This is a genomic window from Acinetobacter sp. YH12102, from assembly GCF_013419125.1.
In the GTDB taxonomy this organism is placed as follows: domain Bacteria; phylum Pseudomonadota; class Gammaproteobacteria; order Pseudomonadales; family Moraxellaceae; genus Acinetobacter; species Acinetobacter pseudolwoffii.
Window position 1 is genome coordinate 115343 of record NZ_VPAS01000004.1, and the last position, 230686, is coordinate 346028.

The window sequence follows — 230686 nt, forward strand, 5'->3', positions numbered from 1 at the left end:
TAATATTTTCAAACTTGTTTGCTCTGCTGTTTGCAACACCGGGTGGTCCTTCTTTTAGTTTCAATGAGGATTAACTTATGACAGCTGCTCGCGAACAAGGCGTAGTTAAGTGGTTTAACGATACTAAAGGCTTCGGCTTTATTCAACGTAACGGCGGTGATGACGTATTTGTTCATTTCCGTGCTATCCAAGGTGACGGCCACCGTTCACTTCGTGATGGTCAACGCGTTGAATTCAGTGTTGTTAAAGGCCAAAAAGGCTTTCAAGCTGAAGAAGTTCAACCATTAGACTAATCTTCGGATTAAGCTAAAAAGAAAACGCTCCAATATAACTTGGGGCGTTTTTTGTTTATACTATCCCCATCTTAGTGATTACCCAAGTAGAGCACCGCTTTATGTCATCTGGTTTTGAAACCTTAAATTTACATCCCAATCTAAAAAAAGCGATTGATGCTTTAGGCTTTACCACCATGACGCCTATCCAGCAGAAGGTTTTAAAATTCACGCTGGCAGGACATGATGCCATTGGCCGCGCACAGACAGGTACAGGTAAAACTGCAGCTTTTTTAATTAGTATCATGAATGATCTATTAAATAACCCAATTCAGGAGCAGCGTTATCGTGGTGAACCGCGTGCCCTGATTTTGGCACCGACCCGTGAACTGGCACTGCAAATTGAAAGCGATGCACAGGATCTGGCCAAATATGCCGGTCTCAATGTCGTGACTTTGCTGGGTGGTGTAGATTTTGACAAGCAAAAGAATCAACTAAATAAAGCACCTGTCGATATTATGGTCGCGACACCCGGTCGTTTGATCGATTTTGTCGAGCAAAAAGAAGTCTGGTTGGATCAGATTGAATTTCTGGTCATTGATGAAGCGGATCGTCTACTCGATATGGGCTTTATTCCTTCAGTGAAACGCATTGTGCGTTTTTCGCCGCGTAAGGAGCAACGTCAGACTTTAATGTTCTCTGCAACATTCAGCTATGATGTACTAAATTTGGCACAGCAATGGTTATTTGAACCGGTAACAGTTGAAATTGAACCGGAAAAGAAAACCAATGCCGATGTCGAGCAACGGGTGTATATGGTGGCTAAGGCCGATAAATATAAACTGTTGCAAGAAATCTTGCGTGATGAGCCGATTGAAAAGGTGATGATTTTCGCCAACCGTCGTGATCAGGTGCGTAAGCTTTATGATCATTTAAAACGTGATGGTTATAAGGTGGTCATGCTGTCTGGTGAGATTGCTCAAGACAAGCGTCTAAAAATGCTAGACCAGTTCAAAAATGGTAAGCACAACATTATGATTGCAACAGATGTTGCGGGTCGTGGTATTCATGTGGATGGTGTTTCACATGTGGTGAACTTCACTTTACCTGAACAGTCAGATGATTATGTACATCGTATTGGACGTACTGGCCGTGCGGGAACACGTGGTGTGAGTATTAGTTTCCTTGCCGAAGATGATGCGTTCTATCTACCAGAAATTGAGAAGGCGATTGGACAGAAATTGCCTTTAACTCGTCTGGAAGGTTATTGCTAATCCAGATTAAAAAAACCGCTCTTCAAGAGCGGTTTTTTTTATGACCATGTGATCTGGACTTATTTGGCCTGACAACGGAAAGTCAAAATGGTTTGATAGTCATCATTCTGGTTTAAACCAGTATTGGTGCCTGCGATATTCCCGAGAACGGTAGCTGCTGCCTGAATCATTTGTCCAGTCTGATCATCAACGACACCTTTTAATGCCCCGTTATAACCCGTCTTTTCATCGATAATAATCGCAGTAGCTTTCGAACCACAGGTTTTGCTGGCAGCATTAATGGCATTATTTTTAGCAGTTAGTTGATTTTTACCTAATCCGGTAACCTCAAACTGATTGTTTTCTTTCTGAATTGCCAGTGAGGTTGGGTTAGAAGCGCAGGCAGTTAAAAGTAGAAATGAAGCTGCTAATCCGCTGATCGCAATTGTTTTTTTCATGATAAAATCTCGGGTGAAAACAGAATTAAGTTTATTTGAGCATAGCAAAGCGCACAGAGTTTGGAGCTGTTGTATAAGTTTGGAAATTTTTAGTGTGACTCTATGCTAAAAAAGTAATTCAACTGAGCATTTCATTGATTAAAATAAAAATATTGTAATGTTACTTGAGTAATTTTTGCGGCTAAGTCGCGGTGAAGTTTATAGAGTATTACAGCGGGAATATGCTAATCTTGAAAACAGTTTTTAAGTATAGATCTACAAAGCAATGACGGAATCCGTGGTCGACATCGTTCATCAAAATATTCGCCAACGTCAATCAATAGGACATTTGCTGGCACCGGCACCGAATGCAGAACAGCTGGAGCTGGCTTTTCAGGCGGCATTGACAGCACCGGATCATCATCGGTTGAAACCCACCACCTTTGTGGTGATACCTGATGCACAGCGTGAAGCATTTGGGGAGCTGTTGTCTCAGGCACTGGTCGATCTGGGTGAAACTGAAACGGCACAGATTGAACGGGTCAAGAATCATCCATTCCGTGCGCCACTATTGGTGCTGGCTTTAACGCGTTTGCAAGATCATCCTAAAGTTCCACATTTTGAACAGATTCTCAGTTCAGGTGCCGCCATACAGAATTTTCTGTTATCACTCCAGGTTCAGGGTTTCTCGACCATGTGGCGCAGTGGTGCTGTAGTCGAATCTGGCCTGTTTAAGCAGGCATTAGGAATTTCAAAAGACGATCTGGTCTCGGGTATTATTTATATTGGCACTGCAGCAAAAGCAATTCCAGCACGCGCAGAGATTCAGACCAGTAATTTTGTAAGTTATTGGAATCAGAACGGTTAATTTGCACGGTATAACAGGGTATTAAAAAATAACATGTCAGAATTAAATTTTTCAGCACTGGTCGAGCCGGTTGCAGTCGATCATAAGACCGCTTTAAGAGTCACGGTGTTGGGTGGGGGCAGTTTTGGTACCGCAATGGCCAATACTGCAGTGCGTAATGGTTGCAATACCATGATCTGGATTCGTGACGAAGCAGTTGCGGCAGATATTAATGCCACGCATATCAATAAACGCTATTTGCCAGATTTTAAGTTAGAAGAAAATCTGCTGGCGGTGTCAGACCTAGAACAGGCTGTGCGTGATCGAGATATTATTTTAGTCGCTATTCCGAGCCATTCTTTCCGGGATGTCTTGCAGCAAATCAAACCTTTTATTACGTCACAAGCCGTGATCTCGCTGACCAAGGGCATTGAAGCCAAAACCTTTAGTTTCATGAGTGATATCATTCGTGAAGTGTTGCCTGAAGTGCCTTATGGCGTGTTATCAGGACCGAATCTGGCCAAAGAAATTGTGGCAGGACAGCCAGCAGGAACCGTGATTGCCAGCCAATCCGAGCTGGTGCGTTATGCGGTACAACAAGCCTTACATAGTGCATTGTTCCGCGTATTTGCCAGTGATGATGTGCATGGGGTAGAACTCGGGGGCGCATTAAAAAATATTTATGCTGTCGCGATGGGTATGGCAGCAGCATATAACGTGGGTGAAAATACCAAGAGTATGATCCTGACCCGTGCTTTGGCTGAAATGAGCCGTTTTGCGGTAAAATTGGGCGCGAATCCGCTGACTTTCCTCGGGCTTTCCGGTGTGGGTGATTTATTTGCGACTTGTAGCAGTCCGCTGAGTCGTAATTATCAGGTTGGTTTTGCCTTGGGCAAAGGCAAGACTTTGGAGCAGGCTACTACTGAACTGGGTCAAACTGCAGAAGGGATCAATACCATCGTACAGGTCAAGGCGCGTTCCGAAGAACTGGATGTCTATATGCCAATTACTTCTGCCTTGTATGATGTGATTTTTGAAGGTGCACCACCACTCAGCATTGCATTGTCATTGATGAAAAACGGTCATCGCAGTGATGTGGAATTTGTCTTGCCACATCATCAAGTCTGATCTATAACACAAAGGGACTGTATGTGAATTGTCATATTGGCCAGTTATCATGCAGGCAAAAGAAAATAAGGAAACCCAATGCAACTGACTTTAGTGCGACATGGTGAGGCTGCTCCACCAGTCAATGGCAATGATAGCAAGCGTCCATTGACGGAGCGTGGTCATCAGCAGGCTGAGCAAACTGCACAGTTCTTAAAAAATATGATTAAACCTGAAGTATTTGTGGTCAGTCCCTTATTGCGTGCGCAGGAAACCCTGGCCCATCTGCAGCAGTATTTTCAAGATGTGCCGGTGGTGATCTGTAATGCGATTAAACCCGATGATGATGCCAAGGTCGCGGTTGAATGGTTGTCGCAACTGCCTTATGAATCGATTGCCGTGGTGTGTCATATGAATGTGGTGGCGCACATTTCTTCTATTTTGCTGGCGGAGTCTTTTCATCCCTATGCATTGGCAGAAGCACGTATCTATGCGCAGCCAGTCATTGCCGCGGGTTTGTCGACAACAGTTAAAAGTTTTATTCCTACATTATAAAAACCAATTAAAACGGTAGTACACAATCGATGTTGTATTTATGGATGCCTGAGGCCAATGGGGTTTGGCAATGGTCAACTGGGGAATTCTGGAATACTGCGGAAACACTTGAGCAGTTGATTCAGGAGATCCAGGCTCATCATGGTGAAGAAGCAGTAGTGTTTTTCCCGAGCCGTCATGTGCAAATTTTGCAGCAGACTTTGCCCAAGAGCCAATATAAAAAAATGGGCAATGAGGGCATCAAGTATCTGCTTGAAGAATATGTGGTGCTGCCCGTCGATGCCATGAAAGTGCTGCATCATTTTCAGCAGCCTGATCAGGTCAGTATTATGGGGATTGCGAATTCGACCCTCGAGACCTTGCAGTATTCTCTCAACCTGATTCCCGTCAAGCTGGCGGCTTTGCTGCCAGACTTTTTGGTACTGCCAGTTCCTGAAGCCAATCAGCGGGTGATTACCCAAATTGGTGGGCGCTTGTTGGTACGAGAGGCAGAATATATCGGCCAGTCGCTGGATGATCTGAGTCTGTATCTGGATTATCAGCCCAAAGATTTGCATTATAAAGTTAGTAGTCTGAATCAGGATCAGTTAAGTAGCCTAGAAGCACTGGTCACACAGGAGCAGTTAGAATCTTTTCAGTATGTCCTTCCTGTATTGAAAAAACCCAAACAACATGCGTTTAATGTATTGCCCAAAGCTAAATCTGAAGGTGCCATTTCCGGTTACTGGAAAGCATGTGCAGCTGTATTTCTGGGCATATTAGTCTTACAGTTTAGTTATGATGCGGTGCGCTGGTATCAATATAAAAAAGTGGCAAATCAGACCGCTGCACAGGCCGTTGATCAGTTCAAGTACTGGTTTGGGCAAAATTATCCGGTCACTGAGCAGAATATCAAAAGCCAGTTTGAAGGGCAGTTGCGTCAAAGCCAGATCGCCGATACACAGGCATTACAGCTGATTAGTCGGATTGGACCAGTCTTGATGCAGAACCAGATTGTGGCACAACGGATCAATTATGATGCGTCTGTGTTGAGTATGGAGCTCAAGGCCAATTCATCAGATACGCTAAATGCATTGACCAAGCAATTGGGTCAGCAAGGCTTTAAAGTGGAGCTGGGGAATATTCAGGCCAGCGGAACAGGTGCAATTGGGCTGGTGAGGGTGCAATAATGAAAGCCATCGAAGCGCTACAAAATCGCATGGATCAGTCTTTTGAAAAAATGAGTGATTATCTGGACAGTCTCTCGGCACGTGAACGGGTATTGGTGATTTTTACCACTATTTTTGTAGTTGTGGCTGCGGTCAGTTCAGCACTCTGGTATATGCATCAGGCAGCAGACACCCAGCAGAAACGTTTAAATCAGCTGAAAGATACCATTGTCTGGATGCAAAGTAATGCAGTCACCATGAAACCTGCTGGAGACATGCAGCTGGATGCCGCAGAGAAAGTACAGCGGGTGGCACAGCAACAAGGTCTTTCGGTTGCATCCCAGCAAATAGATGGAAAAATTCAATTGGCAGTCATGCATGAAAATTATGCAGTTTTGGCAAACTTCCTGACTCAACTGGCACAAATGGGTCTAAGTGTTGAGAAAATGGAACTAAATAATGAAGCAGGACAGATTAAATTAACCGCGACCGTGCAATAAACGGTAAAAATAAAGATTTGCAAAGCATGGTTTTTTTGTCAGCCTATGCCTATAATATGCCGACTTAAAAAGCAGTAGACTTTTCTAGATATGTTGTATTCTCTAGCCCGCCCTTTGTTGTTTTCTTTAGCACCAGAGCGTGCACATGAGCTGACACTATCACTATTAAAATCATCCCATAAAATGGGCTTGATGCGTCAAAATGTTGCTGCGAAACCTGTGACTTGTATGGGAATCGAATTTCCCAATCCAGTAGGTCTTGCGGCAGGTTTAGACAAAAATGGTGCTTATATTGACGCCCTTGCTGGTCAAGGTTTTGGTTTTATTGAAATTGGCACCATTACCCCGCGACCGCAAGCCGGCAATCCCCATCCGCGGTTATTCCGTTTGCCACAGGCCAAAGCCATTATTAACCGTATGGGTTTTAATAATGAGGGTGTAGATCAGCTGGTGGAAAATGTCAAAGCTGCCAAATTTAAAGGCATTCTCGGCATCAATATCGGTAAAAACGCTGATACTCCGGTAGAAAAAGCAGTAGATGATTACCTTATTTGTTTAGAAAAAGTCTATAATTATGCGTCTTACATTACCGTCAATATTTCTTCTCCCAATACCAAAAATCTGCGCAGTTTACAAAGTGGTGATGCGCTGACCGAACTGCTTGAAACATTGAAAAACCGTCAACTTGAATTGGCGCAGGAATACCAGCATTATGTACCTTTGGTCCTTAAAGTAGCGCCTGATCTGGACGAAACCGATATTGCCTTTATTGCCAAGCAGTTACTGCAATTCAAGATTGATGGTCTGATCGTGACCAATACCACACTGTCACGTGAAGGGGTGGAAGGTCTGGCGCATGCAGAGGAGGCAGGTGGTCTATCTGGCGCGCCAGTCTTTGAGAAAAGTACCGCATGTCTGGCTGCATTTGCTCAGGTGTTAAAAGGACAAATTCCCTTGATTGGTGTGGGTGGTATTCTTTCAGGCGCAGATGCTGTTGCCAAGAAACAGGCAGGTGCCAGCCTTGTACAAGTTTATAGTGGCCTCATCTATACTGGACCTGAACTTGTAAAAGATTGTGTAGACGCACTTTAAATCCTATGAATGCCATTGATATCTTTCTGCTGATTATCTTGCTCATTGGAGGGCTCAACGGTTTGCGTCAAGGATTTATTAAAGCCTTTGCGAACTTAGTGGGATGGATCTTTGCCCTGATTGTTGCGGCAAAATATTCAACGCTACTTGCGCCGTCTATGGTTGCTCTGAGTACAGATCCAGTCGTACAAAAGATAGCAGCCTTCGCCTTTATCGTCCTGTTAATTGTGGTTCTGACCTGGATCGTCACTGCGCTTTTAAACCGTATTTTAAAGAGTCTTAAACTGGGTCCGCTTAACCGTCTGGCAGGTGGTGTCTTTGGTAGCCTGAAAGGCTTGCTGATTGTGCTGATTACCATGCAAGGCATTGGCCCGTGGGTAGAAAGCTCACCGCACTGGAAACAGTCCAAGTTTATTCAAGCCTTATTGCCTTATGCGCCTTGGGCGACTCAAATGTCGAAAGACGCCGCGAATGGTGCACTACAACATATCAAGCCTGAAGGGACATCGAAACCTTCAGCTGTATCATCTGAAACATCGTCCAAATCTGGAGCTGCAGATGAGTCTACAAATAATCCTTTTTATTAATCCTAGCTTGTCTGCGAGGTTGCTATGTGTGGAGTAGTTGGTATAGCTGGTAAATCACCCGTTAACCAAATGTTGTTTGATGCATTAACGATGTTACAACATCGTGGACAAGATGCAGCTGGGATCGTGACATGTGATGAAGGGCGTCTGTTCCTTCGTAAAGACAATGGGATGGTGCGTGATGTATTTCATACCCGTCATATGCGTGCCTTGAAAGGAAATTACGGGATTGGTCATGTGCGTTATCCAACAGCCGGTTCATCGAGCAGTGCAGAAGCACAGCCATTTTATGTGAACTCGCCGTATGGAATTACCTTGGCGCATAACGGTAATTTGACCAATGCCGAAGAAATTCACGATGACCTGTTCAAAACTGACTTGCGTCATATGAACACGGATTCTGATTCAGAAGTGCTGCTAAACGTGCTAGCGCATGAATTGCAAAAACATGGCAAATTGGTGCCGACTTCGGAAGATATTTTCCATGCGGTAACACGTGTGCATGAGCGTTGTAAAGGCGCTTATGGTGTGGTAGCAATGATTACCGGACAAGGTCTGGTGGGCTTCCGTGATCCGAATGGTATCCGTCCACTGATTTACGGTTCACGTGAAACTGAACAGGGCATGGAATATATCATAGCTTCTGAATCGGTTGCGATTACTGCGCTGGGCTTCAAAGTTGAGCGTGATATTCAGCCAGGTGAAGCGGTATTTATCGATTTACAAGGTAATTTCTTTACCAAGCAATGTGCGAGCAATCCTGAATATCGTCCATGTATTTTTGAATATGTGTATTTTGCCCGTCCGGATGCCATTATTGATGGAATCTCGGTGTATAAAGCACGTCTGAAAATGGGTGAGAAGCTGGCGCAAAAAATTCTGCGCGAGTGGGGTGAAGAGCATGATATCGATGTGGTGATTCCGATTCCGGATACTTCACGTACTTCTGCATTGGAACTTGCCAATATGCTGGGTGTGAAATTCCGTGAAGGTTTCATGAAAAACCGTTATATCGGTCGTACTTTTATTATGCCAGGTCAGCAACTACGTAAAAAATCGGTACGTCAAAAACTGAACCCGGTTGAGCTTGAATTTAAGGGTAAAAACGTACTATTGGTCGATGACTCGATTGTGCGTGGTACGACCTGTAATGAAATTATCCAGATGGCACGTGATTCTGGTGCGAAAAAAGTCTTCTTTGCTTCCGCAGCACCGATGGTGAAATATCCAAACGTGTACGGTATCGATATGCCGGCAAAATCAGAGCTAATTGCCTCAGATCGTAGCGTTGAAGAAATTCGTGAAATTATTGGTGCAGACCGTTTGGTGTTCCAGGATCTGGAAGATTTAAAAGATGCAGTTCGAACCACCAAAGTGCCAGATCTGAAAGATTTTGACTGTTCGGTATTTGACGGCGTTTATGTCGCAGGTGGTATTGATGCGCAGTATCTGGATGATCTACAGCAAAAACGTAGTGACAGTGCCATGAAAGAAGGGAATTACATCGATGTGAATATCGATGCAGCTTCTGTGGATTTAACTGGCGTACGTGAAGTCTAAGCGCTTAAAATCATCATGAAAAAGCGGGAATTTCCCGCTTTTTTGTTTTATGATGAACCCATTGAAAATAATCTTAACTAGGGTTCTACATTGCGCAACGTAGGATATGATTTTATAAAAAACAAGAATATCGTATTGCCTGTAAGCTTCTGCTTGATTGCTGTGCTGTTAACTATTTTTATTATCAATACCGTTGTTGGTCTATTCGTTTTTTATGTTGATTCTACCCAGTCTATTTTCTGGCATATGCTCAGTCCTTATCTGATTGCGTTGCTGTTATGTGTGATGCTGATCTCGGTCATCTATGAATTTTATCTTTTCCGGAATGGCGGTTATTCGCTGGCAAAACAGATGGGTGCGCGCCGTCTCAGCCCGATGGAAAGTATTCCTGAGGAAAGTGCGGCACTGCAAATTACCCAGCAGCTGGCCGATACCTTTTTAATTGAACCTCCGGCGGTGTATGTACTGCCCGATGAAGTTGGAGTTAATACGCTGACGGCGGGTTTTAGCCCGCGAGATACCGCGATTATTCTGACTTGGGGTGCGGTACAAACTCTGGATAAAGTCGAGCTGTATGGTTTACTCAGTCACGAATTTAATAAAATTCTGTCGGGTGAAACTGCGGAAAATACCCGCTTAAAAATTTTGTATAGCAGTTTAACCACCTTTAGCCAGTGGGGCAGCAAAATTGCCAAATCTGGTTTCTATCGAACTGATATTCGACGTGAAAATAAGTTTGAAACCTTTTATGTCGCAATTGGCGCAGTAATCTGGCTGATTGGCAGTTTGGGGGTATTGATCACACGCTTTATTAAATATATTTCACTGGGTGGACGCACTTTTAAGAATGACCAGAAAACTCGCCGCCTGATTCAAAATGATGCCAATATCCAGACTTTACTCAGAATTCATGTGCATCATTCCGGTTCGCAAATCTATAGTGAATATGCCGAATCCATTTCCCATATGTGTTTTGCCAATTCCTTGAGTCCGCAAAACTGGTTGAATATTCACCCAAATATTAATCAACGAATTTATGAATTAAATCCTGCCCTGATTCAGGATTTGCAGCTCGAGAACTTGAAGAAACTCAAGAATCAGCCTTTATTCAGTTTATTTCGTTCTCTGGAAGAAGTGGTGCCCGAGACTGCGATGAGCTGGAGTTCGCCACAGCCTCTGCCGTTGTTGCGTCTATCTCCAATCAGCTTTGCAATTAAAGATGCGATCAAGCCACTGAATCCAGAGCTGCGGCTGAGTATGCCGCGTCCGGAGTTGCTTGAACGTGCATTGCAGACGGCGACCGGCTCGCGTGAAGTCATGGTTGCCATTTTGATGATTCGTCAATATCGTGAATTTATTCCGACTGAGGCTGAAGTGAGCCGCGCCATTGTAGATTCACTGCTGAATCTGGATGGGCGGGTGCATATTTCGATTTTCCAGCAAGCCTGCAAGAATATTGGCGGGATGCCCACCACAGTTGCACGTCAGTTTTTGATGAAACTGGCACGAATTATTCAGGAAGATGGTGAAATTGGCTTGCTTGATGCCTTATTGCTGGAATGTGTCAAATATGAGCTGAATCTATTGCCCGCACATATTCCAACAGCTTTGGATGAAGTTAAGCCCCAGATTGTGCGTCTGATTGATGCCTTGTTGCATGTGCAGCAGATTAATAGCGGAAACCAGCTTGAGGTTCGCGAACGCATTTTAAACCGGATTTTGTCGGCTCGAGAATTGGACTTATACAATGAAATTTCTGATGAGCCGATTGATCTGGCGGAAATTCTGAATGATATTTCGGGGCTTTTACTGCGTGAACGTCTCGGGATTTTGGGGATCGCAGAAGCCTGTTTGTGGAGCGACCGTATTGTGACTCAGGACGAACTGGATGTGATGGAACTGCTTTATTGGCGCTTGGGTTTTGAGGCAGAGCAGATTATTCAACAAATGTTGAAGAAAAACAGTTTAACCATTATGTAAAAAAGAAGATAACAATTCACAGTTTGAAACTGCATCTGTTATAACAGAGGCAGTGATTTAATTGCGTATTAAAAGTACAGTTTTTAGCAGGCAGATCGACTTTGTATTAGAATCCATCAGGATAAAAAAGAAAAGCGGAAAAAGTTCGGCAAAGTAGAGGCAATCCGGCTAAAATGTTCAGCCTGAAATTGGTGATGATGAAAAGATGATAGGGCATCAGCGTGACATACTGGCAACATTAGGAATTGATCTCTGGATTCCTAGGGACAGCGCATGTCAGCCACATCAGGTCTCGATCTGGCGTGATCAGGCTGCACCAGAATTTCACAGTGACATTGTCTTGCCTCAGTCCAAGCAGCCCGAGGTATTTACAGATCTATCAATTCCTGAGCCGGTTATTCAGCCCGAAGCTGAAGTCATGCCTGTGGTATCAGTGCCCACGCCAGTACTGGTTCAGGAACAGCGTGAAATCATACAAATTCTGCCATTTAGTTTGCAGATTTTAAGTCTGGCCCATTGCAGTATTGTGATTGATGCGACTGCAATGACTGAAGAAACCCAGAATTTATGGACGAATATCCAGCGTGCAGTGGTCAGCGAGTTTTGTGAGCTGAACTGGCCATTTCCTTGGGCCAATGTTCAGGATGGGCGCGGTGTGGACTCTTATATTCAGGGTTTTCTCGATGGGATGAGTGCCGAGAAAAATATTATTTTTTTGGGAACTGTACCTTATATTTCAAATAGTAAAATAATCCAGTTGGCTTCTTTACAGGAAATGCTAGATCAGCCAATTCTGAAAAAACGTTTATGGCAGTTTATGCAAAATAGGTCTGCCAGCTTGAAATAATATGAGTTTGGAATAAAAAATATGAAACAAAAAGTGGTTGTATTTAGTCAGATCGATGCTGATATTCAAAATAAACTTGAACAACATTATGATGTCGCTTATATACAACCCAAGTTAGGCGATGTGAACCGGCAGCTTTTGCAGGAGGTTCAGGATGCCGATGGCATGATTGGTGCAGGTCGATTGCTGAATCGTGACAATCTGGCGACTGCCACCCGGCTTAAAGTCATTTCTAGTGTCAGTGTCGGTTATGACAACTATGAACTTGATTATTTAAATGAAAAAAATATCTATCTCAGCCATACCCCGCATGTACTGACTGAAACCACGGCAGATCTGGCTTTTACATTGTTGATGTCTGCGGCACGTAAAGTGGCTTATCTGGATCACTGGACCAAACAAGGACAATGGCAGCGTACTGTCGGTGAAGCACAATTTGGTCTGGATATTTTTGGAAAAACTTTAGGTATTATCGGTCTGGGTCATATTGGAGCTGCAGTTGCACGTCGTGGTTTTTATGGTTTCAATATGAATATTTTGTACCATAACCGCCGTGAAAAACCAGAATTGGCCCAAGGCCTGAATGCACAGTATTCTGACTTAGATGAACTATTACAGCGTTCCGACTTTGTCGTTATTGCGGTTGACTTAAATGCTGATTCTAAAGCGCTGATTGCAGCGGCTGAGTTGGAAAAAATGCAACCACATGCGGTATTGGTGAATATTTCACGTGGCTCAGTCATTGATGAGCAGGCTTTAATTGACGCTTTAAAAGCCAAGCAGATTTTTGCTGCCGGTCTCGATGTCTATCAGAAAGAACCTTTAAAAGAATCTGAATTATTTCAGTTGGACAATGTGGTTACATTGCCACATGTGGGTTCTGCGACGGCTGCAACCCGTAAAAAAATGGCCGAATTGGCCTATCAGAATCTGGTGGATGCTTTAGAAGGGCGAGTGCCACGCTATGTGGTTAATCCTGAGTTTCAATAATATTAAATAACATTTTCTTGCGTATATGCCCATTTTTCAATGCTATATTCAAGGCAGCTTAGAACAATAGATTTAGAGATTTTTCATTGAAACGATTGGCGTTGGCGTGTGGCTTAACGATGTGCATGGTGACAGGGCATAGCTCTAGCCATGATTTTAATCAAGCGACTGCACACTTTTCTGTGCCTGATATTGGTACAGGCGTGGGTTTACTCGATCAGCAAAAAGAAAGAATGATCGGTGAAAAAGTCTATCGCGAAGTGCATAAGCAAATGCCAGTCATGCAGAATCCATGGCTGGAAGACCAGCTGCTGTCGGTATTTTCTCATATTCTCAGTCAGACTCAGTTACAACAGCCCATTGGTTTGCTGGTGATTAATGATCCACAAATTAATGCTTTTGCTGTGCCGGGAGGGCTGTTTGCTCTTAATGCTGGTTTAATCAATTCAGCCCGAAATATGGATGAAGTGGCGGGGGTGATGGCGCATGAAATTGCACATGTCACACAACGTCATTACAGTCGCTCTCAAGATGCTTTTAAGGGGCAGGGTTTGCTGGCATTGGCCGGAATTCTGGTCGGGGCATTGGTGGCCTCTCAGGCGGATGGTGATGCGGGTGCTGCGGTGATGATGGGTTCGCAAGCCGCGTTGATGGATAAACAGCTGACTTATAGTCGTAATCAGGAGCGTGAAGCAGACCGAATTGGCATGCAATATATGTATCGTTCGGGCTATAACCCGCATAGTATGGCTGACTTCTTCGAAGTCATGCATCGCTCGACCAGTCGCTTAAGCTTCCTGCCGGATTTCTGGTTCACCCATCCACTGACGACTGAGCGTATGAGTGAAGCACGTTTGCGTGCCAATCAGCTGCCTGCGGTCAAACCTAAGCTGAATGATCAGGACTTTGAGATTATCAAATGGTATAGCAGGGTGCTGTCTCGCCAGACCAGTGAGGAGCAGCTCAGTTTGATGAATCGGCAGAATAATTTTGCCGGTCAGCTTGCTTTGGCTGCCTACCAGATACAGCAAAGTGATTTTCAGGCCGCACAGGCTGCTTTAGATCAGGCGAAAAAGCATAACCAGATGCATCCTTTATTGGTCTTGTTTCAGACTGATATTTACTTAGGTCAGAACCAGTTGAATGCAGCGTTGAAAAGTGTGGCTTCGGCAGCGCGGATCATGCCGGAAAACCGCGCACTCAATTATAAATATGCAGAAGTCTTGATTCGTGCCCAGCAACCTGATCAAGCTAAACAGATTGTACAAAAGTTTTTGAATGCCAATTCCCGCGATGTGAGTGGCTGGCGATTGATGCAGCTGGCGACCAATGCAGAGCCAGCATCGGCAATCAAGGCCGCCAATGTGCTGCGTTATCGTGCAGAAGTAGAATACTGGTCCGGTTATGAGGAAACCGCCATCAAGTCATTATTACATGCACAGCGTACAGCGAAAAATAATCAATCTTTATCGGCAACCATTAACCAACGCCTGAAACAGATGCAGCAGGCACGTCAATATAAAATTTAAGCCTTAGTCAGGTTTTAAGCTTTTTATATCAGGATGATATGGTCAGGATATACTGAATCGGGCTACAATCTTTTTTTAATGATCAGTGCGATTAAATCTGAAGCATGCTATGAAGAAAATATTATTGGGCATCTGTCTATTGGGGTGGAGTTATGCGGTATTTGCTGCGAGTGCTGTTGAGTATGTAGACGCGGTAGAGCGTATTAATGCTGACTATAAAAAGGAATCGCGTCAATTCTTGGGTGGTTTGAATCCGCAGCAACAAGGTTTTAGCGCAGCACAGAATTCACATTTTTGTAGTATTGTGCAACGTTATGCCGATCGCTTATATCAGGCGGCTGACCAAAATCGTGCCTATCTGGATCGTCAATTTCAGAAGATAACTAAACAGGATGTGATTATAGAAGTGAAATCTTCAAAAGAGATGCAATTGCTGAAACGTTATCAGGTTGACTGTTATTTGCAATAAGAATACGTTAAGAACTGTCTTTTATAAAAAGTCAGTTCAACGTTAAAGATCGAATATTAGAGAAGTGGGATTAAGCAAGTTTCGCTTTAATTTTAGCTGAAACTTGTGCAGGATCGGCGCGCCCGGCTATGAGCGGACGCAGAGAATTCATCACCTTACCCATATCTTTCATGCTAGTAGCTTCTTGCGCTGCAATCGTTTGCGCAATGATGGAATCAAGTTCTTCCTCAGTCATAGCTTCTGGTAGAAATTGAGATAACACCTCAACCTCGGCTTGTTCCTTACTAGCTAAATCTTCTCGACCAGCACCATCAAAGGCCTTGATCGATTCTTTACGTTGTTTAATTTGTTTTTCAATGACCGCAAGAACTTGAGCGTCGTCAAGTTCTTTGCGCTCATCGACTTCGATTTGCTTAATTGCCGCCTGTAGACCACGTATGACCGTCAGCTTGGACATTTCTTTGGCACGCATTGTTGCTTTCAAAACATCCGTGATTTGGTCTTTTAAAGTCGTCATTATTTAATCCAGGCAGTCAATCACAAATTAATCTTAGTAAAGGCGAGTCGTACGTACTGATTCACGCGCCAATTTCTTTTGGTAGCGTTTAACAGCAGCAGCTTTTTTGCGCTTACGTTCTTGAGTTGGTTTCTCGTAGAATTCACGCTTACGTACGTCAGCTAGAACACCCGCTTTTTCGCATGAACGTTTGAAACGACGGATAGCTACGTCTACTGGTTCGCCTTCTTTCAATTTAACTTGTGGCATGAAGAATCCTCATAAAGTTATGGATAAGATCGCAGGCCGAATGCCTGTGATCACAAGTGAAGGTCAGTATTTTACTCATTTACATCTCATACCACAAGCATATAATAGTGACTGCAATAGAATTGATACAGGTTATAGGCAGTTTAATGATCGTTTTAGGCTTGGAAACGTCGTGTGATGAAACAGGACTTGCGCTGTATGACAGCGAGTTGGGTTTACGCGGGCAGGTGCTTTATAGCCAGATTAAACTGCATGCAGAATATGGCGGTGTGGTTCCAGAGCTGGCGTCACGTGATCATGTGCGTAAACTGATTCCATTAATGAATGAATTATTGGAGCAAACTGACGTCAAAAAATCGGAAATTGATGCCATTGCATATACGCGTGGGCCAGGTTTAATGGGCGCATTAATGACAGGTGCGTTGTTTGGTCGAACTTTGGCCTTTGCACTGAACAAACCGGCAATTGGTGTTCATCATATGGAGGGGCATATGCTCGCACCATTATTGTCTGAAACAGCGCCAGAATTTCCATTTGTGGCGCTGTTGGTCTCTGGTGGGCATTCACAGCTGATGGCAGCCTATGGTATTGGCCAGTATGAATTGCTGGGTGAATCGATTGATGATGCAGCCGGAGAAGCATTCGATAAAGTGGCGAAAATGATGGGTCTGCCCTATCCAGGTGGGCCAAACATTTCCAAACTGGCTGAACAAGGCAATCCTGCTGCTTTTGCTTTCCCACGTCCAATGCTCCATCAAGGGCTGGAATTCTCATTTAGCGGTTTAAAAACTGCTGTATCTGTACAAATGAAAAAACTGGGTGATGAAAACCGTGATGCAGATATTGCAGCAAGTTTTCAGGAAGCTATTGTCGATACCTTGGTGAAAAAGTCAGTTAAAGCATTGAAACAGACGGGCTTGAAGCGTTTAGTGATTGCCGGTGGTGTCAGTGCCAACAAACGCTTACGTGAGCGTTTAGAAGCAGATTTAGCCAAAATTAAAGCGACTGTTTATTATGCAGAACCGGCACTTTGTACTGATAATGGCGCGATGATTGCCTTTGCCGGTTATCAGCGTTTAAAAGCAGGCCAACAGGATGGCTTGGCGGTGACGACGACACCACGTTGGCCAATGACGGAATTAACCAATCCTGCGGAAGTATAAATTCAGCTTGACAGAAAGAGGCTTAGGCCTCTTTTTTATTATTAATTCTTTAATGAAAACTTATGAAACGATGTGTTGTGAATATTTATTTTTATAGCTGTTATAAGATAAATACACGCTATTAAATACAGAAAAATAGTTTAATACTTCCAATTTTATATTACTCATATTTTGGCAAATGTGGAGCAGGGGTTACTTCGGATGGAGAATATAAATTTTAAAAGTTTTCAGGATGCTGGGCAGGCAGTATTACAGTTTCTGCATCAGCATTTTGGCTTTAATTTATGGATGATCACCCGAGTAGAAGCTAAGGACTGGATTGTGCTGCAAAGTGAAGATCATGGCTACAATGTACAAGCTGGACAGGTTTTTCAATGGGCCGACTCTTTCTGTTCTCATATGGTGGCAGGTAAAGCACCTAAAATTGCCCCTCGTTCTGAAGATATTCCGCTTTATGCGACTGCACCGATTAACCAGCAGGTGAGTATCAAGGCTTATATTGGTCAGCCTTTAATCAATGAAGATGGTAGTCTGTTTGGAACACTGTGTGCGATTGATCCGGAAATCAAATCCGAAGCGATTCTTCAGGATATGGGAATGGTCGAGTTATTTGGCCAACTACTGAGTTCGATTTTGCAGGCGGAACTGCGTCAAAGCGAGCAGATCAGACAACATGAATTATTGCAGGAAGAAGCCAGTAAAGATGAGTTAACAGGATTATATAACCGGCGTGCCTGGAAAAAACTGCTATGGGCAGAAGAAGAGCGCTGCAAACGATATGGTCATCCTGCTGCTGTATTATTTATTGACCTGAATGACCTCAAAAAAGTCAATGACAGCCTAGGGCATGATGAAGGAGATAAGCTGCTTCAGAAAGCGGCTCAGGTGCTCCGGGAAAATGTACGGATTAATGATATTGTCGCCCGTCTGGGTGGAGATGAGTTCGTAATTCTGAGCATTGAAAATGATGAGTCTAGTAATGTGAGTCTGCTTGAACGTTTGATCGAAGCGTTTAGCACGGCAAACATCGGAGCAGCAATTGGTATGGCAATGCGCCATCCAGCGCATAGTTTATTTGAAGCACTCGCACAAGCGGATAGGAATATGTTTGAGTATAAACGTCTGAATAAAGTAACATAATTTTTCAAGATATTGAAATATAATGGGTAAAATTATTTTTTAGATTGTAAACGGGTTAAGTAGAGTAATAAAAACACAGCCATTTATGGCTATATAAATAGCCCAACATCAAAATTATTGTTCTCTTTGTTGTTAGGCTATGGGTATTTATTTGAATAGGCCTTGGCTTAAATTGTTAAGCATGCCATTCATGACTGCCATGCTGGCATTGGTACAGTTTTCTACAAACTTATCTTTTAGTTCTTTGTTTTTGCGGGCTTCAATCTCACACTTTTGTACGACTTTTTGTGCTTCTTCAAGATGTCCAGCATAATATTCTTGTGTCTTAACTTGGCTGCATGCTGTCATTAGTGTTATCACGCAAGTGATTAATAATGTTGTTTGGATTTTCATTGCCTAAACCGTTAATTTAAATATAAAAAATGAAAAGCTAGTCTAAAGTAAAAGTTGCTTAAAAAAACAATCCTTTACACTAAAGTCTAGCTTTTTAAGTATATTTAAATAATTGTAATACATTGTTTTTTTATATATTTAACAACACAATTACTTTTGCCGGAAAATCGCTTTTCTAGGAGGATGATACATTTTAATGGTTTGCCATATAGAGCTGATTTTAACGCTTAGTTTACAAATATGATGCATTTTGTTACAGATAATGTTTCTTATTTATTCGACTAAAAAATTACTCAAGCCTAAGACTGATCAGCAAGAACAGCAGGCTAGCCGCTCATTTTTTCATGATCTATGTCATTTAATATTTACATTAAATTTACAGAAATAACAGTTCCTTTAATGAATGATGAAACGTGCCAAACAGAAGCAGTGCCAAGAAAAAATATCAATCGGCAGTTATAGCGTTTGGCTGTTCACTTTTGAGATGGTTAATCTTTAGTAATAATCAAATAAAAATGCATAGAAATTTAGGGAATAAATTTTATGAAAAAGCCGATTTCTCTATTCGGATTCGCTGTTGTCTCGGGTTTACTTAGTGCCTGTGGCGGCGCAAGCGGCAGTGATTCAGATCGTGCTGCAGTGACCACGCCTCCAAATGTTCCTAAGGAAAGCATTTCCCCTGAACTTTCAAAAGAGTTTATCCCTTTTGAAAATCAGAAAATCTTAGATAAAATTCGCGATAAAATTTCTGGAAATAGCGGTAATGATACCGACTATAACGTTGCCTTGGGTCACATGATTGGTGAGGTATTTGGAGATTATCCCTATGGCCGCACTGGCCGTATCATCAAGATCTATAATCTGGGTATAAACAGTATTAAATATCCAAATCTGATCTGTTCGGAAGTAAATACCAATGGTGCGGTTAAGACGCTGAAATTAAAAGACAATAAAGACAATTGTGTGGTTCTGGATAAAACCTATCGTAAAGGTTCGAGCATCACTCAGACCGTAAATGGCGACACTACCACTTTAACTTTCACCAATGTCCGCTATGGCTCAAATGTAGATTTTAATCTCAAGGATGATTATCTGATTTCTGGCACGATTGTGCATCGTAAAAGTAAAGATGCATTAGGGCAATCCGAGTTTTATCAAATCGATCAATTAGAATTTCAGCGTATAGCAGAGACGGATCAGGCCGGCGCTTCGGGTGCGGAATTTAACAGCAAGAGTAAGGAGTATTTGCAGGTAAGAAATTATCGTTATAGCCTAGTCGATGATTATGGTCGTGAGAGCAAAGGTATCCGTACCTTAAGCAGTCGTGGCACGATTATCGGTCAGCCTGCTCTGGCAGATTATCGTTACAGTTTTGACTTTGATACCACCACACCATTCAAGATGGATGAAACTGTATTAAATAATTATAAGCATTTGTCAAAAGAGGGTGTACTGAAAATTACTGACCGTTATGATCAGGTGATTGAAGTGAAACAGAAGCAGCCTGAATCGTTAAAGGCCACCGTTTATTTTAATGGTAGCGAGATTGATGACTTGTTCTGGTCTACGATTATTGGTGATAAAAACTAAGATTGAGGTGAGTAAAAAGCTCCGTACTGGCGGAGCTTTTTATTTTTTGAGTAGTAATAATTTACAAAGAGTTTAACTGCTGCGACCCAATCCAGTGCTTGGAAAACTGATACGCGGCACGTCCCGAACGTTGACCGCGTGCCTGACACCAGCGCAAGGCTTCGGCTCGGGTTTCCGGGGCCAATTCCATCTCAGCCTTTTTAAGATAATGCTCTACAATTTCCAGATATAAATTCTGATCCATTGGATAAAAAGACAGCCATAAGCCGAAACGGTCAGATAGCGAAATCTTCTCTTCAATTGCTTCCTGAGGATGTAGCTCAGTATATTGCGGAACATCGACCCGGGTGACAGGCGTATTTTCATGCATAAATTCTGGCAGTAAATGGCGGCGGTTACTGGTCGCATAAATCACAAAATTACTCGAACCCGATTGCAATGAACCATCTAATACACTTTTTAAACTGCGATAATTTTCATCTTCTGCATTAAAGGCCAGATCATCACAATAGACAATAAACTTTTCAGGACGGTCTGCAATCAGTTTTTGAATTTCCGGAAGTTCTGACAAGTCATCGCGTTCAATCTCAATCAGGCGTAAACCTTGCGCTGCGTATTCGGTCAGCAGAGCACGAACGATAGAGGATTTACCGGTACCACGCGAACCAGTCAGCAAGACATCATTGGCAGGCAAGCCATTTAAGAACTGTAAAGTATTCTGGATGACTTTTTCTTTTTGTCGCTCAATCCCTTTTAAATCGGCCAGTTCCATCTGTCTAAGCTGATGAATGGGCTTGAGTTCACCCTGTTGCCATTTATAGGCATGTGCAGAAAAATCAGGAGCATGTTTCAGCTCGGGTAGGCTTTGCTGAAGTTGCAGCAGAACAGTCGAAAGGGTATTCAAGATATTGTCAGGTAACTCAATTTTCGCCATGATCTCAGCATTACAGATTTAAAATTATGTCTAGGATACTATCACCCTAAAATTCACAGTCAAAGCCTGAAAAGTGTGATAATTTGCTTAAAGCAGAGAATTTTCGCTATTGTTGTTATGAACAGATCGGTGCATATTTTCTACGCAGTGCAAGATGAATGAAAAATACAATATAGGGAAGAAGGCAGATGCTGTTTAAAGATTTTACTCAGGACATTAATCCACATCAGGCCTATCGTATTAAAAAACTCAAGCAGCAGCTGCAACAAGCTGAGTCCTATGAGGAATGGAAATATATTGCGCTAAAAATAGATGAAGAATCCGGGGCGCAAGAATGGAAATTCGACAATAGTTCTCCCTATTTTGATGCAGAAGTTATTGCGCATCGTTTGGGTAAATTAAGACGCTATAGACAACAGAAACGTACCCACGACCTGATGTATATTCTGCGCGAAGGTCTAAGCTACGATATCGCCAATATTGCCCATCCTTTATTGTTCACCGAAGCCTATGTCGGCACCAAAAGAATTATTGAAGATTATGTGGAGCAGGTTAGTCAGGGGCTGGCACATATCGCTTCAACAGACTGTAGCTGTTTAAATATTGAAGAAAAAATTGAATTTTTTAAAGGCTGTCAGCGTGCCTATGGTCAGCCGGCCCTGATGTTTTCCGGTGGCTCGACCTTGGGTCTGTTTCATACCGGCGTTTGTAAGGCTATGATGGAGCAGGATTTATTGCCAAAGGTCATGTCGGGTTCTAGTGCAGGTGCCATCATGACGGCAATGCTGGGTGTATCCAAATCCTCGCAGTATGTCGATCTCTTGAAGGGACATAATTTCTTTCATGAGGCGTTTCATTTCCGAACCATGAGTGAATTGCTGAAAGGCAATGGAGGTCTGGCAGATGTCAAATATCTGAAAAAATTTCTGGTCGAAAATTTAGGCGATCTGACCTTTGAAGAAGCACTCAAAACCTCAGGTCTGCATATCAATATTGCTGTTGCCCCTTATGATTCAGCACAGGATGCCCGTATTTTAAATGCCTATACTTCTCCGGATGTGCTGGTCTGGAGTGCGGTCTTGGCCTCTTGTGCAGTCCCTATTCTGTTTCCGCCAGTACGTTTGACCAGTAAGCGTTATGATGGTGAATATACCCCTTATATGGGAGCAACACGTTGGGTCGATGGCAGTGTACGCAGTGATTTTCCACAGGAAAAAATGGCCCGGCTGTACAATATCAATTACACCATCGCCAGCCAGGTCAATCCGCATATCGTGCCATTTATGCAAGATGATGTCGCACGTTTCCGCAAAGGTACCTTAAGCTGGCCACAACGGATTGTACGCCGTCAGGGTGCGGTGATTACCAAAGGAATGATGGATTTTGCCCGGGAACATGCCGGAAGCTTGCCACCTGTACGCCGCATACTCGATCACGGCTATGGGGTGGTCGATCAGCGTTATTATGGCGATGTGAATATTGTCGGTAAATATAGCCTGCGCCACTATAGCTATATGCTGCAAAATCCACGGCCCTATCTCTTTAAAATCTTGCAGCGCGAAGGCGAACGGGCCACTTGGCCAAAAATTTCCTTAATCGAGACTCAGGAACGGGTGGGGAAAACTATTCAGCATTGTCTGGAACTGCTAAATTATCAATATACTGCTGATCCAAAGCCTGAATATATTGCAACCACTTAATTTAGATCATCTTGATACTTTCGATTTTCAACCAAGAACCAAAACCCGCAGTCTGGGTTTTGGCCGACGCCTGTATTATGCTGCGGGTCAGCCCGCATTCTGGCTAAAAACTCAAGTGTCGACTAAATCTGACAGCTCAATATCATCTCCGCATGCAGAGCTGGGCTGGCAGCAGGAGCTGAATTTTTATCAAACGCATAGCCGTTCGAGTGATCTGAACTTTTTCCTTCCCCATCAAATTATTCAACAGCCATTCACCATTCAACATGAACAATTTGAACAGGCTTTGATTCTGGTCGATGCACCAGCACATTTTCAGATCATGCCAGATCAACTTTCTGTAACGCAGATTCGACAACATTTGCTGCAAGCGGTAGAACCTTTACTCTGCCTGCAACAGCTGGGCTATTTACATGCGGATTTAAAGCGGGAGCATTTTGTTGATGCTCAGGGCAGGGTATGTCTGCTTGATTTTGAACAAGTGCAAGCTCTGGATCAGAAAGTGGATGAGCTGAATGCCACACCACGTTATATGGCACCGGAATTATTCCAAGGAAAAGCCAAAAGCTTGCAGAGCGAAGTTTATGCTTTGGGCGTGATTTTTTATGAATGGCTGAGTGGACAGCGCTTGCAGGCAACTGACTATCTGGATTGGGCGTTTTTACATTGTCAGCGCCTAAAAGTTGAGTTGCCTGAACAAATTCAGATTTTTGAAAAGTTGTTAGCGCTGATGCTAGGCAAGCAAAAACAGCATCGGTTGGCAGATTTTAAAGCGGTTAAACACTACTTAGTGACTGAAATCGAATGAGAAAAATACAATAAAATCGGGATTGTTTCTTATTTAATCAAACGAGTGTTTTTTTCTTATAAACGGCTTGTCAGCTGGAAATGATCTCTATAATATACACAGCCATTGGGGACGTGGCGAAATTGGTAGACGCACTGGATTTAGGTTCCAGCGCCGCGAGGTGTGAGAGTTCGAGTCTCTCCGTCCCCACCAATTTACTTGAGTAATTGAGTAAACTGGCCGAGTAGAGGATTGGTGTAATGGTAGCATGACGGTCTCCAAAACCGTTCGTCAAGGTTCGAGTCCTTGATCCTCTGCCAAAGTTTGAAAAATCCAACGCTAAGTTGGTACCCCGATGGGGACGTGGCGAAATTGGTAGACGCACTGGATTTAGGTTCCAGCGCCGTGAGGTGTGAGAGTTCGAGTCTCTCCGTCCCCACCATCATATTAAAGCAAGGCTGATGCCTTGCTTTTTTATTGCCTGAAATTTATACCAGCTTTTTTAAGCTGTAAAATTTTGCTGTCTTTTACGCATAGGTTTAGTCTGTTAAAGAACGTTAGAAAACGGGTCAATGCTCAGGAAAGGGCAGAACTTCAGGAAACTTTGTTTTATTAGATGCAATAATTGATATTATCCAAGTCAGCTAAAGTCTAAATTTGAATATGTGATTCTCCTGTGGTGCGTATTGATTTGATCTGTCTCGATGAAACTAGGCGACAACAGTGCAAATAGGTCAGTATTTACGCAATACTGAATTAATTGCTTAAATTTTGATATAAAAGTATTTTCCTGCTACAGAATTGCTTGTGAATCGGGTCTGATCGCTATAATATACACAGCCATGGGGATATGGCGGAATTGGTAGACGCACTGTGTTCAGGTCGCAGCGCCTTCTGGGCGTGAGAGTTCGAGTCTCTCTATCCCCACCATTATATTGAAGCAAGGCTGATGCCTTGCTTTTTTATTGCCTGAAATTTTATACAGCAATTTTCATTGATCTTATTCTTAAATCTTTATTTTGCTTGATAGAACGTGTGTGACGGAAGTTATATAAAAAGCATGGTTGCCTTATTTTGAATGCCGAGGCCATACAATATAAGGCTTGATCTGTAGTTTGTTTTTTATACATTTTGGTTTTTATGACACAAAATAAAGCTGAGACCTTTTAAAATACTGAATTTGTGGTTTCGTCTTCAAAGAGTCAAATTGTCTTGATAAATTTTATCAAAAGTAAAAAAATATAATTAACTGTTTAATTTCTAGCGGAATAGAATGTGATTGCTTGTAAAATCGCTTGTCAATGACGGTCTATCTCTATAATATACACAGCCATTGGGGACGTGGCGAAATTGGTAGACGCACTGGATTTAGGTTCCAGCGCCGCGAGGTGTGAGAGTTCGAGTCTCTCCGTCCCCACCAATTTACTTGAGCAATTGAGTAAACTGGCCGAGTAGAGGATTGGTGTAATGGTAGCATGACGGTCTCCAAAACCGTTCGTCAAGGTTCGAGTCCTTGATCCTCTGCCAAAGTTTGAAAAATCCAACGCTAAGTTGGTACCCTGATGGGGACGTGGCGAAATTGGTAGACGCACTGGATTTAGGTTCCAGCGCCGCGAGGTGTGAGAGTTCGAGTCTCTCCGTCCCCACCATCATATTAAAGCAAGGCTGATGCCTTGCTTTTTTATTGCCTGAAATTTATTTAATCAAGATAAAAAGAAAAGCCCATCGAAACGGGCTAAAGATTGGAGAATAGAGTTGCTGAATCAGTGGAATAATTTATTTATTTTTTTGATTGAAAATAACCTGCATCAGGCTTTTAAATGATCTTCAAATTCCTCACCCAGCTGGATCGCGAGTGCATTGCCGGCCAGATCACAGGTGACCAGACCGTATTCTTTTTTGAAACTGAAACTGAAACCACGATCATCAGCCAGGGTGCGAACGGAATATCCTAATTTTTCTAACCATAGTCGAAATGCAATCAGATTTTTAGCTTTAACCACTTTTTTCACGAGATCACTCCTTCATCATTGTTCTATCTTAAATAAGGGTGAGAAATTTTGTTTTAAAGGGCAAATTCCCATATTTAATTAATTTAATCTAATTTGAATGTTTAGTGAACATCGTATGCTCGCTAAAGAAGCAGTTTATGACTTAAGTAAATGATTTTTATCATATTGAATAGGTTGTAACTAAATATTAAGTTTTTATAGCATGTAAATAAATTTAATTATACTTTAATTTCAAAGGCTTATTTTGCTATTGATCTAAATTTGAACTTTATCAACGCCATAAAATGTAAGAATAAGGGAATGCCGAAGCATCGGCATATTAAGCTTGCATTGATTATTTAATCGGATCATTAGCAGCTGCTGGTTTTCTGAGCTATCGTTTGAGATGCATGCCCTATACTATCAAAAATGTAATTCTTGAATTAAATACGATTGCCATGACTGAGCTGACGATTGAACACAATGTGAATCAGAAAATTGAATGGATGCAGCAACAGGGCTTAGATCCGGTTGCTGTGATGCTGGGACATGAGGACTGGTTGAATTTTACAGTGCAATCGAAAGTAGCCTATACGCCGTTTGGTAGTGCACGTCGTTATCAACCGGCCTTAGCTGGTTTGCTGCTGGTACGTGTTGACGAAATGCAGGCAGTGCGTGTCGTCACTCAAGACGAACTGGATGCTTATGCGCAAAGTCACCAGATTCTTTAATATGGATCTTTAACTCTAGAACTGATCCTTCAGGGTTCTCAAGCGCTGAAACTCTTCCACACTATCCGCACGCAGGAAAGGATTGGTTTGTAATTCATCTTCAATGCTGCTTGGCAGCGTGCACTGGCCTAACATACGCAAGCGTTCGATATGCTCGAAGCGTTCCAGAATTGCCTGATTGTCCGGTTCGACATGTTTGGCAAACTGGGCATTCGAGAGGGTGTATTCATGTGTGCAATAGACCTGCGTACGCGGCGGTAAGGCTGCCAGACGTGACAGTGAATGATACATCTGTGAATAAGTACCTTCAAAAACCCGGCCACAGCCCATGGCAAATAAAGTATCGCCACAGAACAGCACATCAATCGCATCAATGAAGTAAACGATATGGCCTAATGTATGGCCTGGTACTGCGATCACTTGAACATCTGCCCCATGAAAGCTGAACTGTTCTTCATGCTCAAGTGGATGCGTGATAAACGGAATTTTACTGAGTTCTGCACGCGGGCCATAAACAGGCAGATTTTGTCCCTGAATTAAGCCGGGCACACCGCCAATATGGTCTTTATGCCAGTGCGTTAACCAGATTTGACTTAAGATTAAACCGTGTTCGGCACAATAATCTTGCACCAATCCTGCTTCGGTCGGGTCAATGACTGCGACCTGATGAGAAGCCGTATGTTCCAGCAACCAGATATAATTTTGCAGCGAGTTCTGGACATCAATACAGTGAATTTTAAAAGGCATCATAGCGCATTAGACCAAATGAAGATTGAGAATAAAGTAGCATAATTTCAGATGCTCTGGGCTTGCAGATATTATCTGCTCATCCGGGATAATTTTTGTTTATGTCCCATTTAAAAAATTATACGTCCGAATCATCAACGCTTACCGCCTTGCCAATGCTATAAAATTGTCCACCAGTCACATGATGAGTACTTTTCCATTCTTCACTCACTACATGATAATGTCAGTGACTGTCGCGGAAGATCTGATCATCGGCATAGGCAGCAATCATCTTGCCAATAAACAGATCATGCATTTGCTGGTTATGCGGCCCGGGAATCAGCTCGCAGAGTATCCATGCAGCACAGCCTTGCCCAGAGAAATATCAAAACCAGAGAATTTAAATAACCTTAGGCCAGATGGTGCCAATTTTTCAGGTACATCATGTAGGCTCAGCCTACCTAGCCGATAGGATTTTTCTAGGAGAATACTTTGAAGATGGGGATTGGTCATACCGCATCATTCACTATATTGGTGTATTTAAGTGGCTAGATTAGTTAGATTATTAGCATATTCAAGTTCACTCTTGCAAAAAAGCTTTTAAACTAGAGATTGTGATATTGAGGACTTCAGAAAATGAAAATGTACCAGGTCGATGCGTTTACCACGGAACTGTTTAAAGGAAATCCAGCTGCGGTGATTGTGCTGGAGGACTGGCTCGAAGATGAACTGATGCAAAATATCGCCTTGGAAAATAATCTGTCTGAAACAGCTTTTGTGAAAATAATTGATGCAGAAAATTATGCTATTCGCTGGTTTACCCCGACCAAGGAGGTGGATTTTTGTGGTCATGCAACCTTGGCCAGCAGCTTTGTATTATTCAATCAATTTGGTACGGCAAAAACGATCCAGTTTCATGTGAAAGATCTGGGGATCTTTGTGGTTGATCAGGATACAGATGGCAAGATCAGAATGAACTTTCCAATTCGCCGCGCAGTAGCCGTCACAGAATATCCTGAAGCCTTAAGACAGGCATTGAGCAAACCGTTTAAGCAGGTTTATCTGAATGCACAAGGTTATATTGTCGAATATGAGTCAGTACAGGATGTGCTAGATGAATCACCTGATTTTGAATTATTAAAACAATTAAATGGCAAGCGTACCGCGATTACTGCTCAGAATAGCTTTTTAGATGTCGCGATTACCTCGCAAGATACACAATATGATTGTATTTCACGTTATTTTGCACCGAGTAACGGAATCAATGAAGACCCGGTCACAGGGTCTATTCACACCGGAATTGCGCCATTTTGGGCAGACAAACTGGGTAAAAATGAACTGGTCGCTTATCAGGCATCAGCGCGCGGTGGTGTACTTTATTGTGCCTTGCAAGATCAGGAACGAATTGAAATTTCGGGTTATGGCAAATTATATATGCAGGCTGAACTTTATCTTTAATCTCTGATTACATAGATATGCATGTCGTCAGGCAAGGCGGCATGTTATTTTAATGATTCAATTTAGAAAAGACTATTCAGAATAAGAATCATTCTCTAAAATGAGCACGAATAAAAATTTACATTTAAAATCTGGATGAATAATGTTGGTACGTTATAAGAATTTAAGCTTGGCGATTTTGTTGTCGGGTTGTAGTGCGCTGAGTTTTGCACAACCTGTTTTGGTGAAAACTGAACAGAATGTGGAGGAATATCGTCTTGATAATGGTTTACGAATTATCCTGGCACCGAATGATAAAGAAAATAAAATTTTTATGAATACGGTGTATTTGACCGGTTCACTGAATGATCCTAAAGGAAAAGGTGGTCTGGCGCATCTGCTGGAACACTTGGCTTTTAAAGGCACTAAAAATGTCAAAGGTGATGAATTTCAGCGTCGGCTCGATCAATATACCTTAATGACCAATGCCAGTACCGATTATTATTCAACCAAATATACCAATGTCATTCGTCCTGAAAAAACGGCGCTCAGTGAAGTAATTTTCCTTGAAGCCGAGCGTATGGATCAGCTGGTTCTTCAGGAAAAATATGTACCGACCGAAATTGATATTGTAAAGCGCGAACGCGAAATTCGTCTGGATCAGCCATTTTCAGTACTCATGGATCAGGTGTTCAAGTCGGCTTATGGCAATCAGTATTTGGGTCGGTTACCGATTGGTGATCTGAATGAGCTGCAATCCATCAATATGCAGGAATTGAACCAGTTTTACAGGAGCTGGTATGCACCGAATAATGCCTTTATGGTCATTTCAGGCAAGTTTGATAAGGCGGAAGTATTAAAGCAGATTGATAGCCATTTCAGTCCGATTCAATCGCGAAGTGTACCGGCGCAAGTGAAAGTTCCGGCTTTAAAACCTGAGCAGATTCAACAGCGTGAATTTACTGTGCAAAAGGGCAGTGATCTGGCCAAATTCAATATTTATCTGAATGGCCCGGATGAAAAGATCAAGACTGCTTTGGCTGTTTCACCGACGCTCTATACCTTGCAACCGAGCGGGCATTTATATCAGAGCATGGTGGAAAGTGGAAAATCGACCATGGTGCAATCCAGTACCTGGCTGGATAAAGACTTTAATCTGGTGTTTATGGGCGCGATCTATGCACCCAATCATCAGCCAAAAACTGTGGAACAGAGCTTGATTCAAGGCGTAGAGCAAAGCCAGCCATTTACCGATGCCGAATTAAACCGAGTTAAAAACCTGACCCGCAATCAGGCTGATAATATTAAAAATAGCGCGACTGCATTAGGTTCACGTTTAAGTGATTATGCCGTGGCTTATTCGGGTGACTGGAGCCAGTATTTTAAAGATCTGAATGCGATTGAAAACCTGAATGTGAGTCAGGTCAATCAGGTCTATAAAGGTTTTCTAAAACCTGAATATCGTATTTCTGGCAATATCCTGCCAACACCTGAAGATCAGAAAAAAGCGCAGGAAGTGACACAGACGGAAGCACCGAAAAAAACACTGGACCAACAGGTTGAGACTGAAGAGCCTTTAAAGGATGTCAGTGTTTATCAGGCGGAAGTGAAGCAGTATGTAGCGCAATCCAAGCAGTATTTATCTGCTAAGGACAAGCAGATTCAGCGTGGTAAGTTAAAAAATGGCATTAAATACGCGCTATTCCCAACCAATATTCGCGATGACAAGGTGTATGCCACAATTTCTCTGGATTTTGGGACTGCGCAAAGCCTGATGAATAAAGGCGAGATTCTGGATCTGACCGCGTATTTAATGCTGCGCTCATCGGAAAGCCAGAGCTTGCAGCAGATTGCTGACAAAATTATCGAAGTAGGCGGTTCAGCGACTGCCAGCCCATCGAGTAATGGCCTGAACATACAGATCAGTGCCAAAAAAGAGAAGTTTGCAGAGTTTTTCCAATATGTGGTTGATGTACTAAAAAACCCTGCATTTGAGCAAAGCCAGTTTGACTTGATCAAGGGTCAGACCTTATCCAGTCTGGATCGTCCTTATACCGAGCCAGATACGGTGTCGAGCCTGACTATGGCGCGAACCATTGAAGTGTATCAACCCGGTGACATTCGTTTCCATTTTGAACCTGAACTGGCCACCAGGCAGTTTAAAGCAGCCACTCGTGAGCAAGTGGTCGCTTTGTATCAGCAATTCTTTAAAACGCATCATGCACACATTGCAGTGACTGGGGAATTTCAGCCAAAATCTATACAGAAAATGCTGAAAAATAGTTTCGCGGACTGGAAAGCGGCACAGCCTTATGAACGCCTGAAATCAGAATATCGAAGCTATCCAGCCCAAAAAATTCATGCATTATCTGAACAACGTGAGTTCGGTAGTTATCAGGCATTGCTGACCTTCCCGGTGGGGGCAGACCATGCAGATGTACCTGCTTTACAAGTCTTCCGTCATATTCTGGGTGACTCTCAACTGTCTTCCCGTTTGGCTCAGGAATTACGTGAAAAAAATGCGCTGGTCTACGGTTTTAGTGCCCATGTTCAGTTTAATGAATGGGCCGATTCAGGTGCTTTGGCACTGGGTGCCAATTATACCGCAGGTAAATCTGCACAGGTTTCTCAAACGGTGCATCAGGTACTCAATGAGCTGCTAACACGTGGCGTAACTGAACAGGAAGTGGAAGCGGCCAAAGCCAGCATTCTGAAAAAACGTGTCAATGCACTGGAAGATGATCGCCGTATTCACAGTATGTTGGTTCCTCAACTGGAAAAAGATCGTAAGCTGATTTACCGTGAAAAACGTGATCAGGCGATTGCCCAACTGACGAAAGCCGACATTGATGCCGTGATTAAAAAATACATCAAGCTGGATCAGTTGGTCGAAGTGATGGCCGATCAATATGGAAAAGAAATCAAAAAATCATAGAATTGATCTACATTAAAAAAAGTCCTCCTCTAATAGGGGGATTTTTTATTCTTCAATATAATTAAAAGCTCTAATTTAAGTCGCTTTTCTGGTAAGCAGGATTCCACCTAAAACGCCAGATAGCACAACACTGGGTAAGCTCCACCAGAAAGTGGCAAAAAGAAACAGGAAAATCCCAGCTGATACTAATATTGCTCCAACAGCGATATCTTTATTAAAGGGAAGGTGAATAATATGTTGGTAATAATATGATGGGATTAAACTAGAAAAGATTGCTCAGCAAGTATAGAAAAGCCTATCTGATCGGGGACTCGCGATTATTTCCTCCCAGAGCATATGTATTTTCCTTCTTTCTTTAAAAATCCAGACGCTTCTTATAATTTATAAAATGCTTTCGCATTCTCATAAAAGATCGGCTTTAACGCGTTTTCATCATAGTCCTGAACAATATCGCTAAAAGCATCAATGATATTCACGAGTGAGCTGCTGACACTGTCCATTGGAAAATTGGAGGCAAACATCAGGCGTTCAGAACCAAAGCAATCTAAGGCATGCTGAATCAGGGGAGCTGCACGTTCCAATAATTCCTGTTTAGTTGCCAGCCGTTTCTGCTGATGAAAATCATGACCTAGAACGGGCATAAACAGGCCAGACATTTTAGTCGATACATTTCTGCACTCGGACAGTTCAGCCAGTTGATCTTGCCAACTTGAAAATATCTGGGCACGATCTTGTTCGGTCTTGCCTGTAGCTTTGCCCACCTTGCCAAATAAGCCGACAGGCGTACCGAGGTGATCTAGTGCGATGGGTGTTTTAGGAAAGGCTTTGGCCAGTGCAGTCACATCCGCAATCTGGCTCGAATAGACCCAGGCATCAAAACTTAAGTCTTGCTTGGCCAGTTCCTCAAATCCTTTCAGGAAGTTTTTATTACGGTAGAGATGTGGCTCATCGGTCCAGGCATGAATCCCTTTGTCTGGATGTACCGCAGCCATTTTACGAATCCCGCGAAATTTGGGAGAAGCTTCCTGATGCAATTCAATCAACTGTTTAAAGTTTTTCTGCCGCGGATCCGCCGTAGCGACAATGCCACCGAGCTGGATATTATGCTGATCAAAAGGAAGTCCGGCCACAAAACGGGTTTCATCCACCACGCCTGTACCTTTCTGATCATGCCAGCTGGCTTCAACATGCACAATTTGTTCGACTTCATAATGCCCTAGATCTTTGTTGTAGTTCGCAGGCAGATAAGGGGCGGTCAGATGCTCGGTCAGGCCAATGGTCTCAATCACATCTTTAGGTTTGAGCAGCCGCACCATTTTGTCCAGTAATTTAGGATATTTGCCAAACAGTTTTACGGCAAATGCTGCCGCGTGTGGGGTGTTGTACGGATCCCATTGGTGAATATGTGGGTCAATGATCGGGAAGGGAAGTTGCTGCATGCTATGCCTTGTTTTCGTTTATTTATTATTCAACTTATATAGGACAAAAATCGTTTCAAAGTCAATATGATAAATTAAGGCAAATAAAAAAGCCCCGTAGGGCTTTTCATATTTTAATCAATGATCGTGCTTGTGATCATGGTTATGCTTGTTGGCATGAAACTCTTCATTGTGACGGAAACGCAAATAGTTTTCGAACTGTTCACAGTATTCATCATAGTTATCTTCCAGCATCATTTGGAATTGCTGCATAATATAAGACATCACCTGATCTTTGGCATCGCGCATTTCGTTGCCATCTTTAAAGTTATTCGCTGCCACCCAGGTATTGAAACGGGCAGTACCAAATAACATGGCTGCACTGACTTGACCGCGCTTATCACTCGGTTTTTCCTGCGAGCCTTTTTCTACGCGACAAAACTCGTTGGCTTGTTGAATAAATTCATCAGCACGTTCAAAGAATGCCGCATTTAACGCTTCTTCTTCGGTTACATCGGTTGCTTCAATCTTTTGAACCATGAATTTTTCCTGACCATCATAAAATCTTAATGGCTAATTATAGGCAAAGCCTTGCAGAAACTAAACCTTTGCCTTAATCTAAAAATAGCCTAAGCATATAAAAGTGAATGCCATGCAGGATGCGATTGCGGTACAAAGTCTGAAAAGTGATATTGCTTTATTGCGCCAGAATATCTGGCCACCGGCAAATCTGGCCAATGTCGAAGGTCTGCCGATTTATTATGGAACCAAATCGCAGGTCGAAGAATATTACACCCAGTGGCTTGGTCTGATTGAAAGGGCGCAGGATCTGTTTCAACCTTTCATGGACGATGAAACCCTAGATGCTATCCATCTTCCCAGTCATTTAAACTTGCCGCTGTTTTATTTTCATGTTGACCGAATCAGGCTAAATAAAACCCGGGCCAAAGAATCTAAAACTTTTCGTGGTGTGGCCAGCCTGATTGAAAAATGCGGGCAGTTTGAACCCGAACAGATCGCAACCATGCGACACTGGCTCGACAGTGACGATACCGCGGCTTTGGTGGCACACCGCGAATTTGTAGATTTACGTACTTATGTGTTTCAGCATGGTCAAAGTGAATATACACGCACCCGTTTTTATGTGAATGGTATCGTGCTGAGTGTCGAGCCACATTTTGAGCTGATCGATGCCCGTGATAAACCACGTAAGCAACGCAGTGATAGTTATAACGATCCCTTGGCTGATAATAATACCTGGAAAGTGTTTGGTAAATATCGCTAGCCCGGTTTTACCAGAAGGGTTTGGTATTTTCAGCAAACTGTTGTAAACGCTCGGCTGCTTCACTCGACAAACGCTGCTGTTCCGCGCTTATCCAACCCAGCACAAACCAGGCTTTGCTATTTTGCTTGACATACGGTCTAAACAGTTCGTCTGCCACAAACAGGTCGTTATAATGCCCCAAGCTTTCCTGTAAGGGTTTTAGGGCTTTCAGATAAGTTTTCACATCCTTTTCAGGAAATAAGCTCTGTAAAAATTCTACGTTATAGCGCAAGCGTTTCACCCGTTTACGCGTGCGATGCCGCGATTCAATATCCAGTTCCTGATAGTTTTCGGCATCCTGACAAATTTGCTGATGTAACTTGCTCAAACCTTTACACAAAATTTTATGCGAAGATTTGGCTTTGCTATGCGTTTTTTCCTGACTAAAGCTGAGTAGTTGCAGTATCAAGTCCACTGTAGCTGAATGTCTGAACAGCGCGCTAATATCTGGCTGTTTTTGTCGATGTGGTGGTAATTTTAATAAGGGTGAGCCGGCTTTTTCCAGTTGCGGAATCAGACTTTCTGCAAGGGCATCGCGATCTCGGGTAGAACCCAGTTGCTGAAAAATATCTCGCAGCTGTTCCGGCCATTCTGGCTGTACATGTTCAGTCACAGACTGGAAAATTTTAAAGGCACTGCGTAAGCGCCGGATCGCGACACGTGCCTGATGCACATGATCGCTGTTATAATGATCAGCGGCAATCGCAGTTGCATTCGGAAAAAGATGAGCCAGACAGTTGGCTACGATTTTCTTTAAAATAGTAGCAATCTGATCTTTCTGCTCAAGTTCTAATGGCAGCTGATGCTGCACAGGCAGACTTTCTTCACCCTGTAATAGGGCATAACCGCGTTCCGATTTACTCCGCGTATCCAGCCATAAATCATAACGTTGAATCCATGGCCGAATGAAATCAATCAATTCGATCAATTGACCGGATTTTAGCTCAAATTCGACTTCATAAATATCAATGGCTTGATCCTTATGGCGAATTTCCCCTACATCAAAGGCAATCTCAATCTGGCTATTTTGATGTGTTTCGGTCAGCACATAACGCGCGACATCTGTTTCAAATTGCAGAATAAGCGGTATATCCAAATCGCCAAGCGCCTTTTTCAGGATTTTTTTTGCCGGTTTATGTTTGCGATATAACTGAAAATTACAGCTTTCAGGTGGGCTTTTTAATGTATGTTCAAGTTCAAAACGTTCAAATTGCTGCTCAGTAGGTGCTTTCAGGGTTTGTACCCATTGCTGGTCTTCTAGACGTTGTCGCAAGGCGATTTGATGTTGTTGGAGTTGCTGTGCTTCAGTATCGAAGTAGCGCGCACATAAACGATGCCGAGTCGGCTGAAGCTTCTGGAAGTCCTGTTCAAATTGTGCACGTGACGGTGACGGAATCTGGAATTTAAGCTCTATTTCTGCCATCGGGTCATTCCTTCTCGATGTAGGTTATACAGATCAATATAGCTCAAAGATTAGCCACAGTGTGATGTGCTTCTGCAACAAAAAAAGCACGCCGTAGAGGGAGCGTGCTTTGAAATGTTCTTAAAGATATTTATTTGAGGAATTTACGGCTCACCAGGAACTGTTCTGTCGCCTCAAGCAGTTTCTGGGCATAGACTTCCTGTTTAGCAGTCAGCCAGCCTAATACAAACCAGTCACTCGCTTCCAGTTCAGTTTGCTGAATATACACTGCCGAAGAAGCTAAGGTTTGATATTCACCGGCTGCAAGTTGTGCATCATTCAGCGCTTTGCTGTACTTCTGCAAGTTTTTGACGTCATAGATTGTGGTTAAAATCGGGAAGCTGAATTTGAGTTCCTGAATCCGGCTTGCCAATTGATCCAGACTTTCAAAATTGTTAATTTCAGTCTGGTTCATCTGTTCTTGCAGCGCTTTATACTGTTGTTGCAGCGTGGTTTGTGCCGCAGTTTTTAAATCCAGAGCAGCATGTTCATCTTCAGTTAAACTAAAGGTTAATAACTCCAGATAATGATGCACATTTTGCGTTGATTTGACCAGATTGCCCAGTTTTTCCTGAGCATACAGAATATCTTTACTCAGATTTTCCGTAGTGGTCGGATTTTGCAGGAAGCTGGCCAAGCTGTTTTGCATGTGCTGCAAATGCTGTAAATGCTCGAACTGCTGCTTAAAGGCAGCCATTTGATGAGCCCATTTGTCCGAAAGCTGCGGATGCCAGTCTTTAAACAGCAGCAAAGTGAGATATAGCTGATCCAGTGCCAGTTGAGCCTGTTGAATATGTTCCTGCTGTGCAACCTGAGCTGAAATCGCGGCGATATTTGGCAATAAATGTTGCATCTGCTGCGCAATCAGACTGCATAGGGTTTTACCAGCGCTGTCTTTTTTACTGATCTGGAACTCTTTGGCGAAGGTGGCCGGGCTCACGCGTTGTGAGGTGGCCAATAAATTACCAATTTCTGCCTTGCTGCGTACATCGAGCCAGAGCTGATATTTCTTGACCCATTCAAAACTGAATGCCAATAAATTGTGTATCAACCCACTTTTTAGCTCAAACTCGACTTCATGTACCTCTTGTTCAGCATTTCGGGTACGGATCTGCCCAATATCCAGACTGACTTCGATTTGTGTGTCTTGGTATTCAATTACACGCAAGGTGCGGGCAATATCGGTTTCGAATTGCAGTTGTAGCTGATCAGACTGATTGCCGAGCGCATGGCTCAGAATCGCCTGTGCTTCTGGGAACTGGGTATAAATACTTAAATCCAGTTCAGGAGATTCAGTTAATTCCCCCAGATCATGATTATGTTCAAAGCGTTCAATATGGCTTTTACCGGCAGCTTTCAGGGTTTGCACCCAGCGCGTACCTTCCAGACGCTGACGTAGTGCTACCCCGTGCTGGGCCAGTTGACGGTCGGCAGTATCATAATATTTGGCTTGAAGCTGGATCTGTTGAGACTTTTTCGGATCAAGTGCCTTGAGCAGCGCAGTGCGTCGTGCCGCAGGAATCTGGAACTTGAGTTCAACTTCAACCATAATGATTTTCCTATCTGTTTAGTACACGCCAGCATGTACTGATATTTTTCGCTTTAATGAGATGCTGAAAATTCGGCGGGCAATCGCCGCAATTATATTTTTAGATGTATGCGTGGCAGATTGTAACCAAAATCAAAATGCATGTAAGACTTGACCTGCATATAAAAATATTGAACAGGAATTTAAATATTGGCTTTGAGCTGTTAATAGGGTTGCAAAGCGAGAGGAATTGCGGCTTTGCTTGGAAAATATCTAAGAATATTCGAGCAAATCAAGAGACTGTTAATTGGCCAAAATATACGCTAAGGTAAAAGAAAACATCAGGACGATGAGAAATGAATGTACAAGTACAGCCAGAGAATACCCATGTGATCGCGCATCAACCCCAGATGCCGATTGGCAATTATCATGAGTTTTACCGCTTTTATTTGACCGAACACCGGCATATGGTCAGTCGCCGTTTACATGTCGCAGGTAGCAGTATCGGCCTATATTGTTTTACTCAAGCCATTCGTCAAGGCAAACCGCGATATTTTGCTTATGGTTTGCTTTCAGGCTATGCCTGTGCCTGGATTGGCCATTTTATCTTTGAACGCAATAAACCGGCCAGTTTTAAACAGCCGGTGTATAGCTTTATTTCGGACTGGCGTATGTTTGCGGATGTCCTGCGTGGTCGTCTCAGTCTGCTTGATCGCAAATACGATAAGATTTCAAGTTAAAATCAGGTAACTTTCATCGGATTGTGTGGCTAGGGAACATGATCTTTCGATAAAAGACTTGCAAGTCGCCATTTATTATTCTATTAATTGTGTTATTGCTTATTCAGTTTGATGGAATTTGATCAAAAGTTATAGTTTACTGAATAAAACAGTTTTCCAAGCCTGGAGCGACCTTCTCCGGGCTTTTTTTATGTCTCTATTTTTTAAATAAATTTACTGACTTCGTTGCCATTATTGCGTAAATATTCATAGAACAAGTCATGCGGATCATACATAAAGAAAATGATCCTTTCTAGCTTTGAAACGTCTCCCCACAAACGTATTATTCAAAACTAGAAAGGATCGGGTGTCACCAACACAGTATTTATTTTTCTGGTTATTTTCTGTGTCTAACGCTATTTAAGTCTTTTCGCGCTAATTGGGCCATCCCTGAAATTGGGTATTTTTTAATCTTTTTGAGTTTAATCTTAAAGAGGCTTAACAATATTGAAAATTTAAAGGAAAAAAAACCGCTCTTAGAATTTTGCAACTTCTCCACCAAGTTATCTGCAAAATCCTAAAAGCGTTTGTCGGAGGGCGTAAGCATTAACACTTTATTATTTTTGTTATAAAGCGATTAAAACCCATATTTTATAGTCGGTATATCCCTGAAAATGGTGATATTTTAGATTTAACAGAAAAATTGCGCTAAAAAACTGCAAATCTGTTGCTACCCGGTCTCGGAAACAGCAGGACTGCGGCAATTAAACCGAGTTATGCCTATAATAGAGCCATCCTAGCAAGTGGCGAGCAAGATGCGCGGTTTATATTTAATTACCAATGATGATCCCGTAGAACTTTTATTGGCAAAACTGGAAGGCGCAATGGCCAATGGCGGCATTGCAGTATTGCAATATCGCCGTAAAAAAGTCGCCAAACAAGATCAAATTTACGAAATCGAGTATATGAAAGCCATGTGTGCTGAATATGGTGTGCTTTTTGTGATTAATGATGATCTTGAAATGGCTGTTAAATACGGGGTGGGTGTGCATTTGGGTCAGGATGACGGGTCTATTGTCGAGGCAGTTGCACGCTTGCCGAAAAATGTCTTGATTGGTCGTAGCTGTAATAACTCGCTTGAGCTGGCTGAACAGGCCATTGCCGATGGTGCAAACTATGTGGCATTTGGTGCCATCTATGCCACCGACAGTAAACCTGAAGCCGGTAATATTGGTTTGGAAACCTTAAAACTGGCCAAAGAGAAATTGAACGTGCCTTTATGTGCCATTGGTGGTTTAACGGTTGAAAACTCCAAAGAAGTCATTGAGTCAGGTGCGGATTATTGCGCCGTGATTAGTGATATATTGGGCCTACCGATGAATGCCATTCCTGAACGTTTAGATGAATGGTCTGCGCTTTTTCAAGCTACAGCATAAAATTTTTTGATTGATTTAATTTTGAGTCGAGTGCCTTCATGAGCTTATCTCCAAAGCAAGAACAATTGTTCAAACAAGCCAATAAACATATTCCGGGTGGCGTCAATTCACCTGTACGCGCATTTAACGGCGTCGGTGGTACACCGGTCTTTATCGAAAAAGCCCAAGGCGCATATTTGTATGATGTAGACGGAAAACGTTATGTGGACTATGTCGGTTCATGGGGACCGATGATTCTGGGTCACGCCCATCCTGCAATTATTCAAGCCGTTCAACAGGCCGCAGTAGATGGTTTAAGCTTTGGTGCGCCAACAGTTCATGAAACCACGCTTGCCGATATTATTTGCGAGATCATGCCGTCGATTGAATTGGTACGTATGACCAACTCGGGCACGGAAGCCACCATGACAGCGATTCGTTTAGCGCGCGGTTATACCGGCCGTGACAAGATTGTAAAATTTGAAGGCTGTTATCACGGTCACTCAGACTCGCTTCTTGTAAAAGCAGGTTCGGGCTTGTTAACTAAAGGTGAGGGCGAAGCGACATCTGCGGGTGTGCCAGCTGATTTTGCCAAGCATACCATCACGCTTCCATACAATGACATTGCGACTTTAAAAGAATGCTTTGCCAAGTTTGGTGCTGAAATTGCCGGCGTGATTGTGGAGCCTGTGGCAGGCAACATGAATCTGGTGAAACCAATTGACGGTTTTCTGCAAGCGATTCGTGATGTTTGTGATGAGCATGGTTCAGTCTTTATCATCGACGAAGTGATGACCGGTTTCCGTGTTGGCTTAGGCGGTGCGCAGGCACATTATGGCGTAACTCCGGATTTAACCACATTGGGTAAAATTATTGGTGCAGGTCTGCCAGTCGGTGCCTTTGGCGGTAAACGTGAAGTGATGGAATGCATTGCGCCACTGGGTAAAGTGTATCAAGCAGGAACATTGTCGGGTAATCCATTGGCAATGCGTGCCGGGATTGAGATGTTTAAGCATCTTCGTGCTGAAGGTTTCTATGAAAACCTATCTGCGCAGTTGTCAAAACTTCTTGCAGGTTTACAAGCAGCAGCAGACGAGGCAGGCGTACCCTTTAAAACCCAACAGGTCGGTGGGATGTTTGGTCTGTACTTCACCGATCAGGAAGACATCACCAGCTTTGATTCGATGTTGAAATGTGATATCGATGCTTTTCGTAAATTTTTCCATGGCATGTTGAATCGGGGTGTGAATTTAGCACCTTCTGCATTCGAAGCTGGCTTCTTCTCGGCTGCACACAGCGATGAAGATATTGAATTTACCATTCAGGCTGCGATCGAGACTTTTGCTGAGATGAACGCTTAAATTTTAATTTTTTTAAAATCCTCCCTCTTGCGAAGCGGTGCTTTTCACCTTTTCAAAGGAGGGAATTTTATCTGTACAAATAATAAATTTCCCCTCTTTTCCTTGTGCCATATCTGGCTCAGGGTTAGGGGAGATTAAATGCTAAAATTATGGATATTCATTCATGCAAACCAAACACTATTTGACTCTAAGTGATGCGGAATTTCTATTGGATCACGCCCATCAATACGCAATTCAGAATAGCTTCAATGTCAGTATTGCCGTAGTCGATGAAACGGGCAATTTGCTTGCGATGAAACGTATGGATGGTGCAGCACCGATGACTGCAAATCTGGCCATTGAAAAAGCCAGATGCTCGGCGATGAGTCGCCGTCCATCCAAGCTGTTTGAAGACATTATCAAAAGCGGGCAGATGGGCTTTCTGACTATGGAAAGTTTCTCGGGAATGCTGGAAGGTGGCGAACCGATTCTGTATCAAGGGCAACTGGTGGGTGCGATGGGTGTATCAGGTGTGAAATCATTTGAAGATGCAGAGATTGCGCAGGTGGCGATTAAGAAGTTTTTGGCGCAGCAGAGCTAGACATTATACGCTTGAGAATGTACTTATCTTCTCAAGTCTAAGTTAAAAATAACTATCGGATAAGATAGTGATGCTGTTGTTTAACCATTTCATTATATTCTGTCGAGTTATACAGCTCTAAACAGCTCATTAATATGGCTGGCCTTGCTTGATTTTTATATACCTCAGTTTTTGCTTTCATAGATTGGTTTATATATTCTTTCAAATTTTTATACGCGGGTTCTTCATATGCACCCTGTTGGAAATACCCGCCCATCGCTAGAGCAGCCTCAGAACTGAGGGATTGATCCTGAGCCCTCGTCAGACAATAACTAAAGCCAAAATTTTTGATATTGAGCTCATCCGCATTTGATATGGATGGAATTAAGTCTTTTGCATAACATGCACTTATCACTAGACAACTAAAAAGTACAGCAATTATTTTCATTATCTTAAATTCCAAAACAGAATATCTGTGGTTCTTAGGCTCGGTGTATCATGAATAAAGTAGCAACTATCTCCACAATCATTTCCATTCCATAAAGTGACATGTCCAGAAGCATCTCCCCAACCAGAGACTTTAAAAATAATAATTCCTTTTTTCCCTTTTAATTGTGATGATAAATCCTGGTTATTTTGAGGCTTGAAGGAGAGATCTGCAGTTCCTAAATTTTGTTCAACAAAGCTGATCATCTCGCGAACCCTAAGTAAATAAGGTTTATGATCAGCGCCTCTGACTTTATAACCTCTGGTTGACTGTTTAATTGGCATTCCGCCGTAGTTGAAAGATCTACTTAATCTTAAAGCACAAGCATTTGCGTATCCTGTAGGATTTTCTTGATATAAAGCCATAGCTTGACCTCCCACCATAGAATACACATCACTTGCTGACATTTTTACCGGATAATATTTCCATAATTCGGAAAATAAAGGTCTTTTTGCTTGTATGGTCGAAGACCGACCACCAGCCCTTGCAGTTATACTCACCATATTTAATATTCCGTATCAATTATTATAGTTTTTCCTTTAAAAATATTTTTAAGTACTCCCTTACCTTCAGTATCAATATCAAGTGAAATCGTAAATGGATGAAATGAGTTGATCTCAGAAGATTCTGGTTTTATTTCTATATCAATAGTATCTCCTCGTGCATAACCTGAAGTTTCTATATGCAAATTCAAGTCATCAAAAAATCTAGATTTTCTTTTTAGAAGAATAAGGTTATCTCCATAACTCCAATAAATATTATTAATGATCTTTTCTTCTTTTTCTTCAATGTATTTAGTAGCTGTATCTGATATTAATTGATCAATTTTACTTGAGACAATACCATTATTCATAACAGCCAAATCAGAAGTTTTCAGAAATTTTGAACCACAAGTTGATGTGTCTCCTGCCGCAACAATGCTTCTACCCAGGACGACCATAAAGCCTCGATTAGAAGCAAGAGCTTTCGATAGGACATTACATTTAGGACAATAATGTACCATTCCATCCAAATGCACAGCTTTTCCTTCCACCAGAAAGGAAGGGTCGCCAAAAGTAATGATTCCCCCATGATCGGTTTTACAGCCGACTGTTATTAATGCTCTCATTATTATTTGGTTATTATTTTTATTAAAGACCATAATAACATGACAATATAAAATGAAAGGTTTAGTTTAAAATTCATTTAATCAGTTTGTATATAATGACTGAATGTATCTGAATATAGATACAAGCATTTTTGCTTTTAATTTTTTAAATATAGCCCTGTTGACTTTTAAAGTATTGAGTAACCCTCAATCTGAGTTAGCATATACAGTTACGAAAAAGCCGACTGTCTGAAGCCAAAGAGTCTCCCATGCTGTACCCAATACCCAAAAAAATCCAACTTGCCCCATCTCAAGCCAAATGGCAGCTTGCATCGAACCAATCGGTTTTGGTCTTAGTCGGATTACAAAACTTGCGTATGCAACAGGGCATACAAGAAAGTGCACTCATGGCAAATTTGATTCAACTGACCAATAAAGCCAAAGCACTGGATATTCCCATTGTCGATTTATATGGTGATGACCTGATGCAGGGCATGCAACAGCTTGGTGAATATGCCTCCACGCATCCACAACTGATTTTTGCCGGGCAGGTCACACCGATGCTCAAGCAAATCTTACCGCATTTGATGAGTGTGACGGATCAAATAGGTGTGGTCGATGACGCAATCTTATTGGCCAATCAGGAACAGCATATTCAGTGGATCGAAAATATTTCCAGTCAAGGTGTGCATCACTTAAATACTTATAGTCTGACACGGTTGTGGGATTTAAGTGCGCCCTCAGACTATGTCTTATCAACCAAAGGTATTATGTTGGCTGTGGCAGAACAGCTAGACATAGATGCTCTGGAGATTGATTCCTATGTCGATTTAAGAAATTATGGATTGGACTCTGTAGCCGTGGTGAGTTTGGTCGGTGTATGGCGTGCACATGGTGCCAATATTCGTTATGAAGATGTACGACAGCATGCATCTTTGCATGAATTGGCAGGCTTCATTTTACAATCCTCAGGTTGATACGCTGCGATTGAGCATTTTTATGACCTAAATCGGAAATTTCATCAGCATTTACATAAAAGCGCATTGTAATTATGGGCGAAGCTTTCTATCATGGCCGCCTTGTTTTTCGCGATCAGCCTGGGATTGAACTTTGAGTAATTTTCTAACCGAACATCTGATACATTGTGATGACGATTTCATGGTCATCCACAAACCTGCAGGTTTACTCACAGTTCCCGGGAAAACAGAAGATTTACAAGATTGCCTGATTAACCGATTATTAAAAATAGAACCAAAAACCTTACTGATCCATCGACTGGATCGCGATACTTCCGGCATTCTCGTGTTTGGTCTCACAAAATGGGGACAAAAAACCATTTCCCGCCAGTTTCAGGAACGCCAGACCGACAAAACCTATCAGGCCGTGGTCGCCGGTACACTCGAAGGTGAAGGTAGCATTGAGGTGCCCGTGGTATATGACCCAAGCCGTCCGCCCTTACATATCGCAGATCCCGCACATAACAAGCCGGCCATCACGCATTGGCAGGCGATCGAACACTTTAATATTCAGGGACAAGCCGTGACCCGGATGAAACTTACGCCAATTACCGGCCGTTCACATCAGTTGCGTGTGCATATGCAATATCTGGGGCATCCGATTATCGGCGATACCTTATATGCGACACCTGAACAGCAACAGCTCAGCTCGCGTCTACATTTACATGCTGAACGTTTGAGTTTTTATCATCCTCAAACAGATCAGCTGGTCGAATTTTATTGTCCGGCGCCGTTCTAGGAAATACTTCTTGAATCGGCGTGAATTATGCTCACTTTTTAGTGGGCTTTATGTCAAAATACATTGCTTGAAGGTGTGAAATTTTGCTCCAATGACGTTTCGTGATTGAGCCTAATATTCATAATCTTGTACTTAAGATAAAGGTGGAAAAATTGCAGCAATTTGCTATTGGTCAACGTTGGTTATCAGATACTGAAACAGAACTCGGTTTAGGCGTTCTTATTGATGTTGATGAGCGGTCGGTTAGCATTTTATTCCCGAAAAGCGATGAAACTCGTGTCTATGCACGTAGCAATGCACCCTTATCTCGTATCGTATTTAATGTGAAAGATGAATTACAGGATCAGGAAGGAACCAAATGGATTGTAGAATCCGTGGAAGACCGCAATGGCGTGGTGCGTTATCACGTCATTCGTACCCTGGAAGATGGGACTGAAGAACGTAAATCGCTGAATGAAACCCGCATTGGTGCCACCATCCAGCTGTCCAAGCCTCTAGACCGTCTACTGGCCAGTCAGGTCGATTATAAAGAATGGTATGACTTGCGCATTGAAGCGCTGCTGATGCAGGCCAATATGCAAAGCAGTCCACTGCGCGGTTTGGTCGGTTCACGTGTCGGCCTGATTCCGCACCAGTTGTATATTGCGCATGAAGTCGGTCAGCGTTTTGCTCCGCGTGTATTACTGGCCGATGAAGTCGGTCTGGGTAAAACCATCGAAGCGGGTTTGATTATCCATCAACAGCTGAAAACTGGCCGTTCTGAACGCATCCTGATTTTAGTACCAGATTCGCTGCAATATCAGTGGATGATTGAGATGCGCCGTCGTTTCAATCTTGAGTTCTCGTTATTTGATTTGACCCGTACTGCATCAATCAAAGAGCATGATCCTGAACAAAACCCATTCCTGACCGAACAAAAAATTATTGCCTCTGTCGATTTGATGGTCGACCATGAAGATCTGCGTGAACAGGCGCTCGAAGCCGGTTTCGACTTGCTGGTGGTCGATGAAGCACATCATTTGATGTGGAGCGAAGAAGATGGCGGTAATGACCGTTATGATCTGGTCGAAGAACTGGCTGAACATACGCCGGGCGTATTGTTATTGACGGCAACACCGGAACAGCTCGGGGTAGAAAGTCACTTTGCACGCCTGCGTTTACTCGATCCGCAGCGCTTTAACTCGCTGGATCGTTTCCTGGATGAAGAAGCGCAATATCAGCACACCGCTAAAATTGCAGAAGTGTTGATGTCAAATCTGCCACTTGAAGCAGAACATTTGACTGCGATTGAGGCCTTGTTGGGTCATTCAATTGAAGATCATCCTGAGCAGCGTTTCCGTGCCATTCACGAACTTTTAGACCGTCATGGTACCGGTCGTATCCTGTTTCGTAATACGCGTGAAGCCATTCAGGGCTTCCCGGGTCGTGACTGTCAGCCGGCACCATTACCAGCACCGGAACACTGGTCGAAAGATGGTAAGTTGCGTGAGCAAATGTGGCCTGAAGAAGCCCAGCTCGATGGTGCATGGATGGAAGCCGATCCACGCGTGATGTGGCTGATGGAGCGTTTACGTACCGATCTTAAACACAAGAAAGTCTTACTGATTGCGCGTAGCGGGCCAGTGGTTGAAGCGCTGGAAAATGTACTTCGCTTACATGCCGGTATTCGTACCGCGATGTTCCATGAAGGCATGAGCTTGTTAGAGCGTGATCAGGCTGCCGCTTATTTTGCTGAAGATTCGTATGGCGCGCAGATTTTACTTTGTTCGGAAATTGGTTCAGAAGGGCGTAACTTCCAGTTTGCATCTGACCTGATTCTGTTCGATCTTCCTGCCAACCCGGACGTTTTAGAACAGCGTATTGGCCGTCTGGATCGTATTGGTCAGGAAAACCGGATTCAGATTCATGTGCCGTATCTGGTGGGAACTGCGCAAGAACGTATGTTCCGCTGGTATAACGAAGCCTTGAATATTTTCGGCAATATTTCCCCAACTGCACAAACCTTGCAAGAAAACTTTATTGTTCGCTTGAAAGACTGTCTATTGGCAGACAAAGGTCAAGCGTTTGAAGACCTGCTGGAAGAAGTCAGCGTACAACGTGAAGCTTTGGAAGCTGAATTGCAGGAAGGTCGTGACCGTTTGCTAGAGTACAACTCTTGCCGTCCGGTGGTGGCACAGGAAATTGTCAACGCGCTTGAAGACTATGATGACAATACTACTTTGCCGATCTTCATGAAACGCTTTATGGCGTCCACGAATATTGACTTTGACGAGCAAAGTAACGGTACCGTGATCATCAAGCCGACAGATCAAATGCAGGTTCAAGGTTTGACACTGGATGAAGAAGGCATCACTGCCACTTTCTATCGTGATCAGGCACAAATCCGCGAAGATGCGCAATACCTGACCCTGGAACATCCATTCACTGAAAGTGTGATGGAAATGATCAATACTCAAGGCTTTGGTAGCACCAACGTTGCGGTATTAAAATCTGCGGCACTGCCACAAGGTTCGGTATTGCTGGAAGTCTGGTTCAAGGTCGATGTGGTTGCACCGAAAGCATTGAACTTGCCATCAAGCCTGCCGCAACAATTGGTTCGTGTGTTATTAAGCGAGAAAGGTCAGGATCTTTCACAAAAAATTGCGCCAGAAATCCTGAAGCCGTATCTACACCATTTAGATGGCAACAGCTGCCGCCAGGTAGTGAAAGCACGTCGTGATGTGATTGAGGCACGTTATCAGCAAGCACTTGAACTGGCACGTAGTGCATTGCCAAACTTCAAGCAGCAAGCCAAAGAAGTGTATGGCAATAAATGGCAATATGAAATTGACCGTCTGACCTATCTGAAACAGTTTAATCCAAGTATCCGTGAAGATGAAATTTCACGTTTACAGAAGTTGCAGAAAGAAGGTCTCAGCCTACTGGATGGTTTATCTGTGACCCCGGAAGCAATCCAGGTGATGGTAGTCGTCAAGCCTTAAGTTTTAAGCAATTAAAAAATGCAGCTTTCGGGCTGCTTTTTTTTATGGCCGAAATTCGGCTTTTATATTGTTTTGGTCGGGGAATACTGGCCTGTCATTTTTCTTGTGTTTAAAATCAGCCTACTGAATAACAAGAACTAAAAAGTATGTCCAAAGCCTTTATTGGTCTCGGTGCCAAAACCACTCACGGTGGTATTGTGGTGGGAAGTGAGCCGTCTTTGATTATGAATGGCATCGCCGTACATTTAAATGGCATGAAGCATTATTGTCCCAAATGCCAGACCATGGTCACCGCAATCTCCAGCAATTTATCTATTACTGTCAAAGGACGGGCAATGCTTATCGCAGGGGATAAGACCAGTTGCGGCGCGACTTTTCTAGCCATGCAGCATTTGACGGTATCGCAGAAATAAATCTTAAATTCATTTAACGGAATAAATAGAGCTGACTTCAAGGTCATGCTTTGAGCGTTTTGGCACTATCACATGACTTTTCAGATCAGTAAGCTCATCCGATGATTTCAGGATGAATACGCGCTGCGTTTGGAAAATAATGAAACAAGCCCTACATTTTACCCATGCCAATGGCATCCCTGCGGCAACCTATCAGAAATTTCTGGACTGTTTCCAGCCAGAATATGAGGTCAAAGCGATTCCCTTGATTGGCATGAAGTCGCAATATCCGATTACGCCAGACTGGCGCTATCTGGTCGATGAAGTCATTGCAGATATCGAGCAGCAATTTCCTCAGCAGCAGGTGGTGGGTCTTGGACATTCCTTTGGTGGTCTGGTGACTTTGATGGCAGCGTATCGACGTCCGGAACTGTTTTCCAAACTGTTAATTATGGATCCGCCATTTATTATTGGAAAAAACAGCGCCATGTTTGAACTGGTTAAAAAGCTGAATCTGAAAAGTATCGATCGCTATACACCTGCAGGAATTACGCTAAAACGCAAGGATCACTGGCCATCGAAACAGGCCGCAGTTGATGCACTCAGATCAAACCGCTTATTTAGCAATTTTGATGAGCAATGTTTTGCTGATTATATCGAGAGTGGCATTCAGCCAGAACCTGAACGCGGTGGGGTGACTTTGAGCATTCCAAAACAGGTAGAAGCGGAGATTTTCCGGACTGTACCGGCATGGTGGTGGCGTACGCCAAGACGACCACCTGAAGTGCCGATTCATCTGATGACTGCAGAGCAGAGCCAGTTTTATCAGCAGGGTTTGCCGCAAGGCATGCAGAAAATTTATCGGATCAATTATTCAGTGGTCGAAGGCGGACATATGTTCCCATTGGAACGTCCGGAAGCGACTGCGGAGATAGTGAAAGCACAACTTGTACTGTTGTAATCGTCATAAAAAAGAGACGTCTGGTACCACTACTGTTCCACAATTTTAACTAGGCTATAGTTTGAATTGTATGGAGTAATAAAAGCAATTCGATAGTGTTTTTAAATATCTGATATTTATACTTGGATATTGCGCAGCCTCATCTTTCCTTTAAAAGTTTAAATGGATTTGTGCAGGCGCAACCCTACTTTGGAAAGCCCCAAAGTAGGCAAAAGTCTCTTATTACCCATACACGACGTCCTGTCGTGATAGGTAGTGTGTGGCATCCCTGCCACACGCGCGTAACTTAAAGCTAATCACTTTAACTTTGGGACAGTAATCCGTCTAGTACGTCTCTTTTTATATCATTTTACGCAAATTGGAAAATTAACGCAGCTGCGAATCTTCCAGATGGCGAGCGCCTTCCAGAATCATCCGAATCATGAGCATGGTCTGTTCGGCAATTTCCTGGCGGTCTTCAGCCGGCATGTCAATGACATTGGCCCCCATGTTAAACACCAGTTGAGTAATGGCTTTGGCGGCAATATCGGCATGTAATAACTTTCTATTATTCAGGCGTTCCAGACGAATCAAATCATCCTGCAATTCCTGCTGAAAATAATTTAACTGGCGTTCTACAGCCTGTTTATACGATTTTGAACCGGTATAACCTTCACGCAATAACAGGCTTAAATTGCCTTCATCTGCATCCAGCTGAGCAATAAAAATTTCGACCGAACTACGAATAATACTGCTTTGTCGGGAGGCTTTTAAGCGTGCTTCATGCAAAATCTGACGTAATACAATCCCGGCACGATCAATCAGCTCAATGGCCAGCTCATCAATATCTTTAAAATGACGATAGAAACTGTTTGGCGCAATGCCGGCCTCACGTGCGACTTCGCGCAGGCTCAACGATGCAATACTTTTTTGTGGACCAATCAGGTTTAATGCTGCCTGAAACAGTTCTTCTTTGGTAATGGTGGCCTTGCGACCGACACTCCGTACGATAATCGGCTCATCAATGCTTTTCGATTGTAGTAGAGATGCGTCACTGCTTATTTTCATTGAAGGCTCGTTCATCAATAGGTTCATGCATGAATCGTTTGATTATAACCGAGCACGACAGGCTTGTGAAATGAATGGAAACAATACACATGTATATACAAATATATATACATGTGTATAATAATTCAAAACCTCAAGATGATGTCGATAACGATGCATGTACTCCAAAAACTTAAAATGCCGTTGAATGCACTGTCTGACAGTGTCATCGATCAGCATGCGATTAATTTCTGGATTCAGAAACTCAATCCGATATGGTCGTTGAATCAGCCATTGGGCAAGATTGTGCACAAGGAAAATGCTGCACAGGATATGCTGAGTCTGAAAATTCAAGTGAATCGTTTATTTAAGTTTGGTAAAGCGGGGCAACACCATCCGGTCTATGTGGTGGTGAAGGGCATCCGTTATGAACGTAGCTATAGTTTGACCCATGTAGATGCCCAGCATGTGTTATTGACTGTGAAAAAAGTCCATGCCGGTAAAGTCAGCACCTGGTTTGCAGAGCAGGCGCAAGTGGGTGATGTCATCGAATTTGGTCAGCCTTATGGCGATATGACTGTGCCTCAGCAGGCGAGTCCACTGATCTTGCTTGCAGCAGGCAGCGGGATTACCCCAATGCTGAGCATGCTGGAAAGCCTGAGCAAAAAGGGTGAATTATCAACACCAGTGAGCTTGTGGTACTGGGTTAAAAAACATCAAGATGCAGCATTTAAAGCACGTTTCGAAGAACTTGCTCAGAAACATGCAAATTTCTCATTTCATGTTTATGCCACGCAAGAACAAGCTGCGGCAGCTCGTCTGAATGAAACTTATCTGACAGATTTGCAAGATCTGGAAAATAGCATGGTCTATTGCTGCGGCCCGTCAGGTTTTGTATCGACTGCAGAGCAGCTGTTTGCTTCAGCCAAAGAGTTTAAGGGTGAAGCCTTTAGCATGAGTCTGGCGGATCAATCCGATATCGGCTTTATTAATGTCACCCTGACTCAGTCGAAAAAAATTGTCAGTATTCCAAAAGGCCAGTCCATTTTGGTGAGTCTGGAACAACAAAATATCAAACCGACACATGGTTGCCGTATGGGCATTTGTAATAAATGCGCCTGCAATAAAGTGGAAGGTTCGACCAAGAATTTGGTAAACGGCGCACGAAATACTGAGCCAGGTAATCTGCTCAAAATTTGTGTTAACTCAGCGCAGACTGATCTAGTCATCGACCTATAAGCGAGTTTTATCCTATGAATATGCCAGTAAAATTTCAATATTTTAAAAATCCTAAAAACCGTGAATTATCACAAGTAGAACTCGATGAACTTGCACGTGAACTTGATGCGATCAAGCAAGAAGTGCTGGATGATTTAGGTGAAAAAGACGCGAAATATATCCGTCGTGTCTATTCAACCATCCGTTATTCATCAATTGCCGGTCGTGCGCTATTGTTTGCAGGCTGGTTCCCACCAGCATGGTTGCTAGGCACAGGTCTATTAGGCTTTGCCAAAATCATGGAAAACATGGAACTGGGTCACAATGTCATGCATGGTCAGTATGACTGGATGAATGATCCTAAAATGAATGGTCAGACCTATGAATGGGATATCGTAGGTACTTCGGATAACTGGCGTCAAACCCATAACTTTAAACATCATACTTATACCAATATTAAAGGTATGGATGATGATATCGGTTATGGTCTATTGCGTCTGTTCCCAGAACAGCGCTGGAAACCGGGTTATTTATTACAACCGATTTATGCGGTGCCATTCTGTTTGCTGTTCCAGTGGGGCGTGGCCATTCAGAACCTTGAATTGGGTAAATATTTCAAAGGTCGCAAAAGCAAAGAGCAGACCAAAGAAGAATGGCGCCCAATGCAGAACAAAATCGGTAAACAATTGTTTAAAGATTATGTGTTCTTTCCATTGATTGCAGGTCCTGCTGCTTTGCCAGTTTTGACGGGTAATATGGTGGCCAATGGTCTGCGTAATATCTGGACGTTCAGTATTATTTTCTGTGGCCACTTTACCAAAGATGTAGAGGTGTTCCCGAAATCGGTACTGCAAAATGAGAGCCGTGGTCACTGGTATATGCGCCAGATTCGTGGTTCATCTAACCTGACCGGTTCTGAAGCATTCCATATCTTGACGGGTCATTTAAGTCACCAGATTGAACATCATCTGTATCCTGATGTGCCTGCCCGTCGTTACCGCCAAATGGCGCCAAAAGTTCAGGCGGTGTGTGAAAAATATGGTTTGAACTACAACAATGCCAGTCTGGTAAAACAGTATGGCAGCGTAATCAAACGTATTGTGAAATATGCATTTCCGTTTAAGAAATAATATTTCTTAAAGCTAAAAACCACCTTATTTGAGGTGGTTTTTTTATGGATGAGGCTTATATTTAAACAAAAAAGTCTGGATGATTCAGTCATCAGATCTGCCTTAAAAGTATCATTGAGCGACAACTCATCTGTCATTTAAGTGCTTGTTAAAGATTATTATGGCGTATCAATAAAGCGGAAATTTTAAAGCCCTAATATGTCATTGAATCGGATGGTAGATTAATTTTTGGCAATTGCTGATCTTGTCCTTCCAGATAGCGTTGATGTGCCAAACTCAGCATTTCCTGATCTTCTTCGCTGTTACCATAGGCATAAATTTCAGCATAATCTTCCAGACGATATTTTTCTAAAATTCTCAGTTTCTTCTGCGCATTACTACAATCTGGAGTCTGATAAAATCCTGTTATTTTTCCAGCTTTGATTTCAACTTCGCTACACAGTAAATCGATATTTAAATAGGTACAGACCGGTTTCAAGTATAAATCCAGTGATGCTGAAACCAGCGCGATCTCATGACCCAGTTGCTGATGTTGCCGAAGTTGCTGCAACAGTTTTGGATTAAACTTAAAGACCAGCTGCTGGGCATAGTCCTGCGCCAGTTGTAAAATTTCTTCTGCATCGCTGTCCTTAAACATGTTGCCATACAATTTTGGACGCATCGCATGGGCAGGGTACAGCTTCAGATAATAGGCCTGAATCCAGGGCAGGAGACGAATGCCGCGTCTTAAAATATGCCGTTTTTTCAAGGCATAGAAAATGAACCCGGTAAAACTGTCGTCTGTATACAGGGTGCCATCAAAATCAAATAAGGCTAGAGTTTTAGGTGTTTGATTTTGCGCATGCATGTTTGATATCGACCATCGACACGGGTGGCAAACCAGTTGGTATTGTAATCACGACTCAGTTTTGGTCCAGAAATGACCACTTCCGGCATGATTGCATACATCGGATCTTTGCCTGTTTTTTCCTGATAGAGCTTGCTGATCCCACGATAGGTCATGGTATCTTCAAAATCTTTCTCTTTTTCTTTCTTTAAATCGGCGCGGATTTGACGTTCGGTAATAATAAAATTATTTTTCGCAAATACACTGATCAGCTCACGCTCGGATTGACTCTTCTGCGAACGGATCGCGCCATCTTTGTTATAGAGTAATAAATCGCCATCCAGATCGAGTTCAGCTTCAGTTAAATCATTGAGCATGCTCTGAAAAGCGGCATTCCGGCTGGAATACATGCCCGAGTTATAGTCTGCAAAACGGTAGATCGGTTTGTCATAATCTGCAGGATACATCATCAGACGATGAATCCCGTAATATAGGCCGCCATATTGCGTATAGACATCGGAGCGTAAGGCTGCGATGTTGCCACCTTGACGTTTATATTCCTTGACATAACTAATATGCACTTGCATTGAACCCAAAGTGGTAATCGGATTCATTTTCTCGCCAATGTTCTGGCCGACCAGTTTTGCAGCACCGGTCAGTGCGCTGACATGGTAATGCTTCGACATATAGTCAAATATTTCACGATATAACTCATCCAGTTCGCGTTCGGTTTTTACCCGGCGCATCTGGCTTAAATAGTTATCTTCTGGGCTTGGATGGTTCTTGAGTACTTCCTGGAAATATCCCGCAACTGTTCCACCGATTGCTTGTCCGAGTTTATCTTTGAATTTTTCTTCAAGACGATCCTGAACTTCTTTAACCGCTTTTTCTCCCAGACCTGGTACTGTAGGGTCTGCCACAAAATTGGATTCCTGATCGACCACGGCCACAATCGTGCAGACATTTTCCTTGGTTTGAGGAATACCCAACTGTTCGGTGATGTCGTAAATATCTTGTGCCCAGGACTCACGCTGATTTACCCGACTCGGAATTGCTTTACGAATATGTTCAACTTCAAGTGTCGGTTCATCATCTTTTGACCACCATGAGCCATTGCCACAGCCGGCAAGACCCAGAGAAAGTGCAAGTACAGACAATGACTTAACAGAAAAACAATCAGCAAAAGTTTTATTCATGGTGTGGTAAATTAATTGAAAAGATGAGCGAATAAGGCAGATGCAGTATACTATGCCCATCAAAAAAGTGATGAATTTATATGTATATTGGTCCATATCAACTGTCAAACAATTTGATTGTCGCCCCCATGGCAGGTGTGACTGACCGTCCGTTTAGAACCTTGTGCAAGTATTTTGGTGCAGGTCATGCGGTCAGTGAAATGATGACCTCAGACAAAACTTTGCGTATGAGCAAAAAAAGTCTCTACCGTGCCAATTTTGATGGGGAGCTGGCGCCTATCTCAGCCCAGATTGCCGGTTCAGATCCACAAGATCTGGCTGAGGCTGCGCGTTATCAGGTGGCCAATGGTGCACAAATTGTTGATATTAATATGGGCTGTCCAGCTAAAAAGGTCTGCAATCGATTAGCCGGTTCAGCCTTGCTACAGGATGAAGATTTAGTTGCCCGTATCTTGGATACCGTCGTGGCTGCGGTCGATGTGCCGGTAACTTTAAAAACCCGTCTGGGGTATTTAAATGGTCATGAAAATATCATGCGGGTGGCAAAACGTGCGGAAGATGCCGGAATTGCGGCGCTGGCTTTACATGGCCGTACCCGTGAAGATATGTATTTAAATACCGCACGCTATTCCCTCATTAAAGATGTAAAAGACATGTTGAATATTCCCGTGATTGCCAACGGAGATATCGACAGTCCTGAAAAAGCCAAATATGTGCTGGATTATACCGGTGCAGATGCCATCATGATCGGACGTGCAGCACAAGGTCGTCCCTGGATTTTTCGTGAAATTGCCCATTATTTAAAAACTGGCCAATATCTGGATGCGCCGAGTATTACAGAAGTTAAGGATGTTCTATTGGGACATTTGGCTGAGCTATATGAGTTTTATGGCGAGTATTCCGGTTGCCGAATTTCCCGGAAACATATTGCCTGGTATACCAAAGGTCTGCGTTCAAGCAACGAGTTTCGTCAGGGCATGTATCAGGTAGAAAATACAGCTGATCAATATCGTGTAGTAGAAGATTATTTTAATACTTTACTTGAACATGGCTCAACCATGAGTGATGTTCAGGTCGAACAGGTCAATTTATTAGAGTCCAAATGATGGCAGGCTAGTAGGAGGTAATCAAGAAATATGTTTTGTGTAGAAATACTACCTTTTTTATCTTGAGCGCGTCGATTTTAGCACGCTGTTTACACTTCAGCCGGTCAAATACATAGCACAACATTTTGTTGACTTAAACCGGACAGGACTTGGACATTGCTTACTTAAACTTGTTCTATGATGGATTCATCTAATATGAACAGGAGGTGATCCTTCTTGTTTGTAGTCATCATCAAGGGAGATCTGTAATGACAAATACCAATCGTCCAGTCACAGAATTTAGCCATAAAACGTCAACGGAATTGCCACAAGAACGCAGCAAAGGCTTAAATATAGATCCTACTGATGCCAATGCACGTCCGGATTTAAATACTCCTGAAAAAGATAATCCGAATGTGCCAGATATGAATGAAGGCAAAGATAATCTGGCCGCGACCGGTGCGGGTACAGTAGGTGGTGCTGCTGTAGGGGCCGTTGCAGGTCTGGTCGGTGGTCCTCCAGGTGCAGTGGTGGGCGGCATTATCGGTGGTGTGGTTGGTGGCATTGCCGGTAATGATATTGCAACATCAGATCGCCAAAAACAGGCAGATAACTACCAGCATCCAGAAGTTCGAAGTGAGGCAGATAATTATCAGCATCCCGACCAGTTGATTGCCGAAGATAATTACTGGCGCGATGAGTATCATAATCGCCCGTATTTTAATGAAACGCGGAATAGCTACAGCGATCTAGATTATGATCGTGACTATCGCGGCGCTTATCGCGTAGGTTATGAAAACCGTGCCATGTATGATCGTGATACAGATTTTGACCATGCGGAACCTGAACTACGGACCAAGTGGGAACAGGTGAAAGGTGAATCCCGTTTAAATTGGGAAGAAGCCAAGTTTGCAGTCAAAGATGCCTGGCATCGACTTACCCGCTAAGTCCGACTGAATAAAAAACCTCTCTAATTAGAGAGGTTTTTTATGCTGATAAATTTTAGAGATGTTTCATTTCCAGCACCAGCTGATTGATCAGATCAGACGCTTCCATTTCACGAATTTGTGCCACATTTGAGCCTGCCCAGAACGCGCCATAACCCTGATCGCCTTGTTTGGCTGCAGCAGCATGTAATTGCTTGGCCAGATCATAGGTATAAGGATAAGCCGGCACATCCAGACGATCGGGTGTGTCGACATCCATATGCCAGTGGTTGATGATTCCGCGAGCAGGGCGACCGGAAGTACTGGCACTGACTTGAGTGAGTGGCTTGGAAAGCAGGGCTTTACGATAAGCCTCGTTGGCATTGGACGATTTGCACTGTACAAATGCAGTGCCAAGTTGCACGGCATTGGCACCGAAATCCAGCATTTGTCTTGCCTGTTGGCCGTCCATAATCCCGCCTGCCGCTACAATCGGCAGGGAACAATGCTGTTTGATCAGTTTCACCAGATTAGAGGTTTTGACCGAAGCATCGAATTTGGTACTGAAAATTCCACGATGACCGCCGGCTTCAATGCCTTGGGCAATAATAATATCAATTCCGGCAGCTTCGATGGCTTTGGCTTCGGCAAAATTGGTCGCAGAAACCATGGTTAAAATTCCTGCCTGTTTTAAGGCTTGAATCTGATGCGGATGCGGAATGCCAAAATGAAAACTGACCGCCCGTGGTTTGGTTTCCAGCACCAGATTCAGGAAGTCATCATTGTCTTTAAAGCTCGGATAAATACAGTTTAAATGCTCGGGTGGCTGCGCCCCATATTCAATAAATTTATTTTTAAACTGTGCGATCCATGCCTGCGCGACAGCTTCATCTAGGGGCACACTGTCATGACAGAAAAAATTCACCTGAAAAGGGCAGTCTGTCAATTCCTGAGTTTTTAAAATCTGTTGTCGTGCTGCCTCGATACTGCTGGCTCCCAAACCGAGTGAACCCAAGCCGCCTTGATTGGACACTTCAGCTGCAAGTTCAGCTGTAGAGACACCTGCCATCGGCGCCAAGAAAATAGGATGTTTAATTCCGAGATTTTCTAATAAAGACATAGATTTGCTCCTTGTTATGTTTTTACTTTGCCCTTGAGTTCAAAATTAAGCAAATCATATTGGTTATTTTATTTTGAAATACTTAAACTTTGCTTAGCTGTCATTTACATTTCTCACGACACGCTATGTCGCTAGCCAGACAGATCAACTATAGCGCTGCAATTGAAGACTTTATAATAACATTTTGGTCAAATCTTTCTGAGCTCATGTCTGATCGTATCCGTGAAAAACTGCAAATTTTAGCCGATGCTGCCAAGTATGATGTGTCCTGTTCATCCAGTGGAAGTAATCGTAAAAATAAAGACAAAGGGGTAGGAAATACCGGCAATGGTATTTGTCATAGCTATACCGAAGATGGCCGCTGCGTTTCCTTGCTGAAAATTCTATTTTCCAATGTCTGTATTTTTGATTGCTCTTATTGTGTTTCGCGCCGTTCCAATGACGTCAAGCGAGCAGCATTTACCGTGCAGGAAGTGGTGGATTTGACCATGAACTTTTACCGCCGTAATTATATTGAAGGTCTGTTTTTAAGCTCGGGCATTTTCAAATCGGCGGATCACACCATGGAGCGGATGCTACAGGTGGTGAAAAAACTGCGACTGGAAGAAAACTTTAATGGCTATATTCATTTGAAAACCATTCCGGGTGCATCTCAGGAAATCATTACCGAAGCCGGACTATACGTAGACCGCATGAGTATTAATCTGGAAATGCCGACTGAAGCCGGATTACAGAAATTTGCGCCTGAAAAAACCCATGCCGAAGTACAAAAAGATTTGGGGATTGTGCGGGATCGACTGATCCAGCTCAAAGATGAACGCAAATTGATTAAATCGGTGCCAAAATTTGTACCTGCCGGACAAACCACACAGATGGTGGTAGGCGCACATAGCGAAACTGACCAAGACATTATTTTAATGGCCGATCGGCATTACAAGGAATTTAAGCTGAAACGGGTGTATTTTTCCGGCTATATTCCGATTAATCCTGAAGAAAAAGCCTTACCGGCTGTTGGTTCAGCGCCGCCTTTGTTAAGAGAAAACCGTCTATATCAATCCGACTGGTTAATGCGTTTTTATGAATTTTCTGCCGATGAAATTGTCGATGACCAGCATCCGAATCTGGATCTGGATATTGATCCCAAACTCAGCTGGGCCTTGCGACATCCTGAAGCTTTTCCAGTTGATATTAACCGTGCCGACTATAAAATAATTTTGCGTGTACCGGGTATTGGGGTACGTTCGGCCAAAAAAATTGTACAGGCACGCCGTTTTGGTCAGATTCATATTGATCAGCTAAAACGCATGGGTGTGGCATATAACCGCGCACAGCATTTTATCCGCTGTGCTGATACGCCAAAATTTAAGAAAGATCAGCAATCGCATCAGATCCGTCAGCAAATTTTACAGTCTGGCCAATCTAAATATCAGCAGCAGCTTTCACCACAGCTTGGACTGGCATTCTGATGGCCTGTTACTGTTTTGATGGCAGCATGACCGGCTTGCTCAGTTGTGTATTTCGGGCTTTTGAGTTTAAGGAACTGAATGCCCGCATCACTGCCAATCCACAAGCACAAAATGGCCTGTTTGATGAATTTATTTATGTTAGCTCTAATGATGAGCATGGACAGCGGGTCTGGCAGGGGCTCAAGCAAAAAGTCTCCTCCAGCAGCTTGCGTACTTTTTACTATACTTTTCTGTCGGAACAAGAAGCAGCGTTTCAGATTTTATTTGATTTCGCGGTTTATGTATTTAAAAACCAGCGACCTGTCGATAAAGATTATGGTCATCATGCGGTTATCGGTATGTCGCAATGGGCCAAGCAAGTCGGACGGGAAAAGCACCGTATGGAGGCTTTTGTACGCTTTAAAAAGGCCAAGGATGGACTATTCCTGAGTCTGGTTAAGCCAGACTTTAATGTTCTACCGATTATTTCCCGACATTTTCAGGAGCGCTATCAGGATCAATCCTGGCTGATTTATGATGAGCTGCGCAATTACGGGATTTATTATGATTTAGAGCAGGTACATCAGGTCGAGATGAATGCTGAAGCAATTGATTCACAAATCCAGATTGGGCACAGTCAGTCATTCAGTATCGAACTGGATGATGATGAATGGCTGTATGATCAGCTCTGGAAAGATTATTTTAATAGTGTGAATATTCAGACACGTAACAATATGAAACTGCATATTCAATATGTACCGAAACGCTACTGGCGTTATATGAATGAGAAAACACTTTAAACAGTACATCTGGCATCTTTCAGGCATAATAAGCGTTTATATTTAGATTGAGTGCATAGATATGAAGGTATGGCTAACGTCATTGGCGCTGCTCATTGGATTAACCGCATGCTCGAAAGAGCCACAAAAACCGGTCGTCGATCCAGTCAAATATCAGGTTCAGACAGCGCAGGAATTGCAGCAACGTTTTGATGCACTCAATAGCCAATTGGCTCAGGATTTTCAGAAATTTAAAAAACTAGAAAGTATTGCTTTCTCACACCAGTTTCCTTTAGATGTGAATAATCTGCAAACTTTAAACCGTCATTTGGTCAGCAGTACGGCATTAAAACCAAGTAAAATTGCCTATTGCGATATGATGAATGCTTATTTTGCCGATATGTATCGTTTGGGGCATTATAATCTGGAACTGGTCGATGACATCCAATTGCCGAATGCTGCCAATGAAAATCTAAAAGACAATTTTTCGAATGCCGATCACTTCTATACTTTTATTCTGGATCGCTATACCACTTATCGTCAGGTTCAGCAGACCATGGGTTATGGTTGTAATTTAAAAGCCGCGCTTTAAATCTTAAAGATAAAAAGCCCATCATTAAGATGGGCTTTTTAATTTAAATGATTAACAACCTGTAATTTTTTCAGCTTGTGGTTTTTCTTCCGGGAAGAAGATTGGACGAAGTTTCACCCCAATACCATTACCGATAAAGGCAAACACCAGCCATAACCAGCCATGTAAACTGCCTGAAGCGATGCCACTGAAATACGCACCAATATTACAGCCATAAGCCAGGCGTGCACCATAGCCGAGCATGATGCCACCGACAACAGCAGCAATGAGCGAGCGTTTCGGAATGTTGAAATTCGGGGCAAACTTACCTGCCAGACTGGCTGCCAGCAAAGCACCGAGCATGATGCCAAAGTTCATCATCGAGGTAATATCAAACCACAACGACTCTGTAAGTGCTTTGGCATTGCCAGCTTTCTGCCAATAATCCCATGCAGTTACATCAACACCCACTAAAGTGGCGCCTTTTGCACCCCAAACTGCCAGGGCAGAAGTCACGCCCCAAGGACGACCTGCAAGTGCCAACGTCGCAAAGTTGAGCAGGGTCAGAATAATCCCGCCCCAAATCAGAGGCCATGGACCACGAATAAAGCGTTTCCAGCCTTGATGCTCACTGCTTGGTTCTACTTCCAGACGACCATGACGTTTCTTTTCGAAATAAACAGTCGCCGCAGCAATCAGTGCAAAAAGAACAAAGCTCAGCAGTAATCCAGGCATCACCCCTAAACTCTGTACCAGAGAAATAGGTTCCAGATGAGGCAGGGCAAACCACCATTCTAAGTGTGAGGTTGCAATCACAGAGCCGATACAGAAGAACAAGAGTGTTACCAGCATACGTGCACTACCACCACCAACGGTATACAGCGTACCCGATGCACAACCGCCACCGAGTTGCATGCCGATGCCGAAAATAAAGGCACCAATCATGACTGACATGGAAACAGGATTGACGTTACCTGTGACCGGGTTGCCAAACAGTTCACCCGCACCTAAAGCCGGGAAGAATAACAATACTGCTAGAGCGAGCATAATCATTTGTGCACGCAGACCACGACCGCGACGTTCCTTGATAAAGACGCGCCAACTCGAGGTAAAACCAAATGAGGCATGGTACAGGGTCATGCCTAGCGCACCACCGATTAAAAATAACAAGGCCTGATTTAAGCCAACGATCTGATAGGCACCGATTGTACCGATCACAAGTAAAATAAAAGCCACCCAGACCGAAATATTCGACCGTTGGGAAGCAGCAGCAATGACTGACATGGGAGATTAAATTTTAAAAATAAAGGCTGGTATTCTACTGAATTTCAGCTTAAATGCAGCCCATTTTGGCCAATGAGTGAGTATTAAGTCATTCTTATAGTTGATAAGTTTTATCACTTTATCTGATTGATGGGAGTGAATTATAAAAATAAATCTAATGGAACATTTCATTATTCTGTAATTCTCTATACTTAAGCAGCTTAAATAAATTGCAGATTTAATCGTATGGTTTTATGCCTATAGATCAGTATCGAGCATTTTTGAGTTTCTGGGTTTTCAAATGAAGTACATAAAAAAGCCTGCAAATTGAATCGCAGGCTTTTTAAGCATTAAACTGAGAGCTAAAATCAGTTTTCAGCTTTTTCTCGAACATTGCCAGCGCCTTCTTCAACCGCAGCGGCAGTCGCAGCAGTGGCATCACGCGCTGCTTCAGCAGTGGCATCTGCTGCACGAGCAGTGGCAGCGGCAGCTTCATCGGCTGCTTGAGCCGTATTTTCAGCAGCATTATCCAGGGCTCTTTCGGTTTCTACCGCAGCTTCACGGCTGGCATCTTCCATATCATGACCGGCCTGGTTGGCTGCATTTTCTAAATGCTCACCTGTGGTTGCGCCTGTTTCAGGTGCTTTTTCTTTACTACAGCCAACTAAAGCAACAGTTGTTGCCAAACCTAAAGCAATAAGTAATTTATTCATCGAGTAATATCCTTTGTTGTTGTAGAGCTGTCATATAATCTAGCAGGCATTTATTGAGGTTTATGCTAGAAAATAGATCGAAATTTGTTGATTAACTGTAACTTTTTTCAATACTTATGCTGCTTTAACTTCCCTGAACTCATTTAACAGCTTGTGTTAAGTTTCATAGAATAACCCTGAGTAGCAATATAGATGTGTTCTAATCTAACTGCTATTAATGGATGATTTACGTGCCGCAGATATAGTTCCAGCTTGGTTTAAAATGATCCCTTGCACACACTCAAAAATGATCTGAAGAGATAAAACTCAAGCCATAAAAAAAGCCCGCATAGAGCGGGCTTCTTAAAGAAAAAATCAGAGACCGGCAGAAGCTTTAAGTGCTTCCACTTTGTCAGTTTTTTCCCAGGTAAATGCAGTATCAGAACCTTCACGGCCAAAGTGACCATAAGCCGCTGTCTGCTTGTACATTGGCTGAATCAGGTCAAGCATACGGGTAATACCGTATGGACGTAAGTCGAAGTGCTCACGTACCAAGGCAATAATCAATTCTTCAGATACTTTTGCAGTATTAAAAGTGTTGATTGAAATTGAAGTGGGTTCAGCAACACCAATTGCATAAGACACCTGGATTTCACACTTGTCTGCAAGACCAGCCGCAACGATATTTTTTGCTACATAACGCCCTGCATAGGCAGCAGAACGGTCAACCTTAGATGGATCTTTGCCAGAGAAAGCACCACCGCCATGACGCGCCATACCACCGTAGGTATCTACGATAATTTTACGACCTGTCAAACCACAGTCACCGACAGGGCCGCCAATCACAAACATACCCGTTGGGTTGATGTGGAATTTGGTCTCTGCATGGAACATATCGGCAGGAATGATTTTCTTCACGATTTCTTCAATCACAGCTTCTTTAAGATTGGCTTGTGAAATTTCAGGATCGTGTTGAGTCGACAAAACCACAGCATCTAAACGAACAGGTTTGCCATTTTCATAAGCAAAGGTCACTTGGCTTTTCGCATCTGGGCGTAACCAAGGCAAAGTTCCATTACGACGAAGCTCTGCTTGTTTTTCCATTAAGCGATGTGCATAGGTAATTGGCGCAGGCATTAAAACGTCAGTTTCACGGCTGGCATAACCAAACATCAAACCTTGGTCGCCGGCACCTTGATCTTCAGGTTTCTGACGGTCTACACCCTGAGCAATTTCAGGTGACTGTTTGCCAATCATGTTGATTACGGCACAGGTCGAACCATCAAAACCCAGATCAGAATGGTGATAACCAATACCGTTCACGGTATGGCGTACTACCGCTTCAAAATCGATATTGGCCGTCGTTGTGATTTCACCGGCAAGTACAACCGCACCTGTTTTTACAAGCGTTTCACAAGCAACCCGTGCATAAGGGTCTTCTTTTAAGATTGCATCCAAAATAGCGTCACTGATTTGGTCAGCCATTTTATCTGGATGGCCTTCGCTTACAGATTCCGAAGTAAATACAGCGTACTCGCGCATAGTCCTATCACAGTTAATTTTAAAGACCCGATATGTTACATCGAGTTGCGCTCTAGGACTAGCTTAACACGACAAAATTGGTCGAAATTGTTTCAAATTATTGTGTTTTTAATTGATTAATAGAATTAAAAAAATTGATATGTCGATTTAACCGTCATTGCTGATTTGGCAAGGAGCGACAAATTAATCCGGATTTTCCCAGATGTAGCAAAATTAAACAGTTATATTCTCGAATAAATTTTAAAAGATCGCTGATTGGAAAAATATAAAGCTAAAATCTGAGCAATTTTCAGGAAAATGATTATTACATTAATACGCTCGCATGTGATTCAACATGATTCGACTAGCTGCATTGTTGTTGCATCGGCTTCTCTGCATATTAGGCCTAAGGTTTCACTACTGGCCGGTTAAGCATGGCCAAGATTCTTTTTGTATGGGCTTCTTGAAGTAAGACTGTACGGAGATAAGTCATGATGTATCAAAAGGCATTTACCTTAATTGAGGTGATGATTGTACTGACGATGATGGCGATTTTAGCCACCATGGCGTTTATGAGCTATCAGGGCTATGTGGTACGCGCTCAACTGGCTGAAGTGTTTGAGCAGGCTGGCACATATCGAACTCAGTTCATTGCCTCAGGTCAGCATTGTGATGCTGGACGCGAGATTGGAGGGAATACACGATATATCGAAAAAGTGGTGATTAATGCGACATGCCGAATTGAGTTTAAGCTGCGACAGCAAGGCCTAGATGCAGCGATTCGGGGTAAATCAATTGCATTTGATGTCTATACGGGAAAATGCTTCTCGACTGATATTTATCAGCGCTATTTACCTAAAAGCTGCCAGGGGCGCTAAGCACGCTTGCTGCTTATGATTGAGCCTAAATAGATGTAAGCTTTTCATCTAAAAAATACATAGTTGATCGATCTATTGATAAGAATGAATCATCAATGCTCTTCATCATCGACGAGAAAATTATATGACACATCTCTCTTTAAACGGATGGAGCCGACTTTAGATTAAAAATGAAGTAACAGTCAATTCTAAAAAATGCAGGGTTGAAAAGCTCAATCAGACAACAATATGCTAACTATCATGTCTAATAAATCCCTCGCAAAAGTGACCAGAGAAAACAGAACTAGAGAGAAAAATGTGGAATAATTACCCGATAAGGAAATACAAGACTAATAAACTGATAAATGTTGTTGCTTAGTCTTTACCCCTCGCTGTTTTTTTAAGACAATAGACCATAGTTTTGAAAGTCTTTTCATCATTTCCTATTTCTGAATATTTTGGACTCTGATTTATGACAACCCCGCTTAATGAACGTCGTATTGCAAACGCAATTCGTGTATTGGCAATGGATGCTGTGCAAAAAGCAAACTCAGGACATCCAGGTGCTCCAATGGGGATGGCAGATATCGCTGATGTGGTTTGGCGTGAATTCCTGAACCACAACCCGACCAACCCGAATTGGGCTAACCGTGACCGTTTTGTATTGTCAAATGGCCATGGCTCTATGCTTCAATATGCACTGCTTCATTTAACGGGCTACGATCTTTCGATTGAAGATCTAAAAGCATTCCGTCAACTTCATTCTAAAACACCTGGTCACCCGGAATTGGGTTATGCACCCGGGATTGAAACGACGACTGGTCCTCTAGGTCAAGGGATCGCCAATGCTGTTGGTTTTGCGCTGGCTGAAAAAACCTTAGCCGCACAATTTAATAAAGATGACCTTCAGGTTGTGGATCACTTTACTTACTGCTTCCTGGGCGATGGCTGCCTGATGGAAGGTATTTCACATGAAGTGTGTTCATTGGCAGGTACCTTAGGTCTTGGTAAGTTAATTGTCTATTATGACGACAACGGTATCTCGATTGATGGTGAAGTGGAAGGCTGGTTCTCTGACGATACCGAACAACGTTTCTTGGCTTACGGCTGGCAAGTACTTAAAGTAGATGGTCATGATAGCGAAGCGCTTCGTGCTGCAACTTTAGCAGCTAAAGCTGAAACTGCTAAGCCAACCATCATTATCTGTAAAACAGTGATTGGTTTGGGTTCACCAAACAAGCAAGGTAAAGAAGACAGCCATGGTGCGCCACTCGGGCATGATGAAATTGTCTTGACGCGTGCAGCATTAGGCTGGACTGACGAAGCATTTGTTATTCCTGAAGATGTGTATGCAGCTTGGGATGCCAAAGACAAGGGCGCTAAAACTGAAGCAGCGTGGAATGAAACATTTGCTGCCTATGCTGCAAAATATCCGACTGAAGCGGCAGAGCTAAAACGCCGTATGTCAGGTGATTTGCCAGCGGACTTCGTTGCAAAAGCAGATGCTTATATCGCTGAAGTGAATGCTAAAGCTGAAACCATCGCGACACGTAAAGCAAGCCAAAATGCATTGCAAGCACTGGTTCCATTATTGCCAGAAGTTCTAGGCGGTTCTGCTGACTTGGCTGGTTCTAACCTGACGCTGTGGAAAGGTGCGCAAGGTGTACAAGACAATGCAGCGGGTAACTACGTACATTATGGCGTGCGTGAATTCGGTATGACTGCAATCGCCAATGGTGTTGCGCTGCATGGCGGTTTCATTCCTTATGTGGCTACATTCCTGATGTTTATGGAATATGCACGTAATGCAGTACGTATGTCTGCCTTGATGAAGCAACGTGTGATTCATGTGTACACACATGACTCTATTGGTCTCGGTGAAGATGGTCCTACGCATCAGCCAATCGAGCAAATTGCATCTTTACGTGGTACACCAAACCTGAATACCTGGCGTCCATGTGACACCGTTGAAGCTGCAATTTCTTGGAAGTCTGCATTGACTCGTTCTGAGGGTCCGACAGCATTAATCTTCTCTCGTCAAAACTTAGCTTTCCAAACTCGTACTCAAACACAAATTGAGAACGCTGCGAAAGGTGGTTATGTATTGGCTGAAGAAAAAGGCGAATTAAAAGCGATTATTATTGCAACAGGTTCAGAGGTTGCTTTGGCAATGGAAGCTTATGCACAGCTTGAGGGCGTGCGTGTTGTGTCTATGCCATGTGCTGAAGAATTCATGAAGCAAGATGCAGCGTACCGTGAAGCAGTTCTTCCATCCAATATTCGTGCGCGTGTTGCGGTTGAAGCAGCGCATGTAGATTATTGGTGGAAATTCGTTGGTCTAGATGGTCGCGTAATTGGTATGAGTACTTATGGTGAATCTGCACCTGCAAAAGACTTGTTCCAGCACTTTGGTATTACCACTGAAGCCGTTGTTGCAGCAGTAAAAGAAATTACTGCTTAATCAGCCCTTTAAAAGTTTAAAATGGCGTCCCAGTTTTGGGGCGTCTTTTTGTTTTTTGGTCTTTTTAGCTCTGTTTTCATGTGACAAGAGTTGAAGAGTTCTCTTGATAATTGAATGCAAAAAGTGAGATGAACATGAGCTTGTACGAGCAAATTAGCGAAGAAATTACTCTGATGGATGCAGGCGAACAGAAATGGATCGGGCAGGATCTACCTCTTGAGGCCATGATGGCGGTTGAGTTAATGCTGCAAGAACTCGCGGAAGAAAAAGTCATCAAAGTCCGCCGTAAAAACCATGAAAAGACGACTGGCCTAAAACAGGTTGATCGTATTCTGGTTGAAAAACTGTAAAGCTAAAATACTAAAAAGTCCCTGATTGGGGCTTTTTTTATGCCAGATGATTTTTGTCTGGAAGTTGCTTATCAAAACCAGATGAGATAAAGATAAGCTTGTAACTCGCTATAGAACTCAGCACCCTATCGAAACGGCTTATATTGATGAAATAGGCAAAAGAAGTTGGTAAACATGAAAATAAATTCCCAGATTCAGATCAAATCTTTAGAGCAAATATCACAGTACCAATGGCTGCCTTTATGGCAAGAATATCAGGCTTTTTATCATGCGAAGATCTGTGACGAGGTCAGTGAAAATACCTGGGCGAAATTACACAGTACTGAGCTAGATTCGATGTATGGATTTGCTGCATTGCTTGATGAAAAAGTGGTGGGCATTGTACATGTGGTCGAGCATGACAGCAGTTGGACGCTACGGCCTTATGCTTATTTGCAGGATTTATTTGTGCCTTCGCAGTATCGAGGTCAAGGTATCGCTTGCAAGTTGATTGAACAGGTTTATCAGGTGGCAGAACAGCGTAATTGTGACCGCGTTTACTGGCTCACGCATGAATCAAATCGTCAGGCACAAATGCTCTATGATAAAGTGGCCAAAAAGACCGGATTTATCCAGTACCGTATGGATTAATAATAGAAATTTAAAAAATAACTTACAAATTTATCGTTTCATCGCTGCAACAAAACGTTTTATCTTTAGAGCTGTAAATATTTCTGAATTCTATACACTGAATAACATCCAAAACGAGAGATAAAAACATGAATTTCAAAACATTAGCATTAGGCTTAGCGGTTTCATCTGTAGCAACATTTTCTATTGCAAAACCAGTAACCTATACAATTGACCCGACCCATACTGCAGCCGTATTTAGCTGGGATCATTTCGGTTTTTCTACGCCATCTGGTAATTTCTCTGATATTCAGGGCAAAATCGTGGTGGACAATGAACAACCGGCAAAGTCAGCTGTGCATGTGACAATTCCAGTATCCAGTATTAATACCAACGTGACAGCTTTAGATGATCACTTAAAGAAAGCCGATTTCTTTGATGCAGCAAAATATCCAAACATCAGCTTTAAAAGTACCAAAGTAGAAACGCAGAACAAAAAGAACTTCAAAATTACTGGTGACTTAACTATTAAAGGCGTGACCAAACCTGTGGTATTGGATGCTGTTTTAAACAAACAGGCTGAACATCCAATGATGAAAGTTCCAGCAATTGGTTTCAATGCAACCACTTCATTTGACCGCTCTGCATTTGGTTTAGGAGCAAACGTACCGAGTGTGGGTGATAAAATTACTGTTCAGATTACCACTGAAGCCACTGTACCTGCGCCTACAAAGAAATAAGATTCTCTGTATGGGTAGTATGAAAAAGCACCTGATTTAGGTGCTTTTTTATCAAATAAAATGACTTAGATCTAATCACGATTCAGAATCAGCAGACAGCCAAAACTGATAAAGATCCCGCCTGTAACTCCATCAATCCATTTGGCAAATTTTTGATAATAAGTCGTCATCTTCGGCATTGAAAAAATAATGGCTACAACCGTAAACCAGAGCAAACTTTCGATAAAGACCAGAGCTAAAAGAGAAGATTGTTCTGATAGTTTTGCATTAGGGCTAATCGCCAATGCAAATACACTGCTAAAGTAAATCAGGGCTTTGGGGTTGGCCATGTTGGTGAAAAAACCTTGCAGCAATAATTTAAGATACGACGGCTGAACGATAGAAAGAGCTTCTGCTTTCGAATTTGTTAAAGGTAGAGGTGTCTTAAAGCTCGACTTCAACATCAAACTGCCCAGATAGAGCAGATATAATCCACCCAATAGCATTAAGATCTGCTGTAACCAGACCATTTTCTGAAATAAAAAATGCAGGCCGCCAAGTGCACAAATTGACCAGACCAGAATGCTCAATGAAATACCGAGGGCTGCACATAAAGCATGCTTTCTGGACTGCCGGATGGCACTTTGTGTGACAAAGAAAAAGTCCGGTCCTGGACTAATCAGGGCAAAAAAATGAATCACGGCAATGCCGAATAATGCGCTCATAATATTTCTACAGTCGAGAGGAAGAGTTTAGCCTAGAATTTATCTGAGACTAGGATACGATATTTAATTGCGTCAGATATTGCTCTAGTACAGTTTGCGAGGTAGTTTCCAGTACAGGCGCAAACTGAATATTGGCAGCGCGTAGTGCAGGAATATCAATTTTAGCCTGACTTAATTCACAGCTATGGCCAATCAGCCATTTTTCCAGACTGTCATTGGCGACTTCAGGATGGAATTGTAGTGCCAGAATATTACTGCCTATACGAAAGGCCTGATTTGCATAAAGCTCAGTACTTGCCAGTAATTCAGCCTGTTCAGGTAGGTCAAAGGTATCACCGTGCCAATGTAGCACTTCAATATTTTCCAGATTTCGCAGTGGATTATTCTCGATAGCTGCAAGACTGAGCTTAGACCAGCCCATTTCTTTGCTCTGTCCTGCATAGACTTTGGCACCAAGCGCATGCGCAATCAATTGAGCACCCAGACAGATTCCTAAAGTGGGTAAATTCTTATCCAAACGTACTTTAAGCAGGTCTATTTCTGCTTGTAAGAAAGGAAAGTTTTCTGTTTCATAAACCCCAATTGGGCCACCGAGAATTACGGTTAAACCAGGATGCTCATACGCCTTACGCAGGTCATCAATCCCGGCTTCAAAATAGCGGACACGTAGCCCCAGCTGATAAAATACATCTTCCCAAGCACCGAGGTCTTCAAAAGCGAGATGTTGGATTGCATATACAGTATCGGGGAAATGGTCCAGGTTCAGCATGGTCATTTAATCTAAAACGGGAAATATTTATTTAACGTCATTCTGTAAAAAAATAGAAGTCTTTTTAATCCCGTAATTTATGAAGCAAGATATTCTCAATCTGAATAGTGAATCCTGGTGCAGGGCTCTGAACCGGCTTTGTATCATTATGCAGCCCAATTTCATTTCCCACTAGAAAGACAGTAGAGTAGAGGCGAATATAGAATAAAAAAATTGAGGAAGAAAAATGCACAATATCTGTCTCTATATCGATAAAAAACGTATCAGTCCCTATGTCATGTCAGTTTACGTCGCTTTAAAAGAAAAAGGCCTGAATTTTCAGGAAAAAACGGTTGACCTAGATCAGCTGGAACAACAAAGCATGGCATATCGCAGAATTTGCCCCAGTAGAAAAGTCCCTTGTCTGGTGATGGATGATTTTCATTTATTTGAATCTTGGGCGATTACCGAATATCTGGAAGATGCTTTTCCAGCGCCTGATTATCCAGCTTTATACCCCAGAGAGAGTCAGTCCAGAGCAAAATGCCGTGCAGTTCAGGCTTTAGTTAAAACTGATTTTATGGCAATCCGCCAGGCCATGCCTTCAGACTCAATCTTTGTTGCGCCTAAAGGACTTTTTATTGCATCAGCCGAAGTCTTGCAAGATATTCAGCGTTTATTGGCAGTCACAGAGAGCTTGCTCAGTGAACGCTGGCTCACTGAGCAGTGGTCAATTGCAGATTTTGATCTGGCCTTTATGCTGCATCGCCTGCTTAGCCAGCAGATTGAACTGCCTGATAAAATTCAGGTATATATCCAGCGAAATTTCCAGCGTGCTTCAGTTCAGGCGTGGCTAACAGAAAATGAAAAGCTCAAGCTTTAAGCTGCCAAAACTTATCAACTAGAGGATACAAAAAAGACTTAAATAGATAAAAATCAAGCGTAATATAAATCAGAACTGTGTGGAAAATTACGAGAAATAATGTCCTTGTTGCATCATTATTAAGGAGTGCGGGGTGGGGGATTCACATCATCATGAGCATAGTCATGTCACTGTGACTGCGAAAAATATCAAAAAATTATCGATTGCTCTGGCACTCACGACCAGTTTTTTAATTGTGGAACTTATTGCCGGCTTTTTGACGCAGAGTCTGGCCTTGCTTTCTGATGCCGCACATATGTTTACTGATGCTGCGGCACTGGCGATTGCACTGGTGGCCATCAAGATTGGGCAAAAACCGGCAGATAACAAACGCACGTTTGGCTATCAACGCTTTGAAATTCTGGCTGCCTTATTTAATGCCTTGATGCTCTTTGTGGTGGCGATTTATATTTTATTTGAAGCCTATCAACGTTTAAGCAATCCTCCAGAAATCCAGAGTCTGGGGATGATGGTTGTGGCGAGCTTAGGACTCATCATTAACCTGATTTCGATGAAAATTCTGGTGTCGAGTAGTCAGGAAAGTCTAAATATCAAAGGGGCTTATCTGGAGGTGCTGAGTGATGCATTGGGGTCAGTCGGCGTGATGATCGGGGCGCTGCTGATTTATTTTACTGGCTGGATGTGGGTAGATACACTGATTGCCGTATTGATCGGATTTTGGGTTTTGCCACGCACCTGGATTTTGCTCAAACAAAGTATCAATATTCTGCTGGAAGGAGTGCCAGATGAAATTGATATTGAAAAACTGCGTCATGATCTTTTAGCACTCGAAGGCGTACAAGATATTCATCAGCTTAAAGTCTGGGCGATTACTTCCAAAAAAGTCATGTTGACGGTACATTTGGTTGCACCGAATGTAGATTATCAGAAACTGCGTCATCAGGCTTTTGAAATGTTGAGCCATCAGCATCATATTACTGAAATGACTTTACAGATTGAGGCAGAAAATTGTCCACCGGAACAACGAGGGCATTCGACCCATCAGCACTGAAATATAATCATCTGAGCATCGCAGGGCTTAATTATTTTTTAGAAGTGAACGGATGACATCCAAATAACTTGGTGGAGCATCGACATACTGACGCTCTCTTAACATTTGATGCATTTTCGCCAGCTTTTGATGCGGAACAGCGGCCATTAAATGATGTTCAATATGATAGTTCACATGAATCGGTGCTACAAAAGCTCGTGCCAGATAACCTGCGCGGGTTGTACGGGTATTGCTGAGGGCAGAATGACTGGTTTCCAGACCCGCATGTTCAGCCATTGCGCGAATACGGATAAATAAAGGGAATGGTGTGATATAAGCCAAAGGCCATAGCAAATACAGCTTAGGATGGCCACTGGCCCAAAGCACAGAGAAAATCGTGGCATTCGCGAGCAGCATACCTGAACTGTTTTTCAGCAGATTTTTGGCCAAATCTACCTTGCTACGATTGCCACGTGGAATAGGTTTGGGATCGTTGGATACACTCCATTCCAGAAGCTCCAAATCCATCAATACCCGACCTGCCAGAAATTTAAGTCCAGATTGCCCGTTTAAGTCGCGAAAGAATTTTCGGAATAATGAGCTTTGAGTAATGGGGAAGTTTTTCACCAGGCCTAAATCCGGGTCGTCTGGTTGAGAGGTTTTAGCATGATGTTTCAAGTGATAAGGACGATATTTGCTGACCTCATTCCAGATTGGGCGTGCACACAGCCAATCGGTCAAATGTGTATTTAGCCATTTGGTTTTAAACAGGCTATGGTGTGAGGCATCGTGCATCAAAATCGCCATGGCCAGCTGACGACCTGCCAAAATCGCCAATGCCACTGCACACATTAAAACCTTTCCCCAAATGGGCAAATATTCCCAGCTATAGGCCACTGTACCGAAGGTCATCACAATCACAGCCCAAGTTGAAGCTATAGACCAAGCACCATGTAAGTCAGAAGTCGTGGTGAGTTCTTTAATTTCTTCGCGGCTAAAAAATTCGGTGACACTGAGCTTAGTGTTCATTGTTTTGCCTATAGCGTTCTTATCATTACTTTCAATATATTTGTCCTAAATATTACAGTCAATTTATTTTTGTGAATAAATATGAAATAAATTATACACCCTGATTGTTAAAATATTGCTGCCATAAAAATTGCCCCTGTTTTTCTATTTTACGAACCGCCCGCTCAAATTGTTGCCGAGCTTCGGCTTCTATCCATTCTGCAGGAAGTAGGGGATCGGCACGTAAACTAAATAAGGCAGATTTACCGAGATAGAAGGCGGTTTTTGCTGCATCAGATAAAGGCAAGCTTTGAGAGTAATCAAACCATTGATGAATGTCTTGATTCACCTCCAGATAAGTTTGATGTAAGGCTTGAACATCCCAAAGTGCACTGACATCTATTTCCTGATCTATCTCACTGACTTGAAAAAAACGTGCATCTGGATCTAATCCAAACTGGATTGCAGCCGTTTTTAATTCGGTTAAGCTCAGCATTAAGTTGTCTGGACGAATAAAAACATTCTGCTCCATTTCCTGAAAGCCATAATAACCTAGTGCTTTTTCCCGTTTGGATAATGCAGTGCGATCTACACGTCCCAAAGCACCGGTATAAACCAGTACATATTTTCCATTCCACGCGGTCGCCATTTGCATATTTGGATGCTTGTTTAAACTGATAAAAGAAGTATCAAATTTTTTTTCTAGCAATTGATACACCCCGCGCTCTACAGCTTGAATGATATTTTCCTGATTCAATCGGGCTACAGCAACCCGCAGACTATTGTGAGAAATGCTTAATAGATCTGCTGCACATAGCATCTGTTTAATGCTGGCGGTGGAATTTTGAGACGCATATAACAAGTCTAAAACCAGATGACGGGCATTCAATTTATAAGTCATGAAACGATATCGTAATTAAAGGAATTGAAAGTTTTGAAGTTTATTTACAATAGCACTTTGTTGTGAATAACCCAAAAAATGTCAGGGTGAAAGAGGATGAATAAGTGATTTGAGATATGCTTTTTATCAATGAAATTTTTTAAACACAATAAAAAAACCCTTATCTTTCGATAAGGGCTTTTCGTATTCTGGAGCGGGAAAGGAGACTCGAACTCCCGACCCCAACCTTGGCAAGGTTATGCTCTACCAACTGAGCTATTCCCGCAATGAGATGAATTATAGAGAATTCCACAGCAGTGTCAACTCTCTACAAATCTGTTTGCTTAATTAATCAGCACGGCGCCAAACTGTACCTTGGCGGGTATCTTCAAGAACAACACCTTGATCAAGTAAAGATTGGCGAATTTCATCCGCACGCGAAAATTCTTTGGCTTTTTTGGCATCTTGACGCTGTTGAATTAAACCTTCAATTTGTTCAGGTGATAACCCTAGGGCTTCCTGACCAATATCAGATTTGAGAAACTCATCTGCATCTTGTTGTACCAGACCGAGAATATTGGTCAAATGGCGTAAAGTTGCGTAGTAGATTGCTGCCTGTTCCGCATTTTCTTCTTTCACGGCACGATTCAGTTCTTTGTTAATTTCAAATAGCACTGCAATCGCTTCAGGTGTATTGAAATCATCACGCATGGCAGCATTAAAACGTTCAACCAAAGCATCATCCAGCGTTTCCACCAGATGATCGCCATAAACCGCCTGATAGGTTTTAAATGAATGGTAGAAACGAGACAAAGTATTTTTCGCTTCTTTTAAGGCAACATCCGAATAGTTCACCGGGCTGCGATAGTGTGAAGACACAATAAAGTAACGCACCACTTCCGGATGGAACTTTTCGATCACGTCGCGAATGGTGAAGAAATTGCCTAAAGACTTCGACATTTTCTCGCCATCGACATTAATGAATCCGGCATGCATCCAGTAATTCACATATTGTTCACCGGTTGCTGCTTCAGATTGTGCAATCTCATTTTCATGATGCGGGAAGGTCAAATCGGCACCGCCGCCATGAATGTCGAAATGATTGCCCAGGCAGCAGGTCGACATCGCTGAACATTCAATATGCCAACCCGGGCGGCCATTACCCCAAGGTGAAGGCCATGCAGGTTCATTTTCTTTGGCGTGTTTCCAGAGGACAAAGTCAAATGGATGTTTCTTTTGAACTTCGACATCAACACGTTCAGAAGCCCCAGCTTGCATATCTTCTAACTTGCGACCAGAAAGACGGCCATATTTGGCAAATTTTTCGACTTCAAAATAGACATCGCCATTATTAGATGGATATGCCGTGCCTTTGTCGACCAGATTGCCAATCATATCTTGCATTTGGTCAATATAGTCTGTGGCTTTAGGCGCAGCATCAGGCGGGAGACAGCCTAGTTTGGCAAAGTCTTCATTCATCGCATCAATAAAGCGGCCGGTCAACTCAGAGATACTTTCGCCATTTTCATTGGCACGTTTAATAATTTTGTCATCAATATCGGTAATATTGCGCACGTATTTGACTTTCCAGCCTTGGCTGCGCAGGAAACGGATAATATAGTCAAATGCAACCACTGTACGTGCGTGTCCAATGTGACAGTAGTCATAGACGGTCATACCACAGACATACAAATCAATTTGACCTTCAACACGAGGTACGAATTCTACTTTTTTGCGTTGCTCTGAGTTATATAGAACAAATGGTTGCATAGCTGTTCAAAAGACTTCAAATAAAAGGATGAATCATCTTAACCTAAGCATAATTATTCATAAAGACAAAAGCGTAAAAAGCCTCAGATATTTAGCATAGTTAGGCAGAGATACTGATTGATAAAAAGGTGATTCTTGGACGGAAGTCAGAATATTGAGCTCAGCTTTACAGAACTAGTGTTTGCCAGGGAGGTTAGGTGATATTGGGATGAGTATGATCTTATTCGAATCCAGCTTATTGAGGAGAGAATGGACATGTGTCGATAGAAAATAAAAAACAAGCATATTTTACAGCGTCAAAAATGGAGTAAATGTAGAGGTGGAGATACCAGACTGCGTAAGTCACATACAATCAAGATATATTAAAAATCTGTCGAATCTTCTACATTTAGAAAGCTTGCAATTGCATAGCTATGCTAAAATTGCGAAAATTGTGCCCATCAAATGAGAGTTTTTCTCTGTCCTTAACGTAGGTAAGCAGGCTTTGAATTCACAAAAAACAGCGAATCAACTCGATTTTCAGAAAGTCGCACTTGAAACACTGCGCATCGAAGAAAATGCATTACAGATTTTAGCCACACAGATTGATGGCCGTTTTAGCCGGGCCTGTGAAGTTATTCTACAGTGTACTGGCCGTCTGGTAATTACCGGAATGGGCAAATCAGGTCATATTGGCCGTAAAATGGCGGCGACCTTTGCTTCGACCGGAACACCCTCATTCTTTATGCATCCGGGTGAAGCCGGTCATGGCGACTTGGGAATGCTGGTCGCGGGTGATGTGCTGATTGCGATTTCAAACTCAGGCAAGAGTGATGAGATCATGATGCTGATGCCACTCATCAAACATCTTGAAATTCCTTTAATTACCATTAGCGGCGATGAGCGTGGCCCAATGCCACAAAATGCCGATGTGGCTTTGACTCTGGGCAATATTCAGGAAGCCTGTCCGCTCGGGTTGGCACCCACCTCATCAACGACTGCCACCTTGGCCTTAGGCGATGCTTTGGCGGTGGCGTTACTGGATGCGCGTGGTTTTACTTCAGATGATTTCGCCCGCTCGCATCCCGCCGGAGCTTTGGGTAAGCGTCTGTTATTACATGTAAAACACCTGATGCGTACGGGTAATGATTTACCTAAAGTTTCACCAGATACCGCCATGAACAAAGTATTGTATGAAATTTCCAACAAACGTCTGGGATTGACCACGGTCGTAGATGCAAATGATGTCTTGCTGGGAATTTTTACCGATGGTGACTTGCGTCGTTTAATTGATAAACAGCAAGGTTTTGATGTCAATCTGGCAATTCAGGACGTGATGACCAAGAATCCGCTTACGATTTCTCAGGAAGCACGTGCAGTCGTGGCGCTGGAACGTATGAATGAACGTAAAATCAACCAGTTTGTAGTGGTTGATGAGGCCAATAAAGTGATTGGTGTGATTAGTATGCATGACCTGATTCAGGCTGGGGTAAATTAATAAATGGCATCTTATGTATTATTAGAGCAGGCACGTCATATTGCAGCATTAGTGCTTGATGTAGATGGTATTTTAAGTGACGGCTTTGTAACGCTGACCAATACTGGTGATGAAATCAAATCATTCGATATCCGCGATGGTCTGGGTATGAAACTGGTTCAGCAGGCTGGAATCAATGTGATTATTATCACTGGCCGTAAAAGTAATATTGTCGAAAAACGGATGTCTGACCTGGGTGTGGATCTGGTCTATCAGGGCCGTGAAGATAAAGGCACAGCACTACGTGAAGCATGTGCACAGCTCAATATCGACCCTGAAGATTGCTTATATATGGGCGATGACTGGCCTGACTTATCTGCTTTTGCCATTGCTGGCATGAAAGTGACCGTACCGAATGGTCATGTCGAAGTTCGTCGCCGTGCAGACCTGGTGACTCAGGCGCTGGGTGGCCGTGGTGCAGTACGTGAAATCTGCGATATGCTGCTGATGTCCAAAGGCGTATACCAAGAGTTACTTGAAAAATATACTCGTGCGCCTTATTAATAAGTCATATCTTTTGGATTAAGTACACCGCTTATGGATACTAAAGTTTTATATATTACGGCTGTGATGATTGCCGCAATAAGTGGTGGTTATTATTATTACAGTGGCAAGGGCAATAAGCTGCAGACGGACTCCGCGCGCAGCATGACCTATTCCGCTCAAGATATTAACTTAACCCAGACAGATGAATCAGGCATGTTATCGGTTCGCGCCCAGGTGGATCGACTTGAGCAGAACTTGCAGCAACAGACCTCCAAGCTGGAAAATCTGCAAGCTTCGACCTATGACAATGCTCAAGTCGATGCGACTTTCTCTGCCAAAATGGCGCATGGCTATGATGACAATACAAAAGTTGTACTCTCTCAAGAAGTGCTTGCCACCAAAATCATGCAAAATGGACAGTTAGAGTTCCGTACTGAGGAGCTGACGGCTTTTCCAAAAACACGTGAAATTGAAACTGATAAAACGGTGATCGTGGAGTCTCCACAGGCTGAATTTATCAGCCAGGGTCTTAAAGCCAATCTTAATGATGGTCAATACGAATTCTTTAATATTCGAGGAAAGTATGAACCAAATTCCTAAAGTCAAAATGATGCACACTTTCCTGAAGCGCACTGCGCTGGCGACTGTGATTGGACTTTTTTCAATCGCGGCCTTTGCCTTGCCATCTGACCGTAACCAGCCGATCACCTTACTGGCGGATCGCGCGACTTTTAATGAGCGTACTGGGGTGACGACCTATTCTGGCAATGTCATCATTGAACAGGGCACCATGAAGCTGCAAGCCAATTCAATTGTGGCCAATCTGAACAATAAGCGCCAGATTAGCCTGATTACGGCTACCGGTAGCCCGACACAGTTCCAGCAAAAAGTAGATGCCTCCAAAGGTCTAACCAAAGGTCAGGCTCAGAAAATTGTCTACAATGCTGAAACCGGAATTATTACCCTGTCTGGTAATGCCTTATTGCAGCAGGATGGGGCCAGTATTCGTGGTGCGACTTTAAAATATAGTATGAATAAAGGTGATGTTGAAGCGATTGGTACACCGAATAAAACCGGTTCAGCTGAAGGTCGCGTAAAAATTGTGATTCCACCATCAGCTTCACAATCCTTTCCAGGAGCACGTGATTAATGGAACAATCGCAGCAAGTTCAAACCTTGACCATCAAACATCTGGCGAAAAATTATAATAAGCGCTGGGTGGTGAAAGATGTGTCTTTTAGTATGGAAAGTGGCCAGATTGTCGGATTGCTCGGACCTAATGGTGCAGGTAAAACCACCAGCTTCTATATGGTCGTCGGTCTGGTACGTATGGATAAAGGTGAAATCTATCTGGATGATCTGGATCTTTCTGATCTGGCCATGCATGAACGGGCACGCAAGGGAATTGGCTATTTGCCGCAAGAAGCATCGATTTTCCGCAAGCTGACAATTTCACAAAATATTATGGCGATTCTGGAAACCCGCAAGGATTTGACCAAGGCCCAACGTCAGCAACGTCTGGCGGAACTTTTGGCCGACTTTAAAATCACTCATATCAAAGATTCTTTAGGAATGAGTGTCTCCGGTGGTGAGCGACGCCGTGCCGAGATTGCACGTGCATTGGCGGCAGATCCAAAATTTATGCTACTCGATGAGCCTTTTGCTGGTGTCGACCCGATCTCGGTTGGTGATATTAAAGATATCATCACCACTTTGAAAGATCGTGGGATTGGGGTATTGATTACCGATCATAATGTGCGTGAAACGCTGGCGATTTGTGAACATGCTTATATTGTGAGTGAGGGAGCATTGCTTGCTGAAGGTACGCCAGCAGAAATTCTGGCCAATGAAACAGTAAGAAAAGTTTATTTAGGTGATGATTTTACCGTATAAACAGCTTTTATGTCTGTAAGATACCCACATCACGATACCAATTGTCGGATGAGGGTTTTTTTTCATCAAATCAACGTTAAAAAAGTATCTTTTACAACGATTTGATATATTGTTAGGCTAAAACACGAAACATTAATTATTATGCGATTTAGGGTACAGCACATAAAAAATGTTCAGGGGGAAAACCGATAAAAAAAGGGGGATCTTCATGAGTCTTCTTTTGCCTTTATCTATTTCCTTGGCACATGCAGAAACTTCGCAAAACCATTTTGCAAATATTAAAAACGGTTTAAGTAAACTGATTGCACCAGAGCCAACACGGTCAGCGCATTCAGTTGATATTACGTCACTCAGTCGCTACTCATTAGACACTTCTCAGGTAGCTGAACTGCCACAGATTACCCGGCCACAACAGGGACAGTCTGCTACCGGCCCTATCGTGGCTCCTATTCCACAAAAGATGAATGTGGTGGAAGCGATCCATACCGCAGTTCAGCGACGTCCTGAAATTAGCCAGAGTATTTCTACCCTGTCTGCACAGGCGGCCAATATTGATGTGGCAAAAGCAGCCTATTATCCGCAGTTATCGGGCGGATTGGGGACCGGTGATCTGACCTCGGGTGAGCGTGGACGTCAAGTGATTTCCTTAAATGCGACACAGATGCTGTATGACTTTGGCAAGATCAAAACCAATGTCAGTATCGAGGAAGCCAGATTGGCAGAAGAGCAGGCAAGGGTGCTGGTCAGTCTGGATCAGGTGGCTTTTGAAGTGGCAGATGCGATTGTTAATATCAAGCGTTATCAGGAAATTACCAAAATTGCCCAGCAACAGATTCAGGGCATTGGACGGATTGCAGAAATTGCCAATTTGCGTGCCCGTGCCGGTATCAGCAGTCAGGCCGATCCAATTCAGGCTCAGTCCAATCTGGAAGCGGCACAATCGAACCTGCTGGTGCAGCAGACCCAGCTCAGACAATATCAGCAACGTTTACGCACTTTGCTGGGGTTTGATGTGTCTGCGGTGGAATGGGAGATTCCAGAACGTATTGTGGCGCAGGCCGATCTGTATCAGGATCCGGAATTTACCCAGATTCCCAATATGATTCTGGCACAATCAGGTGTAGAGGTTGCACGCTTTCAAAAAGATCAGGCACGTTTAAGTCGTTATCCAAGCATTCATCTGAAAGGCAGTTTAAGTCAGGCTGTTAATGGGCGGAATCCGAATAATAATGAAGATGACGGCTTTTATAATTCAATCATGATTGAAGCCAGCAGTAATTTTTATCAGGGTGGCGCAGCACGCTCTCAGGCACGTTCTGCCAGTTATGCCGAAGAAGCTGCACGTGCGCAGGTCAATACGGTTTATCTGGATGTACTGGATCAGGTTCGCTTGATTCGTGAGCAGATTGAAAATAAGCAAAAACAAATGGGAGTTTTATCCCAACGTCGTGCAACCACGGTACGAACCAAAGAGCTGTATCAAGAACAATATAAATTGGGTACCCGAACCGTGGTGGATTTGCTCAACGCAGAACAGGCGATTCATAGTGCAGCACAGGAAATTGAATCTGCGCGCTATGACATCTATTCGGCGATTGTGCAATATATTCAGGTTACCGGCCGTACACGGGATATTTACGCGCTTAACCGTATTTCTATTCAGGGGTTTGAAGTTCAGCCATGAGTACTACAATAAATTATCAACCGTGGCTTAAAGCGGTTTTGAATATTGCCAGACATTACCGGATTGAACCTTCTGAGGAGCGGATTCGTCTGCAACTGGACTGGAACCAGCATCATGACATCGACGAGATGCTCAAAATTGTCAGCCGGCAGATTGGTTTAAATGTCCGTAAAAATAAATTTGACAGCAGCTTGCTGAATCCGTGGCGTTTGCCTTTGCTGGTGGAGTTTGAGAGTGGGGATGTGGGTGTGATTGAACGCATCGACACCCAAGCTAACGTCAGTATACAGCTCAGTGGCGATGAAGGCTTGTCTCAAAGTTTCACGGTTGAACAGTTAGAGACGGGCGTAAAGCATCTGTATGTTCTGCGTCCCGAATCTTCTGTGCCGGATGCGCGGGTGGATGAATATATCAAGCCGTTCGAGAAAAACTGGTTCTAGTCAATTGTCTTGAATGACTGGAAACGTTATATCGATGTCATGTTCGCCTCTTTAATCGCGAATATTCTGGCACTGGCCACGATTGTTTTCTCGATGAACGTGTATGACCGCGTGATTCCATCACAATCGATTCCTACCTTATGGGTTTTGGCTGGCGGTGTGCTGATTGCGGCAATTTTCGAGTTTGTTTTACGCGTCTCCCGAATCTATCTGTCAGACATTATTGGTAAACGTGCTGATCTGAAAATTTCGGATCGGGTATTTGGCCATTCTTTGCGCATCAAAAATAGTGAACGTTCCAAATCGACTGGTACCTTTATCTCGCAGATTCGGGAACTGGAAGGGGTACGCGAACTGGTCACTTCAACCACAGTGACTGCGATTGCCGACCTGCCATTTTTCTTCCTGTTCTTAGGGATTTTCTGGGTGATTGGCGGCAACCTGTTCTGGGTGATGCTGCTGGTGGTGCCACTGATGATTCTGCCTGGCATTCTGGCGCAGAAAAAACTGGCAGAACTGGCTCAGCTGGGCATGCGTGAATCTGCCATCCGTAATGCCTTGCTGGTAGAAGCCGTGCAAGGGATTGAAGATATCAAGCTGCTCAGAGCTGAAACACGCTTCCAGAATCAGTGGAACCATATGAATGAAGTTTCAGCCGATGTCAGCATGCAGCAACGTAAGATTGTGGGTTTGATGACGGCCTGGACGCAAAAAATCCAAGGCTTGACCTTTGCCATTGTGGTATTGGTCGGTGCTTTTGCGGTGATGGACGGCGAGATGACCACAGGTGCATTGGTGGCCTGTTCGATTCTGTCTTCACGAATGCTGGCACCGATTTCACAAATTACTGGCGTGTTGGGTCGTCTGCAACAGGCCAAAGTGGCCAAAGCCGGTCTGGATGAGTTGATGAAAAAATCGGTCGATCAGCCGGATTATTCTCATCTGATTCATCGCTCAGCTCTTGATGGTCATTATGAATTCAGTGGTGTGGTATTCAAGTACGGCGAAGATGATCCAAAACCAAGCCTGATGATTCCAAAGCTTGAAATCAAACCGGGTGAAAAGATTGCGATTCTGGGCCGTAACGGTGCCGGGAAATCAACCTTGTTGCAGCTCTTGTCTGGTATGCAGACGCCGTTACAGGGCAAGGTCAAACTGGATGGTATTGACCTGACCCTGATTGATCCTTCAGATGTATAGCCAAATCCTAAAAACTATAGAACAATAGAGATATGGGATATTCAAAAGATTTTAAAGACAAAGTCATAGAAATTATGATTCGAGATGAAATGTCTGTGCGAAAAGCAGCACAGCATTTTAACATCTGTATACAGACAATTCAGAACTGGAAAAAGTCCACTACAAACAAACCTATTCCTGGCCGTCCAGCTAAAATTAGCAGAGAGCAAATATTGAAGGATGTTGAACAATATCCTGATGATTATCAGTATGAGCGAGCTGAACGTTTAGGAGTAAGCACTCATGCGGTATTTAATGCGTTACATGCCGCAGGAATATCGCGTAAAAAAAGACGTTAAAGCATCCTAAAGCAGATCAAAATCAACGTCAGCAATTTCAAAATCTCATAGAGTGTTTAGAAGGGAAATTGCCTCTGATTTACATAGATGAAAGTGGTTTTCAAAGTGAAAGTACCAGAACCCATAGTTATAGCCTTCAAGGAACACGTGCTGAAGGTAAATTTAACTGGCAGTTGAAGAATTGCAGTAATGCGATCGGTGCAATCATTGAAAATAGATTACTGACAGTTGGTGTGTTTAATTGTTCAGTGAACACAGAAGTATTTGAATGTTGGATTGAACAGGATTTATTACCTAAGTTGAAAGAAAGCAGTGTTTTGATTATGGACAATGCGACCTTTCACAAAGGGAAAAGACTTCAGGAGTTGGTACGTTGTGCAGGCCATTACATTGTGTGGCTTCCTAGATATAGTCCAGATTTAAATCCAATAGAAAATATGTGGTCGCGAGTCAAGGCAATTCGAAATAAGTTTAGAGTTAAAGATATTGATAAATTATTTAAAGATTACTGTAATGATTTATTTAGTATTTAGCTATACGTCGTGATATGGGCTTGCTGAACCAGAATTCGCAGCTATTTTATGGTTCGATTCGTGAAAATCTCAGCTTGGGTGCGCCCTTGGCCACCGATCAGCAAATTCTGGAAGCGCTGCAAATCACGGGTGCATTCGCTTTTGTGCAGGAGAAAAAAGAAGGTCTGGATCATATCATTCTGGAAGGTGGTGTTGGCTTTTCTGGCGGTCAGCGTCAGGCGCTGTTATTAACACGGTTATTGATCCGTCAACCGAAAATTCTACTGCTAGATGAACCTACTGCTGCGATTGATGATGTGTCAGAAAAGCAGTTGATTGATCATCTTAAAAGTTATTTGAGCCATCGTACCATGGTGGTTGCGACGCATCGCCGTGCGGTACTGGAGCTGGTGGATCGTATTATTGTGGTGAATGATGGGAAAATTGTCATGGATGGTCCACGAGATCAGATCCTGAATCAGTCACAGGGTGGTAATAAGCGGGTTGTTGGAGCAAGTGCATGAGTGAACTCAAAGAACTAAAACGTTCAAGCAAAGTCAGCTTTCAGGAACCACCTTTACCTAAATCGAGTGTCATTATCTGGATTGTCGGCATTGGTTTATTGGTATTGCTGATCTGGGCCTGGTTATTTAGCTTGGAAGAAGTCTCTACCGGTACGGGTAAAGTGATTCCATCTTCTAAAGAGCAGGTGGTTCAGTCTTTAGAAGGCGGTATTTTGACCACACTCAATGTTAGAGAAGGTGAAATTGTAGAGCGCGGCCAAGTGTTGGCTCAGCTTGACCCGACCCGTTTTGAATCCAATGTCGGTGAATCTGAATCCTTACTGATTTCATCACGTACGACCTCAGCTCGCTTACGCGCGGAAGTGAGCGGTACGCCATTGGTATTTCCCGAAGAAGTCTTGAAATACCCAAAACTGGTGAAAGAAGAAACGGCACTGTATCAGTCACGTCGTGCCAATCTGGAGGAATCCGTGGCCGGTCTAGAACAGGCCTTGGTACTGGTACAGTAAGAGCTGGAAATGACAGCACCACTGGTGGCTAAAGGGGCAGCCAGTGAGGTTGAAGTACTGCGCTTAAAACGTGAAGCCAACGACCTGCGTAATCAAATGAATGATATTCGTAATCAATATTATGTGAGCGCGCGGGAAGAGCTGTCCAAAGCCAATACCGATGTGGAAACTCAGCAACAGGTGGTACGCGGCAAGTCAGATACGTTGAGCCGGACTATTTTTAAATCACCGGTACGCGGTATCGTAAAAGAAATTGATGTGATGACCTTGGGCGGCGTGATTCCACAAAATGGCAAGTTGATGACCATCGTGCCACTCGACGAAAAACTACTGGTTGAAGCGCGGATTTCACCACGTGATATTGCCTTTATTCGTCCAGATCAGGAGGCACTGGTTAAAATTACAGCCTATGATTATTCAATCTATGGTGGGTTAAATGGTAAAGTTGCGATGATTTCACCAGACACCATCCGTGATGAAGTCAAGCAGGATCAGTTCTATTACCGGGTCTATATCCGCACGGACAGTGACAAACTGAATAATAATGCGGGTCAGGAGTTTAATATCACCCCAGGTATGGTGGCCACGGTAGACATTCGCACCGGTTCAAAAACTGTCATGGATTATCTGATCAAGCCATTCAACAAGGCCAAAGAAGCGTTGCGGGAACGCTAATCCTTTCAGGCCATTGAGTCAAACAATCGAGTCAAATCAGGCCTCTCCATGGAGAGGCTTTTTATTTGTTGAAGTAAAGCAGGTATACTGCCAGGGTTCGATTTTAAAGCCCGAAGTTATGCCATATACGCTTGCCAGCCTGGTCAGTTTTGAGGAAGACATCAAAAAAAGCCGATTTCAGGCATTTGCGACCCCTGTAGAAAATGAACAGCAGGTCAAAGATTTTCTGGACGCTTATCGTGATCCAAGTACCACGCATCAATGCTGGGCCTGGAAAATTGGCCATCAGGTGCGCTTTAATGATGATGGTGAACCTTCAGGCACTGCGGGGCGCCCGATTCTCGCCACCATTGAAGGTAATGAATTGACTAATGTACTGGTGCTGGTCAATCGCTGGTATGGCGGGATTAAACTCGGCACCGGAGGTTTGGTTCGTGCCTATGGCGGCTGCGCTGGACAATGCTTGCTGCTGGCAGACAAAATTGAACTGATTGAAAAGAAAAAAGTGCAATTTTTCTGTCAGTTTAATGAATGGGCCATTTTTCAGTATGAACTGAATCAGCAGCAAATCGATTATCAGGAAGACTATAGTGCCGAAGGCGTTCAGGTTCAGGCGCAGTTGCAGAAGCATCAGATTGAAGCTTTTGCTTTAAAAATTCAGGATGTGACTCGTGGCCGTGAACAGCTCAAAATCATAGAAGAAGCAACAGATGACTGAAGCAGATCCATTACTGAAATATCGTGAGCAGCATAAACATCGCCTGAACTATATGCCTTGGCTATACTGGTCCTTAAAGGCGAAAAACCGTGGCTGGGCAGAAGCTTGGCAAAAAGAATATCAGGCTTATCTGATGGAAATGGAAACCGTCGAGATTGGTGAAAACTGTTTCATTTCGCCACTGGCACATATTTTTGCGGAACCGGGACGCAAGATCGTCATTGGCGATAATACCTTTATCGCCGCAGATTGCACCCTGCATGGCCCACTGGACATTGGCAATGAAGTGGCGATCAATCATCACTGTATTCTGGATGGTGGCCGGCTGGGGATTAAACTGCATGATCAGGTGCGTATCGCAGCGTATTGTCATCTGTATGCATTTGATCACGGTATGCAGCTAGAACAGCCAATTTATCAGCAAGCGGTACGCTCACAAGGCATCGAAATTGGCCGGGATGTCTGGCTCGGCGCACATGTCGGTATTAAAGATGGCGTTAAAATCGCAGATCAGGCCATTGTCGGAATGGACAGTATGGTCACCAAAGATGTCGAAGCACGGGCTATCGTTGCTGGGAATCCTGCAAGCTTTATTCGATACCGAAAATAAAGCTTTACACTCGGTAGATCTCTTTCATCAATCAGAAAATGATGGTTCTATTGATATTTAAATCCACGAGATATTAAAAGCCCTTTCTTCCTTTCGGATGAGAAGCAGTGCTTCGCAAGGGCATGAGCGGATTTTATAAAGACCTCTTCCTTATGCAACAGTATTGCTGACTTCCTAACAGCAAGAGGGAATTTCGCTGGTATAAATTAGAAAATGATTTTAAACGCATTTTAATGATCTGAATTTAAGTGTTTGGCCTAATGGCTGAATTATTCTTCTAATTATCGGTCAATCATATAAAAGTTAACATATTTCAAGTCAAGCCTTACAGATTTCGCTGCACATTTTTGAATGCTTATGCTAAGTTAAAAATAACTAAGAAATTTTTATCATAACTAGAGAGGCTAAACATGAAACGTGTCATCGCCTGCATCGACTCTTCACCATGTATAAACGCGCTGGCAGACGCGGCTGCATGGATTGCCAAACAGACTGGACGTGAACTGGTTTTGTTACAGGTCTTGGATTATTACCCGGCCAGTTATCATCTGGGCGAAATCAGTGGGGTAATCGGGTTTGAAAGCAATGCCATGTTGCTGAAGGAATTGGCCGAGCTTGAACAAAAACAAAGCGAAATTGCCTTGGATTATAGCAATAATCTGCTGCAACATATTTCCGAGCGGATTTTAGCCGAACATGGTATTCAAACCACACATATTCAGGAAAAAGGGGATTTTCTGGAGCAAAGTTTCCAGATTCTTGAGCCGGATGATATCGCATTAATTGGATTGCTCGGTGAGCGCTCAGCTGAAAAGAATAAACCGATCGGCACCAATGTCGAGAATTTTATTCGTGGTGCCAATTGTACGGTCATGACCGTTGGGGAGCAGTTTAAACCGCCAACACGATTTATTTTTGCCTATGAATATTCTCCGACCTGTATCAAAATGATGAGACGGATTGCGGAAAGTGATCTGCTGCGTTTATTACAATGTCACCTGTTATATATTGGCGATCATGCCGAAATTTTAACTGAGCCGCTGCAATATCTGACTCAAGCGGGTCTAGATGTAGTGCCGCAATATCGCTATGGCGATGTCGCCGAGAATATTTTGACCTATCAACAGGAGATGGGTATTCAACTGATTGTTCTGGGCGCATTTAGTCACAGCAAAATCCATCAGTTTTTCCTCGGTAGTATTGCCACCACAATTTTCCGTAATTCCAAGGTGCCTTTACTGGTTGCAAAGTGAGGATTGCCTAAAAAGCAAACAAAATGAAAATTTCAACGTAAATTGTTACAGCTTGATTTAAAAATGATCAGAGTTATCCTCATATATTGTGGATAACTCTGTGGTTAATTTTCTTAAGTTAATGTTATATATAGTAAATATGGTGCTGGGTAATTTTTGTTCTTCTGATTTTATTTGACAATCGCAAGTGCAAAACCATCATGTCCTTTACTGCCTACAGTCTGTAAAGCGGTACAAGATAATATACGTGGATGATTTTGCAGCGCTTTAAACATGGCACGGATGCCTTCAATACTTGGCTTGTGATTGTCCGGATTGATAATCTCGCCTGCACGGATTACATTGTCCAGAAAAATAAGTGTACCTGAATGCGACAGATTTAAACTGAGTTCCAGATATTCCGGATAACTCTGTTTGTCTGCATCAATGAAGATAAAATCAAAAGCCTCGGTCTCTGCGGGTAGAGCTTTGAGTACATCTGCTGCACGACCACATTTCAGTTCAACAGTTTGCTTGAGCTGGGCACGGTCAATATTTTCCTGACCCATTGCCGCGTGGGTATCACGTCCTTCAATTGTCAGGATATAACCATCATCGGGCAAAGCACGTGCCAACCACATGGTGCTGTATGCGGCAAATGTTCCGAGTTCCAGTACACGTTTACATTGATTCATCTGGATCAGCATCTGCAACAACATGCCTTGATTTGCTGCTACAGCCAGATGATCTGGCAGACCATGCGCAGCAGTATTTTCCAGCGTCTGGTTCAGGATGGGATCTTCAGGAATTAAATGTGACTCAATGTAGTTGTCAATGTCTGTCCACATGTGTTGCATAGTTTTAGCACCATCAATTGCGATGGGTGCATTTTAAACTTTTCGCGGCATAGCGCAATTTATTGTGCTATAGCTGCTGTTTTTTTAGGCTATATAAAGTCTTAAATGAACTTTGTATAGCCGTTGTCATGACTTAGTAATTACACATTGAAGAATTTCGCCCCAGACTTGGCCCCCAGGTACGGTAACCTTGGGTATCGATGTGGATCTGACCAGAAGCATACATGCCGAGTCCCATATTCAGACTTTGACCATGTTGCGCCCAGAACTGGCACAGTTTGAACTTGGTATTTTCAATATAACTATAGTCTTGCGCTTGTGGATATTCTGGGCCAATACGAAAATCGATGGCAGAATTATACAGATGGCGTGAAGAATTGGCGCCACCGGCACACTGGTTTAAAGGCAGGTCACGATAGACGGAAGTGACTTCAAAATCAGTCAGGACATTGGCGGCTACTAAATATTTAAATACACGCAAGGTTGGAACCTGATTGGCCCATAATTCACGGCTTGGAATCATGTACTGTGAACGACCACATTTGGCCCAGTCCCGCGCGGTACGCATTAATTCAAAACTGGGAATAATATTGCCTACGCCATTGCGTTCCAGAAACACTTCATACTCACGTACACGTGATAAATTATCCAGCGCAGAGACCCAGTGGGTATACAGATAAGGTACAGTTTTGGGTTGGACTTTGCGGTCGTATTGAACACGTTCTTGGGGAATATAAATCCGCTTTCCATCGGGCACGGTCTGTCCCGGTGGTTTTGGGGTCGTGGTACAACCCACAAAAACGAGAGGGATTACACACAGACTCAATAATCCCTTTGCAAAATTCTTCATTTATAGAAATCAGATATTTATAAATAGCGCCATTTTAGACTAAATATACGGAGAAATTTGGAGAATATTGCAATAAAATGTGTGGATTGAGTATAAAAAAGATCAGCATGTGCTGATCTTTTTTAACTGAAATTAATTACTTTTCAAGATATTGTAATTTGTCAGCTTTACCATTCCATTCTTCACGATCTGCTGGCTGGTCACCAATTTGTGTGATATTTGGCCATTTTTGCGACAGGTCAGCATTCAGTTCAATGAATACTTCTTGGCCTTCTGGTAATTCATCTTCAGAGAAAATTGCATTCGCCGGACATTCAGGTTCGCATAAGGCACAATCGATGCACTCGTCCGGGTTAATCACCAGGAAGTTAGGACCTTCATAGAAACAGTCTACAGGGCAAACTTCAACACAGTCTTGATATTTACATTTAATACAATTTTCAGTGACAACGAAGGTCATGGCGACAGCTACCTAAAAAATATGGTTCTATTTACGAATACTGTATTTTAGGCAAAAACAGGGGGAACTAACAATTCCTTTTATTGATATTTGTTATATATAGGGCTGTTAAATTTGAAAAAAGCCGGAATAGGGCTAAATTCAAGTATAAATCAGTGCTAGACCCCATACGGGATGAGGTCTATGGCTCAGAGAATTACCCCGGCTGTTTGAGTAAATCTTTTAGTGCATATAATTGTGCTAAGGCTTCGCGTGGACTCAGGTTGTCTACATCGATGTCCTCAAGTAATTCGAGAGCTGGAGATTCTTTCTCAATTTCGATAATACGTTCCACTGGCTCTACAATTTCCGGCAGTGCAAATAGATCATGTTGTAGACTCTTTGGTTTGACCAGTTGTTGCTTTTCCAGAATCTTTAAGCGGTTTTGTGCTTCTTTAATGACTGATGCCGGAATACCGGCAAGTTTCGCCACCTGTAAGCCATGACTCTGGCTGGCAGGGCCATGTTGTACCTTATGTAACAAAATCAGATTGCCATTCAGTTCTTTAGCCGTGACATGGTAGTTATCAATGCCGCTTTCTTTATCGAGTTCGGTCAGCTCAAAATAATGGGTTGCGAATAGACACAGGCATTGAATGTGTTTGCTCAGATCCAGCACACAGGCCCAGGCCAGAGACAGGCCATCATAGGTACTGGTGCCACGACCGACTTCATCCATTAGTACCAGCGACTGACTGGTGGCATGATGCAGAATTTGCGAAGTCTCGGTCATTTCCACCATAAAGGTCGATTTGCCAGTTGATAAATCATCGGCAGAACCAATACGGGTGAAAACCCGGTCAATAGGCCCTAAAGTCGCAGCTTGTGCAGGAACATAAGCCCCGCAATACGCCAGCAAGACGATCAATGCGGTCTGGCGCATAAAGGTCGATTTACCGCCCATATTGGGTCCGGTAATAATCGCCATGCGATGGGAAAAGTCCAGTCGCGTATCGTTCGGTGTAAAAGCAGTTTTGCTTAAAGCTTCCACCACCGGATGACGGCCAGCAGTGATACTTATACCGACTTCAGGGCTGAATTTTGGCCGTGACCAGTTGCGTAAACGTGCCTGATGGGCAAAGTTTGCCACCAGATCAATCTGGGCAATGGCACTGCTCATCATCTGTAAATTGCCGATATCCTGACGTAATTCATCCAGCAGCATTTCAAACAGCATTTTTTCACGCGCCAGAGCACGGGATTCACTGGATAAAACCTTATCTTCAAAGGCTTTCAGTTCAGGTGTGATATAGCGTTCAGCATTTTTCAGAGTCTGACGGCGGATATAGTGCTCGGGTGCCTGTTCGGCCTGAGCACGTGAGAGTTCAATATAATAACCACTCACTCGGTTATAACCAATTTTCAGTCCCGGAATTCCGCTGGCTTCACGTTCTTTAATTTCCAGATCAATCAGGAACTGGCTGGCGTGATCACGAATCTGACGTAATTCATCCAGTTCACTATCAAAGCCTTCGGCAATCACATTCCCATCACGCAGCAATACCGGCGGATTTTCTACGATGGCAGACATCAAGCGTTGATGCAGGCCATGGAAATCTCCGAGTTCTTCATTGAGCTGGATTAATAGCTCAGACTGTTGTTGACTGACAATCGGCTGTAGGGCATGGCGTAAAAATGGAATTTGCGCACAGGCCTGACGTAGTTGTACCAGATCCCGCGGTCGGGCACTGCCCAAAGCAATTCGGCTCAGAACACGTTCAATATCGCTAATTTCCTTAAGTACCAAACGTACAGGTGCTTCATGGAAACCTTTTAGCAGGGCCTGGATGGCATCCAGACGTTCATCCAGCAAGGCAGTGTCACGTAAAGGTTGCATCAGGGTACGACTAAGCAGGCGCCCCCCCATGGCAGTCTGGCAATCATTAATTAACTGAAACAGTGAAGTACCATGCTCAAATAAAGGCTCAATCAGCTCCAGATTGCGACGTGTCACTGGATCTAGGGCGATAAAATCTGAACTTTGTTCTAGCTGAATCGTGCGGATATGCGGTAACGCAGTTTTCTGGGTTTCTTTGGCATAATGAATCAGTGCCGCAGCCGCCGCTTTAGCCAAAGGTAAATGATCAATGCCAAAACCTGAAAGTGTGCTGACGGCAAACTGGTCGCATAAGGTTTTTTGTGCATTGTTCAGATTGAAGTCAACATTGGGACGTTTGGTGACCGAGATATCCAGTTGCTGTTTGAGTTGTTCGATCAATGTCGGATCAGCGATATTTTCATCCAGCAGAATTTCGCTTGGCATCAACCGCGCCAGTTCAATCATCAGCTGGTTAATATCATAATCCTGCTGCTGCACTTTGAATAAGCCGGCGCTCAGGTCGAGAAGGGCAATCCCGATCTGATTCTGTTGAATACATAAAGCCACCAGATTTGAGCTCTGATGTGCACCGAGCATGGCATCATCGGTCAAGGTGCCTGGTGTGATGATTCGCACCACACCACGCTCAACCGGGCCTTTTCCAGTCACCTCGCCGATCTGCTCGCAGATCACCACCGTTTCGCCTTTTTTGACCAGACGCGCTAAATAGCCTTCGGCTGCATGATAAGGTACACCCGCCATAGGAATTGGTTGACCATTGGCTTTACCGCGATGAGTCAGGGTAATGCCTAAAATTTTGGCTGCCTTATGCGCATCTTCAAAGAACAGTTCATAAAAATCACCCATACGATAAAACATCAATGAGTGCGGATGCTGCATTTTCACCGACATGTATTGCTGCATCATGGGCGTTAAGGTAGAAAGATCAGCCATAATTTCTGAACTGGTCATTAAAAATAAATCCTTTCAACAAGAGATAAATGCAAATACTGCTCAATAGGCTATGCAGGAAAATTTAAAGCACATTTTCAATTTGGCTAATCCCACATGATTGAGCATAGGAGATCGAAAATGTGAAATGAATCTGCTGATTCAATTCAGCTTTAAAGCTGTATTGCAGCAAGTCTATCAAATTTAATTTTTAGAAAGAAATGAAATCCAGATGAATGTTTAAGTCATGCGACAGATCTGTCGGTCTGAGTTTTTATTCAGCATGATTTCCAATTTTAAAAAACAAACCACTGGATGTGAACATGCAGTGGTTGATTTAAATTAAGGGAATTGTTTATTCGGGATCATAAAGACCAAGGTCAGACAGGTGTAATCTGAGAATCCGGCGCAATTCCAGTACAGCCTCAGGGGTTTCCTGAATGGAATGGCCACCCTTGATCACTTTACTGGATACCGCACCTTGCAAATAAGCACTTTCGTAGGAAACAATCCCATCACTCATCAGTTGAGGCTCTGTAGTATCTACGGTATTACCGATGATGGAGTGAAATTTGAAGCCGGTATAGGGCTGAATGTTTTTAGTCAGCGCATTGAATTTCGAATTTTCACTCAAATCACTCGGGCCATTTTGAATCAGGTCATGTCCCATTTCTTTGACAAATTCTTTTAATCCGATTTCGCCTTGTAAAGTATCAGCAAAGGCACCTAAAAATGCACCTGGAACCCGAATAATTTTACGCGCCAGTTTGGTATGCCAGCGATTGGCATATTCTGTGCCACGATGCGGTGTGGCCAAGAAAATCGCCCGACTAAAATTTGGAATCGGCTGCATTTGCAGGCGTGCTTGAAACAGCGGTTTATCCTTAAACTGTTCAATACGGGTATTTTGTACCAGTTTAAAAGCATCTTGGCTGATATCGGCATTGCTGACCATCAAACGGGCAATCACGCCGCCCATACTATGTCCGACCAGTACTGCATCTTTTTTAGCTGCGGCATTGTTCGCGACCTGGGCAAATCCTTGCTGAACCAGTGCATTGATTTGAAAGCGGCTTTCCAGAATCGGCATGTTGGTGGAATAAAACACCTGCCAGACCTGAAAGTTTTCTCTTAGAACCGGATCCCCCATAATATCGTTGGTCATACGAATCCAGGCTTCGGGGCTGCTGGCCAGACCATGGACCAATACCAGGATCTTCTTGTTCGGATTATAAGGTTCCAGCATATACAGGTGGGGCATGCTCAGACTATCATCCCGATCAATCAGGGTCAGATAGGCCAGACGCCCCAGATTGTTCTCGGCCAGCCATAAACCATAAGGTGCTGAAAAACTGGCTGCCAGAGCATATTCCTTAGAAGCGACCTTAATTTTTTCATATTTATAGGGATCATAGAGTTTCAGATGAAATTCGGAGGTCGATAAAATCTGTTCAGTACTATTGGCTGATTTAGGTACAGCGGTGATCGTGGTGGCCAGATATCGTGCTGCGTGGATATTGGGATTGATACCATTCGGATATTTGTGATTGAGTGGGTCAGTAATATATTTTTTATCTTTTTCGGATGGTTGCTGCTCCGGTAGAACCACTAAAAACTCTGAACCAAAACCGTCACGACGGGTAATTGAACGAAGCCCAGAGAAGTTCATGTTGTAGGTGGATAATAGTTGCTCAATGGGCTGGTTTTTCAGCTGCGGAAAATTTTCCAGATCAATGCTATACACACTGTTACCCACCTGAATCCGTTGGCCGGAACGCTTGGTTTCATAACGTTCAGCATAGCGTTGAATCAGATGAGCAATCGCCAGGTTATAAAAATCACGAATCTGAACCTGACGGTTGTCGAAAATACGGTCTTGCGGGGCACGCTCGGTTTTAAACAGGTAGGCATAACTATAACGAATGCTTTTATCCAGCATGCTGAGCTGCTGATCCAGACATTTCTGGATATTCTGTTTTTGCAGCTGTTGCTTTTCCTGAGATTGGGTCTTGCTCAAAACACTGGTGTTGCACTCGGCTGACTTGGCATTCTGTAAAGAATTGGCGAGATACAACTCACTTGCTGTAGAAAGTAATTGTTCATCTAAAATCTGGGGAATCTTTTTAAGATCCTTTACACATTCTTCGGGCTGGTCAATACAGATCTGGGCTTCACGCCCCGTCATGGACAACACATTTAGACTGGCTTCGCTCAGTTTGTCGCGCGTCAAAATACTGTCACGCTCATTGCTGAGTGTGACATTAAGTGCCTGTTCCTTAACACTGACCACCTGACAGCCGCTCAGCACGCTGGTGATGACTAAAGTGCACAGTATTAATCTTTTATTTATTTTTTCGTGCATAAAACCTTTCACTGAATTTAAGTTGTAAGTTTGGATAATGGTTTGTATTTTACTAATTTTTTCTCATAAAAATAGACCGCCGTAGCAGTCTATTTGTAATCAGAGAAAGAAGATAAATTTTGATTATGGCGTTTTAGGCGTTGCAGCAGCTGGAGCTTGATTTGCGGTTTGCAGAACTTGCCAAACATTCCAGCGACCTTGTTTCTCAATTTCCTGAATCAGACGGTCTGCCACTTCAGCTTCTTGCGGGTATTTCACTTTATAGTTTGCCAAGGTTTGAGCCGCATTTTTTTTCTGTTCCAGCGCAATATAATTATTGGCTGCAGCAAGATAGGCTTCCTGAACGCCAGCTTTCATGGCTTTGTCCAGATAAGGGATCGCTTCACGTTGACCGCCACCTTCGGACAGGCCAAAGCCGAACCAGAAGTTCACTTCAGGATCATCTTGGTTGATCTTAAGAATTCGTTGTGCATAGGTCAGGGATTTGGTGGTATAGACTGAACCCAGATCCAGATTACGTGCCATGACACTGGCTTTAAATGCACGTACCAGAACATCGAAAGAGGCATTTTCACGTGCAGCTAAAGTATCCAGCTGTTGAGTGACTTCACGCAGTTTGGCTTCAAAGCCACGACGTTCCTGACGATCGCTAAAACGTGGTGGATAATGACGTGCTTTACCTTCCACCATTTGCAGGAAATCATCAATCTCGGTGATGTCGATTTCATTGGTATTTGCCAGAGCCGCATAACGCATTGAACGTGTATTGCTGTCTACAATGGGAATAATCAGTTTATTGACATCCAAGGTTAATTGCTTGGATGGATCATTTGGATGAGTCACGACCATTTTGGTCACGGGTTGAGCCGCAGCTTTTTGCAAATGCACCTCAAACGGAGGTGGTTCATTATAATTGAATGGATTTAATGCATAAAATGGCGGACTTAATTCAGGTTCTACAAAAACCACTTGATCCACAGGTTTCTCAGCAGACTTCTGAGAGACGGTCGAACATGCAGTCATTGTGAATGCTAAACAAGCAAGTGCCAAGGGCTTAAAGGTCATAATATTCATCCATTCGTGTTATTTTTTAAAACAGCTAGTACAAAAATCACATGACCGTCAGTCTATGAAAACTCTAACGATCATGCAAGTAAATGCATGTTACAGAATTGAACGCTCTATTCAGGCTTTAGACTGACTGGTTTGAGCTTCACATTCACGGCGCGCTTCTTCCAGAATCTGTAATTCTTTTTTGCTTAAAGGCTGACCATCTTGTTGCTGTTTATTAAAGGTCGGATCCAGCAAAGAAAGACGGTTGCACAAGTTGTTCATGCGTTTTTCATTTTGCTGAATACGGTCCAGCAGAATGCGCATACCCTCCAGAATTGGATCAGACTGGTCTTCAGTTGCAGCATAGGGCTGGAAGCCGATACTTTCTGCATAATCACGACGACGGGTTTCTGCATCATCCTTCGGTTTATTTTTGGTAATAAAGCGTGCAGGGTTACCCACAGCCGTCGTGTTTTCAGGAACTGCTTTAGTCACGACCGCATTAGAACCGACCTTGGCATTTTTACCGACAGTAAATGGCCCTAAAATCTTGGCACCAGCGCCAACCACCACGCCATCTTCTAAAGTTGGATGGCGTTTGCCTTTATTCCAGGTCGTTCCACCCAAAGTCACCCCATGATAGAGGGTAACATCATCGCCAATTTCTGCAGTTTCCCCAATTACGACACCCATACCGTGATCAATAAAGAAACGACGGCCTATCTTGGCGCCCGGATGTATTTCAATACCAGTCGCAAAACGGCTAAATGAAGACAATGCACGTGCAGTTCCCTTACAGTCTTTGTTCCATAGCTCATGTGCCATGCGATGCATGATCAGCGCATGGATGCCAGGGTAAGTGGTTAAGACTTCTAAGGTATTGCGTGCTGCAGGATCGCGCGCAAAGACAGCTTGTATATCTTCTTTGAGCTGTTTTAGCATTAGATTTGATCCTCGTCCTGTGATGATGTATGTGAAGATTTTTTCCAGGTGCCGTTATTTAAGGCCTGAACGCGGCTGAAAATACCACGAAGTAAATGATATTCCATACGATCTAATTGTATACGTCCAAAGAGACGACGCAAGCGTAAAGGCAATAATCTTGGATTTTTTGGGTCCATAAATTCAATTTCGGCCAGCATTTTTTCCAAATGCGGATAGAACTGTTCCATCTGCGCATGATTCACCAAAGGCTCATCCCATTCCATTTCAATGCCATCAATGACTTGCATGGTTGCTTTAGCATCACGTGGTTGTTCAATCTGGCTCATGGCTGCCATGCGCATTTCATAGCAGATCACCTGAATGGCTTGAGCCACATTCAGTACGCCGTAATCGGTATTGACTGGAATGGTCAGGTGATAGTTGGCCATTGCCAGTTCTTCATTGGTCAGACCGCGGTCTTCACGGCCAAATAGAATTGCAACTTCTTGCTGCTCTTGTACCACGGCGCTCATGGCTTTTGTCGCAGCAGGGCGCACATCTAACAGCGGCCAGGGAATGGTACGGCTACGTGCGCTGGTACCGAATACAATCTGACAGTCTTTAATGGCATCTTCGAGCGTTTCTACAATCTCGATCTGCTCGATCAGGTCAGTTGCGCCTGCGGCCAGTGCATCAATATCCGGATGCGGATAGGTTTTTGGCGCCACCAGAACCAGCTTGGACAGGCCCATGGTTTTCATGGCGCGTAAAGCACTGCCGATGTTGGCAGGTAAAGTGGTATTGACCATGACAATACGCACATGGGAGAGATGTGCTGAAACAGCAGCATTGTCAATTTGACTCATGAGGATTCCAATTTAAAGGTGTTTTAAAGATCAGGATTTATGAATATTGTGGCTGGGATTCAGCCTGATACAGTTCCAGCGCATCGTCCATGCTCATGCCAGCAGGTGGTGGTGGAACATTGACCGGTTTGGCCTGTTCATAAGAAACAGCTTTGGCGGCTTTGGACTTGACCTGATATTCAATATGCAATGCTTCTTTACCAAAATAATCACGCAATTTAGCCAATAGTTCGTCCAGTGGTGCCACTTTCCAGTTGAGACCCAGATGAAGTTCGGTCGTAGCATAAGCATAGTCTAAATACAGAATTACCGGAATATGCGCTGACATGTCGATATTGGTATATGGTGTCAAAATCTGCTGCAAGTCACGACTCAGACTTTTACTGAAATGCTCAGTAGTTAAGGTGATTTTAATGCTGTTGGCACGCTTCTGGCGAATTTCATTCAGGCTAAAGGCTTTAGTGAGACGTCCCATTGGGCGGTCAAAGCCTTCACGCTCATAAATTTCACCTTCAATCACCACAACTTTATCCAGCTGGATAATCTCTTTAAAGCGGTTAAAACGTTCATGATTGGCTGAAATTTCAATACGCGCCGTACCATCATCCAGAGTCATCATCATCCGGTTCGGGAAGTTGGCAATATCCACCACCAGTCCTGCAAACACGGTGGTGACACCACGACGTGTCGGCGTCAGTTCATTAATCTGACATGGTACAAAGGATTTCAGTTCATTACGATACACATCAATCGGGTGGCCGGTGAGGTACAGGCCAAGGGTGTCTTTCTCACCTTTCAGGCGAACTTCATCCGCCCATGGCTTGACTGGTTTAGAGGGTTTGCGCTGAACTTCTTCCACTTCACCAAACAGATCCATGATGCCGGTTTCACGGTTGGAGCGCGCCTGTTCCGCAGCTTGCACCGCTTCAGGCAGTTGTGCCATCAGGTCGGCACGATCAATGCCTAAACAATCCAGCGCACCGGAGCGAATCAATGCTTCCAGGGTGCGTTTATTGATTTTTTTCAGGTCAATACGATGACAGAAATCAAACAGGTCACGGAAAGGGCCTTCTTGTGTACGCGCGTCAATCACTGATTGCATCGCAGCTTCACCGACACCTTTAATCGCACCCAGACCATAGACAATGGTTTGTTCATCCGTGGCATGGAACTGATACAGTGACATATTCACTGACGGCGGTAAAACTTCCAGATTATTCTTGCGACAGTCATCAATCAGGAATACCACGTTGTCGGTGTTCTGCATCTCCGAGGTCAACACCGCAGACAGGAATTCCGCCGGATAATGCGCTTTTAGCCATGCAGTCTGATAGGCAACCAAAGCATAGGCCGCAGCATGTGATTTGTTAAAGCCATAGCCGGCAAACTTTTCCATATAGTCGAAAATATGGTTGGCAGTGGCTTCATCAATGTCTTTTTTCGATGCACCTTCAATAAAGATCTGGCGCTGTTTGACCATCTCTTCCGGTTTTTTCTTACCCATGGCACGACGTAACAAGTCCGCGCCACCGAGGGTATAGCCGGCACAGTACTGTGCAGCCTGCATGACCTGTTCCTGATAGACCATAATCCCGTAGGTGGGTTCTAGTACGCCTTCAAGCAAGGGATGCAGATATTCAAAATCGCCTCCATGCATCCGGTGGATAAAGTCAGGAATCAGATCCATCGGGCCCGGACGGTACAGCGACACGAAGGCAATAATTTCTTCAAATTTGCTTGGGCGTGCCTCTTTCAGCATCTTCTTCATGCCCACGGATTCAAACTGGAATACCGCGGTGGTGTTGGCATTGGCAAAAACCAGATACGCGTCTTTATCTTCAAGCGGGATATAGGCAATGTCTAAAGGCTTGTCAGATTTGATGCGTTTATTAATATTTTTAACTGCATCTTCAATTACGGTCAGGTTACGCAGACCCAAGAAGTCAAACTTGACCAGACCAGCAGATTCAACATCATCTTTATCGAACTGTGCCACGCGTGAAGTACCATCAGCCTCACACATAACGGCAGAGAAATCGGTAATTTTGGTTGGCGAGATGACCACACCACCGGCATGTTTACCGGTATTTCGGGTAATGCCTTCCAGTTTTAGCGCCATTTCCCAGATTTCAGCCGCATCATCATTATCTGGGTTGGATGGATTGGTGACGATATCTTTAAGCTGTGGTTCGGCTTCTAAGGATTCCAGCAGACTCAGGCCTAAAGGCTTGGTCGGGATCATTTTCGAGATACGATCGGCCAGACCATAAGATTTACCCAAGACACGCGCCACATCACGAATCGCACCTTTGGCCGCCATGGTACCGAAGGTGGCAATTTGCGAAACTGCATCACGGCCATAAGTACGCGCCACATAGTCAATCACGCGGTCACGACCTGCGATACAGAAATCGACGTCGAAATCGGGCATCGACACACGTTCCGGGTTCAAGAAACGTTCGAAGAGTAATTCATAACGTAGCGGATCAAGATCGGTGATTTTTAAGCTATAAGCCACCAGTGAGCCTGCACCTGAACCACGCCCAGGGCCTACTGGGACGCCGTTACTTTTCGACCACTGAATAAAGTCCATCACGATCAGAAAGTAGCCCGGAAACCCCATCGAGTTAATGATATTAATCTCGTACTCGATTCGCTCATCATAAGGCTTGCGAACTTCTGGCCAGTGTTCATCACGCTGTTCAGGTGGATACAGGAAATTCAGACGTTCTTCCAGACCTTCTTTGGACAAGTGTGCAAAGAAAGTATCAATGGTATGACCTTCAGGAATCGGATAATCCGGCAGAAAGTATTGACCCAATCGCAATGTGACATTACAGCGTTTGGCAATGTGGTAAGTGTTCTCAATCGCAGAGGGAATATCCGAGAACAGCTCTGCCATTTCCTCAGCAGATTTAAAATATTGTTCAGGTGAATAGGTTTTAGGGCGGCGGTTATCCCCCAGTACATAACCATCGGCGATACACACCCGGGCTTCGTGGGCTTCATAATCATTGCGGGTCATGAAGTGCACGTCGTTATGTGCCACTACACCGATATTATATTTTTTGGCCAGTTTCACTGCTTCCAGAATAAAGTCATCTTCATCCGGACGGTTGGTGCGGGTCAGGGCGATATAAACGCGATTGCCGAATTTTTCGACCCATTCTTCCAGCAAGGGTTCCGCTTTTTGCGGATTTGAACTCATCAGCATCTTGCCGACATCGGAATGCATGCCGAGCAGGGCAATCATGTCCTCGGACTGGTTTAAAATCCATTGTTTTTGTACGCAGGGAATGTCTAATTGCTGACCACTGATAAAGCCTTCAGACACCAGTTCAGTCAGGTTACGCCAGCCTTTATTGGTCATCGCCAATAAGGTCATACGATGTTCGGCATCATTCAGGCGAATTTCAGAACCGAGGATCGGCTTGATGCCTTTGCCTAAACATTTGCCATAGAACTTGACTGCGGCATGCAGGTTAGACAGATCCGTCAGCGCGAGGGCAGGCATCTGTTCTTTTTCGGCAGCTTTGACCAGGTCAGGTATCCGTACGATGGATTCAGTAATCGAAAATTCTGTATGAATACCAAGATGAACAAAGTGCATAGATGAGTCCCTGCTAAAACCATTGAATAGTTTAACATGGGATTTATTGTTTCAGTTTGAAAATGAGGGGAAATGCTGAACTTTTAGATTTTAATTAAATGTTGATTCGGGGCTTTGTTCATATCTATAACGAGACGGCATTGTTAACCGAAATTGAATTTCTGACTAGCGACATGGATGTCGCTAGTTGATCTGTGGCACAAGGAAGTATCATCAAGCCAACAGAAGATTTTTGTTACCTTGCATAGCAGTGCTATTCATCTTTCAAAAGTAAAAGAAGAATTTTAAATATTAGTAAGTTTATTCATGACATTATTTGAAAAATAGAATTTCGTTATTTTTACTTCAATTTTAACTTTGTAATATTTGTGCCTTACTTTTGACGGGGCAAAAGTAACAAAACCCCTTTATCTGATGGTACATCCCAGTACCACAGATCAACGGGCGACTTCCTGTCGCCATGGCACGTATCAAATAGTTGCAGGACTTTACTTTGAAATAATGAGAAAGGGTTCGTAAGTATTAAAAACAATAAAAACTAGATTAACGAAGTCGGGACAACCAGTCCCCCAGACTTTGTACAATCTGTACCAAAATCAATAACACAATCACCGTCATGATCACCACAGAGGTATCAAAACGCTGATAACCGTAAGAAATGGCCAGATCACCGATACCGCCGGCACCGACAGCACCCGCCATTGCTGTTGCACCAATCAAGCTGATGGTGGCAGTGGTCAGGTTCAGAATCAGTGAACTACGTGCTTCAGGTAAGACAAATTTAAAAATAATCTGCATTGGGGTTGCACCCATCGCTTGCGCAGATTCAATAATGCCTTCATTCACTTCCAGTAATGAGGTTTCTACTAAACGTCCAATATAAGGGCCGACATAGATGGTCAGTGGTACAATTGCGGCCCAGGTGCCAATTGAAGTGCCGACCAAAAACTTGGTCAGCGGAATAACGGCAATCAGTAGAATAATAAATGGTAGTGAACGTAGCGCATTGACAATCGGATTGAGACCGTGATAAATCACACGATTTTGCAAGATGCCGTTAGGACGCGTCACCACTAAAGTAATTGCCTGAATAAAACCCCAGATACAGCCAAACAGCATTGCGAAGAACACCATATGAAAGGTTTCTTGCAGCGCTGTCACAAATTGATCCATCGACAGCGAGCTTTTCCAGAACGGCGCAGTAATTGTCGTCAGCCACTGTACAATTAAATCTCTCATGCCTGTACTCCTGCTTGATCTACCTGTACGCCGTTATCTTTCAGATATTGCACTGCAGCGCTAATCTCTGCGGAATCACCCAGGAGCTGAATAAACATCTGACCAATCACCGAACCATTAATTTCGGTCATGTTGGCAAACAGGATATTTAAACTGATATCAAACTGTTTAATCACGGCCTGAATCACCGTTTCCTGTGCCGAGCTGCCAAGGAATTTTAAACAATAAATACTGTGATGATTCTGGTTTTCCAGATTATTCAGAATATTGACCGGCAAATGTTGCTGAAGCACGGTCTGAATAAAATTTTTGGTGGTCGGGTGTTGCGGCTGACTGAAGATCTGTAGCGTGCTGCCGGTTTCAATCACATCACCTTTTTCCATCACAGCGACATAATCACAGACGGTTTCAATGACATCCATTTCATGAGTGACCATGACAATGGTAATACCTTGCTCTTGATTGATTTTTTTGAGTAATTGCAGAACTGATTTGGTGGTTTGTGGATCGAGTGCCGAAGTTGCTTCATCACAAAGTAAAATCTTGGGATGGTTGGCAAGGGCACGGGCAATCCCGACGCGCTGTTTTTGACCACCAGACAATTCATCCGGAAAAGCCTGCCGTTTATGTTTCAGGTCAATAAAATCTAATAATTCTTCGAGGCGTTTTTCCCGTTCAGCCTTGCTCCAGCCCAGAAGCTTCATAGGCATTTCGATATTGGCCGCCACGGTTTTGGTTTGCATTAAATTAAAATGCTGGAAAATCATGCCGATATTGGCACGTTCTTGACGCAATGTTTTGGCATCGAGTGCGGTAAAATCTGTTCCGTTAATCATAATCTGACCTGAGCTTGGACGCTCAAGTAAATTAATCAGACGGATGAGGGTACTTTTACCGGCACCACTATAACCGATGATGCCAAAAATACTGCCGGTTGGAATCGATAGATTAATCTGATTCAAGGCATGCAAGGTTTGACCCTTAAGCTCATACTGTTTTGAAATATCTTTAAATTCAATCATAGTGTCAAAAACTGCATCACGGATAAAAAAACAGGCAAGAAATCGTCCTTGCCTGTTCTAAAAGAGTATTATAGTACTATTTTGATTCAGTTAAATACGTCACCGGCTTGTTTACTGCAACTTTAGTGCCACCAAAATTTTCATCGACATACGCCTGAACTGCTGGCGTATGATACAAGGCACCTACTTTTTGCAGTACAGGATCCGTTTGACGATCTGCTGCAACCGCTAATACGTTTACATTCATTTTTGTGCTTTGATCAATTGGCTCATAGTAAACCGCATCTTTTAATACGTTTAAACCGCCTTCCATTGCCAGCGTATTGCCTAGCACAATCGCATCAACTTCATCTTTTACACGGACTGCAGTTGCCATTTGAATGGGTTTGATCACGATTTTTTTTGCATTTTCAGCCACATCAGCTGTTGTGCCTTTTACATTGTCAAAGCCAGCTTTTAATTTGACCAGACCTGCCGATTGTAAAAGTAATAACGCGCGTGATTCATTTGCACCGTCGTTTGGAATGGCAATGGTTGCACCTGTTTTAAACTCATTCAAAGATTTTACTTTGCTTGAGTAAATTCCCATTGGTTCTAAATAGGTGGTAGACAATGGTGCAATTTTTGCTGTATTGGCATCGTTATAGGCAACCATATAGGCATATGACTGGAATGCATTGACATCGATTTCTTTATTGGCAACGGCTGTGTTCATTGACACATAGTCAGTGAAATTTTTCACATCAAGTTTAATGCCGGCTGCTTTGGTTTCAGGTAATGTGGCGATATAGCGCCATACATCTGCATCTGAACCGGTCGATGCCATGGTTACGGTTTGAAGGCCATTCGCATCTTTGGCTTGTGCTGCATCATTGGCAGGCGCTTCTTGTTTGCCACACCCAGTCAAAGTTAATACAGAGGCACTCAATAAAACGCCAAGTAATTTTTTCATGAAATTTTCCTAATTTTAATCTTGCCTAGAGTATAAGCATTTTTAAATCGTGTTAAATAAGATTTTTATACGATCTAAGTATGTGTCCTGATCGTTGTTGGTGCTGGCCTTAAACTAAAAGATCCAAGCCTACAGCAATTGTTCTGGTGAACCCGATCAAGTCAGAAATGCCACAAACCTGATTGTAAATGATCTATTTTGGAGAGAAAAATAGATAGTTTATAAGCACATGAAGTAGTTTGAGCATTCTGGGATTGTCGATATCATAGCAATAAATCTATATTCGATATACTGGATAGCAAAGCCTTGTTTAGCTCTTTAATTGAATAAAAAACCAAGTTGTTTTATAAAAATATTAATTAAAACAATATTTTATTTATATTAGGGGTATGGTTTTTAGGGGGGTGTTTAAATAGTGAGCTTTATAAGATTTTATCCAATCTAAATCATAAAAATGGATATATATGATTTATTGATGGAATCAAAGTAGCGTTGCGCTGTTCTAGACATCAGGGTGTTATCTCGATTCAGCTTCTTTGGGAAATAGTACATAACTTCATCGTCTGTGCACATTTGGATAAATGGGTCGGTGTCGGAGTCTTTCCATTGGCGGAGGATCAGGCTAGGGGGCTGAATGCTTATGGATGGCATCGTGGTATTACACTATTATTGACGAATTAATTATAACAGAGATGTATTTGTGAAGAATTATCAGGATAAGGAAACAGGTCAGATTTATGCTTTTGAAGATGATTATGATCCCTTTCTTTCTGATAATCGTAATACTCCTAAGACACTAACTAAAAATATTAAAACAAGACCAACAGAAACATCAGTTTGGTATGATGGTGGTTGGATTGAGAGAACAGATGCGCCAATTGATTATATAGAGCCTACTTCTAGCGTACCATCATACAATCCTGCTTGGATGGTACATTTAAAACCCTATTCAGCAATAGTGAGTGATAAACAACCACAGTTTCAGTTCTCATTAGATCAAATCAATAACAATTCTTATGATGGAATGCAATTATCTAAAGTAATAGGAATACTTTCTTTAGAGGATAATTTAGATGTATTGATCAGCTATGATGGTGGAATAGCAATACCTCAAAGTGAAAAATTTTCAAAGAGAGTTGATGGTATTACTAAGTTAAATGAAATTCTCTGTCGTTTTTTATTAGGTGGAATTCATACAGAAGTATTGCATCTACATGAGTTAACAGTAGGGACTTTACATGAAAAAACGCACTTATTTTGTTATGCACCATCGCTTTATAATCAATTGAGATTCAATTGGGCATCTATTGCAGATAGGTTTCAGCCATTGATGGTTCCAAGAGTTTTACATTTAAATGATTTGCAAAAAGCTTATATGGATGGGCGAGAAATTCTTGAATCTATACCTACTTTCACGCCATTTTTTCTTTTAAATGGTTATACATCGTTAATCAATCAAAATATTAATGATGCTTTAAATAATCTTTGGATTGTTGTTGAACAACTTACAGAAATTTTATGGAAGCAAATTTATATTAGGCATAAAGATAATTATCCAAGACGAGTGCAAAAGTGTCATGCAAATTACAAAGAAAGTAATTATTTAAAGCATATTGCTACAAAACATAAGCTTTTGAGGTTGGCTAAAGTTATCACAAGGCAAAATTATAAAATACTAGAATGCGCTCGAAAATCTCGTAATAATTTAGCACATAGAGGAAGACAGCCAAATCGTGAAGTAGTTATTACGTTATGGGAACAATTGCCCGAACTTCTAGAGTCTGCTACGGATTATAAAAATATAGGTATGAGAGAAATAAAAATTGGACAAGAAATCAATTGGAATAATTCACATAATAATAATTTTGATGAATGGAAAGAATTAGTATCTCTGATGAAATAAATGTATTAAAAAACCCCGCACTCAGCGGGGTTTTTACTTAATCAAAATTAAGATTAAGCATTTTCACGTGCAATGGCACGGTAACCGATATCTTTACGATATTGAACGCCGTCGAATGTCACTTTTTTGCAAAGTTCCAAAGCTTTGGCTTGTGCTTCACCAATCGTATTACCAAGCGCAGTTACGCAAAGTACACGACCACCCGCAGTCACAATCTCGCCATTTTCATTGGCTTTCGTACCGGCATGGAAAACTTTTGCATCAGTCATTTCAGTGTCTAAACCAGAAATCACATCACCATTGCTTGATGTTTCTGGGTAGCCTTTTGATGCCAGTACGATACCGACAGTCTTGCGCTCATCCCATTCAGCTTCTTTCGGTAAATTACCGTCTAAGCCTGCTTGAACCAAATCCACTAAAGATGATTTTAAACGCATCATGATGGGTTGAGTTTCAGGGTCGCCAAAACGACAGTTGAACTCGATCACTTTCGGTTGACCTTGTTCATCAATCATCAAGCCAGCGTACAAGAAACCAGTATAAACGTGACCGTCTTTTTTCATACCTTCAACGGTAGGACGCATCACTTCATTCATGGTTTTTTCAAATACATCCGCAGTCACAACAGGCGCAGGCGAGTAAGCACCCATACCACCCGTGTTTGGACCTTGGTCGCCTTCAAAGATACGTTTGTGATCTTGTGAAGTCGCCATAGGTAAGATGTTGTCGCCATCAATCATACAAATGAAAGATGCTTCTTCGCCTGCAAGGAATTCTTCAATTACAACGCGAGAACCTGCATCGCCAAATTTGTTGCCTGCAAGCATGTCATCGATCGCATCAAATGCTTCTTGATTGGTCATGGCAACGATCACGCCTTTGCCCGCAGCAAGACCGTCGGCCTTAATGACGATCGGCGCACCATTTTTTTCAACAAATGCTTTCGCAGCATCTACTTCTGTAAATACATCGTAAAACGCAGTTGGAATGTTGTGGCGTTTTAAGAAATGTTTCGCGAAAGCTTTAGAGCCTTCAAGCTGCGCAGCAAATTGAGTTGGACCCCAAATTTTTACACCCGCTTCACGGCAAGCATCAACGACACCGTTTACCAATGGAGCTTCTGGGCCGACAATGACAAGCTCAACGGCATTGTTTTTTGCGAAATCGATAATCGCAGCATTGTCTAAAATACTTAAATTTACGTTTTCACATTTATTTTCAGTGGCTGTACCTGCGTTGCCCGGAGCAACAAAGACTTTTGCAACTTTATCGTCTTGTGCGATTTTCCATGCAAGTGCATGTTCACGACCGCCATTACCCAAAACTAAAATATTCATCTAAAAATCCCTCAAAAGAATAGAATCCCACCTTGCGAAGCCATGCTTCTCACCCTGTAAAAAAGAAGGGCTTCACGAATAAAAATGTCCCTTTATTTGTGAAAAGTCCCCCTTTTTACAAAGGGGGATTTAGGGGGATTAATAAATACGACTTTGAATCAATTAGTGACGGAAATGACGCATGCCAGTGAACACCATCGCAATACCTGCTTCGTCAGCAGCCGCAATGGTTTCTTCGTCACGCATAGAACCACCCGGCTGGATAATGCATTTGATACCCGCTTTAGCGGCGTTATCAATACCATCACGGAATGGGAAGAATGCGTCAGACGCCATGACAGCACCCTCAACCACCAAGCCAGCATGTTCAGCTTTAATTGCAGCAATACGAGCAGAGTTAACACGGCTCATTTGACCTGCGCCAACACCAATGGTTTGACGGTTTTTCGCATAAACAATCGCATTAGATTTCACGTATTTTGCGACTTTCCAAGCAAAGATCATGTCATCAATTTCTTGTTCAGTCGGAGCGCGCTTGGTCACCACTTTAAGATCAGCTTTAGTAATCATGCCCAAGTCTTGATCTTGTACTAACAAGCCGCCATTCACGCGTTTGTAATCAAGTTGCGATTGACGCGCATCGATTGCTGGAAGTTCACCGCAAACTAAAACACGTACGTTTTTCTTCGCACCAGTCACTTCAAGTACGCCATCAGCAATACTTGGTGCAATGATCACTTCAACGAATTGACGCTCAACAATCGCTTGTGCAGTTGCAACGTCTAATTCACGGTTGAATGCAATGATGCCGCCAAATGCAGATTCGGGATCTGTTGCATACGCAAGGTCATAAGCCGCTTGAATGCCGTCTAAAGACACTGCAACGCCACATGGGTTTGCGTGCTTTACGATTACACAAGCAGGTTTCGCAAAAGATTTAACACATTCAAGTGCAGCGTCTGTGTCTGCAATGTTGTTATAAGAGAGTTCTTTACCTTGAAGCTGTTTCGCAGTCGAAACTGAGGCTTCTGTCGCTGTGTCTTCAACGTAGAACGCAGCAGACTGGTGCGGGTTTTCACCATAACGAAGATCTTGAACTTTGTTCAATTGTGTATTGAAGGTACGTGCAAACTTGTCCGCTTCACCTTCTTGTTTGCCTACGCGAGCGCCAAGGTAAGATGCGATCATGCCGTCATATTGTGCAGTATGTTCAAATGCTTTTACTGCAAGGTCGAAACGAGTCGCATGCGATAAAGCGCCCTCAGCTTTAAGCTCAGCTACAACAGTGGCATAGTCAGAAGCATTGACCACGATGCCTACAGATGCATGGTTTTTTGCCGCAGCGCGAACCATGGTAGGGCCACCGATGTCGATGTTTTCAATCGCATCAGCCAGTGAACAGTTTGGTTTTGCTACAGTTGCAGCAAATGGATAAAGGTTTACAACGACTAAATCAATAGCATCAATGTTGTGTTCAGCCATCACAGCTTCGTCTAGACCACGACGAGCCAGAATACCACCATGAATTTTAGGATGTAGCGTTTTTACACGGCCGTCCATCATCTCTGGGAAACCAGTATGCTCTGAAACTTCTACTACAGCGACACTATTGTCTTTCAACAATTTGTAGGTACCACCTGTAGATAAAATTTCTACCCCTAGAGCAGCAAGTTCTTGTGCAAATTCAACAATACCAGTCTTGTCAGACACAGAGATTAAAGCGCGTTTAATAGTCATGATCTTCGTCACAGTTTTTAAGGAACAGAATAAAACAAAATCAGCAATTTACAGGTTAAAAAAAATGCCTGCGGAAGCCGCAAGCATTTTATCATTTATTCACTCATTAAACCGTGAGCTTTTAACTTTTTACGTAAAGTACCACGGTTGAGTCCGAGAATCTCGGCAGCACGTGTTTGGTTACCACGTGTATATTCTAGAACTACAGATAGAAGAGGTTTCTCCATTTCTGCTAGCACCATGTCGTATACCTGAGATGGTTGCTCGCCCTGTAGTTGCGCAAAATAATGGCGAACTGCGCGATCTACGTGGATACGTAAAGCAACATCAGATTGTGCAGTAAAAATAGGAGATTTGCTATTCATGCGAATTAATCCGAAAAACAAATATCGCTTGGGTAAAGCGATATAAAAAGTGGTCTAAAATTGAAATGAACTCCGCTTTAGATCCTAAAACTGGAGTTCTAAAACTTAATCATTGCATTGAGCCAATAGCTTGACACATCTCAACGTTTTGGTCGAAAAATAAGCGTAACAATAGTTAAAGTTTTGTTACTGACCAAAATCAAAACAAAAAAATCTGCACGATACGCAATAAATTTTATAGCGCATTAGGCAAGACTGTATTTGTTGTGAAAAAGTAGCGAGGAGTTGCAGCACATAGCTTTCGTGGCGCGTATCATACCATTGTCTAAGCAAAAGTGAGCAAGAAAACTGCATTTTTTTTAACTTTTTTTAATTTTTTAATGCTTTCTATTCAGATTAAGGGCGAATTATTTCCAAACTATAGCGATCAAAGCTTTTACGATCGACAGGAAGCTCAAATTTGAATTTGAATGGACTGTTTTTCGGGATACGTTCAATATTGACCAGACTTTCAATCAGGTACTCTTTGGCAGACAGGTTATAAGTCGCAACAACTTCACCGCGCTGTTCCAGATTGATTTTTAAAATCGGTAAAGCCAGGCTACGGTCATGGAAGTTGATCAGCTCACCGCTAAATTCAGTTTTCTTGTGACTGGTTGCCTTGATCTTGACTTTATTGACCTGAATCAGCGTGTAGTATTTTTCCAGATTGGAACAATTAAACACCTCGCATACATTGTTAAAGGCCAGACTCATGATATGACTATTTTTGATGTATTGCGGATTAAACCAGAAAAACTGGAACAGCAATACGCCAAATAGCATCAGGTTCAAGATGCTCCAGCCAATATAATACATTGGCCCACGGTATATCTGTTTTTCTGCCTGATCTTCCCAGTTCATGCTCGGCAGTACCGAGATAGGTTCGGTACTGAAATAGTTCAGATTGTTTAAATAGGTTTCCAGATCGATATTTGAATGTTCAACTTTCTGATCGAAAATATATAAAAGACTGTGCGTATTTTGCTGTTGATCGCGACCATATACAGGTGGGTTATATCGAGAATAGGTTTGATCCTGAGATGCTGAGGTGGTGACCGAGTTTTGGGCTTCGGCCACCAGATGCGATAAGGCATTAAATGAAGTGGTACATTTGGGACAGCAAACCATACCCTGCGCAATGGTGAGTTGAGCAACTGTGACCTTGTAGGTGGTGGAACAGGTAGGGCAATGGGTTCGTTTGTCACTCATAAACTATTTGTAGACTCATTCATTCTTATGGCGTTTACCCGAGATACGGCACCAGTGCTCGTCTCGTTTTTCTACGTCTAATATATCAAAATAATTTGAGTAAATGCTAGTAACATCAGCAACTTGCTCTTCGATAACTCCGGCAAGTGCGAACTGTCCCTCAGATTTAATTAAAGTTGCGAACTCAGGAGCCAACATCATTAGTGGCGCAGCCAAAATATTGGCAACAAATACGTCAGCCTTGGTAGTGCCGAGTTCATCTCTAAATTCTTCTGGCAGGCCGACATAAAGTTTGTCCAGTACACCATTCAGTTCAGCATTTTGCTGGGTGGCCAGAACTGCTTGTGGGTCAATATCAGTGGCATATGCTTTTTTAGCACCTAAGAGCAGGGCAGCTACCGCGAGAATGCCTGAACCACAGCCATAATCGATGACGATTTTGTCTTTAACGTCAATTTTGCCGAGCCATTGTAAGCACAAGAATGTAGAGGCGTGGTTCCCTGTACCGAATGCCAGACCCGGATCAAGCTTGATATTGACTGCATCGGCTTCAGGTGCTTGCATCCATTCCGGTACAATCCAGTATTTTTCAGCAATCTGGATTGGCTCATACGCATCCATCCAGGTGCGTTCCCAAGCCTGATCTTCAATGAATTCGTACTTGATCGGCGCTTCTGGCATTTGCGCACCAATAAAGGTTTCTAGTGCAGCAACGTCAATTTCTTCGCCTTCTTCCTGTGCATAAATACCAGTCACAATCACTTTATTCCAGAGTGGTGTTTCGCCTGGAAGTGGTTCCAGCAAATCCTGGTTTTCAGCATCATCCAGGGTCACACTCACTGCGCCTAGTGAGCTGAGTAATGTCTCAGTATAATCGACCTGAGCTTGTTCAACCGTAATATGAATTTGTAACCACTTCACAGAAATAACCTTTATACATTTTTCAAAAAGCTATTGTAACGGAAGTTCAGACACAACGCTGCTATCTTCTTGATGCATACCCAAAATAAAAAGGATGCCGAAGCACCCTGTATAAAGCTCTATAAAGACTTATGAAACCTTAGAGAGAAGAGGTGTTCTGTCTAATGGTGCAAAGCGGTTAAGCAGTAGACCAAAAATGGCAGCAAAAATATACATGAAGATTGAATAAACCGCGGCAGGCATGGCCACAGCAGTGCTGGACATCACGGTCAGGGCAATGGTCATGGCTAATGTGCTGTTGTGAATGCCGATTTCAAAGGCACTGGCCCGTGCCTGAGCGGTATCTATATTCATTAAGCGGGGGACAAAATAGCCGATGGTCAGGCTGAAAATACAGAACAATGCCGTGGCGACACCGACCTGAGTCAGATATTCGGCAATATTGGTGCGTTCACTATAGATGGCCCCGACAATAATCAGAATCAAGAATATGACTGCAAAAATACGCAGCGGTCTATTCAGTTTTTCAGTCAGGCGTGGTGCATGATGTCGAATCAGCATACCAATCGCGACAGGAATAATAATGATGCCAAACACCTGAAGAATTTTACCAAGCTGGAGTGTGATCTGCTGGCTGTCCTGCATGAAATGCATAATCGAAAAATTAACGATCAACGGTAAAGTTAAGGCTGCAATCACTGAATTAATCGCAGTCAGGGTGATGTTGAGTGCCAGATCACCTTTGAAAAGATAGCTAAACAGATTGGCCGTACTGCCGCCAGGTGAGGCAGCTAACAGCATCAGACCCACGGCAAGAAGTGGAGGCAGGGCCAAAACTTTACACAGGATAAATGCAATACCGACCAATAAGACCAGTTGGCAAAATAATGCGACTAAAACAGCTTTAGGATGTTGGGTGACCCGGGCGAAATCTTTGAGGGTAAGTTCGAGACCTAAACCCACCATAATAATCGCGAGCGCAAGCGGCAGTAAAATCGTAATAATGCCAGAATCCATCTGTCATGCTCCTTGTTAAAAATTATTTTAATACTTTTGCTTTTCTTGGGAAAAGCATACAGCTTTATCGCAGACTCAGCCAAATAAATTACAAATCCGATAAACGATTTTTATGGCGATAACCGATATATTGGCGACTCATCATTACCCCGAAAATAGTCGCAAAACTATACATGACAATGGTGTAAATGCCGGCCGGAATTGCCATAGTGACATCGCCTAAGACCGAAATCGCAATGGTGATCGCAATCGCCGTATTATGAATGCCGATTTCAAAGGTACAGGCCCGTGCCATTTTTTCTGGAATACCCATCAGTAGCGGAATGCAATAACCAATAAACAGGCTGGAAAAACATAAAATCACAGTAGCTAAACCAATACTGGAAAAATATTCAAAGAGATTAAAACGATCTCTAAAAACGGCAAATATCAAGAGTATGCTTAAAAAACTAATTGAAACGAAGCGCATCGATTTGCTGACGGTAATGGATAAATGTGGAAATTTGGCTCGAAGCAGCATCCCGATGATCACGGGGATCAGGGTAATTAAAAACACCTGTATCATTTTTTCAACTGGAAATGTCACAGTCGAGTCGTGACTCATAAAGTATTGTAATGAGAGATTGATAATAAAGGGCAGGGTGAAAATAGAAATGATGGTATTGATGGCAGTCAGGGTGATATTCAGTGCGACATCGCCTTTATACAGATAGCTAAACAGGTTGGCGGTTGGGCCTCCTGGTGAAGCGGCCAGAAGCATTAAACCTACTGCGAGTAAAGGAGCTAAGTCCAGAATCAGGCAAATAAAGAAAGCAATACTGGTCAACAGCACGAGCTGTGTAAATAGGGCAATAAAAATGACTTTAGGATAGCGGCTTAAGCGCAGGAAATCCTTGATTTTTAATTCGAGTCCCAGCCCCATCATCATGATTGCCAATGTAATAGGCAAAAAAAAGTTAAAAAACCCCGAATCCATGAAAAATCCTTTTTATTATTGATTTTTAGATAGATTTTAAGTGTAGCGGAGCTGAATAAATAAGCAATATAAAACGAGCAAAATGTATTCACTTTGCCCGTCAAAGCTTTTACTTGAAATGTAAGCTATTTAGAGCTATGACAGCTTACATGCCTGGCTGAGTTTGCATTTGCGCATCAGGCGGAGTCTGCTGGTCATTCATTGGTTGCTGCATTTGCGGCTGGCTCATTTGTGGTTGCATTGGCTGACTGTGCATTTGGGATTGTCCCTGAGGGCGTGGCGGCATAAAGCCTAAAGCACATTTACCTTTGACTTCGGTTCCATTAATGGTGGCGGTGGTCGCGCTACTATTGCCACTACAGGTACTCATGAGTTCAGCTTCATCACCTTTGATTGAAGCATTTTTTGATGAAGCGAAAAACTGTGGCTCACAGGTTCCATTCCAGATAATGCCTCGATGAGCAAAACTGACTTGAGCACCTTGGGTTTTGCCTTTACAAACCTGTTGATACTTTTGCGCATTATAAGTGGTTTCGACCTTATCATTTGCTGAGGCTGCAAATGGCGCAAAACATAAACCACACAGAACAGTTGAGAGAAAAATATTCTTATTCATCAGTTATACCTTTGTTTGTAATGTAAGCAGTATATAGCTTAAAAAATACTCAAAATTAAACAGTGTAAATCGAGTAATTTTCTGAACTTATATGTTTAATTTATATAGTCCCTCTGCAAAGTTAAATTACAGTGCTTGATTCTTGTACAGGATGATTCATTTTTTATCTCAGGATAAATTCGACTGAATCTGTCTACTTTAGAATGAAATTTGCTATAATACTCAGCTATCCTTTTTTATCTCTCAATTACCACTATGCATTATCCTAAAGTATACGATGTCATTGTTATCGGTGGCGGTCACGCCGGTACAGAAGCAGCTCTGGCTGCAGCGCGTATGGGTCGACAGACTTTACTCTTAACTCATAACATTGAGACTTTAGGGCAGATGAGCTGTAACCCGGCCATCGGTGGTATTGGTAAATCGCACTTGGTGCGTGAAATTGATGCCTTGGGCGGTGCAATGGCACTGGCTGCCGACAAAGGCGGTATTCAGTTCCGTATTTTGAACTCGCGTAAAGGTGCAGCAGTTCGTGCAACACGTGCGCAGGCAGACCGTGTCCGTTTTAAAGCGGCAATTCGTGAAACCTTAGAGAATCAGGCGAACTTGGATATTTTCCAGCAAGCGGCTGATGACCTGATTGTTGAAGGCGATACCGTCAAAGGTGTGGTTACCCAAATGGGCATTCGTTTTGATGCCAAAACTGTGGTGTTGACTGCGGGTACATTCTTGGGCGGCGTAATTCACGTTGGTCTGGAAAAATCCAGTGGTGGTCGTGCCGGTGATCCGCCGTCGATTTCATTGGCAGCACGTTTGCGCGAATTGAATTTACCTGTGGGGCGTTTAAAAACCGGTACACCACCGCGTATCGATGCACGTTCGGTCGACTTTTCTGTAATGACACCGCAGCCGGGTGATTTCCCATCTCCAACCATGTCGTTTATGGGCGATGCGTCTATGCATCCGGAACAGGTGAACTGCTATATCACCCATACCAATGAACGTACGCATGAGATTATTCGCGGTGGTCTAGATCGCTCACCGATGTATACCGGTAAAATTGAAGGTGTGGGGCCGCGTTATTGCCCATCAATTGAAGACAAGATTCACCGTTTTGCCGATAAAGACTCGCATCAAGTATTCTTGGAACCGGAAGGTCTGGATACGCATGAGCTTTATCCAAATGGTATTTCAACTTCATTGCCATTTGATGTGCAGTTTGAGTTGGTTCGCTCAATCCGTGGTATGGAAAATGCGCATATTTTGCGTCCGGGCTACGCCATTGAATACGACTATTTCAACCCGCAAGCGTTGAAATTTACCCTTGAAACCAAAGCGATTAATAACCTGTATTTCGCTGGTCAAATTAATGGAACCACTGGTTATGAAGAAGCAGGTGCACAAGGTTTGCTGGCAGGTTTAAATGCTGCACGTCGTGCCTGGGATCAAGAGCAGTGGACACCAAAACGCGATGAAGCCTATATGGGTGTATTGGTAGATGACCTGATTACGTTAGGCACCAAAGAACCGTACCGTATGTTTACCTCACGTGCTGAATATCGTTTGATGTTACGTGAAGACAATGCCGACCAGCGTTTAACTGCGATCGGTCGTGAATTGGGTCTGGTCGATGATGCACGTTGGGCGGTTTACTGCGAAAAAATGGAAGCAGTTGAAAAAGAAACCGGTCGTTTGCAGCATCTTTGGGCGGCGCCAAACAATCCAATGGGCAAGAAATTCGTTGAGATGACTGGCGCAGATTTATCTAAAGAATGTTCAGCGATCGATCTTTTGAAACGTCCAAATATTTCATTTGCGCAAATTGCCGAGTTAACCGGTTCTGATGTATCTGCGCAGGTCGGTGATCAGATTGAAATCGCAGTGAAATATGCGGGTTATATCAACCGTCAGCATGAAGACGTGGCACAAATGAAACGTCTTGAGGAAACCCGTATTCCAGGTGACTTCGATTATGACATCGTGTCGGGGCTGTCGCGTGAAATCACGTTGAAACTGAAGGATGTACGTCCTGAAACATTGGCGCAAGCCAGCCGTATTCCGGGTGTGACGCCTGCGGCTGTTCAATTGGTGATGATTACGATTCGTAAGAATGCACAAACGAAAAAATCTGCTTAAGAATACAGTGTGAAAAAGCCCGCGCAATGCGGGCTTTTTATCGGCTGATATTTTTGTATAAGTCTCGGCTATCATTCAATTATAAATAACTACTATTTAACTAAATGCCTTATTTATAAAGATAATAAAAATTATTAAGATGTAAAAAGTCTATAAATTTTAGCTTTTAGGTCTAATGGAAAGGGTGTTGAGCCAAGTTGATGAACTTAAATCCGACTATTGTCGTGGTATTTCTCTGACCAGATTAGGATAAGAATAGGGGGAATAGGATCGTCAGGCTATCAAACGATTTATAGGTTATTGATGGAGATCAATCATGATACAGCCTTATAGTGAAAAATTACGAAAAATATTGACGATTTTCTTGTGCTTTTGGGTGGCATTTTTTGAGGGTTTCGATCTTCAGGCTCCTGGAATTGCAGCAAAAGGAATTGCGGCAAGCTTTGCTTTAGATCAGGTTCAGATGGGCTATGTGTTTAGTCTGGGCGTCTTTGGAATGCTCTTTGGTGCATTCTTTGGCGGACGTATCGCGGATTATTTGGGACAAAAGAAAGTCCTGATGTTGTCTGTGGCTATTTTTGGTGTGTTCATGTCGCTGACTGCAATTGCACCGAGCATCGAGGTTTTATATGCTGCGCGTTTCTTGACCGGTTTGGGTCTGGGTGCTGCAATGCCGACCATGATTTCCGTGGTTGGAGATGAAGCAACTGAAGCCAATCGCGGTAAGTTCAATAGCTTGATGTATTGTGGCCTGCCTGTTGGTGCTATTTTTGTCGCCGGTTTGGCTATGGTGTTTCCAGATATTCAATGGCAGACTTTATTTTTAATTGGTGGTTTAACGCCTTTAGCGCTTCTCCCTTTTATGACCTTTATTCTTAAAGATCAACCTAAAGCAGCGGTAGCGCAAAAAAGATCTGGCGAAGCTGTACCGGGCATGGTCGAGGTTTTGTTCAAGCAGCAACAGTATAAAAATACAGTGCCGCTTTGGGTAGGTTTCTTTTTTACCTTGATGATCAACTATATTCTGATTAGCTGGTTGCCTAATTTGCTGATGGAACAAGGCTTGCAAAAACAGCAGGCATTTCTGGTGATGCTGGTGTTTCAGGTGGGTGCGGTGATAGGAACCTTGGGTTTGGGTTATTTGCTAGATCGTTTAAAATTGTGGCAAATGGCAGCCCTTATTTACAGCGGCTTATTTGTTGCCTTGGTTTTGTTGTTCACCAGTACCTCGATTCCGCTATTAATTTTAGCCGGGGTGATGGGCGGGATCTTTTCTACAGGTGGTCAATCTATTCTGTATGGCATCTCACCGATTTTTTATTCAGGTGCAGGTAAAGTTACAGGCGTGGGCAGCGCCATTTCTTTAGGCCGTTTAGGTGCCATGACCGGTCCGTTATTAACCGGGAAAATTTTGGCATTAGGTTTGGGAACTACAGGTATCCTTATGGCAAGTTTACCTGCGGTGGTTGTATCAGCGGTAGCGGTCACGGCACTGTCACGTTGTAAGGCAGCTCATAAATAAGCCAGCTTTCTATTTTTATTGCTATTAAAAAGGAATCTACGGATTCCTTTGTTATGGCTCATATTTTAATTGAGTAAAATCGGCAGATAAAATTTGCTAAAATAGATGGATAGCAAACAGACTGATTTTTATATGCCTTACCAACTGATCGAACTCGATATTCAGGCCACTGATAATATTGCCTGTCCACATTGCCAGCAGAACATTATTGACTGGACTGAAGAACAATATGTACAGCCATGTGAACATACTTTATTTATTGCCATGGATATTGGCTTTGAATATATGACCGATGAATTTGAGCACAGCATGCCGCGTTCGGTAGATGATCTGCATGCCAATGACGATCAGGTGAATATGTTTGATGAAATTACCGCCAGTACTTATTCAGATTATCTGATCTTAAAGTCAGACTTGGGCGCAGCAGGTTATTCGCGTTATATCGGCTTGACTGTTTAGCTCATCTTAGTATAAAAAAGCACCCGAAGTTCACTACTGTTCCACAATTTGAACTTTATTTCAGTACCAAGTCAATATGATGACACCATATGCTTAAATATTTGATATTTTTATATATTTAATTTTTCAAAGCCTTGTCTTTTCTTTGAAAAATTTAAATTACTTTGTGTAGGCTAAATCCTACTTTTGACAGACCAAAAGTAGGCAAAAGTCTTTATCCCCCATACACTACATCCTGTCATGATGGGGAATGTGTGGCATCCTTGCCACACTCACAAATCAAATACCTGGAATTCAACTGTGAGAGAGCAGTAACCCGAAGGTGCTTTTATAGATTAGCTTGGACTTTCGATTTCTTCTTCTACCTCATCATCGGCCGTATCCATACCGAGTTCTTTGAGCTTGCGGGTCAGCGTGTTACGGCCCCAGCCCAAAAGTTCAGCTGCATGACGTTTGCGACCACGGGTTTGTTGTAGTGCAGCATTAATCAGGGTGCGCTCAAACATTGGTGTAGCGACATCCAGAAGTTTCATCTCGCCATTTTTGAGTTTTTGCATGGCCCATTGACCCAGCAATTCATCCCAGTGCTGTGGACCCACTTGGTTTAAGTTTGGAATTGGTGAGCCTAAATCCAAATCTTGAATTGGAATTTGTTTCAGTTCAGGTGGTAGGTCTTCTGGATAGACTTCACGACCCGTGATCATCACGGTTAGCCAGCGACAGGTATTTTCAAGCTGGCGTACGTTGCCTTGCCACGGCAGTTTTTGCATATATTCCTGGGTTTCAGGACGCAGAATTTTGGGATTAACGCCGAGTTCTTTACCAGCACGTGCCAGGAAGTGCTGCGCCAGCATCGGAATGTCTTCACTGCGATGTGCCAGTTTTGGAATGTGAATCCGAATCACATTCAGGCGGTGATACAAGTCTTCACGGAAACGGCCGTCATGTACCAGTTTTTCCAGATCCTGATGTGTGGCAGCCACAATCCGCACATCAACCTTGACGGGAATATGACCACCGACACGATAAAACTCGCCATCGGCCAAAACACGCAATAAACGGGTTTGGGTTTCAAAAGGCATGTCGCCAATTTCATCCAGAAACAGCGTGCCGCCGTTGGCCTGTTCAAAACGACCTTGACGCTGGGTATTGGCACCGGTAAATGCACCTTTTTCGTGACCAAAAAGTTCGGTTTCGATCAGGTCTTTGGGAATGGCTGCCATATTCAGGGCAATAAAGGGCTTTGCACTACGCGGTGAATGGCGGTGCAAGGCATGTGCCACCAATTCTTTCCCTGTACCGGACTCACCATTAATGAGTACAGTAATATGCGATTGCGCTAAACGGCCGATGGCGCGAAACACTTCCTGCATGGCGGGAGATTCACCGATAATTTCAGTCGATTGAATCGGCGGGGCAACTTTTGCTGATTCTTGTTGTTGCAGCTTGGTAATATGCAAAATCGCACGATTGACCAGTGCCAGCGCTTCATCAATATCAAAAGGCTTTGGCAGATATTCAAAAGCACCAGTTTGATAACTTGATACAGCAGACTCTAGGTCTGAATGCGCCGTCATAATAATCACAGGCAGGTCAGGATAATTGTGTTTGACCTTACCCAAGAAGGTGAGTCCATCAATCCCCGGCATACGGATATCGGTCAGAATCACATCTGGTGCATCAACACTGAGTTGATCTAGTGCGGATTGTGCTTCTTCAAAGCTGGTCACGTCCAAGCCTTCTTCTTTAAAGGTTTTTTCCAGTACCCAGCGCATGGCACGATCGTCATCAATCACCCATATTTTATTTCGCGACATGATTCGACTCCCAAGGTAAATATAAGCTAAACACGGTTTTTCCAGCCACGGACTGACATTCAATCATGCCGTTATGCTGATGAATAATATTTTGAGCAATACTGAGACCCAGTCCGGTACCTTTGGCGCGACTGGTGACCAGTGGATAAAACACAGATTCGATAATGTCTTCGGGGACCCCAGGGCCATTGTCTTCAATATCAATGCGTACCACAGAGCGATGAATTGCCCCGTTAATGGTAAATAGGCGCTGAATCCGGGTTCTTAAAACCAGTTCAGGCTGGTGATCGACAAAAAACTCTTTGTTCTCGGTCATGGCCTGTACTGCATTGGCGCAAATATTCAAGATCACCTGAATCAGTTGATCACGGTCTGCCAGCACTTCAGGTAAGGACAGGTCATAATCCCGAATAATCTTGATTTTCTTTTTGCTTTGATTGGCGATGAGTGAGCGCACCCGCTCAAGTGGCTCATGTACATTTACCAGCTCATAGCTTGGCAGTTGGCGTGAACCGAGCATGGTGTCGGCCAGATTTCGGAGTCGATCGACTTCACTAATAATAATATCGGTAAATTCTTTGTATTGTGGATCATTCAGACTGCGAGCCAGAAGTTGTGTTGCCCCCCGAATTCCGCCGAGTGGGTTCTTGATTTCGTGCGCGACACCGCGAATCAGCTGGCGAGCCACTTGATGTTGCTGAATCAGGTTTTCTTCACGCGAAATTTTAAGCATACGGTCACGAGGATTGAGCTCGATTAACAACAGTGGGTGATAGGGCTTACCCAGATTTAGTTGAGAAACCGTGTAATCGACATGAATGTCCTTAAAGTTGACAATCAGTGTGGCTTCACGGCGCGTATAAGGTTGGCCTGTAGTTAAAGTGTTGTTCAGCGCTTCTTCAGTATTAAACTCATCGGTCGGATGTTGCAGAAGACCCAGTGCCGGACTTCCACTGGCGCGAAATAAGCTCACATCAAATAAGGCTTCGCAGGCAGAGTTGAGATAATAAATATTAAGATCGCGGTCTACCAATAAGATACACGTGGTCATATTGTCCACTAAAACACGATAGTCGATCGGAATAAGCTGATCCATTCGCGGTTTTTTTCCTGTATTAAAATGGCGCAATGGCATCTTCATAAAGCAATTTAATCAATTTTAAGTTCTGATTTGATGCAAGATGCACGCCAACTTTTATGACTAAAGCTTATTTATTGCGATGAAATGCAGAAATGTGCCACAGCGACACAATTCATCTTAGGTATAGCGGATTAAATTGAGGCTGTAAATCTAAAATGTTCTATTTTGGTGCGCGCGCAAATATGTTGTATATTTTATGGCGTTATTTTAGTGCATGATGCAAAGAGTCAGGTTTTCAACTATTTTTATGATGCGAAAAGACATACAATACGCGCATTCTAGTAGAGCGAAAATTCATGAAGTCCCCCAAAGTCGGTTTTGTATCTTTAGGTTGTCCTAAGGCATTGGTAGATTCTGAACGTATTTTAACCCAGTTAAAGACTGAAGGTTATGACGTCGCTTCGGATTATGACGGTGCTGATTTAGTTGTAGTAAATACCTGTGGTTTCATTGAATCCGCAGTGCAAGAATCGCTAGACGCGATTGGTGAGGCGATGAGCGCGAATGGTCGCGTCATCGTAACAGGCTGTCTAGGTAAAGACGAAGACAAGATTCGCCAGATGCATCCGAATGTCCTGAAAGTGACAGGTGCAGCGGCATATAAAGATGTTATGGATGCGGTTCATCAATACGTGCCTGAACCGCCAAAACACAATCCATTTATTGATTTAGTTCCAGAGCAAGGTATCCGCCTAACACCTAAACATTATGCCTATTTGAAAATATCGGAAGGCTGCAACCATCGTTGTACTTTCTGTATTATTCCAAGCATGCGTGGTGATTTGGTCTCCCGTCCAGTTGGTTCTGTGCTTGAAGAAGCCGCAGCGCTGAAACGTGCCGGTGTTAAAGAAGTACTCGTTATCTCCCAGGATACTTCTGCTTACGGTCTGGACACCAAATACAAGCTGGATTTCTGGAACGGCCAGCCGGTGAAAACCAAATTCTATGACATGTGTGAAGCACTCGGTCAGTTGGGAGTCTGGGTGCGTTTGCACTATGTTTATCCATATCCGCATGTCGATGCCGTGATTGACCTGATGGCTCAAGGCAAAATCCTGCCTTATCTGGATATTCCATTTCAGCATGCGAGTCCAAAAATTCTCAAGCTGATGAAACGTCCTGCGCACAGTGAAAACACACTGGAGCGATTGAATATCTGGCGTGAAAAATGTCCTGATCTGGTTATCCGTTCAACATTTGTGGTGGGCTTCCCGGGTGAAACCGAAGAAGACTTCCAGATGCTGCTCGATTGGCTGAAACAAGCTCAATTGGATCGTGTAGGTTGCTTTACCTATTCACCAGTTGAAGGTGCGACAGCAAACGATTTGCCAGACCACGTTCCTGAAGAAATTAAACAAGAGCGTTATGAGCGTTTCATGCAGGTTCAGCAAGAAATTTCGGCAGCCAAACTCCAAAAACGTATTGGTCAGACCATGACCGTGCTGGTAGATGATCTGGAAGAAGAATTCCCGGTGGCAGTTGCGCGTTCTTATGCAGATGCACCTGAAATTGATGGCAATGTTTTTGTGGAAGATATTGATAAAAGCGTCATTAAGGCAGGGGATTTGCTTGAAGTCGAGATTACCGATGCAGACGAATATGATCTGTATGCAAAACTCATTTCAGTCAAATCTGCTTAAGATTTTGAATTAAAAAAATTTAAATTGAATACTTTGGAGTTTGATGATGTTGGATTCTAAAAAGCCACGCTTTGGTCGCATCCTGTTAAAGCTTTCTGGTGAAGCACTGGCAGGCAATAAAGACATGGGAATCGATGCACAAGTGCTCGACCAGATGTCGCTTTCTATTGCGCACCTTGTGGGTTTAGGCGTACAAGTAGGTATCGTGGTTGGTGGTGGTAACCTGTACCGCGGTAGCCAGCTGCAAAAAGACGGTCTGGTTGGCCGGGTCACTGGCGACCAGATGGGTATGCTGGCAACCGTGATGAACGGTCTGGCACTACGCGACGCTTTGGTGCGCCGTAATATTAAAACCCGTTTGATGTCTGCACTGCCAATTGGTACTGTGGTTGAGTCTTACTCGAGCCGTGATGCGATCCGTCACCTGACTCAGGGTGAAGTGTGTGTATTCGTGGCAGGTACAGGTAATCCATTCTTTACCACAGATACCGCAGCATGTTTGCGTGGTATTGAAATCGAATCAGATTTGATTTTGAAAGCCACTAAAGTCGATGGCGTATATAACAAAGATCCAAGCAAATATGACGATGCGGTTAAATATGACACTTTAACCTTTGATCAGGTGCTGGATGAAAAACTGGGTGTCATGGACTTAACTGCGATCTGTTTGTGTCGTGACCATAATGTGCCGCTACAAGTATTCGATATGAATAAATCTGGCGCATTACTTTCAGTGGTGATGGGCGAAAAAGAAGGGACTCACGTTACCAATTAATGACGTGAGCACCAAAGCACTTTATACTACGCGCTAATTTAGCAATTAACTTTTTTAGAATTAAGTAAGGAAGATCATATGATTAACGATCTTAAAAAAGACAGCGAAGACCGTATGAACAAAACTCTAGAATCTCTAGAGCATGGTTTTGCAAAAGTTCGTACCGGTCGCGCGCATCCATCTATTTTAAATAATGTGATGGTTTCTTACTATGGTTCAGACGTTCCATTGAACCAGGTGGCAAACGTTGGTGTTGAAGATTCACGCACCCTGTTGGTTCAACCATTTGAACGTTCAATGGTGGCTGCAATTGATAAAGCGATTCGTGAATCTGACTTGGGTCTTAACCCGATTTCAGCAGATGCGATCCGTGTACCTATGGCAGCACTCACTGAAGAAACACGTCGTGACATGCAGAAAGTTGCCCGTACTGAAGCAGAAAATGCGAAAGTGGCAATTCGTAACATTCGCCGTGATGTATTGGGTGATATCAAAGCTTTATTGAAAGAAAAAGAAATTTCTGAAGATGAAGAACGTCGTGCTGCTGATGAAATCCAGAAAATTACCGACAAATTTGTTGCTGAAGTTGACAAACGCTTGGCTGCGAAAGAAGCTGAATTGATGAAGGTCTAATTCATCGATGACCGCTGCTGAAGAAAACCCCTGTCTTCCGAAACATGTTGCCATCATTATGGATGGCAACAATCGTTTCGCCAAAAAAAATCAGATGCAGAAAGGTGATGGACACCGTGAAGGAAAAACGGTTCTGGATCCGATTGTAGAACACTGTAGAAAAAGAAATATCCAGGCTTTAACTGTTTTTGCCTTTTCCAGTGAAAACTGGAATCGTCCACAGTTTGAAGTCGAATTGCTCATGAAACTCCTGCTTGACACGATTCATGAGCAACTCCCCCGCATGGAAAAATTCAATATTGCCTTACGTTTTATCGGTGATCGCAGCCGTTTGTCCGCTGAATTGCAGGGACTCATGTTGCAAGCCGAACAAAGGACTGCTAATTTCAATAGTATGACACTCACTATTGCAATCAGTTATGGCGGTATGTGGGATATGGCACAAGCTGCAAAGCAAATTGCCAGTGATGTTTTAACAAATAAATTAGATCTTGATGCAATTGATACTGATGTATTTGGTCAATATGTCAGCCTCGGTGACTTACCAGCAGTTGATCTGCTGATTCGTACTGGCGGAGATTTCCGTCTGTCGAATTTTCTGTTATGGCAGGCAGCCTATGCAGAGCTTTATTTCACTGAGACGCTGTGGCCAGAATTTACCGTTGAAGAACTTGATGATGCACTTGCCGTATTTGGTGGGCGTGAACGTCGTTTCGGTAAAACATCAGAGCAGGTTCATCAGGAAAAACTTGAGAATTAATACATGTTTGAGCGGATTATAACCGCATTGGTGTTGGTAGCAGTTGTACTGAGCTGTATGTTTGCTACTGAATCACATTATCCAATGTTTGTATTGATGGTTCTTGCTGCCGGGGTTGCCGGTTATGAGTGGTTTAAACTCATGCCGCGAAAATTTAAGCAGGTCATCAAGCCCGTTGCATGGGGATATGGGGTGCTGACCGCGGCTCTATCAGCATTGGCATTGTATTTTGCTGAAGTCGCTTTGTTGTTATGGGTGGCTTCTATTATTACCTGGTTACTCAGTATTTACTGGGTCAAGTCTTATCCTGAGTATGACGGCTGGTACAATACAAGCCTAAATGGCATTGGTGTAGTGCTGATTTCTGCTGCTGTCACCGCAATTTTCTCGGTTTGGCAAAGTTCACCGTGGTGGTTGATGTACCTGTTTTTACTGGTATGGGGCGCAGACAGCGGTGCGTATTTTGTTGGCCGTAAATTCGGTAGGAAAAAACTTGCACCAAATGTCAGCCCAAACAAATCTGTAGAAGGGCTGTATGGTGGTGTGGTCACCTCAATGCTGATTGTGATTGCAGTTGCTTTGCTTTATCTGGAGATGACCTGGCCAGAACTTATTTTATTCCTGACCTTATCGGTGATCACGGTCTTCAGTTCAGTACTGGGAGATCTGTTTGAATCCATGATCAAACGACGTGCCGGTATTAAAGACTCGGGCCGTATTTTACCGGGTCATGGTGGGGTGCTGGATCGTATTGATTCTTTGCTTGCTGCAGCTCCAATCTTTGCGGCAGGTATTGCTGTTCTAAAACTTATTGGTGTAGATTTATAAATGTCACAAGCGGTTTGTATACTGGGTGCTACAGGTTCTATTGGTCAAAGTACTTTAAAAATCTTGCAGCGACATCCTGAAGCGTACTCGGTTTTTGCTGTAACCGCGCAAAGTCGTATTGATGAGCTGGTCAAGATTTGCCAGCAATATCGCCCTAAAGTGGCGGTGGTGCCTGCGGCAAAAGTGGAGGAGTTTTCAAAACTCCTTCAGCAACATGGTCTGGCTGATATTGAAATTCTGCAAGATGAAGCCGGTTTAATTGCTGTGGCTGAACATGCGGATGTCGATATTGTCATGGCTGCCATTGTCGGTGCTGCCGGATTGTTGCCGACACTGGCTGCAGTAAAAGCAGGCAAGCGCGTACTGTTGGCCAATAAAGAAGCTTTGGTGATGTCCGGTGACATCATGATGCAGGCTGCACGCGATCATGGTGCATTGTTGCTTCCGGTGGATTCTGAACACAATGCGATTTTCCAGTGTTTACCACAGCACTATTTTGAGGCAGAGCGTCATGGCAAGCCCAAGCTGGGTGTCTCGCAAATTTTGTTAACTGCATCTGGTGGGCCGTTTCTCAATCATAGTCTACAACAGCTTGAAGATGTGACGCCTGCACAGGCCTGCAAGCATCCCAACTGGTCAATGGGCCAAAAAATTTCGGTCGATTCAGCGACTTTAATGAATAAAGGTCTGGAATTGATCGAAGCCTGTCATTTGTTTGCAGTTCAAGAACAATTTGTTACAGTCGTGGTGCATCCACAGAGTATTATTCACTCCATGGTTCAATATGTAGATGGTTCAACTTTGGCACAAATGGGTAATCCGGATATGGGCACACCTATTGCACATGCATTGGCATGGCCTGAGCGAATCAGTACGCATGTACCACCCTTAGATCTGTTTATGCACTCGCAGCTTAACTTTCAGGAACCGGATGTGATTCGGTTTCCTGCATTAAAGTTGGCGCGTCAGGCGATGCAGAGCGGCGGGATTGCACCCACGATTTTAAATGCGGCCAATGAAATTGCAGTTGACGCATTTTTACATCAGCAAATTAGGTTTACCCAAATCCCTCAAGTGGTTGAGCATGTCCTGAATCAGATGGATAATCAGCCGGCAAATGATCTGGAGGCTATCTTGCAGGCAGATCAAATGGCACGAGGTTTATCACAGCAGTATGTTGTGAATAAAGGAAGTTAAGACATGAACGCCTTGTTTATTATTGCAGCCGCAATCCTGTTACTCGGTCCCTTAATTGCGATTCATGAGTTTGGTCACTATATTGTGGCGCGTAAACTGGGCGTTAAAGTGTTGGTGTATTCGATTGGTTTTGGACCAACGCTGTTAAAGTGGACCTCAAAAAAATCTGGCATTCAATATCAGCTATCCGCCTTACCTTTAGGCGGTTATGTGAAAATGCTGGATGAACGTGAAGGCAATGTTGCTGAAGAAGACTTGCCCAAAGCATTTAACCGTCAGCATCCCTGGAAACGGATTGCCATTGTGGCAGCGGGACCATTGATCAACCTCATTCTTGCGGTGCTGTTATTCTGGGTGCTGTTTTTACCGGCACAAGAGCAGCTGAATACCCGCGTTGGTAAAGTTTTACCAGATACGCCGGCTGCAACAGTACAAATGCAGCCGGGTGACAAAATTGTTGCTGTGGACGGGACTCCAGTCGAAACCTGGGAAAAACTGAGTTATGCGCTGGTGGATCGTGTGGGTGAAACCGGTGTAGTGTCTATTCAGGCAGAACGTGCCGGGGAAAACAAGCTGTTCCAGTTACCGATTCGGGACTATTTAAAAGACCAGAGTCAATCTCCGTTAGACAGTCTGGGCTTCTTGCCTTATCGACCGGAAATTCCGGCTGTGATTAGCAAGCTGACTGAAGATGGTGCAGCAATTCGCCAAGGCCTGAAGCAAGGTGACAAAATTCTGGCCATTGATGGTGTCCAGATGAAAGACTGGTTTGATGTGGTACAAATTGTACAGGCATCACCAGAAAAATTACTGAAGATGGATGTATTGCGCGAAAACCAGGTGGTGCAACTTGAAGTGATGCCACAGGGCAAGCGTGACAATATGGGCAATGTCACGGGTATGCTCGGTGTACAAAGTGATCCGGGTAAAATCTCGATTCCCACAGAATATAAGCAGACCATTCACTACAATCCAGCTGAAGCACTGGTGATGGCATTTGATAAAACGGTGCACTTATCTTCGATGATTCTGAACTCGATTGTCAAAATGGTACGTGGCATGATTGGACTGGATAACTTATCTGGACCGATCACCATTGCCAAAGTCGCAGGACAAAGCGCAGAAATGGGTTGGGAAACTTTTATTTCCTTTATGGCGCTAATGAGTGTAAGTTTAGGAATATTAAATCTACTGCCGATTCCAATGCTTGATGGCGGACATCTGGTTTACTATTTTGTTGAATTAATTCGTGGTAAACCTGTTTCCGAACAAATACAATTGGTTGGACTAAAAATTGGTATGGTACTGCTCGGCAGTATGATGCTTCTGGCATTATTTAATGATTTTATGCGTTTATAACAACGTAGATGGAATAAATTAACAGCGGAAAAGACTGGCATGCAGCACACACATTTATTTATGCCTCTGGCACTCGTTAGTGCAATGGCAGTAGCACAACAAGTATATGCAGCAGATGAATTCATTGTACAAGATATAAAATTTGATGGATTAGTGCGTTTAACTCCTGAGAATGTATATGGCCTCGTGCCAATTAACAGTGGTGATCGGGTCAATGATCCGGTCATTGCCAATGCAATTCGCAGTTTATATGCATCAGGCTTATTTGATGACATCAAAGCTGTTCAGCAAGGCAATACTCTAGTTTTTCAGGTGGTAGAGCGCCCAGTCATTTCGAAAATCGAACTGAAAGGCAATAAGCTGATTCCAAAGGAAGCACTTGAAGATGGCCTGAAAAAAATGGGTCTGGCTGAAGGTGAAGTGCTGAAAAAATCTGCTTTACAGACAGTCGAAACCGAGCTTGAACAGCAATACATGCAGCAAGGTCGCTATGATGCGGATGTTACCGTCACGACGACAGCAAGACCGAATAACCGAGTTGAATTGCTGATTGATTTTATTGAAGGTAAAGCCGCAAAAGTTTTTGATATCAATATCATTGGCAATACTGTTTTCAAAGAATCAGATATTAAACAGGCATTTGCTGTTAAAGAAAGTAGCTGGAACTCGGTGATTTCACGTAATGACCGTTATGCCCGTGAAAAAATGGCTGCAAGCCTTGAAGCATTGCGTGCTATGTATCTGAACCAGGGTTATATTAACTTTAATATTACCAATTCCAGTTTGAACTTGAGTGAAGATAAAAAGAATGTCTTTATTGAAGTGTCTGTAGATGAAGGCGAGCAATTTAAATTTGGTCAAACCAAATACTTAGGTGATGCGCTTTATCAGACTGAAGAATTACAGGCTTTACAAATCTTCAAAGAAGGCGAAATTTATTCGCAGGAAAAAGTTAACGCGGTTAAGCAATTATTGCAGCGTAAGTATGGTAATGCAGGCTATTACTATGCAGAAGTCAACATCGTTCCTCAAATTAACAACGAAACCAAACTGGTTGATCTAAATTACTATATCAACCCAGGTCAGCAAGTCACGGTACGACGTATTAATTTCACTGGGAATACGAAAACTGCAGATGAAGTATTACGTCGTGAAATGCGCCAAATGGAAGGTGCACTTGCTAGTAATGAAAAGATTGATCTGTCCAAAGTCCGTCTGGAGCGTACCGGTTTCTTTAAAACTGTCGATATCAAGCCTGCACGTATTCCGGGCGCGCCAGATCAGGTGGACTTGAATGTTGCGGTTGAAGAACAGCATTCGGGTACCAGTACTCTGGCTGTCGGTTTCTCGCAAAGTGGTGGTGTGACCTTCCAGGCAGGTTTAAGTCAAACCAACTTCCTGGGAACTGGTAATAGCGTATCGATTGACCTGTCACGTTCTGAAACCCAAGATTACTATAACCTGAGTGTGATGGACCCGTACTTCACCATTGATGGTGTGCGTCGCGGTTATAACATGTACTACCGCAAGACCAAGCTAGACGATGACTATAACGTCAACAACTACGTGACGGACAGTTTTGGTGGTGGGATTAACTTTGGTTATCCAATTGATGAAAACCAGAGTGTTAGCCTAGGCCTGAATATTGACCAGACAGAAGTAACGACTGGGCCTTATGTTTCTACTTATGTTCGTGATTATTTATTGGCGAATGGTGGTAAGGAAACAGGAAGTCCAGGTAGATATTGTCCAGATGGATTATTGAATGCTGAAGAAGGAACTTGTGGTCCAAATAATGAAAGTTGGGTCTCTTTTCCTGATGAGTTCCAAGGAGAGTTTTTAACTTATAACTTGAACTTGGGCTGGTCGTATAATACCCTAAACCGTCCAATGTTCCCGACTACGGGGATGTCACATCGTGTCAATGCTGAAATAGCCTTGCCAGGCAGTGATGTTGAATATCAAAAACTCACCTATGATGCTCAGGCATTTTTCCCGTTAGGCAAAGATTTTGTTCTGCGTGGTTATGGTAAGTTGGGCTATGGTAATGACCTGCCATTCTATAAGAATTTTTATGCCGGTGGTTTTGGTTCGGTGCGTGGTTATGAAAACAGTACACTTGGGCCAAGATACCCAGGGGTAACGTATAGCGAATCACGTGTCCGGGATAATGATCCAGAAGAAGTGGGTGGTAATGCATTGGTTCAGTTTGGTACTGAGCTGGTACTGCCTGTACCATTTAAAGGTGATTGGGCACGTCAGGTTCGTCCGGTCATCTTTGCAGAAGGTGCGCAAGTTTTTGATACCAACTGTGATGTGCCGCGTGGAAATTTATATCTTGATCCACAAAATACTGATGTAGATGCAAAACAATACTGTAAAGATAACTTCGGTTTCGATGCAGGCAATATGCGTTATAGCGTTGGCGCTGGTTTCACCTGGATTACCATGATTGGACCATTATCTCTGAGCTATGCTTATCCGTTGAATAAGAAAGACGGTGATGAGACCAAAAATATCCAGTTCGAAATCGGCCGTACTTTCTAAGATTATTAGCTAATCCTGAATATAGATTTTGCTCATGAAGTTGCGAGGCTTTATGAGCAAATTTTTTTGAATGAGTAAGAATATGAAAAAAATGATCATGGCGATGAGCCTGGCTTTGGCAAGTATTGCACCTTTGACTCAAGCAGCTGGTATTGGTGTGATTGACTTGGAGCGTGTAGTCGAAGGCAGTACTTATCTGAAACAGCAAAACACGGCATTTCAACAAAAAATTCAGCCACAAACCAGCAAGATTGAACAACTCAGTAAAGAACTGGAAGCTTTGCAGCAGCGTGCTCAGTCTAATACCAAACTGAGTGATGCTGAAAAGCAGAAGATGTCTACGCAATATCAGGCTAAATTTCAGGAATTGAATCAGTTGCAACAATCTGTGCAGAGTAATGTTCAAAGTTCGATTCAGCAGATTCGGACGGTATTTGATGCACGTGTAAAGCAAATTGCTGAACAATTGCGTAAAGAAAATAACCTGAATGTGGTTTTAAATAAAAATTCAGCACTTGCTTATGACGCTAAATATGATTTAACTGATAAAATGATTCAAAAGGTTAATGCAATTAAGTAATCAATGAATCATCAACAGCTTCAGTTAGCTGACCTTGCTCGCCTGGTTCAAGGCGAGTGCGTAGGTCAGGCAGATTTGCGTTTGAGCGCTTTGGCCAGTCTTGAGCATGCGACATCGCAAGATTTGGCATTCGTCAATGCAGACAAATATGTAGAGCAAGCCAATCAAAGTCAGGCGGCTGCTTTAATTGTCACTGCTGAACTGAAACAACAAATAACGTCACATCAGAACTTTATTGTTGTTGCAAATCCTTATCTGGCTTTTGCGATCCTGACCCATGTATTTGAGAAAAAAAATACCCAGCGTGGTATCGAAAGTACTGCTCAAATTCATCCTTCAGCGATCATCGCCGATGATGCGTATATTGGACACTATGTGGTGATTGGCGAGCATTGTGTTGTGGGCGCCAATACCGTGATTCAGCCTCATGTACATGTCGATAATGATGTGGAAATCGGTCAGGACTGTTTTATTGATGCGCATGTGACGCTGACGGGTGGCGCCAAAATTGGCAATCGCGTTCGTATTCATGCCAATACCGTGATTGGCAGCGAAGGTTTTGGTTTTGCACCTTATCAAGGTAAATGGCATCGTATTGCCCAGCTTGGTTCTGTGCGTATTGCTGATGATGTGCGTATCGGGTCAAACTGTAGTATAGACCGCGGTGCATTGGATGATACGATTTTGCAACAGGGTGTGATTATTGATAATCTTGTGCAAATCGCGCATAACGTCAAGATTGGTGCCAATACCGCACTCGCAGCAAAATGCGGAATCGCCGGAAGCACTACAATTGGCAAAAACTGTGTATTTGCAGGTGCGGTGGGGGTAGTAGGCCACATTAATATCGCAGATAATGTCACAATTACTGGCATGTCAATGGTGACAAAAAATATTTCTGAGGCGGGCAGTTATTCTTCTGGCACACCTATGTTAGAAAGTTTGCACTGGAAACGTGCTGCTGTGCGTTTTAAACAATTAGCAGATGTGCCATTGACCCAGGTGATGAAACGACTAGATCATATGCAATCTCAAATTGAGTCCATTGAATCAACATTTAAGTTGCGTAAATAATTATGATGACAGAGTCGAATTTGCCTACATTCACGAAACCTGAATTGCCAATGAATATTCAAAAGATTCGTGAATATTTGCCCCATCGTTATCCATTTTTATTGGTTGATCGCGTGGTCGAGATTACCGAAAATGGCATTGTTGGTTATAAAAACGTCTCAATTAATGAAGAGTTTTTGCAAGGCCATTTTCCGAATTATCCAATTATGCCGGGTGTGCTGATTGTTGAAGCACTGGCACAAATCTCGGGAATCTTGGGTTTTGTGATGAACAATGAAACACCAAGTGCAGGTTCATTGTTCCTTTTTGCCGGTGCGGAGAAGGTTAGGTTTAAAAAACAGGTGGTTGCAGGCGATCAATTGGTATTAAAAGCTGAATTGGTGATGCAAAAGCGCGGCATTTACAAATATAATTGTATTGCCACTGTAGATGGCGTCGTCGCAACAACCGCGGAAATTATGGTTTCGCATCAAAAAGTCGAGCAGGCATGAGCAATAATCCCCTTATTCATCCAACTGCCATTATTGACGCATCAGCAGTCATCGCTGCTGATGTAGAAATTGGTCCATACTGTATTATTGGGCCAAACGTCACTATTGGTGCGGGTAGCAAACTTCATTCACATGTAGTGGTGGGTGGCTATACGCGTATAGGTGAATATAATGAAATTTTCCAGTTCGCCAGTGTAGGCGAGGTTTGTCAGGATCTTAAGTATGCCGGTGAAGAAACCTGGCTTGAGATTGGCGATCACAACAAGATCCGTGAGCATTGTAGTTTGCATCGTGGTACCGTTCAGGATCAGGGTTTAACCAAGATTGGCAGTCATAATCTTCTAATGGTCAACACCCATATTGCCCATGACTGCATGGTCGGTGATCACAATATCTTTGCCAATAATGTCGGTGTGGCTGGACATGTTCATGTCGGGGATTATGTGGTCATTGGTGGAAACTCAGGGATTCATCAATTCTGCAAGATTGACTCTTATAGCATGATTGGCGGAGCATCACTGATTTTGAAAGATGTGCCGGCCTATGTGATGGTGTCAGGTAATCCTGCGCACGCTTTTGCTATGAATATTGAGGGAATGCGTCGTAAGGGCTGGTCTAAGGCCATAATTGACGGTTTGCGTACTGCCTTTAAACTGATTTATAAATCAGGTTTAACCACGCAGGAAGCAATCGAGCAGATTCGTAAAGATATCTTGCCGGAAGTTGCCGAAGCACAACGTTTGATTGATTCTCTTGAACAATCCAAGCGTGGTATTGTGCGCTAAAATATTTCAAGTAAAAAAAGACACCTTTAAGGTGTCTTTTTTATTGCTGAATTAAGGGTTATCTAGAAGATTATTACTTAAAAAATTTAGCTTCTTCAGATTGCGGGTAATTACTGAGTAATTTGTTCTTGTACTGGGTGGCAATGGCCGGTTTTTGCTCGACGTCCTTGCTAATGTTATGCAGTTGATAAAGCGCACGCGAAGCACGGGTCGACTTTGGATAGCGGTCTGCCACAATGGTGTAATTGCGTTTTGCTTCTTCAAAATTTGGCGGATCGATGGCCAGATTGAATTCTGCTAACCAGAAATAGGCATTGCTGATATACACACTATTCGGATTGTTTTTAATAAAGTTCTGCATGGGTGCAATGGCTTTGGCTGCACCGCCATTTTTATAGGCATCTAAGGCTACTGTATAGGCTGCTTTGTCCAGCTCGGTGGGCTGTTGTCCGCTGCTCGCTGTATTGATCTCATTCGCATTTAAACTGGGAGAACTATCCTGTGGGTTGTCCTCCGTTGGGTTTTCTTCAGCCGGTTCAATTTTTTGCTGTAACAGTTCCAGGCGCTGATCGAGATCGGCATAGCGATTGGTCAGTTCGCTTTTCAGTTGGGCAATTTCATTTTCCTGTTCTTCCATTTTGCCGCGCAAGATCCGCAGATCACTTTCCAGTTGCTGGTTTTTTTGCATAATCTGCCAGCTGGTATTGGTTTGCACAGGTGTCGATACGCCGGCAGAACTCGCAGACTGGGTATTCATTGACGCTTGATTGGCAGTCTGGCTCAAGCCACGCGATTCAATTGGAATATTGGCAAATAGCGGTGTGGTAAAGAGTGCTGTCACTGCACACAATACGGTCTTTTTAAACATCATAAAATTTCCATAATTCTTTGTGAGATACGTATCCGCTGCTCATCTTTTAAAGAAGATCATTCATATACATTGCACACATTAAAAACGGCATTTTTAGAAATTGCAACAAGGTTTTACAAAGATCATGCGAATCTGGGTGTTGATGGATTGATTGTGAAGATCGCTTGAAAATCAGCAGAAATATCAATATTGTTTTTAAAATAATCAAACGGATAGCTTGATGGATTATTTTAAGGAACAAAGCTTGCAACTTGATTAAAAATCTCTATACTCTGTTTTTGTAATGGTAGCCCTGCTGGTTACTTCGCAATTGTACTCTATGAACCCCGCCAGGACCGGAAGGTAGCAACGGTAATAGAACTATGATGTGCCGGAGCTTTGCTGGTAGGGTTGCCACCATATTTTTCAATAATAAAAACATTTTATCCCAGCCTATTAATCTCAAAACTAACTTCTAATATCAGCTAATTTTTAATATTTTATTATCCCGATAATTCGTTCTGCTAGCGAACTGATTTTCTCATTTTAAGATCAATCTGCAAACACTTTTGTAGTGGGTCTATTAATGAATCTGAATACAAATTAATCTTCCACTTTACGGTTAATCGCCTTAATAATCGTATCCATTTCAAAACCACGGTACATCAGAAAACGGATCTGTTTGGCCTTGAGCTTCGGATCTTTAGTAACTTCCGCCCCATATTTTTTGACTTTCAGCGCATAGGCTTGCTGCACCCAGTCAGTTTCTTTCAGTTCTTCTGCGATTAAAGCCGTATCAACTTTCTTGTTTTTTAATTTCATTTTAATCTGATTGGGGCCTTTGCCTTTACGCTTTTGGCTCGACAGCATGGTTTCTGCGACACGCTGATCACTCTGATAATTCTCTCGTGATAATTCTTCAACTAATTCCAGCACTTCATCGCGATCCTCTGCATATAGGCATAGCTTCTCGATCAGTTCGGCTTTGGCATATTCCTTGCGGGTCAGTACGGCAAAGGCATACGAACGCAAACGCGAGCCAGTTAAGCCCGGTTTTTTCTTTTCATCATCAGGGGTATCAAACAGGCGCTCTTCTGAGTCGAAAGTGGGTTTTTGTTTCAATGTGTTTTGCTGGGTCGCTTGATCATCAGCATCGCCAAATTGCTGTTTTAAAGTTTCATAATCGAGCAGTTTGCTGAATTTTGCCTCTGACATCTTTCTCTCGCATTTTATCATCTACCCATAATAACAAAACGCCCCGTAAGGCGCTGTGTCGTGATGTTTAAAGACTAGGCAAATAATAGATTAGGCATCTAAAAGATCTGCTTCTTCTTTATTATCTTCTTCAGTGATCACGGCTTTGGTCAGCAGTTGCTCGCGAATCAGCTTTTCAATGGTTTGTGCCATTTCTTTATGCTCTTCCAGATAACGGATGGTATTGTTCTTACCTTGGCCAATTTTGTCGCCTTGATAAGAATACCACGCACCGGCTTTCTGCACGATTTCTTGCTGTACAGCAAGATCGATCAATTCACCTAGATGGTTCACGCCTTTGCCGTACAGAATCTGGAACAGCGCTTCTCTAAATGGAGGTGCCATTTTGTTTTTCACGACTTTGACTTTGGTTTCAGAACCAACGATCTCGTCACCTTCTTTCACCTGACCAATACGACGGATGTCTAGACGTACAGATGCATAGAACTTCAATGCGTTACCGCCAGTCGTGGTTTCCGGGCTACCGAACATGACACCAATCTTCATACGAATCTGGTTAATGAAGATCACCATACAGTTGGAACGCTTGGCATTACCGGTGATTTTACGCAGTGCCTGGCTCATCAAACGGGCTTGCAGACCCATATGCGAGTCACCCATTTCGCCTTCAATTTCCGCACGTGGCGTTAGAGCAGCTACAGAATCGACCACGATCATGTCAATTGCACCAGAGCGTACCAGCATATCTGCGATTTCAAGTGCCTGTTCACCGTGATCGGGCTGCGATACCAACAGGTTATCAATATCTACGCCAAGTTTACGCGCATATTGCGGATCAAGTGCATGTTCGGCATCGATAAATGCGCACGTACCACCGGCTTTTTGACATTCTGCAATTGCTTGCAGGGTCATCGTGGTTTTACCTGATGATTCAGGACCATAAATCTCGACGATACGGCCCTTCGGTAGGCCACCAATACCGAGTGCGATATCCAGGGTTAAAGAACCTGTAGATACTGCTTCAACAGCCTGAACGGTATTGTCACCAAGACGCATGACTGTATTTTTACCAAACTGTTTTTCAATCTGGCTTAAGGCAGCATTAAGCGCCTTGTTTTTATTCTCATCCATCTTACAACCTCAATACGATGTCACTCAGTTAGTACTCAAGTGGATGTCTTAAATTAGAGCTTTGTTCCACAGGCGTATAGTGACAGAATTTTCCCTAGTGTTCTATCAATGTCAGCGCATGTACGACACATTCTGACGCTTGAATTTAATCGTCATTATACGACCATGACTGATCAAAACTCTGACTATTTTCATTTTTAAATTTACTGATATCCCGGCGATCTTTCTTGCTTGGACGATGATCGGGACGAGCTAGATTATGCAACTTTCTTTGTGAGGTAATCAATTCCCGTCGAGCAATACTGACTTCGGTTTCTTCATACAGTTTTTGTGCCACAGGTGCGGGCCCACGAACATCGGAAAGTTCTTTCACCAGGACGGTTTTCTTGTCGATGCCTTGCTGAATCGTCAGTTCCATGCCAACACGAACTTCGCGTGATACTTTGACACGTTCACCATTGTGGTGGACTTTACCACCTTCAATTGCATGTTTGGCAATGGAACGGGTCTTGAAAAACCGTGCTGCCCAAAGCCATTTGTCTATACGCATGCCTACCGCATCTTCGGGTAAAGACGATTTACGCATATTTTTTCTCTACCTCAGCCTGATTTAAATAAGTGATTAAATCTGTTAATTGGTGCAGCATCGGATAATTGCAAGTCTCGCGTGCGACTTTGGCCGAGGAGGGGTGCTGGATACTGAGCAGGTTTTCAATCCCGTAGGCTTTGGCACCATTCAGGACTTTTTCGGTATCATCAATAAAATAAGCATGTTGCGGATCGAAGGGATGCATGGCATTCAAGCCTTGCCAGAATTCAACAAATTCTTTGGCATGCCCAATCGTTTCTGAACTGACAATCACATCAAAATAATGGCTTAAATTTAAGTGATCCAATTTAAAGGCCAGGCCGGCACAATCGGCATTGGTGGCCAGCCAGATCGGGTAGCCATTCGTTTTCAGATAATCCAGTAATTCGAGACAATACGGGCGTAAGGCGACTTTGTCTTTATGTTCAATCTGCATCGCCAGAACATCAACTTCGACTTTAGCCGTCCAGAAGCGTGAGGAGTACCAGTTTAGGGTATGATTATGTTCCTGATAGAATGCGGAGAGGGTCGTCTGACTGTGTTCCATGCTACAGCCATGTGTCTCGGCATAACGGACAGGCAGCAACTCATTCCAGATGAAATCATCGTAGGCAAGATCAAGTAAAGTTCCATCCATATCGAAAATTATGGTAGGTTTTTCAGAGCATTTTGACATATTTAGGTTTTCTATGTTTAAAGCAATAGCAGCACCACAAGATCCGATGATTTTGCAGTTTGTGCCCATTTTGACACAAGCCTGTGAAATTTTGCGAGAAGAATATCAGCGTTATTGTTCTGGTGCGGCTTTTGATGTCATCCAAAAAAATGATAATTCTCCGGTAACTCAGGCAGACTTGAGGGTCAATACTTTTCTAACTCAGGCTTTGGCAGATATTTCAGACTTGCCTTTATTGTCAGAAGAAGGAAAAGAACATGAGCGTCGTTCATGGCCAGAATTCTGGTTATTAGATCCGCTAGATGGCACCAAGGAGTTTTTGCATCAGCGGCCTGAATTCACCATCAATTTGAGTTTGGTTCGTGGAAGTTTGACGACTTTTGCCATATTGGCAGTACCAGAACAGCAACTGATTTATTTCTGTGCAGAGCAGGGGCTGCCTTATAAATATGATATTCAGCGAGATACGTGGTTTGGCTATGAAGCAGCGCCAACAGACCAAAGAATTGCGATTGGTCTGAGTCAAAGTAGCCAGCAGAAACCGAAATATGTCGACTATTTACAGCATCTGGCCAAACTTACCGAATATACAGAGTTCAAAGCGGGCAGCGCCTACAAGTTTTGTATGATGCTGGAAGATCAGGTGGATATCTATCCACGTTTTCATCCGACTTCGGAATGGGACACTAGTGCTGGTCAATGTATGCTGGAACGGATTGGTGGTGGTTTGGTCGATTTAAAAGGACGGCCATTTATTTATAATCATCGCGATACCTTGCTCAATGGCGGATTTATTGCCTATAAAAATAATAATATGAAAAATATTGCATTACAGGCGGTGGCTGACATGCAGGCCGAGCATTGAGCAAAATCCTGAGCATGGTATAGTGATGATTAACTCATTACCAATCCAGTTGGCTGTCACGTGTCCCTGAAACTGCTTCCACCGAGTATGTTAAGTGCAATTGATTTATTGCCTGATGTACAGACGCCTGTCACCTTATTCACACGCCATTCGGTTCGTGAAGATGTTCCGGGTCAAGGTCTGGCAGGCTATGATCTGCAATTGACCAATCAGGGGCGGGATCTGGCGCAGGAATGGGGTGCTTATCTGGCTGATCAAACTGATCGTGTGATTCATCACTGTATTTCAAGTCCGATCCAGCGTTGTATTGATACCGCTGCATTGATGATTGAAGGGGCAGATGCGGTTACCCCTGAGCAGAATACCCATCGTATTGAAATTATTGAACAGGGACTTCTGGTGGAGCCTGGCAGCTTTGTGCTGGATATTCAAAAAGCTGGGCCTTATTTTGCCAAGCAGGGTGCACTCGGTTTTATTAACAGTTTTGTCAATAATGCCTTGCCTGGGATGAAACAGCCGATTCATGGCGTGGTGGATGTACTGGAACTGATTTACAACACCCATCCACAAAATAAATATGGGCTGAGTCTGGCAGTCAGTCATGACACGATTCTGGCAGCGATGATTGCCGTAATGTCCGGGCGTCAGGACATCAGCCGAGAAGACTGGCCCAAAATGATGGAAGGTCTGTTTGTCTGGTTCGAGGGCGATGTTTTTCTGGAATCAAAACTGAAATGGATCTGGCGTGGTCAGGTACATGAGCTAGATATTGCTGATTTTAAGCGTTCCCAGTAATTTTAATTTAATAGGTCATTCATTTATCATATAAAAAGCCCAATCGCAGATATGATTGGGCTTTTTACATATAGGTCTGTTTTTTCTAAATGTTGGCTTTTAAGCGCTGAGGATAGGCATTGAGATCAAGCAGGTCACCTGTATCATTCAGCGGCCAAAGAGGACTATTGACTGGAACCTGTTGCTGATGAATGCGACTATATTTGTCGGCGGCGATCAGTGTTGCGATGTCATGTTCCGGAAGGCTGTAAGCTGCAACGACTTGTTGGGGATAGCTGGTGCGTATATAAAAATCTACTTCATTTTCACCGTTATATCGGGCAAAGATATATTCTACTGCGGGCAAATACACACCATAGCCTAACCAGGCGTCTACGCCTTGAGATGCCTGAAGTCCAGCAGTGCCTTTCATGTTGGAAATCACCCGGCCTAAAATGTCTTTTTCACCTTGGGTCTTAAAGTATTCAATATATTGCTGTTCGATTGCTAGAAACTTCTCTAAAGATGGCAAATATTTTGTAATCATGGTTTTTATTCCCTTCACAGCCAGCAAAATAGTGACAAGCTTAAAATTATAGTGATGTAAGCAATATGATTGAGAATACCATAATTTTTATATGGGATTATATCAGAGTAAAAAATTGAAAATAAAAATGAGAAAAATACAGAATCATTTTTTAGCAGACACAAAAAAAGCCCTAAAAAGGGCTTTTTTCATTGCAACAAATTAGTTAGCTAATGCTTTAACTTGTGCGTTCAAGCGGCTCTTGTGACGAGCTGCTTTGTTTTTATGGATGATGCCTTTGTCAGCCATGCGGTCGATTACTGGAACAAGCGTTTTGTACGCTTCAGTAGCAACAGCATAGTCATTAGTGCCGATAGCAGCTAATGTACGTTTAAGATAGGTACGAACCATAGAACGCAAGCTTGCGTTGTGTTTGCGTGCTTTAACGTTTTGACGAGCACGTTTTTTAGCTTGAGCAGAGTTTGCCACTCGTGCACTCCTTGAAATAGATTGGTCTGGGCGGGCTGAAACTCAACTGAAAACCATCATCAGAGGAATTATCACCAGCCCGTAAACAAGTGCCATATTTTGATTAAACTGAGCACCGAAGTCAAGTCTTGACATGCTTTGACAACATTTTAGATGCAGAAAAATTCTAAAGAAAACGTTAGATTAGTATTCTACCTAGGAGATCGTATAAAAAATGACTAAATCGCTGATTCATCCCATCGTCATAGGTGCCACCGGTTTGGTGGGAAAACAACTGATAAAACGTCTGCAAGACGAGCCAACTTGCCAGCAGATTACTGCAGTGGTCAGAAAATATCAAAATGATCTGAATAGTTTGGATAAAGTCCAGCAATTGGTACTTGAAGATTTTCTGATGCTGAATGATCAGGATGTCAGCGAGCACAGTCACGGTTTTAGCTGTTTGGGCAGTACCATGAAACAAGCCGGATCCAAGCAGGCCTTTTATAATATTGATTATACTATTAATGCCCATTTTGCCGAATTGCTGCAACAGACTTCAGCGCATTACTTGCTGTTGAGTGCGATGGGCGCCAACTCCCAGTCTCATTTTTATTATAATCAGGTTAAAGGCCAGCTAGAAGAATATGTACAGACCTTGAGTCTGGATAAAATCAGCCTGATTCGGCCTTCATTATTAATTGGCGAACGTCCCGAGCAGCGTTTTTTGGAGGATGCCGCACAGCAGGTTTATCATAAAATATCGCGTTTTATTCCGGATGGTTTTGCTTATAAGCCAGTGACAGCCGAGCAGGTAGCTCATACTATGGTCGAGGCCGCGCTGACTCAGACGGTAAAATTTGAAATTTATGATAATTTACGCATACAAAAAATGAAATGAGGGGAAACACCGTGTCTACAGCAGCATTTGTCACCTGTGACTTATTAGATGATCATCCGGAATTAGAGCTTCAAGTGGTGACACCTTGTCTGGACGGTAAATTTTTTAAGAGTTATGGGGCCCGGAAAACTTTTGGCGGTCAGATTGTGACGGTGAAATGTTTTGAAGATAACTCCCGGGTGAAAGAGTTACTGGCCACAGATGGAACAGGCAAGGTACTGGTGGTCGATGGCGGTGCATCGATGCGCTGTGCCTTGATGGGTGACCTGATTGCGGAATCTGCGGTCAAAAATCACTGGAATGGTGTGATTATTTATGGTTGTGTGCGTGATGTCGATGCGATTGCTGAATTAGACCTTGGTGTACATGCATTGGCGGCTATTCCACAGAAGAGCAATCGCAAGGGCGTGGGTGAGGTGGATATCACCCTCTGTTTTGGTGGAGTCACGTTTAATGCTGGCGATTATGTCTATGCAGACAATAATGGCATTGTGGTCTCTAAAACAGCCTTAGTGGCTTAATTGGCCAAGTGTTACATTAAAGAATAACAACAAAACTGATCTATACCGCGAAAGACAGGATGCTTACATTCTGTCTTTCAGTTGAATAAAACAAAAACAGGAAAATATTATGTTGGGTCATCAAATTAAAGTTGCACAAGCTTTGGCCTCTGCAGTCGCTCAAGGTGGACGTGGCATGGTCGGTACACCATTTCCGAATCAGCCTGAAAAAGCCTTAAAGCTCTATGAATATGAGGGTTCGCCATTTTGTCGCCGGGTGCGTGAAGTCATGACTTTGCTGAATCTGGATTATGAAGTCTATCCATGTCCACGGGGTGGTACTCATTTTCGTCCCGAAGTTCAGCAATTAGGCGGAAAACTCCAGTTTCCATTTCTGGTAGATGAAAATACGGGCGATCGACTTTATGAATCGCAAGATATTATTCATCATCTGTTCAAGCACTATGGCAAAACAGGCAAGACACCCAAAAAATATGCTCACTATCCCAAAATTCCGGTGGCTGCAATTGCTGGCACAGTCATCAACGGTTTACGCGGAGGAATGGTGAATCCCAAGATCAAGGATCGGCCAACACCTGAACAGTTACTAGAATTATGGGGTTTTGAGGCCAGTCCTTATACCCGGATCGTACGCGCCGTGTTGAGTGAGCTGGAAGTTCCCTTTATTTTTCACAATGTCGCCAAAGAACGCTGGCAGGATTATGGGCCAGCCAAGTTGCGCTTAAGACCGGGGAAATATGAACCACTACCAGGCGGGAAGCGTGAACATTTATTTGAAATGATGGGAAATAATATTCAGGTTCCTTATCTGGTCGATCCAAATACAGGCGTGAATATGTTTGAATCAGCTGAGATTGTAAAATATTTAAAACAGCAATACGGCGCCGCTTAAAATATTCAGCCTATTAAAACTCTAAAATTGTGCTTAAGAAATGCCATTCACTGCGTAGATGGCATTTTTTTATGCTGGTTTTAAGCAGACGGTATTTAGAATATCCCTATGAGGCTAGAAAGAAATAGCATAAAAATGAAATAAATCATGATTTTTAGAGTTTTTTTGGTTATATTTTACTCTTCAAGGTGACATAACAATAAATATAAGGGGCGTGCTTATGACAGCACTAGAGGCAGTCTTGCCAGTACCTGTATTAATCGTTGAAGATGAGTATGTCATTCAACGACGTTTAAAAATTATATTAACCAATTTGGGCTATAGCGAAGATGTTCTGCTCTTTGCCAATAATCTTAAAGAAGCATATTTCATTTTAAAACAACAGCCGATTTCACTGGCATTGGTCGATTTGGGGCTGCCGGATGGAAGTGGGATTTCGATTATTGAAAAAATTCGCGAAAATGACGCACAAACTCTGATTTTGGTGGTTTCGGCCTGGAGTACGCAGAACAGTTTATTTACCGCAATTCAGGCGGGTGCCACCGGTTATGTATTAAAAGAACGCGATGATGTGGAGGTCACTTTGGCGATCCGCAGTATTTTACGGGGTGGCGCGCCAATTGATCCTTTTATTGCGCGGGAAATTCTCAAGCAGATTTCTATACCTGCTTCATCACCACCAGTCGAACGCAACCATTCGGATGCCGAGCAGGAAGTGCTGACCCATCGGGAAAAAGAAATTCTGTCACTGGTCGCACAAGGCCTGAGTAATCGAGAGCTTGCCGAGCAACTTTGTGTGTCACGTTATACCGTCGAAAGTCATATCAAGCATATTTACCGGAAACTGTCCGTCAGTCGGCGTACCAAGGCAGTCAGTACCGCACGGCATTTAGGAATTCTGTGATGCATCCAGCTCGTTCTGGAAGCAGGCAGCGACAGAGATTGCAATGGATCGGTATGTTGCTCTTTTGCTGCTGGCTGTGTCTGTTAAGTGCTATGAGTCAGGCGCAAGACCATTTTCAGGTTAATGATCTCTGTGATGTAAAGATTGACTACATTCAAAAGGTTCAGGTGCAAAATCCTAGCCAGATGCCTGCATCTGGCTGGCAAAGTGTCAGTTTGCCGGATAACTGGCAGCGTAACTGGAAAGATTATCATGGTGGGGCCTGGTATAAAATTGTTTGGGACTGGTCATGCCAAGACAATATTCGTCTTGCAGAACCGATTGCCTTTTCCATTGATTATATTAATTCGGCCGGCGCCGTGTTCCTGAATGGTGATTTACTCTGGTCAGATCAACACCTGCAAGAGCCATTGTCAAAAAGTTGGAATATGCCGCGTTACTGGATTTTGCCCATCAGTGGCTTAAACAAGGGCAGTAATGAAATTCTGGTTTATGTACAGGGTTATAGTTTTCAGAACGCCGGACTGGGTAAAATTGAATTTAATAATGTGCTGGTCAATAGCCAGAAGCATTTAGGCGAAATCTGGGATCGCCGCACGCTGTTTCAGATGAATATGATTTTCTCAGCAATGATTGGGATCATCTGCTTCATTGTCTGGCAATTTCGACGTTCAGAAACCACCTTTGGCTGGCTGGCTGGCACTCAGTTCATTCCTATGGATTCTGTTTATTTCCAATATGCTGACCACAGAAAGCTTTCCGTTTCGCTCCAGCATCGCGGCCAGCAAAGCCAATATGCTTTGTTTTATTGCCTATATCCACTGTTTTAGTCTGTATTTGATCCGCTTTTTAAAACAGAGATTTAAATATGTGGAGCGGGGATTTATCCTGATCACGCTTTTATTTGCTCTGCTGATTGTGATGAGTTCCTTGGGTTATCTGGGGCAGGTACTGGGCACAGCATTTATTTTCTATGTGGGATTATTTATAAGCTGTATTATTTATGTGAGCTATCACGCACTTAAAACCCGCAATGGGGAATATCTTTTCTTGATGCTGTGTCTGTGGGGGATTTTGTTATGTGTAATCGTAGATCTGATCATTTTAAGTCAAACGGCAATTAGTGATTTTTCACCTTTATCACCCTATACCTCACCGATTATTACCCTGTTTGTGGTGCTGATTATGGCCACGCGGTTGAATCGTAATGTCAGGAAAATCGAAAAATTTAATAGCCAGTTAGAACGTAAAGTCCAGCAGGTCGGTGCTGATCTGAATAAAAGCCTGAACGATAAACATCAACTGGAGCTGGATAATGTCCGCTTACAGGAGCGGATTAACTTATCGCATGAACTGCATGACGGGCTAGGAGGCTCGATTGTGCGCTCTATGATTCTGGTCGATCAGAGTACTGACAGCATTCCCAACCGACAGTTTCTTTCCATGCTGAAATTGCTCAGAGATGATCTCAGACAAATCATTGATAGTGGTTCGTCTATCGAAAATAAAGTACCGGAAACCCCGCTACTCTGGATTGCCCCGGTACGTTATCGTTTTACCCAGTTGCTGGAAGAGATAAATATTGAGGTTGAATGGTTATTTCCAAAAGTCTGGCAGCGTGAACCGACCGCATTGCAGTGTTTGACCCTGATTCGGGTGGTCGAAGAAAGTCTGACCAATATCATTAAGCACAGTCAGGCCAGTCAGGCGAAAGTCAGTCTGGAATATTTTCTGCCACATCAACTCACCTTAAGTATTCAGGACAATGGCGTTGGGTTTGATGCTGAAATAGTGCAAAAAAATGGTCTGAGTATTGGGATGCGCAGCATGAAAATGCGGGTCGAACGTATGGGAGGCGTGTTTCAGATTGAGTCTGAGAAAGGGCATACAGTGATTCAGGTCGTATTGGAGCTCTATCAACCCTAATCTTTGCAAATAAAAAGAGGATTATTTAATCCTCTTTTTATTTGGCTTTAGCTTAGAATTAGTCTTGTTCTGCTGGCGGAACCAGCATCAGTACCGCATCATTTAATAATGCCGCGACATCTTCCAGAATATCTTCATCAGCGAAGTTTTCATCCAGCAATATGATTTCACCGTCTGCAAGCTGCTTGAGTTTTGTGGTAAATGCCTCAGAGATCTCAATCCCTTCACCATTGGCCCAGAACAGAACATCGCCGTCTGCTTCAGTGTAGAGCAAGCGTGAAGCCGGTTCGAGCATCAGGCTATAACCCTGATCCAGTGCTTCTTCCAGATCACCTGTGCCGATTTCTTCCGCTTCCGGAAGGTTCTCTGGATATTTGGGTTCTGACATTAAAGTCATAATGGCATCTTCTAAAACATTCGAATTATGCAGTTGCTGCATGATCTGTTCTTTTAGATATTCCAGCTCATTGCCGCTGACTTCACCAATGGCTCCGACCTGGTCACGAATAATATCAACCAGTGGATTGCGTAAACTTTCATTCTCAGAAAATTTATCACCAACACGGTCCATCATATCGCTCACATTTGGCATACGGAAGCCAAAGGAAAAGGTTAGACAATCATCTTCTGCAACGCCGTAATGCGCCAAACCAGGTGGCACATACAGCAAGTCGCCAGGTGCCAGAACTTCGTCAAAATTCACCTCAATTTCAGGCAATAATTTCAGTGGCTGACCCGGAACCAATACAGTTTCGGCATCACACATTTGTCCGAGCTGCCAGCGACGATGCCCGTAGCCTTGTACCAGAAAGACATCGTAAAAATCAAAGTGCTTTCCTACAGAGCCGCCTTGAGGTGCATAAGACACCATGATGTCATCGCGGCGCCATTGCGGAATAAACGGGAACTTTTTCCACATTTCCGACAGGTCAAATGAATAATGATCTACCGCCTGAACCAAAAGTGTCCACAGCTTGGGCATTTTCTGAAAATCAGCTTTAAGTAAAGGCGAAGATTTCACGCTCCACTGATTCGGATCGCGATCTTTTTGCTTGATTAAACGCGCAGTGACGTGTTCTTCAAGCGCAAGTTCCATCACGTCATCAGGTTCAAGCAGATTGGCGATTTCAGGCATCGCATTACGCACCAGTAACGGTTTTTTTTGCCAGTATTCACTCAAAAATTGTTCAGCGGTGATTCCGCCTAAAACGTCTAAAGGTTGAGACATAGATTACAGCCTGAATTAAGGGGAGATTAAGGAACTAAAATTTTCAATTCACGAAGAATGTGACACAGCTTGATCATCGGCATGCCCATCAAAGTGGTCTGGTCTTGCCCGATCATTTTTTCAAACAGGCTGATGCCGAGGCTTTCACATTTGAAACTGCCGGCACAATGCAGTGGCTGTTCAATCGTGACATAGCGTTCAATTTCGGCTTTGGACAGTTTACGGAACTTGACTTTATAGTGCTCGACCAGCGTTCGTTCATAACCAGTAGCCTGCTGTTGCACACTGAGTGCAGTACTGAAATAGACAATCTTGTCCGAATTGGCCTGTAACTGGCGAATGGCTTTTTCAGGAGTTAAAGGTTTGCCAATAAAAATATCTGGTGCGCCTTCACGCCATGCCACCTGATCCGAACCAATCACAATCGCTTCAGGATTTTTCTCAGCAATATATTTGGCTTTCTCAAAAGCCAGCCGCTTGGCCAAATCATCTGCGTGATTTTCACCGCGAGGAGACTCATCGATATCCGGTACTAGAGAAATATAATCAATATGCAGGCGATCCATCAACTCTTTACGGGTTTGGCTGGAGGATGCCAAAATAATCTGTACAGCATTCATTAGACAGCATATTCCTCAAGAATATTTAAAGGTACATAAGACAGCACCGCTTTATGGCAGGCTTGCAGCTTGATCGGGGGGGCTTGACCTGCTTCATAGGCTTCGACCCAGCGTGTCACGCAGAGGCACCAGAAATCACCGGGTTGCAGGCCAGGGAAGTCCAGCTCTGGCAAAGGTGTGATCAGGTCATTGCCCACTTTTTGCGAGAAATTGAGAAATTCCGACGTCATCTGCGCGCATACCGTATGCTGCCCCAGATCAGTGGTCGCAGTATGGCAAAAGCCATTGCGGAAATAACCGGTAATCGGATCGAAGCAGCAGCTTGATAAAGGCTCACCTAACACGTTCAAACGGTTAAGATTTGGATCAGGATGTATCGACATAGGCACTGAATCTAAAAGAAGCTTTTTTCTATCATAACAAAACTTTGGCATTCAGAATGTTTTCTGCAAAAGATGCTAACCTTTTTCTGCATAATCATTTAAAATCGGCTGGTTTTAATATCTATAAAGTGAGCTCTACATGAACTTTCAGCGTATGACTGACCTCGATTTAGCAGGTAAACGTGTTCTGATCCGTGAAGATTTAAACGTTCCTGTTAAAAATGGTGTGATCACCAGCGATGCGCGTCTTCGTGCAGCATTGCCAACCATTCAAGCAGCAGTTGAAAAAGGCGCTGCAGTAATGGTGTATTCTCACCTTGGTCGTCCGGTTGAAGGTGAGCCTAAAGCTGAACAATCGCTTGCACCTGTAGCGGCTTACTTGACTGAAGCTTTGGGTCAAGACGTAAAACTATTTACCGACTACCTAGATGGCGTTGAGGTTCAGCCGGGTCAAGTTGTGTTACTTGAGAACTGCCGTTTTAACGTTGGTGAGAAGAAAAACAATCCTGAACTTGCTGCAAAATATGCAGCGCTGTGTGATGTATTCGTGATGGATGCATTCGGTACAGCGCACCGTGCAGAAGCATCGACTGAAGGCGTAGCGCGTCTTGCTAAAGTTGCAGCAGCAGGTCCTTTATTGGCAGCTGAACTTGATGCACTAGGCCGTGCACTTAAGACACCTGAAAAGCCAATGGTGGCAATTGTTGCGGGTTCTAAAGTATCGACTAAACTTGATGTGTTGACTTCACTGTCTGACATCTGCGATCAATTGATCGTGGGTGGTGGTATTGCCAATACTTTCCTTGCTGCGGCAGGCTATAACGTTGGTAAGTCACTGTGTGAAAAAGATCTGATCGATACTGCAAAAGCCATTGCTGCAAAAGTATCAGTGCCACTTCCAACTGACGTTGTGGTTGCCGATGCTTCTGAAATCAACTTTGAAGATTTCCTGGGTTCATTGGCTGCTGCGAAAGCAACTGTGAAAAATGTTGCCGATGTTGCTGATAACGACATGATTCTGGATGTGGGTCCAGAAACTGCAAAAGCATTTGCAGAAATCCTGAAAACCTCTAAAACCATTCTCTGGAATGGCCCGGTGGGTGTGTTTGAAGTCGATCAATTCGGCGAAGGTACCAAAACTTTATCTTTAGCGATTGCTGAATCTGCCGGTTTCTCGATCGCGGGTGGTGGTGACACATTGGCTGCAATCGACAAGTACGAAGTAGCAGATAAAATTGGCTATATTTCTACGGGTGGTGGTGCATTCCTCGAATTCGTTGAAGGTAAAACCCTTCCTGCAGTTGCGGTACTCTTAGAACGTGCTTGATTGCATGTCCTAAGCTAAAAAGCTGGCCAAGTGCCAGCTTTTTTATGTCATTTTTTTGACAATGAAAACTTACCCTTCATGGCTTCGTCATGAAAATGCAATAAATCTGTCATAAGATGCAGAGATTAAATCACCAAATGATGAGATCACGTGATGAAAAAACAGTTAACTTTGGCAGCTTTATTCGCTGCATCATTGGCACTGACTGCATGTGCGAAACAGGAAAATGCACCGGTCGCTGAAACAGAAAGCTCGGCAGCAGTGGCCAATGAGACTATAACGCCAGAACAGCAAGCCGCGATTGATGCCATTGACCAGCCAGTTTTAGATGAAAAAAATACCGATATTCCAGCTGAAATTGCCAATGCGCCAGCAGACGCAGCCACTGCAGACCAGTCAGTTACAGCGACTTCCGAGCCTGTAGCACCTTAATCCAGTGCATGTGAGAAAAAATCCCTGCAAAAGCAGGGATTTTTTTTAAATAGTGTTATTTGTTGCTGAATTGAAACCTTTGAACATGTAGAATATGTGGCATTCACTGGGAGGATATTATGGCTCTTATTTCATTGCGCCAGCTCTTGGATCACGCCGGCGAACATGCTTACGGCGTACCAGCATTTAACGTAAACAACTTAGAACAAATGCGTGCAATTATGCTTGCAGCAGATGCAACCAATTCACCTGTTATCGTACAAGCATCTGCGGGTGCGCGTAAATATGCAGGCGCTCCGTTCTTGCGTCACCTTATTCTGGCTGCAATTGAAGAATGGCCACATATTCCAGTGGTAATGCACCAAGACCACGGAACCAGCCCTGACATTTGCCAACGTTCAATCCAGCTCGGCTTTTCATCAGTGATGATGGACGGCTCACTTGGTGAAGATGGCAAAACCCCAACTTCATACGAATACAACGTTGATGTGACTCGTCGTACGGTTCAAATGGCACATGCATGTGGCGTTTCTGTAGAAGGTGAGATCGGTTGTTTAGGTAGCCTTGAAACAGGTATGGCGGGTGAAGAAGATGGCGTGGGCGCAGAAGGCGTACTGGATCATTCTCAACTCCTGACTTCAGTTGAAGAAGCACGTAGTTTCGTTGCAGATACCAATGTGGATGCGCTGGCGATTGCTGTAGGTACTTCACACGGTGCGTACAAATTTACGCGTCCACCTACAGGCGATATTCTGGCGATTGACCGCATTAAAGAAATTCATGCGGCACTTCCAAATACGCATTTGGTTATGCACGGTTCAAGCTCTGTGCCACAAGAGTGGTTGGCAGTAATTAACCAGTATGGCGGCGACATCAAGGAAACTTATGGTGTTCCGGTTGAGCAGCTGGTTGAAGCGATCAAACATGGCGTGCGTAAAATCAACATCGATACTGACTTGCGTTTAGCATCTACAGGTGCAATGCGTCGTATGATGGCAGAAAAACCAAGCGAATTCGATCCTCGTAAATTCTTCAGCGCAACGGTTGATGCCATGAAGCAAATCTGTATCGATCGTTATGAAGCATTTGGTACTGCCGGTAATGCAGACAAGATTCGCCCAATTTCTTTAGAGAAAATGGTGTCGTACTATAATAAATAATTCCCAGTGAATCATTTATAGAAAAAGCCCACAGCGAATGTGGGCTTTTTTGTAGACTGATAAATACCAAGAATAAGAGCAGCATATGGAACTGATTTTCGCAGCAGCGCTGTGTAGCGTTGTGGTCTCAATATTATTAAAAGTCGCCAAAAACAGAGGGCTGAGTCCGATCCACATGATTAGCTGGAATTATGCCACCGCCAGCTTGTTGTGCTTTTTCTGGTTTAAGCTGGATATCCAGCATATTTCGCCAAGCCAGACACCATGGTTCCTCATTCTGGCATTGGGTATTTTGCTTCCGAGCGTATTTCTGTTGCTGGCCAAAGCCTTGGAAAGCGCTGGAATTTTAAAAACAGAAATCGCCCAGCGGCTTTCTGTAGTCTTGTCACTGGCGGCGGCTTATTTTATTTTTCAGGAACAGTTTAATCAGCTGAAAATACTCGGGATCGCTTTAGGTATTGGCGCAGTGCTGTGTATTTTATTCTCACATCGACAAAGTACAGGACAGGGCAGTCAGGGCATGTTGTATCTGGGGCTGGTCTGGGTGGGTTATGCACTGATTGATGTATTATTAAAATATACAACCAGTTTAGGTTTGCAGTTCGCCGTTGCACTCAATCTGATGTTTATTTGCGCTCTGATCATGTCGATGGGCTATCTGCTGTTTAAATATAAAAGCTTGGGGTCGATACAGAATATAGGCGCTGGTCTGTTATTGGGTGTGCTGAATTTTGCCAATATTGCGTTTTATGTCAAAGCCCATATGCTGCTCAAGGATTCGCCGGCAATTGTCTTTGCTGGCATGAATATTCTGGTGGTGGTATTTGGAGTCATTGCAGGTCTGATGTTCTTTAAAGAGCGACTCAAACCTGCAAGTGCCGCGGGTTTACTGCTAGGTCTCACTAGTGTGATTTGCCTAGCTTATGCAATGTCTGTTTGACATAAGACGATGCAAATTTAATCGGATGTCGCAGCAGGTCGCCTGCTTCGGCCAGTCCAAGCAATAAACCGGCCTGTTGGCAGTCTGGACAGTGCGGATAACGATGCTGTTGATCTTTATAGTGTTGGAGATAAATTTTATCGCAATGATGGCATGCAAATTTCAGGGATTTGGAGGTAAGGAGCGACATAGATGACCTCTATTGTTATTCTATTAGATGGTAAATTAAATAAAGCAAAAAATAGGCCCGAACTGATATGGAAAGGGGCGCCTGGCCCCTTTTATAGCATAAGATCCTTACAGTTTGGTGAAAATGTCTTCAGCAGGCAGGCGGGATTTCGGTAGTTTGGCATTGAAGTCATTTTCACTGCGATAACCCAAAGTCAGCAGCACAGAGGGAATTAAACCCTGTTCTGCAAGTTTTAATTCTTCAGTGATAATCTCTTCATCAAAGCCGCCAATTGGTGTGGCATCGACACCTTCAATTCCGGCAGCCAACAGCATCTGACCGAGCGCAATAAAGGTCTGATTTTCAGCCCAGCGCTGAATATCACCTTTTTCATTACGATAATAATGAATATAGCCTGCACGGGTGTTTTTCTGGCCTTCTTTGGCCGACTCATCTTTAAAGCGACCACTGAGATCATCGCGATTCAGCAAGTTTTCCAGATGCAGCTCATTAATATCGGCTTTGGTACAAAATAAAATGGTATGTGAAGAATCCAGAACTTTAGGTGCATTATAAGCATAGGTGCCGACCAACGCTTTGGCAATTCGCTGTTTGGCTGCCTCATGATCGGCAATAAAAAAATGCCAGGGCTGAATATTGATTGAAGACGGGGCAAAACGCAAAATTTCTAATAGGCGTTCAAACTGGTCTGCCGGAATTTTCTTGCTCGGATCATAGGCTTTAGTGGCATAGCGGGTCTGTGTGATTTTGAGTAAATCCATTAATGGACTCCAATCTTTTTAAATAAACAGAGGATAGCGGTTTTGCAGGTATAAGATTTTGAGATCTCCTGATTATTACAATAAAAATACCTCAGGCAAAGTCTGTTGTTGAATGATCTTGATATAAATGCAAGTAAAACTTAGCATTAAATTAGATAACAATGCAGTTTTTGTCTATTGGCACTTTTGGACAAGAAGCGTTTAATAAGCAGTATCGCCAGTAACATGCAAATAGGTCCGTAAATGCAATTTACCAATTATTTTAAACACAAACTTAAAACCCAGCAGCAAATCGGGTTGTGGATTGGGCTGGCAGATGCCTATGGTACCGAGATTGCAGCAAATGCCGGCTATGACTGGTTACTGATTGATGGTGAGCATGCTCCCAGCGATTTGAGAATCACATTGTCGCAACTGCAAAGTATTGCCGCTTATCCGTCGCAAGCGGTGGTACGACCTCCGGTTGGCAGTGTACAGCTGATCAAGCAGCTGCTCGATATCGGTGCGCAGACTTTATTGATTCCGATGGTCGAAACAGTGGAACAGGCGGAACTGATGGTTAAGGCAGTGCGTTATCCACCGGAAGGGATTCGTGGCGTTGGTGCTGCGCTGGCACGTGCCACGCGCTGGAACAGCATTCCGAATTATTATCAGACTGCGCATGAAGAAATCTGTTTGCTGATCCAGATTGAGTCGGTTACCGGATTGGAAAATCTGGATGCTATTCTTCAGATTGATGGAATTGACGGGGTATTTATTGGCGCCGTAGACCTGTCTGCTACCATGGGCTATCAGGGTGATCCAAATCATCCAGAGGTGCAAGCCGCGGTTGTGGATGCAATTCAGCGGATTCGTGTTGCAGGTAAAGCCGCTGGTATTCTGTCAACTCAGCATGAAGTCACACAAAAGTATCTGGAACTTGGCACTGAATTTGTTGCAGTAGGCGTTGATACCAGCGTTCTGATGAATTCATTGCGGGATTTGTTGGGAAAATATAAAACAGATATAAATGTAATTAAAACAAATACGGGATATTAATCATTTATCAGGTCTGAATGAATGGATTAGATAAGATTCTGAATGATTTTTAATCAGAACTTGTCTGCAATGATCTATTCATTCAAATCTAACAAGATGATTGTCTGTTTTTTGGCCTAACATAAGGCGTAATATGCTTCTTTCCTGAATGATGAGAAGAGCAGAACTGAACTTTTGCTGTCTGCTATTTGTTTTAATGGCCTTGTAGCAGCTGTGAATCATTTATAAAAGTGATATCTATCAAAGACAATTACCTTCATAAAATTTCTGCACAATCATTGTTTTAAAAATCAGGCAGGCATTATTTGTAATGACAATGTATGTTTGCTTTCATGAAAAATAAGGTGTATAGTGATAACACTTCGAGCGAGTATAGTTCTCGCTTTTATTATTTCTAGCTAATTGTGATTCACTTTTGGTTCAAGCCTTTGAGCTTGGATAACATCTAGTAACTACAGAATTATTATACAAATTTGGTTTTATTAATCTCTTTGTACAGTCACAAAAAGCTCATTTTATGAGTAATTATTTTGAATATTTTAAATGAATGGCATACCGCCACTGCCGTAAATGGTGGCGAAATTAATGTTAAACTGGTTCCGTTAAAGCGTAAACAAAACACTCAGGATGGTTTTATCTGGGTCGAAGTTGGAAAAATGATCCAGCTGCAAACTGGTGAAGAAATCCTGTTTAATCTTGATGGTAAAAGTTTCTATACTGGTGTAAACCAGCTTTATCGCTTGTGTTAAACAAATAGATGTCTTAAAAAAGTGGCCGATTAATATCGCCACTTTTTTAGTTTTAGGGTGTCAAAGCTTTGATTTTCCTGAATTTCTAGAATCTCTGCACGATCTTCTTTCCAGTCGCCGAGTACGATTCTTTTTTTCTGTCCTAGCTGGTGAATGGCTGCACGATGTGTATGGCCATGAATCAGAACATCTACATCTGTTAATGCCAGTTCAACAGCCTGTGGATTGACATCCATCACCTCATAGCTTTTAAACTGCTGCGCCTGATGACTTTGCTGACGGAAACCATTGGCTAATTTTTTACGGAAAGACAGCGGTGCACGCTTTAATAAGCCTAGCAGAAGTGGATGCCGGATAATCTTTTTAAAGTGCTGATAAGCGATGTCATCGGTACACAGTGCATCACCATGTTCCAGGCGAAAACGTGTTCCTGCAATGTTCAGTTGGTCTATCTCAGGAAGTAGCTTTCCGCCAAATTGAGCTAAAAACTTGCTGCCGAGAACAAAATCCCGGTTGCCTGCCTGAAAATATACCTGATTACCAGCCTGAATAAACTGTTTTAAGGCAGTGACAATTTCGTCCAGCCATGGGGCTGTATAGTCGTCACCGATCCAGGCATTGAACCAGTCACCCAAAATATACAATCGGGTATTTTGATCTTGATATTCGGTCAATAAATCTAAAAACCCCCGAACAAGTCGAGGGTGATCAGGTGACAAATGTAAATCTGAGATAAACAGATAGGTCACGAATCTTTTCCTTTTATTCCTCTCTAGATCCCTCATTTATATGAGGGATTTTCCATTACACCGTTTTAAAGCATCGCTTTAAAACTCATAAAGAACGGAGAGGACGTTTTTTATTCAGAAATGATTTTTGCAGACTCAATAACTACATTTTCTAGTGGAACATCAGCGTGGTAGCCACGGTTGCCAGTACGAACGCCTTTAATTTCGTTGACAATGTCCATGCCGTCAGTCACTTTACCAAATACTGCATAACCCCAACCTTGTGCTGTTTTACCAGAATGGTTAAGGAATGCGTTGTTGCCAACGTTAATGAAGAATTGAGCAGATGCAGAATGTGGAGCTTGCGTACGCGCCATGGCAATTGTGCCCAAATCGTTAGTTAAGCCATTGTCTGCTTCATTTTCGATTGCATCACGGGTCGCTTTTTCTTTGAAGTTTTCATCCATACCACCACCCTGGATCATGAAACCATCAATTACACGGTGGAAAATTACGCCGTCATAAAAACCGTCACGCACATATTCTAAAAAGTTAGCCACTGTTTTAGGTGCTTTTTCAGCATTGAGTTCAAGAACAATACGACCTTTATTGGTGTTTAATTCGACTTGAGGAAAACTCATTGTGTAATCTCCTAATCATGGACGAGTGCCATGGTTTTTTCTGAATGAGTGAAGCATAAGCAAACTACAATCGACTAGGCAAGTAAAAACATTATTTTCTTTGTTAAAAGCATAAAAATAGTACCTTATTTATACGTTGATTTATCAAGGCATTTCAGATATTGCCCTATCAGGCACCCTATTTTGAATTGGCGTAAATTAATGATTTTACTGCTTGTACAAGCACTGATATTTTAGTTTCAGGCAACTCGCCGTATTTTCATTTTTTAAAATGGGTGAATTGAAATCAAATACCATAGTTAGCGGTTGAGAGATTATTCACCTCTAGTTAAACTAAGGAACTTTGATAATGAATATGCGTACAACCTGTGCGATTAAATATTCGTTAATCCCTTTTTAACTTTAGAAGTGAATGATTGATCATGAAGCCAAATGATGTTGTGACATCTCTGCCCGAGAACCCGACCCAAAAGAACAATGCAGTCGATTCAGTGCAGCAGCAAGAACAACAACCGGGCTTGGACTTTGTACGTCAGGTCATTACGGATGATTTAGCCGCTGGTCGTACCCAACAGATCGTCACGCGTTTTCCGCCTGAGCCAAATGGCTACTTACATATTGGCCATGTGAAAGCAATTTGCTTGAACTTTGGGATTGCTGAAGAATTCCAGGGGGTGTGTAATCTTCGTTTTGATGATACCAATCCGGATGCTGAAGAACAGGAATATGTTGATGGTATTGCCAATGATGTGAAATGGTTGGGCTTCCAGTGGGAGGGCGAGCCGCGCTATGCATCGAGCTATTTTGATCAACTTTATACATGGGCGGTTCAGCTGATTGAACAGGGTGATGCCTATGTGGATTTACAAAGCCCCGAAGACATCCGTTTAAACCGCGGTAATTTTGTCGAGCCGGGTAAGAACTCGCCACAACGTGATGCAACTGTTGCAGAGAATCTGGAACGTTTTGAGAAGATGCGTAGCGGCGAATATGCTGAAGGTCAGGCTGTTTTACGCGCTAAAATCGATATGACCTCACCGAACGTACATATGCGTGATCCGATCTTGTATCGTATTTTGCATTCAGCGCACCATCAGACGGGCGATACATGGAAAATTTATCCAATGTACGACTATGCGCATCCATTGTCTGATGCGATTGAAGGCATTACCCACTCGCTTTGTACATTAGAGTTCCAGGATCACCGTCCGTTCTATGACTGGGTGGTGGCAAAGGTTAAATCACCATCTGTGCCACGTCAGTATGAATCTAGCCGTTTGAACGTGGATTACACCATCACCTCGAAACGTAAATTACGTAAACTGGTTGAAGGTGCTCATGTGAATGGTTGGGACGATCCACGTATGCCAACTGTAGTCGGTATGCGTCGCCGTGGTTTTACACCTGAAGGTCTGCGTGATTTCTGCCAGCGTGTCGGTGTATCGAAAGTGGATGGTAGTATTGTCGATGTCGCGATGCTGGAATATTGCATCCGCCAGTCTCTGGAAAATACCGCAGCGCGTGGTATGGCCGTGTTAAATCCACTGAAAGTGACCTTAAGCAACTTGCCAGCCGATATGGATCTGACCCATTCACGTCATCCGAACGTGGACATGGGCGAACGCGTGATTCCTTTAACCACTGAGCTGTTTATTGACCGTAAAGACTTTGAGGAAGAACCACCAAAAGGCTTTAAACGTCTGATTCCAGGTGGTGAAGTACGTTTACGTCATGCCTATGTGATCAAATGTGATGAAGTCATTAAAGATGAAAATGGTGAAGTGGTTGAGCTGAAATGTTCGATTGATCCTGAAACTTTGGGTAAGAACCCTGAAGGCCGCAAGGTGAAAGGCGTGGTTCACTGGGTATCTGCGACTAAAGGTGTGCCTGCCGAAGTCCGTATTTATGAACGTCTGTTCACTGAGTCGGATCCTGAAGTGGGTGATGACTTCCTGGCCAACCTGAACCCTGAATCATTAAAGGTGGTTCAAGCCGTGATTGAGCCGGCATTGGCGCAAGCTCAACCGGAAGATCGCTTCCAGTTTGAGCGTGAAGGTTACTTCGTTGCCGATCAATACGATCATAATAGCAAGAAACCAGTATTTAACCGTATTCTTGACTTGAAAGACAGTTTCAAGCCAGGCAAATAATCAGGTTTAAATCAGATATTAAAAGCCCAACTTCGGTTGGGCTTTTTCAATACAGCAGGGAAAATGCCATGATTGTGCGTGATAAAAACAATAGTATCGGTTTACTGTTTGCCTGGCAGGGCACAATTTTGCCTAAGGTATTGCCGGCTTTAGTCTTGGTGGTCTTTATTTCCGGCCTACTGGTCTATTTGAGTCAGGCACATTTTGTGAATCTTCCTGCCGTACCCGCAATCGGCTTTACCATTTTTGGTGTGATTCTTTCGATCTTTCTCAGCTTTAGAAATACGGCATGTTATGAGCGCTGGTGGGAAGGGCGTAAGCTCTGGGGAGCGCTAATCGCCACCACACGTCATTTATGCCGGGACAGCCATGTGCTGGATGATCAGACCCGCGAGGTCTTGTTATATCGCATGATGCTGTTTAGCCATCTGTTGCGTGACCGGCTCAGACAGCAAGTACAAAGTATTCAGCATTACCAAACAACCACGCATTTTGAAAATATGGCATTCGATCAGTTGCTCGTGCAAATCAATCCTTCACAATGGGTGCTGGAACAGATGCAAAAGGAGTTGGTTCAGCAATATAAGCAGGGCAACATCAGCGATATTATTTATAACAATTTGAATCAGCATACTGTGGCCTTGGGCAATATTCAGGCCGGTTGTGACCGGATACTGTCGACGCCATTGCCATTTTCTTATTCGGTACTGTTACATCGTGCAGTGTATTCGTTCTGTTTTATTTTGCCTTTTAGTTTGCAGGCCAATCTGGGCCTGTGGACGCCGATTCTGGTCGGGTTGATTGCTTATATGCTCTTAGGCCTAGATGAGCTCAGTGCTGAGCTAGAAGAGCCTTTTGGGCTACAGGATAATGATCTGCCACTCGATTCAATGGTACGACTGGTAGAACGGGAAACCTTAAGCTCTTTGGGTAAAGGTTTACCTGAAGCGATTCAGGCCAAAAAAGGTTATTTAACCTGATCTGTTCCTTTTAATATCAAAGTTTAAACCCGAACTCAAAATTTCTTACTAACAAAAAATCATCGGCAGGCTGAGCTTTAAATTAACGATGTTTAAGATTAGTCAGGTCTGACACTTTCGTTTTAGCCTGATCTTGCAATTCACGGTATTGTTGCAAACGCAGATTGGCTTTATCTCTAAGCTTCTTCTTGATGTACAAGGCCAAGGCAAAACTCGTCGTGGTCAGGGTCAGGAACATGCTGTTCATGAAGCTCATCATCGAGCTGATATAACCAATCGTGGTCAGGCGATTCATCATATAGATCACTTGCGGGCTGCTTTCTACGCCAGTAATCGCCCAAGTACACAGATGTTCGCAATTATTGATAATTAAATGATAATTATTTTCATGCATTCTGGAACGCATGCGACGCACAACTTTACGGCCTTTATATTTCGCCGAGTCATAATGTTGCACATGAATCGCTTTGCCATGACTGAATTTTTCAATAGAGGTTATTTCAATGGGGCGTTTCTTAAATAAATGTGCAAAGCCCGAATAATGAATAACACGACCACGTCCAGCGTATATCCCATGATGGGTATAACCGAAATGTTTAACCATAAGGTGCGCTCCTATGGGAAACCGTTTAGTCTGTTGCATATCAGAATTAAGCCATTTAAAAAAGCATTGTAGTTTAATAGCAAGTGTACTGTCTTTTGCTAAATTAATCGACGCTTTGCTTGAGTTTAGGCAGACAAGCAATAGGCGTATGCAGCAAGTGACTTGATCACCTGTATGGCAGAATTCAGATGAACATCTGTTCAGTAACACCTATAAATAGCCTAAGCTAACTTTTACATTTCAATAAAATCAGAAAAAGTGAGAGGAAGAAGTGTTCAGATTTATTACCAATTACTCAACAGAAGGCAGAAGGTTGTGTAGTCGGATTTATACAATTGAACTCTCTAAGTTTGGTTCTTCTTCAATGTAATTAAAGCGACAGATATAAAAAAAGCACCTGGTTACACAAGTGCTTTTTTTGATCAGGCTAGAGCCTTTGCCGATTACTGCAAGGGCAAGTGTTGAAGTTCATTCAGTTCCTTACGGCTATAGCCGCGTGATACAAGAACCTTTTTGATTCCGATGATGATCTCTTCATCAGTTGCTTTAGACAAAGCTTCAAGAAGCTGTTCATTTGTCTTGAAAGAGCAATCATTTTCTACACAAGCAATCTGATTCTTGTGTTCATTGTGTTGTTCCACAGAAAACAACTTTTGCCAAAAACTCATAGAGCCTTCATACAACAACCTAACATAGAGTGAAATATAGCCAATTAAATAAATAAAGCAATAGGACCTATGTGATAAAAGCAGCAGTTAGTCTTTAAAATTTCCGATTGAAGCTCAAAGAGCTAACGATATTTTTAGCTGTACAAATGATAATTTGTTATTAAGTTAATGATTTAAGATATAAAAAAAGGAATTTCGAAAAACTCCTTTTTTGTAACAAGAAAATAAATTGAAACAAATTCTTTATCTTCTTTCTAACAATACGCCCGTTTCTACATGGTGTGTATATGGAAATTGATCAAACATAGCGAATTTGCTGATTTTATGGGTTTGAGACAACTGTTTCAGATTGTCATGCAATGTGTCTGGATTGCAAGAAATGTAAATAATGCGTTGGAAGCGCTGTAATAGTTTAAGCGTTTCATCATCAATACCGGCACGCGGTGGATCGACAAATACCGTATCAAAGTCATAAGTCGCAAGATCAATATTGGCTTCTTGCAGGCGGCGGAACACACGCTCGCCGTTGTAAGCTTGGGTGAACTCTTCTGCAGAAAGACGCGCGACCTGAATGTTCTCAATCTGGTTTTGCTCAATATTCCACTCAGCCGCATAGACTGAAGATTTGGCTAACTCGGTTGCCAGAACACGGCGGAACTTGGTCGAGAGTGGCAGGGTAAAGTTACCATTACCACAATATAATTCCAGCAAATCTTGATCAGATTGCTCTGCCGCATCACATGCCCATTCCAGCATGTTTTGGCAGACTTGGGCATTCGGCTGGGTAAAGCTGCTTTCGATCTGTTTGTATTGATAGGTACGATCAAAAACAGAAAGTTCTTCCACCACATATTCATCAGACAGGACAAACTTCTGTCCACGGCTGCGGCCAATTAACTTGATATTTAACTGTTCTGCCAGTGCTTTGGCTGCCGGTTCCCAGCTTTCATCCAATTTACGATGATAAATCAGAGAAACCAGAACCTGACCACTTAAGGTCGCCAGAAAATGTACTTCAAACAGACGTGTCGATAATACTGGATCTGCTTTGAGCGCTTGCAGTAATTTAGGCATCAACTGATTGATACTGAGGTCTGCAACCGGAAATTCATCAATGCGGATGACTTTTTTCTGTTGATCTTCATTGCGCTCGAACATGGCATAGAACATGTCATCCTCAGTATGCCAGATCCGAAATTCAGCACGCATGCGGAAATATTTTTCAGGAGACTGGAATACTTCGAGGGCAGGTGGTTGATATTCGGCAAACTGAGCGCTGATGCGTTCAATTTTGGCATCGAGTTGTTGCTGATAAGATGAAGTCATATGCAGTAAGAAGTCGCAAATATTTTAAAGCGCAAATGGTAGCAAATAATTGCTGATCTGCCTAAGCCTATTGTGGCTGAGCGGCTTTAAAAACTGCATAAAAAAGACCAAACCCTCTGAGGAGAAAAATTTGGCCATAAAGAGGAAATCATGAACAGAAAAATGACAAGATGATTCGACTAATTTAGAGATGACTCATTGTCATCAAACTGGCATTGCCACCGGCTGCTGCCGTATTGATGCTAATGGCCCGTTCAAGCACCAATCGCTCCACCGGAATGTCATGATTGCCTGAGTTTAAATGCGTGATTCCTACAATGGGGCCTTTTCGAGCCGCAATACGCTTCTGTAAATCAATCAATTCCGCAGCATCACCATGATGTAATACAGTATCAAATTCCCCACTTTCAATATCTTGAATCACTTTGAATCGGGCAGCAACTGCTTTTGGCATTGTTTGTAGATATTTCAGCATAAAAGTATTTTCAGCCAATACCGCAGGGCGACTGCCAACCGATAAAATGGCCAAAATTTGCTGAATCTGGTCTTGCTCGGTGTGTGCCAAAGATAGAACGCTTTCACGTGGCAAGATCATGTACTGGTTTTCTTCGCCGGTTGGACCTTGCAAACTAAAGCTTTGTCCGGTCGCAATCTGGCTAGGTGCTTTTAAGGAGATTGTGGGGAAAGTTTTAGAGGCCCAAGCCTTAAATTCCTGGACTGGTTTGTGTTCAATAGGGGCTTGATCAGATCGCATGGCATAAGGCTGCGCCAGTTTCTTCTCGGAAAGCTGATGCATTAAACGGTAGATGTAAAGCGGCCCACCAGCTTTAGGGCCAGTACCGGACAAGCCTTCACCACCGAAAGGCTGAACACCCACAACCGCACCGACGATATTGCGGTTGATATACAAGTTACCGACTTCTGCTCGCGCAATCACGGTTTGCATGGTTTCATCAATACGTGTGTGTAAGCCCATGGTCAGACCATAGCCTTTGCTGTTGATCTGTTCCAATAACTGTTCCAGTTCACCATATTTATAGCTGATCAGATGCAGCACCGGACCAAAGACTTCACGCTCCAGATCGTTCAGGTTTGGAAGTTCAATCAATGTTGGCGGAATAAAGGTGCCTTGGGTTAATTCAGTCTCATCTTGGTGAAACATCAGTTGATGGACTTTGTGACCTTTGCTGCGCATCTGCTGAATATGCGTCTGAATATTTTGCTGGGCCTCAAGATCAATCACCGGGCCAATATCGGTTTTTAATAAAATCGGATTGCCGACTCTTAACTGCTGCATGGCACCTTTGAGCATCGTGCGCACAGCATCCAGGTTATCTTCTTGCACACAGAGCACACGCAAAGCAGAACAACGCTGGCCGGCACTGTCATAGGCAGAATTAACCACATCAAGCACCACCTGCTCAGTTAATGCAGATGAATCGACAATCATGGCATTTTGACCGCCGGTTTCAGCAATCAGGGTCACACTTTCGCCAAACTGGTTCAGACGTTCCGCTACAGTTTTTTGCAGAATATGGGCGACCTCGGTTGAGCCGGTAAACATGATGCCCTGAATGCGTGAATCCGCACTGAGCTGCGCACCAATGCTTTCACCTTGACCCGGCAACAGCTGTAAGACGTCTTGCGGAATGCCCGCTTCCCATAAAATCTGCACCGCTTGTGCAGCAATCAGCGGGGTCTGTTCTGCCGGTTTGGCAATGACGGTATTGCCCGCGACCAGCGCTGCTGAAATCTGACCAGTAAAAATCGCCAACGGGAAGTTCCATGGACTGATACACAGCACGGTACCTAAAGGTTGAATCTGTGTATTTTCAGCTAAATCCAACATCTGACCGGCATAGTAGCGCAAGAAATCTACCGCTTCCCGGACTTCGGCAATGGCATTAGTATAGGTTTTCCCAGCCTCACGGGACAGAATCACCATCAGTGTCAGCAAACGCTGTTCCATCAGATCCGCAGCTTTATTTAAGCAGGCTGCTCGCTCATTTTTCGGCAAATTGGCCCAGAAACCTTGTGCATTGACAGCTTGCGTTAAGGCAATTTCAGCCTGTTCCTGGGTCGCTTCATAGACTGTACCGACTACATCCTGATGTTGTGCCGGATTGATGATTTGCACTGCGTTACTTGTGTCGGTTCCTGTAAACGCCGTTCCCATGGCTGCTGCCTGAAATTGTGTGTTTTTCAGGCTGGCAGCGACTTCATTTAAGGCGCTCAGCTCTGCATCATTGGCGAGATCCAGACCCGATGAGTTAATACGTGTGCCATACAGATCTTGCGGATAAGGAATATGCGGATGCTTGGCACCGATCATGACTTCCTGCTGTGCAGCTTTTAAAATCGTTTGTTGTGGATTCTCAATCAAATCTTCGATATTTAGGGTTTTGTCGGCAATCCGGTTGACAAAAGACGTATTTGCGCCATTTTCCAGCAAACGACGCACCAGATAAGCCAATAAGGTTTCATGATTGCCGACTGGCGCATAAATGCGACAAGGGACACCGAGTTTATTCGCCGATTTGTCGCCCACCACATTTTCATACAAGGGTTCGCCCATGCCATGCAGACACTGGAATTCATATTGACCCGCATAATACTGCTCAGGTTGCGCCAGTTGGTAAATCGTGGCCACCGTTTGTGCATTATGGGTGGCAAATTGCGGATAGATATAATCCGGTTCAGCCAATAATTTACGCGCACAGGCGATATAAGATAGATCGGTATGCACCTTACGAGTGAATACCGGATAGTCCGACATGCCTTCAATCTGTGCTTTCTTGATCTCGCTGTCCCAATAGGCACCTTTGACCAGACGAATCATCAGGCGTTTCTGACTACGTTTGGCCAGATCAACAATATAATCTACCACATAGAAACAGCGTTTTTGATAGGCTTGAATCACAAAGCCAATGCCTTTCCAGTCTTGTAATTGCGGCTCAAAACACAGGCGTTCAAGCAGTTGCAAGGAAATTTCCAGACGGTCAGTTTCTTCGGCATCAATGTTTAAACCGATATTGTACTGTTTCGCCAAGACCGCGAGTTTAAGCATTTTTCCATACAGTTCATTATGTACCCGATCGACCTGCGCGCGCTGATAACGCGGATGCAGGGCAGAGAGTTTGATGGAAATGCCCGGGCCATCATAAACGTCTTTATCCTGCGAGGCTTGCCCGATGGCATGAATCGCTTGCTGATAATCCTGATAATAGCGTTCCGCATCCGGATCGGTCAGTGCTGCTTCACCAAGCATGTCATAGGAATAACGAAAGCCTTTTTCTTCCAGACGTTCTGCATTTTTCAGCGCCTCATCAATGGTTTCACCCGTCACAAACTGTTCGCCCATCATGCGCATGGCAACATCGACAGCCTTACGGATAATGCCGCGACCACTGCGCGCCAATAGGCCGGTTAATAAACTGGACAGGCTTTTTTGCTGTGGGGTTTCCATTAATTTACCCGTCAGCATCAAGCCCCAGGCTGCGGCATTGACAAACATCAGCTGGCTTTGACCGAGATGTTCTTTCCAGTTGCCCTGATTGATCTTGTCGCGGATCAACAGGTCACGCGTGGCTTTGTCTGGAATCCGCAGCAAGGCTTCGGCCAGACACATCAGGGCAATGCCTTCCTGAGAAGATAGGGAAAATTCCTGTAACAATCCTTGTACGATGCCTGCTTTACCGCCTGAACTTTTACGTTCACGCAAGGAATGCGCCAGATCAAAGGCAAGCGCTTGAATCTTGTTGCTGAGTTCGGAGGAAATTTCACTATGCAGCAAGAGTTCTTCGACGCATTCAGTTTCCGCACGGCGCCATGCAGTGTTGATACGTTGTTCGTACTCATTTTTATCTTTGAATTCGGCGATATAATTTGGCTGCTTCATGGCATCTGAACCATAGGTGGGGCTTAGTGTGGTCGGCATAGTGACATCCTGTACTGCTGCAATCAGATCTAGCGGGGCTAACGAGTTTTAATCTATAATCACAGAATATTTGACGAATATCTCACTATAGTTTTTACATTTTTTAGAGGATAATTCTAATGCAGCCTCCTTATTTAAGCCTAGACCGTATAGATATTCGTATCCTGAGTTTATTACAATCCGATGCCAAATTATCCAATATTAAACTGGCTGAATTGGTAAATTTATCGCCGACCGCGGCACTGGCGCGGGTGCAGAAACTGAGCAAAGAAGGCTATATTCTGGGCTACGAAGCCCGTCTGAATCCAAATCTGCTCAATAACGCTTTTGTGGTTTTTGTAGAGATTTTACTGGATAAAACCACACCGAATGTTTTAGATGAGTTTTCCCATGCAGTCCGGCAGATTCCAGAAATTATTGAATGTCATATGATCAGTGGCGGTTTTGATTTCGTGGTAAAAATCCGCTGCGCCAATATGGATGAATTCCGTAAAATTTCCGGGCAAATCTTGTGGCAACTGCCCGGGATCAAGGAAACACGCAGTTATCCGGTGATGGAGGTGATTAAAGAAAGTCAGCAGATCCATCTAAAAATACCGGGAAAATCTAAATAATTTGTAGCGTATTAACGACTAATCTAAAAAACACAAAAGGGACTCGAAAGTCCCTTTATTGTATTGAATATCCAGACTATTTTTTCATTTCAGCCATTTCTTTTTGATATTCAGCTTTGGCCATTTCAAAACGATGTACCACATCATCACTCGGTGCCTTATCCACTAAGCTGACAATCACGATACTCAGGGTAGCCAGAATAAAACCGGGAATAATCTCGTACAGGCCGGTATCACCCATATAGTTTTTCCAGACGATTACCGTCACCGCACCGACCAGCATGCCGACAATCGCGCCGTTGAGGGTCATACGCTTCCAGAACAGAGACAAGATAATCAAGGGGCCAAATGCTGCACCAAAGCCTGCCCAGGCATAAGCCACCAGACCTAAAACCTTGCTGTTCGGATTAATCGCCAAGGCAATCGCAATTAACGCAATTACTAAAACCATAGCACGACCGACCCAGATCAGTTCTTTTTGTGAGGCATTTTTGCGCAGGAAGCTCTTGTATAAATCTTCAGTCAGGGTGGTTGAACAGACCAGAAGCTGACAGCTCAAGGTGCTCATAATCGCGGCCAGAATAGCTGCAAGTACGATGCCAGCGATCCATGGATTAAACAGGATTTTAGTCAATTCCATAAACACGGTTTCAGGGTTCTGGTTCACCACCGAGGCGAATGCTGGATTAACGGTGAAATAGGCAATCCCGATATAACCAGCTGCCACTGCGCCGCCTAGACACAGAATCATCCAGGTCATGCCAATACGGCGTGCAGCAGGAATGGTCTTCACTGAATCTGCTGCCATGAAGCGCACCAGAATATGCGGTTGACCAAAATAACCCAAACCCCAGGCCAGACTGGAAATAATCGCCACCACGCTTAAGCCTTCAAGCATACTGGACGCATGTGGACGGGCAGATTCAAGGATGACACTCACTTGCTGGCTATTGTCACCCAAGGCCAGGAAGGTAATGATCGGGGTCAGCAACAGTGCAAAGATCATCAAACCGGCCTGAAACGTATCCGTCCAGCTGATCGCCAGAAAACCACCAATACACACATATAAAATTGTCGCCATCGCACCGATCATAAGCGCCGTGGTGTAATTCCAGCCGAACAGGCTTTCAAACAGGCGTGCACCTGCGACCATGCCCGAGGCACAATAAATTGCAAAGAACACCAAAATCACCAAGGCAGACAAGACCCGTAAAATGCGTTTGCGGTCGGAAAAACGGCTGGTGAAATAATCTGGCAGGGTCAGGGCGTTATTCTGGTATTCGGTATGCGCCCGTAGACGACCTGCCACCAGTAACCAGTTTAGCCACGCTCCGATAATCAGGCCGATGGCAATCCAGGCTTCTGACAGGCCAGACAGGTAAATTGCGCCCGGAAGACCCATCAGCAGCCAGCCACTCATATCTGATGCACCTGCGGAAAGAGCTGTGACGACACTGCCCAGACTACGTCCACCTAAAATATATTCATCAAAATTGGAGGTTGCACGGTAAGCATATAAACCGATGGCAATCATGGCGATAATATAAAACATGAAGGTAATCAGGGTCGGATTTAAATAAGTCATAGGCAGGGCATCCTGTAAATATGGAAACCATCGTTCCAGATGATTTTTTGTACGGAGATCACAAGGCAGTGATTCAAGCACGGTTTAAAAATTACACTCTGTAACATTTACACAGCTTTTATGTATGTTTATTGTAAATACCAATTTAACTAGATGGAACTTAAGGAAAGTTAAGCCACTTAACACAGAGAGATAAAGTATTGGATTGAGGCAAAACAAGCTAATTTAGAATAAGCAATTAAAATATTTAAATTTTAGCTTTTTATTTACATGATCTTACAAAACTCACAGCTTTACTGTATTGGTAATAAATATTAGCAAATTTAGGTTAAAGTCCTCCTATTCGCTCTGTATTTGTTTGCTCATATTGAGACCACACCAAATACGGTGCATCGCCAAGAGTATTTTTTAGTGGACAATATGCTGCAAATCGAACCGACCCGCATTGAACGTGACTTATTGGGGGAAAAACAGATCCCGTTGCATAGCTATTATGGGATTCACACTTTACGTGCCATCGAAAATTTCCAGATTTCAGGATTGGCGATAGGGCAACAATCACATTTTATTTGTGCATTGGCCCAGGTCAAAAAAGCTTCGGCACAGACCAACCTGCATTTTCAAAAAATATCCGAGCAAACCAGTACTGTGATTCAAAAAGCATGTAATGAATTGATTCAGCATCCTGAAAACTGGCAAGCAGCCTTTCCACTTGATCCTTATCAGGGCGGTGCTGGTACGTCAATTAATATGAATGCCAATGAAGTCATTGCCAATATCGCCTTAGAGCTCTTGGGGCATCATAAAGGTGAGTATCACATCCTGCATCCGAATGATCATGTGAATACTTCGCAATCGACTAATGATGTCTATCCAACTGCTTTGCGTTTGGCAACTTATAGCAGCCTGAATGAATTATTGGCAGTGTTAAAAGCACTGATTGACTGTTTATATATGAAGGCAGCCGAATTTCAGTATGTGATCAAGATGGGACGTACCCAGTTGCAAGATGCAGTCCCGATGACCATGGAGCAGGAATTCCGGGCTTTTGCGACTTTATTAAAGGAAGATTTAAAACTGATTGAGCAGATGCGCCAGTTATTGCTGGAAGTGAATTTAGGTGCAACGGCGATCGGGACTGGGGTAAACACGCCGCCAGGTTATGCGACGCGAGTCGTCGAAACTTTGGCGCACCTGACGGGGCTGCCTTTAAAAGGTGCAGAAGATTATGTGGAGGCCACCAGTGATTGTGGTGTCTTTATTATCTTGTCGAGCAGTTTAAAACGCCTGGCAGTGAAACTGTCCAAAATCTGTAATGACTTGCGCTTGCTTAGCTCGGGACCACGTACAGGTCTGGCTGAAATTCGCTTACCGGAATTGCAAGCAGGCTCATCAATTATGCCGGCAAAAATCAATCCTGTGATTCCGGAAGTGGTCAATCAGATTGCCTTCCGGGTCATCGGTAATGATTTGACCATTACTATGGCAGCGGAAGCTGGGCAGTTACAACTGAATGTGATGGAACCTGTGATTGCCCTGACCATGAATGAGTCGATTCAATTGTTGACTCAAGGCATGCAAACCCTGAATCAGAAATGTATTGCTGGCATTCAGGCCAATGAAGAAATCTGTTTAAGTTCGGTCATGCGCAGTGTCGGGATTGTGACCTTACTTGAGCCGATTCTGGGGCATGCCAAATGTGATGAAATTGGTAAACAATGTATGCGTGAAAATAAAACCGTGCCGCAAGTGGTATTGGAACTCGGTTTATTAAGCGCAACGCAATTAGAAGAAATCTTTGCATTTGAAAATCTGGTGTCTGAAATACCTGTAGCAGAGAGTCAGCTCGAACAGGTTTCTTGATAGCATAAATTGTCTTGAAACAGCTCAAATCAACTGATCGTTGTGATTTTGACAATTTGCCTCAAGTTCGATATGTGGATTTGAGGCATTTTCATCTAGACTAGGGTCTGAACTTTATTTGGCTGGGTAAATGGCGATGTTTGATAAAATCAGTGCATTATTTAAAACTAATAAACCGACTGCTGCACAGCTATATTTAGACGAGCAGAATATCCAGCATGTCGAAGGCACAGGTTATATCGTGGATGGCATTGATTTAAATCAGGAACTGGCCGCACGCTTAGAATATTTGTCCAATCGCCGTTTAAAACAGTTTGATGATTTAAAAGCGTTATACGACACCGCGATGCTGATCAATGAAAAGATTGATCTGGAAATTGCCCATCAGCGTTTTAATGTGACTTTGGGAAATACCGAAGAAAACCTGCTGCAATTTAAAATGATCCTCAAGAAGTTAAATGATTATTATCGTAACTTTCTGCGAGAGAAAAAATAAGTGTTAAAAGTGGCTTGAAATCGAAGCGTATGGATGTGGCAAGACTGCATAAAAATAACAAAATATCCTGAGATCATCGTGCTAGTATAAGCCTCAGGTTATTTAGACTTTAAAGCTATATCCATGTTCCAACAAGAAATTTCTCAACTCAATTTACCACAACTCAAAGCAGGCGAGAAACGCTGGTTAGGCAATCTGCAAGGTTCCTCGACGGCATTGTTGCTCAAAGAAATCGTGCAGCAGCAATCGCGTTTATTTATTGTGATTGCACGCAATAACCAGCATTTGGGTCAACTGGAAAGTGAACTGGAATTTTATGGGATTAAACCCACGATTTTTCCAGATTGGGAAATTTTGCCTTATGACCGCCTGTCTCCGCACCAGGATATTGTCTCGGAACGTCTGGCGATTTTATCCAATATGCCAAAAACTGGCGTGCTGTTACTTTCTGCCTCAACCTTGGCACAGCGTGTCGCACCGACTTCATGGGTTTTGGGTGAACATTTTGATATTCACGTCGGACAGAAATTCGATCTGGAACAACAGAAGAAAAAGCTGATTCAGGCCGGTTATCATCTGGTCGATACGGTTTATGATCCGGGTGAGTTTGCGGTACGCGGCAGTATCATGGATATTTATGCCTCGGGGCAGGAAGCACCGATTCGGATTGACCTGTTTGATGATGAAATTGAAAGCCTGAAATTTTTTGATTCCGAAACTCAGCGCACCACACAAAGTTTGCAACAGTTTACCGTATTGCCGGCACAGGAATTTCCGCTCAAGGAAGGCCGTGCGACGTTCCGTGACCGCTATGCCGAATTTTTCCCGACTGCCAATCCAAAGAAAAATCCGATCTATCAGGATGTGATGGAGGGCATTGTTTCACCGGGAATCGAGTTTTATTTACCGCTGTTTTTCAGTGCTGAGGCCATGCAAGGTCAAAGTTCGCTGATTTCGTACTTACCTAAGAATGGCATTGTCATTACAGATCGGGCTTTAGACGAGAGTTTGACCCAATTCTGGCAGGATGTGGTGCGCCGTTATGAAGATCGCCGTCACAATATCGATCAGCCGATCCTCCCCCCAGACAGCCTGTTCTTTCAGACCAATCAGGTTCTGGAGCAGCTGAATCAATTTGCGCGTATTATTGCCGCCCAAACGCCTTTTGACCAAAAAGCCGGCGTATTGAACCTCGATACCCAGTTGCCACCACGTCTGCCTGTCGATCCAAAACGTGAAAAACCATTTATTGAAGTCAAAAAATATATCGATCAGGCCAATCATCCGGTGCTGCTGGTGGCCGAGAGTGCCGGACGCCGTGAAAGCTTAAAAGATGCGTTACGACCAAGTCTGGGTGATATTCCGACGGTTGATAACTTTGAGAGTTTTATCACCTCCCTGTATGCGATTGCGATTACCAATGCGCCATTAGAGCGTGGTCTGGTGCTGACCGATCGTGTCAGCATCATTTCTGAAAACCAGCTCTATGAACATCGCGTGGTACAACGCCGCCGTAAACGTCAGCAGGAAGTTTCAGAAGAATTTCTGATTCGCAGTCTGACTGAACTGACCATGGGCGCGCCTGTGGTGCATATCGATTATGGAGTGGGGCGTTATGCCGGTCTGGTCACCTTAAGTATTGATGATCAGGATCATGAATTCTTGCAGCTGGATTATGCCGATGCGGCCAAAGTCTATGTGCCGGTGACCAATCTGCATTTAATCAGCCGATATAGCGGTGGTGATCCGGATCTGGCACCATTGCATAAGCTCGGGACAGATGCATGGAATAAAGCCAAACATAAAGCGCTGGAACAGATTCATGATGTTGCGGCCGAGTTGCTGCATATTCAGGCACGCCGTGTCTCTAAACCCGGCATCAGTTTTGAAATTGATCAAAGTCTGTATATGCAGTTTGCCAGTGGCTTTGCCTATGAAGAAACGCTGGATCAGGCCAATGCGATTGAAGCCACGCTGCATGACATGCAACAAGCCAAGCCGATGGATCGTCTGGTCTGTGGTGATGTCGGCTTTGGTAAAACGGAAGTGGCGATGCGTGCTGCATTTGTTGCGGTACAGAATAACCGGCAGGTGGCGATTCTGGTGCCGACCACCTTGCTGGCACAACAGCACTATGATTCATTCAAAGACCGCTTTGCCGACTGGCCGGTCCGGATTGAAGTGCTGTCACGTTTCGGTTCTTCCAAAGCACATAGCAAGACCATTGACGACCTGATCGAAGGGAAAGTGGATATCGTGATTGGTACGCATAAAATTTTGCAGGAAAATGTCCAGTTTAAAAATCTTGGCCTGATGATTGTCGATGAAGAACATCGCTTCGGAGTACGTGACAAGGAGCGGATCAAGGCGATGCGTGCCGATGTCGATATGTTGACCCTGACAGCCACTCCAATTCCGCGTACACTAAATATGGCCTTTAGTGGCATGCGTGATCTATCGATTATTGCCACACCGCCGGCACGCCGTCTTGCGGTGAAAACCTTTGTGCAAGAACATACCGATGACACCATTAAAGAAGCGATTCTGCGTGAACTGTTGCGTGGTGGTCAGGTCTATTTCCTGCACAATGAAGTCGATACGATTGACCGTGCCGCAGCGCATATTCGTACATTGGTGCCGGAAGCCCAGGTGATTGTGGCACATGGCCAGATGCGTGAACGTGAACTGGAGCAGGTGATGCAGCAGTTCTATCACAAGGAATACAATGTTCTGGTCTGTTCGACCATTATTGAAACCGGGATTGATGTCCCAAATGCCAATACCATTTTGATTGAACGTGCTGACAAACTGGGCCTGGCACAATTACATCAGCTCCGTGGCCGAGTCGGGCGCTCGCATCATCAGGCCTATGCCTATTTAATGGTGCCGTCTTTAAAAGCCTTAAAAGGCGATGCCGAAAAACGTCTGGATGCGATCCAGCGTGCTTCGACCTTGGGGGCCGGATTTATGCTGGCCACCGAAGATCTGGAAATTCGCGGGGCAGGTGAATTACTCGGTGAACAGCAGAGCGGTTCAATGCAGGCGATTGGTTATAGCCTATATATGGAAATGCTGGAAAAAGCCACCAAAGCCATTCAAAAAGGTAAAACCCCAAACTTCGATGCACCCTTGTCATTGACCGCAGAAATTACCCTGCATATGCCAGCGCTCATTCCGGATGATTATCTCGGAGATGTGCATCAGCGTCTGTTGTTCTATAAGCGTATCAGTAATACTGATACTCAGGAGAAGCTGGACAATATCCGGATGGAATTGATCGACCGTTTTGGCATACCGCCACAACCGGTCAAACAGCTCTTTGCCGTACATCAGATTCGTCTCAAAGCCGAGCAGCTTGGCATCACCAAAATTGATATTAGTGCTCAAGGTGGGCATGTGGAATTCGCGCCAGATACCCCGGTTCAGGCCATGACCATTATCCAGATGATGCAGAAACATCCAACCTATTTCCGGATGAATGGCGGGCAACGTCTTAAGGTCATGGTCATGCTGGAAGATTACCAAAAGCGGATTCAGTTTATTCAGGATTTGCTGGACAGTCTATTGAAAGAAGTGGGCTAATTTGATTTAGACTAAATCAGTTTAAAACTTCATGATACATTTCATTTTCATTGAAATTTTCAGGAATGATAAACCAGATTTTTTAATGAAATGTTCGAACAAATTCTCGTGATGCGCCTTGCAACAAATCATGAGAATTTGTCTTTAAACACATTGCTTTCAATATTCAGCTTCGGTTGGATATGTTAGTATTAGCCATCATTCTAATTTTGCATCATTTATAAAGATATGTTTAGTTTGCATCCACAACTTGCTCAAGATACTTTTTTTGTAGGCGACTTTCCTTTGTCAACATGTCGTTTGATGAATGATATGCAATTTCCCTGGCTGATCCTGATTCCACGTGTGCCGGGTGTCTCTGAATTATATGAATTGAGCCAAGCTGACCAAGAGCAGTTTTTACGTGAATCAAGCTGGTTATCAAGCCAGCTGGCACGTGTTTTCCGTGCGGATAAAATGAATGTCGCGGCATTGGGCAATATGGTTCCGCAATTGCATTTTCATCATGTGGTTCGTTATCAGAACGATGTAGCATGGCCGAAGCCTGTTTGGGGTACACCAGCTGTTCCTTATAGCAGTGAAGTATTAGCACATATGCGTCAAACACTCATGCTGGCGCTACGTGGTCAAGGCGATATGCCATTTGACTGGCGTATGGACTGATTAGCCCCAAGTATTCCGAGATCTATGAACGATTGCGGATTTCAGGGAGTGACTGAATGCAATTAGACGACTGGATTCAAAAAGAACCACAACAGTTTGAATATTTTCATCGCTTGATGGGCTATATCATGCTGTCTCTGGTTTTGGTCGTCTTTCATTACACTGAACCGGATACCCAGTATCAGCTCTTTGTTCCTGTGTTTTTATTCCTGATTTTATTGATTAGCTCGAAACTTTCGCGCTGGTTAATCTATCGCCATGATTATCGTATTCGGCGCAATGTTCTTTTTCTGATTGATGTTATTGTCATTGTAGTGGTTTTGGCCGCAGTACAGCTGGATCTGGTATTGTCCTTGCTGGGTTTGGTGGCAATACTCTATACCGCAATCAGTAATAAAATTTCATTGATGATGGCTTCTCTGGCCAGTCTGGTCGGGATCACCGTTTTTTATCTGGCCAATATTCTGGTCTTTGGTTTTGGGACTTATTTTGAACCGACCAGCAGTGAACTGACGGTTTTAGGCTTCATCTGCCTGATTACCTATTTTGGTGTCGGAAGTTTTTATCAAAGTGGTCGTGTGCAATATATGACCCAAAAGAAAAATCATTATTTTGAACAGATGAACCGTTATATGGAATTTGCCAATCAGCTGAGTCGTTATGCGCCTGTGCAGTTGTGGCAATCCATCATGAAAGGTGAATCTGAAGCAAAAATTGAATATAAACGTAAAAAATTAACAATTTTCTTCTCGGATATTCAAGGCTTTACAGAACTGTCTGAAACGCTTATTCCAGATGATTTAGCATTCTTGCTCAATGATTATTTGCGGCATATGACCGAAATCGCCAAGAATTATGAAGCGACTGTCGATAAATTCATGGGGGATGCCATCCTGATTTTCTTTGGTGATCCAAACTCTGAAGGCGTAGAGCAGGATGCCAAGAACTGTATGGAAATGGCGATTGCCATGCGTCAGCAAATGAAACTGCTGCGTGAGCGCTGGATTAAAATGGGTTATCCGCCACTGCATATCCGTATGGGTATTTCGACCGGTTATTGCCACGTCGGGAATTATGGTGCGACGCATCGGATGGCCTATACCATTGTAGGACGGGATGCCAATCTGGCAGCGCGCTTACAGAGCGCAGCTGAAGTGGATGAAATCCTGATTTCAGAAGATACTCATAATCTGATCAAAAATGATTATTTATGTGCGCCGAAGAAACCAATTTTCTTGAAAGGCATTAAAGCACCGGTAAGAACTTGGCAGCTAATGGAAAAATATGCATCGCAGAAAGTTGAGTATCAACGTTGGTTCGACTATGAATATAAAGGCTTTCATTTACTGCTCAATCTGGACGAAGTACAAAACTTTGAATATCCAGAATTGATTCATGTACTGGAAAAAATGATTAAACGCATTGAAACTCAGCAGAAATTGACCAACTCTCAAGGCATCGTCAAGCTTAAACTTGAAGATGAAGTGATTGAGCATCTCCAGCCACAAGACGAATTTGAATCACTCAAAGACTCCAAAGTAATTTAATCATTCTCATAAATATAAAAAACCACGTCTAAGCGTGGTTTTTTATATGATCTTTCAAGAAAAATCTTAATGATTTTCCGAAGCGTGATTGATGGTGTATTTTGGAATTTCAATTTCCAGATCTTCATCGACCAGTGTGACCTGACAAGAAAGGCGTGAATCAGGTTCCAGACCCCAAGCGCGATCCAGTAAATCTGCTTCTACATCATCCATTTCTTCGAGGCTGTCGAAGCCTTGACGTACCACAACGTGGCACGTTGTACATGCAGCTGACATATCGCAGGCATGTTCGATTTTAATGCCATTTTTGAGTAGGCTTTCGCACAGGTTGGCATTGTGTTCGACTTCAAACTCAGCACCTTCGGGGCAAATCTGCGCATGTGGAAGAACTTTAATACGTGGCATAGTCGTTACCTTAAATTAGTTTGAGTTTGACCAGTCGTCGAGTTTAGTGCCCTTAAGAGCGGCATCAATATGTTGATTCATACGTGCTGCTGCAAAAGCATCACTATGTATTTTAAGCAGTTCAACTGCAGATTCAATCGCTTTGATATCTGAACCTTGAAGCTCGGTTTCAAGTTGTGCCTGTGCAGTTTGCAGTGCTGCCAGTTGCTCTTCAGTCAACAGAGCGGCATCTACTTTTAGTGCCTGAACCAGTGCTTCTAGCTCACGCTGGGCTTCAACTTTGGTTTCATTCAAATGACGCAGATTTTTATCTTCCTCGGCAAATTTATAACCGTCAAGTAATAGGCGCTCAGTATCTTCCCCGGATAAGCCATAAGATGGCTTAATATCAATTTGCGCATGCACGCCAGATGTTGTTTCTTTGGCAGATACCGTCAACAAACCATCAGCATCGACCTGGAAAGTTACTTCGATACGTGCCTGACCGGCTGTCATTGGTGGAATGCCATGCAAGACAAAACGACCCAGACTACGACAATGTTCAACCAGATCACGTTCACCTTGAACCACATGGATCAACATGGCAGTCTGGCCATCTTGATAGGTAGTAAATTCCTGACGACGTGCTACAGGAATGGCTGTATTACGTGAAATCAGACGTTCCACCAGTCCGCCCATGGTTTCTAAACCTAAAGACAGTGGGGTAACATCCAGTAATAAGGAACCATCAGTCGAGTTGCCTATCAGTTGGTTTGCTGTAATCGATGCGCCAATGGCAACCACTTCATCCGGGTTAATCGTGCACAGCGGTTCTTGGCTAAATACGTCACCAACTGCTTTTTGTACGGCATAAGAACGGGTTGAGCCACCCACCAGAACCACATTTTGAATGTCATCCAGTTCAAGCTTGGCATCACGCATCACACGTTTACATACGCTGATGGTTTTGTCCAAAGCAACTTTAATGATTTCTTCAAAGGTTGGACGGTCAAGGTTTAAAACTTGATCGAGTAATTTGAGTTGAACTGAATCTGCATCAGACAAAGCTTCTTTGGCCTTACGTGCTGCCACAATAAAATGTGCATATTCAGCATCATCTAAAGTTTCGATGTTTAGCTGTTTCTTGGCCCATTTCAAAATTAAACGGTCCAGGTCATCACCACCGAGGGCAGTGTGGCCACCAGTCGCAAGCACTTCAAACACGCCTTGCGAAAAACGCAAAATCGAAACGTCGAAAGTACCGCCACCCAAGTCATAAATCACATAGTTGCGATCTGTACTCAAGTTGCTTTCCTGATCGAGGCCATAAGCCACAGCAGCAGCGGTTGGCTCATTCAATAAACGTAAAACATTCAAACCGGCAAGCTGGGCAGCATCTCGGGTTGCCTGACGCTGTGCTTCATCAAAATACGCTGGAACGGTAATCACTGCACCATTCACCGGATTTTTCAGACTTGCTTCAGCACGATCTTTGAGCTGCTTTAAAATTTCTGCAGAAATTTCAACCGGAGTTTTACGACCTTGTGCGGTTTCAAAAGCCGGCATTTCATTCGCTTCGCCGACCAAGGCATAAGGATGCTGGAATTTGATATCCGCTTGAGAGCGCCCCATGAAACGCTTGACTGAAACGATGGTATTTTTAGGATCGCTGGTAATAAAAGGCGCGGCTTCATTACCATATTGAGTCTGCTGTTCTGCATAATGCACGATAGAAGGAAGTAGCACACGACCTTGTTCGTCATTCAGCACTTTGGCTTTACCTGAAAGAACCGTGGCAACCAAAGAGTGGGTGGTGCCTAAATCGATACCAATCGCAATGCGGTGTTCATGTGGTGCACTTGATTGACCTGGTTCTGCAATTTGCAAGAGAGCCATAGTGTTACATCCTTTGCACGTTAAATATTAAAAATTAGAAATCATCATCAAGGTCAAAGCTGTCATCGTCCAGGAAGCGGTCTTCCGCCTTGTCGATATCTGCCATGACTTTAACAAAGAAGCGTAGTTTACGCACTGTATCGCGTGCTTCAGCCCAGTCTTCATCGGTATAGTCAATTTTAAACTCACGAACCAGACCGTCAATCCATTGCTGTACTTCAACTTTCAGTGAAGTTAAATCTTCAGCAGAGGTGGCATCGTCGAGTTGTTCACGAATTTCCAGAGCGTCCTGCAAGAATTCAAAATCACTGATCGATTGATCTAAGTGATAATCCTGTTTCTTGAGGGACAATAAATACGCTGCACGGCTATCGACCGCTGACAAAACTTTAAAAGCCTGATTGATATCGCTTGATTTAATCAGGGCCTGATCTTTGTCTTCAGCTTTATCGGGATGATATTGTTGCTGTAACTTTAAAAATTCAGTTTTTAAAGTTGCCAAATCAATATCGAGTGCTACTGGAAGATTGAACAGCTCAAAATGATTCATGGGAGATGGGGTCCGCGATTAATGTGCAAAAATAACTGTATAAATGCAATTAAAACAGTGTGAAACACACTGTTTTAATGTCAAAAGAGAATAACTGCCGGGTTTATACAGTGAAGGATTCACCACAACCGCATTCGCCTTTTTTGTTGGGGTTGTTAAATTCAAAGCCTTCGTTCAAGCCGTTTTTAACATAGTCCATCTCCATACCTTCAAGATAAACCAGACTTTTCGGATCAATGAATACTTTAACCCCAAACTGCTCAAATGCTTGGTCATGTGTATCGACTTCGTCAACGAACTCGAGTACATAAGCCAGACCAGAACAGCCTGAAGTTTTCACACCAACGCGAATGCCTTCACCCTTACCGCGATTTTTTAAATAATTGCTGATATGAGTTGCAGCATTTTCAGTTAAATGGATCATGAAAACTCCGTTAAAATTTAAAAACGTGGAACAATTAAGCTTTAACTTTCTTGTTACGGTAGTCTTCTACAGCTGCTTTGATTGCATCTTCTGCAAGAACAGAGCAGTGTACTTTTACTGGTGGAAGTGCCAGTTCAGTTGCAATATCGATATTCTTGATTGCTTGAGCTTGATCCAAAGTTTTACCTTTGAGCCATTCAGTCACCAAAGAACTTGATGCGATTGCTGAACCACAACCATAAGTTTTAAAACGTGCTTCTTCAATTACGCCTGCATCGTTGACTTGAATCTGTAAACGCATCACGTCACCACATGCGGGTGCACCAACCATACCCGTACCAACGTTTTCAGCATTTTTATCTAAAACGCCAACATTACGAGGGTTTTCGTAATGATCAATTACTTTTTCGCTATAAGCCATGTTGCTTCTCCAAACCTCGGGGTCAGCCTTAGTATTATTAAATATGGGGGTTAAAAAACTTTTCTCAATGAGATAGCAACCGATTGGTCACTATCTCAGAATGAAGATTAGTGCTCAGCCCATTCAACTTTAGAAAGGTCGATACCTTCTTTAAACATATCCCAAAGCGGAGAAAGTTCACGTAACTTCTCAACAGCAGCTTTAGTGATACTCAATACATGGTCGATATCTTCTTCAGTGGTGTATTTACCAAAGCTGAAGCGGATCGAACTGTGTGCAAGCTCGTCTGAAAGACCCAATGCACGAAGTACATAAGAGGGTTCCAGTGTTGCAGAGGTACATGCTGAACCTGAAGATACCGCAGCATCTTTCAAGGCCATCATCAGTGATTCACCTTCAACAAAGTTGAAGCTGATATTCAAGTAGTTCGCTACGTTTTGTGTAGGATGACCATTCAAGAACACCTGTTCAAGGTCTTGTACGCCATTCCAAAGCTTGTCGCGAAGTACACGTAAGCGGGTTTGTTCAGCTTCCAGATTCTTGCCTGCAAGTTCGAATGCTTCACCCATCCCCACGATTTGATGCGTTGCCAGCGTACCTGAACGCATACCACGTTCATGACCGCCACCATGCATTTCAGCTTTAAGGCGTACACGTGGGCTACGACGTACAAACAGGGCACCAATACCTTTGGGGCCGTAGATCTTGTGCGAAGAGAAGCTCATCAGGTCTACTTTTAAAGTTGAAAGATCAATTTCAACTTTACCTGCCGCTTGTGCTGCATCGACATGGAAGAAAATTTTGTTGGCACGAGTGATTTCACCAATCGCTGCAACATCAGTAACCGTACCGATTTCGTTGTTCACCATCATCAGTGAAACCAGAATCGTATCTGGACGAATTTCTGCTTGAACCATTTCCGGAGTAATTAAACCGGTTTGAGGTTGTGGTTCAATATAGGTAATCTCAAAACCTTCAGACTCTAACTCACGGCACGTATCTAAAATTGCCTTGTGTTCGATTTTAGAGGTAATGATATGTTTACCTTTCGATGCATAGAAATGAGCCACACCTTTAAGCGCAAGGTTGTCTGATTCGGTTGCACCTGAAGTCCATACGATTTCACGTGGATCAGCTTTAATTAAATTAGCGACCTGTTCACGTGCATATTCAACTTTTTCTTCTGCTTGCCAGCCATAAGCATGTGAACGAGATGCAGCATTACCGAAGGTACCTTCGAATGTTAAACATTCCATCATACGTTCAGCAACCTGAGGATCTACCGGAGTCGTAGCTGCATAATCAAGATAAATCGGACGTTTCATGTCAAATACCTGTAACCGATAAAAGGGCTGAATCAAAGGGTGCTGAATTTTGGCGTAATGACACTGTTTGTACATTGTCACGTGCAACCAGATCAGCAAGCGAGATTTTTGCTAAATAATCGGCAATGTGGTGGGAGAGTTCCTGCCATAAATCATGAGTCAAGCACATCGCACCATTCTGGCAGTTGCCTTTATGGTCACAGCGAGTCGCATCAACTGTTTCGTTTACAGCTTCGATAATTGCTAACACAGTAATTTCATCTGCATTACGTGCTAAATGGTATCCACCATTTGCTCCACGAACACTTGAAACTAAGCCATGGCGCTTGAGTTTCGCAAACAACTGCTCAAGATAGGCAACAGAAATAGTTTGACGTGCCGCAATTTCGGCGAGCGTAATCGTTTTTTCAGAAGGCTGCAAAGCTAGATCAAGTAGAGCAGTCACAGCGTAGCGACCGCGAGTGGTTAGGCGCATGATTCGATACACATGGTTAGACTAGATGTGTCGATTTTAAGAATCCCGACTAAATTAGTCAAGTTATTTTTAGTAGACCTTAGTGGGATTTAATTTTTTCATAATGAAAGATTTAGATACTGAGCCAATTATACACTAATAACGTAATCAAAAGTATGCTACTCAGGCCAAAAACAATATTAATGCGCTTTTGACGGCGTTCGATCCGTTTCAGGCGGTTTTTATACTGTTTGACTTCTACCTGCAAGGTATTGATCTTGGAACGCTGCTCTTCAATTTTCTTTAAGAGTGGTGCTATACGCTTTTTGGACGCAATAATTTCCGTTTCATCAGTGGGTGTTTCAGACAGCCAGTGTTTCCAGTCGGCTAATACTTTTGGCAAGCTGAATACGGTTAATAAATCACGAAATTCGTCTTTCAAAACCTGATGACCATCAATGCGCATACTACGAATGCTACGACGATTGCCAAAAATAAAAATTTTGATCAGATCGGGAAGTGTGGTACGCACATCCAGATCTACAATGCGACCCGGTGCTTTATGGTCAAATAAAAGACCATTTGTGGTGAATTGCACATAAAAGTCGAAATATGGAATATAGCTATTGATTTTAATCGAGATATTTTCATCTACAAACTTCTTGGCTTGTAATGCAACGACACGATCATGCTTGAGAATGAAGGTAAATATTGTTTCTAAAACAATTAACGTCATCGTAAGCAACAAATGCGGTTGATTTTGACTTTGTTGCGATTCGCTCATATACAACCAATCCTTACCTGAAATATAAAGTGAAAAAGCTTCCTGCCTGTGAAGAGATTTCAGGGTTAAATCAAATTAGACTTGAAATAAATTGCTTTGTAGAACAGTTTAGCAAATCTATCAAGTACTAAATTTGCTATTATGCAGTGATTTTGTAGAATAATTTATAATAATTGCGCAGAAAATAAACAGGAGCCGTGCACATGGACAAGTCAAAAACAGCACAAGACTCAGCTGAAGCTTTAAACCAGAAAACAATGAAAGCCAAGTCCAAATCTGCCTCGGAGCGCAAATCGGCTCTTGATTTTCGTAAATATACCAAACAGATCTGGCTGGCTGGACTGGGAGCATTTTCACGTGCCGAAGAAGAAGGCAATAAACTGTTTGACTCACTGGTCAAGGTTGGAGAAGAACTGGAGTCTAAAACTGCAGATATTGCAGATCAAACTGTAGAAAAGGTCTCAGAAAAGGCCAAAGAGTCGGTCACAGAGACCAAAGATAAAGTAGAAAAGCTGATCGACAACTCTGTTCATCACTCATTGAATCGTATAGGATTAGTCACACTCAAGGATGTACAACATTTGGAACGTTTAATCCTTCAGTTACATGCCAAGGTTGATCAGTTGACTGCGGAACAAGAAAAAATGCAGGAAGAATTGTCGAAAAAAACACAAATAAAATGACTTTATTTATTATTCAATGTTTTTTTCGCATATTTTTTGAAAAAAAAGAGGTTCTTAAGTATTGCGTTTATACCTAAAGCATTGCTATAAAGGCGTTATGGCATGTTAAACAAATTCTTGAACCTTAAATAAACGATATTAAGAGGACGTAATCTTCATGAATAAATCAGAATTAATTGATGCAATTGCAGAGAAAGGGGGATTATCTAAGGCTGACGCAGGTAAAGCTTTAGATGCTACAATTGCTTCTGTTACTGAAGCTTTAAAAGCGGGTGATACAGTTACTTTGGTCGGTTTTGGTACTTTCGGTGTAAAAGAACGTGCTGCACGTACTGGCCGTAACCCACAGACTGGCGCTACTCTTGAGATCAAAGCAAGCAAAGTGCCTAGCTTCAAAGCGGGTAAAGGCTTAAAAGACGCTGTAGCTTAAGCTTACCCAGCGATGAAACGCGCCTTCTTTGGCGCGTTTTTTATTGATAAAATAAATTGTGATGATTAACACATTCATTCAATGGGTATTTTCGGTTAAAATCCTTTGCAAATAAAATATTGGAATACTTATGGAAGCTTTTCGTAAAGTTATTAAGGGTTGGTTGGGTAAAGTTTTACTCGTTCTGTTTTTGACCCCGTTAGCGCTTGTAGGTATTGAAGGATATTTTAGCGGCGGGAGCTCTGATGCGGCAAAATCCGTGAACGGAACTGAAATATCTCAAAAAGAATTAGAGTCACTGACGAAATCATTTAAAGAACAATATCTCAGTTATGCCAATGGCGATGAAACCTTGCTGAATCAAAGCTTCATTGACCAGAAAGCCATGGATACTTTGGTTTCACGTACCTTATTGCTACAACAGGCAGAAGAATTAGGCATCAGCCTGAGTGACCAGCAAATTGTACAGATGATTGCCCAGCAGCCGACTTTCCAGCAAGATGGTAAGTTCTCTGATGCTTTATATGAGAACTATCTTAAATCAATTGGCATGACCAATCGTGCTTTAGTCGAAAGTTTGCGTAAAGATCATGCGCTGAAAATGCTGTCTTCGACATTCCTGGACTATCCACTGGTGAGTCCGGTCGAAATGCAGCAAATTGCCGATTTACAGACTGAACAGCGTCATATTCATATTTCCAGTATTAATCTGGACAGTTATAAACAAGATGTCAAAGTCAGCGATGCTGAAGTCGCTGCCTATTATGAACAGCACAAGGCATCGTTTACACAGCCGACCAGTGTAGATGTAGACTATGTGGTGTTGAAGCCAAGTGATATTCAAGCACAGGGTTTGGCAGTGACAGATGCTGAACTTCAGGAAGCGTATACAGCCTTTGTTGCGACACAAAAACAGGCAGTTAAACCAGAGGTGAAGCATATTTTGATTACGGCGGACAGTCGTAGTGATGCTGAAGCACAAAAACTGGCTGCAGAAGTGGCAGCGAAAATTAAAGCCGGTAACACTTTTGCACAGGCTGCAGCACAATATTCTGAAGATCCTGAATCCAAGTCTAAAGGCGGAGCAATTGCAGTCTATGAAACTGGCGTATTTGGTAGCACATTTGACCAGACTGTTAGCTCTTTAAAATCAGGTCAGGTCTCTGCTCCTGTGAAAACAGATTATGGCTATCATATTATTTCTGTGCAATCACCTGATGTGGCTGTGCCATCTTTTGAGTCACAAAAAGCACGTTTATCTGAAGAGGTTTTGGCTGCTAAAAAATCCAATGCATTCTCCGATACGGTGAATAGCTTGAATGATATGGTGGTGGGAAGTGATTCTCTGGAGGTTGTTACACAAGAAGTGAAAGGCGTGCAGGTTCAGAAAGCCCAAGGAGTAAAACTTTCAACCCGTGACCCAGTGTTGAGCGATGCCAACCTTAAAGTCAAACTGTTTAATGATGATGTCAAAAATGGTGATCGTAATGCTTCATCAAGCATTCAGTTGGCCAATGGTGATGTGGCCTGGATCAAGGTGCGTGACTATCATGCAGCTGGTGAACAAACACTGGCAGAAGCGAAACCGCGTGTTCAGGCTCAATTGATTGAAGACAAAGCCGCTGCTTTGGCAAAAGCAAAAATTCAGAAAGCTCTGGATGAGTTCAAAACCAAACCTGCTGCATCAGTCGCCAAAGGTGCTTTGATTTTTGAAGATGCTGGCGTGTATACCCGTGCTGAAGGTTTGCTAAAACGTGATGTACAACGTGCCGCTTTTAGTCTTCCGACACCAAAAGCAGGCCATTGGTCAGTGACCACAGCGAAAATGCCAAATGAGCTGGTCGTGGTTGCGGTATCAGAAGTAAAGAAAAACCCGGTGGATGTATTGAGTGCAGAGCAACGTAGTGAGTTGGTGAAGTTGTATCAGCAACTTCGTGGTCAGCAAGAATTTGATGACTATACGCGCTACCTGAAATCTCAGGCAAAAATCAAATAAGACGATCTTGAATAAAAAAACCAGCCTGCGGGCTGGTTTTTTATGCTCTAGCCAAATGAGGGTTTAAGCACGAATAATCAGTTCATAACCGGTATATTTACGCATATTGATTACACCGGTATCCAGAATTAAATACTGACCTTTAATACCCTGTAATTTGCCACGAATCACCGGAGTTTTATCCAGATTATGTGATTTAATCTTTTCTGGATATTGCTCGACCGGATAAATAAACTCGCGTGCCAATTCCTGCTCAAGCACTTCAATATTTTCATTAAACTCAAGATTCTGATTAAATTCTTCACGAATGCTTTGAATTTTAGGTGCAAATTCTTCTAACAGCTGTTCACGGACTTCAATCAGATTCAGTGGTTCTGCTTCACCTTTGAGCAGCTTGCGCCAGTCTGTTTTGTCTGCGACCTGCGTACCAAACATGACTTCCAATTTGCCAGAGAGGCGACGTGAGCCAACTTTCATAATCGGCAGGGCTTGGGTTGCGCCCTGATCCAGCCAGCGGGTCGGCATTTGGCTGGTACGGGTAATCCCGACCTTCAATGCACTGGAATTGGCTAGATAGACAATATGCGGTTGAAAGCAGACATTCTGGGCAAATTCATCTTCGCGGCAAGTGCCTAAATGATAATGACAGGTTTCTGGCTTCATGATGCACATATCACATGAAGCATTGGTCTTAAAACATTTAAAACAGTGACCTTGCGAGAAAGATTTTGAGGTTTTATTGCCACAAGATACGCAATAAATCTTCCCCGTCCATTCAATCTCGATGTCTTGGCCTAAATTAAACGGAAGATCAATTTCTGCACGATCCAGAATTAATTTATATTCAACATTTGCCCGTTGTATCTGTTGATCAGTTACACTAAGGTCCTTGAGGCCGACGTGCATTTTATGACAAATGCCCTGAAGTTCCATAAAAATTACTCACTTAAATCATAAGGATGCAGTTATGGCTGAGCAGAATGTCATTACTTCAATGCTAGACGATTTCGCACAGGAACAGCCAATTCATACTGCTATTTGTATTGGGCAGGACTTGACTCAAGTCCAGTTTCAGCCATCTATTCAATGGCACTATTTTAGCGTATCTGAGTTTTTAAATCTGCCTTTTCAGCAACGCTATGATCTGGCAGTAGTCATGCTGGATACCACGGAAACAGCTAATTTATCTGAGCAGATGGTCAGTCAAACCTTGGTTAAATTACGTGATTTGTTTGCTAAACGGCTGGTGGTGGTGAGTCGACTGCAAGATGAAAAATTATTACGTGCTTTGGGTTTGACTCAATTAATTGACAAAACAGCCCATGAGGCAGATTTTGCTCTCTGGCAATTTAATATTTTAACTTATAAGCATGTACCAGACTGGTTTAATTCCAAGTTCTGGGCCAATCCGGAAAACTGGGATAAATTTCGCTGGTAAGCTCAGATGGGCGGAAAAGCCATTGCAAATCTTAACATAAACAGGCCTAGACAATAGAAAGACAGTCCGTATTCTGTAATGAGATGCATACAGGATAGAAGACATGACAAATCTGAGTAGTATTGTAGAAATATTGGCCAAGCAGGCATTGGGCGGGAATCAGTCTCAACAACAATCTTCATCACAAGGTGGTTTGGGTGATATTCTGGGAACTGTATTGGGGCATTTAAATCCATCTCAGAATCAGCAGCAAACTCAAAACCAGCAAACTCAGTCCGGTTCTCAGAATCGACAAAATGGATTGGGAGCAATTCTGGGTTCAGTGCTGAGTCAACTGGGCGGACAGAGCAGCCAAACGACTTCGCAGCCTCGTTCAGGATTTGGCGGTGGCTCGACTGGCAAGACTTTATTAATTGCAGTGCTGCCATTGGTATTGGCCTGGATTCAAAAACAGGGTGGTTTACAGGGCGCTTTGGATAAGCTCAAAGGTCAGGGTCTGAGTAGCCAGGTGGATGACTGGGTGTCTACCGGTCCTGGTGAAAATGCCAATGTTGACCCTCAGCAGGTACAAAACCTGTTTGATGATCAGGAGGTGGAAGAAGTCGCACAGCAAACCCATGCACCGAAGCAGGATGTGTATAGTGCAATTTCACAAGTTTTGCCGCAGATTATTGACTCACTTACGCCACAGGGTGAACAGACCAGTAAGCAGGAAGCCAATAATGATATTCAAAATGTCTTGAATATGGTCTCAGGGCTTCTCAAAAAATAAATTCCATCATGTAAAAATCCCGATTTGAGTCGGGATTTTTAATGCTATGCAGACTTTAAAATCGCTAATCTAGGTTCAGGCTAAACAGCTGGTTAGAGTCACAGATTTTTTTGGCAATATAATGAGATTTTCGGGTACGAATTAAAATAATTTGCGATTGAAAACCCAGTTCACCAAACTCTGGCTCTACCTGTACATAATGCAGTTGCCCATATTCATCTCGAACCCGCGCTTGAGCAGAAAATCCAGGGCGGGCATTGCCACTTGAAATCGTTGCCAGACGGCCGAGCAAATTGACATTATTCTTTTTATATTTGGGTGGAATGACCTGATCCAGACAATGAATCATAAAAATCGTAAAAAAAGTGGCAATAATTAAAGCTGGAATAATCAGATAATAAGCCGGCAGAAACTCAAACTCCTGAGAATAGATCAGGAATTGTAAAACATAGCCAGCAAAGCTGAAATTCATCAGAAAGAAAAATACAATTAGGGTTTTGGAGAATTTGACATTCAACAGGTCTAATTGTTGAAAATTATAAGGTGAAATTTTTTGCAAAAATTTGCTGGATCTGAGTCCAAAATAGAAACCAATGGTTTTCACCACGCCAAACAAAATAATCGCCAATAAACTGAGATGAAAAGGCATCAGATTATAGTCTAGAAAAAATGCAGGCATGGTGAAGTCCGTTTTAGGTCTTATTCTGTGAGGTAAATTCCGCCATCAGAATGCACGGTAATTTCTACTTTTTCAAGTGACTGACCTTGGCAAGGCCCGGAAATACATTCACCGCTTTCTACCAAAAACAGTGCACCATGCGTTGAACATTCAATAAATTCCTGATCACGATCCAAAAACTGGTTTTCCAGAAATTCCAGCTCGACTTGCAAATGCGGACACAGGTTTTGATAGGCATAAAAGGCTCCATCGCGCTGGGTAATAAAAATAATATCCCCATTGTCCAGTTCAAAAGAGCGTGCTTCACGCTCTGGAACATCTTCGGTCATACAAATTTTAAACATTAAGCACATTCCTTCTGAAAGTCTTGTAATAATGCCGCATAGTCTTCAATCGCTAAACGTGGGCCAAATTGCGAAACCACCTGACTGGAAATTAAAATCGCCAGTTCAGCCGCAGTTTTAAGACCTAGGTTGGCATTCAAGGCATACAGGAAAGCCCCGGCAAATGCATCACCGGCACCATTCGCATCTACTGCAGTAACTTTGCGGCCAGGCACTTTAAATGTATTGTCGTGATCCGAAATAAGTGCACCCTCGGCTGACAATGTAATGACAACGTGTTGACTGAGTGTTTTTAATTTAACTAGAGCCGCGTCAATATTATCGGTCTCTGTATACATCAGGGCTTCTTGCTGGTTACACAGCAACAGGTCGACACCTTCTGCAATCATTTCATCCAGACCGGCACGCGCATATTGCACCATGGCAGGATCCGATAAAGTTAAAGCAATTTTAACTCCGTTAGCGCGGGCAATTGCACGTGCCTGTTTGACGGCATGGCGTGCTGTTTCAGAAGTCGATAAATAACCTTCGATATATAGCCATTTCGCAGTATTTAGCGCACTAAAATCAATTTGTTGATCCGTGAGTTCAGCAGTAATACCTAGATAAGTATGCATGGTACGTTCAGAATCAGGACTCACCAGAACCATACAAGTTCCCGTTACACCTTCGCTGATCGACTGGATTGTGGTCTGAATGCCTGCATCATTTAAACCTTTCAGATAGATTTGCCCCAGTTCATCATTACCAACACGGCAACCATAAAATGCAGAACCGCCAAGTGCAGAAAATGCCACGGTAGTGTTGGCTGCTGAACCGCCTGAAGCCTGACCCTTATAAACTTGAGTCGCTTGAAGATTTTGATAAAGTCTGGCCTGAGTATCACCATCTGTCAGCTGCATGGTGCCTTTTTGCAAGTGATGTGCAGTTAAAAAGTCGTCAGACACTTTAAATTCTTGGTCAATCAGCGCATTACCAATTGCAAAAAGATCAACATTTGCCATGTTCAAATATCACATTAAAAATGAAAGTGCCAAGTTTACACGATTGCTTGGGATTGCTGTAGTTTGCTGAATCATTTTCAAATATTTTCCAAAAATGCTGTATTTTATTCAGTGACTATCTTTGGTCTAAGATTTGACTTATTTTTATGCACTACGTTGCTGTAGCATTGATTTAAGCATCAAATTTTATTTATAAGGATATATCGCGTTCGACATGATACTTTAAAGTCGTTCTGCGAAGATCATTCTTCACAATCATTTCAAATAGTGTGCGTATATGGATATTAAAATTGTAAAAGTTGAACAACTTCCTGACCAAGTCGAAACGCTAGCGACCCTTGCGCGTAAAGAAGGCTTAGATGTGTTGGATAAGTTAATTGAAGAATATCGCACCGGTAAAAACTGCTTTGCTCAAGCCAATGAACATTTACTGGTCGCGCATGATGGCAAAAAACTGATTGCCTGTGGTGGCCTAAACCAGCAATGGGGCGATAATGGCATTGAAGAGCGGATTGGTCGTGTGCGCCGTTTTTATGTCCATCCAAAATATCGGCTGCATGGGGTCGGTAAACAGCTTCTGGCTTATCTGGAACAGTTGGCAGCTCCGCATTATTCGGCCTTATGTCTGCAAACAGATACCCGACTGGCTGCCAGCTTCTATCAAAAACAGAATTATGTATTTGTGGAAAATAATCCAAGTTATAACTACTTCAAATATTTGATTTCGTGATCTTGCGGCTGTTGAGCCAGACTTAGCCAGTAAATTTGATGATTTAATTTTCAAATGATCAAGTTTACTTAATTTGATCAAAATCCTCGGTTTTCAACGTGAATAATTCAGATAACTAAAGCTATAATGTCCTTAGTTATTTTAATTAAAGCATTAGGAGATCGCATGACTGTAGATGTCACTGAAACCATTTCTCAAACTGTACATCCTGCGTTTCAGTTGTTACGTCAACAACATGTTGAAGCTTTAGACATTTTTGTGTCTGAATATAAACATAAAGTGACTGGTGCCACACATTATCACCTGGCGACCAATCACGATGAAAATGTCTTTCTGGTGGCGTTTCGTACCCAGCCGATGGATTCTAAAGGCGAAGCACATATTCTGGAACATACGGCACTTTGTGGTTCAGAAAAGTTCCCGGTGCGCGATCCATTCTTCCTGATGATCCGCCGTTCATTGAACACCTTCATGAATGCCTTTACTGCGGCAGACTGGACGGCTTATCCATTTGCAACGCAAAACAGCAAAGATTTTCAAAACCTGCTTGAAGTGTATATGGACGCGGCATTTGCTGCGAACCTGAATCCACTGGATTTTGCACAAGAAGGCATTCGCATTGAGCTGGAAAATGGCGAGCCAGTCTATAAAGGCGTGGTCTTTAATGAAATGAAAGGGGCGATGAGTTCGCCTTCAGACCAGCTTTATCATACGCTGGCGCATCATTTATATCCGCATACCACTTATCATTATAATTCTGGTGGTGATCCTAAAGACATTCCTGACCTGACTTACCAAGAGTTAGTTGATTTCTACAAGTCACATTACCATCCAAGTAATGCAGTGTTCATGACCTTTGGCAATAAAACCGCTTTTGAATTACAAGAGCAGTTTGAAAATCTGGCATTGTCCAAATTTGAGCAAGGTCAGACCTTATATCCAACGCCTGAAACCCGTTTGACTGCACCATTGACTGTGACAGACAGCTATGCGGTCGATGCTGAAGATTTGCAGGACAAAACCTATCATGTGCTGTCATGGTTATTGCCAGAAGCCAGCAATATTAAACTGCGTTTAGGTATGCGTTTAGTCGAAGGGATTTTGCTGGAAGATTCAGCATCACCACTGCGTCATTATCTGGAAACCTGTGACTATGCACAGTCTAGTGGTCCATTTATGGGCGTGGATGATTCTAATTTTGAAATGACCTTCTACTGTGCGGTACAGGGTTCAAATCCTGAACATGCGGAAGAATTTAAAAATGGCGTGTTTAAAGTTTTAGAAGATGTCGCCTCTAAACCGGTCGATCAGAACATGGTCGATGCAATTTTGCATCAAATTGAACTGCATCAGCGTGAAATCAATGGGGATGGCACGCCTTATGGTCTGAGCCTGATTCTGAGCGGTTTGGGCAGTGCGATTCATCACCGTGATCCGGTGGAAGTCTGGGATGTGGATTCCGCGATTGCTGCGGTGAAAGAAGAACTGCAAGATCCAATGTGGTTATCCAACCTGATTCAAGAGCATCTGCTGGATAATCCGCATCGTGTACAACTGACCCTGGTTCCGGATGCGACCAAATCTGCCAAAGAAGCGGCCGATGAAAAAGCCCGTCTGGCTGAAATTGGCAAGAATCTAACCGAAGAGCAGAAAGCTGACATTATTGCCCAGACTGAAGCATTGAATGTGCGTCAGGATACACCGGATGACTTGAACTTATTGCCAAAAGTCGGTCTGGAAGATGTACCTGCGGAATTACAGATTGTTCAGGGCCAGTTACGCGAGATTATCTGTAATCAGGTCGATACGCCGTTGAACCTGTATCATGCCGGTACCAATGGTATTTATTATCAACAGGTTTTAGTGAATATTCCAGATGACGTGGTGCAGTCGCCATACTTCAATCTGCTTTCGATTTTGATGGGCGAAGTCGGTGCGGGTGAATATGATTATCTGGAATTCCAGCAACTGCAAACAGCGGTAAGTGGCGGTCTGGGTATGGGCGCATCGTTGCGTTCTAAAGTCGATGACAAAAACAAGATCACGGCTTGGCTGACACTGACCACCAAATCACTGGTGAATCATTTAGATGCCATTCGTCTGTTGAAAATCGGTTTTGAACAGCTACGTTTTGATGAAAAAGACCGTATTATTGAACTGTTACAACAGCGTAAAACACGCTGGCAGTCACGTGTTTCCGGTTCGGGGCATAGCTATGCGATGCAATCTGCATCTCGTCAGCACAGTGCCTTGGCATTGCGTGATTATCACAATACTGGTTTGGGTGCATTAAACTGGCTGATCGAGCTGGTCTCTAAAATTGAAAAAGATCCGGCTGAATATGATCTGCTGATTGACGAGTTAAAACGAATTCATCGTGTCCTGTTGCAAGCCTCGAAGCAGTTCCTGCTGGTGTGTGAAGAGCCGCAATCTGATAGCTTGATTGAAGAAATCCAGAATGTCTGGGACAAACTGGCGGTTGATCCTGCACCGGTTGCACTGACTCAAATCGAAAAAGTGACGCATGATCAGCATGAAGCCTGGTTAATTCAGGCCAATGTCCAGTTCTGCGCGGCTGCTTATCCGGCGGTCGAAGTGGCGCATCCTGATGCTGCTGCCTTGATGGTGCTGGCGGGTTATTTACGTAATGGCTTCCTGCACAGTGCAATCCGTGAAAAAGGTGGTGCTTATGGCGGTGGTGCCAGCTATGACGGCAATGCCTGTTCATTCCGTTTCTACAGCTACCGTGACCCGCGTCTGGCAGAAACCTTTCAGGACTTTGATGCCAGTATTCAGTGGTTACTCAATGCGCCGCAACAGCCGCATCAACTGGAAGAAGCGATTCTGGGTCTGATTGCCAGTATGGATAAACCGGGTTCACCAGCGGGCGAGGCAATCACTGCATGTTATGCCTATCTGCATCAGCGTACACCAGCATTCCGTAAGAAATTACGTGAACGTCTGTTAAATGTCACACTGGATGATTTAAAGCGTGTTGCACAAACTTATCTGCTTGAGCAGCAGGCTACTAAGGCAGTCGTGGCGCCAGTGGCAAAACGTGAAACGCTGGAGCAGCTTGGTTTTGTAATTCAACAAGTTCTATAAATAAAAAAATGAGGATAAGGGATGGCGCTTAATTCGTTTAGGCGCTCAACTCTGCAGCTGAGCGTTGTGCTGGGCTGTACAGTTGGGACGCAAGTGAATGCGGAAGAAAAAATAGTGGTGAATAGTCCCATGCCGGCAACGGCTGAAGCCTGTGCAGCACTGGAAATCAGTGCAGAACGTCTGGCCTGTTATGATAGCTTGTTTAAAATAGCGATTACCGATAAGCCGGTGATCGTTTCTGAACGTCGTGCAGCAGTAGAAATTGCGCCTGAACCTGATAATTTAAAAGCCAAGATTGGACAAACCGTTTCCAATATTTATGCTTCTGAAGGATCAAAGCTGACACCAAATCTGTCTTTGCTGGATAGTCGCTGGGAATTGTCTCCGGAAAGTAAACTGGGTACCTGGAACATCCGTTCTTATCAGCCAATTTATCTGATGCCCGGTTTTTGGACTTCAAAGAAAAATGAATTACCCGAGAGTGAAAATCCCAACAATATAGAGACAGAGAAACAGAATCTCACCTCAACTGAAGCTAAGTTTCAACTGTCTTTAAAGACCAAGGCGGTTGAAAATATTCTGGGGAATAATGGGGATCTCTGGCTCGGTTATACTCAGTCTTCACGTTGGCAGGTCTATAACTCGGAAGAGTCACGTCCGTTTCGTGAAACCAATTATGAACCCGAAGCAAGTTTTGTTTTGCGTACCAATTATGACCTTTTTGGTCTTAACTGGCGTATGTTGGGACTAACCATTAATCATCAGTCCAATGGCCGTTCTGACCCGTTGTCGCGTAGCTGGAACCGCGTCATGCTGAATCTGGGCTTTGAAAAAGACAATTTTGCCCTGATGGTTCGCCCTTGGTATCGCTTTGAAGAGAATCGTGACGACGATAACAATCCCGAGATCAAGAACTATATTGGACGCGGCGACATGACGGCTTTTTATCGTCATAACGAGCATGATTTTTCCTTGATGCTGCGTCATACCTTAAAAGGCGGTGATGACAATCGTGGTGCAATCCAGTTTGACTGGTCATTCCCGATCAGTGGCCGTTTACGTGGTCAATTCCAGCTTTTTGATGGCTATGGCGAAAGTCTGATTGATTATAACCATCGTGCCACTTATGTGGGCTTGGGTGTTTCCTTAATGAACTGGTTCTAAGTTTCCAGGCTTCATCATTTTAGAATTAATATAAAAAAACCATGCTGTAGCATGGTTTTTTTATTGGGTGGTTTAACCAATCTGGATTTCTGAAGGCGGATGTTTGATTCGGCTCTTTTTCGGGGTAGCAATGAAATAAGCTAAAGTCAGTGGCCCTAAACGTCCTGCAAACATTAACAGCATCAAAATAATCAAACTGGCAGGTTGCAGTTCTTCGGTTATTCCTCGGGTCAAGCCGACCGTACAGGCTGCTGACACGGCTTCAAATAACAGATCGAGAAATTCATGTTCAGGTTCCAGAATTAATAAACTCATAAAACCCATCACAATTAAGGCTGCCGTAATACAGACCACAGCCAGTGCCTTAAACGTAGTTTTTTCGGGAATAGAATGATTAAACAGACGGATTTCATCTTCACGTCTTAAAAAACTGATTACGCTAATCAATACAATAATAAACGTGCCGACTTTAATTCCGCCCGCCGTACTTAAGGAGCCGCCGCCAATAAACATCAGAAACATGGTGACGAGGGTCGATGCATCACTCATTTGCTCCATCGGTAAGCTATTAAAGCCTGAAGAGCGGGGAACAGTGGCATGGAACCAGGCATTCACGGCTTGATCGCCTAGACTCATCAGGCCCAAAGTTTGCGGATTAGAGGCTTCGAGCAGCCATAGCACAATAAACGCACTCAGATTGAGCCCCAGAATCGTCGAAAGAATGAGCTTGCTATTGGTACTTAACTTGCGCCAGCGTCTATGTTGCTTGACATCCATCAGCACCAGAAAGCCGATACCACCAATGATATACAGCATACTGATGGTAAAGGTGATCAGATACTGCCCTGAAAAGCTCATCAAGCTATTTGGAAAAAGCGAAAATCCACCATTATTGAACGCTGACACACTATAAAAGGCAGCATAAAAGAGTGCTTCACTGAACGGATATTCTCTGAGCCAGGACAAGGTCAGAATCAGCGTACCGATAGCTTCAAAAAACAGGGAATATAAAAATACCGCTTTAATGGTAAAACTGACTTTTTTCAGGCTGGTCTGGCCAATCGATTCCTGTGCCATGACTTGCTGTTTGAGCCCCATCTTGGGTGCCAGACTCATCACTGCCAGAATGGCAAAGGTCATAAAACCCAGTCCACCGCATTGCAGCAGAAACATAATGACAATCTGGCCAAATACCGTATAGGCTTCACCGACATTCACTACGGACAGTCCGGTAATGGTCACCGCAGAAGTAGCCGTGAAAATGGCTTGCAACCAGCTGATATCACCCTGATGGGCAATAGGTAACATCAGTAGCAGTGAACCGATCAGGATTAATCCGAGAAAACCCAAGGCCAATAAACTCGGCGGGCTGAGATTAATGGTTCTATGTTGCTTTAAGTCAGAACTTCTCATAGCGCTTTAAAATATCTGGCGAGATGGCGTAAAGGCTCCAGTAATCCTTCAACCACAAGAATATCGCCTTCCTGCAGAATCAGGTCGGATGCGACCTGGTATTGCACCACTGATCCGCGCTTATGTAATAAGGTGGTGATTTCAGGGGCGTGCTTCATCAGTTGGTTGAGCGGCGTAGCATGATGATCGGCATGAATCTCAATTTTGACAATATAATGATCATCTTCCAGTGCCATATAACGACTGACCATCGGGTAGCTTAAAGACTGAGCCACACGCACGCCCATATCTTCTTCAGGATGAATGATTTTCTCGACATTGAGATGAGTCAGAATCATGTGATGGGATTTGGATTTGGCTTTTACCCAGATTTTTTTGACGCCCATATTTTTCAGGTGCAATACACACAAAATACTGGCTTCAATATCTTCTCCGATCGCCACGACTACGGCATCACAACGCTGCACATTCAGTTCATCTAGCACATGCTCATCGGTTGCATCGGCAATTACAGCATGGGTCAGTTGATCAGAAATATTTTCTACATATTTTTTATTCAGATCGATTCCGATCACTTCATGATTCAGACTGATCAGTTGCGTGGCCACAGTCGCACCAAAACTACCCAGCCCAATCACTGCAAATAATGCCATGAATATTGTCCTAACTATTTTTATTACATCTCAATTTTAGTGTAAGAGAATTTCGTAAAAATTGCGCTGCTATTCAGCAAGCTCTGCCGAGATAAATAGTATGATCATGATTTTGAGTTGCACATAAAAAACCGCCTCGAAAGGCGGTCTATATTTTAACAATTACTTCAGGAAGCGCTGATAGCCCAGATTATTGGTAATTTCCTGATATGGATATGTAATGGTTTCAAGGGTTTCAATCAAGCCATCCGGATTCTGCTGCGCATCGGTCGCCTCCAGACCCACCAGAACACGCCCTTCCGCAGCGCCGTGGTTACGGTAATGGAACAGGGTAATGTTATGCGTTGGGCCAAGACGTTCCAGGAACATTAATAAAGCACCAGGACGTTCTGGAAATTCCACCCGGAACAGGCGTTCATTTTCAATATCGGCATGACCACCAATCAGGTAACGAATATGCAGTTTTGCCACTTCATCATCAGACAGGTCATCGACGTCATACTGGAATTTTAGCGTTTCATAAATTTCCTGACGTTCTTTTTCACCATTTTTTAAGCTGATCCCAACAAATACTTGAGCAGCAGAGACATCACTGGCACGGTAATTAAATTCGGTAATATTGCGACCTTGCAAAGCGCGACAGAAGTTGAGGAATGAACCTTTCTGTTCTGGAATCGTCACGGCAAAAATCGCTTCTTTACGTTCACCGAGTTCGGTACGTTCGGCGATATAACGTAAACGGTCGAAATTCATGTTGGCGCCGCACACAATCGACACCATATTTTTACCTTCGATTTTATGTTCTTCGACATATTTTTTAATGCCGGCCAATGCCATAGCACCTGAGGGTTCGACAATGCTGCGGCATTCGTCATAAGTATCTTTAATGGCTGCACAAATTTCGTCGGTATTGACCAGTACCACATGTGGTTCTACGATCGGGCCAGAATTATCTGACTTTTGCAGGCGAATCACTTCAAATGGTTTTTCACCAATTTGTGCGACGGCTGTACCGTCAGCGAATAAACCCACAGAAGGTAAAATGACACGTTCATTGGCCTCTAAAGCTGCTTTTAAGCATGCCGATTCGTCATATTCCACCGGAATGACTTTGACATGCGGGGCAACATCACCCAGGTAGGCTGCCACACCTGCGATCAGGCCACCGCCACCTACCGCTACAAATACATAATCGACATCGCGCCATTGACGCAAGATTTCATTGGCAATGGTACCTTGACCCGCCATCACCAGCTCATCATCATAAGGCGGAATAAAAGTCATGCCATCTTCTTGAGCACGTTGAATTGCATATTTGTTGGCAACGTCGAATGAGTCACCATGTAAAACAACTTCACCCCCAAGGCGTTTTACCGCTTGGACTTTAATATCTGGTGTTGTTTTTGGCATTACGATAATGGCGCGAATACCCAATTTTTTACCCGATAATGCCACGCCTTGCGCATGGTTGCCTGCTGAAGCTGTGATGACACCACGTTCCAGTTGAGATTTAGGCAATTGACTAATGCGGTTATAAGCACCGCGTAGCTTGAATGAAAAAACCGGTTGTAAATCTTCACGTTTAAAGCGGATGTTATTATTGAGTCGTTCGCTAATTCGTGGTGCTGCTTCGAGTGGAGTTTCGATTGCAACATCGTAGACCGTTGCTTGTAATATTTGTCGAACCAAACGAGACAGCATGTTAATTTTCCATCTAACAGTTTAAAATAGGCGCTTATTGTAACAAACCATACGGCTTTGCGGTTCGAAAATACTGCAAAAGTCCAAAATAGTTGAGTGAAGCCATGAGTCTATATGCAACCCAAGATGAGAAAAAACAAGCAGCGGCCCGTGCTGCTCTGAAACACTTACCAAAAGGCGGCATTTTAGGCGTAGGTACCGGAAGCACGGTTAACTTTTTAATCGATTTATTGCCAGAACTTCAGTTAGAAGCGGCTGTGGCAAGTTCTGAAGCAACGGCGCAACGTCTTAAGAAGTTAGGCATTGAAGTGGTCGATATGAACTCTGTCGGCGGACTAGATGCTTATGTCGACGGCGCAGATGAAATTGATCGTCATTTGCATATGATCAAAGGTGGTGGTGCAGCACTGACACGTGAAAAAATTGTGGCATCGATTGCAAAGAAATTCGTTTGCATCGTCGATGATTCAAAATGGGTCGGACAATTGGGACGCGATTTCCCACTGCCAGTTGAAGTGATTCCTATGGCACGTTCTGCGGTTGCACGTAAAATTGTCTCTCTGGGCGGTGATCCTGCATATCGTGAAGGTGTCGTGACTGACAATGGTAATGTGATTTTAGATGTGCATAATCTGAATATCTTAAATGCACTCGAGCTTGAAAAAACGCTTAACAATATTCCTGGCGTGGTCTGTAACGGAATTTTTGCGATTAATAAAGCGGACATCGCAATTGTGGCAACCAATGACGGTATTGAAGAACGTACTGCGGTTTAATCTATATGAACTTTTTATGTAAATTGAGTTTCGATTTATATTTTAATTTCTAATGGAAGTTCCCTCTCCTTTGAAAGGAGAGGGTTTGGGAGAGGATGTATATGAAGAATGCCCTCATCCTAACCTTCTCCCTGAGGGAGAAGGGACTTTTCAATATTAATTCCACTACCATTATTGAAATTTAGAATTCCTTTAAAACTTCTCTTAAAAATGTGAGATGTGAACTTCTATAAGGAGGGGAGATTTAAATTATAAAATTATAGATAAATGACCCCAAACCTCCCTGAAATCCAAATCACTCGAAAATTACGCGCAACACGCTTGAGACTGCGTGTAGAGCCGACGCAAATTAAATTAACTGTGCCGCAGTTTTGTACACAGCGCCAAGTTCAAGAATTTTTAAAACAATCAGAACAATGGCTGATTAAAACCTGGCAATCGCAGCAGGAAAAAGTCCAAAAAATAGACCGAACGCTACCAACTGAGCTGCAGTTGTTTAATTTAAACGTGCCAGTTCAGATTCATTATCAAAGCCAGAAACATAACTTTGTTTTCGATTCTGAGAAGTTACAGCTCTGTGTCAGTGATCGACATCCTGAAGAATATTTAAAAGCCTTTGTCATCAGCTATGCCAAAGAACAGCTTCCCCTATATTTAAATCTTGTCTCACAGCAATGCAATCTGCCTTTTAAAAAGTGCAATATTCGCCAACCCAAAACCCGCTGGGGCAGTTGTTCTGCTCAGCATGACATTATGCTGAATAGTGCTTTGGTGCTATTTCCCGAAGAAATTACCCGTTATGTCGCGGTACATGAACTGGCACATACCCAATATTTTGATCATAGTTCACTTTTTTGGGCGGAAGTTCAGAAACATGATGCAAATTTTCAACAGCATCGGAAAATGCTAAAAAATACGCCGTTGCCATATTGGTGGGAAGCTTAAAATTGAACTGAATAGAGAATGAGAGGGAAATAAAGGCTTAAAATAGCCTAAGCAATATAGATATTACTTTTCCATCTCTCTTTAATTTTGAAATTGTGTTCAGTACTTATAAAAAACCAGTAATCCCCGCTGAAACAGTTTAGAAAACCTCAACTTCCTGTCATACTACGCAGTTACGAAATGGAAACTTTGATTTGAGGTAGTGATCGTGATTACTGTTGGTATTGTCGGTGGTACAGGTTATACAGGCGTTGAATTGTTGCGTCTTTTGCTACGACACCCAAATGTACAGGTGAATGTACTAACATCACGTACCGAAAATGGTCGCCGTGTAGATGACATGTTCCCAAGTTTACGCGGACATACCGATCTTCAATATTCAGATTTAAATATCGATGAACTTAAAAAATGTGATGTCGTGTTTTTTGCAACGCCGCATGGTGTTGCAATGAAACATGCCGAAGCGCTTGTGGCTGCAAAGACCAAAGTCATTGACCTGGCTGCAGATTTCCGTTTACAAGATCTGCAACAGTTTGAAAAATGGTATGGCATGCAACATACTTGTCCAGAACTGTTAAAAGACTCTGTTTACGGTTTATCTGAATTGAATCGTGAACAAATTAAACAGGCCAATGTAGTTGGAAACCCGGGTTGTTATCCAACCACGGTTCAGTTAGGTCTGGCGCCAGTATTAACATCAAGTGACGCATTAGTGAAACCTGAAAGCATTATTATTGATGCGAAATCAGGTGTGTCGGGTGCAGGTCGTAAAGCAAGCTTGGGCGGCATCTATACTGAAAATGCCGATAACTTTAAAGCCTATGGCGTAGCAGGTCACCGCCATCACCCTGAAATTGTCGAAGCCCTGGAAAATATCTCAGGTCAAAAAGATGTGTTTGATCACATTTTATTTGTTCCGCATTTGGTGCCAATGATCCGTGGTATGTTGTCGACCATCTACATCGATCTCACCGAAGCAGGACAAGCAGCAGATTTACAAGCATTGTATGAACAGTTCTATGCCAATGAAACTTTTGTCGATGTCATGCCAGCAGGCAGCTCACCAGAAACCCGTTCAGTGCGTGGTGCCAATCAGTTGCGTATAGCCTTGTACAAGCCGCAACCGACCAAGCTGGTAGTCCTGGTTGTACAGGATAACTTGGTGAAAGGTGCAGCAGGTCAGGCCGTACAAAACATGAACCTGATGTTCGGATTTGCCGAAGATGCTGGCTTAAATAATATTGGTTTATTACCATAAGAAACGTATTAGAACTTCACACACATTTAGATTTGGATTTAAATGTGTGTCTTGAATAAAGCAAACAAGAGATCAAAATGCCGAATAACGAGTCAAATACGACCATTTCTCAGGAACCAGCTGCAAAAAAATCTTTGATGAAAGGCAATACGCCCTTGGTCATTGGTGCGGCTGTATTGATCTTGAGCAGTGGTGTGCTCGGATATACCGTAGGACACCGTCAGGGTTTGACTGCGGCGGGTTATGATGCAGATGCAGAGCAACTGGTCGATGTGGTACAGACACAAAAAGCCAGTCTGGAAACATTAAATAAGAATCTGAATACTGCGGTTCAGGAGCGTGATCTGGCGGTGAGTAATGCCAATGATCTCTATCTGGCCATGACCAAGGCGCGTGATGAACAGGTGCAGGCTGAAAGTGTCGGAACCATTTATCGCGAGGTCTTACGTCAGCGTGGCGGTTTGGCTTTGGCCGTGCAAAACCTGTCGATTAAGCCTTTGCCTGAAAATGCCTTTGAATATCAGATTGATCTGGTTCAAGTTAGTCCGGGCAAAAGTCGTGCCTCCGGGAGTATTGAATTACGCTTGATTAAAGGGACTGAAATTCTGGTGGTGCCACTGGAAGACAAAAACTTTAATTTTGAAAATTATGAGCGTTTAACAGGTCGCTGGAGCATGCCAAAAGGCTTTAAGCCAGAATTTATTGAGATACGTCTCAGCGGTGCCAAACCGGTGATCCGTCGTTTTAGCTGGGAACAGGGCAAAGCAGTTGAAAATCAGTCTGCCGCCTTGTCAGAAATTCCGAAAACCGAAGCAAATGCAAATTAAGTGTGAAATATAAATCTTATGCCAAGCAATAAACGTCAAATGTGTTTAAGTGATATCAAAAATTCTTTTTATGAATCTGGAATTGTTGATTGGCATATCAGCCCGCGTTTAGCAAATGAACCTCTGGAAGGTGATGATTCTGACCTTGCTGTGCAGACTGCACCGCCAGAACTGAAACGTCCGCCCTTATATGCTGTCGTTTTAATGAACGACGACTATACCCCGATGGAATTTGTAATTGAAATTTTACAACAATACTTTGCAATGAATCTTGACCAAGCTACACAAGTAATGCTAACTGTACATTATGAAGGAAAGGGTGTAGCTGGGGTCTATCCTCGAGACATTGCGGAAACCAAAGCGAACCAAGTCAATAATTATGCTCGATCACAAGGTCATCCATTACTTTGCCAAATAGAGCCTAAAGATTAAGGGGGTTACATGCTCAGTCGTCAATTAGAAGTATCACTACGTTTGGCTGTCAGCATGGCTCGTCAAAAGAGACATGAGTTCCTGACCGTAGAACATTTATTATTAGCCTTGCTTGACAATGACTCTGCCGTAAATGCGCTTAAAGCATGTGGCGCAGACATTATCGTGTTGCGCAAGGAATTAGAAGAATACGTAGAACAGCATACCCCTAAGCTTGGTGAAAATAGTGATCAGGCACCACACCCAACAGAAAGTTTTGACCGGATCTTGCAGCGCGCGATTTTTCACGTGCAATCTAGCGGTGGTGATCGGACTGTAGAAGGTGCTGATATTCTGGTTGCGATGTATTCTGAGCGTGACTCATTTGCCGTCTATCTATTGAAACGTCATCAAATTAATCGCCTTACGCTAACTCAGTACCTGTCTCATGGTACGCGTAAAGAAGAAGTACAGGGTGAAGAAGAAATTGAAGACCTCGATGGTGAGTCTGCATCTTCAGCCAGTTCAGGTCCGCTTGAACTGTATACGACTAATCTCAATATCGAAGCGCAAAAGGGCAAGACCGATCCACTGATTGGTCGTGAAAAAGAAATTGAACGTGCCGCTCAAATTCTGTGCCGCCGCCGTAAAAATAACCCACTTCTTGTCGGTGATCCGGGGGTCGGTAAAACCTCGATTGCAGAAGGTTTGGCATGGTTGATCGTTAATGGTAAAGCGCCAAAACCACTCGAAAATGCTGAAATTTTCAGTCTGGATATTGGAGCATTAGTTGCCGGAACAAAATACCGTGGTGACTTTGAAAAACGCTTGAAACAGCTTTTAAATGCGCTGAAAAAGAAACCTGAAGCTGTGCTGTTTATTGATGAAATTCACATGATTATTGGTGCAGGCTCCAGTATGGGCAGCACCATGGATGCATCGAATCTGATCAAGCCTGCATTGGCCAATGGCACTTTACGTTGCATTGGTTCAACCACTTTTCAGGAATACCGTCAGGTCTTTGAGAAAGATCATGCTTTGTCACGCCGTTTCCAGAAAATCGATGTGAATGAGCCATCTATTTCTGAAACCATTGATATCCTACGTGGCCTGAAATCGAAGTTTGAAGATTTCCATCATGTGCAATATGACGATCAGGCATTGGTATCTGCGGTTGAACTTTCTGCGAAGTTCATCAATGACCGTTTCTTGCCAGATAAAGCCATTGACGTGATTGATGAAGCAGGTGCGCAGCGCCGTTTAAAAGCTGAACAAGATGACAGTTTGATCACGGTAGAAAATATCGAAGATATCGTGTCGAAAATTGCGCGTATACCACCAAAAACGGTCTCTAAAGATGACAAGAGCGTACTGGAAAATCTTGAGCGCGATCTGAAACGGGTGGTCTTTGGTCAGGATGAAGCGATCGAAGCTTTAGCGTCTGCCATTAAACTGTCTCGTGCTGGTTTGAAATCTCCAGATAAACCTGTGGGCAGCTTTGTTTTTGCTGGCCCAACCGGTGTCGGTAAAACTGAAGTGACCAAGCAGCTGGCTAAGCAGATGGGCGTAGAGCTGGTTCGCTTTGATATGTCCGAGTACATGGAACGCCACGCGGTGTCGCGTTTAATCGGTGCACCTCCGGGCTATGTCGGTTTTGATCAGGGTGGTTTGTTGACTGATGCGATTCACAAAAATCCACATTGCGTGCTATTGCTTGATGAGATCGAAAAAGCGCATCCAGATGTCTTTAACCTGTTATTGCAGATTATGGATCATGGTTCCTTGACTGACAATAACGGACGTAAATCGGATTTCCGTAATGTTGTCCTAGTCCTCACCACCAATATTGGTGCTGAAAGTATTTCACGTATTAGCATTGGCTTTATGGAACAGGACAATAGCAACGATAACCAGGAAGCGATGAAGAAAGCCTTCTCTCCGGAATTCCGTAACCGTCTTGACGGCGTGATTCAGTTCAAGGCATTGCCAAGCAGCATCATTGAAAATGTCGTGGATAAATTCCTGACCGAACTTCAAGCGCAACTTGATGATAAGAAAGTCATGCTGGAAGTGGATCAGAGTGCGCGTGAATGGATGTCAGAGCAAGGCTATGACCGTTTAATGGGCGCACGCCCAATGCAGCGTCTGATTCAGGAACACCTGAAAAAACCATTGGCAGAAATGATCCTGTTTGGTGAACTGGCTGAAAATGGCGGTAATGTTGCAGTGTCGGTGAAGAAAGAAAATGGTAAAGCTGTTGGCTTAAAACTTGAAGTCTTTGAAGACCAGACTGCTGAACCTGCTTAATCAATATGAAAAAATAAAACCCGTGCAAGCACGGGTTTTTTCATGCACTCATATTTTAAATCATCAAATTCATTCATACAGTTCAAAAGACAAATCATGGATATTCAAATTACCAAGCTGCTCACCACTTTTTGCCTGTTTCTGGTCACGGCATTGATGGAAATTTTAGGCTGTTATTTTCCCTACCTGATTTTAAATCAGGGAAGAAGTCACTGGTTGTGGATTCCAACAGCTCTGGCTTTGGCGGCTTTCGTCTGGCTACTCACCTTGCATCCGGCTGCTTCTGGACGGATTTATGCCGCTTATGGTGGCATCTATATTTTTTCGGCGCTAATGTGGTTGCGCTTCGTTGATCAAGTAACGCTGTCACGTTGGGATTTACTTGGCGGGATGGTGGTAATACTGGGGGCACTGATTATAATTCTACAGCCGCAAGGTTTGGTGCGTTAGCAGGATATAACAGCAAACCTCATCAAAAAGAGGTAGCTATAGCGACCTCTTTGTTTTCTTGATGTTTTAATCCTGAATAAAAGCCAATATCTTATTTCTTTAGACTATTTCAATTTGCAATCTTTCTGGGAAATGTCAGTTTTATAGGTTTGTGTTTGCGAGCTCAGGCTGAGCTCGACCTTGTATGGGTTTTCAATCTGATAGCGATGCTCAAAGAAAATCTCGCAATTATTGAGCAGATTATTACGGATCATTTTCATCACTTCTTTGCGGCCCAGATCTTTTTCAAATTGGCTAAAATCCGGTGTGGTGATTAAACCTTTTAATGTGGTTTTATTGGCACTTAACTGTAATTGTTCAATAATTGTATTCTGATCGATCTGTAAAGGTAAAGTTCTGGAATCTTCTGCACTGAGTACCGCGAGTAATTCATTCAGTTCAGCTTTTTTCTGAATTTTAAATTTGCTGTCAATAATATTTTTTTCCTGAAGATATTGGTCAAATTCAGAAGCATGAACGGAGAAGGTGGCACTGCTAAAACCTGCCAAGAGTGCCAAAGCCCAATATTTTTTTTGCATTGTATAACATCACTTTTTATTCCATTTCAACAATGATTATAAGAGCTGAGACAAAAAAAGCACCAGAGATTGGTGCTTAATTTGTGAAGATTCAGCTTTTAATTTAGTCTTTTTTCAGATTTTCATTAATCAGGAATTCAACCAGGGCTTTTTGTGCGTGCAAGCGATTTTCAGCTTCATCCCAAACCACGGCATTTTTATGGTCAAGCAAGTTTTCTGAAATTTCTTCGCCGCGGTGCGCAGGTAAGCAGTGCATAAACAAACAATCCGGATGCGCAAGATCCATCAGGCGTTCATTCACTTGATAGCCTGCAAATGCTTTCTCACGGATTTTTTGTTCTTCTTCTTGGCCCATGCTTGCCCAAACGTCAGTCACAATCAGGTCAGCATTCACGGCTGCATCTTCCGCGGTATCGACCAGTTCAACACAATGCGCAAATTCAGACAGGAATTTTTCTTGTGGTTCATAACCTTTTGGCGCTGCAATTTTAAGATTAAAGCCCCACATGTGTGCTGCTTCAATATATGAATTACACATGTTGTTGCCATCACCGATCCAGGCAACAGTTTTACCTTCGATTGAGCCGCGTTGCTCTACATAGGTCTGCATGTCAGCAAGTAACTGGCAAGGATGGTGATCATCTGTTAAAGCATTAATCACAGGAACTTTTGAATAAGATGCAAAACGTTCCACGATATCATGACCGAAAGTACGGATCATCACGATATCTAACATGCTTGAAATCACGCGTGCAGAATCTTCAATCGGTTCACCGCGGCCTAACTGGGTATCGCGAGAAGACAGGAAAATTGCGCTACCACCAAATTGGCTCATGCCAGCTTCAAACGAAACACGCGTACGGGTACTCGATTTCTCAAAAATCATGCCCATCACTTTACCAACAAATGGTTGGAACACTTCATTGTTATGCTGTTTGCGCTTAAGCTCAATTGCGCGTTGCAAAATCTGGTTAAGTTCTAAAGTTGATAAATCGCGTAAGGTGAGAAAGTGACGGAGAGCCATTCGTTACTCCACAATAATTGCCGAAAAACTCGATCAACAATCAGTTGTTGGTTAGTTTAAGAAAAAATACGGAATCGGCTAATATACTATAAGCAATGAAAAATGCAAAAAAACTAGACTTTTTGATGACCGTCTAAAAAGCGATCCACACAATAACTGATGTATTTGTCGATTTCCTGATCATCTTCTTGTATGGAAATTCCCATCAGGATGCGCCATTCCAGATTACGCAAAATACCAAAATATAGCTGAGCCGAATATTGCGGATTTTCACAATGCAATAAGCCTTGAGCATCTGCCTGTTCTAATGCAGTGGCAATCGCACTCTGGACATGTACAGGACCGTGTTCATGAATATGCTGAGCCAGTTCTGGATTACGCTGACTCTGTTCCAGAACCAGACGCATGAAGGCTGAGTTTTCAGGTTGCATGATCTGATGATAAAAATTCAGCAAGGTGTGAACCAGATAACTACGAAAATCCAGTGCCATCAGTTCGATCGGAATGCTGATATCTTCAAAAAACTTGATACGACGATAATCACAGATGGCCTTAAACAAGCCTTCTTTATTGCCAAAGTACTTATAAATGGAGGCCTTGGAGCCACCTGCGTGCTGAACAATATCATCGAGAGACACAGCATCATAACCCCGTTCCAGAAACAGCTCGGTTGCACTGTTCAGCAGCGCAATACAGCGCTCATGACCACGTTTGGTCTGCGGCAGGTCTTTGGCGAGCGGTTCTAGGACGAGGTCTTGCATAGGAGATAATACATCAACATGTCAATAAAGATTGAAACGCCATCATAGCAAATATATGTACATATTTCATAATTGCACCGCATAAGCGCAGTATTTGCCGGATTAGGTAAAGTAAAACTTAAAAATTTGACTAAAGTTTTAGAGTATTTGTTCTATCAGATTGTGGAATGAGCAAGCCAAATGAGTATACTCGAGTTTCAATAATTATAGCCAAGACTGTGGAAAAGGAAGATGACAGAACAAATGTCTGCAGGTCTAAGATTTAGACAAGCACTTGAAGTCGAGAAACCATTGCAAATTATGGGTACGGTAAATGCCTATGCTGCCATGATGGTCAAACAAGTCGGTTATAAAGCCATTTATTTATCAGGTGCGGGTGTCGCGAATTATTCTTATGGTTTGCCTGACCTGGGCATGACCAGTCTGGATAATGTTCTGGAAGATGTACGCAGGATTACAGAACGTGTTGATACACCTTTATTGGTCGATATCGATACCGGTTGGGGTGGCGCATTAAATATTGCCCGCACGATCAAACAGATGATTGCAGCTGGTGCAGCCGCAGTGCATATTGAAGATCAGGTGGCACAAAAGCGTTGTGGCCATCGTCCAAATAAAGAAATTGTGTCACAGCAGGAAATGGTCGATCGTATTAAAGCGGCGGTCGATGCGAAAACCGATGCAAACTTTGTGGTCATGGCGCGTACCGATGCGCTACAAAAAGAAGGCCTGCAAGCGGTGATTGATCGTGCTTGTGCCTGTGTTGAAGCGGGTGCAGATGCAATTTTTGCCGAAGCGATGACCGATATCACCATGTATCGCACCGTATGCGATGCAGTTGGTGTGCCAGTCTTGGCAAATATTACCGAATTTGGTGATACACCGTATTATACGGTAAATGAGTTGGCAGAGCAGGGTATTGGCATGGTGCTGTATCCATTATCAGCGACACGTGCCATGCAAAAGGCAGCCCTTGAAGTGATGCGTTCGGTGCGTGAACACGGCACTCAGGTGAATGTGCTGGATATTATGCAGCAACGCAAAGAACTCTACGAATTTTTAGATTATCACAGCTTCGAAGACACATTAGATAAACTGTTTAAACAGGAGAATTAAAAAAATGGCTGAAGGAAAAGTACTCACCGGCGCAGGATTGCGTGGACAAGTGGCAGGGAAAACTTCACTCTCAACTGTAGGCAAAAGTGGCGCAGGTCTGACCTATCGCGGTTATGACGTGCAGGATCTGGCTGAACATTGCCAGTTTGAAGAAGTGGCTTATCTGATTTTCTTTGGCGAACTGCCAACTTCAGAGCAGTTAGTTGCCTATAAAGCCAAATTAAAATCTTTGCGCACGCTACCTCAAGCCTTAAAAGAAGTGCTAGAGCGGATTCCTGCCGATTCTCATCCGATGGATGTAATGCGTACTGGCGTATCGATGCTGGGCAATCTTGAAACTGAACTGTCTTTTGAACAGCAACAGGATATTGCAGACCGTATTCTTGCCACTTTACCGGCAATTATCTGTTACTGGTATCGTTATAGCCATGACGGTGTGCGTATTGAAGAAAATACGGATGATGATTCAATCGGTGCACAGTTCCTGCATTTATTACGTGGCGAAAAGCCAAATGAACTGCATGAACAGGTGATGAATGTTTCTCTGATTCTATATGCAGAGCATGAATTTAATGCTTCGACCTTTACGGCGCGTGTATGTGCATCGACTTTATCTGACATGCATTCTTGTATTACCGGTGCAATCGGTTCCTTGCGTGGCCCTCTACATGGCGGTGCTAACGAAGCTGCAATGGATATGATCGAAAACTGGACTTCGCCTGAAGAAGCTGAACGTGAAATGCTGGGCATGCTGGAACGTAAAGAAAAAATTATGGGCTTCGGTCATGCGATTTATAAAGACAATGATCCGCGTAATGGCATCATCAAAATCTGGTCTGAGCGTTTAGCCAAAGATGTCGGTGATACGGTACTTTATCCGGTCTCAGTGCGCTGCGAAGAAGTGATGTGGCGTGAGAAGAAATTATTCTGTAATGCCGATTTCTTCCATGCTTCGGCTTATCACTTTATGGGCATTCCAACCAAGCTGTTTACCCCGATTTTTGTCATGTCACGTGTCACAGGTTGGGCAGCACATGTGATGGAACAGCGTGCAGACAACCGTATTATCCGTCCAAGCGCGGATTATACTGGGCCTGAACTGCGTAAAGTAGTACCGATCGCCGAGCGTTCTACAGCGGCTTAATATTTATTAATATCTTGAATAAAAAATAAGGTCTCAATCGAGACCTTATTTTTTATCGACTTAACAGGACTGGATCTTCAATGCTATAGCCTGTTTCAAAAGGAATCCCCAAATACTTGACTGTCACCAGCGTTTTATTCTGTTTAGGAACTTTATAGGCCTGGCTAATTTTTAGACCTTGCTGATAACTGATCGCTTGATGAGTCGGACTTTTTTGTGAGCCAGATTTTACTTGATATTGATAAGTCCATTTTGGCACTTTTTCTTGTGGATCGTACCAGGCAGCTGCCGTCCCTGTTGTGGTTTTTAAAATTTTAAGTTGTGGCTTTGAACTTTGAATCGGACTCAGCGGAACTAAACGCTTTTTGATTTTGGCAATGTCCTGATCAAACTTGCGACTGTCTTGGTCATAATCAATACGTTTGGTTTTTGGATTGATATATAAGGAGTTGACCTGAATCAACTGATTCGGTTTTGCGGATTTAAAATTATAATAATACAGCTGTGGCAAGCGCCCACGACCATCAAGGTAATGACGCATGACATAGAGCTTTTGCTCTTTGACTTCATAGCCTAGAATTTCAATATTTTGTGGGCCACCGACCGTAGCAAAAGCCAGACTGGGCAAGCCAAGAGGGAGCAGAAACAGCGCAGTTTTAATATTCATGGTTATTCTACCCGCAAAAAATAGATTAGCATTTGATCATGCTAATCTATCTTAAAATACAGTAGAAATAATGAAGCTTGTTGCGGCGTAATTATAAAACTAGATTAATGATTCAGTAGATTAATCATATCGTGTGCAACCACGGCAGACAGTTTATTCAGACGTTCGAGTGGAGTACCTTTCAAATAATACTGGAATTGATGCACTTGAGTACCATCATTAATTGCTACAAAAAAAGTCCCTTCCGGTTTCTCTGGTGTCGCACTACCACCGGGTTTAAGCAAACCTGTACAGGCAATAATCCAGTCTGCATCCCGGAACATCTTTTTACCCGCGTCTGCCAGGGCAACAGTAACTGGCATGGATTCGGCAGTGTAACTATTGATCAAAGCCTGGGGAATGTTTAATACCGAAGTTTTCACACCAACATCGTAGCAGACCAATCCACCGGCCAGAATTTCGGCGCCGTCAGCTTTACAGATGGAAAACTGGCTACATAGATATCCAGAGCTTGCACTTTCGATAAAGGCAATTTTTATATTTTTCTCTTCGAGTAAGTTACAACAGGTCTTTATCATAGTCTATATATTTTCTTTATGATCCGAGTGGTTTTAGCTTAATTTAGACAGATTTTTTCTGTCGTTCAACTCCGAGTATATTTATATTTTTATGAAAGTTAAAATTTTTCATGGATTAGTACAATTTGATACTGATTTGATCACAAAACCTGAGTGGTTAAAGCTTAGACTATTTTTTCAAATAGAGGTTTCTTCTCAAGCTGAACAGTGGTAAAAATAAAAATAAAGTGCTTAGTGAAAGTAGGGCGTTAGAATGAAAACCACAGTAAAATATGTAGTCTTAAAAAGTCTTGACTACCAATTGGGTACACCATTATTTCAGGAAGAAATTGATGCTGATGGTCAATATTTTGATCAGATTCCAAGCACGATTTCTTATCAGAATTTACAGTTCAAAGTAAAAAGCAAAGAGCTTAAACGTTTACATCTGGCTGAAGAGCAGGAAGATACCCAAACGATTATTGTTAAAGTTGTGAATATCTAAGATAAACCTTAAAGTGAATAAGCCTCTTTTTTTAAGAGGCTTATTATTTGGCTAACATTAAGTTAATAAAAGCTTTTTAAAAATAAAAAATTACCAAAATTAATATCAGTCTGATTGATAAATATCTTTTATTAAAATCAAGATAAATTGGAAACAACTTAGTCGTTATACGTGATTCAATGTTGCTTATCGTATGTTGGTTTATTAAAAAACTGTTTAGAACATTACCTTTTGCATGTTTTATTCCATTTTGAAGAATATTAATGCTTAGACTGAGTTATTGAATTTAAGCATAAATATCATAAGCATAGGTTTTTAATATATTTTACTTGATAATATATTGTTATTTTTTAAAATATTTTAAATGTCTTTTTTATATATTTTACTCAGGTTAAGTTATTCCTTTTATTGAATAATAAAAATTTCGAAACATATTATCTTTCATCATGTGTCTATTTTATTGGATAAAGTAATTTATGTTGCTTATTAATCTTGATTTCAACTACTTGGCTTACCATTTTTTACATTGAATTAATCTGTAACAGGTTATAGGTTGGAGAATTCTGAAAAATGCGTAGAGTAGATATTAAGTCGAAACTCTATCGGCTTTTAATTAATTTAAAGCAAATAGTAAGGAGTTACACCATGGCTAATAATCAACAGCAAGACCAACAGAAACAGCAACAACAGCAAAACCAACAAGGTACGCAAGATCAACAGCGTCAGCAAAACAACCAGCAAAACCCAAACCAGCAACAAAATAACCAGCAGCAACAACAGCCGCAGGGACAAAATAACCAACAACAGCGTGATCAGCAGCAACAACAGCAGCCACAGCGTAATCAGCAAAAAAACCAGCAATCTCAACAAGATCTGGAATAATCAACAGAACTAGCAGCCATAATAGAATTAACCAGCAGCGTGGGTATGATTCATAAGATCTGCCAAAACTGTAGCGTTAATTCTGTTTAAGCTGTACGTTCATGAAAAAACCGCCTGAATCAGGCGGTTTTTTTAGGGTAAAATTTGGTTATAGAAGTTAATCAGTATGAATTAACACTGGATATTGGCTTTCTGCTTATAAAAGCTTAAGGCATTGTCTAAATCTGTAAGCAGTCCTTTTTCTGTATATTCCTGAGGCATAAGTTTTAATAAAGCCGGCATATAACGAGTTTTATATTCTTTAGGATATTGTTCACAGAGTATGCGTGTTCTTTCTTCTGGACTAATACTGGAAGAATCTAGTTTGTCCAGATAAGCACTGAGTTGATTATCTGATTGTTCAAATTGGGCTTTGAGGGCTTGATCAGGTTCCGCTGAACTGTCGGCTTGCTGCTTTTGGCAGCCACTTATTGTCAGACTTATCAACAAAGTAATCAGTATACGATTTATCATGATGTCAAAATCTTGTTATTTGTCATATCAAAAATTATAGAGAGAAATAGCCAAAAAGAAAGCAGTCATCTACCAACTTTAGAAGAAGTCAAAAATTCCTGATATTCACATACAGTACAGCAACAGGGAATTTTATCCTAAAAAATGAACAAATTTATTGTTATGCATATTGATCTAAAGTGTCCATCTGTTTTCTCTTAAGCATAAAATTTAACGAATAAAATATATTTTGCCTAAATTAAAGCCATTCAATTAAGAAAAGTAACGCTTATTGCACATTTAGAAACATAGCCTCTATATATCACACACAGATTGACTGCTGGGCCAGTGATATCTTGGCTTCATTCCAAGAACTTAATGAAAATAATTAGAAAATCAGCACATTATAAAGCCTGCTTAATTTAGGAGAGTTAAGCAGGCTTTTTCTTGTTTATAAACACGGATTGCTCAATGAGAGCTTTTTACTTTAATTATTCTCTTTCACATAAGTTTTCATATACAACATAAAGCCTGAAAATTCTCTCAAGAGTGAAACATGAATAGATGGTATTTATATATCTCTTTTTATAAAAAGACAGGGCAAAGCTATGATGAGATGTATATGTGCATTTGGCATGGGCGTGATGGTAGGTTGTTGTTTTAAATCTTGCAAAGAAAAAATGTGTCATATGATGGGCAATGATCATTGTAAGAAGGATCAAAAGACTAAAAGTGAAGAGCCTGGACGAACTTAAATACCAGAAACTTAACTTTGCTTAAATTGTGAAATGTATTCAGGCGGTTAAGTTATTACTCAGGTCGTGATCCGATTATTCCGTATCGAGTTATTGAGTCTTAAAATCAATACAAGCTTAATCACTGATTAAGCTTGTTACACTCAGGAGAAAAGCATGATCCAGTTTATATTTTGTTTATTTGGCCTTCATGGTGCGACTGAAATCAATTACACCTGTGATCATGAAGAGGTGAAAGAGTGTCGTGATTGCTTGAAAGATATTGAATAATGCTCCAATTCACCGGATGTGTTAATGAAGCTCAATCCCCGTTCAATCATCAGTTGGCGGGGTTTTTGTTTGTGGGTGAAATTTTTATAATAAAAATCCAAGATAACGATTGAACTCAACTGGATTTAAATGATACGGGTCACAGTCTATACTTTATGAGAGTATGATTTAAATAGGATTACATGTCGATTAATGATTAAAATTGAGAACTAAAATAGCCGGATAAGAATATATTGCAAAATGCGATAATTTATATATACTAGAAATATAGCAAAATGCGATAAAATATATGCATGTGATCACCCACGCTCGAATTCTTGAAGCAACGCAAAAGTGGCCACAGGCTGGAACGGCATTAGATGGTTGGTATCGACTGATGAAGGCCAATCATCCTAAGGATTTTGCTGAGATGAAGAGACTCTTTCCCGCAGTAGATAAGGTTGGAAAGTTTCATATATTCGATATCGGTGGAAACAAGCTTCGGCTGATTGCTGTGGTGATGTATCAGGCAAAACGCGTTTATATTCGCCATGTCTCGTCTCACCATGAATATGATAAAGGTCATTGGAAGGAAGGTTAGAATGAATGCAATGATTAAACAGGCCGTTGATCACTGGCGTTATGTTGCACCATTGCTTAGCAAGCCGGAAAATAAAGATGACTTTCATACACTAACTGAAGCCCTGGATGAGCTTCTGGACATTGTCGGCGATGATGAATCACATCCTTTAATGGGGCTTATTCATCAACTGGGTGATCTGGTTTCGGCGTATGAGCATGAACACCTACCCATGCCAGAAGGTGATGGACGAACGGCCTTGGCCTTGTTGATGGAGCAACACGGGCTTAGTCAAGCAGACTTGTCTGATGTCGCGACACAATCAGTAATTTCAGAAATATTGAATGGCAAACGTCAGCTGAATATCCGTCATATCAAGGCCTTGTCTGAGCGCTTTGATGTATCGGCAGATACTTTCTTTTAATCGATGCCCGCCTAAGCTGATATTTCCATGCTGTGCTGTCTAATCAGGTAGCGCTGCTCATTTGATTATTTAAATTTCAAGTGTCGTGAAAGGTGAGAGCGCCTCCAGAAAAGTTTGCTTTTCTAAAAAGTGAATGTGAAACATAAATAATATTGATGTTTAGGATCAGATGTCATATTTATTTCTTAATGGATCGATAAAGGAGATACACATGACCAATAAATCAGAGCAAGAATCAAATCCGCAAAAAGAATCTAATGATGATAAAGGCAATCAGGATTCGTATAAGGGCGTGAAGCCAGAGAAAAAACCCAATGCAGAACCGGAAAATCCATTGAGAGAACAAAAATAGCTCTTTCACATTCTAAAAGCCCTAACTTGCTTTAGGGCTTTTAGTTTTTCGACAACCGGTGATCTCTGGGTTTCGCTCTAAACTCATCTCTCATTTCAAAGAAAAACTCATGAGCTTGTTCATGATCGCAGCATAACCAATCATGGCGTGATTCTTCAGGAATCACAATAATCGAGCGCTTCTCGTCATCTGGATGGTGGAACTGTTTCATCAATAGGTGTTGATCGGAATTTATAGTCAGCATCGAAAATGATCTGATTTTTTCACCCTCAATGAGCACATCATCATAAATGGCTGCAACGGTAAAAGGGTTGCCATCTTCACGTGAAATACCAAACCAGTGCGGTTTTCCATCGATATATTTAGGTTCATAGAAAGTATCCACGGGCACTAAAGCAAACTGGTTATTTTTCCAGGCATGTCGAAAACTTGGCTTGGACGCTATTGTTTCAGTTCGGGCATTGTAAGTATGTCGACCATATTTTAATTCTTTCGCCCAAAAGGGAATCAGTCCGAAACGTGCAATATCTAACTCAAACCCCTCAGCACCTCGCATCATGATAGGAGCAGGTGCTAAGGGGTAAACATGTGATTTCATGTTCAATTCAAGTTGTTCTGCATGAAGATCTAATAAAGAGAGCTGACTTTTTGAGGGGAATTCATAGTTTGAACACATGACCGACCTCTTTGCTTAGCATTCTGATCTGCGATAACAATTAAACTATAAGAATGATGACCTCAAAACAATTCGAAATCGTAAATGTAGTTGGGTCTGGAAACGGAATTTTTATGGTGAATATGAATGTAATTTTTCGCCAATGGATGAAAAATAATCTTCGATAAAATGAGCGCCCAGATTCCATTGCTATAGTTTTATTTCCAGTTTTGCCTCCTTTGCCTGAAGGAGCTATCTTTTGCGCAGAAAGGTCATGCTGCATTTTATCTTTTGTTTATTCGGTCTTCATGGTGTCACAGAAATCGAATGCCAAGCGGATGGTAAAGAAGTGAAAGTATGTCGTGACTGCTTGAAAGAAGAAAGAGTTACATAAACGGTAAGAAAAGCTTAAACATTCTTATCACTATTAATTCAGAATAGGCATTCACAATAAAACTCATAATTTTAGAGAATATAGAATGCCTAGAAATAATTATTTACCCGCTCTAGAACAAGTTTATGAGTTTTTAAAAGAACGTCCTGGCTTTAAAGAGAAAAGTGAGTTTGATAAGTCAGTAGAGTATTTTAGAACGCTGCACGAAGGAGAGCCTCAGGAATTTAAAGTCCAAGCATTCCATAACATTAGTGGTAAATTTGGAAATAAAGAAATACTGAGCATAAGTTCTGCACCTAAATTTACGGATAAAAACAGCTTCCTTAATTGGGTTGATATGCACATCAACAATTAGGTTTTGACGTTAGAACAGCTTATCCAATGGTCAGCTTTGTTATTTTCTACCCATACATTAATTAACATGGAGTACAAAAAACACTCTAAATTAAGTTGGAAAACTACACATTTGAATGCTAATTTTTGTATTCAAATCTGACAGTTAATGAGGTGAGCAATGAAGTTGTTGACTTTGTTTGGTGTAGGCGTAGCCGCAAGCTATTGTTATAAATCTATGAAAAATGGCAAGCTCGCTCTTTCCAGACCAAATTTTGATGAAAGTGTAAAACGATTTGTACTGCAAGAATTCGCAGCTTGTAAGAATTAGATCTATTGGATTAAAGAGCTCATCGTAGGATGGGCTTTTTTATTTCTCAGGCTTTTATGGAAAATGTTTATCTTTTGAATGCAAAAAGCCTATCAGGGAGATAGGCTTCTTTTATTAATTCAACATAATATTATGAGTTTTTCTTATTCGCCTGATTTTTTTGATCATTTTGCTCTTTGGTTATAGGAGCTGGCTCTCCTTGATTCGGTTTTTGCTCTTGCTCATTTGGCTTAGGTTTGTTCTCAGTCGCATTATTAGAAAATTGATTGAAAGACGCTTTTTGAGCAGTATTTGTATTAACTAACATAAGTTTCTCAATTTTAATTGTCGAAGATTCGACCTGCCAAGAATGGCATATTAAAAGCACTTACAATGAGATGATTTAGAGATGCGAGTGTAGCGATATGTAGGATTTCGAGATTTATATCTTATTCATATTTCACCATATTTTTGAATCATGGTGCAGGTAGATGATTTGTCTACTAAAGTGCGAAGTCAGTGGAATTATCGGATATTGCTTCGATACCTAAACTCCACAATGAGTATTTTAGTTCTAAAAATAGGCCTCTTAAATAGAGGATTGAAGATTTTAAATCAGTGGCTTAGCTATTTGGAGAGAAGATTTAAAGCGTGTTTTTATTTCAAAAGTATTCAATATTCCCGTAACTTTGCTTTATTAAGTATCAAAGGTGAATTGAAATAACTCCTTCTTAAAAATATTCCCATTTTTATCCGAGGTTGCTCTATAAAAATAGATTCATGTTTTCACGCATTGTAAATGCCTTTCAATATTGATTTTTTACTTTAGCCACATTTAGCCATAAACTTACGAAAATTTCGTGCCTTAGGGTGCAGTCTACAAATTTTTTTAAAATATATTTTCTGTGGATTTGTAGACCTTTGAACAGCAAGTAAGGGCAATTCAATGCAATATGACGCAACTATTAGTATTTATAAGCCATTGAAGATGCAAGGGAATACAATCTAATGCAAGCACTTGCAATCAGTACCAGACTGGGAGGATTCTATTTTTTCTACTATGCGATTGTGGGCGCATTCATGCCGTTCTGGAGTCTGTATCTGGAAGATCAAGGCTTTAACTATCAGGAAATCGGTGTTTTATCTTCTATTGCGATTCTCACTCGGTTTTTTGCGCCTTTTATTTGGGGCTGGATTGCAGATAAATCTGGTAAGCGCATGTTGCTGGTACGGATTGCCACCTGGATGGAAGCCTGTATCTGGTTGATGATGTTTATCATTCCTAACAGCTTTCAGTCAGTGGCTTTACTGATGCTGATTTTCAGCTTTTTTCAAAATGCGATTTTGGCACAATTTGAAGGCGTGACTCTATTCTGGCTCGGAGAAAAAAGAGCAGAGCTCTATGGCAAAGTACGAAAATGGGGATCTGTCGGTTTTATAATCGGTGTATTCGGCTTAGGTACCGTCTTTGAAATTATCAGCATCAGTATGTTGCCAGTCTTGTTGCTCTGTATTTCATTTCTGGCCTTTCTCTGGTCATTTACTATTAAAGAACCAAGGACGGCACCCACTGCACAGAAACAGCTCGAACCTTTATGGCCGATATTCAAACGTCCTGTCGTGTATAGTTTTTTTCTGATCGAATTAATTCTGTTATTTTCGCATGCACCGTTCTATAGTTTTTACAGCAATTATCTAAGTCAGGCTGGATTTAGTACCAGCCAGATTGGTTTGCTGTGGTCAGTCGGAGTTATTGCAGAAATTATCATGTTTGCCTATGCGACGTTCTTTTTGACACGCTGGTCATGGCGTCATCTGGTCACGCTATGCTTGTTAATGACTGGATTAAGATGGTTCATCGTTGGGGTATTTCCTGCTTCATTTACGGCACAGTTTTTTGCTCAAACGATTCACGCTTTCAGTTTTGGTTTATTTCATATGATCGCAATGCGGGTAATTTTCCAGAACTTCTCTGCAGGGCAACAAGGGCGTGGACAGGCACTTTATAGCACCATGTGGGGGATCGGGGTAGCAAGCGGTAGTATTCTGGCTGGTTATTATTGGGATCAAATAGGCGGAACATCTATCTTTATCGCTGCTGCGGCATCGACCTTGTCTGGTTTATTGCTGGTTTTCGGGTTGCCTAACAAAGTCGAACTGCAAAAACAGGCTTGAACATATTATCTTGACATTAAATACGGATTTTTGAGTATTGCTCAAACCACGGCTGTGCCTGCTCCAGTTGGGCCGCAAGTTGGAGCAGTAGATCTTCACGTGCAAACGGCGCAATAAACTGTGAACCGAGCGGCAGGTTCTGGTCATTCCAGTACAGCGGTACCGACATCGCTGGAAGGCCGGTAATATTGGCGAGCTGGGTAAAGGGCACCCATTTCAGATTTTCTTTAACAATCTTATCGACCAGTTTGCCTTGTGCCAGCAAATGTGCTTTACCCACATTCAATAAAGCTTTTAAAATTGGTTTTTGCCAAGCAGGTGTTTTGACCTCACCATTTTTCGGAGCCACTGTCGCCGTTGCAGGCGTCAAATACAGATCATAATCATCAAAGAAATGATTCATCTGGGTTACATACTGACCCCAGTTATTTAGGTTCTGAATATAATCCAGCGCGCTGGTCTTGGCTCCGAAGGCGGCCAGTGCCAAAGAGTCCAATTCAAAATCATTCGATCTAGACGGATAGCTTTTCTGGATTTCATCCAGCATGAAAGAAAACTGGCTAAACCATGTGGTAATAAAATCCTTGGCCAACTGCATCCCATCAATCGCTGGACGGTCTTCAATCACTTCATGACCCAGAGACTCTAGTAGTTTTGCTGTATGTTTAATAGCTTGAATTGCATCCTGAGAGACAGGTGTGCCAATCGTAGAATAAGTGCTAAACGCGATTTTCAGCTTCTTGGGTGGCTGCTGAATCACATCCAGATAATGATGTTGAGGACGTTGAATTTTAAACAGTGAACTATGATCTTCACCATGAGTAGCATCCAGCATTGCAGCACTGTCACGCACCGTTTTGGTTAATACATGCTGAATCGCAGCGCCATGCATGGCCTCACTCATTTGCGGCCCCCAGGGGGTACGGCCACGACTTGGTTTTAGACCAAACAGCCCGCAATATGAAGCGGGGATACGTATCGAACCGCCGCCATCGCCTGCACCCGCAATTGGTACAATGCCGGCAGCCACAGCAGAAGCCGAGCCACCCGATGAGCCGCCGCTATTATGTTGTAAATTCCATGGATTTTTACAGCTACCCCAGGCATCTGGTTCGGTAATCCCTTTAATGCCAAATTCAGGCGTATTGGTACGGCCAAAAGTGACAATTCCAGCTTTTTCCCAACGATTGACAATCTCGGCATTGGTTTCGGCAATATAACCGATCCGTTTTAAGCCCTGACAGCCATAAGAGGTTGGATAACCTGCATATTCCTGAAACAGGTCTTTGACCAGAAAAGGCACACCGGCAAAAGGTCCGGATAAATTCTGCTGGGTCCGTTTTAATGCATGCTCATGCATGGGAATAATAATAGCATTCAGTTCGGGATTGGCAATTGAGCTACGCTCTAAGGCAGCGGATAAAAGTTCACTGGAATGTACCTGTTTATTGGCGACCAGTTCAGCCAGTCCTAAACCGTCATATTGTAGATATTCTTCTAATTTCATTGCCATTCCCTAGCGTTAATGCTGTTCAAGGTTGTAGATGATTTTAGTTTAAGATGCAAGTACCACCTGATTACGTCCACGATGTTTGGCCTGATATAAGGCCTGATCCGCAATATTGATCAGGTGTTGCAGGTCTTGTGATTGTGGTTCATTTTGATGGGTAATCCCTACACTCACGGTAATGTAGAGATCTGAACCATCTGATTGATGCATCGGGGTTTTTTCTACACGTTTACGTATGCGTTCTGCAATATCCTGAGCCTCAAAAGGCTCGGTGTTCCAGAGTAACAGCACAAATTCTTCCCCACCAATTCGTGCAAACAGATCTTCAGCACGTAAATTGCAGCGAATGATTTCCGCAAAATGTTGCAGCACTTTGTCACCGACATGATGGCCAAAATCATCGTTCAGACGTTTGAAATGATCAATATCCAGCATGATGACCGAAAATTCCATTCTGTTGGCATATTGCAGTAAATATTCACCTTTCTGAAAGAAAAAATGACGGTTCATGGTGCGGGTCAGACTGTCATGATTGGCCAGATAGAGAACCCGTTTAAACAACTCATTGCGGTTTTGACTAATAATACAAAGAATAAGCGGCGATAAGGCCAGCATAAACAGCCCGATCCGGAGCGAAATATAAATCGTAGAATTTGCCAAGGTGTCATGCGTTGTGGCATAAAACTGCGTCAGGCTGTAATAGGTTAAAATAATCACAAACGCATTAATCAGTGTCATGCTAAACAGGCGATAGGTTAATGCGGCCCAGATAAGCGCAGCCAAAGGATAGAGCAGGGCGCCCGGACCTGAAAAAATATTGGTGATGATGACACAGAGTACGACTGTAGCTGCGGGCAGAAAATAACTGAAATGATGAGGCTTTTGACGGCGGTTTTTAAACAGATACTGCATATCCTTGATTCTGGGAAAGGCCAGAACCAAAGGTAATACCACGATATAATTGACCATCTCGCCCGTCCACCATAGACCAAAATCAATCCATAAGTTTTCTTTGGTCATGAATGTATTGGGTAAGTTTGGCAGGGTGGCAACTGCAAAAGCAGCGCTGGCCAGACAGCCGGCAAATGCGAAGATGCCAAATAAATGAATAAAGGTATAACCGGTATTGTAGTATTTATAATTAATCTTGAAATAACGAATAAAAATATCGAGACAATGGTACTAATCAGATTGGAAAGTGTAAGAAACAGGCTTTGCAGCAGACTGTTGCCTATGACCAGATCTGCAAACATAAAAGCACTGAATGCACCCAGCCAGCCACCCAGATGATTTAAATGTGGAAAACGCAGGAATATGGCCAGTAAGGCAGCATTGGCTGGCCAGATCAGGGCGAGATAGCCGAGTGGCCTGGTTGCGATCCCAATAAAACAACATACTAAAACAGCGAACACAATGACAAAATAAGCATAGGTTTCATGATTTAATTGTTGTTCTGTTATTCGAGCCAATTGCAAATTTAAAATCCTATATTTAAATTTTTAAGTGTGAATGATCACTTTGTTTAGCAAGTAAGTCTGATTTTATATATACAGTTATTTTTTGATTAATCTGTTATTAATACATGATGTTAAGATTGTTATATACGAAATATATACAAAATAAACTGGAAAAGAAATCCATGTTTTTAAACAATATGATAAAAACTTTATGGACTCAGATTTAAACTGCTCCAGAGTGGGATACGATTCTGAAAAAATATGCTAACTTAGAATCAATTGTTAAAACGATGCCGGTAAATATGAAAAAAATATGTCTTAGCCTTATCTTACTCATGAGCTCACCTTGGCTAATGGCGACAGAAAATAAAAAACCAGCGGAAGTTTCTGCTAAAGCTGCTGAAATCCCAAATACATTTACCGTGAAAACCCGGCCTGAAATTGTGGGGTTGTGGGGGATGGAAATTCCGGATAATAAAAAATGTATCGAATATTATAATTTTAAAAGCAATAATAATGTCGTAATTAAAAGTGGTGAAGAGTGGACTTCAGGATTATATGATTATCAGCCTGCACAGGATCCGACCGTTCAGATTCCCGCACTGATTCTTCAGGTTAAATATGATAATAATGAAAAAGACTGCTCAGGCAATCAGGTTGATCAATCCGGTGAAATTTCCCAGTATTTTGTGAAATGGCAAAATCCGTACACGATTAATTTCTGTGCCAATGACAAGGCCGAGCAATGCTTTGCCGTGCTCAGACGTGTATTACCATAAATGAATCATCAACATAAAAAAACCGCTGAATTTCAGCGGTTTTTTATAAGCTTTAAGCTTATTGAGCTTTCTCTTCAGCACCTTCTAGCTGTTTCAACAAATGTTTTTCCAGATAATGAATGTCCATCGCCTGTTTGCAGAAGTTTTTATCCTGAAGGATTAAATCTTTGTGCAAAGGAATGTTGGTTTTAACACCAGTCAAAATCATTTCTTCCAAGGCATTTCTCATGCGAGAAATAGACGTCTCACGGTCCTTGCCATGCGAAATCAGTTTGGCGATCATCGAGTCATAATACGGCGGAATGCTATAGCCTGGGTAGATGTGCGAGTCTAAGCGGATACCTGCGCCGCCTGGTGCATAGAAGCTCTCAATCTTGCCGGGTGAAGGCAAGAAGGTTGATGGATCTTCTGCGTTAATACGGCATTCAATCGCATGTCCTAAAACCTTGACATCTTCTTGCTGAATATCGAGACCTAAGCCACCAGCAATACGCAATTGCTGTTCGATAATATCAATACCGGTTACCATTTCAGTTACCGGATGTTCAACCTGAACACGCGTATTCATTTCAATGAAGAAGAATCCATCATCTTCAAACAGGAATTCGAATGTACCTGCACCACGATATTGCATCAGTTTACAGGCATTGACACAGGCTTCTAGAATATCGGCACGTGCTTGCTCTGGTAAGTTCGGTGCTGGCGCTTCTTCCAGTACTTTTTGATGGCGACGCTGTAGCGAGCAGTCACGATCATAGAGATGAATCGCATGGCCATTACCATCAGCCAGTACCTGTACTTCAACATGACGTGGCTTTTGCAGGAAACGTTCCATATAGACCGTATCATCACCAAACCACATTTCTGCATCACGCTGTGCAGCCTGAACAGATTCCAGCAGGGTGTCGACATTTTCGACGATACGCATACCACGACCACCACCACCAGAAGCAGCTTTGACAATCAGCGGGAAACCGATCTCTTTCGCTTCGGCGAGTGCATTGTGAATGGTTACGGCATGGTCGCAGCCCGGTACAGTTGGTACACCCGCTTTTTTCATGGCAATAATGGCAGAAACCTTGTTCCCCATTAAACGAATATGTTCTGGACGTGGACCGATAAAGATAAAACCAGAATTTTCTACGATTTCAGCAAATTCAGCATTTTCAGCGAGAAAGCCATAACCAGGATGGATGGCATCTGCGCCAGTAATTTCAGCAGCTGTAATAATCGCAGGAATATTCAGGTAGCTGTCACTGCTCGCACCCGGACCGATACAAACGGCTTCATCACAGAAACGCAAATGCATCAGGTCTTTGTCTGCGTCAGAATAGACACCTACGGTTTTGATCCCTAAAGTTCTGCAAGCCCGGGTGATGCGTAAAGCAATTTCACCACGGTTTGCAATTAAAACTTTTTGCAACATTATAAATCCCCGGGGTGATTAAGCGCGGTAGCGGAAAAGTGGTTGGCCGAATTGAATCACTTCACCATTTTTCACTAGAATTTCTTCGATCACACCACTTTGAGTTGCTTCAATCGGGTTCATGATTTTCATTGCTTCGATAATACCTAAGGTATCACCAGCAGAAACGGTTTGACCCACTTTGACAAATGTCGCTTCGCCTGGGCTTGGTGCAGAGTAAAACACCCCAACCATTGGAGATGTTTCAACAGCACCGCGCGGAGACTTCGCCGCAGGTACTTCAGCTGCAGGTGCAGGCATTGCAGGAACAGCCGCTGCAACCACTGGATTACGACGAGTTAATGCAATCGATTGATCGCCTTCTTTAACTTCGATCGCCTGTAAGTCAGATTCAATCATCAAGTCGATGAGTTTCTTGATTTTACGGATATCCATGAGACAGTATTCCTAATTAAGATTTTGTAGAAGATTGTATTTTTTCAATGACATAGTCGAGCGCAGCAGCATAGCCTTTTGCACCCAGACCACAGATCACGCCGATGGCTTTATCGGACAAGTACGAATGATGTCGAAATGCCTCGCGTGCATGGACGTTTGACAAATGGACTTCAATAAAAGGAATGGCGACACCAAGCAGGGCATCGCGAACCGCAACAGAACTATGTGTCAATGCTGCCGGATTGATAATGATATATTGTACGCCGTCGAGTTGGGCTTGATGAATTCGGTCAACGATTGCGCCTTCCCAGTTGCTTTGGAAGGTATCGAGTTGTAATGTGGCCTGTTGAGCCTGAGCAGTCAGTTGCTGATTAATATCGCCAAGCGTAAGATGACCATAAACTTCTGGTTCGCGCTTTCCAAGCAAATTTAAATTCGGTCCATGAATAACCAAAATGGTCGAACTCATCCAGCATGCTCCAATTAAAAAGTATCGAGGTTTGTTTGCAAGATAGCTGCAAACTCTGCTTATTATTGCATGATTTTCTACATGACTATTTATAATTTCTTTGAATTGACGTAGAAAGCATATCCTAAACAGTGGCGCTATAATGAAAACTTTGCAGAGATTTGGCAATGTTAAAAAATTACAATTCGCAGGGTATTCAGATTGTTTTCATTGTAAACCCAATTGGCAAAAACAGTTAATATCCTTTATGTAACTGTATCTTCATGTTAAGGATCAGCTCTGCTGTTTGATCATATTTTAATCTTGCAAAAATTCATGTCTGGCCAAAACGATTAGGACATTCAATCGAGAGATCCTTGACTTACGTGAGAGGATGACTAGCCTAACTTTGCCTTTAACCGTGCTTCCCTTAATGTCAAAATCTCATCTTGAAAAGATGGAGAAATACTTAAAAAGGCAAGATAAGACAATATGTTAATAAGCTTATTTTAATATTTTAGTCTGTGTTTTTATATGCATTTTATTACAAAATACCAGATAAAAATGAGTTACTTCAATTTAGAGATCAGTTTTATGTTCTGTTTCTAAATTTATAAAGCTGACTAAGAAACAGACATCGAATTTAAAGAGATTTATAGCGAAGGGTTTGGAAAAATTTAGATTGTCGCTATCTTGATGAAATGACGAATATGTTCATTTCAAAGCATTCTAAATCGCTAGGCACAGGCGCATCTGATATCTAGATAGTGGCAAAAACACATATCTTTGTTGGTATTTTGCACGCCACTTTCTTTGCAAAAAATCTCAGAAACAGCTTGTAGTCATGCATATGGAGCAGAGGTATGGGGCAAAAACATTAACTTCTTGAGCGAATATTTATATACTAAGGCGATCAGACTTGAGCCAGAAGTATTATGACACCTGCATGTAAACTCTTAAAAACTCAAAAAATTGAATATAGTATTCATGAATATGAACATGATGCCAATGCGAAAAGCTTTGGTTTAGAGGCTGCAGAAAAATTAGGATTACAAGTCGAAGAAGTCTTTAAAACGCTATTGGTAACGGATGAAAAACAGTATTTCGTTGCCGTGTTACCAGTCAATCATCAGCTTAATCTAAAAAAAGTAGCGGCAGCTTGTGGTTGCAAGAAACTGCAAATGGCAGATCCGAAACATGCCGAACGTTTAACCGGTTATCTGGTCGGTGGAATCAGTCCAATCGGACAAAAGAAGCGTTTAAAAACAGTCATTGATGTATCGGCAGAAAAGCTCAATAAAATATATGTGAGTGGCGGTAAAAGAGGCTTGGATATCGGACTGAAACCGGCTGATCTTGCCAAAGTGCTGAATGCACAGTTTGTCGATGTGCTGGATGTATAAGGTCAAATTCCCCTGAAGATTTATATGAATAGCGTTTGAAGTGATCTTTTTTTGGTCGGAAAAATCAGCAAATCATTTTATACCTTTGTATATTAGGTCACGAATAAGCACAGCGGAAATGTGCGCAATAAAGAATTAAAAATAATAAAAATGATTATGCGGAGCATAAAGGATGAAAGTTCAAAATAAAAAATGGCCACGATTCTGTCTGACCTTATCTGCAATGGCGATGCTGTCTGCGTTTCCGAGTGTACAGGCCGCTTCTGCGCCTTCAGCTGCACCTGCCAATTCACAGCAGGTTTTCTTTGTCGGAAACAACTGGGATGGCACAGTGACTGTGATTCGTCCATCGGGTGATTTTGGCAAAATTGGCGTCATTAACATGATTCCTGACCGTAAAGAGCGTCTCAAAGAAATTCATCTCAATCCAATCAAGCTGATTGCCTATACCTATATTCAGGCCACAGCGGGCGAAGGTAATGATCAGTTGGTCGATGATATGTACTCGACGCCAGATGGTCAGTCCATCGTGGCATCGCGTCCAAGTTTCGCCGATGTGGTCTCTATTAGTATCAAAACAGGCAAGATGAACTGGCGTACACCGGTTGAAGGTTTTCGTGCCGATCACATGGCGGTTTCGCCAGATGGTCAACGCGTGGCGGTGTCAGCATCTTCAGGCAATGTGGTACATGTCCTGGATATTCACACTGGCAAAGAGTTAGGGCGTTTTGCTACGGGTGATAAACCACATGAAAATATCTACTTCGATGATGGTAACAAGATCCTGAACTCCGCGATTGGCAATGTTGAAACGTCAATGGATGCACAGTGGCAGGATTTCACCAAAGGAAAACGCTACATTAGCATCGCGGATGCCAATACCCATCAAGTGCTGAGAAAAATTGATTTCAGACCTGCACTCGATGCATTTGGTCGCAAGGATTTATCCAATTCAGTTCGCCCAATGGTATTTAGCAAGGATGAAACGAAACTTTATGCCCAGGTTTCATTTTTTAATGGTCTGATTGAGTACGATCTGAATCAGAACAAGATTAGCCGGATCGGACAGCTCCCTGGCAGTGATAGTATCCCGAAAGACCGGACAAAATGGGTCAATGATTCGCGTCATCATGGTTTGTCAATCAGTGCTGATGGTGAAAAGCTCTGTGTTGCAGGAACCATGGATGATTATGCCACGATTGTAAATCGTAAGACGCTGACTGCCGGCAAACTGATTCCTGCCGGCAAACCCTATTGGGCAACGCGTAGTCCAGATGGTAAAAGCTGTGTGATTTCCGAAAGTGAAACCGATGTGGTGACCGTGATTGATTTTGCCACAGGGGATAAAGTGCTCAGTGTACCAGTTGGGAATCATCCACAACGTGTCCGGATCGGCTATGCACCAATAGACTGGTCAACGCCGTAGTCGAGCAACGATATAGGCAGCGTTTTGATAAGAGCTGTCTTTATTGGGTTGAGGAGATCAAGATGAAAGATAAGACCGTTCTTTTATATCTCATCATCGGATTACTCTTGTTCGGCATTTTGGTGGCTATTGCTTACCAGATACGACAAGACATCTATCGGACTGATTTTGCCAATCAAGTCCAAGCCCATCGTGATCAGGTTGCCCGACTTGAAAAATCATCCAGCTATATGTCTCTGAGTTTTAAGAGCAATAGCCAAAATACACAGGCTGAACCAAATAATGTAGCTACAAAGCAAAGCCTATTGTTAAAGCAACAACAGTTATATCTAGACTTTGCTCAAATCATCAGTGCTTTAGGTCAGGGGCAACAACCAGATCCTAGACAGGTCAGTTTGCTGGTTAGTCTACAGCAGACGCTGGTAGAAGCTAAACTGGTGACTCGAGACGAGGCGAAAGCACAAATTGAGTTTCTGCTGAAAGTTCTGCCAGAAATGGATCATGAATTGCATCGGGCTTTGCGAACCTTAGAACAAATCCGAAGTTGAGGAATTCAAGCCACGAATATCTTTTATTATTTTAGATGTGAAAATTGCTTTCATAAAAAAGCCCAAATGAGAATTCAGGCATTTAGATATAAGTATTGAAGACAGCGTACTTTTATAAACAATTTGCAGGCTTGGGTACGCCGGCCAAACGGCTTAAATGCCGCGCGACCAGACCCGTATTAAACTTTTCCTGAAGCATGGCATTGTTGATGTCAGCACTAACCGTTTTCATTAGGAATTTAATTAAGGGACGTGTGGCCGGTGAATGGCCAAACTGCTGATAGAACTGACGCACTGCTTGCAGAATTTCAAAATGCCACGGGGTTAAGTTCAGTTCCAGGTTATTGGCCAGGACTTGCGCGACTTCTTCATTCCAAATGGTGTAATCGATCAGATGACCATCTTGATCCAGTTCTAAATTCATATTTAACTCATTGATTATTTCATTGAAATACAGCGATTAAACCCGAGGCAAAGATCTGCAAAATCGGCAAAATCGAGAAGCTTGACCTGATCCGGCAAAGGCTGTGTCAAAAGCTCTGCATCATTTTCCAGCATGTAAA

At 43.0% G+C, this 230686-nt stretch carries 219 protein-coding genes, 8 tRNA genes, 1 other RNA gene and 6 pseudogenes (1 of these 234 only partly in view); 134 read left to right on the forward strand and 100 right to left on the reverse strand.

Going from position 1 to position 230686, the window contains the following annotated elements; all coding sequences use genetic code 11:
* Positions 1-77: 77 nt before the first annotated feature.
* Both FTU42_RS05010 and rhlB read left to right on the forward strand, forming a co-directional pair.
* Positions 78-293, forward strand: coding sequence for a cold-shock protein (locus FTU42_RS05010; RefSeq protein WP_004280099.1), 216 nt, complete (start codon positions 78-80; stop codon positions 291-293).
* Between the two features lie 101 nt (positions 294-394).
* On the forward strand, positions 395-1546 hold the full coding sequence (rhlB, locus tag FTU42_RS05015; RefSeq protein ID WP_005096570.1) for an ATP-dependent RNA helicase RhlB: 1152 nt from the start codon (positions 395-397) through the stop codon (positions 1544-1546).
* 59 nt (positions 1547-1605) lie between these two features.
* Here rhlB and FTU42_RS05020 read toward each other — a convergent pair whose 3' ends face one another.
* Complete coding sequence (locus tag FTU42_RS05020; protein ID WP_180083121.1) at positions 1606-1983, reverse strand: hypothetical protein; 378 nt, start codon at positions 1981-1983, stop codon at positions 1606-1608.
* A 265-nt stretch (positions 1984-2248) separates the two neighbouring features.
* On the opposite strand from FTU42_RS05020, the gene FTU42_RS05025 reads away from it, so the two are divergent.
* The 13 genes from FTU42_RS05025 to FTU42_RS05085 all read left to right on the forward strand — a co-directional run bounded on the left by FTU42_RS05025 (position 2249) and on the right by FTU42_RS05085 (position 15173).
* Entirely contained in the window at positions 2249-2830 is a 582-nt protein-coding gene (locus FTU42_RS05025) for a nitroreductase family protein (protein ID WP_179999566.1), read from the forward strand.
* A 33-nt stretch (positions 2831-2863) separates the two neighbouring features.
* On the forward strand, positions 2864-3937 hold the full coding sequence (locus FTU42_RS05030; protein ID WP_180083122.1) for an NAD(P)H-dependent glycerol-3-phosphate dehydrogenase: 1074 nt from the start codon (positions 2864-2866) through the stop codon (positions 3935-3937).
* Between the two features lie 78 nt (positions 3938-4015).
* Positions 4016-4471 carry a phosphohistidine phosphatase SixA gene (gene sixA / locus FTU42_RS05035; RefSeq protein WP_005096577.1) on the forward strand — a complete coding sequence of 152 codons (456 nt, stop codon included), beginning with the start codon at positions 4016-4018 and terminating at the stop codon, positions 4469-4471.
* 29 nt (positions 4472-4500) lie between these two features.
* Entirely contained in the window at positions 4501-5640 is a 1140-nt protein-coding gene (gene gspL / locus FTU42_RS05040; RefSeq protein ID WP_180083123.1) for a type II secretion system protein GspL, read from the forward strand.
* Positions 5640-6119: a type II secretion system protein GspM gene (gspM, locus tag FTU42_RS05045; protein WP_180083124.1), complete on the forward strand. Its 480-nt coding sequence runs from the start codon at positions 5640-5642 to the stop codon at positions 6117-6119. Before gspL ends, gspM begins: the two co-directional genes overlap by 1 nt.
* A 90-nt stretch (positions 6120-6209) precedes the next feature.
* Entirely contained in the window at positions 6210-7211 is a 1002-nt protein-coding gene (locus FTU42_RS05050) for a quinone-dependent dihydroorotate dehydrogenase (RefSeq protein ID WP_005096580.1), read from the forward strand.
* 5 nt (positions 7212-7216) lie between these two features.
* Positions 7217-7798, forward strand: a complete 582-nt coding sequence (locus FTU42_RS05055; protein ID WP_005096581.1) for a CvpA family protein — start codon at positions 7217-7219, stop codon at positions 7796-7798.
* 24 nt (positions 7799-7822) lie between these two features.
* Complete coding sequence (gene purF / locus FTU42_RS05060; protein WP_005096582.1) at positions 7823-9358, forward strand: amidophosphoribosyltransferase; 1536 nt, start codon at positions 7823-7825, stop codon at positions 9356-9358.
* A 90-nt stretch (positions 9359-9448) separates the two neighbouring features.
* Positions 9449-11338 (forward strand): M48 family metalloprotease, encoded by a 1890-nt coding sequence (locus FTU42_RS05065; RefSeq protein ID WP_005171558.1) that lies wholly within the window; start codon positions 9449-9451, stop codon positions 11336-11338.
* A 205-nt stretch (positions 11339-11543) separates the two neighbouring features.
* Positions 11544-12185, forward strand: coding sequence for a hypothetical protein (locus tag FTU42_RS05070; RefSeq protein WP_100329781.1), 642 nt, complete (start codon positions 11544-11546; stop codon positions 12183-12185).
* 21 nt (positions 12186-12206) lie between these two features.
* Positions 12207-13175, forward strand: coding sequence for a D-glycerate dehydrogenase (locus FTU42_RS05075; protein ID WP_005096586.1), 969 nt, complete (start codon positions 12207-12209; stop codon positions 13173-13175).
* 86 nt (positions 13176-13261) lie between these two features.
* Positions 13262-14704 (forward strand): M48 family metalloprotease, encoded by a 1443-nt coding sequence (locus FTU42_RS05080; RefSeq protein ID WP_218944592.1) that lies wholly within the window; start codon positions 13262-13264, stop codon positions 14702-14704.
* A 109-nt stretch (positions 14705-14813) separates the two neighbouring features.
* Complete coding sequence (locus FTU42_RS05085; protein ID WP_100355077.1) at positions 14814-15173, forward strand: hypothetical protein; 360 nt, start codon at positions 14814-14816, stop codon at positions 15171-15173.
* Positions 15174-15243: 70 nt separating this feature from the next.
* Here the strand turns inward: FTU42_RS05085 and FTU42_RS05090 are convergent, their stop codons facing one another.
* Positions 15244-15690, reverse strand: a complete 447-nt coding sequence (locus FTU42_RS05090) for a GatB/YqeY domain-containing protein (RefSeq protein WP_004729943.1) — start codon at positions 15688-15690, stop codon at positions 15244-15246.
* Between the two features lie 33 nt (positions 15691-15723).
* Complete coding sequence (rpsU, locus tag FTU42_RS05095) at positions 15724-15939, reverse strand: 30S ribosomal protein S21 (RefSeq protein ID WP_001136722.1); 216 nt, start codon at positions 15937-15939, stop codon at positions 15724-15726.
* A 146-nt stretch (positions 15940-16085) separates the two neighbouring features.
* Here rpsU and tsaD point away from each other — a divergent pair, with 146 nt between their 5' ends.
* Positions 16086-17102, forward strand: coding sequence for a tRNA (adenosine(37)-N6)-threonylcarbamoyltransferase complex transferase subunit TsaD (gene tsaD, locus FTU42_RS05100; protein WP_005171546.1), 1017 nt, complete (start codon positions 16086-16088; stop codon positions 17100-17102).
* Between the two features lie 201 nt (positions 17103-17303).
* On the forward strand, positions 17304-18242 hold the full coding sequence (locus FTU42_RS05105) for a sensor domain-containing diguanylate cyclase (RefSeq protein ID WP_180083125.1): 939 nt from the start codon (positions 17304-17306) through the stop codon (positions 18240-18242).
* Positions 18243-18389: 147 nt separating this feature from the next.
* Here FTU42_RS05105 and FTU42_RS05110 read toward each other — a convergent pair whose 3' ends face one another.
* Complete coding sequence (locus FTU42_RS05110; protein WP_005171538.1) at positions 18390-18635, reverse strand: EexN family lipoprotein; 246 nt, start codon at positions 18633-18635, stop codon at positions 18390-18392.
* Positions 18636-19178: 543 nt separating this feature from the next.
* Here FTU42_RS05110 and FTU42_RS05115 point away from each other — a divergent pair.
* On the forward strand, positions 19179-20225 hold the full coding sequence (locus tag FTU42_RS05115; protein WP_180083126.1) for a hypothetical protein: 1047 nt from the start codon (positions 19179-19181) through the stop codon (positions 20223-20225).
* 61 nt (positions 20226-20286) lie between these two features.
* Here the strand turns inward: FTU42_RS05115 and FTU42_RS05120 are convergent, their stop codons facing one another.
* The gene (locus FTU42_RS05120) at positions 20287-21159 is read right to left on the reverse strand and encodes an ATP-binding protein (RefSeq protein WP_180083127.1); all 873 of its coding nucleotides are present in this window, start codon (positions 21157-21159) and stop codon (positions 20287-20289) included.
* Between the two features lie 188 nt (positions 21160-21347).
* On the opposite strand from FTU42_RS05120, the gene FTU42_RS05125 reads away from it, so the two are divergent.
* The 9 genes from FTU42_RS05125 to FTU42_RS05165 all read left to right on the forward strand — a co-directional run bounded on the left by FTU42_RS05125 (position 21348) and on the right by FTU42_RS05165 (position 25295).
* On the forward strand, positions 21348-22859 hold the full coding sequence (locus FTU42_RS05125; protein ID WP_180083128.1) for a DUF3336 domain-containing protein: 1512 nt from the start codon (positions 21348-21350) through the stop codon (positions 22857-22859).
* Entirely contained in the window at positions 22846-23667 is an 822-nt protein-coding gene (locus FTU42_RS05130) for a protein kinase (RefSeq protein ID WP_159515899.1), read from the forward strand. Before FTU42_RS05125 ends, FTU42_RS05130 begins: the two co-directional genes overlap by 14 nt.
* 107 nt (positions 23668-23774) lie before the next feature.
* Positions 23775-23859, forward strand: a tRNA-Leu gene (locus FTU42_RS05135).
* A gap of 33 nt (positions 23860-23892) precedes the next feature.
* Positions 23893-23966: transfer RNA gene (locus tag FTU42_RS05140), tRNA-Trp, on the forward strand.
* Between the two features lie 37 nt (positions 23967-24003).
* Positions 24004-24088: transfer RNA gene (locus tag FTU42_RS05145), tRNA-Leu, on the forward strand.
* Positions 24089-24490: 402 nt separating this feature from the next.
* Positions 24491-24576 (forward strand) — tRNA-Leu (locus FTU42_RS05150).
* 405 nt (positions 24577-24981) lie between these two features.
* A tRNA-Leu gene (locus tag FTU42_RS05155) sits at positions 24982-25066 on the forward strand.
* A gap of 33 nt (positions 25067-25099) precedes the next feature.
* Positions 25100-25173 (forward strand) — tRNA-Trp (locus FTU42_RS05160).
* A 37-nt stretch (positions 25174-25210) separates the two neighbouring features.
* Positions 25211-25295: transfer RNA gene (locus tag FTU42_RS05165), tRNA-Leu, on the forward strand.
* Between the two features lie 159 nt (positions 25296-25454).
* On the opposite strand, the gene FTU42_RS05170 is transcribed toward FTU42_RS05165, so the two are convergent.
* Positions 25455-25658, reverse strand: a complete 204-nt coding sequence (locus FTU42_RS05170; protein ID WP_005096596.1) for a hypothetical protein — start codon at positions 25656-25658, stop codon at positions 25455-25457.
* A 437-nt stretch (positions 25659-26095) separates the two neighbouring features.
* Here FTU42_RS05170 and FTU42_RS05175 point away from each other — a divergent pair, with 437 nt between their 5' ends.
* Complete coding sequence (locus tag FTU42_RS05175) at positions 26096-26368, forward strand: hypothetical protein (protein ID WP_074383176.1); 273 nt, start codon at positions 26096-26098, stop codon at positions 26366-26368.
* A gap of 15 nt (positions 26369-26383) precedes the next feature.
* Here the strand turns inward: FTU42_RS05175 and gloB are convergent, their stop codons facing one another.
* On the reverse strand, positions 26384-27118 hold the full coding sequence (gene gloB / locus FTU42_RS05180; RefSeq protein ID WP_005096598.1) for a hydroxyacylglutathione hydrolase: 735 nt from the start codon (positions 27116-27118) through the stop codon (positions 26384-26386).
* A 115-nt stretch (positions 27119-27233) separates the two neighbouring features.
* Positions 27234-27577: pseudogene (locus FTU42_RS14860) on the reverse strand (flavin reductase); the annotation flags it as partial.
* A gap of 153 nt (positions 27578-27730) precedes the next feature.
* Between FTU42_RS14860 and FTU42_RS05185 the strand changes: the two are divergent.
* The gene (locus FTU42_RS05185) at positions 27731-28552 is read left to right on the forward strand and encodes a PhzF family phenazine biosynthesis protein (protein WP_180083129.1); all 822 of its coding nucleotides are present in this window, start codon (positions 27731-27733) and stop codon (positions 28550-28552) included.
* A gap of 142 nt (positions 28553-28694) precedes the next feature.
* A complete protein-coding gene (locus FTU42_RS05190) occupies positions 28695-31466 on the forward strand; it encodes a pitrilysin family protein (RefSeq protein ID WP_180075531.1) in 2772 nt (923 codons plus the stop codon).
* 374 nt (positions 31467-31840) lie between these two features.
* Here FTU42_RS05190 and FTU42_RS05195 read toward each other — a convergent pair whose 3' ends face one another.
* Together FTU42_RS05195 and FTU42_RS05200 are read right to left on the reverse strand one after the other, a co-directional pair.
* Complete coding sequence (locus FTU42_RS05195) at positions 31841-32905, reverse strand: amidohydrolase (protein WP_180083130.1); 1065 nt, start codon at positions 32903-32905, stop codon at positions 31841-31843.
* A gap of 117 nt (positions 32906-33022) precedes the next feature.
* Positions 33023-33424, reverse strand: coding sequence for a DUF3144 domain-containing protein (locus FTU42_RS05200; protein WP_005096603.1), 402 nt, complete (start codon positions 33422-33424; stop codon positions 33023-33025).
* A gap of 112 nt (positions 33425-33536) precedes the next feature.
* Here FTU42_RS05200 and FTU42_RS05205 point away from each other — a divergent pair, with 112 nt between their 5' ends.
* Positions 33537-34169, forward strand: a complete 633-nt coding sequence (locus FTU42_RS05205) for a hypothetical protein (protein ID WP_180083172.1) — start codon at positions 33537-33539, stop codon at positions 34167-34169.
* 7 nt (positions 34170-34176) lie between these two features.
* Here the strand turns inward: FTU42_RS05205 and FTU42_RS05210 are convergent, their stop codons facing one another.
* Positions 34177-35631 (reverse strand): CYTH and CHAD domain-containing protein, encoded by a 1455-nt coding sequence (locus FTU42_RS05210; RefSeq protein ID WP_180083131.1) that lies wholly within the window; start codon positions 35629-35631, stop codon positions 34177-34179.
* Positions 35632-35761: 130 nt separating this feature from the next.
* On the reverse strand, positions 35762-37219 hold the full coding sequence (locus FTU42_RS05215) for a CYTH domain-containing protein (RefSeq protein ID WP_180083132.1): 1458 nt from the start codon (positions 37217-37219) through the stop codon (positions 35762-35764).
* A gap of 335 nt (positions 37220-37554) precedes the next feature.
* On the opposite strand from FTU42_RS05215, the gene FTU42_RS05220 reads away from it, so the two are divergent.
* The 4 genes from FTU42_RS05220 to FTU42_RS05235 all read left to right on the forward strand — a co-directional run bounded on the left by FTU42_RS05220 (position 37555) and on the right by FTU42_RS05235 (position 41273).
* Positions 37555-37938 carry a DUF962 domain-containing protein gene (locus FTU42_RS05220; protein WP_005171513.1) on the forward strand — a complete coding sequence of 128 codons (384 nt, stop codon included), beginning with the start codon at positions 37555-37557 and terminating at the stop codon, positions 37936-37938.
* 794 nt (positions 37939-38732) lie between these two features.
* The gene (gene thiE, locus FTU42_RS05225; RefSeq protein ID WP_005171511.1) at positions 38733-39353 is read left to right on the forward strand and encodes a thiamine phosphate synthase; all 621 of its coding nucleotides are present in this window, start codon (positions 38733-38735) and stop codon (positions 39351-39353) included.
* A 38-nt stretch (positions 39354-39391) separates the two neighbouring features.
* Positions 39392-40693 (forward strand): glutamate-1-semialdehyde 2,1-aminomutase, encoded by a 1302-nt coding sequence (gene hemL / locus FTU42_RS05230; RefSeq protein WP_180000784.1) that lies wholly within the window; start codon positions 39392-39394, stop codon positions 40691-40693.
* A gap of 163 nt (positions 40694-40856) precedes the next feature.
* Positions 40857-41273 carry a heme-binding protein gene (locus tag FTU42_RS05235; protein ID WP_180083133.1) on the forward strand — a complete coding sequence of 139 codons (417 nt, stop codon included), beginning with the start codon at positions 40857-40859 and terminating at the stop codon, positions 41271-41273.
* A 52-nt stretch (positions 41274-41325) separates the two neighbouring features.
* Here the strand turns inward: FTU42_RS05235 and FTU42_RS05240 are convergent, their stop codons facing one another.
* Genes FTU42_RS05240 through FTU42_RS05250 form a run of 3 tightly spaced genes read right to left on the reverse strand, consistent with a single transcriptional unit; the run spans position 41326 to position 42847 of the window.
* Complete coding sequence (locus tag FTU42_RS05240) at positions 41326-41700, reverse strand: hypothetical protein (protein WP_005171505.1); 375 nt, start codon at positions 41698-41700, stop codon at positions 41326-41328.
* Positions 41700-42242: a type VI secretion system amidase effector protein Tae4 gene (locus FTU42_RS05245; protein WP_005171502.1), complete on the reverse strand. Its 543-nt coding sequence runs from the start codon at positions 42240-42242 to the stop codon at positions 41700-41702. The genes FTU42_RS05240 and FTU42_RS05245 overlap by 1 nt, the downstream gene beginning before the upstream one ends.
* 2 nt (positions 42243-42244) lie before the next feature.
* Positions 42245-42847, reverse strand: coding sequence for a PAAR domain-containing protein (locus tag FTU42_RS05250; protein WP_005171500.1), 603 nt, complete (start codon positions 42845-42847; stop codon positions 42245-42247).
* Between the two features lie 248 nt (positions 42848-43095).
* Between FTU42_RS05250 and FTU42_RS05255 the strand changes: the two genes are divergently transcribed.
* The 5 genes from FTU42_RS05255 (at position 43096) to FTU42_RS05275 (ending at position 48915) form a co-directional block, all read left to right on the forward strand.
* On the forward strand, positions 43096-43803 hold the full coding sequence (locus tag FTU42_RS05255; RefSeq protein ID WP_005171498.1) for a phosphopantetheine-binding protein: 708 nt from the start codon (positions 43096-43098) through the stop codon (positions 43801-43803).
* Between the two features lie 133 nt (positions 43804-43936).
* Entirely contained in the window at positions 43937-44581 is a 645-nt protein-coding gene (locus tag FTU42_RS05260; RefSeq protein ID WP_180083134.1) for an RluA family pseudouridine synthase, read from the forward strand.
* A gap of 143 nt (positions 44582-44724) precedes the next feature.
* Positions 44725-47562, forward strand: coding sequence for an RNA polymerase-associated protein RapA (gene rapA / locus FTU42_RS05265; protein ID WP_100328729.1), 2838 nt, complete (start codon positions 44725-44727; stop codon positions 47560-47562).
* A gap of 146 nt (positions 47563-47708) precedes the next feature.
* The gene (locus FTU42_RS05270) at positions 47709-47975 is read left to right on the forward strand and encodes a PAAR domain-containing protein (RefSeq protein ID WP_180083135.1); all 267 of its coding nucleotides are present in this window, start codon (positions 47709-47711) and stop codon (positions 47973-47975) included.
* 139 nt (positions 47976-48114) lie between these two features.
* Complete coding sequence (locus FTU42_RS05275) at positions 48115-48915, forward strand: alpha/beta fold hydrolase (RefSeq protein ID WP_180083136.1); 801 nt, start codon at positions 48115-48117, stop codon at positions 48913-48915.
* A gap of 366 nt (positions 48916-49281) precedes the next feature.
* Here the strand turns inward: FTU42_RS05275 and fabR are convergent, their stop codons facing one another.
* The gene (gene fabR, locus FTU42_RS05280; protein ID WP_005096625.1) at positions 49282-49962 is read right to left on the reverse strand and encodes an HTH-type transcriptional repressor FabR; all 681 of its coding nucleotides are present in this window, start codon (positions 49960-49962) and stop codon (positions 49282-49284) included.
* A 153-nt stretch (positions 49963-50115) separates the two neighbouring features.
* Here fabR and FTU42_RS05285 point away from each other — a divergent pair, with 153 nt between their 5' ends.
* Together FTU42_RS05285 and FTU42_RS05290 are read left to right on the forward strand one after the other, a co-directional pair.
* Entirely contained in the window at positions 50116-51180 is a 1065-nt protein-coding gene (locus FTU42_RS05285; RefSeq protein ID WP_218949802.1) for a flavin reductase family protein, read from the forward strand.
* 14 nt (positions 51181-51194) lie between these two features.
* The gene (locus FTU42_RS05290) at positions 51195-52289 is read left to right on the forward strand and encodes an acyl-CoA desaturase (protein ID WP_005096627.1); all 1095 of its coding nucleotides are present in this window, start codon (positions 51195-51197) and stop codon (positions 52287-52289) included.
* 193 nt (positions 52290-52482) lie between these two features.
* Here FTU42_RS05290 and FTU42_RS05295 read toward each other — a convergent pair whose 3' ends face one another.
* Together FTU42_RS05295 and FTU42_RS05300 are read right to left on the reverse strand one after the other, a co-directional pair.
* On the reverse strand, positions 52483-53136 hold the full coding sequence (locus FTU42_RS05295) for an HAD family hydrolase (RefSeq protein WP_005096629.1): 654 nt from the start codon (positions 53134-53136) through the stop codon (positions 52483-52485).
* Positions 53103-54311, reverse strand: coding sequence for a DUF1615 family protein (locus FTU42_RS05300; protein ID WP_005096631.1), 1209 nt, complete (start codon positions 54309-54311; stop codon positions 53103-53105). Before FTU42_RS05300 ends, FTU42_RS05295 begins: the two co-directional genes overlap by 34 nt.
* A gap of 80 nt (positions 54312-54391) precedes the next feature.
* On the opposite strand from FTU42_RS05300, the gene dusB reads away from it, so the two are divergent.
* Both dusB and FTU42_RS05310 read left to right on the forward strand, forming a co-directional pair.
* Positions 54392-55417 carry a tRNA dihydrouridine synthase DusB gene (gene dusB, locus FTU42_RS05305; protein WP_005096632.1) on the forward strand — a complete coding sequence of 342 codons (1026 nt, stop codon included), beginning with the start codon at positions 54392-54394 and terminating at the stop codon, positions 55415-55417.
* 248 nt (positions 55418-55665) lie between these two features.
* The gene (locus FTU42_RS05310; RefSeq protein WP_005096633.1) at positions 55666-56343 is read left to right on the forward strand and encodes a hypothetical protein; all 678 of its coding nucleotides are present in this window, start codon (positions 55666-55668) and stop codon (positions 56341-56343) included.
* Between the two features lie 55 nt (positions 56344-56398).
* Here the strand turns inward: FTU42_RS05310 and FTU42_RS05315 are convergent, their stop codons facing one another.
* Positions 56399-57442, reverse strand: a complete 1044-nt coding sequence (locus tag FTU42_RS05315; protein ID WP_180083137.1) for a nitronate monooxygenase family protein — start codon at positions 57440-57442, stop codon at positions 56399-56401.
* A gap of 206 nt (positions 57443-57648) precedes the next feature.
* On the opposite strand from FTU42_RS05315, the gene FTU42_RS05320 reads away from it, so the two are divergent.
* From FTU42_RS05320 to FTU42_RS05330, 3 genes are all read left to right on the forward strand, one after another.
* A complete protein-coding gene (locus FTU42_RS05320; RefSeq protein WP_100357100.1) occupies positions 57649-58908 on the forward strand; it encodes a putative DNA modification/repair radical SAM protein in 1260 nt (419 codons plus the stop codon).
* A complete protein-coding gene (locus FTU42_RS05325) occupies positions 58908-59687 on the forward strand; it encodes a TIGR03915 family putative DNA repair protein (protein WP_074382888.1) in 780 nt (259 codons plus the stop codon). Before FTU42_RS05320 ends, FTU42_RS05325 begins: the two co-directional genes overlap by 1 nt.
* 61 nt (positions 59688-59748) lie before the next feature.
* Entirely contained in the window at positions 59749-60258 is a 510-nt protein-coding gene (locus FTU42_RS05330; protein WP_005096639.1) for a hypothetical protein, read from the forward strand.
* A 51-nt stretch (positions 60259-60309) separates the two neighbouring features.
* Here the strand turns inward: FTU42_RS05330 and FTU42_RS05335 are convergent, their stop codons facing one another.
* The 3 genes from FTU42_RS05335 to metK all read right to left on the reverse strand — a co-directional run bounded on the left by FTU42_RS05335 (position 60310) and on the right by metK (position 63734).
* Positions 60310-61521 carry a YeeE/YedE family protein gene (locus FTU42_RS05335; protein WP_180083138.1) on the reverse strand — a complete coding sequence of 404 codons (1212 nt, stop codon included), beginning with the start codon at positions 61519-61521 and terminating at the stop codon, positions 60310-60312.
* A 347-nt stretch (positions 61522-61868) separates the two neighbouring features.
* Positions 61869-62213: a hypothetical protein gene (locus FTU42_RS05340; protein WP_180083139.1), complete on the reverse strand. Its 345-nt coding sequence runs from the start codon at positions 62211-62213 to the stop codon at positions 61869-61871.
* A gap of 354 nt (positions 62214-62567) precedes the next feature.
* Positions 62568-63734 (reverse strand): methionine adenosyltransferase, encoded by a 1167-nt coding sequence (gene metK, locus FTU42_RS05345; RefSeq protein WP_005096646.1) that lies wholly within the window; start codon positions 63732-63734, stop codon positions 62568-62570.
* Between the two features lie 473 nt (positions 63735-64207).
* On the opposite strand from metK, the gene FTU42_RS05350 reads away from it, so the two are divergent.
* The 5 genes from FTU42_RS05350 to FTU42_RS05370 all read left to right on the forward strand — a co-directional run bounded on the left by FTU42_RS05350 (position 64208) and on the right by FTU42_RS05370 (position 68730).
* Complete coding sequence (locus FTU42_RS05350) at positions 64208-64591, forward strand: prepilin-type N-terminal cleavage/methylation domain-containing protein (protein WP_074382886.1); 384 nt, start codon at positions 64208-64210, stop codon at positions 64589-64591.
* 451 nt (positions 64592-65042) lie between these two features.
* Positions 65043-67031, forward strand: a complete 1989-nt coding sequence (gene tkt / locus FTU42_RS05355; RefSeq protein ID WP_180083140.1) for a transketolase — start codon at positions 65043-65045, stop codon at positions 67029-67031.
* 134 nt (positions 67032-67165) lie between these two features.
* Positions 67166-67381, forward strand: coding sequence for a hypothetical protein (locus FTU42_RS05360; RefSeq protein ID WP_005096650.1), 216 nt, complete (start codon positions 67166-67168; stop codon positions 67379-67381).
* Positions 67382-67555: 174 nt separating this feature from the next.
* Positions 67556-68011 carry a GNAT family N-acetyltransferase gene (locus FTU42_RS05365; RefSeq protein WP_005171309.1) on the forward strand — a complete coding sequence of 152 codons (456 nt, stop codon included), beginning with the start codon at positions 67556-67558 and terminating at the stop codon, positions 68009-68011.
* Between the two features lie 128 nt (positions 68012-68139).
* On the forward strand, positions 68140-68730 hold the full coding sequence (locus FTU42_RS05370; protein WP_005171307.1) for a YceI family protein: 591 nt from the start codon (positions 68140-68142) through the stop codon (positions 68728-68730).
* Between the two features lie 71 nt (positions 68731-68801).
* On the opposite strand, the gene FTU42_RS05375 is transcribed toward FTU42_RS05370, so the two are convergent.
* Positions 68802-69434 carry a LysE family transporter gene (locus FTU42_RS05375; RefSeq protein ID WP_100357102.1) on the reverse strand — a complete coding sequence of 211 codons (633 nt, stop codon included), beginning with the start codon at positions 69432-69434 and terminating at the stop codon, positions 68802-68804.
* A 49-nt stretch (positions 69435-69483) separates the two neighbouring features.
* Positions 69484-70203 carry a glutamine amidotransferase gene (locus FTU42_RS05380; protein WP_180083141.1) on the reverse strand — a complete coding sequence of 240 codons (720 nt, stop codon included), beginning with the start codon at positions 70201-70203 and terminating at the stop codon, positions 69484-69486.
* 226 nt (positions 70204-70429) lie between these two features.
* On the opposite strand from FTU42_RS05380, the gene yfcF reads away from it, so the two are divergent.
* The gene (gene yfcF / locus FTU42_RS05385) at positions 70430-71065 is read left to right on the forward strand and encodes a glutathione transferase (protein ID WP_005096660.1); all 636 of its coding nucleotides are present in this window, start codon (positions 70430-70432) and stop codon (positions 71063-71065) included.
* 133 nt (positions 71066-71198) lie between these two features.
* Complete coding sequence (locus FTU42_RS05390) at positions 71199-72116, forward strand: cation diffusion facilitator family transporter (protein ID WP_180083142.1); 918 nt, start codon at positions 71199-71201, stop codon at positions 72114-72116.
* Between the two features lie 27 nt (positions 72117-72143).
* Here FTU42_RS05390 and FTU42_RS05395 read toward each other — a convergent pair whose 3' ends face one another.
* The 4 genes from FTU42_RS05395 to cysS all read right to left on the reverse strand — a co-directional run bounded on the left by FTU42_RS05395 (position 72144) and on the right by cysS (position 75753).
* Positions 72144-73124 (reverse strand): fatty acid desaturase family protein, encoded by a 981-nt coding sequence (locus FTU42_RS05395; RefSeq protein WP_180083143.1) that lies wholly within the window; start codon positions 73122-73124, stop codon positions 72144-72146.
* Between the two features lie 91 nt (positions 73125-73215).
* Complete coding sequence (locus FTU42_RS05400; RefSeq protein ID WP_159138181.1) at positions 73216-74004, reverse strand: PaaX family transcriptional regulator C-terminal domain-containing protein; 789 nt, start codon at positions 74002-74004, stop codon at positions 73216-73218.
* Between the two features lie 189 nt (positions 74005-74193).
* Positions 74194-74269 (reverse strand) — tRNA-Gly (locus FTU42_RS05405).
* Positions 74270-74331: 62 nt separating this feature from the next.
* Positions 74332-75753 carry a cysteine--tRNA ligase gene (gene cysS / locus FTU42_RS05410; RefSeq protein ID WP_005171297.1) on the reverse strand — a complete coding sequence of 474 codons (1422 nt, stop codon included), beginning with the start codon at positions 75751-75753 and terminating at the stop codon, positions 74332-74334.
* A 484-nt stretch (positions 75754-76237) separates the two neighbouring features.
* Between cysS and FTU42_RS05415 the strand changes: the two genes are divergently transcribed.
* The 14 genes and pseudogenes from FTU42_RS05415 (at position 76238) to FTU42_RS05480 (ending at position 88111) form a co-directional block, all read left to right on the forward strand.
* Positions 76238-77230 carry a KpsF/GutQ family sugar-phosphate isomerase gene (locus tag FTU42_RS05415; protein WP_180083144.1) on the forward strand — a complete coding sequence of 331 codons (993 nt, stop codon included), beginning with the start codon at positions 76238-76240 and terminating at the stop codon, positions 77228-77230.
* Positions 77231-77233: 3 nt separating this feature from the next.
* Complete coding sequence (locus FTU42_RS05420) at positions 77234-77773, forward strand: HAD family hydrolase (protein WP_180075107.1); 540 nt, start codon at positions 77234-77236, stop codon at positions 77771-77773.
* Between the two features lie 33 nt (positions 77774-77806).
* Complete coding sequence (gene lptC / locus FTU42_RS05425) at positions 77807-78355, forward strand: LPS export ABC transporter periplasmic protein LptC (RefSeq protein WP_005096668.1); 549 nt, start codon at positions 77807-77809, stop codon at positions 78353-78355.
* Positions 78339-78905 carry a lipopolysaccharide transport periplasmic protein LptA gene (gene lptA / locus FTU42_RS05430; protein WP_005096669.1) on the forward strand — a complete coding sequence of 189 codons (567 nt, stop codon included), beginning with the start codon at positions 78339-78341 and terminating at the stop codon, positions 78903-78905. Before lptC ends, lptA begins: the two co-directional genes overlap by 17 nt.
* Entirely contained in the window at positions 78905-79648 is a 744-nt protein-coding gene (gene lptB, locus FTU42_RS05435) for an LPS export ABC transporter ATP-binding protein (RefSeq protein ID WP_005096670.1), read from the forward strand. The genes lptA and lptB overlap by 1 nt, the downstream gene beginning before the upstream one ends.
* Positions 79649-79856: 208 nt before the next feature.
* The gene (locus tag FTU42_RS05440; protein WP_253134782.1) at positions 79857-81332 is read left to right on the forward strand and encodes a TolC family protein; all 1476 of its coding nucleotides are present in this window, start codon (positions 79857-79859) and stop codon (positions 81330-81332) included.
* A pseudogene (locus FTU42_RS05445) lies at positions 81329-82972 on the forward strand (ABC transporter transmembrane domain-containing protein). The gene FTU42_RS05440 and the pseudogene FTU42_RS05445 overlap by 4 nt, the downstream one beginning before the upstream one ends.
* 32 nt (positions 82973-83004) lie before the next feature.
* Positions 83005-83310, forward strand: a complete 306-nt coding sequence (locus FTU42_RS05450) for an IS630 transposase-related protein (RefSeq protein WP_087547287.1) — start codon at positions 83005-83007, stop codon at positions 83308-83310.
* 47 nt (positions 83311-83357) lie between these two features.
* Positions 83358-83843 carry a transposase gene (locus FTU42_RS05455; protein ID WP_373686732.1) on the forward strand — a complete coding sequence of 162 codons (486 nt, stop codon included), beginning with the start codon at positions 83358-83360 and terminating at the stop codon, positions 83841-83843.
* A gap of 2 nt (positions 83844-83845) precedes the next feature.
* Positions 83846-84346, forward strand: a pseudogene (locus FTU42_RS05460) (ATP-binding cassette domain-containing protein); the annotation flags it as partial.
* Positions 84343-85530 (forward strand): annotated as a pseudogene (locus FTU42_RS05465) (HlyD family efflux transporter periplasmic adaptor subunit). The pseudogenes FTU42_RS05460 and FTU42_RS05465, both read left to right, overlap by 4 nt.
* A gap of 118 nt (positions 85531-85648) precedes the next feature.
* Positions 85649-86248, forward strand: a complete 600-nt coding sequence (locus FTU42_RS05470; RefSeq protein ID WP_159515872.1) for a YigZ family protein — start codon at positions 85649-85651, stop codon at positions 86246-86248.
* On the forward strand, positions 86241-86858 hold the full coding sequence (locus tag FTU42_RS05475; RefSeq protein ID WP_100355049.1) for an acyltransferase: 618 nt from the start codon (positions 86241-86243) through the stop codon (positions 86856-86858). The genes FTU42_RS05470 and FTU42_RS05475 overlap by 8 nt, the downstream gene beginning before the upstream one ends.
* 410 nt (positions 86859-87268) lie before the next feature.
* On the forward strand, positions 87269-88111 hold the full coding sequence (locus FTU42_RS05480; protein WP_005171275.1) for a universal stress protein: 843 nt from the start codon (positions 87269-87271) through the stop codon (positions 88109-88111).
* A 170-nt stretch (positions 88112-88281) separates the two neighbouring features.
* Here the strand turns inward: FTU42_RS05480 and FTU42_RS05485 are convergent, their stop codons facing one another.
* The 13 genes from FTU42_RS05485 to FTU42_RS15020 form a co-directional block, all read right to left on the reverse strand.
* Positions 88282-88947 carry an O-methyltransferase gene (locus tag FTU42_RS05485; protein WP_005096677.1) on the reverse strand — a complete coding sequence of 222 codons (666 nt, stop codon included), beginning with the start codon at positions 88945-88947 and terminating at the stop codon, positions 88282-88284.
* A gap of 133 nt (positions 88948-89080) precedes the next feature.
* Entirely contained in the window at positions 89081-89797 is a 717-nt protein-coding gene (locus FTU42_RS05490; protein WP_005096679.1) for a D-Ala-D-Ala carboxypeptidase family metallohydrolase, read from the reverse strand.
* Positions 89798-89933: 136 nt separating this feature from the next.
* On the reverse strand, positions 89934-90257 hold the full coding sequence (fdxA, locus tag FTU42_RS05495) for a ferredoxin FdxA (RefSeq protein ID WP_004279936.1): 324 nt from the start codon (positions 90255-90257) through the stop codon (positions 89934-89936).
* A 196-nt stretch (positions 90258-90453) separates the two neighbouring features.
* Complete coding sequence (mutS, locus tag FTU42_RS05500) at positions 90454-93087, reverse strand: DNA mismatch repair protein MutS (RefSeq protein WP_180083146.1); 2634 nt, start codon at positions 93085-93087, stop codon at positions 90454-90456.
* A 334-nt stretch (positions 93088-93421) separates the two neighbouring features.
* Positions 93422-95428: a triacylglycerol lipase gene (locus tag FTU42_RS05505; protein WP_180083147.1), complete on the reverse strand. Its 2007-nt coding sequence runs from the start codon at positions 95426-95428 to the stop codon at positions 93422-93424.
* Between the two features lie 123 nt (positions 95429-95551).
* The gene (locus FTU42_RS05510) at positions 95552-96493 is read right to left on the reverse strand and encodes an ABUW_2363 family tetratricopeptide repeat lipoprotein (protein ID WP_005171266.1); all 942 of its coding nucleotides are present in this window, start codon (positions 96491-96493) and stop codon (positions 95552-95554) included.
* A gap of 120 nt (positions 96494-96613) precedes the next feature.
* A complete protein-coding gene (cysE, locus tag FTU42_RS05515; RefSeq protein ID WP_005096684.1) occupies positions 96614-97423 on the reverse strand; it encodes a serine O-acetyltransferase in 810 nt (269 codons plus the stop codon).
* Positions 97423-98271 (reverse strand): RNA methyltransferase, encoded by an 849-nt coding sequence (locus tag FTU42_RS05520; RefSeq protein WP_005096685.1) that lies wholly within the window; start codon positions 98269-98271, stop codon positions 97423-97425. The genes cysE and FTU42_RS05520 overlap by 1 nt, the downstream gene beginning before the upstream one ends.
* Before the next feature lie 37 nt (positions 98272-98308).
* Positions 98309-101881 (reverse strand): DNA polymerase III subunit alpha, encoded by a 3573-nt coding sequence (dnaE, locus tag FTU42_RS05525; protein ID WP_180083148.1) that lies wholly within the window; start codon positions 101879-101881, stop codon positions 98309-98311.
* 543 nt (positions 101882-102424) lie between these two features.
* Complete coding sequence (locus FTU42_RS05530) at positions 102425-103120, reverse strand: methionine ABC transporter permease (RefSeq protein WP_005096687.1); 696 nt, start codon at positions 103118-103120, stop codon at positions 102425-102427.
* Positions 103117-104142 carry a methionine ABC transporter ATP-binding protein gene (locus FTU42_RS05535; protein ID WP_005096688.1) on the reverse strand — a complete coding sequence of 342 codons (1026 nt, stop codon included), beginning with the start codon at positions 104140-104142 and terminating at the stop codon, positions 103117-103119. The genes FTU42_RS05530 and FTU42_RS05535 overlap by 4 nt, the downstream gene beginning before the upstream one ends.
* A 76-nt stretch (positions 104143-104218) precedes the next feature.
* Positions 104219-105094 carry a MetQ/NlpA family ABC transporter substrate-binding protein gene (locus FTU42_RS05540; RefSeq protein ID WP_180075784.1) on the reverse strand — a complete coding sequence of 292 codons (876 nt, stop codon included), beginning with the start codon at positions 105092-105094 and terminating at the stop codon, positions 104219-104221.
* Positions 105095-105535: 441 nt separating this feature from the next.
* Positions 105536-105745: a GNAT family N-acetyltransferase gene (locus tag FTU42_RS15020; RefSeq protein ID WP_373686731.1), complete on the reverse strand. Its 210-nt coding sequence runs from the start codon at positions 105743-105745 to the stop codon at positions 105536-105538.
* Positions 105746-105794: 49 nt separating this feature from the next.
* Between FTU42_RS15020 and FTU42_RS05545 the strand changes: the two genes are divergently transcribed.
* Entirely contained in the window at positions 105795-106997 is a 1203-nt protein-coding gene (locus tag FTU42_RS05545) for a hypothetical protein (RefSeq protein ID WP_180083149.1), read from the forward strand.
* 53 nt (positions 106998-107050) lie between these two features.
* Here the strand turns inward: FTU42_RS05545 and purD are convergent, their stop codons facing one another.
* The 8 genes from purD to FTU42_RS05585 all read right to left on the reverse strand — a co-directional run bounded on the left by purD (position 107051) and on the right by FTU42_RS05585 (position 115217).
* Entirely contained in the window at positions 107051-108334 is a 1284-nt protein-coding gene (gene purD, locus FTU42_RS05550) for a phosphoribosylamine--glycine ligase (protein ID WP_180050266.1), read from the reverse strand.
* Between the two features lie 162 nt (positions 108335-108496).
* Entirely contained in the window at positions 108497-110071 is a 1575-nt protein-coding gene (purH, locus tag FTU42_RS05555) for a bifunctional phosphoribosylaminoimidazolecarboxamide formyltransferase/IMP cyclohydrolase (protein WP_005096691.1), read from the reverse strand.
* 95 nt (positions 110072-110166) lie between these two features.
* A complete protein-coding gene (fis, locus tag FTU42_RS05560; RefSeq protein WP_001086304.1) occupies positions 110167-110436 on the reverse strand; it encodes a DNA-binding transcriptional regulator Fis in 270 nt (89 codons plus the stop codon).
* A gap of 396 nt (positions 110437-110832) precedes the next feature.
* A complete protein-coding gene (locus tag FTU42_RS05565; RefSeq protein WP_005171257.1) occupies positions 110833-111687 on the reverse strand; it encodes a DUF3426 domain-containing protein in 855 nt (284 codons plus the stop codon).
* A 15-nt stretch (positions 111688-111702) separates the two neighbouring features.
* Entirely contained in the window at positions 111703-112608 is a 906-nt protein-coding gene (gene prmA, locus FTU42_RS05570) for a 50S ribosomal protein L11 methyltransferase (RefSeq protein WP_005171256.1), read from the reverse strand.
* A 129-nt stretch (positions 112609-112737) separates the two neighbouring features.
* On the reverse strand, positions 112738-113625 hold the full coding sequence (locus FTU42_RS05575) for a bile acid:sodium symporter family protein (protein ID WP_005096694.1): 888 nt from the start codon (positions 113623-113625) through the stop codon (positions 112738-112740).
* Positions 113626-113713: 88 nt separating this feature from the next.
* Entirely contained in the window at positions 113714-114601 is an 888-nt protein-coding gene (locus FTU42_RS05580) for a bile acid:sodium symporter family protein (protein ID WP_159138171.1), read from the reverse strand.
* A 145-nt stretch (positions 114602-114746) separates the two neighbouring features.
* On the reverse strand, positions 114747-115217 hold the full coding sequence (locus FTU42_RS05585) for a hypothetical protein (protein WP_005171252.1): 471 nt from the start codon (positions 115215-115217) through the stop codon (positions 114747-114749).
* A 255-nt stretch (positions 115218-115472) separates the two neighbouring features.
* Between FTU42_RS05585 and mnmG the strand changes: the two genes are divergently transcribed.
* From mnmG to FTU42_RS05600, 3 genes are all read left to right on the forward strand, one after another.
* Positions 115473-117353, forward strand: coding sequence for a tRNA uridine-5-carboxymethylaminomethyl(34) synthesis enzyme MnmG (gene mnmG / locus FTU42_RS05590; RefSeq protein ID WP_100328704.1), 1881 nt, complete (start codon positions 115473-115475; stop codon positions 117351-117353).
* Positions 117354-117669: 316 nt separating this feature from the next.
* A complete protein-coding gene (gene mhpT / locus FTU42_RS05595) occupies positions 117670-118875 on the forward strand; it encodes a 3-(3-hydroxy-phenyl)propionate transporter MhpT (protein ID WP_180083150.1) in 1206 nt (401 codons plus the stop codon).
* Positions 118876-119007: 132 nt separating this feature from the next.
* The gene (locus FTU42_RS05600; RefSeq protein WP_035337926.1) at positions 119008-119334 is read left to right on the forward strand and encodes a hypothetical protein; all 327 of its coding nucleotides are present in this window, start codon (positions 119008-119010) and stop codon (positions 119332-119334) included.
* 335 nt (positions 119335-119669) lie between these two features.
* On the opposite strand, the gene glnG is transcribed toward FTU42_RS05600, so the two are convergent.
* Positions 119670-121151, reverse strand: coding sequence for a nitrogen regulation protein NR(I) (gene glnG / locus FTU42_RS05605; RefSeq protein ID WP_005096701.1), 1482 nt, complete (start codon positions 121149-121151; stop codon positions 119670-119672).
* Positions 121138-122247, reverse strand: a complete 1110-nt coding sequence (gene glnL / locus FTU42_RS05610) for a nitrogen regulation protein NR(II) (protein WP_005096702.1) — start codon at positions 122245-122247, stop codon at positions 121138-121140. Before glnL ends, glnG begins: the two co-directional genes overlap by 14 nt.
* 341 nt (positions 122248-122588) lie before the next feature.
* Between glnL and rimO the strand changes: the two genes are divergently transcribed.
* The 12 genes from rimO to lpxA all read left to right on the forward strand — a co-directional run bounded on the left by rimO (position 122589) and on the right by lpxA (position 134961).
* Positions 122589-123932 (forward strand): 30S ribosomal protein S12 methylthiotransferase RimO, encoded by a 1344-nt coding sequence (gene rimO / locus FTU42_RS05615; RefSeq protein WP_180075096.1) that lies wholly within the window; start codon positions 122589-122591, stop codon positions 123930-123932.
* A gap of 46 nt (positions 123933-123978) precedes the next feature.
* Positions 123979-124707 (forward strand): UMP kinase, encoded by a 729-nt coding sequence (gene pyrH, locus FTU42_RS05620; RefSeq protein ID WP_005171248.1) that lies wholly within the window; start codon positions 123979-123981, stop codon positions 124705-124707.
* Positions 124708-124785: 78 nt separating this feature from the next.
* Positions 124786-125340, forward strand: a complete 555-nt coding sequence (gene frr / locus FTU42_RS05625) for a ribosome recycling factor (RefSeq protein WP_005096705.1) — start codon at positions 124786-124788, stop codon at positions 125338-125340.
* A gap of 7 nt (positions 125341-125347) precedes the next feature.
* Entirely contained in the window at positions 125348-126100 is a 753-nt protein-coding gene (gene uppS, locus FTU42_RS05630) for a polyprenyl diphosphate synthase (protein WP_005096706.1), read from the forward strand.
* Positions 126101-126103: 3 nt separating this feature from the next.
* A complete protein-coding gene (locus tag FTU42_RS05635) occupies positions 126104-126928 on the forward strand; it encodes a phosphatidate cytidylyltransferase (protein WP_074382864.1) in 825 nt (274 codons plus the stop codon).
* A complete protein-coding gene (gene ispC / locus FTU42_RS05640) occupies positions 126929-128125 on the forward strand; it encodes a 1-deoxy-D-xylulose-5-phosphate reductoisomerase (RefSeq protein WP_005171243.1) in 1197 nt (398 codons plus the stop codon).
* Positions 128126-128128: 3 nt separating this feature from the next.
* The gene (gene rseP, locus FTU42_RS05645) at positions 128129-129484 is read left to right on the forward strand and encodes an RIP metalloprotease RseP (protein ID WP_159515857.1); all 1356 of its coding nucleotides are present in this window, start codon (positions 128129-128131) and stop codon (positions 129482-129484) included.
* Positions 129485-129568: 84 nt separating this feature from the next.
* Entirely contained in the window at positions 129569-132031 is a 2463-nt protein-coding gene (gene bamA / locus FTU42_RS05650; protein ID WP_373686733.1) for an outer membrane protein assembly factor BamA, read from the forward strand.
* Positions 132032-132113: 82 nt separating this feature from the next.
* Entirely contained in the window at positions 132114-132611 is a 498-nt protein-coding gene (locus tag FTU42_RS05655) for an OmpH family outer membrane protein (protein ID WP_100355035.1), read from the forward strand.
* 3 nt (positions 132612-132614) lie between these two features.
* The gene (gene lpxD, locus FTU42_RS05660) at positions 132615-133685 is read left to right on the forward strand and encodes a UDP-3-O-(3-hydroxymyristoyl)glucosamine N-acyltransferase (RefSeq protein ID WP_005096712.1); all 1071 of its coding nucleotides are present in this window, start codon (positions 132615-132617) and stop codon (positions 133683-133685) included.
* A gap of 5 nt (positions 133686-133690) precedes the next feature.
* Positions 133691-134176: a 3-hydroxyacyl-ACP dehydratase FabZ gene (fabZ, locus tag FTU42_RS05665; RefSeq protein WP_171063349.1), complete on the forward strand. Its 486-nt coding sequence runs from the start codon at positions 133691-133693 to the stop codon at positions 134174-134176.
* Positions 134173-134961 (forward strand): acyl-ACP--UDP-N-acetylglucosamine O-acyltransferase, encoded by a 789-nt coding sequence (gene lpxA, locus FTU42_RS05670; protein WP_074382858.1) that lies wholly within the window; start codon positions 134173-134175, stop codon positions 134959-134961. The genes fabZ and lpxA overlap by 4 nt, the downstream gene beginning before the upstream one ends.
* A 73-nt stretch (positions 134962-135034) precedes the next feature.
* On the opposite strand, the gene FTU42_RS05675 is transcribed toward lpxA, so the two are convergent.
* On the reverse strand, positions 135035-135832 hold the full coding sequence (locus FTU42_RS05675) for a YbgF trimerization domain-containing protein (protein ID WP_074382857.1): 798 nt from the start codon (positions 135830-135832) through the stop codon (positions 135035-135037).
* A 293-nt stretch (positions 135833-136125) separates the two neighbouring features.
* Between FTU42_RS05675 and ffs the strand changes: the two genes are divergently transcribed.
* Positions 136126-136222: signal recognition particle sRNA small type (gene ffs, locus FTU42_RS05680), an RNA gene on the forward strand.
* A 192-nt stretch (positions 136223-136414) separates the two neighbouring features.
* On the opposite strand, the gene FTU42_RS05685 is transcribed toward ffs, so the two are convergent.
* The 4 genes from FTU42_RS05685 to FTU42_RS05700 all read right to left on the reverse strand — a co-directional run bounded on the left by FTU42_RS05685 (position 136415) and on the right by FTU42_RS05700 (position 139422).
* Positions 136415-137026 (reverse strand): regulatory protein RecX, encoded by a 612-nt coding sequence (locus FTU42_RS05685; protein ID WP_180075093.1) that lies wholly within the window; start codon positions 137024-137026, stop codon positions 136415-136417.
* A gap of 90 nt (positions 137027-137116) precedes the next feature.
* Positions 137117-138157, reverse strand: a complete 1041-nt coding sequence (gene recA / locus FTU42_RS05690; protein ID WP_005096717.1) for a recombinase RecA — start codon at positions 138155-138157, stop codon at positions 137117-137119.
* Positions 138158-138302: 145 nt separating this feature from the next.
* The gene (locus FTU42_RS05695) at positions 138303-138743 is read right to left on the reverse strand and encodes an RNA-binding S4 domain-containing protein (RefSeq protein WP_005096718.1); all 441 of its coding nucleotides are present in this window, start codon (positions 138741-138743) and stop codon (positions 138303-138305) included.
* A complete protein-coding gene (locus FTU42_RS05700; protein ID WP_180083152.1) occupies positions 138736-139422 on the reverse strand; it encodes an HAD-IA family hydrolase in 687 nt (228 codons plus the stop codon). Before FTU42_RS05700 ends, FTU42_RS05695 begins: the two co-directional genes overlap by 8 nt.
* A gap of 13 nt (positions 139423-139435) precedes the next feature.
* Between FTU42_RS05700 and FTU42_RS05705 the strand changes: the two genes are divergently transcribed.
* Together FTU42_RS05705 and FTU42_RS05710 are read left to right on the forward strand one after the other, a co-directional pair.
* Positions 139436-140287, forward strand: a complete 852-nt coding sequence (locus tag FTU42_RS05705) for a 3'(2'),5'-bisphosphate nucleotidase CysQ (RefSeq protein ID WP_005096720.1) — start codon at positions 139436-139438, stop codon at positions 140285-140287.
* A 60-nt stretch (positions 140288-140347) separates the two neighbouring features.
* Positions 140348-141082, forward strand: coding sequence for a phosphoglycerate mutase family protein (locus FTU42_RS05710; protein WP_180075091.1), 735 nt, complete (start codon positions 140348-140350; stop codon positions 141080-141082).
* Between the two features lie 85 nt (positions 141083-141167).
* On the opposite strand, the gene FTU42_RS05715 is transcribed toward FTU42_RS05710, so the two are convergent.
* Entirely contained in the window at positions 141168-141608 is a 441-nt protein-coding gene (locus FTU42_RS05715) for a hypothetical protein (protein ID WP_180075090.1), read from the reverse strand.
* Between the two features lie 201 nt (positions 141609-141809).
* Positions 141810-142076: a 30S ribosomal protein S20 gene (gene rpsT, locus FTU42_RS05720; protein ID WP_005171172.1), complete on the reverse strand. Its 267-nt coding sequence runs from the start codon at positions 142074-142076 to the stop codon at positions 141810-141812.
* Positions 142077-142290: 214 nt separating this feature from the next.
* Here rpsT and FTU42_RS05725 point away from each other — a divergent pair, with 214 nt between their 5' ends.
* The 5 genes and pseudogenes from FTU42_RS05725 to FTU42_RS05745 all read left to right on the forward strand — a co-directional run bounded on the left by FTU42_RS05725 (position 142291) and on the right by FTU42_RS05745 (position 147199).
* A complete protein-coding gene (locus FTU42_RS05725) occupies positions 142291-142956 on the forward strand; it encodes an NAD(P)H-binding protein (RefSeq protein WP_180083153.1) in 666 nt (221 codons plus the stop codon).
* An 11-nt stretch (positions 142957-142967) separates the two neighbouring features.
* Positions 142968-143477, forward strand: a complete 510-nt coding sequence (gene rraA / locus FTU42_RS05730) for a ribonuclease E activity regulator RraA (RefSeq protein WP_005171166.1) — start codon at positions 142968-142970, stop codon at positions 143475-143477.
* Between the two features lie 109 nt (positions 143478-143586).
* Positions 143587-144369: a glutathione S-transferase N-terminal domain-containing protein gene (locus FTU42_RS05735; protein ID WP_074382852.1), complete on the forward strand. Its 783-nt coding sequence runs from the start codon at positions 143587-143589 to the stop codon at positions 144367-144369.
* Between the two features lie 220 nt (positions 144370-144589).
* Complete coding sequence (locus FTU42_RS05740; protein ID WP_100535002.1) at positions 144590-145273, forward strand: response regulator transcription factor; 684 nt, start codon at positions 144590-144592, stop codon at positions 145271-145273.
* Positions 145273-147199: pseudogene (locus tag FTU42_RS05745) on the forward strand (ATP-binding protein). Before FTU42_RS05740 ends, FTU42_RS05745 begins: the two are co-directional and overlap by 1 nt.
* 58 nt (positions 147200-147257) lie before the next feature.
* On the opposite strand, the gene FTU42_RS05750 reads toward FTU42_RS05745, so the two are convergent.
* From FTU42_RS05750 to FTU42_RS05760, 3 genes are read right to left on the reverse strand one after another with little or no spacing between them, the layout of a single operon-like run.
* A complete protein-coding gene (locus FTU42_RS05750) occupies positions 147258-148427 on the reverse strand; it encodes a cupin domain-containing protein (RefSeq protein WP_180075087.1) in 1170 nt (389 codons plus the stop codon).
* 26 nt (positions 148428-148453) lie between these two features.
* A complete protein-coding gene (locus tag FTU42_RS05755) occupies positions 148454-149047 on the reverse strand; it encodes a nucleoside triphosphate pyrophosphatase (protein WP_074382848.1) in 594 nt (197 codons plus the stop codon).
* A complete protein-coding gene (locus FTU42_RS05760) occupies positions 149047-149430 on the reverse strand; it encodes a DUF2237 family protein (protein ID WP_005096732.1) in 384 nt (127 codons plus the stop codon). Before FTU42_RS05760 ends, FTU42_RS05755 begins: the two co-directional genes overlap by 1 nt.
* Positions 149431-149569: 139 nt before the next feature.
* Here FTU42_RS05760 and FTU42_RS05765 point away from each other — a divergent pair, with 139 nt between their 5' ends.
* The 4 genes from FTU42_RS05765 (at position 149570) to FTU42_RS05780 (ending at position 153289) form a co-directional block, all read left to right on the forward strand.
* Complete coding sequence (locus FTU42_RS05765; RefSeq protein WP_074382847.1) at positions 149570-150757, forward strand: phosphoglycerate kinase; 1188 nt, start codon at positions 149570-149572, stop codon at positions 150755-150757.
* 153 nt (positions 150758-150910) lie between these two features.
* Positions 150911-151189: a hypothetical protein gene (locus FTU42_RS05770; protein WP_005096734.1), complete on the forward strand. Its 279-nt coding sequence runs from the start codon at positions 150911-150913 to the stop codon at positions 151187-151189.
* 119 nt (positions 151190-151308) lie between these two features.
* Positions 151309-152349, forward strand: a complete 1041-nt coding sequence (fba, locus tag FTU42_RS05775) for a class II fructose-bisphosphate aldolase (RefSeq protein WP_005096736.1) — start codon at positions 151309-151311, stop codon at positions 152347-152349.
* A gap of 85 nt (positions 152350-152434) precedes the next feature.
* The gene (locus tag FTU42_RS05780) at positions 152435-153289 is read left to right on the forward strand and encodes a DMT family transporter (RefSeq protein ID WP_180075086.1); all 855 of its coding nucleotides are present in this window, start codon (positions 152435-152437) and stop codon (positions 153287-153289) included.
* Here the strand turns inward: FTU42_RS05780 and FTU42_RS05785 are convergent.
* Entirely contained in the window at positions 153252-153479 is a 228-nt protein-coding gene (locus FTU42_RS05785; RefSeq protein ID WP_180075085.1) for a hypothetical protein, read from the reverse strand. The two genes, FTU42_RS05780 and FTU42_RS05785, sit on opposite strands and share 38 nt — an antisense overlap.
* A gap of 107 nt (positions 153480-153586) precedes the next feature.
* Positions 153587-154240, reverse strand: coding sequence for an oxygen-insensitive NAD(P)H nitroreductase (gene nfsB, locus FTU42_RS05790; RefSeq protein WP_180075084.1), 654 nt, complete (start codon positions 154238-154240; stop codon positions 153587-153589).
* A 243-nt stretch (positions 154241-154483) separates the two neighbouring features.
* Between nfsB and hpaI the strand changes: the two genes are divergently transcribed.
* Positions 154484-155278 (forward strand): 4-hydroxy-2-oxoheptanedioate aldolase, encoded by a 795-nt coding sequence (gene hpaI, locus FTU42_RS05795; protein WP_159515806.1) that lies wholly within the window; start codon positions 154484-154486, stop codon positions 155276-155278.
* 524 nt (positions 155279-155802) lie between these two features.
* Positions 155803-156027, forward strand: a complete 225-nt coding sequence (locus FTU42_RS05800) for a transposase (protein WP_180075114.1) — start codon at positions 155803-155805, stop codon at positions 156025-156027.
* A gap of 29 nt (positions 156028-156056) precedes the next feature.
* Here the strand turns inward: FTU42_RS05800 and FTU42_RS05805 are convergent, their stop codons facing one another.
* Together FTU42_RS05805 and FTU42_RS05810 are read right to left on the reverse strand one after the other, a co-directional pair.
* The gene (locus tag FTU42_RS05805) at positions 156057-156776 is read right to left on the reverse strand and encodes a UDP-2,3-diacylglucosamine diphosphatase (protein WP_180083154.1); all 720 of its coding nucleotides are present in this window, start codon (positions 156774-156776) and stop codon (positions 156057-156059) included.
* Positions 156777-156886: 110 nt separating this feature from the next.
* Positions 156887-157396, reverse strand: coding sequence for a peptidylprolyl isomerase (locus tag FTU42_RS05810; RefSeq protein ID WP_005171140.1), 510 nt, complete (start codon positions 157394-157396; stop codon positions 156887-156889).
* 422 nt (positions 157397-157818) lie between these two features.
* On the opposite strand from FTU42_RS05810, the gene FTU42_RS05815 reads away from it, so the two are divergent.
* Positions 157819-159546, forward strand: coding sequence for a glutamine--tRNA ligase/YqeY domain fusion protein (locus FTU42_RS05815; RefSeq protein ID WP_005171137.1), 1728 nt, complete (start codon positions 157819-157821; stop codon positions 159544-159546).
* Between the two features lie 68 nt (positions 159547-159614).
* On the forward strand, positions 159615-160526 hold the full coding sequence (locus tag FTU42_RS05820; protein ID WP_005096746.1) for a bestrophin family protein: 912 nt from the start codon (positions 159615-159617) through the stop codon (positions 160524-160526).
* Positions 160527-160608: 82 nt separating this feature from the next.
* Here the strand turns inward: FTU42_RS05820 and FTU42_RS05825 are convergent, their stop codons facing one another.
* The 4 genes from FTU42_RS05825 to putA form a co-directional block, all read right to left on the reverse strand.
* A complete protein-coding gene (locus FTU42_RS05825) occupies positions 160609-161169 on the reverse strand; it encodes a lecithin retinol acyltransferase family protein (RefSeq protein ID WP_034608524.1) in 561 nt (186 codons plus the stop codon).
* 404 nt (positions 161170-161573) lie between these two features.
* Positions 161574-161798, reverse strand: coding sequence for a hypothetical protein (locus FTU42_RS05830; protein ID WP_005096749.1), 225 nt, complete (start codon positions 161796-161798; stop codon positions 161574-161576).
* Between the two features lie 243 nt (positions 161799-162041).
* Positions 162042-163124 carry a tRNA (uridine(54)-C5)-methyltransferase TrmA gene (gene trmA, locus FTU42_RS05835; RefSeq protein ID WP_005096751.1) on the reverse strand — a complete coding sequence of 361 codons (1083 nt, stop codon included), beginning with the start codon at positions 163122-163124 and terminating at the stop codon, positions 162042-162044.
* Positions 163125-163308: 184 nt separating this feature from the next.
* Entirely contained in the window at positions 163309-167061 is a 3753-nt protein-coding gene (gene putA / locus FTU42_RS05840) for a trifunctional transcriptional regulator/proline dehydrogenase/L-glutamate gamma-semialdehyde dehydrogenase (protein ID WP_180083155.1), read from the reverse strand.
* A gap of 119 nt (positions 167062-167180) precedes the next feature.
* Here putA and FTU42_RS05845 point away from each other — a divergent pair, with 119 nt between their 5' ends.
* Positions 167181-167675: an Lrp/AsnC ligand binding domain-containing protein gene (locus tag FTU42_RS05845; protein WP_005096755.1), complete on the forward strand. Its 495-nt coding sequence runs from the start codon at positions 167181-167183 to the stop codon at positions 167673-167675.
* Positions 167676-167751: 76 nt separating this feature from the next.
* Here FTU42_RS05845 and putP read toward each other — a convergent pair whose 3' ends face one another.
* A complete protein-coding gene (gene putP, locus FTU42_RS05850) occupies positions 167752-169260 on the reverse strand; it encodes a sodium/proline symporter PutP (RefSeq protein ID WP_180083156.1) in 1509 nt (502 codons plus the stop codon).
* 420 nt (positions 169261-169680) lie between these two features.
* On the opposite strand from putP, the gene FTU42_RS05855 reads away from it, so the two are divergent.
* The 5 genes from FTU42_RS05855 to FTU42_RS05875 all read left to right on the forward strand — a co-directional run bounded on the left by FTU42_RS05855 (position 169681) and on the right by FTU42_RS05875 (position 177411).
* Positions 169681-171123, forward strand: a complete 1443-nt coding sequence (locus FTU42_RS05855) for an aspartate ammonia-lyase (protein WP_218949805.1) — start codon at positions 169681-169683, stop codon at positions 171121-171123.
* A 130-nt stretch (positions 171124-171253) separates the two neighbouring features.
* Positions 171254-171619 carry a hypothetical protein gene (locus tag FTU42_RS05860; protein WP_005171129.1) on the forward strand — a complete coding sequence of 122 codons (366 nt, stop codon included), beginning with the start codon at positions 171254-171256 and terminating at the stop codon, positions 171617-171619.
* Between the two features lie 123 nt (positions 171620-171742).
* Positions 171743-175201, forward strand: coding sequence for a transcription-repair coupling factor (mfd, locus tag FTU42_RS05865; RefSeq protein WP_180083157.1), 3459 nt, complete (start codon positions 171743-171745; stop codon positions 175199-175201).
* A gap of 228 nt (positions 175202-175429) precedes the next feature.
* Positions 175430-175864 (forward strand): HIT domain-containing protein, encoded by a 435-nt coding sequence (locus tag FTU42_RS05870; protein ID WP_004646760.1) that lies wholly within the window; start codon positions 175430-175432, stop codon positions 175862-175864.
* 56 nt (positions 175865-175920) lie between these two features.
* Positions 175921-177411, forward strand: coding sequence for an adenylate/guanylate cyclase domain-containing protein (locus FTU42_RS05875; protein WP_005171127.1), 1491 nt, complete (start codon positions 175921-175923; stop codon positions 177409-177411).
* Between the two features lie 66 nt (positions 177412-177477).
* Here the strand turns inward: FTU42_RS05875 and fdx are convergent, their stop codons facing one another.
* The 8 genes from fdx to FTU42_RS05915 form a co-directional block, all read right to left on the reverse strand.
* Positions 177478-177816 carry an ISC system 2Fe-2S type ferredoxin gene (gene fdx, locus FTU42_RS05880; protein WP_005171126.1) on the reverse strand — a complete coding sequence of 113 codons (339 nt, stop codon included), beginning with the start codon at positions 177814-177816 and terminating at the stop codon, positions 177478-177480.
* Positions 177817-177831: 15 nt separating this feature from the next.
* The gene (gene hscA, locus FTU42_RS05885; protein WP_100357144.1) at positions 177832-179691 is read right to left on the reverse strand and encodes a Fe-S protein assembly chaperone HscA; all 1860 of its coding nucleotides are present in this window, start codon (positions 179689-179691) and stop codon (positions 177832-177834) included.
* A 34-nt stretch (positions 179692-179725) separates the two neighbouring features.
* On the reverse strand, positions 179726-180241 hold the full coding sequence (hscB, locus tag FTU42_RS05890; RefSeq protein WP_005096765.1) for a Fe-S protein assembly co-chaperone HscB: 516 nt from the start codon (positions 180239-180241) through the stop codon (positions 179726-179728).
* Positions 180242-180344: 103 nt separating this feature from the next.
* Complete coding sequence (iscA, locus tag FTU42_RS05895) at positions 180345-180665, reverse strand: iron-sulfur cluster assembly protein IscA (RefSeq protein WP_005096766.1); 321 nt, start codon at positions 180663-180665, stop codon at positions 180345-180347.
* Positions 180666-180699: 34 nt separating this feature from the next.
* A complete protein-coding gene (gene iscU / locus FTU42_RS05900; RefSeq protein ID WP_005171124.1) occupies positions 180700-181086 on the reverse strand; it encodes a Fe-S cluster assembly scaffold IscU in 387 nt (128 codons plus the stop codon).
* Between the two features lie 107 nt (positions 181087-181193).
* Positions 181194-182411, reverse strand: coding sequence for an IscS subfamily cysteine desulfurase (locus FTU42_RS05905; RefSeq protein ID WP_180083158.1), 1218 nt, complete (start codon positions 182409-182411; stop codon positions 181194-181196).
* 1 nt (position 182412) lies between these two features.
* Positions 182413-182886, reverse strand: coding sequence for an Rrf2 family transcriptional regulator (locus tag FTU42_RS05910; protein WP_005096769.1), 474 nt, complete (start codon positions 182884-182886; stop codon positions 182413-182415).
* 112 nt (positions 182887-182998) lie between these two features.
* The gene (locus tag FTU42_RS05915; RefSeq protein WP_005171121.1) at positions 182999-183649 is read right to left on the reverse strand and encodes a hypothetical protein; all 651 of its coding nucleotides are present in this window, start codon (positions 183647-183649) and stop codon (positions 182999-183001) included.
* Between the two features lie 203 nt (positions 183650-183852).
* On the opposite strand from FTU42_RS05915, the gene FTU42_RS05920 reads away from it, so the two are divergent.
* From FTU42_RS05920 to FTU42_RS05930, 3 genes are all read left to right on the forward strand, one after another.
* The gene (locus FTU42_RS05920; protein WP_005096772.1) at positions 183853-184332 is read left to right on the forward strand and encodes a phasin family protein; all 480 of its coding nucleotides are present in this window, start codon (positions 183853-183855) and stop codon (positions 184330-184332) included.
* A gap of 157 nt (positions 184333-184489) precedes the next feature.
* The gene (locus FTU42_RS05925) at positions 184490-184762 is read left to right on the forward strand and encodes an HU family DNA-binding protein (protein ID WP_004786051.1); all 273 of its coding nucleotides are present in this window, start codon (positions 184490-184492) and stop codon (positions 184760-184762) included.
* A 130-nt stretch (positions 184763-184892) separates the two neighbouring features.
* On the forward strand, positions 184893-186758 hold the full coding sequence (locus tag FTU42_RS05930; protein ID WP_074382837.1) for a SurA N-terminal domain-containing protein: 1866 nt from the start codon (positions 184893-184895) through the stop codon (positions 186756-186758).
* A gap of 63 nt (positions 186759-186821) precedes the next feature.
* Here the strand turns inward: FTU42_RS05930 and FTU42_RS05935 are convergent, their stop codons facing one another.
* Positions 186822-187691 carry a DUF2797 domain-containing protein gene (locus FTU42_RS05935; RefSeq protein ID WP_005096774.1) on the reverse strand — a complete coding sequence of 290 codons (870 nt, stop codon included), beginning with the start codon at positions 187689-187691 and terminating at the stop codon, positions 186822-186824.
* A 34-nt stretch (positions 187692-187725) separates the two neighbouring features.
* Between FTU42_RS05935 and FTU42_RS05940 the strand changes: the two genes are divergently transcribed.
* Both FTU42_RS05940 and FTU42_RS05945 read left to right on the forward strand, forming a co-directional pair.
* Positions 187726-188196: a DUF6231 family protein gene (locus tag FTU42_RS05940; protein WP_180083159.1), complete on the forward strand. Its 471-nt coding sequence runs from the start codon at positions 187726-187728 to the stop codon at positions 188194-188196.
* 103 nt (positions 188197-188299) lie between these two features.
* Positions 188300-188968, forward strand: a complete 669-nt coding sequence (locus tag FTU42_RS05945; protein WP_180083160.1) for a YidB family protein — start codon at positions 188300-188302, stop codon at positions 188966-188968.
* Positions 188969-189032: 64 nt separating this feature from the next.
* On the opposite strand, the gene FTU42_RS05950 is transcribed toward FTU42_RS05945, so the two are convergent.
* From FTU42_RS05950 to FTU42_RS05960, 3 genes are read right to left on the reverse strand one after another with little or no spacing between them, the layout of a single operon-like run.
* Positions 189033-189647, reverse strand: coding sequence for an OB-fold-containig protein (locus FTU42_RS05950; RefSeq protein ID WP_005096777.1), 615 nt, complete (start codon positions 189645-189647; stop codon positions 189033-189035).
* Positions 189648-189667: 20 nt separating this feature from the next.
* Positions 189668-189976, reverse strand: a complete 309-nt coding sequence (locus FTU42_RS05955; RefSeq protein WP_171063348.1) for a Rieske (2Fe-2S) protein — start codon at positions 189974-189976, stop codon at positions 189668-189670.
* Positions 189977-189990: 14 nt separating this feature from the next.
* The gene (locus FTU42_RS05960; RefSeq protein ID WP_005171110.1) at positions 189991-190995 is read right to left on the reverse strand and encodes an adenosine kinase; all 1005 of its coding nucleotides are present in this window, start codon (positions 190993-190995) and stop codon (positions 189991-189993) included.
* A gap of 277 nt (positions 190996-191272) precedes the next feature.
* Between FTU42_RS05960 and FTU42_RS05965 the strand changes: the two genes are divergently transcribed.
* From FTU42_RS05965 to FTU42_RS05975, 3 genes are all read left to right on the forward strand, one after another.
* The gene (locus FTU42_RS05965; protein ID WP_005096782.1) at positions 191273-191725 is read left to right on the forward strand and encodes a GNAT family N-acetyltransferase; all 453 of its coding nucleotides are present in this window, start codon (positions 191273-191275) and stop codon (positions 191723-191725) included.
* A 165-nt stretch (positions 191726-191890) separates the two neighbouring features.
* Positions 191891-194830: an insulinase family protein gene (locus FTU42_RS05970; RefSeq protein WP_180083161.1), complete on the forward strand. Its 2940-nt coding sequence runs from the start codon at positions 191891-191893 to the stop codon at positions 194828-194830.
* A gap of 21 nt (positions 194831-194851) precedes the next feature.
* The gene (locus tag FTU42_RS05975) at positions 194852-195994 is read left to right on the forward strand and encodes a phospholipase A (RefSeq protein WP_180083162.1); all 1143 of its coding nucleotides are present in this window, start codon (positions 194852-194854) and stop codon (positions 195992-195994) included.
* Positions 195995-196066: 72 nt separating this feature from the next.
* Here FTU42_RS05975 and FTU42_RS05980 read toward each other — a convergent pair whose 3' ends face one another.
* The 3 genes from FTU42_RS05980 to ilvA all read right to left on the reverse strand — a co-directional run bounded on the left by FTU42_RS05980 (position 196067) and on the right by ilvA (position 199761).
* The gene (locus FTU42_RS05980) at positions 196067-197407 is read right to left on the reverse strand and encodes a TrkH family potassium uptake protein (RefSeq protein WP_074382832.1); all 1341 of its coding nucleotides are present in this window, start codon (positions 197405-197407) and stop codon (positions 196067-196069) included.
* Positions 197404-198060: a TrkA family potassium uptake protein gene (locus FTU42_RS05985; RefSeq protein ID WP_005171105.1), complete on the reverse strand. Its 657-nt coding sequence runs from the start codon at positions 198058-198060 to the stop codon at positions 197404-197406. The genes FTU42_RS05980 and FTU42_RS05985 overlap by 4 nt, the downstream gene beginning before the upstream one ends.
* Before the next feature lie 162 nt (positions 198061-198222).
* A complete protein-coding gene (gene ilvA, locus FTU42_RS05990; protein ID WP_005171103.1) occupies positions 198223-199761 on the reverse strand; it encodes a threonine ammonia-lyase, biosynthetic in 1539 nt (512 codons plus the stop codon).
* 104 nt (positions 199762-199865) lie between these two features.
* Between ilvA and rpiA the strand changes: the two genes are divergently transcribed.
* From rpiA to FTU42_RS06025, 7 genes are all read left to right on the forward strand, one after another.
* Positions 199866-200537 (forward strand): ribose-5-phosphate isomerase RpiA, encoded by a 672-nt coding sequence (gene rpiA, locus FTU42_RS05995; protein WP_100355010.1) that lies wholly within the window; start codon positions 199866-199868, stop codon positions 200535-200537.
* A 267-nt stretch (positions 200538-200804) separates the two neighbouring features.
* Positions 200805-201482, forward strand: a complete 678-nt coding sequence (locus tag FTU42_RS06000) for a M48 family metallopeptidase (RefSeq protein ID WP_180083163.1) — start codon at positions 200805-200807, stop codon at positions 201480-201482.
* Positions 201483-201684: 202 nt separating this feature from the next.
* Positions 201685-202740, forward strand: a complete 1056-nt coding sequence (gene argC / locus FTU42_RS06005) for an N-acetyl-gamma-glutamyl-phosphate reductase (RefSeq protein WP_180039757.1) — start codon at positions 201685-201687, stop codon at positions 202738-202740.
* A 77-nt stretch (positions 202741-202817) separates the two neighbouring features.
* Positions 202818-203567: a DUF6776 family protein gene (locus FTU42_RS06010; RefSeq protein ID WP_180083164.1), complete on the forward strand. Its 750-nt coding sequence runs from the start codon at positions 202818-202820 to the stop codon at positions 203565-203567.
* An 18-nt stretch (positions 203568-203585) separates the two neighbouring features.
* Positions 203586-203999, forward strand: coding sequence for an ATP-dependent Clp protease adapter ClpS (clpS, locus tag FTU42_RS06015; RefSeq protein WP_005171093.1), 414 nt, complete (start codon positions 203586-203588; stop codon positions 203997-203999).
* Between the two features lie 9 nt (positions 204000-204008).
* A complete protein-coding gene (gene clpA, locus FTU42_RS06020) occupies positions 204009-206285 on the forward strand; it encodes an ATP-dependent Clp protease ATP-binding subunit ClpA (protein ID WP_005171089.1) in 2277 nt (758 codons plus the stop codon).
* Between the two features lie 96 nt (positions 206286-206381).
* Positions 206382-206735, forward strand: a complete 354-nt coding sequence (locus FTU42_RS06025) for a YnfA family protein (RefSeq protein ID WP_005096798.1) — start codon at positions 206382-206384, stop codon at positions 206733-206735.
* Positions 206736-206839: 104 nt separating this feature from the next.
* Here the strand turns inward: FTU42_RS06025 and FTU42_RS06030 are convergent, their stop codons facing one another.
* The 3 genes from FTU42_RS06030 to FTU42_RS06040 form a co-directional block, all read right to left on the reverse strand.
* Complete coding sequence (locus FTU42_RS06030; RefSeq protein ID WP_180083165.1) at positions 206840-207313, reverse strand: hypothetical protein; 474 nt, start codon at positions 207311-207313, stop codon at positions 206840-206842.
* A gap of 103 nt (positions 207314-207416) precedes the next feature.
* Positions 207417-208337: an ornithine carbamoyltransferase gene (gene argF / locus FTU42_RS06035; protein ID WP_159138139.1), complete on the reverse strand. Its 921-nt coding sequence runs from the start codon at positions 208335-208337 to the stop codon at positions 207417-207419.
* Positions 208338-208450: 113 nt separating this feature from the next.
* Positions 208451-209098: a TetR/AcrR family transcriptional regulator gene (locus FTU42_RS06040; protein ID WP_005171084.1), complete on the reverse strand. Its 648-nt coding sequence runs from the start codon at positions 209096-209098 to the stop codon at positions 208451-208453.
* A 231-nt stretch (positions 209099-209329) separates the two neighbouring features.
* Between FTU42_RS06040 and prpB the strand changes: the two genes are divergently transcribed.
* Complete coding sequence (gene prpB, locus FTU42_RS06045) at positions 209330-210214, forward strand: methylisocitrate lyase (RefSeq protein ID WP_180083166.1); 885 nt, start codon at positions 209330-209332, stop codon at positions 210212-210214.
* 4 nt (positions 210215-210218) lie between these two features.
* Positions 210219-211358, forward strand: a complete 1140-nt coding sequence (prpC, locus tag FTU42_RS06050; protein WP_005096804.1) for a 2-methylcitrate synthase — start codon at positions 210219-210221, stop codon at positions 211356-211358.
* A 52-nt stretch (positions 211359-211410) separates the two neighbouring features.
* Here prpC and FTU42_RS06055 read toward each other — a convergent pair whose 3' ends face one another.
* Both FTU42_RS06055 and FTU42_RS06060 read right to left on the reverse strand, forming a co-directional pair.
* A complete protein-coding gene (locus FTU42_RS06055; protein ID WP_373683602.1) occupies positions 211411-212031 on the reverse strand; it encodes an aminotransferase in 621 nt (206 codons plus the stop codon).
* A 98-nt stretch (positions 212032-212129) separates the two neighbouring features.
* Entirely contained in the window at positions 212130-212603 is a 474-nt protein-coding gene (locus FTU42_RS06060; protein ID WP_100328670.1) for a CinA family protein, read from the reverse strand.
* A 253-nt stretch (positions 212604-212856) separates the two neighbouring features.
* Between FTU42_RS06060 and FTU42_RS06065 the strand changes: the two genes are divergently transcribed.
* Positions 212857-213087 (forward strand): hypothetical protein, encoded by a 231-nt coding sequence (locus FTU42_RS06065; protein ID WP_004280185.1) that lies wholly within the window; start codon positions 212857-212859, stop codon positions 213085-213087.
* A 645-nt stretch (positions 213088-213732) separates the two neighbouring features.
* A complete protein-coding gene (locus FTU42_RS06070) occupies positions 213733-213969 on the forward strand; it encodes a hypothetical protein (RefSeq protein WP_005096808.1) in 237 nt (78 codons plus the stop codon).
* Positions 213970-214140: 171 nt separating this feature from the next.
* Here FTU42_RS06070 and FTU42_RS06075 read toward each other — a convergent pair whose 3' ends face one another.
* Positions 214141-214482 (reverse strand): hypothetical protein, encoded by a 342-nt coding sequence (locus FTU42_RS06075; RefSeq protein WP_005096809.1) that lies wholly within the window; start codon positions 214480-214482, stop codon positions 214141-214143.
* A gap of 1293 nt (positions 214483-215775) precedes the next feature.
* On the opposite strand from FTU42_RS06075, the gene FTU42_RS06080 reads away from it, so the two are divergent.
* The 3 genes from FTU42_RS06080 to FTU42_RS06090 all read left to right on the forward strand — a co-directional run bounded on the left by FTU42_RS06080 (position 215776) and on the right by FTU42_RS06090 (position 216821).
* Complete coding sequence (locus FTU42_RS06080; RefSeq protein ID WP_180075070.1) at positions 215776-216066, forward strand: type II toxin-antitoxin system HigB family toxin; 291 nt, start codon at positions 215776-215778, stop codon at positions 216064-216066.
* A gap of 1 nt (position 216067) precedes the next feature.
* Complete coding sequence (locus FTU42_RS06085; RefSeq protein ID WP_180075069.1) at positions 216068-216469, forward strand: type II toxin-antitoxin system HigA family antitoxin; 402 nt, start codon at positions 216068-216070, stop codon at positions 216467-216469.
* Between the two features lie 211 nt (positions 216470-216680).
* Complete coding sequence (locus FTU42_RS06090; RefSeq protein ID WP_005096816.1) at positions 216681-216821, forward strand: hypothetical protein; 141 nt, start codon at positions 216681-216683, stop codon at positions 216819-216821.
* Between the two features lie 40 nt (positions 216822-216861).
* Here FTU42_RS06090 and FTU42_RS06095 read toward each other — a convergent pair whose 3' ends face one another.
* Positions 216862-217497: an SOS response-associated peptidase gene (locus tag FTU42_RS06095; RefSeq protein ID WP_074382826.1), complete on the reverse strand. Its 636-nt coding sequence runs from the start codon at positions 217495-217497 to the stop codon at positions 216862-216864.
* Between the two features lie 458 nt (positions 217498-217955).
* On the opposite strand from FTU42_RS06095, the gene FTU42_RS06100 reads away from it, so the two are divergent.
* On the forward strand, positions 217956-218225 hold the full coding sequence (locus FTU42_RS06100) for a hypothetical protein (protein WP_074382825.1): 270 nt from the start codon (positions 217956-217958) through the stop codon (positions 218223-218225).
* Between the two features lie 439 nt (positions 218226-218664).
* On the opposite strand, the gene FTU42_RS06105 is transcribed toward FTU42_RS06100, so the two are convergent.
* Complete coding sequence (locus tag FTU42_RS06105; protein WP_180075068.1) at positions 218665-218841, reverse strand: hypothetical protein; 177 nt, start codon at positions 218839-218841, stop codon at positions 218665-218667.
* Positions 218842-219521: 680 nt separating this feature from the next.
* Here FTU42_RS06105 and FTU42_RS06110 point away from each other — a divergent pair.
* Positions 219522-220688, forward strand: coding sequence for an MFS transporter (locus tag FTU42_RS06110; protein WP_180075067.1), 1167 nt, complete (start codon positions 219522-219524; stop codon positions 220686-220688).
* A gap of 16 nt (positions 220689-220704) precedes the next feature.
* On the opposite strand, the gene FTU42_RS06115 is transcribed toward FTU42_RS06110, so the two are convergent.
* Complete coding sequence (locus tag FTU42_RS06115) at positions 220705-222195, reverse strand: amidase (RefSeq protein ID WP_180075066.1); 1491 nt, start codon at positions 222193-222195, stop codon at positions 220705-220707.
* A gap of 48 nt (positions 222196-222243) precedes the next feature.
* Positions 222244-223673 (reverse strand): annotated as a pseudogene (locus FTU42_RS06120) (diguanylate cyclase).
* 317 nt (positions 223674-223990) lie between these two features.
* Between FTU42_RS06120 and FTU42_RS06125 the strand changes: the two are divergent.
* Complete coding sequence (locus tag FTU42_RS06125) at positions 223991-224434, forward strand: hypothetical protein (RefSeq protein WP_005096827.1); 444 nt, start codon at positions 223991-223993, stop codon at positions 224432-224434.
* 58 nt (positions 224435-224492) lie between these two features.
* Here FTU42_RS06125 and accC read toward each other — a convergent pair whose 3' ends face one another.
* Genes accC through aroQ form a run of 3 tightly spaced genes read right to left on the reverse strand, consistent with a single transcriptional unit; the run spans position 224493 to position 226767 of the window.
* Positions 224493-225860, reverse strand: a complete 1368-nt coding sequence (gene accC / locus FTU42_RS06130; RefSeq protein WP_180083167.1) for an acetyl-CoA carboxylase biotin carboxylase subunit — start codon at positions 225858-225860, stop codon at positions 224493-224495.
* Positions 225861-225878: 18 nt separating this feature from the next.
* A complete protein-coding gene (gene accB, locus FTU42_RS06135; protein WP_005096830.1) occupies positions 225879-226295 on the reverse strand; it encodes an acetyl-CoA carboxylase biotin carboxyl carrier protein in 417 nt (138 codons plus the stop codon).
* Between the two features lie 16 nt (positions 226296-226311).
* Entirely contained in the window at positions 226312-226767 is a 456-nt protein-coding gene (aroQ, locus tag FTU42_RS06140; protein ID WP_005096831.1) for a type II 3-dehydroquinate dehydratase, read from the reverse strand.
* A gap of 914 nt (positions 226768-227681) precedes the next feature.
* On the opposite strand from aroQ, the gene ybaK reads away from it, so the two are divergent.
* From ybaK to FTU42_RS06155, 3 genes are all read left to right on the forward strand, one after another.
* Positions 227682-228149 carry a Cys-tRNA(Pro) deacylase gene (ybaK, locus tag FTU42_RS06145; protein WP_074382819.1) on the forward strand — a complete coding sequence of 156 codons (468 nt, stop codon included), beginning with the start codon at positions 227682-227684 and terminating at the stop codon, positions 228147-228149.
* Positions 228150-228321: 172 nt separating this feature from the next.
* Positions 228322-229575: a YncE family protein gene (locus FTU42_RS06150; protein WP_180083168.1), complete on the forward strand. Its 1254-nt coding sequence runs from the start codon at positions 228322-228324 to the stop codon at positions 229573-229575.
* 62 nt (positions 229576-229637) lie between these two features.
* Positions 229638-230123, forward strand: a complete 486-nt coding sequence (locus FTU42_RS06155) for a hypothetical protein (protein WP_180075062.1) — start codon at positions 229638-229640, stop codon at positions 230121-230123.
* 112 nt (positions 230124-230235) lie between these two features.
* Here FTU42_RS06155 and FTU42_RS06160 read toward each other — a convergent pair whose 3' ends face one another.
* Together FTU42_RS06160 and FTU42_RS06165 are read right to left on the reverse strand one after the other, a co-directional pair.
* On the reverse strand, positions 230236-230547 hold the full coding sequence (locus FTU42_RS06160) for a TusE/DsrC/DsvC family sulfur relay protein (protein WP_005096835.1): 312 nt from the start codon (positions 230545-230547) through the stop codon (positions 230236-230238).
* A 14-nt stretch (positions 230548-230561) separates the two neighbouring features.
* On the reverse strand, positions 230562-230686 hold the 3' portion of the coding sequence (locus FTU42_RS06165) for a hypothetical protein (RefSeq protein WP_005096836.1). Its footprint extends 160 nt past the window's final position; only the last 125 of its 285 coding nucleotides appear in the window; its start codon lies off the right edge, out of view; its stop codon occupies positions 230562-230564.

Excerpts from the sequence above, each read along its gene's own strand:
- fdx (WP_005171126.1), bottom strand. The coding sequence starts at position 177,816 with ATGCCACGTATTAAAGTTCTTCCACATGCGCAGATTTGCCCCGAAGGT.
- FTU42_RS06160 (WP_005096835.1), bottom strand. The coding sequence starts at position 230,547 with ATGAATTTAGAACTGGATCAAGATGGTCATCTGATCGATTACACCATT.
- lptA (WP_005096669.1), top strand. The coding sequence starts at position 78,339 with ATGAACCAAATTCCTAAAGTCAAAATGATGCACACTTTCCTGAAGCGC.
- sixA (WP_005096577.1), top strand. The coding sequence starts at position 4,016 with ATGCAACTGACTTTAGTGCGACATGGTGAGGCTGCTCCACCAGTCAAT.
- FTU42_RS05735 (WP_074382852.1), top strand. The coding sequence starts at position 143,587 with ATGTTGGGTCATCAAATTAAAGTTGCACAAGCTTTGGCCTCTGCAGTC.
- mutS (WP_180083146.1), bottom strand. The coding sequence starts at position 93,087 with ATGACCAGTTCAGAAATTATGGCTGATCTTTCTACCTTAACGCCCATG.
- pyrH (WP_005171248.1), top strand. The coding sequence starts at position 123,979 with ATGTTGGATTCTAAAAAGCCACGCTTTGGTCGCATCCTGTTAAAGCTT.
- FTU42_RS05845 (WP_005096755.1), top strand. The coding sequence starts at position 167,181 with ATGCAGCCTCCTTATTTAAGCCTAGACCGTATAGATATTCGTATCCTG.
- FTU42_RS06085 (WP_180075069.1), top strand. The coding sequence starts at position 216,068 with ATGAATGCAATGATTAAACAGGCCGTTGATCACTGGCGTTATGTTGCA.
- FTU42_RS05330 (WP_005096639.1), top strand. The coding sequence starts at position 59,749 with ATGAAGGTATGGCTAACGTCATTGGCGCTGCTCATTGGATTAACCGCA.
- FTU42_RS05105 (WP_180083125.1), top strand. The coding sequence starts at position 17,304 with ATGGAGAATATAAATTTTAAAAGTTTTCAGGATGCTGGGCAGGCAGTA.
- argF (WP_159138139.1), bottom strand. The coding sequence starts at position 208,337 with ATGGCTCTCCGTCACTTTCTCACCTTACGCGATTTATCAACTTTAGAA.
- FTU42_RS05325 (WP_074382888.1), top strand. The coding sequence starts at position 58,908 with ATGGCCTGTTACTGTTTTGATGGCAGCATGACCGGCTTGCTCAGTTGT.
- gspL (WP_180083123.1), top strand. The coding sequence starts at position 4,501 with ATGTTGTATTTATGGATGCCTGAGGCCAATGGGGTTTGGCAATGGTCA.
- FTU42_RS05910 (WP_005096769.1), bottom strand. The coding sequence starts at position 182,886 with ATGCGCCTAACCACTCGCGGTCGCTACGCTGTGACTGCTCTACTTGAT.
- hscA (WP_100357144.1), bottom strand. The coding sequence starts at position 179,691 with ATGGCTCTCTTGCAAATTGCAGAACCAGGTCAATCAAGTGCACCACAT.
- FTU42_RS05685 (WP_180075093.1), bottom strand. The coding sequence starts at position 137,026 with ATGTCAGAGGCAAAATTCAGCAAACTGCTCGATTATGAAACTTTAAAA.
- yfcF (WP_005096660.1), top strand. The coding sequence starts at position 70,430 with ATGCACAATATCTGTCTCTATATCGATAAAAAACGTATCAGTCCCTAT.
- lpxD (WP_005096712.1), top strand. The coding sequence starts at position 132,615 with ATGAATCATCAACAGCTTCAGTTAGCTGACCTTGCTCGCCTGGTTCAA.
- FTU42_RS06125 (WP_005096827.1), top strand. The coding sequence starts at position 223,991 with ATGAGCTCACCTTGGCTAATGGCGACAGAAAATAAAAAACCAGCGGAA.
- FTU42_RS05925 (WP_004786051.1), top strand. The coding sequence starts at position 184,490 with ATGAATAAATCAGAATTAATTGATGCAATTGCAGAGAAAGGGGGATTA.
- FTU42_RS05945 (WP_180083160.1), top strand. The coding sequence starts at position 188,300 with ATGACAAATCTGAGTAGTATTGTAGAAATATTGGCCAAGCAGGCATTG.
- metK (WP_005096646.1), bottom strand. The coding sequence starts at position 63,734 with ATGCGCGAGTACGCTGTATTTACTTCGGAATCTGTAAGCGAAGGCCAT.
- prpB (WP_180083166.1), top strand. The coding sequence starts at position 209,330 with ATGACAGAACAAATGTCTGCAGGTCTAAGATTTAGACAAGCACTTGAA.
- FTU42_RS05935 (WP_005096774.1), bottom strand. The coding sequence starts at position 187,691 with ATGGAACTTCAGGGCATTTGTCATAAAATGCACGTCGGCCTCAAGGAC.
- rpsU (WP_001136722.1), bottom strand. The coding sequence starts at position 15,939 with ATGCCACAAGTTAAATTGAAAGAAGGCGAACCAGTAGACGTAGCTATC.
- FTU42_RS05110 (WP_005171538.1), bottom strand. The coding sequence starts at position 18,635 with ATGAAAATCCAAACAACATTATTAATCACTTGCGTGATAACACTAATG.
- nfsB (WP_180075084.1), bottom strand. The coding sequence starts at position 154,240 with ATGGATTTACTCAAAATCACACAGACCCGCTATGCCACTAAAGCCTAT.
- FTU42_RS05245 (WP_005171502.1), bottom strand. The coding sequence starts at position 42,242 with ATGGTGAGTATAACTGCAAGGGCTGGTGGTCGGTCTTCGACCATACAA.
- ilvA (WP_005171103.1), bottom strand. The coding sequence starts at position 199,761 with ATGCTGTCTCGTTTGGTTCGACAAATATTACAAGCAACGGTCTACGAT.
- aroQ (WP_005096831.1), bottom strand. The coding sequence starts at position 226,767 with ATGAGTTCGACCATTTTGGTTATTCATGGACCGAATTTAAATTTGCTT.
- FTU42_RS05940 (WP_180083159.1), top strand. The coding sequence starts at position 187,726 with ATGGCTGAGCAGAATGTCATTACTTCAATGCTAGACGATTTCGCACAG.
- FTU42_RS05535 (WP_005096688.1), bottom strand. The coding sequence starts at position 104,142 with ATGATTGAATTTAAAGATATTTCAAAACAGTATGAGCTTAAGGGTCAA.
- FTU42_RS05565 (WP_005171257.1), bottom strand. The coding sequence starts at position 111,687 with ATGAGTGACAAACGAACCCATTGCCCTACCTGTTCCACCACCTACAAG.
- FTU42_RS05905 (WP_180083158.1), bottom strand. The coding sequence starts at position 182,411 with ATGAAACGTCCGATTTATCTTGATTATGCAGCTACGACTCCGGTAGAT.
- rhlB (WP_005096570.1), top strand. The coding sequence starts at position 395 with ATGTCATCTGGTTTTGAAACCTTAAATTTACATCCCAATCTAAAAAAA.
- FTU42_RS05530 (WP_005096687.1), bottom strand. The coding sequence starts at position 103,120 with ATGAGAGATTTAATTGTACAGTGGCTGACGACAATTACTGCGCCGTTC.
- FTU42_RS06095 (WP_074382826.1), bottom strand. The coding sequence starts at position 217,497 with ATGTGTTCAAACTATGAATTCCCCTCAAAAAGTCAGCTCTCTTTATTA.
- FTU42_RS05960 (WP_005171110.1), bottom strand. The coding sequence starts at position 190,995 with ATGGCAAATGTTGATCTTTTTGCAATTGGTAATGCGCTGATTGACCAA.
- FTU42_RS05025 (WP_179999566.1), top strand. The coding sequence starts at position 2,249 with ATGACGGAATCCGTGGTCGACATCGTTCATCAAAATATTCGCCAACGT.
- FTU42_RS06090 (WP_005096816.1), top strand. The coding sequence starts at position 216,681 with ATGACCAATAAATCAGAGCAAGAATCAAATCCGCAAAAAGAATCTAAT.
- fba (WP_005096736.1), top strand. The coding sequence starts at position 151,309 with ATGGCTCTTATTTCATTGCGCCAGCTCTTGGATCACGCCGGCGAACAT.
- FTU42_RS05360 (WP_005096650.1), top strand. The coding sequence starts at position 67,166 with ATGAGCTTGTACGAGCAAATTAGCGAAGAAATTACTCTGATGGATGCA.
- iscU (WP_005171124.1), bottom strand. The coding sequence starts at position 181,086 with ATGGCTTATAGCGAAAAAGTAATTGATCATTACGAAAACCCTCGTAAT.
- bamA (WP_373686733.1), top strand. The coding sequence starts at position 129,569 with ATGGCAGTAGCACAACAAGTATATGCAGCAGATGAATTCATTGTACAA.
- FTU42_RS05285 (WP_218949802.1), top strand. The coding sequence starts at position 50,116 with ATGCATGTACTCCAAAAACTTAAAATGCCGTTGAATGCACTGTCTGAC.
- recA (WP_005096717.1), bottom strand. The coding sequence starts at position 138,157 with ATGGATGAGAATAAAAACAAGGCGCTTAATGCTGCCTTAAGCCAGATT.
- FTU42_RS05655 (WP_100355035.1), top strand. The coding sequence starts at position 132,114 with ATGAAAAAAATGATCATGGCGATGAGCCTGGCTTTGGCAAGTATTGCA.
- FTU42_RS05915 (WP_005171121.1), bottom strand. The coding sequence starts at position 183,649 with ATGAGCGAATCGCAACAAAGTCAAAATCAACCGCATTTGTTGCTTACG.
- rpiA (WP_100355010.1), top strand. The coding sequence starts at position 199,866 with ATGAGTCTATATGCAACCCAAGATGAGAAAAAACAAGCAGCGGCCCGT.
- FTU42_RS05205 (WP_180083172.1), top strand. The coding sequence starts at position 33,537 with ATGCAGGATGCGATTGCGGTACAAAGTCTGAAAAGTGATATTGCTTTA.
- accB (WP_005096830.1), bottom strand. The coding sequence starts at position 226,295 with ATGGATATCCGTAAAATCAAGAAACTCATCGACTTGATGATTGAATCT.
- FTU42_RS05020 (WP_180083121.1), bottom strand. The coding sequence starts at position 1,983 with ATGAAAAAAACAATTGCGATCAGCGGATTAGCAGCTTCATTTCTACTT.
- FTU42_RS05300 (WP_005096631.1), bottom strand. The coding sequence starts at position 54,311 with ATGAATAAAACTTTTGCTGATTGTTTTTCTGTTAAGTCATTGTCTGTA.
- fdxA (WP_004279936.1), bottom strand. The coding sequence starts at position 90,257 with ATGACCTTCGTTGTCACTGAAAATTGTATTAAATGTAAATATCAAGAC.
- FTU42_RS05950 (WP_005096777.1), bottom strand. The coding sequence starts at position 189,647 with ATGCCTGCATTTTTTCTAGACTATAATCTGATGCCTTTTCATCTCAGT.
- FTU42_RS05975 (WP_180083162.1), top strand. The coding sequence starts at position 194,852 with ATGGCGCTTAATTCGTTTAGGCGCTCAACTCTGCAGCTGAGCGTTGTG.
- FTU42_RS05450 (WP_087547287.1), top strand. The coding sequence starts at position 83,005 with ATGGGATATTCAAAAGATTTTAAAGACAAAGTCATAGAAATTATGATT.
- FTU42_RS05505 (WP_180083147.1), bottom strand. The coding sequence starts at position 95,428 with ATGCACGAAAAAATAAATAAAAGATTAATACTGTGCACTTTAGTCATC.
- FTU42_RS05585 (WP_005171252.1), bottom strand. The coding sequence starts at position 115,217 with ATGAATAAGAATATTTTTCTCTCAACTGTTCTGTGTGGTTTATGTTTT.
- prpC (WP_005096804.1), top strand. The coding sequence starts at position 210,219 with ATGGCTGAAGGAAAAGTACTCACCGGCGCAGGATTGCGTGGACAAGTG.
- mnmG (WP_100328704.1), top strand. The coding sequence starts at position 115,473 with ATGCATTATCCTAAAGTATACGATGTCATTGTTATCGGTGGCGGTCAC.
- putP (WP_180083156.1), bottom strand. The coding sequence starts at position 169,260 with ATGACTTATTTAAATCCGACCCTGATTACCTTCATGTTTTATATTATC.
- FTU42_RS05875 (WP_005171127.1), top strand. The coding sequence starts at position 175,921 with ATGCAATTAGACGACTGGATTCAAAAAGAACCACAACAGTTTGAATAT.
- frr (WP_005096705.1), top strand. The coding sequence starts at position 124,786 with ATGATTAACGATCTTAAAAAAGACAGCGAAGACCGTATGAACAAAACT.
- FTU42_RS05235 (WP_180083133.1), top strand. The coding sequence starts at position 40,857 with ATGCAAACCAAACACTATTTGACTCTAAGTGATGCGGAATTTCTATTG.
- cysS (WP_005171297.1), bottom strand. The coding sequence starts at position 75,753 with ATGCAACCATTTGTTCTATATAACTCAGAGCAACGCAAAAAAGTAGAA.
- FTU42_RS05485 (WP_005096677.1), bottom strand. The coding sequence starts at position 88,947 with ATGCAACACATGTGGACAGACATTGACAACTACATTGAGTCACATTTA.
- FTU42_RS06080 (WP_180075070.1), top strand. The coding sequence starts at position 215,776 with ATGCATGTGATCACCCACGCTCGAATTCTTGAAGCAACGCAAAAGTGG.
- putA (WP_180083155.1), bottom strand. The coding sequence starts at position 167,061 with ATGCCGACCACACTAAGCCCCACCTATGGTTCAGATGCCATGAAGCAG.
- fis (WP_001086304.1), bottom strand. The coding sequence starts at position 110,436 with ATGAATAGCAAATCTCCTATTTTTACTGCACAATCTGATGTTGCTTTA.
- FTU42_RS05190 (WP_180075531.1), top strand. The coding sequence starts at position 28,695 with ATGTTGGTACGTTATAAGAATTTAAGCTTGGCGATTTTGTTGTCGGGT.
- FTU42_RS05090 (WP_004729943.1), bottom strand. The coding sequence starts at position 15,690 with ATGACGACTTTAAAAGACCAAATCACGGATGTTTTGAAAGCAACAATG.
- FTU42_RS05700 (WP_180083152.1), bottom strand. The coding sequence starts at position 139,422 with ATGTCAAAATGCTCTGAAAAACCTACCATAATTTTCGATATGGATGGA.
- clpS (WP_005171093.1), top strand. The coding sequence starts at position 203,586 with ATGCCAAGCAATAAACGTCAAATGTGTTTAAGTGATATCAAAAATTCT.
- FTU42_RS05705 (WP_005096720.1), top strand. The coding sequence starts at position 139,436 with ATGTTTAAAGCAATAGCAGCACCACAAGATCCGATGATTTTGCAGTTT.
- ybaK (WP_074382819.1), top strand. The coding sequence starts at position 227,682 with ATGACACCTGCATGTAAACTCTTAAAAACTCAAAAAATTGAATATAGT.
- FTU42_RS06000 (WP_180083163.1), top strand. The coding sequence starts at position 200,805 with ATGACCCCAAACCTCCCTGAAATCCAAATCACTCGAAAATTACGCGCA.
- FTU42_RS06070 (WP_005096808.1), top strand. The coding sequence starts at position 213,733 with ATGGCTAATAATCAACAGCAAGACCAACAGAAACAGCAACAACAGCAA.
- FTU42_RS05400 (WP_159138181.1), bottom strand. The coding sequence starts at position 74,004 with ATGACTTATAAATTGAATGCCCGTCATCTGGTTTTAGACTTGTTATAT.
- FTU42_RS05085 (WP_100355077.1), top strand. The coding sequence starts at position 14,814 with ATGAAGAAAATATTATTGGGCATCTGTCTATTGGGGTGGAGTTATGCG.
- FTU42_RS05185 (WP_180083129.1), top strand. The coding sequence starts at position 27,731 with ATGAAAATGTACCAGGTCGATGCGTTTACCACGGAACTGTTTAAAGGA.
- FTU42_RS05365 (WP_005171309.1), top strand. The coding sequence starts at position 67,556 with ATGAAAATAAATTCCCAGATTCAGATCAAATCTTTAGAGCAAATATCA.
- FTU42_RS06030 (WP_180083165.1), bottom strand. The coding sequence starts at position 207,313 with ATGCAAAAAAAATATTGGGCTTTGGCACTCTTGGCAGGTTTTAGCAGT.
- rimO (WP_180075096.1), top strand. The coding sequence starts at position 122,589 with ATGAAGTCCCCCAAAGTCGGTTTTGTATCTTTAGGTTGTCCTAAGGCA.
- FTU42_RS06040 (WP_005171084.1), bottom strand. The coding sequence starts at position 209,098 with ATGCAAGACCTCGTCCTAGAACCGCTCGCCAAAGACCTGCCGCAGACC.
- FTU42_RS05010 (WP_004280099.1), top strand. The coding sequence starts at position 78 with ATGACAGCTGCTCGCGAACAAGGCGTAGTTAAGTGGTTTAACGATACT.
- FTU42_RS05980 (WP_074382832.1), bottom strand. The coding sequence starts at position 197,407 with ATGAGAAGTTCTGACTTAAAGCAACATAGAACCATTAATCTCAGCCCG.
- hpaI (WP_159515806.1), top strand. The coding sequence starts at position 154,484 with ATGCAATTTACCAATTATTTTAAACACAAACTTAAAACCCAGCAGCAA.
- FTU42_RS05215 (WP_180083132.1), bottom strand. The coding sequence starts at position 37,219 with ATGGTTGAAGTTGAACTCAAGTTCCAGATTCCTGCGGCACGACGCACT.
- FTU42_RS05510 (WP_005171266.1), bottom strand. The coding sequence starts at position 96,493 with ATGACCTTTAAGCCCTTGGCACTTGCTTGTTTAGCATTCACAATGACT.
- thiE (WP_005171511.1), top strand. The coding sequence starts at position 38,733 with ATGCGCGGTTTATATTTAATTACCAATGATGATCCCGTAGAACTTTTA.
- ispC (WP_005171243.1), top strand. The coding sequence starts at position 126,929 with ATGTCACAAGCGGTTTGTATACTGGGTGCTACAGGTTCTATTGGTCAA.
- FTU42_RS05115 (WP_180083126.1), top strand. The coding sequence starts at position 19,179 with ATGAAAAAGCCGATTTCTCTATTCGGATTCGCTGTTGTCTCGGGTTTA.
- FTU42_RS05725 (WP_180083153.1), top strand. The coding sequence starts at position 142,291 with ATGACTAAATCGCTGATTCATCCCATCGTCATAGGTGCCACCGGTTTG.
- dnaE (WP_180083148.1), bottom strand. The coding sequence starts at position 101,881 with ATGCACTTTGTTCATCTTGGTATTCATACAGAATTTTCGATTACTGAA.
- FTU42_RS05200 (WP_005096603.1), bottom strand. The coding sequence starts at position 33,424 with ATGGTTCAAAAGATTGAAGCAACCGATGTAACCGAAGAAGAAGCGTTA.
- FTU42_RS05440 (WP_253134782.1), top strand. The coding sequence starts at position 79,857 with ATGAGTCTTCTTTTGCCTTTATCTATTTCCTTGGCACATGCAGAAACT.
- hscB (WP_005096765.1), bottom strand. The coding sequence starts at position 180,241 with ATGAATCATTTTGAGCTGTTCAATCTTCCAGTAGCACTCGATATTGAT.
- FTU42_RS05695 (WP_005096718.1), bottom strand. The coding sequence starts at position 138,743 with ATGCGTAAATCGTCTTTACCCGAAGATGCGGTAGGCATGCGTATAGAC.
- FTU42_RS05270 (WP_180083135.1), top strand. The coding sequence starts at position 47,709 with ATGTCCAAAGCCTTTATTGGTCTCGGTGCCAAAACCACTCACGGTGGT.
- FTU42_RS05295 (WP_005096629.1), bottom strand. The coding sequence starts at position 53,136 with ATGCATGCGCAAAATCAAACACCTAAAACTCTAGCCTTATTTGATTTT.
- FTU42_RS06155 (WP_180075062.1), top strand. The coding sequence starts at position 229,638 with ATGAAAGATAAGACCGTTCTTTTATATCTCATCATCGGATTACTCTTG.
- FTU42_RS05740 (WP_100535002.1), top strand. The coding sequence starts at position 144,590 with ATGACAGCACTAGAGGCAGTCTTGCCAGTACCTGTATTAATCGTTGAA.
- dusB (WP_005096632.1), top strand. The coding sequence starts at position 54,392 with ATGTATATTGGTCCATATCAACTGTCAAACAATTTGATTGTCGCCCCC.
- FTU42_RS05310 (WP_005096633.1), top strand. The coding sequence starts at position 55,666 with ATGACAAATACCAATCGTCCAGTCACAGAATTTAGCCATAAAACGTCA.
- FTU42_RS05600 (WP_035337926.1), top strand. The coding sequence starts at position 119,008 with ATGCCTTACCAACTGATCGAACTCGATATTCAGGCCACTGATAATATT.
- FTU42_RS05985 (WP_005171105.1), bottom strand. The coding sequence starts at position 198,060 with ATGGCATTATTTGCAGTGATTGGGCTGGGTAGTTTTGGTGCGACTGTG.
- FTU42_RS05420 (WP_180075107.1), top strand. The coding sequence starts at position 77,234 with ATGGCATCTTATGTATTATTAGAGCAGGCACGTCATATTGCAGCATTA.
- FTU42_RS05315 (WP_180083137.1), bottom strand. The coding sequence starts at position 57,442 with ATGTCTTTATTAGAAAATCTCGGAATTAAACATCCTATTTTCTTGGCG.
- FTU42_RS05070 (WP_100329781.1), top strand. The coding sequence starts at position 11,544 with ATGATAGGGCATCAGCGTGACATACTGGCAACATTAGGAATTGATCTC.
- clpA (WP_005171089.1), top strand. The coding sequence starts at position 204,009 with ATGCTCAGTCGTCAATTAGAAGTATCACTACGTTTGGCTGTCAGCATG.
- purF (WP_005096582.1), top strand. The coding sequence starts at position 7,823 with ATGTGTGGAGTAGTTGGTATAGCTGGTAAATCACCCGTTAACCAAATG.
- FTU42_RS05825 (WP_034608524.1), bottom strand. The coding sequence starts at position 161,169 with ATGCAACAGACTAAACGGTTTCCCATAGGAGCGCACCTTATGGTTAAA.
- FTU42_RS05810 (WP_005171140.1), bottom strand. The coding sequence starts at position 157,396 with ATGAGTTTTCCTCAAGTCGAATTAAACACCAATAAAGGTCGTATTGTT.
- FTU42_RS05220 (WP_005171513.1), top strand. The coding sequence starts at position 37,555 with ATGAATGTACAAGTACAGCCAGAGAATACCCATGTGATCGCGCATCAA.
- FTU42_RS05075 (WP_005096586.1), top strand. The coding sequence starts at position 12,207 with ATGAAACAAAAAGTGGTTGTATTTAGTCAGATCGATGCTGATATTCAA.
- FTU42_RS05635 (WP_074382864.1), top strand. The coding sequence starts at position 126,104 with ATGTTTGAGCGGATTATAACCGCATTGGTGTTGGTAGCAGTTGTACTG.
- gloB (WP_005096598.1), bottom strand. The coding sequence starts at position 27,118 with ATGATGCCTTTTAAAATTCACTGTATTGATGTCCAGAACTCGCTGCAA.
- FTU42_RS05520 (WP_005096685.1), bottom strand. The coding sequence starts at position 98,271 with ATGAGTCAAATTGACAATGCTGCTGTTTCAGCACATCTCTCCCATGTG.
- purD (WP_180050266.1), bottom strand. The coding sequence starts at position 108,334 with ATGAATATTTTAGTTTTGGGTAATGGCGGTCGTGAACATGCACTTGCA.
- FTU42_RS05320 (WP_100357100.1), top strand. The coding sequence starts at position 57,649 with ATGTCTGATCGTATCCGTGAAAAACTGCAAATTTTAGCCGATGCTGCC.
- FTU42_RS05210 (WP_180083131.1), bottom strand. The coding sequence starts at position 35,631 with ATGGCAGAAATAGAGCTTAAATTCCAGATTCCGTCACCGTCACGTGCA.
- FTU42_RS05050 (WP_005096580.1), top strand. The coding sequence starts at position 6,210 with ATGTTGTATTCTCTAGCCCGCCCTTTGTTGTTTTCTTTAGCACCAGAG.
- FTU42_RS05920 (WP_005096772.1), top strand. The coding sequence starts at position 183,853 with ATGGACAAGTCAAAAACAGCACAAGACTCAGCTGAAGCTTTAAACCAG.
- lptC (WP_005096668.1), top strand. The coding sequence starts at position 77,807 with ATGGATACTAAAGTTTTATATATTACGGCTGTGATGATTGCCGCAATA.
- FTU42_RS05250 (WP_005171500.1), bottom strand. The coding sequence starts at position 42,847 with ATGAGAGCATTAATAACAGTCGGCTGTAAAACCGATCATGGGGGAATC.
- FTU42_RS05815 (WP_005171137.1), top strand. The coding sequence starts at position 157,819 with ATGAAGCCAAATGATGTTGTGACATCTCTGCCCGAGAACCCGACCCAA.
- FTU42_RS06010 (WP_180083164.1), top strand. The coding sequence starts at position 202,818 with ATGCCGAATAACGAGTCAAATACGACCATTTCTCAGGAACCAGCTGCA.
- FTU42_RS05575 (WP_005096694.1), bottom strand. The coding sequence starts at position 113,625 with ATGGATTCTGGCATTATTACGATTTTACTGCCGCTTGCGCTCGCGATT.
- FTU42_RS05290 (WP_005096627.1), top strand. The coding sequence starts at position 51,195 with ATGAATATGCCAGTAAAATTTCAATATTTTAAAAATCCTAAAAACCGT.
- mfd (WP_180083157.1), top strand. The coding sequence starts at position 171,743 with ATGTTCCAACAAGAAATTTCTCAACTCAATTTACCACAACTCAAAGCA.
- lptB (WP_005096670.1), top strand. The coding sequence starts at position 78,905 with ATGGAACAATCGCAGCAAGTTCAAACCTTGACCATCAAACATCTGGCG.
- FTU42_RS05765 (WP_074382847.1), top strand. The coding sequence starts at position 149,570 with ATGAACTTTCAGCGTATGACTGACCTCGATTTAGCAGGTAAACGTGTT.
- FTU42_RS05380 (WP_180083141.1), bottom strand. The coding sequence starts at position 70,203 with ATGCTGAACCTGGACCATTTCCCCGATACTGTATATGCAATCCAACAT.
- iscA (WP_005096766.1), bottom strand. The coding sequence starts at position 180,665 with ATGATCCATTTAACTGAAAATGCTGCAACTCATATCAGCAATTATTTA.
- FTU42_RS06100 (WP_074382825.1), top strand. The coding sequence starts at position 217,956 with ATGCCTAGAAATAATTATTTACCCGCTCTAGAACAAGTTTATGAGTTT.
- gspM (WP_180083124.1), top strand. The coding sequence starts at position 5,640 with ATGAAAGCCATCGAAGCGCTACAAAATCGCATGGATCAGTCTTTTGAA.
- lpxA (WP_074382858.1), top strand. The coding sequence starts at position 134,173 with ATGAGCAATAATCCCCTTATTCATCCAACTGCCATTATTGACGCATCA.
- FTU42_RS05855 (WP_218949805.1), top strand. The coding sequence starts at position 169,681 with ATGCTGCAAATCGAACCGACCCGCATTGAACGTGACTTATTGGGGGAA.
- FTU42_RS05675 (WP_074382857.1), bottom strand. The coding sequence starts at position 135,832 with ATGATGTTTAAAAAGACCGTATTGTGTGCAGTGACAGCACTCTTTACC.
- FTU42_RS05965 (WP_005096782.1), top strand. The coding sequence starts at position 191,273 with ATGGATATTAAAATTGTAAAAGTTGAACAACTTCCTGACCAAGTCGAA.
- FTU42_RS05540 (WP_180075784.1), bottom strand. The coding sequence starts at position 105,094 with ATGAAAAAATTACTTGGCGTTTTATTGAGTGCCTCTGTATTAACTTTG.
- FTU42_RS05030 (WP_180083122.1), top strand. The coding sequence starts at position 2,864 with ATGTCAGAATTAAATTTTTCAGCACTGGTCGAGCCGGTTGCAGTCGAT.
- hemL (WP_180000784.1), top strand. The coding sequence starts at position 39,392 with ATGAGCTTATCTCCAAAGCAAGAACAATTGTTCAAACAAGCCAATAAA.
- FTU42_RS15020 (WP_373686731.1), bottom strand. The coding sequence starts at position 105,745 with ATGCCATCCATAAGCATTCAGCCCCCTAGCCTGATCCTCCGCCAATGG.
- FTU42_RS05350 (WP_074382886.1), top strand. The coding sequence starts at position 64,208 with ATGTATCAAAAGGCATTTACCTTAATTGAGGTGATGATTGTACTGACG.
- mhpT (WP_180083150.1), top strand. The coding sequence starts at position 117,670 with ATGATACAGCCTTATAGTGAAAAATTACGAAAAATATTGACGATTTTC.
- FTU42_RS05240 (WP_005171505.1), bottom strand. The coding sequence starts at position 41,700 with ATGAAAATAATTGCTGTACTTTTTAGTTGTCTAGTGATAAGTGCATGT.
- FTU42_RS05970 (WP_180083161.1), top strand. The coding sequence starts at position 191,891 with ATGACTGTAGATGTCACTGAAACCATTTCTCAAACTGTACATCCTGCG.
- FTU42_RS06025 (WP_005096798.1), top strand. The coding sequence starts at position 206,382 with ATGGATATTCAAATTACCAAGCTGCTCACCACTTTTTGCCTGTTTCTG.
- fabR (WP_005096625.1), bottom strand. The coding sequence starts at position 49,962 with ATGAAAATAAGCAGTGACGCATCTCTACTACAATCGAAAAGCATTGAT.
- FTU42_RS05055 (WP_005096581.1), top strand. The coding sequence starts at position 7,217 with ATGAATGCCATTGATATCTTTCTGCTGATTATCTTGCTCATTGGAGGG.
- accC (WP_180083167.1), bottom strand. The coding sequence starts at position 225,860 with ATGTTGCAAAAAGTTTTAATTGCAAACCGTGGTGAAATTGCTTTACGC.
- FTU42_RS05475 (WP_100355049.1), top strand. The coding sequence starts at position 86,241 with ATGACTGAAGCAGATCCATTACTGAAATATCGTGAGCAGCATAAACAT.
- tsaD (WP_005171546.1), top strand. The coding sequence starts at position 16,086 with ATGATCGTTTTAGGCTTGGAAACGTCGTGTGATGAAACAGGACTTGCG.
- trmA (WP_005096751.1), bottom strand. The coding sequence starts at position 163,124 with ATGACTTCATCTTATCAGCAACAACTCGATGCCAAAATTGAACGCATC.
- FTU42_RS05830 (WP_005096749.1), bottom strand. The coding sequence starts at position 161,798 with ATGAGTTTTTGGCAAAAGTTGTTTTCTGTGGAACAACACAATGAACAC.
- FTU42_RS05580 (WP_159138171.1), bottom strand. The coding sequence starts at position 114,601 with ATGGATTCGGGGTTTTTTAACTTTTTTTTGCCTATTACATTGGCAATC.
- purH (WP_005096691.1), bottom strand. The coding sequence starts at position 110,071 with ATGACTATTAAACGCGCTTTAATCTCTGTGTCTGACAAGACTGGTATT.
- FTU42_RS05120 (WP_180083127.1), bottom strand. The coding sequence starts at position 21,159 with ATGGCGAAAATTGAGTTACCTGACAATATCTTGAATACCCTTTCGACT.
- FTU42_RS05785 (WP_180075085.1), bottom strand. The coding sequence starts at position 153,479 with ATGTCGCTCCTTACCTCCAAATCCCTGAAATTTGCATGCCATCATTGC.
- cysE (WP_005096684.1), bottom strand. The coding sequence starts at position 97,423 with ATGCTAAAACAGCTCAAAGAAGATATACAAGCTGTCTTTGCGCGCGAT.
- FTU42_RS05195 (WP_180083130.1), bottom strand. The coding sequence starts at position 32,905 with ATGCAGCAACTTCCCTTCCCGATCATTGACCCACATATTCACCAATGG.
- FTU42_RS05955 (WP_171063348.1), bottom strand. The coding sequence starts at position 189,976 with ATGACCGAAGATGTTCCAGAGCGTGAAGCACGCTCTTTTGAACTGGAC.
- tkt (WP_180083140.1), top strand. The coding sequence starts at position 65,043 with ATGACAACCCCGCTTAATGAACGTCGTATTGCAAACGCAATTCGTGTA.
- FTU42_RS05870 (WP_004646760.1), top strand. The coding sequence starts at position 175,430 with ATGTTTAGTTTGCATCCACAACTTGCTCAAGATACTTTTTTTGTAGGC.
- FTU42_RS06115 (WP_180075066.1), bottom strand. The coding sequence starts at position 222,195 with ATGAAATTAGAAGAATATCTACAATATGACGGTTTAGGACTGGCTGAA.
- FTU42_RS05780 (WP_180075086.1), top strand. The coding sequence starts at position 152,435 with ATGGAACTGATTTTCGCAGCAGCGCTGTGTAGCGTTGTGGTCTCAATA.
- FTU42_RS06110 (WP_180075067.1), top strand. The coding sequence starts at position 219,522 with ATGCAAGCACTTGCAATCAGTACCAGACTGGGAGGATTCTATTTTTTC.
- FTU42_RS05480 (WP_005171275.1), top strand. The coding sequence starts at position 87,269 with ATGAAACGTGTCATCGCCTGCATCGACTCTTCACCATGTATAAACGCG.
- glnG (WP_005096701.1), bottom strand. The coding sequence starts at position 121,151 with ATGTCGCGAAATAAAATATGGGTGATTGATGACGATCGTGCCATGCGC.
- uppS (WP_005096706.1), top strand. The coding sequence starts at position 125,348 with ATGACCGCTGCTGAAGAAAACCCCTGTCTTCCGAAACATGTTGCCATC.
- FTU42_RS05770 (WP_005096734.1), top strand. The coding sequence starts at position 150,911 with ATGAAAAAACAGTTAACTTTGGCAGCTTTATTCGCTGCATCATTGGCA.
- FTU42_RS05125 (WP_180083128.1), top strand. The coding sequence starts at position 21,348 with ATGCTGTTTAAAGATTTTACTCAGGACATTAATCCACATCAGGCCTAT.
- glnL (WP_005096702.1), bottom strand. The coding sequence starts at position 122,247 with ATGGATCAGCTTATTCCGATCGACTATCGTGTTTTAGTGGACAATATG.
- rseP (WP_159515857.1), top strand. The coding sequence starts at position 128,129 with ATGAACGCCTTGTTTATTATTGCAGCCGCAATCCTGTTACTCGGTCCC.
- FTU42_RS05755 (WP_074382848.1), bottom strand. The coding sequence starts at position 149,047 with ATGAATGCTGTACAGATTATTTTGGCATCCTCCAGCCAAACCCGTAAA.
- FTU42_RS05275 (WP_180083136.1), top strand. The coding sequence starts at position 48,115 with ATGAAACAAGCCCTACATTTTACCCATGCCAATGGCATCCCTGCGGCA.
- FTU42_RS05490 (WP_005096679.1), bottom strand. The coding sequence starts at position 89,797 with ATGAAGAATTTTGCAAAGGGATTATTGAGTCTGTGTGTAATCCCTCTC.
- FTU42_RS05375 (WP_100357102.1), bottom strand. The coding sequence starts at position 69,434 with ATGAGCGCATTATTCGGCATTGCCGTGATTCATTTTTTTGCCCTGATT.
- FTU42_RS05470 (WP_159515872.1), top strand. The coding sequence starts at position 85,649 with ATGCCATATACGCTTGCCAGCCTGGTCAGTTTTGAGGAAGACATCAAA.
- fabZ (WP_171063349.1), top strand. The coding sequence starts at position 133,691 with ATGACAGAGTCGAATTTGCCTACATTCACGAAACCTGAATTGCCAATG.
- FTU42_RS05175 (WP_074383176.1), top strand. The coding sequence starts at position 26,096 with ATGACTGAGCTGACGATTGAACACAATGTGAATCAGAAAATTGAATGG.
- FTU42_RS06150 (WP_180083168.1), top strand. The coding sequence starts at position 228,322 with ATGAAAGTTCAAAATAAAAAATGGCCACGATTCTGTCTGACCTTATCT.
- FTU42_RS05860 (WP_005171129.1), top strand. The coding sequence starts at position 171,254 with ATGGCGATGTTTGATAAAATCAGTGCATTATTTAAAACTAATAAACCG.
- FTU42_RS05395 (WP_180083143.1), bottom strand. The coding sequence starts at position 73,124 with ATGAACACTAAGCTCAGTGTCACCGAATTTTTTAGCCGCGAAGAAATT.
- FTU42_RS05750 (WP_180075087.1), bottom strand. The coding sequence starts at position 148,427 with ATGTCTCAACCTTTAGACGTTTTAGGCGGAATCACCGCTGAACAATTT.
- FTU42_RS05930 (WP_074382837.1), top strand. The coding sequence starts at position 184,893 with ATGGAAGCTTTTCGTAAAGTTATTAAGGGTTGGTTGGGTAAAGTTTTA.
- FTU42_RS05715 (WP_180075090.1), bottom strand. The coding sequence starts at position 141,608 with ATGATTACAAAATATTTGCCATCTTTAGAGAAGTTTCTAGCAATCGAA.
- FTU42_RS05255 (WP_005171498.1), top strand. The coding sequence starts at position 43,096 with ATGCTGTACCCAATACCCAAAAAAATCCAACTTGCCCCATCTCAAGCC.
- FTU42_RS06060 (WP_100328670.1), bottom strand. The coding sequence starts at position 212,603 with ATGATAAAGACCTGTTGTAACTTACTCGAAGAGAAAAATATAAAAATT.
- FTU42_RS05335 (WP_180083138.1), bottom strand. The coding sequence starts at position 61,521 with ATGTCAGTCATTGCTGCTGCTTCCCAACGGTCGAATATTTCGGTCTGG.
- FTU42_RS05820 (WP_005096746.1), top strand. The coding sequence starts at position 159,615 with ATGATTGTGCGTGATAAAAACAATAGTATCGGTTTACTGTTTGCCTGG.
- FTU42_RS06075 (WP_005096809.1), bottom strand. The coding sequence starts at position 214,482 with ATGATAAATCGTATACTGATTACTTTGTTGATAAGTCTGACAATAAGT.
- FTU42_RS05370 (WP_005171307.1), top strand. The coding sequence starts at position 68,140 with ATGAATTTCAAAACATTAGCATTAGGCTTAGCGGTTTCATCTGTAGCA.
- FTU42_RS05760 (WP_005096732.1), bottom strand. The coding sequence starts at position 149,430 with ATGTCGATACATCCTGATCCAAATCTTAACCGTTTGAACGTGTTAGGT.
- FTU42_RS05340 (WP_180083139.1), bottom strand. The coding sequence starts at position 62,213 with ATGAATAAATTACTTATTGCTTTAGGTTTGGCAACAACTGTTGCTTTA.
- FTU42_RS06105 (WP_180075068.1), bottom strand. The coding sequence starts at position 218,841 with ATGTTAGTTAATACAAATACTGCTCAAAAAGCGTCTTTCAATCAATTT.
- FTU42_RS06065 (WP_004280185.1), top strand. The coding sequence starts at position 212,857 with ATGAAAACCACAGTAAAATATGTAGTCTTAAAAAGTCTTGACTACCAA.